The organism is Chitinophaga vietnamensis (assembly GCF_902167635.1).
Lineage (GTDB): Bacteria > Bacteroidota > Bacteroidia > Chitinophagales > Chitinophagaceae > Chitinophaga > Chitinophaga vietnamensis.
In genome coordinates, this window is record NZ_CABHMS010000002.1 from 287,189 (window position 1) to 517,874 (window position 230,686).

The window sequence follows — 230,686 nt, forward strand, 5'->3', positions numbered from 1 at the left end:
CTACTGGGGCTGTAATCAGTACATCACACAACGCGCGCTGGGCGCGGATTTGCAGACAGCGCGCACGGGCATCCTGTTTGCCGGCTTCCTGAAAATACTGATGCCGGTGATCGTGATGTTGCCGGGCATTGTGGCGTATGTGCTATACCAGAACGGTTACCTGCCGCAGCTGGAAGGTGGTCATAAAGATGGCGCCTACTCTGCCATCCTTGGTTTATTGCCCGCAGGGCTGAAAGGTCTGGCAGTGGCGGCGCTCACGGCAGCCATCGTGGCATCGCTGGCAGGTAAGGCCAATAGCATCTCCACCATTTTTACGCTGGATGTTTATAAAAAATACCTGCGCACCGGCGCCAGCGAAAAGCAGCTGGTATGGGCCGGGCGGCTCACCATCGTAACGGCGATGCTCATCGCGGTGCTCTTTACGTGGAATGATATGCTGGGCATCAGCGGCGCGGGTGGATATACGTTTGTACAAAAATATTCCAGCTTTATCAGTCCGGGCGTATTTGCCACTTTCCTGTTAGGCATGTTCTGGAAGCGCACCAGTGGCGCGGCGGCGGTGGCGGGCATCATCTGCGGTTTCCTGCTCTCTTTGTTTTTCAACCAGTTTGCGGTGAATATTTTCGGAGATGAAACCTGGCTCTACTCTGCTTTCCGCAATGCGCAGGGCGTTTTTGAGATACCGTTCTTCATCAGCCTGGGATGGTCTTTTGCGATCACTGTGCTGGTGATGGTAGCGATTAGCCTCGCAGGGCCGGCAGTGAGCACGAAAGCATTTACGATCGATAAAGAGATGTTCCGTTTAAAACCTTCTTCTGTGATACTGGCAGTAACGATATTGCTGCTGCTGTCTGCCATCTATGTGCGGTTCTGGTAGCGGTTTCCAGCCCTTGAAGCGCTCAAAGCGCTTCAAGGGCTTCCATTTCAAATACGTAATAATTAATTCAGCTAGACTATCTTTGCCGGGCAATAATAGTTTATGAGCTTTTTACAGGTATCGGATATCAGCAAGCGGCTGCAGGGTGCGGTGGTGGTGAACCACGTGAGTTTTACGCAGCAAAGGTTCCAGCGGGTGGCCATTGCAGGGGAAACAGGTTCGGGCAAGAGCACCTTGCTCCGGATCATTGCAGGACTGGTGCAAACAGATGAAGGTAAAGTAACTTTCGAAGGCAAAAGGGTAGAAGGGCCGCTGGAAGTGCTGATACCAGGGCATCCTGGCATTGCCTACCTGTCGCAGCATTTCGAGCTGCGCAACAATTTCCGCATGGAAGAGATATTGGATCGTGATAACAAGCTGATAGACGAAGACGCTGCCAAGATCTATGATATCTGTCGCATCTCCCATCTCCTCAAACGTAAGAACGATCAGCTTTCCGGCGGCGAGCGGCAACGTGTGGCGCTGGCCCGCCTTCTCACGATGGTGCCACGTTTGCTGGTGCTGGACGAGCCTTTCTCCAACCTGGATATGATCCATAAGTCGATACTGAAATCAGTGATCGAAGATATTGGCAAGGAGCTGCAGCTCACGGTGCTGCTCACTTCCCACGATCCGCAGGATGTGCTGTCCTGGGCCGATGATATCATCGTAATGCAACAGGGCAGTATTATTCAGCAAGGCACGCCGCAGCAGGTGTACAACCAGCCGGTGAATGAATATGCGGCGGCGCTCTTCGGGAAGTATAACCTGCTCAAACCCGCTGCTGCCAAGGCATTTAAAGAAGTGCTCCCTCTCAACGGTAAACAATTATTCGTACGGCCGGAGCAGTTACAGCTCGTTGCCGATGATACGCATGCCCTCAAAGGTACGGTAACGGCTACCGCTTTTTTCGGCGGTTATGAGGATGTAGTGGTGAAGGCAGGCAGAGAGCATATCACCGTAAGAACCGCGCCAGGCGCGGTGAAGCAGGGTGATAAGGTATTCGTTTCGCTGCGCCATCCCCGGGTGTGGCTGCTGTAGTTATTTGAGATGCAATTGTTCCAGGTCTACATAATAGATATCTCCAAGACCATTGCCGGCACTGTGCAGGCGCTGGTATAAGGCAGCGGCATTTTCTTGTCGTGCAGGCGTGCCCGTTAGTTTGTTCCGTGTACTGGAAAAGAAAAAATACTTATTGTCCCTCGTTACCTTGGGCGAGTACTCCGATTTTTCAGAATTGAAGGGCGCCGGCAAACGTTCGGCTGGCGTCCACTGGCCGTTGCGGCGATAGCTGAGGAACAGATCGCCCTTGGCGGTATTGGGGCGGGTGGCCATGAAGATGAGGTATCGCTCATCGGGCGCGATGAAGGGTTCGTATTCATCGTCGGCGGTATTGATATTGTCGCCAAGGTTTTCCGCCTGGCGGTATTGCCCGTTTTCCAGCGGGCAGCGGTAAATATCGGTGTTGCCTTTTCCGCCATCGCGGCCGGAGCCGAAATAGAGGGTACCATTATCGGCCATGGTGGGATAGTATTCGTCTTTGTTGCTGTTGATGGGCGCTTCGAGATGTATGGGCGCGCTCCATCCCTGCGGGGTGGCTTCCACTTTCCAGATATCGAAATCTTTGGGCGGCCCTTCATTGCTGAGCGGGCGGTTGGAGATAAAGAACAATGTTTTACCGTCTTTGGTGAAGAAGGGATCGGCATCCATGTATTTGCCGGAGAAGGGCGCCACTTCAGGGGTGGACCATTGCCCTTGTTTGAAATAGGATACTACGATGGTCCAGGTGCTGAAGTCGGGCGCACACTTCACAAAAAAGAGCGTATCCGTGCCCGGTGAGAAAGAAGGATGAGTGTCGTAGTCGCCCGTACAGATGCTACCTTCTGCAAACATGACCGGCTCGCGCAGCGGCCGGCTGGAATAATAGGAAGGATGTTGCGCCTGCAATGCAGCGCTGCTCAGTAACAGGATAAAAAACGGCAGGCATTTCATAAGCGATATATTGATGGAATAAAATGATGTGTTGTATAGATCGATCCAGATCACGTTGTTGTAGATCACGTTGTCGTCAATGCCGTTGTCGTCAATGCCGTTGTCGTTGATCGCGCCCCCGGGCTATCGCTCCTACGGAGCTGATCAATGCGATGGCTACCGCCCCTACGGGGCGGCATATTGGTAGATACGATGCTTGCTACCAACATGTCGCCCCGTAGGGGCGATATATCGGCGTTCATATTTTTCATCTACCAACATAAACACTCCGCTGCCATACGCCCCATAGGGGCGTCAGCCCGGGATATACAACAACAATGCGGAATAAAATTAGCAGATAGCGCCACAGCAGGCCCGGTGAAAATTGCTTTTTGTCTCCTCAAAAAAATCTTTGTTTATAAATTTTATTTTCTATCTTGACATCTGGATAGATATCCGCTTTCAACCATAATCGAAAATTATACGGGATTCCAGTCAATTGAACATTGAAAAAAGTATTCACTAAGGCTTTTCCGGTTATTTAATGCAGCAGCCAGCAGATACAGAATTGGTCCAACGCCTGAAGGATGGCGACCATACCGCGTTTGATGCTTTATTTGTAAAGTATTACAAACTGCTGTGTCTGAATGCCTATTGGTTCCTGCGTCATGAACAGGAATCGAAAGACCTCGTGCAGACGTTTTTTATGGACATCTGGGATAAAAAACTATACTTGTATTTCAATGGAGATATAAAAGGCTATCTGCATCAGGCGGTGAAAAACCGTTGTTTGAACCACCTGAAGAAACAGCGCGTCCACCTGCAACAGCAGGTGGCGTTTTCGCATCACCAGGAAGAAGGCGAAGAAGGAGAGATGCCGCAGGATGGCGTAACAGATTATTATAAACAGCTGAGCACCACCCTGGATGATATGGCAGGACAGAAGCGGGTGGCCATACAGATGGTATACCTGCAAGGAAAACGTTACCAGGAGGCGGCCGATGAGATGGGCATCAGCATCAATTCATTTAAAACACACCTCAAGCGGGGGCTGAAGCTACTGCGGCTGGCGATCAATAACAAAGCACAATAAATGGAACGGCAGGAAACGATATTTCAATTATACCTTCAACGTTTAACAGGTACCTTGAGCCCTGAAGAGGAATCGTATGTACAGCAGCTGCTGGCATCGGACCCGCGTTTCAGGGAAGAGTGGGCGCTGTTGGAAGCGGAAGATAAAAAGAATGATATCGCTGCTTACCTGGATCATATTGACACCGATGCTGACCTGACCTACCTGCATTACCGCCGCAGCCGCGGACGGTATGCGATCCTGAAACGCGCTGCCGTAGCGGCAGCGGTGCTGCTGGCCGTCAGTGCCGGCAGCTGGTTCCTGTTGCACAAAACCTCCAGGGCGCCACAAAATAATATAGCCGCTATCGTTAGTAAAGCCAAGGCGCCGATCACTTTACAGATGGCAGCAGGACAGGCGGTTACGCTCGATAACGACAGCAGTCATACCATCACCGTAAATAAAACAGTGCTCAACAGCCAGCATGGTACACTGGCCTATACTTCGGAAGATACATCCCGCAACTTGCTCACCGTGCCCGCCGGCAATCACTACAAACTGCTGCTGTCCGATGGTACGGAAGTATGGCTCAATGCAGCCACCACGCTGCGTTTCCCCTTCCGCTTCGGCAAAGGCGCGAGAGAAGTATATGTAAGCGGAGAAGCCTATTTTAAAGTAGCAAAAGACGCCGCCCGCCCCTTTATTGTACATACGCCGCTCACCACTACTGAAGTGCTGGGCACCGCTTTCAATATCAATACCTACACTAACGGTACCGTATATACGTCGCTGACAGAAGGCAGCGTGGTTAATCATGGCCCGCATGGCGAGCGCCAGGAGCTGCACCCGGGGTACCAGTCGGCCTACGGCCAGGCAGGTTTTTCTTCGGCCCGTTTTGACACCGACGACGTGCTCGCCTGGATGAATGGCGTATATTATTTTCACAAGATGCCGCTGGCCACCCTGGCCGCGGAAGCCTCCCGTTTTTACGGCGTAACCTTTATCATTGATAAGCCGGAAGCCGCCACCAGGGCGGTAACAGGGCTTATGGACCGCGACAAGCTGCCTGAGTTCCTCTCCGACCTGCACATCACCGCGCAGGTGGAATGCCATCTCTCCGGAAGTGAAGTACATCTGAAATAAAAAAAATTTTTGCTTCACCCTGTCACCCGATTTTGATTCCTTATTGTAGTTGTATTGAAAAACAATTCCTGGATTTTCGAATTTTCGAATTTTTGAATTTTCGGATGTCAGGAGCTATGCCATGTAGTCTGGCGAAACCAAAATCAAGCAATTAAGCAATCCGCAAATTCTAAATGATTCCCGCAATGAAAAAAAGTCTACGCCAATGCCTGGCGGGCGTACGCGGCCTGTTGCCACTGCTGCTGTTATGCAGCTTGTTGTGCACCCATTCACCGGCTGCATCCGCACAGGCGAACGCACCTTCCCTTCAGTCAACTGTTACCTTAACCGGGAATGATGTATCGCTGCTGCAAGTATTCCGCGCGATCAAGAAACAGACCGGCCTGACGCTCGTGTACAGCAATCAGCTGCTCAACGACGCAGAGAAAGTGACGCTCAATTTCCACAACGCCAAACTGGATGATGTGCTGGCCTTTATGTTCAAAGATAAAGGCATCAGCTATGTGATCCAGCGGAACCGTATTGTGCTGGACCGCAAAGTTTCAGATGCTGCGCCGGCGCCTGCACAGAGCGCACCACAGCAGGATAACGAGATCACCGTTAAAGGCCTCGTGATGGATGTGAACGGCGATCCGCTCCCCGGCGCTACTGTAACAGTAGAAGGTTCCACCAAGGGGATGGTCACCGACGTGCTCGGCGCCTTTTCTGTAAAAGCAAAGAAGGACGACATCATCAAAGTAGCGATGATGGGCATGAACCCCGCAGAAGTGCGGGTGGCCGACCGCCGCACCTTGAAAGTGACGCTCACCGAAAAAGTGGACAAGCTGAATGAAGTAGTGGTAGTGGGCTTCGGTAACCAGCGTAAAGTAACGGTAACCGGCGCGGTATCCACCGTGAACATGCAGGACATGAAAGCGCCGGTGGCTTCCCTCACCAATGCGCTGGTAGGTAAAGTATCCGGTATCATCTCCATGCAAAACGCCGGCGGCGAACCGGGTTACGACAACCCGCAGTTCACGCTGCGCGGGGTGGGCACCTTCCAGGGCAGCACCTCGCCGCTGATCATCGTGGATGGCGTGCAGCGCGATGATGTGAACAGCACCTATGGCGGCGCTTTCAACAACATCGACCCGGAAGATGTACAGAGCATCTCCCTGTTGAAAGACGCCTCTGCCACCGCGGTATACGGCGCAAAAGGCGCAAACGGCGTGATCATCATCACCACCAAACGCGGTGTGGCCGGCAAGCCTAAAGTGTCTGCCAAAGCGGAAACCGGCTTCACGGGCCTCACACAGATGCCCAAGATGCTCGACGGGGTTACCTATATGAAACTGTATAATGAAGCCAGGCAAAACGATGGCCTTTCACCCGTTTATTCTGATGAGGTGATCAAGAAAACAGCCAGTGGCCTTGATCCTTATCTCTACCCCAATGTAAACTGGATCAAAACTATCTATAAAGACTGGGCCTCCATGACCAATGCCAACGTGAATGTGAGCGGCGGTGGTGAGTCCATGCGCTACTATGCCTCCATGTCTTTTTACGACCAGGACGGACAATACAAGGTGTCTAACATCAACGACTACAACCCCAACCTGAATTTCAAGCGTTATGATTTCAGGAGTAATGTAGATATGAACGTTACCAAAACAACTTTACTATCGCTGAACCTTGCTTCCATGCTGGTAAATGCCCGCTATCCGGGCTATCCGGCGGGCGGTATCTGGTATGAGGCTTACGCTACCAACCCGATCGCCTTCCCTGTTAAATACCCGAACAACATGTGGGCAGGCCCGCGCAACAATGGCGGCGCCAACCCTTTCAATATGGTGCAGAACTCCGGTTACAGCACCGAGTTCAAACCATCTATTCAATCTGTATTATCGCTCAACCAGAAACTCGATGCGCTCACACAAGGCCTGACCGCCACCGCACGCTTTTCTTTTGACACCTACGCAGAATTTGACAACAGCCGCAAAGGCACTAACGACCTGTGGTTCGCAAGTTCGCGCGATGCCAATGGCAACCTTGTAATGGAACGTGTGCGCACCGGCAGCACTTACCTCGGTTATGGCAGCAGCTCCAGCGGTGAGCGCGTCATGTACCTCGAAGGTAATCTTGCCTACGATCGCAATTTCGGCAATCATACCTTCGGTGGTTTGCTGGTAGGATCTATCCGTAACAGGATCATCGGCTCCGCCGGCGATCTGAAGTCCGCGATTCCTTATCGCAACCAGAACGCGGCTGCCAGGGTTACTTATTCCTTCAAGGATAAATATCTCGCAGAGTTGAATATCGGCGCCACCGGTTCAGAAAACTTTGAGAAAGGAAAACGCTGGGGTTATTTCCCCGCCGCATCTGCGGGCTGGGTGATCTCCAAAGAAGATTTCTTTCAGCCGCTCACACAAACCATCTCACTGTTGAAATTGCGCGGCTCTTACGGTACTACCGGTAACGACCAGATCTCTGGTAACCGCTTCGGTTATCTCACGTATATCGATAACAGCGGCGGTATCTCTTTCGGCGCTAACCCGCAATGGTATGGCGGTATCGCGGCCAACGTGATCGGTACGCAAAACCTCACCTGGGAAAAATCTGCTAAAACGGATGTAGGCCTGGAAGTAGGTCTCTGGAATAAACTGACCTTTATTGTAGATGCCTTCCAGGATAAACGCAGCAAGATACTCGTGGCACGCGGCACCATCTCGCCCATCGCGGGTTATGGAGATGCCGTGGTATATGCCAACCTCGGCGAAATGCAGAATAAAGGGATGGATGCCAGCGTAGAGTACAACGATAAATTCGGTAAAGACGTAACGCTTCGCATTTTTGGTAATATCACCTACGCGAAAAACAAGATCATCTATGCTGATAACCCCAAAGCTATTTATCCCTATCAGCAATTTGAAGGTTCCCGCTACGGCGAATTTTTCGGCTATGTGAGCCAGGGATTATTCAAAGACCAGGCAGATGTAGAAAAGAGCCCGCGCCAATCCAGGCCTGTGTTTCCCGGCGATATCAAATATGCCGACCTGAATGGGGATGGACAGATAGATGCCAACGACGCTACCTTCCTGGGTAAATCCAGCTTCCCCACCTGGTCTTACGGTTTTGGTTTCAATGTTGGGTACAAAAGATTTGAGCTGTCTGCCGTATTTGCCGGCGTGAAAGATGTAGGCATTATGGCGAACGGGCAAGCTATCGGCTTCAGCGACTATGGCGCCTCCGGCGTAGGCGTAGTGCCTTTCACCGGTATCGGACAGTATCCGGGTAATGTCATTGAACAGGTCACCGACCGCTGGACGAAAGACAATCCCCGCCAGGATGCATTGTATCCGCGTATCACCATCGCCAGCACCAATGATAACAACTATCTGAACAGCAGCTGGTGGCTGAAAGACGGCAGCTTCATGCGTTTGCGCCAGGCCACGATAGGATATTATTTCATCACACCGGAAATGAAACGCCGCGGTATCAGCAGCCTGCAATTATATGCCAACGGTACCAACCTGTTCACCCTCACAAAATTCAAACTGTGGGATCCTGAACTCGGCAGCAACGGCGCCAGGTATCCGTATCCAAGAACTGTGACGATGGGCCTCAGAGCTCAATTTTAATCAACAAAAGATTTTTGTATGAAGACAAGTAAATACCTGTTACTTACCTGCTGCGTTATGATCTCGCTGGGACTGGCATCCTGTAGCAAGTACCTCGATAAAAAACCGGATAATCTCCTCACCGAAGATCAGATCTGGCAAACCCGCGCCAATGCGGAAGCCTATCTGTATAATATTTATGGTTATGTAGATGGATATGGCGCCAGCACCGATGGCGCGGTGACTATCTTCGGCAGCGCTGATGAATCAATTGTAACGATCGCCACCACCAATGTAAGACAGATGGCGGCCGGCAACTGGAGCTCTTCCGATTGGTACGGCTACATATGGGGGTCCATGTACACGGCTATACGAAAAACGATCATCTTCGAAGAGAATATTGATAAGGTGCCTGCTTCCCAGCTCAGCGATGACCTCAAGCGGCAATACAAATCAGAAGCATTGTTCCTCCGGGGATATTACTACTGGCTGCTGTTGCGGCAATACGGCCCCTTCGTGAAGCTCACCACCACGTTGGGCACCAACGACGACTATAACAAATATCCGCGCGCGCCTTTCGATACCTGCACCGCTTACATCAACGAACTGATGAACCGTGCAGCTGCCGGCTTGCCGGCGGAATGGGCTTCTTCCGGTAACTATGGCCGTCCCACCAAAGGCGCTTGTATGATGGTGAAAGCCAAGATCGCGCAGCTGGCTGCCAGTCCGCTCTGGAATGGCAACCCTGCCATGGCCGGCTTGAAAAACCAGGATGGTACTGCACTTGCGCCCGCCGGCTATGATATCAACAAATGGAAGATCGCTGCCGCCGCCGCCAAAGCCATCATCGACTCCGGCCACTATCGCCTGTTCACCAACCTCGATAATAACGGCAGCACCTTTGATCCATACCGCTCCGTACGTGATCTCTTCCTCACCAACTGGAACAATGAGATCATCTTCGCCCACGTAAACTGGTATAAATGGGGTTACACCAAATGCGTATCTCCCGGCCCGGGCGGTTACAACATGTACAACGTGACCCAGAACCTGGTGGATATGTTCACCATGAACAACGGTCGCACCATCGATGATCCGGCTTCCGGATACGTGGAAACAGGCTTCGCGCAAACCGATGGCGCCAATGCCTGGGAACAGAAGCGAGGCGACTGGAACATGTACGCCAACCGCGAACCCCGCTTCTATGCCTATGTGGCGTATAATGGCCGTCCTGTAGTACCCGCCATCACCACCGACGACAGAAACTATTATTCTTCCGATGCCAATGCAGATGGAAGGGGCAGGGTAGAATTTTATTACAACGGCAAATCCGGTCAGAAAACCACTACCAGTGGCACGATCACGGGTTACCTGCCGTTGAAGTATGTGAGCCCGAACGACAATATCCGCGCCGACGCAGTAAGCAATCCCGCTCCGTATATCCTTTTCCGTTATGCCGAAGTATTGCTGGATTATGTAGAAGCATTGAACGAATATGATCCCGGCAATCCTGATATCGTCACATACCTCAACCAGGTGAGAGCCCGCGCAGGCCTGCCCGGCATCGAAACAGTATATCCCGGCGCAGTTGGCAGCAAAGACCTCATGCGCAAATATATCCTGCGCGAACGCGCCGTGGAAATGTGCTTCGAAGGCGGCGACCGTTACTACACGCTGATCCGCCGGCTCATGATGGGCAACCAGGAGATGACCAACATCTACGGGTTGAGTGTAGACCTGAATGATAATGGGCTCGGCTTCTCTTTCACTGATTTCTATAAAAAGAAATTATACCAGAAGAGATATTGGGATAACAAGATGTATCTCTTCCCGATCCAACAGAAAGATATAGAGAGAGACCGTGCGCTGGTGCAAAACCCCGGCTGGTAAGCTTTTCATCGATCACTAACAATTAACACACTGCTATGACCAGGCATTCATATATTCTTGCAGGCGGTCTTCTCCTGGCAGCCCTCGGCGGTTGTAAAAAAGACAATACAGGGCAGCACGATAGCGGCGCGCCCATGACCATCAGCGATTTTACGCCCGCTGTCGGCGGCGGCTCCACCTCTGTGCTCATCACCGGCAGCAACTTCACTTCCGATACCTCGCAACTGCATGTGACCATCAACGGGAAACGTTGCGCTATCGTGGGCGCCAACAATAACCAGATCATGGTGGTGGTACCAAAAAAATGCGGCAGCGGCAACCTCGTGGTGAAAGTAGGTAGCGACAGCATCGCCAGCACTACGCCATTTACTTACATCTTCACACGTACCGTTACAACCTTTGCCGGTAACGGCAAAGCAGCCTTTGCAGATGGCAAGGGTACCGATGCCAGCTTCAATTTCAACGGGCAGGCATGGTATAGAAGCATGGGGATTGTGGTAGATAATAATCTCAACGTGTATGTAGCTGATCCAGGCAATGCCTGTATCCGCAAGATAGATAGCAGCGGTAACGTCACCGTGCTGGCCGGCAGCCCCGGCAACGGCGGATACGCCGATGGCAAAGGTACAAACGCCAAATTCAGCCTGCCTTATGACCTGGATATCGATGCCGCTGGCAACATCTACTCTGTAGATCCGGGGAACTATGATATCCGCAAGATCACGCCTGATGGTACGGCTACCACCATTGGCTGGGGCAAACAATCGCCCTGGAGCATTGCGGTAGATAAAAACAGCGGCACCGTATATTATTCCAGCTGTAGCAGCCCTGGCAGCATCTTTCAGCTGACGGCTACCGGCACTACCGAGATCGTTAACGGCCTCAATTATCCCGCAGGCCTTGCCATCGATAAATCGGGCAATCTCTATTCCGCGCTCAATGGCGATCATATTGTGATGCGCTTCGCGGCGGGTAATTGGTCGGCCTCCACGCTGGCAGGACAGAAGGGTAGTTCCGGTTATGTAAATGGCGCGGCCACCGTAGCCCGCTTCGCGTTTCCCTGGGGCATTGACGTAGATGCCGCCGGCAACCTGTATGTAGCAGGCAATGGCACCTGGGATGGCGGCGCCTACAATCCCGATCAAAGCATCCGCTTCATCCTGGCCAAAACCTGGGATGTGAGCACCTACGCCGGCAGCGGCTCTTCCGGCTATTCCGACGCCATCGGCGATGCCGCTGCTTTTGCAGCGCCTACCGGTGTGGCTGTGGATAAAAATGGCGTCGTGTATGTGCTCGACAAAAATAATAACAGGATCAGGAAGATCGTATCAGAATAGATATTGCGCCCCGATGGGGCGCATGGTTGTGAGATCGCATCGCATGCTACCAATATGACGCCCCTACGGGGCGCAGCCACGGTGGATCGATTACGCAAGCGCCCCGTAGGGGCGCAATATTGGTAGCCCGGCAGGGACGGGGTGTTGTAACGGAAATTGATGAATGCTGCCCGTACCAACATTTGCCTCCCTGCCGGGCTATTGTTTTAAATAACAGGTTGATGAAAACGCATTACATGAAACTATCCACCATCGCATGGCTGCTGGCCGCATGCAGCAAAGGCTCTGTGCCAGATGCCGTACCTGATATAAAAGTAGCTGCCACGCACACCTATTATGTTGCCACTACCGGCAGCGATGCCAACAAAGGTAGCATCGACGCGCCTTTGCGCAGCATCAACACGGCGCTGAGTAAAACCGTCCCCGGAGATTCCGTGATCGTGCGGGATGGTATTTACAATGAACAGGTGAAGTTCAGCAAGTCTGGCCTGTCGGGGAAACTCATCACGCTCAAGGCCTATGCGGGCGAGCAGCCGGTGATCGATGGTACGGGCATGTCTGTTAGCGGTGCGCAGGCATTGGTGACCATCAGCAATACCAACTATGTGGTGCTGGAAGGTTTTGATGTGCGCAATCTTACCACCAGCACGCCAGGGACTGAAGTGAACGGCATTGTGGCCAATGCGGGATCAGGTAATATCATCATCCGCCGCAACAGGGTATACAACATCGCCTCCAACCTCGCGCCTGCTGATGGGCGCAGCGGTCATGGCATCCTCATCATCGGCAACACCGCAGATGTGATGAAGAACATTGTGGTAGAAGATAACGAGATACATGATACCCAAACCGGGTATAGCGAAAACCTCACTATCAATGGTTATGTAGATGGATTCACGATCCGCAGGAACAAGATCTATAATACAGAGAACATCGGCATCGATGCGGCCGGCGGTTATGCTGCCAATGCCAATCCCGCTTTCAACTATGCCCGTAATGGCCTTATTGCAGAAAATGAACTGTACAATATCGATATGACGCGCGGCCCTATAGGCGGCATTCACGGCCATGGCGCTATCGCTATCTATGTAGATGGCGCGATCAATATCACCATCGAAAGGAACAGGATACATGAGGCAGACAGAGGGATCGGCATCGTGAGTGAAACAGATGCTTTCCCTACCAGCAACTGCATTGTCCGGAATAATTTCGTGTACAACTGTGTGCGCACAGGCATCTACCTGGGCGGTTACCTGGGCTATACTACCGGCGGTACAAAAAATTGCTATGTTGTAAATAATACATTGTATTTTAACGACAAGGAAGCAGGGGCTTTTGGAGAGATAGAAGGAGAGATCCGCCTTACAGAGCAGTGTTTCGATAATGTGATCAGGAATAATATCGTATATGCGCGGCCGGTAGATGTGATCATACACAAGTACAGCAATTCGGGCTCCGGCAATGTGATCGATAACAACCTGTATTATACCGCCGGCACGCCGCAATGGATATGGAACAGTACTAACGGCGCTCCCTATACGAAATTCTCCGACTGGCAAGCCGCTTCCGCCAACGATGGCGCCAGCACCTATGGGCTGGACCCTATGCTGCTGAGCACCGCCACCCCGGATCTGCATATCAGTCCGGCCTCGCCCGCAAAAAATACCGGGCTGGTGATCTCCGCAGCGGTGAATGGTACAAGTGACATCGACGGCAACGCACGCATCATGAATAACCAGATCAGTAAAGGCGCGCAGCAGGTTCCGTAACAAAACCACGTTATGATAAATCGAAGTATCTCTATTTTAGTTTTATTACTTGTTTTCTTTCATCACTCATTTTCACAGGGCATGCAATGGTGGAATCCCGCTGCAAGCCCTTTTCGCGTAATAGAAGGACAGGGATGGCAGGAAGCCGGTCAGCCGCCCTACGACCGCTTTCCGCCGCGTGCGCAGCAAGGCATGAACCCTAACGTATGGAACCTTTCGCATAACAGCGCCGGTCTTTATATCAAGTTCCGCAGCGATGCCCCCGATATCGTGGTGCGTTATGTGGTACAGGGCAAAGGCAACTTTGCCTTTCCGCATATGCCGGCAACAGGCGTGAGCGGGGTAGACCTCTACTCCCTTTCGCTGGATGGCGCCTGGCAATGGGCGCCGGGCCACTACGCTTTTGGCGACACCATCGAATACCGTTTCCCGCACTTACAGGCCGATCCCAACTTCAAGAACCGCGCAGTGGAATACCGTCTCTATCTGCCTTTGTACAATACGGTGAACTGGATGGAGATCGGCGTAGCCAGCGGCAAACAGTTCGCGCCGATGCCTTTGTCGGCCGAAAAGCCCATCGTCGTATACGGCACCTCTATCGCACAAGGCGCCTGCGCTACGCGGCCGGGGCTCGCCTGGCCCGCCATCCTGAACCGGCATTTCGACAGGCCCCTGCTCAACCTCGGCTTCTCCGGCAACGGGCTACTGGAGCCACATGTGCTCAGTCTCCTCGCAGAACAGGATGCAAAGATCTATGTGCTGGACTGCATGCCGAATCTTAGTTTACCACAATTCAGCAATGATACCGTTGCCGCGCGCATCGTTACTGCCGTGGAGATGCTACAGGCCCGCCACCCCGGCGTACCTATCCTGTTCGTAGAACATGGCGGCGACCTGCCCGGCAACCTGATGGATACCACCCGCATCAACGAGTATACGAAAGTGAACCGCGTGTTGCGTAAAACCTTCGCGCAGCTCATCGCCAGCGGAAAGAAAGGCCTGTACCTGCTTTCCGATAAAGAGATCGGCTTCGACATAGAATCAACCGTTGATGGCATCCATCCCAATGATGCGGGTATGCTCCAACAGGCACGGGCATACGAAAAAGTGATCCGGAAGATATTGAACGAATCATCCGGCAGCATCAGCACTACTATCCCGGTAGTGCAGAGCCGCGACGGTTTCTACGACTGGCGCGCCCGGCACCAGGAGCAGTTGCTGATGAACAAGACCCATCCGCCGCGTAACCTGATCATGGGCAACTCTATCATCCATTTCTGGGGCGGCGAGCCGAAAGCGCCACAGCCAAGAGGCGCCGCCGCCTGGGAGCAATATCTCGCGCCGCTCGGCGTGCGTAATATGGGCTATGGCTGGGACAGGATCGAGAATGTGCTCTGGCGCGTGCAGCACGACGAGCTCGATGGCTTCGATGCGCAACATGTGCTGCTCATGATCGGTACCAATAACCTTGAAGGCAATACCGACGATGAAATAATGACGGGCCTGGAAAACCTGGTACAGGCTGTAAAGCAGCGGCAACCCAAGGCCGGTGTGATCATCAGCGGCATCTTGCCACGTCGCAATATGGAACCACGCGTGGCCGCCCTCAACAAACGTATTGCCGCCATGGCCGCAAAACAGCAGATCCGGTATATCAACCCGGGAACGGTATTCCTGGGAAAGAACGGTAAGATCGATGAAACGCTCTTCAGCGACGGGCTTCATCCTGTAGCGGCAGGCTATGAAAAATTGGGCAAAGAATTACAAGCGGCATTGAAGTAAGATAGTATTTACCGAACTTGCCGGTAAAAGCGCTTTATGCTCAAACTGGCCCAAGCCACTTATCTCGGCAATAATACCTTCAGCTGGCAGGGAAACGGTATCACCGTCAGCGATACAGAATACCGCCGGAAGGTATTCGAAGGTTGGCATTGCCATGAGCATCATCATATCACTTTCGTTGCGCGGGGCGGTAACTGTGAACAGCGGAAACGCCAGGAAATACAGGCCTCCCCGGGCAGCGTGCTGTTTTACCAAAGCGGAGAAGTGCACCGTAACCGTCATGCCCTGCATCCTTCCCGTAACATTAACCTGGAGATCTCGGACGATTTCCTGCGTGCGCATGATCTCCGCATCGATCATCTCTCCATACATCATCCCTGGATAAGATCGGTGATCTGGAAGATACAGCAGGAGAGCCGCATCAACGATGCCGGCACACACGACAGCATTACCATGTTGTTGCTGTCGCTGTTCAATCATGACGACCAACTCTCAAGGCCGCCATGGGTGCAGCAATTGCGCGATATCCTGCACGACCGCTGGAATGAAACCCCGACCTTGCAGGAGCTGTCGGCCATATTGCAGGTGCATCCTGTCACCATCTCCAAACATTTTCGTCGTTATTTTTCCTGTACATTGGGAGAATATATGCGGCGCATCAAAACGGAACATGCCATCACCCTGATACGGCAGGAGGAGATATCCCTCACTGATATCGCCTACCAGTGCGGCTTTGCGGATCAGAGCCATTTTATCCGCACCTTCAAAAGGTTCACCGGCGTGCTGCCCAAAGCGCTGCGGGCGCAAGGCTAATTTCATACTATTTTTACCGGAGCGGGCAGTAGATATTTGCAGCATAAAATTGTTTTTATGCGTTGGATGAATATCTGCTATGCCATGCTGTTCCTATGCTTTCAGGTAAGTGCGCAATCCGGCGGCCGGATGGCGCAGGCGGTGAACAAGGTGGCGGAGCAAATCCGGGATCATTATGTGGATTCCGCCAGGGGCGCAGCCATTGCCGCCAATTTCCGCGAGGCCTATCAAAAAGGCGTCTTTAAAAATGTTACTTTGGAAAAGGGCTTCGACTCCCTTGCCACCGCCGTGTTGCGCAACTACAGCCATGATGGCCATCTGTACGTACGCATCGCCCCCGATGCCGTGGCGGAAATGAAAGAAAAAAAAGACACCACCGGCGTAGATATTTTCTTTTACGGCCCGCAGGCCGAGTCCAATAACTTCGGTTTCCGCGAGGTGAGCGTGCTGCCCGGCAATATTGGTTATATCAAATTAAGTCAGGTCAATATCTCGAAGAAAAGCCTGCCGGTGCTGTATGCCGCTATGCAGTTGGTAGCCCGCACCCGCAGCCTGGTGATCGATCTGCGCAACAATGGCGGCGGCGGCAGCGACATCGGCGCTGTATTTGAAAGCTGCTTTCTGCCGGCTGGTCTCCGCCTGCTGACGTCCACTGATAGAAAAGGAAAAGCAGAAACCGATACCACCCTGAACTGGCCCGAGATACCGCATTACCAGCAGCCGGTATATGTATTAGTAAATAAGAAAAGTGTTTCCGCCGCCGAAGCCTTCGCTTTTGTGTTGCAGGCGCAACACCGCGCCACCGTGGTAGGAGAGCCTTCTGCCGGCGCTGCCAATATGAACGAATGGTACCCGGTGAATGATGAGCTGATCGTTTCTGTTTCTATCAGACAAACTGCCTTGCCTGGTACCAGCCTGACGTGGGAAGGGAAAGGCGTGCAGCCGGATATCCTTACCCCCGAAGCCGGTGCGCTGCAATACGTGCTGGACAAGCTGAAATGATTTACGGATTTATGGATTTATGGATTTACGGATTTACGGATTTTGGGATTTGGGGATTTGTCTTTTCCATGTATTTTCCCGATGTTCGTAGCCACCATTAAAACATTTATGAAGAAATACCTGCACATAACGCTGCTATTGCTGCTGGCAGGAATGGCAGTTTCCGCACAGGAGCTGTACATGCCCCGCAATATCAGGAACGCCTATACGAAAGGAACCCGCGATACCAGCGGAAGGCCGGGAGCCAACTACTGGCAGAACAAAGGCCGCTATGATATACAGCTGGCCGTGAACCCGCCATCGAGGACCATACAGGGACAGGAAACCATCCGCTATATCAATAACAGCCCGGATACCCTGCGCTACCTGCTGATACGGATGCTCACCAACCTGCACAAGTACGAAGCGCCGCGCTCCGGCTATCATGATAAAGATTTCCTTACCGCCGGCGTGACCATCGACACAATGATCATCAACGGCAAAGGGGTGCGCTTCAATAACGACGTAGGCACCGTAGGCCCGGTAAAACTGCCACAGGCGTTGCTTTCAAAAGACAGCATACAGTTGCAGATCAAATGGCATTACGACGTGTCTGTACAAAGCGGCCGTGAGGGGATGATAGACAGTACCACCTTCTACTTGGCCTATGCCTATCCGCGAGTATCCGTGTACGATGATTACAACGGATGGGACGATATTCCGCATACCGACCGCACAGAATTTTACAGTGATTTCAACGATTATAATGTGACGGTAAGCGTGCCGAAGAACTTTGTGGTATGGGGCACCGGCAACTTGCTCAATCCCGACGAGGTGCTGCAACCCGCTATCGCGGCGCGTTTGAAAGCTTCTTTCACAGCAGACAGCACACAGCATATCGCTACTTTCGCGGAAATGCGTGATGGTAAAGTAACCGCGCAGCAGGCCACCAACAACTGGAAGTTCAGCGCCACGCACATCGCCGATGTAACCTATGGCGTGAGCAACCACTACGTATGGGATGCCGCCAGCACGGTGGTGGACAATACCACCGGCCGCAGGGCCAGCATACAGGCGGCCTACAACGATACCGCTTCCGATTTCCATCATTCTGTGCGCTTCTCCCATTATGCGCTCAACTGGTTCTCCCATCACTGGCCGGGCGTAGCTTATCCTTTCCCGGTAATGACCGCCTTCCAGGGTTTTGCAGATATGGAATACCCCATGATGGTGAATGATGGCTCGGTAGGTGATGATCTGATCTTTGCACAGCTGGTGCAGGATCACGAGATCGCGCATACGTATTTCCCTTTCTATATGGGTATCAACGAAACCCGCTACGCCTTTATGGATGAGGGCTGGGCCACCACTTTCGAATATCTTATCGGTATCGCCGAAAAGGGAAAGGAGCAGGCCGACCGCTTCTATAAAGCGTTCCGCGTGCGCCACTACATCAGCGATCCTTCTACAGAAGAAGATATGCCCATCATCTCCATGTCTAACCAGGTAAGCGGTATGAGCTATGGCAGCAATGCTTATGGCAAACCGTCGCTGGCCTACCTCGCATTGAAAGATATGTTGGGCGACGAGCGTTTCAAAAAATGTCTGCATGCCTATATGAACAATTGGCATGGCAAGCATCCTATCCCCTGGGATTTCTTCTATTCCTTCAATACCGCCGCAGGTGAAAACCTCAACTGGTACTGGGATAGCTGGTTCTTCAGTCATCATTACATCGACCTGGCGCTGTATAACGTGCAGGCATCTACGAAAATTGCCGGTTTAACGATCAACAACGTAGGCGGCTTTCCCATCCCGTTTGATGTAGTGCTCACCTATGCCGATGGCAGCACCGATACCATCCATCAAACGCCGGCCGTATGGAAGAAAAATCCGCGGCAGCTGAAACTCAGCATTCCGCTGAAAGGCACGCTAACAGCTGTAAAGCTCGATGGCGGCCTGTTTATGGACTATACGCCAAAAGATAATAATTGGAGTAGGTGAGAATGTAAGAATGTGAGAATGTGAGGATGTGAGAATTTGGTGGGAACTTCAGTCCGCCATAAATTCTCACATTCTTACATCCTCACATTCTTACATTCAGATTATTTGACGTTTGATATCCCGCCATCTACCAGTAATTCTGCCCCATGTACATAAGAGGCATCATCTGATGCGAGGAAAAGCACGGCGCTCGCTATCTCTGCCGCTTCGCCGAATCTTTTGAAGGGGAGCGTAGGAATAACGCTGCCGATGGTGGCATTGATTTCATCCGCTGTAAGGCCGGTATTGTTGAAGATATTGGTATTGATATACCCCGGGCTGATACCATTTACCCGTATACCTTTGGCGGTACATTCCATGGAGAATGTTTTGATAAACGACTGCACCGCTGATTTTGCGGCTGTGTAAACAGAAAAGTTTTCGATGCCGAAAGCCGTTACAAATGAGGTGTTGAAAATAATGCTGCCACCGGACGATATCATGGGAAGCAGCTGCCGTACTGTAAAGAAAGTACCTTTTACCAATACGTTGAACAGTTCATCGAAATGTTGTTCATCAGCTGCCTCGATAGGGGCAAATTTGCCATAGCCGGCGTTGGCGAACAGGATATCGATGTGTGGATGCTGTTGTTTGATCTGTTCCGGCAATGCCCGTATGTGCGCCATGTTACCCGCATCAGATACCATGCCTGTCGCCTGCGGGCCGAGTGCTGCCACTGCCTTGCTGACACTGGCCTCGCTTCTCCCTGTAATGATCACCCTGGCGCCCTCCCTGATAAAAGCTGCTGCTGTAGCGAATCCCATACCGTTGGCGCCACCGGTGATGAGCGCTGTTTTGTCTTTGAATCTTTGCATCGTTCATTAAATTTATGATGCAAAGTTTTGGAATGTGCGGCAGGCAGAAAACCCGGAACTTGCGATTATTCTTCTACCACAGTTGCTGTAGGAGCATTCTTTTTAACAGATTCAATACCATTATCCCTTCCGGAAGTGGCCTCGTACATTTCGCTGGTACCAATCACCTGGCCATTTGCCGCCTTTAAATTGAAATAGTGTTGGCCATTTTTGGCAACCAGCTTTTCGTAATGGTTGTCATTGGGAGCATTCTTCTTAACGGAATCGATTCCGTTATTACAGGCGCTTTTAGTAGTATACATTTCACTCGACAGGATAGTTTGGCCATTTTCAGCCTTCAAGTTAAAATAGTGCTGACCGTCTTTAGCGATTTTGATAACGAATTTACCCATAAGTGTTTGGAGTTTAGTGGAGTTGGAAAATTTATGTTGCAGTTTTAAAAAAGCTATTTTGAATAGCTATGTAATGAAACCATATAATAAAAAGATTGTTCAATCAAAATGAAAATTTCACAGCAAATAATTCCTGAGCACTGTTTTGTCTTTGAATTTTTGCGCCGTTCATTAAGTTGATGATGCAAAGGTTTGAAATATGCTGTAGGTGGAAGCCACGGAACTTGCGATTATAGTCCGTCTTTAAATTTGATGGCGGCATGGGAGCCGTCGCAATAAGGTTTGTTTCTCGAAGCGCCGCAGCGGCAGAGGGTTACGCGGTTACGCACTTCATAGGCTTTGCCGTGAGCGTCGTGTATGGGAATGCCGCCCTGGATGTAGAGTGGCCCGCTCACTCCTTGCGCCGGATCTTCGATGACGCCGATAGCTGGCGCCAGTGCAGGTTCTATGGGTGTTTGTGTTTCGCGGTCCCAGGCTACGAGGCGGCCGGAAGGGCATTGTCCTACCTGTTTGATGAATTGTTGTCGTACGGCAGGATCGTCGGTATTATCTATCATGGCCCATACCTGTCCGTTAGGATCGCAGAAGCGTGCGAAGGCGCAGAGTTGCTGTGCATCGGTGAGCAGGGCGGTGGGGCCTTCCATGAGGTCCGCCTGGTTAACATAAGGTTCATGGCCAGCCGTTTCAGCGCCATCGAAATGCATCTTCAGGTGGGTACTATCGCAGAAGGGCTTGTTGGAAGAATGGCCACAGCGGCATAGATAGAAGGGAGTGCCTTCCGGCTTGAAATGCTTGCCTGGCACCCATTCTTCAGATTCGCCGTCTTTGTTGGCGCCGATGGTCTGCATTTGAACAGGGATATCGCCTTTTATTTCATAAGGGCCGTTAGCGATCACTTTGATCGACCAGCCAGCTGGCGCCTGCGGACGTTGTTCCATATGCATGATGTTTTCATAAGCAACAACTGATGCATCCGGATTGTTGCGTCTTTGTACGCTATTACCAAATATTCTTACCACAATATTACCTCTTTGATTTGGGAGGCTTTTTGGTTCAATAATTTGTAGTTGTTTTTTATGAACCAGCAAATGAGTTCATATGCAAGGTTCTGATGTTCGAATACCAACTTGTCTGGTTTGACGTCTGATTGTTATCTTATAAAGAACCTAACTTATCAAAATATATTTTTTTAAGTTCTTTTCTCGAAGCTTCAGCGCCAAGCTCCTGACGCCTGTCGTAGATTGCCTTTGATTTTTTTCCTGCAAAATAACGTAACTGGTCTTTGTTGTCAGTTGCTGCTTCATAAATCACGTCAGCGATTTCTTCAGGCGTGGAATCGGGATTAATCATACCCAGTATTTTCGTTTCAACCGCATCGTAAAACGAAAGTGGCGTCTTATCCGAATGGTGGCTGAATAATTCGGTTTGCGTAGCACTGGGCGACACGGTTTTAACTTCTATATTAAACATGGAGAGTTCGATCGATAAACATTCGCTCCATCCCTCCACTGCCCATTTTGTGCCGTTGTAAACGCTGGTAAAGGGAAAGCTGGTATGTCCGCCAATAGATGTAACATTAATGAACATGCCTTTTTTTGCTTCCCTGAACCAGGGGATAAATTCACGGGTTACCAGTACCGTTCCCAAAAAATTCGTCTCCACCTGACGCACAATATTTTCATCAGAAAATTCTTCTAAAGCACCCATAAGGCCATATCCCGCATTATTAAGCACCACATCTATATCAAATAAGGAGTTTGCTCTTGCGACTGTAGATTTGATTTGTGCCAGGTTGGTAACATCTAAAGGCAAAAGTGTTACATTTTCCAACTGCGAAAGTTCGGTTTCGTTTTCCGGTTTGCGCATGGTAGCTATAACATTCCAGCCCTTAGCTTGAAACAATTTTGCTGTTGACTTCCCTATTCCGGATGAAGTTCCGGTAATGAATATTGTTTTCATAAATTTAGATTACCTGTAAAGACACAAAAGTAACCAGGGAAAAGTATTAATTTGATACCTGTATACAAAAGGATACTTACTATGACCTCACAGAACCAGAAAAGATTTCATGAAAAGATACGCGCGATACAGGATACGATGTTTGTGATAGGCGGAAAATGGAAAATTCCTGTTATTCTTTCAATCTACAGTGGGAATAGGCGTTTCAACGATATTCTGGCTTCTATACCCAGGATCACCAATCGCGTATTGTCTAAAGAGCTGAAACATCTTGAGGAAAATTTACTGATTAGCAGGACAATCGTCAACGAATACCCCGTAAGGATCGAATATGCGATAACGAAGTATTGTTTGAGTATAGATAAAGTAGCCAAACCGATGGAAGAATGGGGCAAAGCCCATAAAAAGAAGATCAGTAAATTTTATTAAGATGTCATTTCGGCTTTACCACTTTGATCATTTCATAAATATACAGCGGCACCGACCATCCCAGCCAAAAGAAAGAGGGGCTTATCTCTTCAAAGCTGCCAAGACTGTTTACCAGCGGGGTTTTCAGCAGCAGGCCCGATACCACAAACGCCAGTGTTATGAGATAGCTTCTGATCATCCAGTCTTGATGCTGTTTGAATCGCCCCTTTACGGCCAGCCACCAGGCTACAAAGGTGGCGGTGATCCAAACAGATACCCACACCTGCAACGAAAAGGCATAAGCCCAGTTGATAGCATACGCGGTTGTGGAAGCCAGCACTACGGCGCAGATGCTGCTGCAAAGGATTGCGAGCAGGTACAGGTAGCCGACCACACGATGCAGCTTCGTATGATGCTGAAGTCTTTTCCAGAACTGGAAAGGGCCTAATACCAGCGCGCCGCCGCCGGCGGTGATATGCATCAGTAGAAGCCATTTCACCGGCAGATATTTCCCCAGCGCTTCAGGGGTGAGTGCAAGGAATCTGTCGGCGCCGTGCATGAATGTCCATGTGATGAACAGGATGCCCAGCCAGAGCAGTATGTAGAGGATGTCTTTTGATGTAAACGGCCTGTCGCTAATAATTTTATTCATATACTATACGGATTTGTTAAGCACAAAATTCCGTATCCCGAAGGCCGCAGTCAATAACCGAAAAATTATTCGGTATAGATGCTGGCAGTGGCTTCTCTTACCTGTTCGCCGTACTGCCTGCCCCATTTGTCCATTGCCAGGATAAGCGGTACCAGCGAGAGGCCCAGGTCGGTCAGCGTATAGTCTGCACGGAGCGGGAATCCCGGCTGCACCTGTTTCTCCACGGCGCCGATAGCTTCCAGCTCACGCAGTTGCATATCCAGCACCCGCGGCGTGGCCTCTTTGATGGCCTGGTGAATTTCACTGGGGCGGCGGTATCCTTTGTAGATAGCATCTATGATGCAGGGTTTCCATTTGGCGCCCAGTACCGCCATGAATACAGTGATGCCGCAATTGAGATCAGGCGGTATTTTACGTTCATATGTCAGCATGGTACAGTCGTTTTATAGGTTTATCGTTTCTTAAAGGTACGTGATGTACACGACTAATTTACTGCTGTTAAAAGTAATGTTGCTTGCCATCACCTTGATCGATCAGCCAGCCGGCACTTGCGGATGTTGTTCCATGTGTATGATGTTTTCATAAGCAGCAGCTGATGCATCCGGATTGTTGCCGAAATCATATCTTCAGGCAAAAAAGCATCATGGCGTATATTATGGTAGATGTTGAGAGCGACGGGCCGATACCGGGAGATTATTCAATGATCTCTTTCGGCGCTGTGCTGGTAGATGAACAGCTGGACAAGACCTTCTATGGCCAGTTACGGCCGGTTTCAGATAAATTTATTCCCGAGGCGCTGGCGGTGTCCGGTCATACCCGCGAAGCATGCCAGCAGTTCCCGGCGCCCTCACAGGTGATGCAGGATTTCGATCAATGGATACGCAGCGTAGCCAAAGACCGCGCTGTTTTTGTCAGCGATAATAATGGTTTCGACTGGATGTTCATCTGCTGGTATTTTCATCATTTCCTGGGGCATAATCCTTTCGGCCACAGCTCGCAGAACCTGGGCAGCTTGTATAAAGGGATGGTGAAAGATACTTTCGAGAACTTCAAACACCTGCGGCGCCGGGCACATACCCATCACCCGGTAGATGATGCGATCGGCAACGCCGAAGCGCTGCTGACCATGAAAAAGGAGATGGGCCTCCGCATCAAGCTTTCATAAGCCGCAAAAAAAATTTTGATTTACCATTTTCCTGCTGACATAGGGTTGTCACTTGCGCATCGGTACTTTGTATCAACAAACAAAATTTACCACTATGCAAATGATTCCCGTACTCCTGAGAGAAATGCAGGAAGAAGCCCAGACCACCCGCAAGATGCTGACCCGCGTACCGCTGGACAAGTACGACTGGAAGCCTCACGAAAAGAGTATGTCCCTGGGCCGCCTGGCCGCGCATGTCGCAGAGCTGCCGGGTTGGGTATCCATGGCACTCAATACCAGCGAACTGGATTTTGCGAAAAGCGGTTACAATACCATGGTAGCAAAATCTACCGAAGAGCTGATGGACTATTACGAGAAGAATCTCGCTGAAGGCTTGCAAAGCCTGCAAAAGGCCAGTGAAGCCCAACTCGAAGATATGTGGACTTTGAGAGACGGCCCCACCGTATACAGTACCCGTTCCAAACTGGATGTGATCCGTATGTCGTACTGCCAGACTGTGCATCACCGCGCGCAGCTGGGTGTGTACCTTCGTCTGCTGGATGTGGCTATTCCGGGGAGTTATGGGCCGAGCGCGGATGAGCATTAGACCAGGATTTAGAGATTTATAAGATTAACAGGATTTTACGGGGAGATCCTCAGGAAGATATTTTTCTATCTTCCTGAGGATCTCCCCGTAAATTTCCGGCGGGCGGAAAGCCTGATCCATAGAAGCGATGGACACGTAGATTTTCAGAAAAATTTTGCGGGGAAAAATATTTTTCTATCTTTGCGCTCCCTTTACGGGAATGATTCCGTAGCTCAGTTGGTAGAGCAATACACTTTTAATGTATGGGCCCTGGGTTCGAGTCCCAGCGGGATCACTGGATTGCAAAAAGGCGCCAACTTTGGCGCTTTTTTCGTTAACAATGCTGATCCTCACTTCTGACATTTCCACGTCGTAACAACAAATCAAAGTATAGAATAGACCAGTAAAATAGGATAGCTATGCTGCTGGTATACTTCGAAATAACCCATACATTCCGTATCTTCAACAAAACAGGCCAGTTAATATGATCAGCTTTATAACAGATAAGGACATTGTGCTTGTCGAGAAACTTTCAAAGGCTCATTACCCAACCAAAGGATTGATAGCTACAGTTCCTAGAAACGAAATTAGTGAATTACTGGAACTAAGGCGTAGGTTGAAAGCTATGTCAGATTTTTTTAAGCAGAAGTATGACAATGATTTTGGCATATTTCGCTCGGAACACTCGACAGGAAATCCAGTAGGTCGGGGTGGTAATTTAAGGAGAGCCTGGTCTGGTATCTTTAAAGGCTCGGATAATAAGCAGTATGCTGCACAAATCAGTTTTGTAATAGATGGCAAAAAAGGTTGCATGGATGTGGGGTTTTATTTCGGTAGAGCTTCTGCCTTTCGTATGAAAAAGGATGTGAGAAATATCCATGAAACTGAGCTGAAAGGAGCTGGAGAGCTTTTAGTTAAATCTCTGAATGATGATGCTGAATTAAAGAAAAGATATTACGATCTTTTTGAGATAGGATTCCGGGCTGAAATAAGGGACGCAATTGTAACCCCGGAGGAGTGGCTGAGCAACGCCGCGCAGGATCCAACATACTCTTCTGTGACCATTAGCTTATACCCCAATTCGCTCGGCTATATCGATCCGGAAACCATAGATTTTCATGTGGCCCTGGTAATCCCTTTGTTGGGCATCATTCCTGAAAAAATAAGCACCCCTGCTCCTTCCAAGAGGAAATTAATTGCGCTCACACCGGAACAAAGAGCCCAAAAAGCGCAAAGACTGGCACTTATTGGCCTTAAAGGAGAAGAATATATCATGGGGATTGAACGGGAAAAGTTAGCCGCCTTGACGGACATAGAAAAGAGAAGCCCTACTCATGTTTCTCTGGAGTCAGACAATGCTGGCTATGATATTTTAAGTTATGAACAGGATGGGAAGGAAATATACATAGAGGTGAAAACAACTACATATGGTAAAAATCATCCCTCGGGTAATACATTTTTTCTTTCTTCTCCGGAATATGAGTTTTATCAGGCTAACAAAAAAAGCTACAAGCTGTACAGGGTTTGGGAAGTTTTTGGAATTCCTTCCTGGGAAGAAGTTGACCTTCAAAACGTGGACCTGATCAACGACGGATACAAGGTTATTATCAAAAATGAAAACAGATGAAATAGCCTTATGAAATGGATTCAATATAATTGAACTACTAGAGAGGTCTTCACATGAAAATATGGAATGCCAGCCAAGATTGCGTATTTCTGAACCCTGTAAAAACGAGGCGGACAATCATCAGTTTACCGTATCCTTTTTCTCGAAAACGTTTACCAGTAGAAGGTTTTATACCAATGTGCCGCGGGTTCATTGCTTTGATGAACTGGATGTAGAGCAGACGGTGAACTATTGGGGGAATAATTGTAATGTGATGGGGGAAATACTTTTATCCCGGTATGATCTATTTATTTCGAATAAGATGATTACTCATGTGACGACGAATTTGAACAGCCAGGAGTTGGAGGAAATCTACGGAATAGGTTGAGGAGTAGGATGCGGACGATGTTGAACCTCATTGTATTCAATTCGGATTCCCTTGATAAGCGAATATGAAATGAATATTTCTTGGTATAATTGCTTAGGGTTTAATATAAGTTACCAAGTCTCTAGTTTTAAATGCTGAAACAAGTGGAAGATGCCCAAAAAAAAGAATCGTATTTGTTATATGTGTGGTAATCCTGCTACGTCAAAAGAACATGTCCCCCCAGCCTGTTTGTTTCCAGAAAAAAAGGACATAAGAACATCTGCTTTTCGGAATAATTTGATAACGGTTCCGTCATGTGATTTACATAATTCCAAAAAATCTAATGATGATGAGTTTTTGATGGCATGTATAGCAGGTGTTGTTGGAAACAATGTTATCGGTTTTTTTCACTTTCGTACAAAAGTTAAAACGGGCACTTGAAAGGAACGGCAATTCGCTAGATTTGATAATGAAGGATCAAATATTCGATAGTTTCACAACTGCTGATGGAGCCAAGTTCCCCATAATTATTGGGCGTCCAAATATAGAGAGGCTACATTCCTGTTTTCTTCATATAGCATCCGGGTTGTATTATTATAAATTCGCTAAGGTATTTAAAGGTGAATGCAATTTAATCATGGATTTTGTAACGTATCAAGACAGTAAAACCGAGGCATTTAAATTACTTTGTAGAAAGCTTTTTCAGATAGATATTGAGAACTTAAATAGTGAAGGGAATAACCCAGACATATTTAACTATAGATTTCTTGAACCAGATCAGTTTGGCTTAATTGCCTTAAGGTTGACATTTTATGGAGGGGCAAATGTATTTATTGCATTTAAAGGGGAAGACGCCAAAGAACCATATGACTTAATTTCAGCTTCTATAGACTCAGGAATTGAAACAATTATCCACTTTGATGATGGCTCAAAATTTGAATTTAATAAATAATCACAGCTATCAAATACCTAGGTAAATAGTTTGATCAGGGGACAGTTTATTATTAGTCGTTTGTATTTCGTGCTGTTGAATTCCAATTCTACCATTGAACCATTCGCGCCAGACTATTCCCAACTGAGTTAGAAAAAGTAGGAGAACGTAATACATAATCATTTCTCCCCTATATATAGAAAGCCGTAATCGCTACAGGTCCTCGTTAACCTTTACCGCGCCCTCGGCGGCGGGTGGTAATAAAAACTGTTGACGATCGGCAAGGTTTGATATAGCTTTACAGATGAAAAAAGCCTTGGAGAAATATGCAAAATATGGAGACTTCCGACTACTATAATATGATCCTCGACCATGTATCCGCACGGATCACCTTAACTGACGATGAAAAGCAACGTTTCTGCGATGCGCTAACAATACGGCATTTATTGCCCAGGCAATATCTTTTGCAGCGAGGTGATATTTGCAGGCATGAAATTTTTTTGTGTAAAGGGTTGTTGCGCTCTTTTTATATAGACGATAGGGGAGATGAACATACCTTGCATTTTGCGTTAGAAGACTGGTGGATAACAGACCTGCAAAGTTTTATCCGGCAGGAGCCGGCTACACGCAATATTGTTGCCATGGAACCTGTTACCGTATTGCAGATAGACAAGCAGGCAAGAGAAGCCCTGTTGAAAGATATACCGGCGCTCGAACGTTTCTGGCGTATCCTCAATGAAAATGCCTGCGCCGCACAAGATGAGCGCATCTTGAATAATATCGCCCTTACTGGTGCGGAGCGATATATGCAGTTATTAAAAAAGTATCCTTCCATAGATCAGCGCATGCCTTTAAAGCATATCGCTTCTTACCTGGGCATTACGCCTGTATTCCTCAGCCAGATCAGGAAAGGCAACCTGAAAAAATTAAAATAGTTTAATTCCATTTATTATAATAGTTATACGTGCAACAGTAGCGCGTAAAATACTTTTGTGTTCATATAAACATGCATATGGACACAACAAAACATCCAATATTTCAACCGTTGCAATGGCCGGGGCATTGCCTGAAAAACAGGTTGGTGGTAGCGCCTATGTCGCGCGTAAGCGCTACTGCCGAAGGACTGGCCACCGCCGAGATGGCGGCCTATTATACTGCCTTTGCAAAAGGAGGCTTCAGTATGATCATCACTGAAGGGAATTATACAGATGAGGTATCGAGTAAAAGTTACGCTCATCAGCCCGGGCTCATCTCTCCTTCACATGCAGCAGCCTGGCAGCCGGTAACAGCCCAAGTAAAAGCACATGGCGCGTTGATCATCGCGCAGTTGATGCATGCAGGTGCGCTATCACAGTACCTCCCGGAAACGCTGGCGCCTTCTGCTATACAGCCGGCAGGCGTTAAAATGCTGCAATATGGTGGCAATGGCGCTTATCCTTTTCCCAAGGCCATGAACCTGGAAGATATCGAAACTGTTAAAGAAGGTTTTGTAAATGCCGCGAAAGTGGCTCTACAGGCTGGCTTTGATGGCGTGGAATTACATGCTGCCAACGGCTACCTGCTCGATCAATTTCTTACGCCGGAATTAAATGTTCGCGAAGATCATTATGGAGGCAATACCTGCAACCGTTTCCGCATCACCGCTGAAATTATTAATGCCATCAAAGCCGCCGTGCCGGCGCATTTCCTGGTAGGCATACGCCTGTCGGAAGGGAAAGTAAATGATCTCGGCTACCGCTGGAGAGACGGTGAAGCCATGGCCATAGCGGTGCTGGAAGAAGTGAGGAAAGCGGCGCCCGATTTCATCCATATCGCGGTGCAAAGCGGAGAGTGGGAGCGCGACAGCTTTTACAACAATGACAGCTCTTATGCAGCATTGGCAAAACAAATAACTGGCAAGATGATCATCGCTAACGGCGGAATGAACCAACTGGCAAGGGCAGCGCGGGTTATTGAAGAGTCGCATGCCGATCTTCTTTCTATCGGAAAGGCCGCCCTGGCCGATCCTGCCTGGCCTTCGCATATAATGAATGGCGCATCGCCCCTTGCTTTCCATCCTGATATGCTTTGGCCCGAAGCCACGATCAGGCATACAAATGAAATAATCAAATCAAAACATCTCACTATCTCATGAGAACACTTTTTTTAATGCTCCTCAGCTTATACAGCGTACATGTTTTTGCACAATCAAACAAATCCAATCACTCGTTAAAAAGTAATAAAATGAAAATCTCACAGATTAAAATCAATCCGGATCCTTATCAACCCTTCCGCCTGGCCCAGGGCTACCGCGTGGGCGATCTTTTATTCATCTCCGGACAAACAGCGATCGATGATCAGGGTCAGTTAACTGGTATCGGCGACTTCGACCAGCAGGTTGCCAAAGCTTTTGAGAACCTGGAGAAAGTATTGAAGGCAGGCGGTTCCAGTCTTAAAAATGTGGTAAAGGTAACCATACTGTTAAAGGACATGGGTAACTTCAACAAGATCGTGGCTTTGAGAGGCAAGTATTTTACGGCGCCCTATCCGGCAGATACCATACTGGAAGTATCTTCCCTTTATTCTCCCGATGCGCTGATAGAGATAGAAGCCGTGGCTGTAGCGGATGACGCGGCAGAATGGAAACAGTAAAGCGCGGGCTTGTCCGGATCACCATGCGATCTTGTCCATTTTGCATGCTATCAGGGTTGTCATAAAGAAGTACTTTTGAAAAAACGATCTGTTATGGCAAATATCTTACATCGAATAGGGATCAAGACTGCATCGATCAACGACGTATACCGCGCACTGACCACCAGGGATGGCCTTGCCGGCTGGTGGACCAGCAACACCAAAGGAGAAGGCGACCAGATAGATAACATCATTGAGTTCCGGTTTGGCGCCGGAGGATTTGATATGAAAGTGAAGAAGCTCGATGCACCACGCCTGGTAGAATGGGAAGTAACAGATGGACCCGACGAATGGGTGGGCACCGCCATCAATTTTGAATTGAAACAGGATGGCGATTATGTTATTGTGCTATTCCAGCACCAGGGCTGGAAGGAGCCGGTAGAGTTCATGTATCATTGCAGCACCAAATGGGCGATCTTCCTGATGAGCCTGAAATCATTGGTAGAAACAGGAAAAGGCAATCCTGATCCGATTGATATCAAGATCGATAACTGGAATTAAAGGCGTGATACCACACGCGCTATTAATAAAGAAAATTGAAAGGCGGATGATGCAGATCATCCGCTTTTTTTTCCGGCGTAAGTACGTATCATAGGGTGGCTAAAAACTCAGTTCACCTGCGTATTGCCAGGAAAATACCGGCTGGCCTGTTTATTTTTTTCTTCTCTCCACTTCACAAACATGATGTGTTGTACAAATTCCAGGAATTGGTAATCATCTATCAGTGTATTCAATGACATCCCTTCCGGGCGGGCAACACGTGTGCTGCGGGCCTGTTCAAGGAAAGTGAGTTTCTCCTGTAAGGCATTGGTAAGTGATCTGACCAGTTCGGGGAATGCGGTAAATGCCTCCTGCATAATGCGCTGACCCTCGGGCGTTTGTTTCAACTCCTGGATCCGCTGATGCGTTAAAGGAGGCAGGGTCACACCGTTGGGCTGAAAATTTTGGTCTTTAGTCATTTTTTTAGATAGTTCGGGTTAATAGTCAGGCCTTTATAAGGCCTCTTTATTGGATTAGAGAACAGATTTCAAAAAAGGTTACAAAATGTTGGCATTTTTTGTAACTTATTTTCAGCTTAACCATCTAATACCTGAATGAATGACTATTACTCAGCCTATTGACACGCTTACCGACAATGAAATTATCGCCAGGGTACTGGCAGGAGAGAAACGGTTGTACGAGCCACTGATGCGCCGCCACAACGCCAGCCTGTTCAGGCTTGGGATGACATTCCTGAACAACGACATGGACGTGGAAGACGCGATGCAAGTCACCTACATCAATGCCTATCAGCACCTGAGCCAATTCCGGCAGGAAGCCGCCTTTGGCACCTGGCTCAAAAGAATCCTGATCAATGAGTGCCATCAGCAACTCAAAAGACGGAAGAAAGCAGCCAGTGAAGATATTTCAGCGGCGGAGCATCGTCAGGATATTCCGAAAACTGAAGAAACGCCTGTGGACACCGTTATTAACAAGGAGTTGGGTAAAGTGCTGGAACAAGCCCTGTTGAATATTCCAGAGAAGTACCGCGCCGTTTTTGTGCTGCGGGAGATGGAACAGCTCAGCGTGGCAGATACCAGCAAGGTGCTCGATATCTCCAGGGTGAATGTGAAAGTCCGCCAGATACGGGCCAAAATGATGCTGCGGGAACATATCAGCAACTTCTACAAGAACGATGTGGTATTCCCGTTCCACCTTATCCGGTGCGACAGGATCGTCAACAATGTGCTCCGCGAACTGGGTATTCAATAATATATTTAAGAGAGAAGACCGGCCACCAGTGCCGGTCTTCCTGTTATTATTCCTTCCAGGGAGAATGGAGGATGCAATCACAGAAGTTCTTCCGCTGGAATCCCGGGATCATATAAGCGCAAACATCGGCCTTGATATTGCCGAAAGTGGTGTCTGTCTTGTGTTCAAAGCCACCAAAGAAAGTGGGGATGATCCGCTTCTTGAAATCTGTTCTTGGAAACGCATGGAGGATCTCATCGCGATGTGCTTCACTTAAATGTTCATAACCTTCTCCCATCACATCCAGGCCTACGCCGGAATACATCAGCGCTACTTCTGCTTCTTTATGTTCGGCAATGCCAATCGTGGTATGCAGGGCGATGGTATCCCAAACCAATTGCAGCGCTTCTTTTGGTAAGCCATGGCTTTTGAGGAAATCGCGCGCCGCGTTGGCGCCATCTACTTCAAAGCGGAGATCAGGGCTGCTGTAGTGCGGTACCAGGCCCAGGTCGTGGAAAACGGCGCTGACATATAGCAGCTCGGCGTCGTACTTGATCTTAAACCGTTTGCCGTTCAACGAAGAGAAAAGAAACACCCGCAGCGAGTGGTTGTAAATAAATTCAGTGCCATGTTCCAACAATAGTTCCGTAGCTTCCTGTGCTATCTTGCTCTCGGGAATGGCGATTCCCGCCACTGTTTTTAACCTGTTTACTGACATAAAATAAATTTTTATGCAGCAAAACTAAGCTGGTGGCGCTGTTGGGGGAATGTCAGAAAGTGTGGTTCATCTGCCAATATTTACGAAGATATGGCGATAGTCTGCCGGTGAAGCATGGGTAATCTTCTTGAAAAAATGACTGAATTGTTCCGGCGTTGCAAAGGCAAGATCGTAGGCGATCTGTTTGATGGGTTTCGTGGAAAATTGAAGCGAGCGTTTGGCTTCAGCGATCAGGTAGGTGTTGATGATCTCTTTTGCGCCATAGCCGCTTTTCTGTTTGCAAACATCGGAAAGCTTGCGGGTAGAAACAGCGAGCATTTTGGCGAAGTCTGATACTTCGCGGGTATCGCGGAAACGGGTACTTATCAGTTCAAGGAATTGCTGGTACAGCCGGTTATCGAAATCATTCAGCTCACAGCCGGATGCAGCAAGGATGTTGGCCAATTTGATCATAATGATTTTCAGAAAAGCGGCCATGGCATCGAGTTGGTTGGGATAGTCCGCGTTGGCATATTCCTGCAACAGCAGTTCGCAAACCGGGAGGAGGCTGGCAGCATCATTTTCAAGCAAGGGAAGCCTTTGGTGCAAGGCCGTATGATTGAAGAGTGCAGCCTTGCAGTTGGATGCGCTGGTGGGTGTCTTCTCCCAAAAACAATCGCCAAATATGATCTCAAATCCGTTCAAGCGGGTATCTGCTGTAAATGCAAATACTTGTCCTTTGGCCACCAGGAATACTTCCCGGCCATTGACGGGATGATCTTCCTGATCTATTTGTATAGTCCCTTTTGCTTCAGAGAGAATAAATATCCGGTGGTAGGCAACGCTTACCAGTGCGGTGGTTCCCATGCTGGTATTGGATAGCCTCGACACCTGGAATGAATCTTTTATCTCCCTGTCAACAATCAGCTGGCGTTGCATATGCATGCCTAAATATAAAAATAAAATAGTAGTAAATTGGCTCCCATGCTAAGGATTTACGAATTTGAGGATTTACGAATTTACGAATTTGAGGATTTACGGATTTATCAATCAATAAATCCGTAAATCCGTAAATCCTCAAATTCGTAAATTCGTAAATTCGTAAATTCGTAAATCCATAAATTCTCACATCAATTCACCACTTCATCAGCTACGATCCTGAAATCAACGGGGATGTCGCCATTGGGTAATGCGCCTACTAAAACAGTACAGCCGAGGTAGGATTCACCTCCTGAAGGAACTGTTACGATGATTGTTTCCACGTAAGGCTGGGGATAATCCGGGTTTTGCTCAGTACGTTCAACGGTCACTTTGTGGGTGTGGGTGTCCTGGTTCTCTACATAGGCGCTCAATGCATTCCAGCATTGGCCGGGTTTCTTCTGGATGAAGGCGCTGATAGCCGCTTTCTTCGCGGGTTGTTTACCAGTTGCCTGCACCTGGAATGTGCCTGAAAACACCAGGCCTGTAGCGAACAAAACAATGAACTTTCTCATGGTCATTTAATTTTTCTGTTAACAAAAATTGAGGTTGTTTACACGAAGCTAGGGGAGCAATGTGACTAAACTGTTAACTGAGCTTTTGAAGGGAATAAAATTTTTGAAATCTCGTGCACTTAGCGCCAAATTATTGACACAGCGCCTGTGACAGAACCAACTACAGTATTGCATTACGACCTTAAAGCACCGACACCTCCACCACCGATAACCTGCTATTCAGCTGCGCGAGTATGCGGCTATCTTTGAATATCTTCTTTGCCTGGTAATACAGCAGAATATCTTTCTCTACAAACAGGATTTCATTTAACTCAAGTTCCTGTTGCAGGTGCTGCTGTTCCTGGTCTGCATCTGGCTTGGTGTCCATTTGCCGGTAGGCCGCCACGGTGATCTCTTTTGAGATCTTGTCCTTGATTTTCTCCTGTTCTTCTTCCGACAGCTTCGCAATGATCTTTTTTGATTGCGCGATCAGCGGAAGGAAATCTTTGACGGCTGCGGGCTGTTCTGTTTCCAGGTCATAGGTGACATTCACTGTTTTGTTTTGTAAGATATTGATCTTGCCTTTGAGCATGCTGCCTTCCAGGTGCGGGGCGGAAATAAAATCGTCCGGCAGGGCAACGGGCTGCGCCGCCGCCACGGGGGCGGATGGCGTGAAATGGAACAGTTCCTCCAACTGTTTTTTATGGGCTTCGTTGTTGGAGACAAAATAGAGGATCTCTTCATTGTTATCTACCAGCACAAAACTCTTGTAGCTGTCGTTGATCCATACTTTGAACGGATAATCCACATCTTTACAGAACAGTTCAAAATGTTCCCTTAAAATGGGGTATACGTCAAACCCTTTGTGGCGGAGGCTATGCGCGGATTGCGCAAAGAGGTATTGCGACAGCTCCGTTAATAAAATGATAGACGATGTGGCAAAGTATAATACCGGTTTGTTCTTTTTGATAAAATACAAAGGAGGATCTTCTTTATGGAAGTCCGCTTTTTTTATGAGGAACTGCTGTTGTTCTTTTTTATAGAAAGATAGATAGATACCGTCTTTGTCTGTCCTTGTGTGAACGAATGATGGCAGGGATGCCAATACTGCAATGCTTTTCGGCGCTTCCGCAGGCTGTGCAGGGGAAAGGGACTGATCAAATATCTGCAACAGTTTCGTCAGTTTGTCTGTATATTCTTTGTACGGTATCATATCAATTACATTTTATCTTGGTCCTTCTGCCTGTTTCCATGTTGTATTTGTATTTCGCTTTCACCTTGCCTCTCAGGCTTTCTGTCTGGATGAGGTGCTTGTCGCTGATCCTTTCCCAATGATAGGTTCTGCGGGTAGAGGTAGCGTAGTAGCTGGCGGTAACTTTATTGGCCATCACGAATTTCCTGATGGCGGGCTGACAGCCAGGCCGGCAAGGATTCAGGCGGCCCCGCATCTGCAGGTGATCGCCGGGTTTTACGATATCGTTTGCATCCGAGAGGAACTTGCGTTCGGTGTGCGTAAGCAGCGCTTGTTGCTGGTTCGGCGCGCCTTGCCCGGTAAACATGCCTCCACTCGTATAGTTCTTGCTATGGATCGTATCCGTGCCCCGGATGATCTGGCCGCTTAGCCCGTGTGGCGCAAGCCCCAATATATCTACCCAGGCATTGGGATCGTGCACATAAGCATAGAAGGCCAATCCGCCGCCAAGGCCTATCGGGTCCTGGCTGATGTAGATGCCTTCCTGCGGACTGTAATACCTGAAACGGTTGTAGTACAAACCGGTTTCAATGTCCTCATATTGCCCCTGGTAGCGGAACGGCACAAAATCTTTCGGGCCTTCCAAATTACGGACATTCCCATAAATATCCAATTCACAGGCCCATACACGTTCGCCATTTTCATCGTAGGCTTCGCAGGGCGTGCCGAGATGATCGGTGATCACCGAGTAGGCGTGCCCGTTATATATCTTCGCTGCCAGTATGGAGCTGTCGCCCTCAAACACCCAGGTGGTAAGGGTTTCACGGGGTACTGGTTCGGGATGGCTTTGCTGTATCTCGCCATTTTCATCGATGGTGATATGCGGCCGGTCTTTTTCCGGGTAGCTCCATTCGTGCAAGGGGGTATCGCCATTCCAGAGGTAGCGGGTAACCTGTCCGTTGAAAGTCTTTTCTATCCTGCGTCCGATGGCATCATAGCGGAACTGCACTATCTTCTGGTCGGGACGGCGCACCTGTTTCAGCAGGCCGTTGCCATACCATTCATATTCATAAGTGACCGGAGAAGTAGAGGTGCTTACAATTTTCCGGATAAGATTTCCCTCCTCGTCATAGACGAACCTTGCGGAATCGCTTTCCTGTAAACGCCCGCCGGCGGCGTATTTGCGGTCGTTGCGGAGCTTGGTGCGATAGAGGTTGCCGGCCTTGTCGGGCAAGCGGTAATCGTAGTCGCCGTTTTCGTATTGCGCCCAGGCGAGATTGCTGAAGGCGTCGTAGCCGAACTGGCGCGTGCCGCGGTGGAGCTGATCGATCACCTGTTTGAGCTGCTGGTTGGCATCCCAGCGGTAATGGCGGCTTCGTTTGATGTTACTGCCACTGCTCACGGTATGTGTAGCCGGCGTGCCGCTTTCAGCGCTGCCGGCAGCATAGGTCCAGGCGCTTCTGATGCCGCCGGGCAGGGTACGCGCTATTTCCAGGCCGAGCAGGTTGTGTTGTATCTCTGCACGCCAGGGCTGCGCGCGGCCGGTGCCGGCGGTGATGGTGCTGAGGTCGCCTGTCAGGCTCCATTGGTGTTGGGTGTCTGCACCCAGACTGCTTTTCAGTGATATGCGTTCGCCATCGCTGTTATAAGTGCTGCTGATGGCGTAGTCGTCCTGTATTTCGTGGAGAAGGCGGCCCATGTTGTCGCGCTCCATCCGGATGCTGCCATGCTGGTTGCTGGCTTCTATCAGGAGGTCGGCGCCATTGTACGTATAGGCGTCCCAGGTACCATCGCTGTGTTCTATGCGGGTAACGAGATGGCTGGCATTGTATTCAAAGGAAGTCCATTTGCCGCCGGGGCGGTGCACTTTGAGCACATTGCCGTTGCTGTCCAGCTCAAAGTGACGGGTGATGCCATCGAAGCCGGTTTCGGAAATGATATCGCCGTTGGCGTTGCGGGTAAAGCGATAACTTTCACCATGTTCATTCACCACGCCGGTGAGCTGCTCATCGCGGTTGTAGAGGAAATGCACTTTCACGCCGTTCTCTTCGCGGTACTGCATGCTGCCCAGCGGCGTATAGCCGAAGCGTACCTGGTAATGTTTATCGGTAACAGCGGTGATATCGTCGTAAGCATCGTATTGTAAAGTGACCTGGTTGCCATCGGGCAGGCTGATTCCGATGACGCGGCCCAGCGCATCAACCCGGAAGTATTGCTGCTCGCCGGCAGGGTTACGCAGTTGGAGGCAATTGCCCCAGGCGTCGTACTGCCAGCTGGATTCGCTGCCATCGGGCAATTGCATGCTGCTGATGTTGCCGTCTTCATCATAATGAAAAAGGGTGAGATGTTCTCTCTCATCTTCTATCTTGCTCAACAGGTTTTTATCATTATACCGGAAGATGGTGATATGGCCGGCGCTATCGGTGAGCGTGTGCAACAGGCCATTGTCGTAATACGTGTAGGTGCGGCTGTTGCCGTCTGCTTCGGCACGACTGATCAATTGTCCTTTATCGTTGAAGCCGGAGACGCTCTCCGAGCCATCAGCAGCGGTGATGGTGGTGCAATTGCCCATTTCGTCATACGTATAGCCGGTAACGTTACCTTCCGCATCGATCTCCCGGTATACTTCCATCTCATCAGTATATTGGTAGAAGATGGAATTGCCCATCGGCTCTTTGATCTGCGTTACCACAAAATCGGGTGTATAATAATAGGTGGTGGTATGGCCTTGCGCGTTGGTGATGCGGTTGAAGCCTTCCCTGGGATGGTATTCCAGGAAGCCCTCCAGCAGGCCGTTGTCGCCGGTGGTATGGATACAGCGCCCTTGTTTATCGTAGTTCCAGTAGAAGCTGTTGCCGTTGCGGTCTGTTTTCTTTAACATGAGGTGATCACGGTAATGGATATACGTTGTTTTACCCAATGCGTCGGTGATGCCGCTAAGGTCGCCATCTTCATTATAAGTATAGCTTACCATCAGCCTTTGTTCGCCGCGGTGCTGGGCTGTTACGCTGAGGATGCGCCCTTCGACGTCGTTTTTGATATGCAGGTGGCGGCCGGCGCTGTCGATCACGCGCAGCAGGTGGCCTTGTGCATTGTAGTGGAAGCTGATAAGGCAGGCGGCTTCGTCATGAATGCTTACGAGGCGGTATTGCCCGTCCTGCGGATGTAATTTCCGGAAAGTATAAGTTTGCCGCACGTCGTAATCGAAGAGCGTATATTCGTTGGCGTGAGTACGGGTGAGGAGCAGTTGTTCATGCCGGTTATAGTCGCTGTTGCCGGGGAAGGGCAATGCCTCAAATACGGCGCTGCGGCCGTCTCCCAGCAATACTACGGTGGCGTCTTCAGCAATAAATTCCTGTATGCGCAGGTCGTAACACAGGTGTGTGCCGTGGCCGAGCAGACCTTTAAAGGGGCTGTCGCTGTTCCAGGAGCGTTCCCATTTCAGCGGCAGGGGACCGGCGAGTTCAAAATCGGCGCCATCGTAGATGACGATACCCTGCACGAGGTCTACCGGCTCAAAGCCTTTCTTGCAAAGGGCTTTGCTGAGTTTATTACTGCCAAGTTTATTCTTGAGGGCATGATTGAATTTGGTGAGCGCTTTCTTTCCGGCCTTGCCCAATCCTTTCATGAGGGCGCCAAATCCGTAAGACATGATCAGGTTCATGAGCACGCCGGCCCAATCCGGTACGAAAGGACCGCCCACCATCACGGGTTTGCCGAAAGACAGCGGAATAGAATAGGAGGTAGGGAGATATAAACTTGGGATGGGAATGAATTTTTTGCCGGGCTGTAAAGAGAGCGGTATCCCGATATCATTACAGGTCATGAGCATGTGGCCGGAAGGGCTCATGAGATTACCTTCCACCTTTACTTTTTTGCTGCCGAAGAAGTTCACGGAATTATGACCGATCATGGGCGCCAACAGGAAGGGGCCGCCCATCGGGATGTGAAAAAGGAACACCAGCTTGCCGCTGGTATCGCTCTTGCCGCGTGGCACATGGTTTATCCTGGTACTGGCGCCAATGAACGGAATGTAGTCCATCGGATCAACCACCAGCCCGATATACGGATGCGGCAATGGTATGGGGAAACCGAAAAGGATAACAATATGAATATCCAGTCCGATAACGGGGGTAAAGTGTTTGTTGCTGACTAACATCTGATATGGTTTGGGCGTGTTATGGCCAGGTTAAACAATACAGATTAAAAATAACCATTCTGATCGGAAAACAAGCGAAGTCAGGAGTTAGTAATCCGAACCAGGATATTTTTCATGGCTATACGAATTTTTATATTGAATGATATATATTTGCAGCCAAAATTAACCCCTCCTTTCATGCTTTGTATGAAAGGCAGCCTGTATAAAATTTATAATTAACCCATGTCTTTGTACACCACGACCTCAGTGACAATTGGCGATCATGTCTTTTCTTCTTTTCAGTCGTTAAAGATAGATCAGCGCATTCACGACCACCATCAGTTTGAACTACTCATCAGCTACGATTGGTTTAACCGCATTGGTAAGGGGCTTTTTGCCGCCGGCAAGGAGTTTCTGGGCAAAGAGGCTCATATTTCCATCACGCCGGTACTGCCGGGTACAGGCTATGATCCGCTTGTTTTTAATGGCATCGTTACCAGTGTTCATGCCGGAAAAGAATGCGATGGCACGCATGGTTTCTGCATCATCAGGGGGAGCAGTCCTACCGTGTTGCTGGAGAATGATCCGCATATCTGCACTTTTGAATCGCAGTCCCTGGCGGATATCGTATCTGCCACCGTGAAACTGGCGGAGCCCTTCTGCCGTAACAATACCATCTCTCCATCTGATAACGTCCAGCTTAAATATACCGTGCAGTATAAAGAAACGGCCTATGACTTTCTGCGTCGCCTGGCGAGAAGGCATGGGGAGTGGTTCTTTTATGACGGGCAACAGCTGGTGTTTGGCAGGTATACGCCGCGAAAGGTAGTGCTGACGCATCTCACCGACCTGCTCGACTTTGACCTGGCTTTGCATGTAAAACCGAACAATGCCACCCTTAATGGTTTCGATTACCGGCAGGATGCCGTAAGCGGCAACCATACCGGCCGGCCGGCGGAAGGCAGCATGAACAGCTATTCCCGTCATGCGGCGGATATCAGCCGGAAACTATACCGCAAGCCATCTTTGTACAAAATGGATTATCCCTTTGGCAGTAACCTGCGCCAGCAGGTCGATAAGCAATCGGAGCTGCAATACAAAGGCCGCCTGGCTACCATGGTAACGCTGAAAGGCACGAGCAAGCACAGTAGCCTGCGTATAGGCGATACCGTAGGTATCAGGGAGCAATTCCTTGGCAGCGCTGATCATGGCGAATATGTCATCACCCAGCTCACGCATACCTGCACCAGCAGCGGCGAATACCGTAATACCTTTGAAGGCATCCCGGCGGATGTGGCCATGCCCGAGGTAGCGGTAGACGCGCATCCCCTCTGCGAGCCGCAGAGCGCCCTGGTGGTGGACAATAACGACCCGCGCGGCTTAGGCCGCGTAAAAGTGGCCTTCCGCTGGCAGGAGCAGGGCAGCACGCCCTGGCTGCGCATCGTAGCGCCGCATGGCGGAGGCAACAAAGGCTTTTATTTTGTGCCGGAGATAGGGGAAGAAGTGTGGGTCGACTTTGAAGGCGGCAACCCCGAAACCCCTATTGTGATCGGCGCCACCTATAACGGTAACGCACCTGCGAATATCGGCGATGAACGTAACAACGTAAAGGCCATCCGTACCCGCAGCGGCCACACGCTCGAGTTCAATGATGCGGGCAGCGGCACGCACCTCATCATCCGCGACCCCGGCGGCAACGAGATCTTCCTCGACACCGCCGGAAAAAATATCACCATCACCGCCCCCGAAACCATGACCTTCCAGGCGCGCAACATGAACATCAGTGTAGCGCAGCATATGGAAGTGAACGTAGGGCGTAATACCATGATGAGCAGCGGGCAACAATTTATGGTAAATGCCGGACAGCAGTTACTCATGAACACGCCATTCCTCCAACAGATGGCCACTTCCTTCATGCACCTGCAATCCGCCAAAACCTTGATCAACTCCGGCAATGAGATCAAGATAGAATCGCCGAAACTCTTTGCTGCCGGCGCCAGTCAGCTCATGCTGCACAGCGATGAGAAGATCACCGCCAACAGTAAAGGCACCCTGCACCTGAAAGGACAGGAAGGCAACAAGCATAGCAACAAAGCAGAATCTTACGAAACCGTGAAGCCCGTCATCGATGCAAAATGTATCGTCAGCTTCCGCCCCGGCAGCAGCTGGCAGGGAGAAGGCTATGGTATCGACTGGATGCGCAATGGCGATACCGGCAAAGGCGGCGATATCTTATACGAAACCAGCATGGGCAAATATTATCTTGATGCTGCCTTCACACAGGTGAACCGCGACATCAACAGTGATACGCCCTACCAGAAGCCCGATGATGCGATGTACGATCGTCTCAAATCAAAATATCACGTGCATAGCATCCCCTGGAAAACAAAAATGAAAAATGGCAAAGAGGTGCCGGAAGAATATTTCGTGGCCTGGCTTAGCCTCTATCCCAAATCCGTAAAAGCCACCAAAGCGGTGCTGTCGCTGGATGTGGAGGTGAAGGAAGAACCCGAATGCCTGAAGTTTGAAGACAATGAGCATTTCACTATTACGCCGAAGGAGATCTCCTCCAAATCTGTCGGTAATCACAAGCTGCCGGATTTTGTAACGATAGAATGTATCAAAGAATTTAAAACGGACCAGACGATCAAAGTACTGGCGGTAACGAAAGGCCCGGATGGTAAGGAATCCACGGCAATAGCCGGCAAGATATGCGTGTGGGCCAACGATGCTACCAGGCGGAAAAAGAAGAATATCCTGCTGGTAGAAGTGACCACTTCTCTCAACGGTAATACCGTATCCGGCAGTGCGGCAGGGCAGGAGGACCTCTTCCGTCATTCACTTAACCAGGCTTATATTGATCCGCATGTGGAGACGACTACGCTCAACCTCTCCGCAGATGCGTATTTCAACAGCAATTATACAAGTGGTGCAAATATTGTATCTTTCGATGATAGCAAATCCACGAAGGATATGTCGGAATACCTGAACAGTGTATTGAAGAAGATACCAGGCTTTGGTACAAAGTACGATCACTATTTTAAGGCCTTCTATCTTGGCGGCAGCGGTGGTGCGATGGAGAGCGGGCAGATGAAGTTGCTGAACGGTTATTCACTGGGCGATAAGGTAGTGTTGTTTAAAAGTGCGATTGCTTCCACGCCGGCGCATGAATTTCTGCACTCCCTGAAGCTCCCGCATACCTTCACCAATGCGGAAGCGGATGCCAATGCCCTGTTCACGTATAAGTCAAAACGAACGGATAACCTGATGGATTATTCTCATTGGAATAACATCACCCGTTATACATTATGGTACTGGCAATGGAGAATTGCCAATGCCCACGCTGATAAAGTATAAACAACACACACGATGCGTAAAACATTTCTGGTATTTATTTTTTTGATTCACGGCGTAGCGGCCTGCCACGCGCAAGGCCCGCAAGCATCGCAGCCATCGCTTGTAAAAACAACAACTATGCAATCACAGGAACCTCTGATCAACGATACATTTGAAACCCTCGACCTTAAAACTTTACAGGAGAAAGGCCGTAAAACACAGGCTGCAGTGGCTCGCCCCGATGGCAAGATGGTAAGCGGGACATCATATTCTTTGGATGAAACCAATGACAAAGGCGTCCGGATTGTTATTTTTGGAGATGATGTTGCCGGATATGTACGCCGGGAAATGTTACCCGACAGTTATTTCGAGATCAGCAAAGAGTTTTATCCGGATGGAAAAATTAAGGCGAAAGGCCTTCGTTTTGTTCGCGGCGGCTTCACAAAAGGTACCTGGTATTATTTCGGGACCGATGGAAAGCTGAGCAAGTCCATCAACTATGATACCCCCTTCAGATACACGCTGGAAGACGTTTTCCGTTTCCTTACCAATGAGCGTATCCCCATAGAGAAAGGACCGGAAAAGCCAAATGAGGGAATGAAGACGTCTATATTCAGAACCTCCGATACCCTGGGGCCATTGTGGAAAATCTTATGGTTGAAAGATAGGAACAGCATGCCTAACATCGTCGAAGAGATCACCATCGACGGGGTAAGCGGTAAAGTGCTGAAACGTGTAGACCGCAAATACAACAATAGCTGATCATGCCGCATATCGTTACAGAAACGGCGCAATTGCGCTGCGACAAAGGAGCGGCGCCCGCTTCACTGAAGGTGACCAGCCAGCATTATTCCTGTTACGACGACAAGCCCATTGCCACAGAGCAGGACAAAGCGCCGGAAGCGAACATCCCTTCTTTCGGTACCTGCATGATCACCCGCTCACGTTGTACGCCCGCACCACTGGCCTGGGACAGCCCCGCAGAAAAAGAAGAGATCGACGGCATGCGGGTGCTGTTGTTATGCAGCACTTGCAAATGCGCTGTGGGCGGTACTATCAGCATAGCGGACAAAGGGCATTCGTGTGATGCGGACATCCAGTGATATTTACGGATTTCTTGATTTACGGATTTTTTGATTTTATCAGAGCGGAGATGATAACATCGTTTATCTCCGCTCTGATAAAATCAAAAAATCCGTAAATCAAGAAATCCGTAAATATTTAGTTCTATTTTTGCCGAAAATCCACGACTATGAACTCCCAGGTACAATACATCAATCCAGACGGGCTTTCTAAAAATCCCGCATTTTCGCAGGCAGTTATCACACAGGGAAATGGAAAAACTATTTATATTGGCGGGCAAAACGCTGTTACTGCGCAAGGAGAGATCATTGGTAAAGGAGAGGTAGGCGAACAAACAGAGCAGGTGATGAAAAATTTGCAGACCGCCCTGGCCGCCTGTGGCGCCACTTTCGAGAACCTGGTGAAACTTACGATTCATATTGTACAGGGGCAAGACCTGTATAAGGGATTTCAGGCTTCGCAGAAATACCTGGGCGGATTGAAGAACCCTCCCGCTATTACCGGCTTCTTTGTGGCCGCCCTGGCCCGCCCCGACTACCTGGTAGAAGTTGATGCCATTGCCTTTATTCCGGAAGTGTAGCTATTAAAACTATACGTTATGAATCCAAAAGTTGACAAGTTCATTGGCAGGTCCACACAATGGCAGGAAGAGTTTGAGCAATTGAGAACGATTGTACTGGATTGCCAGTTGACCGAAACATTGAAATGGGGCGTGCCCTGTTACACCTACCAGGAAAGCAATATCGTGCTGATGCACGGTTTCAAAGACTATTGCGCGCTCTTGTTCTTCAAAGGCGCACTGATGGCTGATCCTGAAAGCATCCTGGTGCAGCAAACGGAAAACGTGCAATCGGGCCGCCAGCTCCGCTTCACCAGCCTGGCGGAGATCAAAAAAAAGGAACGTATCATCAAAGCATATATTCATGAGTCCATTGAAGTAGAAAGGGCAGGACTGAAAGTAGATTTTAAAAAGAGCTCGGAATATCCTGTTCCAGAAGAGTTCCAGCAGCAGCTGGATGCAAAGCCCGCTTTGAAGGCCGCCTTCGAAGCGCTGACGCCGGGTCGTCAAAGGGGATACCTGTTGTTTTTTGCAGCGCCTAAACAATCCAAAACCCGTAGCGCAAGGGTGGAGAAGTATACGCCACAGATTCTCGATGGAAAAGGATTGAATGATTAAGATATTTATCATTTCGTTTTGTGAAAGCCGCTGTGATAGCGGCTTTTTTGTTTTTCGAAGGCGTTGTAAATCTATCGCCCCTATGGGGCTTGGTATTGGTAGCTTGTATTTGATACCCGGATACCGGATACCGGATACCGGATACCGGATACCCGGATACCCGGATACCCGGATACCCGGATACCCGGATACCCGGATACCCGGATACCCGGGCTGACGCCCGGGCCTACCGGGCTATCGCTCCTACGGAGCTGAATGCTGCGTAGCCTACGTTTTATCTACCGGGCTTTCGCCCCTACGGGGCGATATATTGGTAGCCGGCATCGTATCTACCAATATGCCGCCCCGTAGGGGCGGTATCAATCGCATTGATCAATACACGCTTCGATCAGCCCCGGTAGGGGCGTCAGCCCGGGTATCAAAACGGATACAACCCGGATGCAACCCATGCGTCAAAACGTGCTTCAACCTGTGCATCAAAACAGATGCACCCGTGTGTCACCTGTGCATCAAAACATTTGTACCCCGGGTATCAAAACATAATCTACACAGCAATCAGCTCCGTAACCCACCAGCCTCAAAAGAAAAATTTGCGTAGTTAAATGACTACACATATATTTGTAGTCAAATGGCTACATGATGGATAACGCACAAACCGATTTCATAACATCCCTCCGCCGCATGTGGGACAACCGGTTTAATAAGCTAACCGCCATCATGAGCAGGTATCCATCCAAAAAACAACACACTATGAAAAAGAGAAACAACATCATTTACTGGATCGCCACGCTGTGGCTGGCTTTGGGCATGACCGCCACCGGTATCTCACAGTTATTCAGGGCACAATCAGATGGAGCGCTGGCGCCTCCGGGGGTATATGGCATCGTTCATTTGGGGTATCCTGTTTATCTGCTCACCATCCTGGGCGTATGGAAAATATTGGGCGTAATTGCATTGCTGGTACCACGGTTCCCGCTGCTGAAGGAGTGGGCATATGCGGGCTTTTTCTTCCTCACGTCCGGCGCTATCGCTTCACATATTGCGGTGGGGCATCCGGCGGCTGAAATATTTCCTGCCTTGTTATTGCTGGTGCTGACGCTAGTATCCTGGTATTTCAGGCCGGCAGGGCGGAGGCTGGCTATTCCAGCACACGGCGCAGGTAATTTACCTGCCCGAGGTGATAGTTCAGGTGTAATAACAACTGCACCAGCACATAGCTGATGGTGGTATGTGGCTTGTCGAAGAATATCGGGAACTCGGCCTCCATATCTTGCGGTGTGAGAGGCCGCAGTGTGTTGCTGATCAAGGGAATCAAGGCTTCCAGACCGGCCACCAGCTCCTTTCTGGCTACCCCCTTCTGCGTAAATTCCTGATCACGATGACGGATATACGCTGTTTTGGCCAGCGTGGCGCCAATAAGGAAATTGGTACCGCCGATGATATGTAATACAAGATTACCGCTTGAATTTTTCACGGAGCCTTGCGTTTTCCACAGGTTCTCTTCCTGTTGGAACAGGTTGATCTCTGCGATCAGCTGGCGAAGGTCGCGTTCGTAGAAATCGGCGAGGGTGTTACCAAGCATATTTACAATTCAATTTCATTGATCGGATCCCAGAACAATTGTTGAAAATTCACCACCTTGCCATTCTTCACTTTCACGCCTTCCGCTTCCAGTTTCTTCTGGCGGGCGCCGTTGTCGCCGCTGAGGTGGCCGCTGCTGTTCACTACACGCTGCACAGGCACCACAGGCTTTTGTCCGCTGGTAAAGGCCATAGCACGGCCTACCATCCTGGCGCCGGATTTCAGTCCCATCGCTTTGGCCACCGCGCCATAACTGGTTACGCGCCCTTTCGGAATGCTGCGCACAATATCGAAAATGCCTTTGTAGATGGCTTCCGTATCAGTTATTTGCTGTTTCATGAATATAAGATACGAATTAATAAAGAATCTGCCAGCGATCGCCATACGGCTGGTAGATCGTATACCCCTTACCGTTATTCTTCCTCTTCCTCTTCGCCATATGCCAGTGCCACATCGATGAACTGGATGAACAGCGCGCATATTTTATCGTCTTCATCATAACCGAAATACACCGGGTAGGCGCCGTCGCCGAAGCCGGTGGCGAAAATAGGCATCTTGTAAGCAGTGCCGGGCACCGTCCAGGATATCCAGTCGCCGCCACTGCGCTGGTATTCGGGATATTGCGCATAGCTATCTGCAAACAAGGCGGCAAAGTAATGATCGTAGATATTGCCATCGGGATGCTCGCGATGGAACTGGTCTTTAAAATCGCAATAGGCATCTCTCGTTTTGATATCTGCGATAGTGGCGAGGCCCGCATCTACATTAAATCCGAAGAACTCGCCCGGCGCCATATTTTCCAGGTCTTCAATACCCACCAGGGCTTCTTCCAGTCTTACTGTACGCCTGCCGGTGAAATCCACTTTTGCGGCAGCGTAACGGGCGCAGTCGCCCTCCGCCATCGTCGCTGCAATGGTCACATTAAATGTTCCCTGTGGCGCCTTGGTAAGATAAGGCTGGTCGTCGCGGCGCATCCATGCCAGCGGATCACGCACGAGGAGCATGCCGCTGGGAAGCGATACTTCGCCAACAGAAAAACGCCGCAGCGGGATGCCGCTGATCTCCTCTTCTTCAAAATAAGTTTCGAGATTGTAAGGCGGAGTTAATTTGCTTTTGTTCCTGGCGTATTTTTCCAGCCATTGTTGATCGGGTGCCATGTATTTCCTTTTTATCGTCGGGTTACAAGGCCAAAGATATAAAACTATGCTCTTCCCCAGGCGATAAACCCTGCAACAAAAAAGCAGACGATATTGAATCCGATCACCTGCGCTTCTCCACGTACGATGTGAAAGATGCTGGCGGCCACCATCAGCAGCATTACGCCGATAGCTGCGTAGCACGTGAGTTGAGGCCTGATGCCCAGCAGTCCGGGTAGTATTAGTCCCAGTGCGCCGAGCAGGTCTACAAAACCGGTAAATTTCAGGAAGGCCACAGGCGCCTGTCCCATCCAGGGGTATTTGGCGGCGAGCGCTTTAAGTGGTTGAAAGAATTTCATCCAGGCAGCCCAGCCCAGAACGCCCGCCAGCAAAGCTTGCGCGATCCATAGGAAAATGTGCTTTATCATTTCTTTTTTGTTAAGGCGCCAAAATTAGCTAGGTTTGTTGGGCTCACGCGCGGCGCTTTCCTCCCGGATAGCACTTTCCGCTGAGATAGTAACGTTTACGCACCCACGCTCAAACCTGTCAATTTATGCTGAATGGACAAAGTTGCCCGGCAACGATGCGTTCCATCAAAGACGCGCTGGAAGCACTCGAAGGGAGATGGAAATTATTGATACTGTTCTCGCTTTCGTCCGGGCCGAAACGCTTCCGGCAACTTTCAAAAGAGGTAGAAGGTATTTCCGACAAGATATTATCCAAAGAACTAAAAAGCCTGGAAACCAATAAGCTGATCCACCGCGAAGTGCAAAACGCTTTTCCAACATCGGTGGAATATTCCATCAGCGCCCACGGCCGCTCGCTGGAAAAGTTGATCGCTGAACTACACTACTGGGGCCTGGCGCACCGGCAGGCGATCATCGGAAAATAGCATAAACTGCTTAATGAATTCTTAACATAGCACCTATACCCATGTAAAGGCAACTATTTTACTTTTGTTCTGCTCATGGAATCTTCAACAAAATACCATACTGCTGACGAGCGTTTGTTCAAAGACATCTATCTTACCTATTGGGATACCCTTTACCGGATTGCCAATAAGAAGATCGGCTACACGCAGGATGCAATGGATATTGTACAGGATACCTTCACTTATGTATGGCAGCAGTGGCCTACCCTGCAGCTCGATACGCCGAAAACCCGCTCTTTCCTCATCACCTGCCTCTATTACCGCATCTTCGGCTTCCTGCGCTCCAAAGGACTGAACGAAAAACATCTGCAACATTTCCAGGCATATCTTGAAAACGAGATCGCGATATCACCCGATTATAATGCACAGGATATTGAAGCAGAGATAGAAGCCATCAACATCGCCATCATGGGCGCGCTGGACCGCATGCCCGAGCGCATGAAACAGATCTTTATCCTCAGTCGTTATGAAAATAAATCCATTGAAGAGATAGCCACCCTGTATGCTATCGCCCCCAAAACCGTCAAGAACCAGCTGAGCGATGCCATGCGCCGGCTCAAAGACTTCGCCGATTCCTATCCTGCCACCGCGCTGTTACCTATTATCCTCTTCCTGCTGGAAGATTAATCTCTGGTAATAATTTCTTAACATCAAATACCCGGGACTTTTTTCACTCCGTGCTCTAACGCTATGTATGGAACCGGAAAAACAAATACCAGTAGCAATATTGGAACGCCTTTTTAAAGGCACTGCCACCAAAGAAGAGGCGGAGATGATCCGCCGCTGGATCCTTTTCATGGACATTGCTGATGAACATTTATCAGAAGAAACTTTACAAGCGGAGAAAATGGCTATGCTTTCCCGCATCATGGAAAGCAAGCCGGAAGCCATGGCGCCGCCGCACCGCCGTTCTGTGATCACTATCTGGAGAGCCGCCGCCGCAGTAGTGGTAATAACGTTTGCATCCTGGTTCCTGCTGCACCGCCATCAACGCCAACAAGCACGGGATCCGCAATACACCACCATTGCCGCTACCGATAAAAATGCCAAACATATCAAACTGCCCGATGGATCGGATGTGTGGCTGAATGCCCGTTCGAGATTGGAATACATAGAAGATGAGTTCAATAAAGAGAAACGATGCGTACGACTGACCGGCGAAGGTTATTTCGAGATCGCGAAAGATGATGCCCGTCCATTTATCGTGGCATCAGAAAATATTGAAACAAAAGTGTTGGGTACTGCCTTCAACATAGAAACCTATCCCGGCGAAGCCGAGATCAGGGTGGCGCTCGTACATGGCGCCGTAGCCGTGAAAGATACGCGCACTGACAACTATACGCTGCTGCATCCGAATGAAATGTTACGCTATTCCCGGAACAATAAAAAATGGGGCGTGGTGCCATTCGCCGCCGGCATGGTCCGCAACTGGATTGATGGTCACCTGATCTTTGAAGAACTGCCACTGGCCGATGTGCTGGACCGCTTCGCCTACAAGTATGGCATAACGCTGCAATACAGTAAAGAACTGGTGAAGAACAAAAGAGTAACCGGCGATTTCCAACCCGGCAACTGGCAAACAGTATTGGACAATATCCTTTTCATTCACAAACTGACGTACACTACTAAAAATGGTATTGTATATATAAACAAGCGGTAAACAACCCTTTTCAACAAGTTTAAAAATGGATCATAAGATTAAAAAGAAATTGGCGCCCCGCCGGTTCCTTCAGGCTATGCTATTGTCTTTACTGCTCCTGCAACTGGTATCCGCCAGCTATGCACAGATAGGCAGTTTAAAGCAAAGGGTAGACCTCAAACAGGACAAGACGACGGCGCTGGCTATCATCACTGCACTGGCGCAGCAATCCGGTTGCTCGTTTTACTACACCGCCGCTGAACTGGGAAGGATCAAAGTGGCCAGCTTCAGTGCCAGCGGCACTTTGGGCGCAGCGCTGCAAAAGCTGAAAGCCCTTGCCCCACTGGATTTCAAGGTGTCTGGTAATAATATATCCGTGCAGGTAACCAGCAACATGCCGGCATCCGGCAACGATACTACCGGCCTGCACACTTTCAAAGGACATATCACCGATGCCAAAACAGGCAAGCCCCTCGCGCATGTAGAAGTGTATGCACAGGAAGGCCACGGCGCTACCTCCACCGATGCCAACGGAAATTTTTCACTGCCAACAAAAGCAGCGCAGGACCTGCTGGTATTTTCCCACGCAGGCTATGCCAGCCAAGTGATCACCGCCAATACGCATATCCCGCTGGACCTCCGGATGGTGGCCGATAACAGAACCTTATCCGGCGTAACGGTAGCCTCCCGCCGCAATCTGAATAATGAAGCGTCGCTGTTAAGTGAAAGACAACGCGCTGCTACGGTATCTGATGGTATCTCCGCAGAAAATATTGAGAAGACAGCGAGCATCACCACCACACAAGCTTTGCAAAGGGTGTCCGGCGTTACCGTAACGGATGATAAATATGTTGCGGTGAGAGGTCTCGGCGACCGTAGCGTGATCGGGCAACTCAACGGTATCCGCCTCTCTTCCTCTGATCCCGACAGAAGCACCATTCCACTGGATCTTGTACCTGCTAACCTGCTCGATAATATTGTGGTATTCAAAACCATGACGCCGGATAAACCGGCAGATGCTTCCGGTGGTATCGTGGAATTGAAAACGCTATCTATCCCTACCAAACAAACACTCAGCTTTACCGCGGAAACAGGCGCCAATTCCAACATCGGGATAGGCGGCAAGGTGAATAGTTTTTACAACAGCGATATGGGATTTTTCGGCGGGAAGATAAAGGAACATGACCTGCAACCCGAATTCCTTCATCTCGACAAACGCTTTCCCGGCGGCCTTTCACAGATACAACAACTGGCGGCTGCCGCTAAAAATGATCCGTCGCTCCTCGCGCAGATCAACGATGTTAACAACATCATGCATCGCTTTGATCCCATACTCACCACGCGTTACAAAAAAGCGCCGCTGAATGGCATCTACAATATCACTTACGGCAATTCTTTATCTCTCTTCAAACAACATAAACTCGGTATTATCCTCAGCGGCAGTTATTACAACCGCACCACTGATGTGACCGACGGTGCGCTGAATCAATACAGCATCTACCAGGGTGTGATGACAGGCAATTCATCTATCGACGAATCGCGCAATGTGCCGGCCTACATTACCCCTAACACGCCTAACCTCGGAAAATATGTTGGTTATAAAGAGAACACTGGCACGCAAACGCTGAACTATGGCCTGTTAGGCGGCCTGGCCTATCGTTTCAGTCCTGAACATGAGATCAGTTTTCAATACATGGGCAGCTGGGGCGGAGAAACGCAGGCGACCAGTCTTACCGGGCAATACGCTTATGTAACGGGCCTCAACGGACCGGTATACAGCAACATCTATTCTCTGAAACAAACCTGGCGCACTTTCAATACGCTCAACCTGCAAGGCGAACATAAATTCGGTACCGGCAAATACGCGCCCCGCCTGAGTTACAACGGCGCCTCGTCGCGTTCCACGCAGGATGATCCGGATTACCGTTTCGTGAACCTGGCCGACTACCGTCCTGCCGGTGGCGGCTATTACCAGTTGCCTGCACCCGATGTGAATGGCGCACGTTATATGGCCGTTACGGATTATTACGCGCTGGTATCCGGCTATGTGAATGGCTATGGCCCCTATGGCAAGATACAGGCCGATCCCAATGGCCGCCGCTTCCGCGATATGAACGAAACGAATTACAACTACAAGGCGGATGTGACATTGCCATTCGGCATACGCGGACTGGATCAGGCTTTCAAGGCAGGCGTGAACTACCTGTACCGCGAACGCCACTTCAATGAGAATGTGCTCTCCCTACCGGGTTCGAGCTTCTCAACCTTGAAGCAGTATCCCTTGTACCAGGTATACGGCAATCTCGACAGGCTCGTAGGATACGACCAGGTGGGCATTCATTTGCCTGGCAGCAGCACGCCGGAAGGCATGCCACTGGCCAGCGGATTTTTGTATAACATCAGAAAATCTCCCAACAACTACATCGGTTTTTATGAGACCAACGCTTTCTATGGTATGCTGGATCTGCATCTCCTTAAAGATCTGCGTCTCACTGGCGGGGTGCGTTTTGAAAGGACCAATATTCAAAGTAAAGTCGACACCGCCGGCATTTACATCGACCCATCGCTTTCGGAAGGAGGGATAAATCTCGTATATCCGGACCCGGTATCCCGGTACACCACCGGCTACAAACCTTACTACTCGGCCAATCTCACGTATTCTTTACATGATATGATGAACTTCCGCCTCGCCTACAGCACCTCGCTGGCGCGGCCCGAGATACGCGAGCTGACCAGCGTGTTCGAATTCGATCCCTTTCAACAAGCCCTGGTAGTAGGTAATCCGCACCTGGTGAACCAGCAAACCAGGAGTTACGATTTCCGTTGGGAATGGTTTCCGCATAAAGGAGAAGTGCTGGCTGCTTCTGTTTTTGCCAAAGAGATCAACAACCAGCTCGAAAAAGTTTTTATACAAAACTCCGACGGCGTAAATGCCACCTACCCGGAATTCCCCACAGTGGCCTATCAGAACAATCCTAATACCGGCCATGTATGGGGGATAGAGTTAGAGATCGTGAAGAACCTCGGCCTGCTCTGGCGCCCGCTGAATAATTTCTTCCTGGGTTCCAACCTCATGATGGCATCGAGCAATGTGCGCAAGAACCGCGAAAGACTGGAAGCCGCACGCATCATCGACCGGCAGTCGCCCGAAAGAAGCCCCTTGTTTGAACAGGCGCCTTATTCAGTGAATGGCTTCCTCAACTATACCAATAACAAGTATGGCACCGATGTCACCCTCACTTTCAACCTGGTAGGGGAGCGCCTGATACAGGTAAATATGGATGGCGCGCCTGATCTCTACAGCCGGCCGGTGCCCTTGCTGGACTTCGTATTCAGCCAGAAGCTCGCCAAAAGGCTCGTGATAAAGGGCTATGCCAAAAATCTTTTCAACAGCGCTTTTGAAGAAGTATACAGCAATCCCGGAACAGGCGGAAAATATTATGGTACAAAGTATATCAGAAGAAGTTATCGCCGTGGCACGGAATATATGCTGGGACTCACTTATAACCTGTTCTGAAAAAATGGAAATTATGCATCACACCACTACAAAAGTTTTTTATCATACCGCGATGGCCTGCATCCTGCTGCTGGCGGCCGCCTGCAGCAAAGACAAATCAGACGTGCGCGCAGGCAATGAGCCGGATTACAGTAACATGGCCAAATCTACCGTGCGACTGGTAACCTTCACCAACAGCGATGTAATGGTGAACGGCGTTAAAGTCACCAGCTGGCATTTCAATCCTGCTAATAGTTCCCTGCCGGACGTGCCTTACCCAACGCCGTATTTCCCGAGCACCGGCAAATTAAGCGGCGCCTGGTTCCTGCCACAGCAATTCCTAGATGGCAAAGGACAGGCCACCATCAAAACCGGTTTGCCGCAAGGCGCGCCCGCACCGGATATCATGACGGATTCGTTCCAGGTGCAGGATGATTACAATCATCCCTGGGATTATTATCTCGGCACCAGCGCAGAAGCGAAGAACGGGATCTACACTGTCAGCCGCGTACCGCGCACCACTGTGTTGCCGTCTGCACCGGATCATATCCGGATACGACTCGTCAATCTCTGCACCGCCTTGGGGAATGGCGGTAGCGGTACACTGTCGCTGGCCTATGCTGATGGCACACCGGTGAGCAACACTACCTCCGGTATCGGAAATCATCAATGGTCCGATTATATAGAGCTGCCATATGGTACCTATCAGTTTAAAGTGCTGATCGATGGCAGCAATTTACAGATACCCGGCAAAACGCCTACGCTCACCGAAGCCACTTCCGAAGATAACTTTTCATTGAAAGGCACACAGGTATATTACAGCCCGGTGCAAACGTTCCAGCCCGGCGGCGTGTATACGTTAGCGGTAGGAATAGGCTTCGGCGCTTACGGCTATAAGGAATATCCACTGTATCCTAATTGTTTTACTGTCATCACCGATATCACGCCGGCTGTTAATGTCACCTATGGCCATGTGCAACTGGTGAATGCTTTTGTAGATGGAAATATACAATGGCAGGTAGATGGCGCGAACGCCTCCACCGCAGCCTATGGAAAAGGCGGCAGCAACAGCACACTGGTGACTGGCGCACACACGATAAAAGTGATGGACGCGACTGGCAAAGTGCTGGTAGAAAAAAATATAGACCTCAAAGGCGGCGATAACCTGAGCCTCTGGGTGTACCCGGATGTCAGCGGCAATGCCGCCATCACCGTAGTTGCCAACAATATGGGCGGTATCAGGGTGCAAGGCGCCAACCCTGATGGATCAGATGCCGCCAACAATATTTACGATCCGCTCAAATTCAATATGCTGGTGCAAACGCGCTTCCTGAACCTGTGTCCTGACCTGCCTTATGTCACCTTCACCGGTATCAACGGCGCGCTGTTCCAGGACGGGATGTTCTCTGCCGCCGCTGCCGCGCAGCAATTGCAGCCGGGGCAGGCGCCTGCCGCTACTGTGGCGCCTTATCCGTATGTGGACCTGAAGGTCATCACCGGCGGCAATGTACAGGCCTATCGCTCGCAACCCGGTGTGATGCCCGGCGACCGCCTCACGGATGTGCCGGCGCTTACCATTATGGATTTCGTAAGGATGCCAAACTATTATTTCTACAATGGCAACTACGGCGCCGAGCCGGGTGTGTACACGGTAGCGCTGATAGGGCGCAGCAAGGCGGGGCAGCATCCCAAGATGATCGTGATAAAACATAACCAGTAACAAACGACAAGCATTTATACGATGACACGTTTTCATAACATCCTGTTTTGCTGTTGCCTGCTCATCATGGCGGGCTGCCGCAAAACTGAATACAATGTGATACCAGAGGCGGCCTACCTGCGGGTGTTCAACAGTTTGAACTATGAGGTGAACGTTACCACGAAAGACCAGCCGCCGCCATTTCTGACGATGGTGATAGACCCGGAATACGATGCCGCTGGCTTGATCACCGGCGGGAAAATTATCGGCGATCACCTGGATCGCCGCAGCCCTTATGCAGCGCCATATCCGGCCAATGCAGGCAGCACCTCTTACAAGAACACCGAATATCCGGGTAACAAAAAAGTGCTGGTAGCGCCGATCGTGAACGGTATCAATTTGTCCAGCTGGGCGCAGATACCTTCCGGCAAACACCGCGTGGTGTTTTACAGCCGCCCGATCAGCGAGATGCCTTTTTTCGATTTGCAGGAACGTGAGCGCCGCAGCCTGTTGGTAGACAGTACCATTGACTTTAAACCAGGGGAGATCTACACCATGGAAGTGTTGCAGAAAACGGTCTCCACGCAATATCCTTTGCCCATCACTTTATACCTGCGCCAGGAGCAGTTTGCCAAAGTGCCTTTCTCGGATTCGATGATGTATGTCAATTTTTACAACCTGAGCGCAGCAGGCTATGCCGCCAGTGCTCCATCAACGTTCGGTGTGCAGTCGTATTACTACGCCAGCAACAAGTGTACGCCTTTTGGCGATACCATGAATATCTTCTACTCACTGTATAAAGACGATTGCGCTTATCCCTATGTCAATGGCGCCACTGTTGGGAGCATGTTGATCCCCGGCTATAATAATATATCGCTTGGAACGCTTGTCAGGTCGCATGTTTCAGGCGTGGCGCCTTATCATCCTGTGCCGATGTTTGCAGCGCCGGATACTACCGGCGGTATTCTCAGCACGCAGTGGGAATTGTTTGTGCTGATGCAACCCGGCCTGACGCCGGTTCCCGGCCAGGTAGCGGTAGATGATAACGGTGGTATGGCCACAGCCAACCCGCAATATGGTGCGATCGGCTGCGGCAATGTAAGCAATGATGGTAGAACGCCGCCCCAGGGTATTGCGAGAAGAAGTGTTCCCAGGGTAAATTTCACCAGCTATATCGCCAGCTGCTGGCTGCCTAACCTGATCAAATACACCGCTTCCGGCCCTTACCCACAGCGCTCTTTCGCTACCATCAGCACTATTGAGATCATCAATGGACAGGTGTACCTCATGAGCGTACAACGTAACTATCCGCCACCGGCCAAGTGAAATACTTTATCGTCAAACATAATAATACGATGCAAATGAATAAACATATATACGCCTGCTGGATCATAATCGCATGGCTGCTGGCCGGGAGCTGCAAGAAGCCGGACTTCGAAGCGCAGCAACAGGCACAGGCCGCAGGCACCATCAGTGATTACCTGAGCAACAATTTCGATTTCTCGCTCTTTGCTGCCGCCGTGCGCAAAACGGGCCTGATGGATACATTGAACCAGGCTAATAACGCATTGACCGTGCTGGCGCCCGTGAACAGCGCTTTCAATAAAGACGGCGTATATAACGCCGCTGATTTTGACGCCTGGCCGGCAGACAGTCTCCGTTATTTTGTAAGAACACATATCATCCCCGGCAAACAGTTCTACAATACCATTCCCTTATCGTCCGATAACCGTTACGATAACCTGAACGGCACACGGCTGTATCTTTCCCGCAGCAATGCAGATCCTTCGGCGGCCTTCACTATCAACGGGGTGAATGTACAGAAGCAACCCGTGCTCGGCAATGCTACAACGGCCTCCTATGGCGCTACACAGCTGAATGGTATTGTTTATCCCTTGTCCAACACCTTGAAAGTGCTGCCGCAAACGGTACAGGCTTTCCTCTCCGGAAGACCGCAATTTTCGCATCTGGTAGCCGGACTGAAAAAATTCGGCTACTGGGATCAACTCAATGCCGACAGGCCTGTCACAGTGTATGCGCCCATGGATTCCTGCTTCGAACGCCGCGGCATTACGCTGGATAGCATCAGTCGCATGGATACCAGCTACTACGATCCTGTGCTGTTCGGTGGTTATTTTCTCACCCCCAACCACTTGTTTGTGCTGGATATCACACAACTCCGGAACGGCGCTATCTATCTGCCTTTTCAATTACAGGACCCGAAATATAAACTGATTATGTGCCAGCAGCCTTTTGGTTCCGGCGTGGGCGTAGTAACCAATGCATCTATAGCGATCAATGATATGAAATCGGTAGGACCCTTGGCTGATATGCCTTACGGCTTCCAGGGCGTTGCCTTCACCGGTGAAAGTAATAGCCTCATTTTCCTGTACACCCTGAACGGCACTTATATCAACTACACCTGTACCAACGGTGTGGTGCACCTGATGTCTGACCTGCTGGTGATGCCTGACAAAGTGATGAAGCAATAACGTTAACGAATAAACGAAAAAGAAGATATTTTTATGAATAGAGATCATAACAGGTGGAAGATGCTGGGGCTAGCCCTGCTGCTGATGCTGGCTGCCGCCTGCTCCAAAACAGAAGAGCCGCCCAGGCCGGTAGGCAACAAGCTGCCTTATACCGGCGTCACTAAGAGCTTGTCGCAGTTGCTGGATTCCATACCGGAAGCGTCGATCTATCGCACGGCGCTGGGCCGCACACAGATCCAGCAGTATATGGACAGCCTCGCGGCCAACAGCAGCAATGCGCCCTACACGCTGTTTGTGCCCACCAACAAAGCGTTTCAGGCTGCGGGCTATACAGCCGATAATATCAATACGGCGCCAGTAGCCGTGCTGGATTCCCTCATCCGCTACCTCATTATTCCCGGTGGCGTGGCAGCCGGCGTTACTGACATGAGTGGTGAAAATACTTACTATCCGCTGATGTACCCCGACAGGGACATTACGCGCTCGCAGGTACCCTCGCCATTTCAGGCAGCTTATAATGCTTACTATTATTACCGTTTGATCGTGGGTTTGTCTAAGGGTACATTGCGTTTAAACGGCCTGCCGGTCAGTAAAGCGCCCGCCATCCCTGCTACCAATGGCGCCCTCTTCCTGATCGACACGCTTATCGTCAAACCTTTTTATGAAAGCTACCAGGTGCTGAGCAGCGATACCAGTTTCAGTTTTTACATGGCGGCATTGAAGAAGAGTAATACGGTGTATAGTGAGAATGGTACATTGGGCGTATTCAATGATACTTCAGCATTGGTGCTGGCTATCGGCGCATATGGCGAATCCGGCCGCGATCCTTTTGCCATCGTATTTGCGCCGGAGAACAATGCATTCAGGAAAGCAGGCTTCAATAGCATCGATGATATCAATAAATATATCGACGGATCAGCCGCCGCCTCCGGTAGCTGGGGAGCCACCAATATGGATTCTATCCTGGTGAACCATATCCTCTACAGCTGGTATAACTTCAATACCAACCCGGGTTGGAGCTATCTCTATTCATTTGATCTGCGTTATGGATTGTATAAAATAAATCTGAGCAACAGCCCGGCGCCGGGGGCATTGTTCGTGCAGGTTAATAATGGCCAGGTGATCCTGCATCGCCAGGATGCGCCATCCGGGCGGGGCGCGGCCATCATCGGCCCTTCCGATATCACTACGCTCACCGGTGTGATACACCGGGTAGATAACCTGTTATTACCCACGCCGTAAAAGAAATGACGCATATGCTACATAAAAGATTTTTTGCCGCTATAACAGGGATCGCGCTGCTGGCGGCCTGTACAAAGGATAAGATATTGCCGGAAGATATCTACGCGAAGAATGGCATCACCGCCGTGGTGAACAGTAATTTCAGTCTCTCCCTGTTCAAATACGCACTGGTGGCCACTACCTATAACGATACCCTGAGCACGCCGGGGCCTTATACTTTGCTCGGTCCTTCCAATAATGCGTTCACGGCGGCGGGCTTTACCTCCGGCACCGCCATCATCCGCGCACTGGATTCGATGCGCGCTATCGTACCTTATCATATCATCCGGGGAAGGGTGCGCCTGGATTCCTTGCCACTGGCCTTTAACCAGCTGTTCACCACTATGAGTGGCCAGCCGCTTTATATCACCCACTGGATCAACAGCCGCGATACGGCCGTGGTGGTGAATGGCGTCCGCATCAGCATCTACGATAAACCTGCATCCAATGGCCTCGTGAATGTAACGGATGGTATATTGAATCCTGTGGTGTATAGCCACATCCAGCAGGCTATCTCCGGCGATCCGCAGTTGTCGCTCTTCAATGCTGCCGTGATCCAAAGCGGCCTTGCCGCGGAATACCAGGCTGGCGGCCCTTATACGGTATTTGCACCGGTGAATAGCGCCTTTGCGGCCATCGGCATCAACACTACCGACAGCATCTACCACATGGATCCATCGGCCTTGAAAAGCATGGTACAAGCGCATATCGCCGCCGGCAGGAATTTCACTTACGATTATATCCTGAAAGCAGATGTGCGCAGCAACCGCTTCATAGAACATATGTTGAACGGCGCGAATGCTACCATCACCCTGGCGCCGGATAATACGCAGCCCGGCCGCTTTTCAGGCATCTATATACAAAATGCTTCACTCTCCCGAAAAAATATACTGGCTGCAAATGGCGTAGTACACAGTATTTCGAGGGTATTAACACAATAAAGCTATGAACAAAGGCATTCATATTTTTCTGACCGTGGTATTATGGTGCTGCTGCGCCATCTTCCCGGCCAGCGCGCAACAAACGGATGGCAGTCTTACCGGACGTGTTACCGACAGCAGCCGGCAATCGCTGCCCGGTGCTACTATCGTTGCCATTCACCAGCCATCCGGAACAAAGTACAGTACCCATGCCGACAAAACCGGCGGTTTCTTCCTGCCAGGCCTCCGCATAGGCGGCCCTTACACGGTCACAGTAAGTATGGTAGGAAGAAAAACCGCCGTGATGGACCAGCTCACCGTAAGGCTCGGAGAGCCGCAACAGCTGGTGTTTATACTGGCAGAAGAACAAAAACAGCTCAGCGAGATCGTGATACGTTCCACACCCGCCACGCATCGTGCCAACACCTATGGCGCCGCGCAGAACATCACGCGCTCACAGCTCAACAGCCTGCCCACCGTGAATCGCAGCCTGCAAGACATCACGCGCCTGGTGCCACAGGGTTCCAAAGACAATTCTTTCGCCGGTACCAATTTCCGATATAACAACATCACTGTAGATGGCGCGGTCAACAATGATGCGATCGGCTTCAGTCCCTCTGCCGGCGGTATCACCGGCACTTCGGGCACACCCGGTTCCAGCACCCGCAGCAATGCCATCTCCCTGGATGCCATCGAAGATATGCAGGTATACCTTGCACCCTATGATGTGAAGATCGGTAACTTCACCGGCGGCAGCATCAACGCCGTTACCCGCAGTGGTACCAATACGCTCACCGGCTCCGTATATGCCTATGGCCGTAATGCCGCCATCACCGGGAAAGACAGGATAGGATCACTGGGGAAGATGAACAATGATTTTTACGATTACCAGGCAGGTATTCGTTTAGGCTTTCCCGTTATCAAGGATAAACTATTCTTTTTTACAAATGAAGAGATCAGCCGCCGCCAGGACCCCGCACAGCTCATGGCCGGACAACCGGAAACGGCGCAGATCTTCAGCGCCAAAGATGCAGATGATATCCGCAACTTCACATTGAACCACTATGGTAATATCTTCGATCCGGGTACAGCCGGCGCTTATAACAGCTATGCGCGCTCGGAGAAATATTTTAACCGTCTCGACTGGAACCTCAATGAACACAACCAGCTGTCGGTACGTAATAACACCGTGCTATCACGCGCGGTGAATATGGACCGCGACCAGATGGATTTCCGTTTTAGCTCCATGGCTTACCGCCAAACCAACAACCAGAGCTCTACGGTAGCGGAGTTGAAAACACATTTCAATGGCGGCTTCTCCAACAGTTTGATCCTTGGCTATACCAGCATCCACGATTACCGAGATCCGCTGGCAGATCCGGCTTTGCCGCAGATACAGATCATGGGTCGCACGCCCGGTACCACCATCTACCTGGGCACCGACAGGGAAGCATCTATCTTCAACATGAAACAACGTACCTGGGAGATCACCGACAACCTCACCTGGCAGCGCGGAAAACACACACTGTTGCTTGGTACGCACAATGAGCTGTATCATGTGAGCTATGGCTTTGTAAATGCCTGGAACGGCAGGGTGGATTACCTCAGCATCGAAGATTTCCTCAATGGCAATCCTTATCGCGTAAGAGGCAACTACAACTATCATAACAACTCGCGTGATTATATTTTATCGCACCCCGAAGCTGTATTTGATGTGAACATGCTGAGCGCCTATTTCCAGGATGAAATCCGGCTTTCCGACAGGTTCCGTATCACACCCGGTATCCGCGTGGATTACAGCTTTGTGCCGCACAAGCAGCCTTTGAGCGAGCAAGTGAGGACCGCCTATACCGATAGCTACTTTGGTAACACCTACGACTATACGCCGATGCGGCAGATCACTAACAACTACCTGGATCGTCCGCAGGTATCTCCCCGTATCGGCTTCCGTTATGATCTTAGTCGCGATGGCCTGCTGGTGTTGCGCGGCGGCGCGGGCCTGTTTACCGGCCGTATACCGCTCGCGTGGCTCGGTTACGCCTTTTACAACACCGGTGTGAATTATGGCGCCTACGATCAGAAGGCCGACCAGCAGCCTTTTGCACCAGGGTCAGACCCTGTGAAACCGGGACCGAATGGTATGGCGGATTTCATCTCTCAAAACGGTGTAGTGACCAATAATCCGCATGCAGGTAAAACGCAGGTAGATCTGATAGATAATCACTTCACCCTGCCTAAAGTGATGCGTGCCAGTCTGGCGCTGGATTACACCAGTAATGCCGGTTACAAGCTGGGGATAGAAGGTTTGTACACCAAAACCATCCACGACGTTTATTTTCAGCAGGTGAATATCATCGATAATCCGCGTTACTATGGTTTTGATGCATCGCATCAAATGCCGGTGTACAGCGGCACAGTAGACCCCCGTTTTGCCAATGCGTATGAGTTGAGCAATACCAGCCTGGGATACCGTTTCTCTGTTACTGCTACTGCCAGCAAACGTTTCAGCGGCGGCTGGAATACGTCCCTGGCCTATACCTATGGGCAATCGAAGGATGCTTTCAACGGCATCCGTAACTCGATGGAAAGCAACTGGCAGCTGAACCAGGCGCTGAATCCCAACAATGCGGGCCTGGCGTGGTCCAACTTTGATATACGTCATCGTATTATTCTCAATATCGGCTATCAGCATGCCTGGAACGAAACCTGGACCACGAATGTGAATCTCTTTGTGAGTGCGCAATCGGGCAGTCCGTTTACATATGGCATTGTGAACAACAGTATACAGGGATTGCCGCAGCAGGTAAGTCTGGCCTATATTCCCAAAGAAGAGGAAGCGGTGCATTTCTTCCAGGATTATACCGATGCTGGCGGCGCTACGGTTACGGCTGCGCAGCAGGCGGCGGGTTTTAATCGCTATATTGATGGCAGCAAGTACCTGAGTGGCCGCCGTGGCCAGTTTACGGAGCGCAATGCGGGCCGCACGCCCTGGAATACTACAGCCGATCTGCATGTGGCGCAGGAGTTCCATTTTGCGGGGAGCAGCCGTTTCATCACGCTTACGCTGGATGTGATGAACATTGCTAACCTGATCAACAGCAGCTGGGGACAGGTATATTTCTCTCCCAATACTTTCAACTCTACTGCCAGCGTAGGTCTTGCGCCGGCCTTGTTCCCGCCGAAACAGAATATGGGTAACTATCCTGTGTTCAGGTTTGTAGATCCGGGGAAAGCCTGGTCTACAGACTATTTCAGCTCGCGGGCGCAGGGGCAGTTGGGCTTACGTTATTCATTTTGATTTTGTGTGTATCTTAGGGGCTATTATCAATGTTTAATAGCAATAAATGAAAAAAAGAACATTAATAATAGTAGCGCTTGCCACATCATTCAGTGCTGGTTTTGCATTCAATTCAGTATTCACTAAAGCAACCCTAAAACACAACAACATGAAACGAGTAACAGGTATCGGCGGTATTTTCTTTAAGTGTAATGACCCCGAGAAAGTTAAACAATGGTATCAGACCCATCTTGGTTTCGGGGCGGATCAGTATGGGACCAAGTTTGAATGGCGGCAGGCGGAGGATTCAACGAAGAAGGGATATACGGTATGGAGCCCTTTTGCCGACAATACCAAATACTTTGCGCCTTCAACAAAGGATTTTATGATCAATTACCAGGTGGAGGATATTGAGGCACTGGTAGCGGCTTTGAAGGAAGAGGGTGTGACGGTGCTGGATAAAATAGAGACGTATGACTATGGGAAGTTTGTTCATATTCTTGATATAGAGGGTAACAAAATTGAATTATGGGAGCCAGCTAACAAATAGCTGTTTCTTCAGAAAAAAGTGCGGACTGGCAGGCGCCGGTCCGCATTTTTTTGTAAATAGGTAGCTACTGACGTACCATTGTAAAGGTTATTCTGTCGCCGATTGTAAGGGCATTGTCTATATAATACACCAGTGTTTTGCAATCGTAGCTGCCGATGGTGCCATGCAGAACGCCGTCGCTGGTGAGGGTGTTGCCGCTAACTTGCCAGGTGCCGTGATCGGTGGCCTGGTCGGTGCAGGGAGTGCCGGCATCGCTGTATTGATAGGTGCCGTCGCTTTTGAGGGTAAGGATATCATCTTTTTCGCAGGCTTCCATTTGCGCGTAATAGTCGACCGGCGTGGCGGTGGCGCTGGATCTGTACTGTGCTGCGATCAATTTGTAGGAGCCGGAAAGGCCTGCCAGTGTTTTGCTGCAGCTGCTGCCATTGTCGGCGCTTTTATCTTTTTTGCAGGAGAAAAGCAGGATGCCGCCGCTAACGATTACGAGTAAAGCCCATTTCATAGACATTGTTTTCATACTATTCGATTGATTTGAGTGGATAAACTTTGTGTTGATAGTAGTACCCTCAAAAAATGCCGATGGTTGGGAGAGAAGAAAAAAATATATTTTTTTGAGGATACCCAACCTTTCCCGAAAATCAGGGGTACTACATAAAAGGTCCGCGCTGGCTGGCCTGAAATAAATAAGTGGAATAAATAAATTGCAATATCAATCTGTAGTATGAAGAATCAGGTATTAGTAGTATTGGGCATCGCTTTTCTCACGGCTTGTGGTACTTCCATGAAGCTGGCCGTCCCGGAAACATTCAGGCAACAGGCTACCATGCAGCATGTAGCGGGCGCCAGGGGCAACAAAATGTCGTTTGCCAATTTCAGCACTTCCAAAATCAAAAGAGGGGCGCATGTCAGTTATCCCGGCTGGGGGCGTACCCGCGGCTTTTTCCTGGAGAACCTGGTATTGAATAAAGTGGGCGTACAGGTAGGAGAGACGATCGAGAACGAGAAAGCGAAGTTCCGTTATACCATCACGGACGGTAAAAATTATGCCGCGGTATATGCGAGGGAAAAACAGGTGACCAAAAAGCTGGAGATAGAGATGACGCGCTACCATGGCCTGTTCAGCAGTTTCGAGCAATTGCAGCATTATAACTATGTGTTTTCAGCATGGATCAGTGCGGACACTACGCAGGACAGTAAAGACTGGGAGCTGATGATGACGAATATCTACGATCGTGAGGCGGAGCGCGACCCTAATCCGTTTACCTTTATCAAGCAGCAGGACGCGGGCCTGGCCACCAATGGCCGCGATACCCTCTTCATCCATCCGCTGAGCCTCCGGAAAACGGAATTGTCCAATGGCAAAACAGGCCAGCTGCCGTTTAAATTATTGTCGGGCTATGAACTGAGCACCAGCGCCGGTGTGGTGGCCATCGTGGACCTGATCGACCGGAACATCTGGTTCTATAATGAACTGGACCCGGCAGAGAAACTGAACATCAGCGCCATCGGTACGGCGATACTCGCCAGGAAAGTAAACGACGCTAAATGGTAACAGCGCCCCGGCGTTGGTGACGGAACATTATACAGGATAAGCACTGGAACAGGATTTAATCCATATCATCGAAGACTGCCGCAAAGGCAACAGGAAAGCGCAGGAACAGCTGTACCGGCAGCTCTATGGCTTTGCCATGTCCGTTGCCATGCGCTATGTCGCCGATGAACATGAAGCCGGCGATATCCTGGCCCAGGCCTTCGTGAAAATGTTCCGCAGCATACAAACCTTCGATGCCACAAAAGGCAATGTGCACGGCTGGCTCAAGAAGATCGTGATCAACGAGGCGCTGGATCATATCAAACAACGCAGCCGCTTTACCAGCCTGGAGCTGGAGGCGGCGGAAGAACCGTTTGTCAATAACAGTATCATAGAAAAAACAGATGCCGCAGCGATCCTGCAGCTGCTCAGGCAATTGCCGCCCGCCACCCATGCGGTCTTTGTCCTGTACGCTGTCGATGGCTATACCCACAAGGAAATAGCCACCCAGCTGGGTATTAGCGAAGGCACCAGCAAATGGCACCTGAGCGAAGCAAGAAAGATACTTCAACAAAAAATAAATGCGATAAAAGTCTAGTCCTTGGATACTAACACACCATACGAACAATTAATAGCAGCAAAGCTGGACCAGGTACCTGTGCCCGATATGGCAGACAGTATCTGGGCCAGCATTGACGCGCAATTGGATGCGGTGGTGGAAGATGTACCTCAACCTCAACAAAAAACAACGCCCACATTCAAAGGCAAGATCTGGCTCGCATTCGCCGGCCTGATGATCATCATATCTGCACTCTGGTGGCACCTCAGCCATCAGGCGCCTGCACCTGCCCTTGTTCCCAAAGTGCCGCCCCTGGCCCCGGTGATCAAAGAGCCGCCACCTGCGGCGCCCAAAAAAGATACCCTGCTGCGGCTTCCTCAAAAGCCTGCACCCGTATCGCCCATCATCATCTCGGAAGATACCCTGCAAACAAATGACAGCACTACTGCCGATTCAGTAGTGGAAAGGATCTTGCCCATCATGAAAATGGAGCCGCCACTAAAGTATCACAAGCCTGCGCCGGATAGCGCCACCGTGGCGCCCGCGCCCAAAGTGAAGCCACCTAAAGGGGTGAGCGGCATCACCAGCGACGATTACCGCATTGGCGTGGAAAAGGATTCTACGAAGAAGAAGGTTAACTAAGCTGGTTCGTTTGCTGCTTCCGTTTATACCGCATCCTTATCAGCCCAGGCAACACAATCAGCAACAGCGGCAGCGCCAGCAGGAAACCACCGATCACCGCGATGGCCAGCGGCTGGTGCAACTGTGCGCCTGTACCGATGCCTAGGGCAATCGGCATCAACGCGATCACTGCGCCCAAAGCCGTCATCAGCTTGGGCCGCAGCCTGGTGGAGATGGCATAGATGATCGCCTCATCCACATTTTGGGAATGCGCCATAGACTCCCGGAATTGCAGGAAAGTGAAGATACCATTCTCGCCAATGATACCTACGATCATGATCAGGCCGGTGTAACTGCCCACGTTCAGCGGCGTATGCGTGAGGAAAAGCGCCGCATAGCTGCCCCCGATGCCCAGCACCGCCACCAGCAGGATGATCAGCGCATCAATGAAATCGCGGTAGAGAAAGAGGATCACGCCAAATACGAGCAGACTGGCCGTGATCAGGATCAGCAGCAGCTCCCGGAAGGATTGCTGCTGGTCGGCATAGGCGCCGCCATAAGTGATATTGTATCCCTGTGGCAAACTAACCTCTGCGCCTACACGCTGCGTGATCTCTTTCATCACAGAGCCGAGATCGCGGTTGTCGAGGCGGGCGGTTACAATGCTCATGGATTGCAGGTTTTCGCGGGACACTTCCGCATCGCCGCTATTGATCTTGATATGCGCGAAATCTGTGAGCGGGCGCAACTTGCCGCCGGGCAGGAATACTTGTAAATGTCCTATATCCGCTACCGTTAGCCGGGTATTACCCGGGTATACCAGGCGTATATTCGCCAGCTGTTCTTTTTCAAATACGGCGCCCGCTACATTGCCCTCCAACGCTGTTTGCAGCTGGTATTGCAGGTTGGCCGGCGTGATGCCATATTGCGCCAGCATGCGCATATCCGGTTCCATACTGATGGAAGGGCCGGCGATCACAATACCGTCGAACACGTCGGCGGTGCCGTGCACTTCGCTGATGACGCCGGCTACACGTTTGGCCAGACTGTGCAATGTTTCAGGATCATTGCCGAATATTTTCACTTCTACAGGTTGTACCGAGGTCATAAGATCGCCGAGCATGTCGCCGATCACCTGCCCGAAATCGACGCGCAGCGAGGGCTGCGTGGCTTCTATCTGTTTGCGTATCTTATCGATCACTGCATCGGTGGAGAGCTGCCGGTCTTTTTTCAACTGGATCAGGTAATCACCCTTGTTAGGTTCTGTGATGAAGAAGCCCATCTGCGTACCGGTACGGCGCGAGTAGGCCGCTACTTCAGGTGTGTGGGTGATGATCTTCTCTACCTCTTGCAGGATCCGGTCGGTCTCTTCGAGCGAAGTGCCCGGTGGAGAGCTGTAGTCCAGCACAATGCTGCCTTCGTCCATCTCCGGCAGGAAGCCGGTTTCCAGCCGCGGCCCGATCACGAGGATCAGCGCCAGCATCAAAGCAATGATGCCCAGGCTCACCCATGGCCGCGTGATAAACCATTTCACCCAGCGCTGCGGTTTCACATCATGACCCGCGGTATGCGCCGCGATAGCTTTCCGCTCTTTCTTCCTGTTGGTGAGAGCGAGGTAGATGACCGGCAAGCCCAGCCAGGTAACGAGGAAAGAGCACATCAGCGTAATGATCATGGTATTGGTCATCACTTTGAAATAAGCGCCGGCAACGCCAGACATCAGCAGGAAAGGCAGGAAGATAACGATGGTGCTGAGAGAGGAACCCAGCATCGCAGGGAACAGGTAATGAATGGCTTTTTGAATCAGGGCGAGGGTGGGCTCGTCGGGATGCTCTTCATGTGTGCGATGTATCTGCTCCACTACTACAATGGCATCATCGATGATCAGGCCGATGGCCGCCGCCATGGCGCCCAAGGTCATGATGTTGAAGGTTTCGCCGATGGCATATATCACGATCAGGGTGAGCAGGAGCGTGACCGGAATCGTAATGAGGATGGTAGTACTGGCTTTTAAAGACCGCAGGAAGATAACCGCAACAGCGATGGCCAGGAACAGTCCTATCCACAGACTGTCGGTCACACTTTTGATAGCATCTTTTACAAAATCAGCCTGTATATAGTAGGGAGATATCTTCACATCTGCCGGTAAAGTTTTTTTCAGCGCTTCCACTTTATCGCGCATCTTGTCCGACAGGTCCACCAGGTTGGCATTGGGCTGCTTGATCACGGCGATGAGTATGCCTTCTTTGCCATTGGCGTTCACCTTGATGTATTCTTTCGCTTCGCGTATCTCCACCGCTGCGATATCTGCCAGTGTGATCACGCGTTTGCTGTTGTTGCTGATCACCAGTTTCTCCAATTTATCTTTCGTATCTACTACGGCATCTGTAACCGTGAGATATAGCAGGCGATAGTCGGCCAGGTATCCATTGGATTTGATAAAATTCGTTTGTGCGAGGGCGTTATTGATCACATCGGGCGTAATGCCGAAGGTATTCATCTTCTGTACATCCAGCTGCACCCAATATTCTTTTGTTTTACCGCCGATGATCCTGATCTCGGCTACGCCATCCACTTGTGAGAGAAAGGGTTTGATGGTATAGGTGGCGAGATATTTCAGGTCGATGGGAGAGCGGTGATGACTTTCCAGCGTATAGCCGCTAACCGGTAGTATGGAGGGGTTCATTCTTTCTACCGTGATCTGTATATCCGGTGGCAGGTTATTTTTGATCTCCGCAATTTTGGATTCGATGCGTTGCTGGCTGATATTGATATCTGCTTTCCAGTCCATGAAGGCAGATATTTCGCAGCTGCCCCTGCTGGTGGTGCTGCGGATCGTTTTAAGGTCGGGCACCTGTTTGATGGCCAGTTCCAGCGGGCGTGTAACGGTTACCACCATCTTGTTCACCGGCTGCTGGCCGGCGTCGGCAATGATCTTGATCTTGGGAAAAGTGATCTCCGGGAAGAGGGCCGACTGTATCTTGCTATAGGCAAACAGTCCGCCGGCGATGATGATCACCAGTAATACTGCCACCGGGTTTTTATATGTCGTAAAGAAATTTTTCATGCCTTCATTTGTTAATGATGGAAACCTTTGCTGTGTCTGGCAATCCGTAGTTGCCGCTGGTGAGCACTTTATCCTGCGCACTAAGGGCGGGTGTCAGTATCTCTACTTTGCCATCTGTTTCCATGCCTTTGGTAACGATCACTTTTACAGCGGTGGTGCTGTCGCTCATTTTCATGATCCAGTATTCACGTTGCGCTTCATCGGAAAGTATGGCTGCTTTGGGAATGAATACTGCATTGGTTTTGACGGACCGGACCAGGTGCACTTTGGCGATGAGATTTTCGGGGATCACTTTGGAAGAAGCAACGCGGATCACATAGTTCTGTGTTTGCGCTACGGAATCCACGCTGGGCAAAGGCGCGTCCATGGCGCCGGGCAGCCGTTGGCCATCGGGGAGGGTAAGCGTCACTTTCCGGTTGCCGGGGATGAGTGAGCTGTATTCATATGGCAGGCTGAGAATAAAAGCGAAGCTGTTATCATCGGAGATGGTAGCCAGTTGCTCGCCATCCTGCACATAGCTGCCAGCTTGCATGGTGAGCTGCGTAATATAGCCGTTACCGTTAGCCCGGATCGGTATCAGGCCGGTAAAATGAAAAGAGGTATCCAGTTTGTTGATGGTATTGCCGAGGTTTTCAGCTTCTTTGGTCTTTAGTAGGAACAACACTTCACCTTTACGGACATGCTGCCCCTGTTTAACATTGGATGTCTGTAAAAAGCCGTTGGCCACTGCCTTTACATTTGTTTTCAGCAGGAATACGGCGCTGGCGTTGAGTTCTACGGAATCGCCCATCGTGCCGGTTTCCGGAGAGGCTACGGTAACAGGCGTGCCTGGCGTTTCTGCCGGTGCTTCAGCGGCCGGAGTGCTGTTATGACAGGATGCTGCGATGATCAGCCAAACAAGCAAAGTCGATGGGTATAATTTCATAGCGCTTTCAATTAGTACTGTTCCAGTAATTGATTTGATTGATCAGCTGATATTTGTTGATCGTATTTTGTGTGATTACATTTTTCGCATTCAGGTAATTGTTGATCGCAATTACATAGTCTGCTATCCTCACATCGCCATGTGCCAGCAGCAGTTTGTTGGCCTGCATCAGGCCGCCGGCGTAGCTGAGCTGTGCGCGGGCTTCTTCGATGAGTTGCTGTGCTGCGTTCAGTTGCTGCGCCAGCTGCTGTACCTGTTGCCGGTATTGGCGGGAAAAAAATTCCTGGTAATGTTTTCGGGTATCTTCCGAGATGGCGATCTTGTTATGTTGCATTTTACGTTGGCGGCCGTCGTAGATGGGTACGATCACGCTCACGCCCGCACTCACGCCTACATTTTTGTAAGGGTCTACCGCGAGGGTAGTATTGAGACCGCCATCTGCAAATACGTTGATGCGTGGACGGTAGGCCAGGTTGACGGCGGCATCTGCATTGCGTAGTTGCAGACTGTCTATCACAAATTGCCGGTAAAATACGGTGTTCTCCAATCCTGGCAATTGTTCCAGGCTGAGCGCCGGATCGGGCAGGGCCGTGAAAGCGGTGTCTGTTGTGCCAGAGAGATAATTCAGCTGTGCGTAGTCGTTAGCATATTGCGCTTTCAGCTGCCTGATCAGTAATTCCTGCTGCCGTAGCGTAACCAGGAAAGTGAGATAATCTATTTGTTTGTAGGTGCCGGTTTGCGTAAGTTTTTTCAATATCACTTCCTCTTCTCTCAGGATGTTGAGCACTTCCTGGTTGAAGTTGCACTGGGCCCAGTCGCCATAAGCGGTGATATATTGTGCGGTGATACTTTTCTTCAGTTCCTGCGCCGATATTTTAGCGGTATTGCGGGCGCCCTGGCTTTGCAGGTCGATGCCTTGTAATTGATTACGTAAATTTTTGAGACCATTTAATTCTTTGGAGGCGCCTACCAATGCGCTGACCTGCGCACCGTTAGTGATGGCATTGTCGTAGCCATAGCCATGAATCAGCGGGGCGTAGGTACTGTTGCTGGTGCCATTCACCTGTGGGCCATAGGCGGCCCGGAGCCGCTGGCTGTCTATAGCTGCTGCCCGCACCTGGTTCTGGTAGTCTTTCAACAAGGGGCTGTTCTGATTGGCCTGCGATAAGAAAAACGGGAGGTCTTTTTCCTGTGCTGTTGCGTAGAGGCAGCATAAAGCGAGCCATAGTAGCAATCCTGTTCTTTTCATCAGATCCGGTTTTACAGATGTATAACAAATGTAGTGGGTAAATCTGTTCAACTTCTGTAGTAAAAAAGACAGGCCGCCCTACCAATATGCCGCCCCTACGGGGCGCTATATTGGTAGAATATATTCATTCGCTACGTCATTGCCCCGATAGGGGCGCTACGTTGGTAGAACATATTCATTCGCTACGTCATTGCCCCGACAGGGGCAAAATATTGGTCGGGAAACATAAACGTCGCGTCCTCGCCCCGTAGGGGCGTCATATTATCCCAATCCTCCCACACGGCCCTCCCTGTACCCCAAAAAAATTAAACCCATTTTTAATTGTAATTATGACAATTATTTTGTTCTTTTGAATCGTCTTAAAAAGATAATTGTCAATTTTACAATAATAATGCAGGAATTCTACGTTATAGGTGTCGACTTCGGCACAGACTCCGTCCGCACAATCATAGCAGACACCCGCAATGGCGCGGAAGTGGCATCCGCCGTATATTTTTATCCACGTTGGAAAGAAGGCCTGTATTGCGATGCCTCCCAAAGCCGCTTCCGCCAGCATCCGCAGGACTATATCGACGGATTGGAAAATACCATCCGGCAATGCCTGCAACAGGCCGGCAGCCATATCGCCGCACGTATCAAAGCCATCTCCGTAGATACTACCGGCTCCACACCTGTAGCCGTGGACGAAAGCGGCACCCCGCTGGCTTTGCTACCTGCATTCGCCAACAATCCCAACGCCATGTTCGTGCTCTGGAAAGATCATACGGCCATCCGGGAAGCCGCCGCCATCAACGCCACTGCCGCCGCTTTCGGAGGCAACTATCTCCGCTTCGTAGGCGGCATCTACTCTTCTGAATGGTTCTGGGCCAAACTGCTGCACATACTTCGTACAGACGAGGCCGTTAGGAAGGCAACCTATTCCTGGGCAGAGCATTGCGACTGGATACCTTTCCTGCTCTCGGGTGGCAAGCATGCGCTTGAAATGAAGCGTGGCATTTGCAGCGCCGGCCATAAAGCCCTTTTCGCTGCGGAATTTGGCGGCCTGCCGCCGGATGCTTTCTTCACGGCCATCGATCCGCTGCTGCAGGGATTTACAGAACGGCTTTTTCAAACTACCTATACCGCCAGCGAAGCCGCGGGGCATCTCTGCCCGGAATGGGCCGACAGGCTGGGCCTCTCCACGGAAGTGGTGATCGGCATCGGCGCATTTGATGCGCACATGGGCGCCGTAGGCGGACAAATAGAACCTTATCATCTCAGCAAAGTAATGGGCACCTCCACCTGCGATATGCTGGTGGCGCCACTGCACGAAGTAGAACATACACTGGTGAAAGGCATTTGCGGACAAGTGCCCGGCTCCGTGATCCCTGGTATGATGGGCATGGAAGCGGGGCAATCGGCCTTCGGTGATGCCTACGCCTGGTTCAGTCAATTATTGTCCTGGCCCCTGCAACAGCTCTTACCTGCTGATGCGGCCCATCTGGCGCAAGAAGCCAGCAGCCGGATGATCACGGAACTCTCCGCACAAGCGGCGCTGATCACGCCCGATGCGCACAGCGAAATCGGTACCGACTGGCTCAACGGGCGCCGCACACCGGATGCGGATCAGTCGCTCCACGCTACTTTCACCGGCCTGCACCTCGCTACAGATGCGCCGCGCCTGTTCCGCGCTATAGCGGAGGCCACCTGCTTCGGCGCCAAAGCCATCGTGGAACGATTTGAAAGGGAAGGCGTGCCCGTGAAAGGCCTCATCGGCATCGGTGGCGTAGCAAAGAAATCTCCCTTCATCATGCAGATGATGGCCGATGTGATGAACATGCCTATCCGCATCCACCGCTCAGAACAAACCTGCGCCCTCGGCGCAGCCATGTTTGCCGCTACAGCCGCCGGCATCTTCCCTAAAGTGGAAGACGCTATGCAGGCCATGGGACAAGGCTTTGAACGTACCTACTATCCCGATGAACAACGTATAAGCCTATACGAAAACAGGTATCAACGGTATAAAGCCCTGGGCGCTTTTACCAGCACCTTCACCATAGATTGATATGTTATGTTACGATACCAGGATATCAGAGAAATGGCTTACGAAGCCAATATGCAATTGCCCGCACTGGGACTGGTGATCTTCACCTTTGGCAATGTGAGCGCGGCAGACCGCCAGCAGGGCCTGTTTGCGATCAAGCCCAGTGGCGTGCCTTACCAGGAACTATCTCCCGAAAAAATGGTGATAGTGGACTTCGACGGAAAAGTGGTAGACGGCCGCCTGCGCCCTTCTTCAGACACCCTTACGCATGCGGTGCTGTACAAACATTGGGAAGGCATCGGCGGTATTGTGCATACGCATTCCACCTACGCCACCGCCTGGGCGCAGAGCCAGCGCGATATTCCCATCTATGGCACCACTCACGCAGATCATAATACGGTAGACATTCCCTGCGCGCCGCCCATGAGCGACGAGATGATAGCGGGGGATTACGAATATCAGACTGGTTTCCAAATCATGGATACGCTGGCGCAAAGGGGATTGTCGTACCGTGATATAGAAATGATACTCGTGGGCAATCACGCGCCTTTCACCTGGGGCGCCACCGCCGCCAAGGCCGTGTACAACAGCGCCGTACTGGAATCAGTGGCGCAGATGGCGCATCTCACAGAAGCGATCAATGGGAATGCGCCCCGTCTCAAAGATGCCCTCGTCAAAAAACATTATGAACGTAAACATGGCCCAGGTTCCTACTATGGCCAATAAATTGTCCGATATGATCAATCTGAAAACATTAGAGATATGGCTTGTTACCGGTAGTCAGCACCTGTACGGCGAAGCCACCTTGCAACAGGTAGCCGCCCACAGCCAGGAGATCGCAAAAGCGCTCAACTCCGATCTGCGTATACCCCTTACCGTTGTATACAAACCAGTGGTAAAAACACCGGAAGAGATATATGCCACCTGCATGGAAGCCAATGCCAGCGCCAATTGTATCGGTATTGTCGCCTGGATGCATACCTTCTCGCCTGCGAAGATGTGGATACGCGGGCTCAAAGCCTTATCGAAACCCGTCTGTCATCTCCACACACAATATAACCGCGATATTCCCTGGGCCACGATCGATATGGATTTCATGAACCTGAACCAGAGCGCGCATGGCGACCGTGAGTTTGGATTCATGATGAGCCGCATGCGCATCAACCGGAAAGTGATCACCGGCCACTGGCGGGACGCCGCCGTGCTCGAAGAGCTGGGCGCCTGGACACGCGCAGCCGCCGGCTGGCACGACTGGCAGGGCGCACGCTTCGTGCGTTTCGGCGATAACATGCGCTATGTAGCGGTAACCGATGGTGATAAAGTGGAAGCAGAATCGCAGTTCGGTTTTGCTACCAATACCCACGGCATCGGCGACCTGGTAGCGATGATCAACCAGGTCACAGATAGCGCCACCGATACACTGGTGAAAGAATATGCAGATACCTACCGCATCTCCTCCGCTTTGTTGCAGGACGCTGCGTTACGCGATGCCGCGAAGATAGAGCTGGGATTGAAAGCATTTCTGGAAGAGGGGAGATACAAAGGCTTTTCTGATACTTTTGAAGACCTCCACGGCATGGTACAATTGCCCGGCATCGCGGTACAACGCCTGATGCACGCGGGCTACGGCTTCGCCGGAGAAGGCGACTGGAAAACAGCTGCGCTCGTGCGCGCCATGAAAGTAATGGGCAGCGGTATTCCCGGCGGCGCTTCTTTCATGGAAGACTATACCTATCATTTCGATCCGGCCAACCCGCTGGTGCTCGGCGCGCACATGCTGGAGATCTGTTCCTCTATTGCCGACGGCCAGGTTGCCTGTGAAAAGCATCCTTTGGGCATCGGCGGCAAAGCCGATCCGGTAAGGCTTGTATTCAATAGCGCGGCCGGTCCGGCCATCAATGCCTCGCTGGTGGATATGGGGCAACGTTTTCGTTTACTCGTGAACGTAGTAAACGCCGTTGCGCCGCCGCAGGACCTGCCCAAATTGCCCGTAGCGCGCGTGTTGTGGAAACCTTACCCGGATATGAAAACTGCCTGCACGGCCTGGATACTGGCCGGCGGCGCGCATCATACCTGTTACAGTCAGCAGCTGAATGCTGGTCATATGCAGGACTTTGCCGATATCGCCAACATCGAGCTGGCGCTGATCGACCAGGATACCCGCCTGCGTGAGTTCCGCAATGAGTTGCGCTGGAACGAGGCCTGCTTTTAATGCCAACAGCTAAATAGTTCCCGTATGAAAAATGTACTCTCTACCGGCGATGTGATCGTCTTCGTTATTTATTTCTGCATCGTAGCGGCCTATGGCTACTGGATCTATCAACGGAAGAAAAAGAGCAGCACCGATACCAAAGATTTTTTCCTGGCCGAAGGTTCCCTCACCTGGTGGGCGATTGGCGCATCGCTGATCGCTTCCAATATTTCGGCGGAGCAATTCATTGGTATGAGCGGTGACGGCTATTTTGTGGGTATCGCGGTGGCCGCCTATGAATGGATTGCAGCGGTAGCGCTGATTATCATTGCCGTGTGGTTTATTCCGGTGTACCTGAAGAACCGCATCTACACGATGCCGCAATTCCTTAAAACACGCTACAATGAAACAGTGGCCCTGATCATGGCGGTGTTCTGGTTGTTTCTCTATGTATTTGTGAACCTGACATCTATCCTTTATCTCGGCGCGCTGGCCATCAACGGGCTGCTGGGCGGTGAATACCTGCATGTGGTGATGATCGCATTGTCCATCTTTGCAGTGATCATTACATTGGGCGGCATGAAGGTGATCGGCTATACCGATGTGATACAGGTAGGCGTGCTCATCATCGGCGGACTGGCCACCACCTATATGGCCCTGGCATTGGTAAGTGAGCACGCCGGCTTGGGACGTAATGCCCTGGCGGGTTTCAATGCTTTGTTGCGCGATGCGCCGGATCATTTTCATATGATACTCGCCAAACCGGATGCCAGTTCTTCGCAGGAGTATATCAACAAATACCTGGTGTTGCCAGGTATCCTGATGTATGCGGCAGGGCAGTGGATCGTGAACCTCAACTACTGGGGTTGCAATCAGTACATCACACAACGCGCGCTGGGCGCGGATCTGAAGACGGCGCGGCATGGTATCCTGTTCGCCGGTCTGCTCAAGATGATGATGCCTGTGATTGTAATGCTGCCTGGTATTGCCGCCTATGTGCTGCAAAAGAATGGCGCATTACCTGGCCTGGCCAATAAAGACGGCGCCTATGCCGCTATCCTCGGATTTCTGCCGAATGGCCTGAAAGGCTTATCCATCGCGGCATTGACAGCTGCCATCGTAGCCTCGCTGGCAGGGAAGGCCAACAGTATCTCTACTATCTTCACCCTCGATATCTACCATCGCTATATCAACAAAGAAGCGCCGGAAAAGCAACTGGTATGGACAGGCCGCATCGTAGTGATCGTGGCGATGGTGCTGGCGATCTGTTTTACCTGGAAAGACCTGCTGGGCATCGGTGGTGCGGGCGGTTTTACTTTTATTCAGAAGTACACCGGCTTTATCAGTCCGGGCGTATTCGCGATGTTCCTGCTGGGTATGTTCTGGAAACGCACTACCGGCGCGGCAGCCGTGGCAGGTATCATTACCGGTTTCTCGCTTTGCGTATTCTTTAACCAGTTTGCACCGGCAGTGCTGGGGCATGAAACATTCTTCTATACGGCCTATCCCAACGGTAAGGGCGGTTATGAAATTCCCTTCCTCATTTGTATGGGATTGGCTTTTATGTTCACCATGATCGTGATGGTGCTGTTAAGTCTTGCCGGCCCGAAAGTGAATCCACGCGCTTTTGCGCTGGATAAGGAGATGTTTAAGGTGAGCCCGTCTGCGATGGTGATGATTGTGGTGACGTTGCTGATACTATCGGCCTTGTATATACGTTTCTGGTAAATGATTAATTAGTATTTTTATCGGGCTACCGATATGGCGCCCCGCCGGGGCGCATTATGTTATAGCTGTGTTGCTACCAATATAGCGCCCCACCGGGGCGCTGTGATTGATGGTCCGCGTTGTCGATGCCGATGTGCTACCGGGCTTTCGCCCCGGCGGGGCGTCATATTGGTAGAAAACGTGAGCCGTCATGTCATCGCCCCGTAGGGGCGAAATATTGGTAGCCGGAATGTAACCGCGGTCATCAGCCCCGTAGGGGCGACAGCTCGGTAGCCCCGGGTGGAACCCGGGGGCATGCGCCACACGCAATGTGCAATGTGCAACGTGCAATGTGCGACATGCAATGCGCAATGTGCTATGTACAACGTGCGACATGCCACACGATACGTGCCACACGCCACACGCAACACGCAACAAACCACTAATTCATCATTTATGAAAAGATATTCGCAGCAAACGAGAATACTATTTGCCGTTGATTGTATCATTTTCGGGTTCGACGGGCAAGAGCTGAAGCTGTTACTGATACAGCGCGGCTTTGAGCCGTTTAAAGGTAAATGGAGCCTGGTGGGGGGCTTTGTGCAGCCGGATGAAAGTGCAGAAGATGCAGCCGCCCGTGTGCTGGAAAATCTCACCGGGCTGGATGGCATTTACATGGAGCAGCTGCATGCATTCAGTGCGCCTGCCCGCGATACAGTGGAACGCACAGTGTCGGTGGCATATACAGCGCTGATAGATATTCAGCAGCTCAGGCAGCCGCTGAACAAGGACTTCCATGCAGTATGGTTTCCCATCAACCATTACCCGGAACTGATATTCGATCATCAGGATATGGTGAACCTGGCGAAAGAGAAGCTGCGTTACAAAGCGGCGCTGCATCCGTTGTTGCTGGAGTTGCTGCCGGGCAAGTTCACCATCCCGCAATTGCAGCAACTGTACGAATCTGTTTATAACGCTACTTTCGATAAAGGGAATTTCAGCAGGAAGATACTATCGACAAAACTGCTGGTAAAACTCGCTGATAAAGACAAGCTCGGCTCCCGGAAAGGTGCTTTCTATTATAAAGTTGATCGTAAAAAATACAATGCCAATTTTCACGCATTCCTCAACTTTGTGCCTGATCCACATTTGCGCTGAGCGCAGATAAAACAACCCGCTGATGAAAACAAGACCTATCGCGATGTGCATGCTGCTCATCGCTTATGTGTGGCCGCTGGCGGCACAACAGCCTTTGCAGCTCACCGTAAAAGCCGATGAAATAAAAGCCTCCGTATCTCCGCAGATGTGGGGGATATTTTTTGAAGATATCAATTTCGCTGCAGATGGCGGGCTATATGCCGAGCTGGTGAAAAACCGTTCCTTTGAATTCAATACCCCGCTCATGGGATGGCAGATACCTGAGCCGACTGCCGCCAATGGCAAGGCGCTCGTGGTAAACCGTGCAGCGGAAAACGCGGCCAATCCGAGGTTTGCACGGGTAACGGTAAGGGATACACGCAATTTTGTGATGACGAATGAAGGTTTCCGCGGCATGGGTATCCATGAAGGTGAAGTATATCATTTTTCGATGTATGCCCGCCAGCAGGGCGCTGCCAACGTGAAAGTGCGTATCGCCCTGATCGATGAAGGAGGAAAGGAGATCGGCAGTGCGGCTTTGTCGCCATCCGGCAAAAACTGGCAGCTTTACAAAGCCAGTTTCACCGCCAAAGCTACCACGCCTCATGCAAAGCTGCAATTGCAATACAGCGGCCCCGGCGTGCTGGACGTAGATATGATCTCCCTCTTTCCACAGCATACCTGGCAGGAGCGGCCTAATGGCCTCCGGGCCGACCTGGTGCAGCTTCTGGCCGACCTGCATCCCGGGTTTATCCGCTTTCCAGGTGGTTGTATCGTGGAAGGCCGCGATCTCAACAACCGTTATCAATGGAAGAAAACAGTAGGCGCTACGGATCAAAGGGAGCTAATCATCAATCGCTGGAATACGGAGTTCAAAGAGCGCGCGGCGCCGGATTATTTTCAATCGTTCGGACTGGGCTTCTATGAATATTTTCAGCTGGCAGAAGATATCGGCGCTGCGCCGCTGCCGATCCTCAACTGTGGTATGGCCTGTCAGTACAACAGCGGCGAAGTGGCTGCCATCGAGCAGCTCGACCCTTATATCCAGGATGCGCTCGACCTCATCGAATTTGCCAATGGCGCGGTGAGCAGCACCTGGGGCGCGCTCCGCGCGAAGATGGGACACCCCGAACCTTTTAACTTGCAGATGATCGGCATCGGCAATGAACAATGGGGACCACAATACATCGAGCGATATACCCTCTTTGCCAAAGCGATCAAAAGCAAACACCCGGAAATCAGGCTGGTAAACAGTCTTGGCCCCGGTCCCGACGGTGCACAGTTTAATTTCCTGAACGATACCCTGCGCAAACTACATGCCGACATACTCGATGAACATTACTACCGCTCGCCGGAATGGTTCCTGAAAAATGCCGCCCGCTATGATCAGTACGACCGCCAGGGCGCCAAAATATTTGCCGGCGAATATGCCGCGCACAGCACGCAGCATACGGAAGGAGAGCAACGCAGCACCTGGGAATGCGCGCTTGCGGAGGCCGCCTTCATGACCGGCCTGGAACGTAATGCCGACGTGGTGGCGATGGCTTCCTATGCGCCGCTGCTCGCACATGTGGATGCCTGGCAATGGGCGCCTGATCTTATCTGGTTCGATAACCTCCGCGCCTATGGCACGCCTTCTTACTACGTACAGCAGCTGTATGCCCGCAACCGGGGCAGCAAGGTAGTGCCCATCCTGCAAAATGGAAAAGCGCTGACAGGGCAGGATAGCGTGTATGCGTCGGCGGTAGTAGACAATAACGGCGATGTGATCGTGAAACTGGTGAACACTTCCGCCAGCGCGAAGCCCATCGTGATGCAGATACAGGGCGGCAGCGAAGGAGAACATGTGGCGCGCTTAAATACCCTGCAAAATGACGATTTACAGGCGCGCAATTCACTCGATCATCCTGTGCCGGTATCGCCCATGGAAAAATACATTGTCGTAAAGGACAATACCTACCAGGCGGAGATGTTGCCCCATTCGTTCTATGTGTTAAGGGTGGGGGGAATGAGACATTAAAGTGCTATTTGGCGCTTATTCTTTCACCATCCGGCAACCATACAGCGGTCCCGCGCTGTTATTGGCTTTGGGCACAAAGCGCACCTGTACGGTGTGTTTGCCTTTGGTCAGCTCCGCCGGAACAGGATAAGCCATATCATAGAATTTACTTTCCTTAAAACGATTGATGTCTACGGTGGCGATCAGCGTATTTTCTACGAAGATATCGAAGGTACGGCCGCGGTTGTCCATGCCCCAGTAGGTGCATTGCAGTGAATGCTTGCTCTCAGGCGATACGCGCATCGTAAAAGTGAAATGGCCGTCCGGCCCTGCCATGCGCCATTTGCGGCCATGTTCCTCTTCTGTGCTGATCTTTTCGCCGCTGAACTGGTGATCGCGCTCCGGCTGCATTTCACCCGGGCGGAAAATATCGGTGGTACGGGCATCCAGCTCCTGCTGCTTTCTTTTTTCTGCAGCATATACCGCCTGCTGTTGCTGCCAGCGTTCGGGAGAGAACACATCCCAGTACACGGTATAGTATTCGTTGCGGGTTTCGTTGAAGGGGATGAGCGTTACATCCTGCGGCTGTGCGGCGCCATGGGTGCGGAACGCCAGCGATGCGCCTTCGCTGCGCGCGATCCAGGTGGCGGGCGATGCGTTTGGTGTTACCAGCACCGGCACGCCCCTTACAGGGTCCGGCTCTTTGTTGCCCAATACCCCGGAAAGCAGCAGGGGACCGTAGAAGAGCGCCTGCCGCCCGGGATTGTCCGGCAGTGATACCGCGTAAACGGTGGCCGGCAAAGTAAGCGTAATGCGGTCATTGTTTTGCCATTGGCGTTGCAGGACGATGTAGCCGCTGCTATCTGTTTGCCACGCCTGCGCTTTGCCGTTTACCTGTAATGCCACGCCATCGGCCGCCCATGCGGGTTTGCGGATACGTATGGTAAATGACACCGGCCGACGTGCACTAACGGTAAAGGTTACACGATTTTCAGCAGGCAGCTGGCCTTCCTGTTTGATCCTGATATTTTTCTCCCGCCATTCCAGGATAGAGGGGATGAAGAGATTGACATACAAACTGCCATCTTTCCCGCGATAGTAAATGCTTTCGCCATACTTCACATGATTTTCCATACCTGAACCTACGCAGCAGGTGAAGGTTTCAAACTCATTGCTGTATTCTTTTCTGCCGCCCATGCGCAGCGGCACGAAATAGCACATCATACCGGTTTCATGATTTTGCGATGCCAGGATATGGTTGTACAGCGCTCTTTCGTAATAGTCCATGAGCCGGGCCTGCGGCGCAAGTGCAAACAGGTGCCGCGTCAGCTTCAGCATATTATAGGTATTGCAGGTTTCGGTGGTATTATCGCTGAGCGCATCATTGAGTTGCCGCGCCGGCCCGAAATATTCATAGTTGCTGTTGCCGCCGTTGGCATAGGAATGGTCGCGGGTAACGGTTTCCCAGAAGAAGGCGGCAATGGCCGCATCCGTGGTATCGTGCGTCAGCTCGTAACGACGGATGCAGGCGATAGCCTTTGGTATCTGCGTATTGGAATGTTTACCGGGCAGGATATCCTTGCGGGCCGCCAGCGAATCGAGAATGCGTTTATCATGGAAGCGGCGGGAGAGGGCGAGGTATTTTTCGTCGCCGCTCAAAGCATAAGTATTGGCAAGGGTTTCGGCCATGCCGCCATATTCGCAGATCAGCATCTGCTGCATCTGTTGTTCGGAGAGATGGCTCACTTCCGCTGCGGTCCAGTCGGCAAGGCCTTTATTCACTTGCCAGGCCTGCGCGTTGTGGCAATATAGCCAGGCATCCAGCAGTCCGGCCATGATCTTGTGCACGGTATACCAGGGCGACCAGCCCCCATTGAGATCGAAGCCGCGGGAGCGGATATCGCCGGCTGCTACTTCGGCCCATAATTTTTCATCATCCGGGAAAGCGCCGATATAGCCGTTGTGGCGCGCCTGCTGGCAAAGCGCCAGTTCGCTTACCAGGTAATTGACGCGTTGCAGATAGGCGCTGTCTTTTGTAGCGGCATAATGCATCGCGCAGGCCGAGAGATAATGCCCCATGGTATGCCCGGCAAGACCGCCCGTTTCCCAGCCGCCATATTGCCGGCCTTTGGGCGGAAGGCCCGCATTGCTGCGGAAGGCCGCCAGCAGGCGGTCGGGGTCTATTTTTAGCAGGTAGCGCGCATCCGCCTGCATCGCAGTTTTGAAAGGACCATCCAGTAAAGTCACGTCAGATAAAGGAAAGGGATAGGCGCGGATATCCACCGCCGGCAATACTTTCATGCGCTGCTCCTGCCACTCCGGCACATAGGATTGCGCAAATGCACTGCTACAGAGCAGCAGGGCTGTTATCAGTCTTTTCATACCGACAAGATAATACTTATTTTATAATTGTTTAAATGACAATTATAATTTACTATCTTGCCAGCCTATAACAATTAACACATGAGGCCATACTGGAAGGCGCTCTTTACCGGCGCCAGCATGTTGCTCTCCTGCGCTGCCGCGGCGCAATTGAAGAAAGATTACCCGATCCGGCCGGTGCCCTTCACGCAGGTGAAGGTCAGCGACCGCTTCTGGGCGCCGAAGCTGCGTACCAACACGCAGGTAACGATCCCCTATACCCTGGAGCAATGCCGGAAAACGGGCCGGATCGATAATTTTTTACGGGCAGCAGGCAAGCTGCCTGCCGATCATCTCACCGAATATCCCTTCGATGATACCGATCTTTATAAAGTGATCGAAGGCGCTTCCTATGGCTTGCAGGTACAGCCCAATCCTGCGCTGGAAAAATATCTCGACACCCTCATCAGTATCATCGGCGCTGCACAGGAACGCGATGGTTATCTCTATACCTTCCGAACCATGAAGGCCGCAAAACCGCATGAGTGGATCGGCAGCAAACGCTGGGAGAAAGAAGAAGACCTCAGTCATGAACTGTACAATGCCGGCCACCTTTTCGAGGCCGCAGTGGCGCATTTCCAGGCAACAGGCAAAAGGTCCCTGCTGGATATCGCGATCAAAAATGCCGATCTGCTCGTGCGTGTTTTTGGCTGGGGCAAGGAAGAGAAATTTCCCGGCCACCAGATCGTGGAAACGGGCCTCACGCGCTTGTACCGCGTGACGGGCAAACAACAATACCTCGATCTCGCCCGGTTTTTCCTCGATGTGCGCGGCCCGGGAACGCCGTATAGCCAGGAGTATAGCCAGTCGCACAAAAAAGTAACAGACCAGCATGAAGCCGTGGGCCATGCGGTACGCGCCACTTACATGTACACCGGTATGGCCGATGTGGCGGCGCTTACGGGCGATCGTCAATATCTCCACGCCATCGATGATATCTGGGAAGATGTAGTGAACCGGAAACTGTACATCACCGGCGGCATCGGCGCCACCGGCGCAGGAGAGGCCTTCGGAGCGGCTTACGACCTGCCGAACATGTCGGCCTATGCGGAAACCTGTGCGGCTATCGCCAATGTGTACTGGAACAGCCGCATGTTCCTGCTGCATGGCGATGCCCGTTACATCGATGTGCTGGAACGCACGCTGTACAATGGTTTGCTCTCGGGCGTATCGCTCAGCGGCGATCGTTTCTTCTACCCTAATCCACTGGCGTCTATGGGGCAGCATCAACGCAGCGCCTGGTTTGGCTGTGCATGCTGCATCTCCAATATGACCCGCTTCCTGCCTTCGATGCCGGGTTACATCTATGCAAAGAAAGACGATGATCTCTACCTGAATCTCTTTGTAGGAGATACCGCACAGATACAATTAAAATCGGGGAAGATAAAAATTATACAGCAGACAGATTATCCATGGGAGGGAAGAGATGAGATCACGCTGGAACCTGCGCGGCCGCTGCCTTTCACATTGCGGGTGCGTATCCCCGGATGGGCGCAGGGCCATCCTGTGCCGGGCAGTTTGTATGTAGAAGAAGACAGCGCCGCAGTGAATATCCCGCTCACGATCAACGGTCAGCCCTTATCTTATAAAATAGAAAAAGGTTACGCAGTGATCAAACGTACCTGGAAGAAGGGCGATAAACTGGTGATCGATTTTCCGATGGCCGTTAAGAAAGTATTAGCCGCTGCGCCTGTGAAGGCCGACAGTCGCCGCTTTGCGCTGGAGCGCGGCCCGCTCATGTTCTGCCTCGAAGGGCCGGACAACAAAGATGCGGTGGTACAAAATATCGTGGTCGATAAACAGGCGGCGGTACAAACCGTCTTCCGTCCCGAACTGCTCAATGGCATCCTGACCTTGCAAATGCCCGGCAGCGCCGCCAGCAGGCAATTGCATAGCGATAGTATAATTACCACGCAACAAACGGTAACGGCTATACCGTATTATGCCTGGGCGAATCGTGGCCCTGCTGAGATGACAGTTTGGATTCCTTACGAAACATCGGCCGCCCGCCCGAAACCTGCGCCCACCATCGCTTCCAAGAGCAAGGTGCTGGCATCGGTGAAGAATGAGCGCATGTACAAGGCGGTCAATGACCAATACGATCCGCAGGACTCTAAAGATAACAGCGCCGTTTACCTGCACTGGTGGCCTAACAAAGGCACAACAGAATGGATCAGCTATGAATTCGACAGCGTTCATACGGTGAGCCGCTCCCGTGTGTATTGGTATGATGATGGCCCTTTCGGCGGTTGCCGTATCCCTGCCGCATGGAAACTATATTACAAACAAGGTAACAGCTGGATACCTGTTAAGAACATCGTGCCATATCCTGTCACGAAAGACCGCTACGATACTGTCACCTTCGAGCCTGTGGCTACTTCCGCTATGAAGCTGGAAGTACAGCTGCCGGCCGATAATTCATCCGGGGTACACGAATGGACGGTGGAATAATCACCGTTATTAGTTTTCGGGGAAAAGATGTATTTTATCTTTCTATGAAAACGATCCGTTGCATTTACTTTTCCACGTTGTGGCTGCTGCTGTCGATGCAGCTGCCTGCACAATCCACGGTGGTGAATGGCCGGTTGAAACCCGGCATCTGGCCTGCCTCGTGGATCGCCTGTCCGGGCGCTCCCGCCAAAGCATATGGCGTGTATCATTTCAGGCGGGTTATTTCACTGCCTGTCAAACCCGCTACCTTCAAGGTACATGTAACTGCGGATAACCGTTACCGTTTGTTCGTGAACGGCAAAGCCGTTTGCAGCGGGCCTGCCCGCGGCGACCTGTTCAACTGGTATTACGAAACGGTAGATATCGCGCCATACCTGCAAAGCGGCAACAATACCATTGCAGCTCTGGTGTGGAATATGGGCGAGCTGGCGCCGGTGGCGCAGATCAGCAACCGTACCGGTTTTTTATTACAGGGAGATGGAGAAGAAGAGAACATCATCAATACCAACACGCACTGGAAGGTGTTGCACGACAGCGCCTACTCGCCCTGCTCCACCGACAATGGCCAGCGCCTGCATGCCTACATCGTTACCGGCCCCGGCGATGAGATACAGGGCAATGCCTATCCCTGGGGATGGGAGCAGCCAGGCTATAACGACAGCAGCTGGCACACCGCTATGACTATCGCCACCCGCGCCACGCCGGAAGGTTACGGCACCGATAATTTCTGGACCCTCGCACCGCGCAGCATCCCGCTTTTTGAAGAGTTACGGCAACGCATATACGTAGTGAGGCGTAGCAGGGGGATCAATATAAAGGAAGGATTCACAGATGGCGGTCATCCGCTCCATATCCCAGCGCACAGCACCGTGCAGCTATTGCTGGACCAGACGTATAATACAGTCGCCTATCCGGAATTGCGCGTGAGCAAAGGAAAGGGAGCCAGCATCAAACTCACCTACGCAGAAGCCCTGTTCGATGAAGCCGGGCAGAAAGGCAACCGCAATGAGATAAACGGCAAAGAGATCATCGGTAACTATGATCTCTTTCATCCCGATGGCGGCGCCGACAGGCAGTTCCGGCCGCTCTGGTTCCGGACTTACCGCTACCTGCAACTGGATATCACTACGGGCAGCGAGCCTCTCGTGATCAATGAGCTTTATGGCATGCGTACCGGCTATCCCTTGCAGCTCAAAGCGGACTTCAGCTGCAACGACAGCTCTCTCAACAACATCTGGCAAACCGGCTGGCGTACCGCGCAGCTCTGTGCCGGCGAAACTTATTTCGATTGCCCCTACTACGAACAGTTGCAATACGAAGGCGATACCCGTATACAGTCCCTCATCTCACTCTACACCAGCGGCGATGATCGCCTGATGCGCAAGGCGCTGATGGATTTCTATCATTCCAGAACGCCCGACGGGCAGCCGCAGGGCCGCTATCCCAGTAACCGTTTACAAGTAATACCCACCTTTTCATTGTTCTGGATATCGATGATCCACGACTACTGGATGTACCGCCAGGATGATGCTTATCTCCAGCAATTCCTTTCCGCCGTTAAAGATGTGCTGGACTGGCACGAGCGCGGCATCAACCCGCAAACCGGTATGCTTGGGCCTTTGAGCTGGTGGAGCTTTATCGACTGGGTACCTGGCCTCGACAATTTCGATGGCGGCGGCGAGCATAATACAGCCATCCGCACTTTGCATTATGCCTATACTTTATCACAGGCAGCGCAGCTGGCAGATTATTTCGGGCAGAAAGAAAATGCTGCACACTGGCGGCAGCTGGCAGCTATGCTCAACGCCCGCACCTATCAACAATGTTTCGATACTGCCAGAGGCGTAATGGCCGATGCCCCTGAAAAGCGCAGCTACAGCCAGCATGCGAACATCATGGCGGCGCTCAGCGGCGCTATTGATGGCAAAGAGATGCAACATGTTTTGCAAAAAGTGCTCAGTGATAGCACGCTGAGCCAGGCTACATTTTACTATCGATTCTATCTCACGCAAGCGCTGAAAAAGGCCGGCATGGCGGATGTGTATTATAGTCAGCTCGGACCCTGGCGGAATATGCTGAAGATCGGTCTTACCACTTTCGCAGAAAAACCGGAGCCTACGCGCTCGGATTGTCATGCCTGGGCGGCCAGTCCAAATTACGATTTCCTGGCTACCATTTGCGGCATCGTGCCCGATGCACCTGGATTCCGCAAAGTATTGATAGCGCCTGCTCCCGGGCCGCTAACGCAGGTGCATGGCGTATTACCGCATCCGGCAGGCAATATAACGGTAACGCTTACACGTAATGGAGCGCAGGGAATTAGTGGTACCGTGATATTGCCGCCAGGCCTTAACGGGCGTTTCAGCTGGCAGGGTAAAGAGATGCCATTACATGAAGGCAGCCAGCAGGTGAGGTTATAGAGAGAAGGACGCAACCATCTTAAAGGATATGATGAAACAATTATTCGTACTGCTTGTCTGCCTGAAAACCGCTACAGCCGCTGCGCAGCAGCAGTGGCCACTTTATACGGACAGTATCCCCAATTCAATTGCAGTGGCTGATGCGGAAGAAAGGCGGCCCGATGCCACCGTGGATACGCTGGTCCTGAAAGTATCGCGGCCTACGCTCACGGTGTACCCGCCCGCGGCCGGCAAAGCCAATGGCACGGCGGTGATCATCTGCCCCGGTGGCGGCTATCACCTGCTTTGTATCAAGATGGAAGGGGAGAAGGTGGCGCGGGCCTTTGCGCAACAAGGCGTTACTGCCTTTGTACTGAAATACCGCCTGCCCGACCAGCATACCATGCGAACGCCATCCATCGGGCCTTTGCAGGATGCGCAGCAGGCCATCCTGACGGTGCGGCAACAGGCAGCGCGCTGGCATATCGATCCGCATCGCGTAGGCATCATGGGCTTCTCTGCGGGTGGCCACCTCGCGGCTACGGCGGGCACACACTTTTCGCAAGGGTGCATTCCTAATCCCGCGCATGTTAGTCTGCGCCCCGATTTCATGCTGCTGGTGTACCCGGTGATCAGCTTTTCCGACAGCATCGGCCACCAAGGTTCGCGTACCAACCTTTTAGGCGCATCGCCGAAGAAGGCCGATGTTATTGCCTTTTCCAATGAATGGCAGGTAAGCAATGCTACGCCCCCTGCTTTGCTGCTGCATGCGGCAGATGATAAAGTAGTGTCGGTGAGTAACAGCATACAGTTTTATGAGGCATTGCGCAGGCATCACGTAGCGGCGGCTTTGCACATATATGAAAAGGGCGATCATGGCTTTCTGCAAGAGCCGCCCTTCGCGGATTGGTTTGGCCGCTGCCTGCAATGGATGCGTGGAAACAACTGGATACGCTAGGCCATTTTTCTCCCGGCGAAGCGGATCACGGCGCCTTTGCCGATGTGAGATTCCCCTTCATCGAGCCATACATCTGTATCTTCCAGTAAGAGGATATCATAGTTGCTGAAATCGCTGAGCAGCTCTTCGCGGGAATAGAGCATGTCTATTTCTGTGGGGCCGCCAACTTCAGGGTGCGCGCGCCTGTAATCAAGATGACGCTTGCTGAAGGCTTCGAGGAGAATGATACCGCCGGGGCGTAAACAGGCGTCCAGCTTGTGATGGAACAGGGATTTCTTCTCTGCCGCAAAATGCGCGTAGATCAGGCCTATGGCGTCGAACCGGGCATCGTCGAATGATAGTTGTGCGAGGTCGCCCACGATGTAATCGATAGATACGTTGCGTTCCCGGGCCAGTTGCAGGGCTTTGGCCTGCCCGGTGATGCTGAGGTCAAAAGCGGTAACGTCCCATCCTAACTGTGCCGCATATACGCCGTTGCGGCCTTCGCCGTCTGCCGGCATCAGGATCGCGCCGGGTGCGAACTCCGGCAGCCATTCCCGGAAAAATTCATTAGGCGCTTTGCCGAAAGCATAGGTAGCTTCCTGGTAGCGTTCCTCCCATTTTCTTTTGTAATCTTCCTCCCGGTTCATAAACAGCTTTTTTGCTGCAATTTAGCCCCCTGGCGACTTTGCGGAGCAGGACAAAAACGTAGTTCAACAGTACTTATCTGAAATGCTGCCGGTATTTCTGTGGAGCGTGACCGGTATGTTTACGGAAGAAGCGTACAAAATAAGAAGCATCTTCATACCCCAGTTGGCACGCGATTTCTTTCACCTGCGCCGGGGTGGCCAGCAGCAACCTTTTTGCCTCAAGGATGATGCAGTTGTTGATCAGCTCCGAGCAATTTTTCCCGGCGGCAGTTTTGGTAATGTTATTCAGCTGATAGATGGAGAGATGCAGCTGTGCGGCATACCAGGCCACTTGTTTGTGGTGGGAGAGGTGCGTTTCCAGTAAGGCGATCAGCTCATGATAACGTTGCTGTATATACGAATCGCCGGGTGCTGCCGGCGCTTGTTGCCGGCGCCGTAACAACCCGATGAAGAAGAGATCGAGGCTGGCGCGGATGGCATCCAGGTATTTGTCTTCCTGCTGCCTGTTTTCCTGGAATATATGTTGCAGCAAAGGATACAACGCTGACCACTGGCGGCTATCCAGCTGCCAGGCATTTTGCATGGAAGCCTCGCGCAGCAAGGGGCTATGATAAAAATCGGGTGTAAAATGCAGCAGGTAGCCTTCACAGGGTGAGTGTAATACAAGTTGGTGTACTTGTCCGGGCCGCAGCAGGAACACACAATGATCGTTCACAGTATAAGGCTCAAAATCAATCTCATGGCTGCCGCTGGCCTTTTTCAGCGCCAGCAGGAAAAAGAAATCATGCCGGTGTATGTCTTGTATCATATCACGACCGCCCATCATCTCCGCTACATCGCGGATGAAGAAGGCCGCCGGCATTGCGGCGATATGCCGTACAGGAATTGTTTGCATCTTGGCCATATGTAAAGGTAGGGAGTATGCCAATGATTAATATCTCCTTAAAAAAAATCTCCCCATGATAAATATTTCATTTTAGTTGTACCTTGCTTGCCGTTAATAATAACGGAACCAGTCTGAAGAACCGTGCTGTAGTCATTTGCCCAAAGCCTTGCTGTACTGAAGGAAGGTTTACACCCATGATGCATTTGTCAGTCAATTTGTTGGACGCTAAAGTATTTACCCTGGCCAAACCATGTCTGCCATGAATACCTTTGAAACCTTTATTCACCAAATTCAACTCCTATGAGAAAAACTGATCTATCCTTGCAAAAGCTCTGTGGATCTTTACTTCCACTATGTATCCTTTATTTTACCGGATGTCATAAACCTGATGTACTGGGTGGTAAAAATGACCACGGCGGATCAAATACCTCCGGTACCAGCGCGTGGCCGGCGTCGCCACCTGCGGAGGTTTGCGGCAACACGCAATTGTTGACGGGGCCTGCTACTGCGCCAGCCGGCGCAATCAGGGTGCCGGCCGGTGATAACCATAGTTTCGACTTTCATGTGAAAGGAGCCACTTTCTACCTGGAATCCGGCGTGCATACCATCGGAAAAGATACGCTTAGTCAGATCATACCGGCCGACAGTACCACGTTTATCGGTGCGCCAGGCGCCATCCTGGATGGCCAGCATATCAACCAGTACGCGTTTACACAACGGGCCAGTAACGTAACGATCCGTTATCTTACCATCCGCAACTTCATGGCGCCGCGCGACGAAGGCGTTGTGAACCACGATGCCGGCGACAGATGGACCATCGAGTATAATACCATCTCCAATAACAAAGGCGCAGGCCTGATGGCCGGACCTAATAATATTTACCGTTATAATTGTATAAAAGACAACGGTCAATATGGTATCAACTCCTGTTGTGGAACAGAGCTCAACGAGGTGGCCAATTTTGTATTGGATCATAACGAAATTACAGGTAACAATACAGACGACTGGGAGAAAAAGATCGATGGATGCGGCTGTACCGGCGGCGTAAAATTCTGGATCAACAAAAATGTCACCGTAACAAATAATTGGGTGCATAACAATAAAGGAGTAGGCCTGTGGCTGGATAATAATAACCGTGGCTTCCTGATCGAAAATAATTATATCAACGACAACGATGGAAATGGATTGATGATAGAAGCCGGTTATGATGCCAGCGTACGCTTCAATAATTTTAGGAAGAATGCGATCGTTGCTGGTATGGAGAGTGCAAGAAAAGGAGATTATTTCCCGGTGCCGGCAATATATATTTCCGAAGCTGGCAGCCCGCAGGGATATAATATGCGCACTTTTCCCATGCTGATCAGCAATAATAATTTTGAAAATAACTGGGGTGGCGTAGTACTGTGGGAGAATTCAAACAGGTATAGCGGATCCAGTGCCAACACCCACCAGGCGGGCACTATCAAGATGAAAAGCCTGTACGATGATTCTCCCTGTAAATCCGGTATATCGGATGTAATCCCCGGCAGTATTGTCGATAAATTTATCTGCCGCTGGTCAACAGAAAATGTGATAGTAGAGAATAATGATTTCAGGATAGACAAAACGCAGGTGGGAGGCGGCAACTACAGCGGTATCAACGGGATATTTTCCGAGTACGGTTCCTTCCCTGAATTTGCCGGCTACCAGATCCCCTGGCGGATCACCTTTCAGCAGGGTAATGTGTTCCGCAATAACCATTATTTCGGCGACTGGCAATTTGCCGGATTTGAAGTAACGGCGCCCGATGGCTCCCGTGTATCCTGGAAGGACTGGACCGCTCCTGCGCCTCCCGTACCCGATAAGCCTACCGCTGATAACCGCCCGGCAACATTCGGACAGGATCAGGGCAGTACTTATGTGAAATAACACTGTAAGCTGTCTGCATCTGGTGGAACTAACTTTGCTTTGTAAATCAGTATTGATTGCAACAATAAAATCCACCAATTATGAAAAAGCAATCGACTTCACCTAAGTTACAGTTGAAAAAAATTAAAGTAGCCAGTCTGAGCGGATGGACTACGGCCGTAAAAGCAGGGATCTGCTCATCGCCTGTACTTTCTGTTTGTGTGTGTGATACCGCAGGCAATCCCTGTCGCACGGATGGTTGCGCTACGGACAATGTTACTTGCTCCATCTGCGTGTTGTAGGTAATATTCAAATTATAAAAAAGCTGCGGCGCATGTGCGCCGCAGCTTTTTTATTGCTTATGTTTGCAGCATCGCCAACACCAAAACCGTTAGTTCATGTCGCGTCCCGGCTTATTCCACGTCAAGCGCCTGCTGGTGCTTATGCTGCTGTTGTTACCTGCCGGCCTGCTGGCCGCAGATCCTTTTGTGAAAGTGATCGGTATTGAAAATGGTTTGTCTAACAATGCCGTCACCTGTGTATACCAGGATTATAAAGGCTTCATGTGGTTCGGCACTTTCGATGGCCTCAATAAATTTGATGGCAGCCGGTTTACGGTATTCCGCAACAGGATCGGCGACAATGCCTCGCTGAAAGGTAACGAGATATATACCATCGCGGGCGATGGAGAACATAATCTCTGGATTGGCGGGAGGAATGGCATCAGCGTATATCACTCTGGCCGGCATTATTTTTCGTCGGCGCGTTACCAGCCTTATGGCGCGAAGAAAGCGGCAGATATCAATTTCCCTGTTACCAATATCCTGGCAGATAGAAAAGGTACGATCTATGCCGGATCGGAGAGAGGCGGCCTGCTCGTATTCGCCCCCGGCAGCGATACCGGCTATCAGATACCCCTATACGAAAATGGACATTATACCGCCAGCAGCCAGGTAACAGCGCTCACGCAAGATCAGCACACGGGCGTGATATGGGTGTTCATACAGGATAAAGGCCTCTGCACCTATCGGGATGGAAAACTAAGCTGTGTGAGTAACGTGATGCGGCAAGGCAACTGCCTGATAACAGATGCCGCCGGCAACCTCTGGATCGGTAACGACAATGGCCTGTATCACTACGATGTAAAAACGGCAGCGATTAGCAGCAATTATACCGATGCCAATCATAAAGTATCCTCGCTTTGCATCGATGCCAAAGGTAAACTATGGATCGCCTCTGATGGCCGGGGCGTTTATACGCTTGAAAAAGATGCCGCCAGGGCGCAACCCTTTGTGGCGGCCGATGGCGAGCCACTGGTGAACAGCAGCGCGGTATACGCCATCTATGAAGACCAACAGTCGCGCAAATGGATCGGCACACTGCGTGGGGGCGTGAACGTGATAGCGCCACAGCAAAGCCCATTCACCACAGTGCTCTACAAAGAAGAAAAGCCCGGTAACCCCAACCGCAATTTCATCCTCTCTTTCTGCGAAACACCCAATGGCGATATCTGGATCGGCACCGATGGCGGCGGCCTGCGCTGCTGGAACCGCAATCGCAATACGTACAAAGTTTACACGCATGACCCGCATAACAGCAGCTCGCTCGCCAGCAATTTTGTGACAGGCATCGTCAGCGATGCCGCACAACAACTATGGGTATCCACCTGGATGGGCGGCGTAAGCCGCTTCAACAAAGCCAAGGGCAGCTTTGTGCATTATACCTGCTTTAACACCCATACCAACAAGGAAGAAAAGAAAGTATGGTTCCTGTATGAAGACCGCCACAAGACGCTCTGGGCCAGCACCAGCAACGACGGCACGCTATACCGCTTCAATAAAAGCGCCGACCGCTTCGAGCTGTTCGACAAAAATATCGTGAACATACAATGCCTCGCGGAAGACCAGGCCGGCAACCTTTGGGGCGGCAACTATTCATCTCTCATAAAAATCGATACCCTCCATAAAAAACATATCGCCTATCAGATCGGCTACACGGTGCGCAGCATCCATGAAGACCGGCAAGGGAATTTCTGGATAGGCACCCAGGGCGGCGGCCTGCTGTTGTTCAACAGAACAACGGGAACGTATAAACGCTATGATGAAGATAATGGTCTTGGTGGCAACACCGTGCTGCGCATGCTGGAAGACAAGGCCGGTAACCTCTGGCTCAGCTCTTTCGCCGGCCTGCTGCGCTTTGATGCCCGCGAAGGAAAGTTCAGGAGCTTCTCCATTTCCGACGGGCTGCAAAGTAATCAGTTCAGCTTCAATGCCGCACTGGCGCTGCGTTCCGGCGAGTTCCTCTTTGGCGGCATCAAAGGCTTCAATATCTTCTTCCCCGACAGTGTGCGCACACAGGCGCGCCCGGCAGATATTTATCTTACCGGTATACAGGTAGACGGGCGCCCCCTCGAAACCAATAGCAGTTTTATCACGGAGCGGACATTGGAGAACGTGCACAAGATCACCATTCCATACAACCGTTCCGCTGTAGCGCTCAGTTTTGTAGCGCCGGAATACAGTGCGCCCGACAAGATCCGTTACGCCTATTACCTGGATGGCTGGGATAAACACTGGAATTACAGCAACAATATCAATACCGCCAATTACTCCCGCCTTGAAGAGGGCAGCTATGTTTTTCGTATACGCGCTACCGATGCCCTCGGGCGCTGGGGCAGCGAGGTGCAGGCGCTTCGCATCACGGTGCTGCCGCCCTGGTACCGGAGTTGGTGGGCCTACCTGCTGTACATCAGTATGGCGATGGGCGCCGTATGGCTATACACCCGCTACACCGCGCGCCAGCAGCGCCTTCAGTACGAAATAAAACTCACGCGCCTGGCCCGGGAAAAAGACAAGGAGCTGCATGAAAAGAAAATATCTTTTTTCACCAATATCTCCCATGAGTTCAGGACGCCGCTCACGCTCATCATCAACCCCGTGAAAGAGATGGTGGGCAAGCATACGCAGGTGGAAAAAGAATTGGGCACCATCTACCGCAATGCCCGCCGCCTGCTAAGTTTGGTGGATCAGCTGCTGCTGTTCCGCAAAGCCGACAGCGGTGCGGACTCGCTCAAAATATCCCGGCAGGATATCCATGCGCTCTGCCACGAGGTGTTCCAGTGTTTTGTGCAGCAGGCCAAAGCAAAAAATATTCAATATCATTTTATAGCTGCCGCCACGCCGCTGGAATTATATCTTGATCAGGAGAAGATAGAGATCGCGTTGTTCAATTTATTATCCAACGCATTCAAGTTCACACCGGAAGGCGGGGTGATTGAACTGAAGATACGGGAAGAAGAACAGCGGGTGATGATTGAGGTAGATGACAGCGGTTGCGGGATAGCAGGAGAAGACCGGCAGCGCATTTTCGAGAAATTCCGGCAGATCGCCCACAAAGGGCCACAGAAGGGCGGTTTCGGGATCGGCCTTTACCTGGTGAAACATTTTGTGGAGCAGCATCACGGCCAGGTAGTATGTACCGATGCGCCCGAAGGCGGTGCGCGCTTTACCATCACCCTGCTGAAAGGCGATGCCCATTTGCCCGCAGATCATATGGTGGAAACATCATCACTCAGCAGCTCTGGCCTGCTGGAAGAGCTGGTGGAAAATACCGAACAGCCCACAGCGCCGGAGACGATTGTGGTAAACCACAAAGGTAAAACCGCGGAAGAAGTAGTGACCAACAAAAAATCCATCCTGCTGATCGACGATGATCCCGAGATCAGCGCTTACCTGCGGCAGCTGTTCCATGCGCAGTACCTGCTGTACACGGCGGCTGATGGCATCGAAGGTTTCCGGCTGGCGCAGGAACATGCGCCGGATCTCATCATCACAGATATCAGCATGCAGGGCATGGATGGCCTGGAGCTGTGCCGCAAAATCAAACTATCGGAAAACCTCGGGCATATCCCTGTGATATTGCTCACCGGCACCACCGATGCGCAGGTAAAGCTGAAAGGCATCGAAGGCGGTGCGGACGATTACATCACCAAGCCTTTCGACCGGGAGCTGCTGCTGGCCCGCGTGGAAACGATCCTGAAGAACAGGGGGCTGCTGCAACGCTATTTCCTCGATAACATCACGCTGCGGGAAACGACCGTGAAAGTGCCCGCCGAGTACCGCGACTTCCTCAAAAAATGTATCGAGGTGATAGAAGCCAACCTGGATGCCGAAGATTTTAATATCAAGAAATTTTCAAGACTGATGGGCATGAGCCATTCCGGTTTATACCAGAAAGTGAAATCCATCTCAGGGCAATCGCTCAATGCCTTTATCCGGTCTATCCGTTTGCGGCGGGCGGCGGTGCTGATGCTCACCGATAACCTGAACATCGGTCAGGTAGCTTTCCAGGTGGGCATCAGTGATGTGAAATATTTCCGGGAGCAATTTGTAAAGCTCTTTGGAATGACCCCATCAGAATATATCAAGCGGTACCGCTTCTCCTTTAACCAGGATTGTAATGTAATTGCACAGCAGGAAAGATAAATGAGGGCCGCAAGGCCCTTTTCTGTTAGTTTGTCCCCCTTTTTTCGTGATTTACCCCCCTCGTGTTGCTGCCTGATCGGCCTATTTTGCGGCCAATGAATTCCATGGCAGGTGAAAGACTTATCCCGCCGCTGATGTCAACCAACACAAATTTTCAGACTAAAACCACGTCTTCATGAAAGGACAGTCACGTTCCTTAAATCCACGTCCGCTGCACCGTCATTGGTGCATGCTCTTATGTTATTGTATGCTGCTTTGGAGTGTGCCAGCGCTGGCACAGCAGCCCATTACCGGAACGGTAAGATCGGCTGATGGCCCCGTACCTGGCGTAACCGTTATTGTAAAAGGCACTAAAACGGCCACGCTCACCGGCGGGGATGGCAAGTTCGCTTTGAATGCCGGCGACAACGTTACGCTGGTATTCTCGCATATGAGCTATGCCACCAGGGAAGTGGCCATCACGCCGCAGCTGCGCACCGGGCTCGATATCCAGCTCGAATCCCGCAATGCCGACCTTGGCGAAGTGGTGGTAGTAGGTTATAATACCCAAAAGAAAGCCACGCTCACCGGCTCCATCTCCGTAGTGAAAGGCGCCGATATGCTTAAAAGCCCGCAGCCCAACGTATCTAACTCGCTGGCAGGGCGCTTCTCCGGCATCGTGATCAACAACCGCAGCGGAGAGCCCGGTTATGACGGCTCTTCCTTCACCATCCGCGGCCTCGCCACTACCGGCAACAATGATGTGCTTATTGTGGTAGATGGCGTGCCAGGACAGGTAGGCGGATTGGAACGCCTCAATCCAAATGATATTGAAAGCATCTCTGTATTGAAAGACGCTTCCGCCGCCATCTACGGCAGCAGGGCGGCCAACGGCGTAATACTCGTTACCACCAAGCGTGGTAAATCAGGCAAGCCGCTGATCTCCGCCAGCTTCAACCAGGGCTTTTCATCGCCCACCCGCCTGCCTAAAATGGCCGATGCGGCAACCTATGCCGCCATCAACAATGAGATCGACTACTACAACAATCCCGCTGGCGGCATGTTCCAGCACTATACTGCTGATGAGATCCGCAAGTTCGCCGATGGCTCCGATCCGCTCAATTATCCCAATACCGATTGGGCGCGGCAAACACTGAAGAAAACGGCGATGCAGCAGCAGGCGAATGTTTCTGTCTCCGGCGGTTCCGAGAATGTACGCTATTATGTATCTACCGGTATGCTGTCGCAGGATGGCCTTTACCGCAATGGCGCTACCAAATACAACCAGTACAGCTTCCGCTCCAATATTGATGCAAACATCACGAAAGATTTTCGTGTAGGCTTGTACCTTTCCGGCAGGGAAGAAGACCGCCGTTTCCCCACCACGGGCGCCGGTGATATCTTCCGTTCTATCTACCGCGCTTATTCTACCATCCCTGCGATCTATCCCAACGGCCTGCCATCCATTGGCATCGAAGGCAACAACCCCGTGATGATGGCCACAGATGCGGGCGGCGTGAACCGCAACCCCAAACAGGTGTTCAACGGCATCCTCAAAGGAAGCTATGATATCCCCGGTGTAAAAGGATTGTCGGTAGATGGATTTATGGCGGTAGATAAATCCTGGAACTTTGGTAAATCATTCGCTACGCCGTATGTGGTGTATTCTTATGATAAAGGCAGCAACACCTATAATCAAAGGATTGTAGGCGGCTCCTCCGGCGCAGCTACGCTCAATGAAAGCCAGGATAATATGTCGCAGGTAACCACCAACATCAAACTCAATTACCTGCGCAGTTTTGGTAAACACAATGTCAACGCTTTTGCGGGCTACGAACAGAGCACCATCAAACGCGAACAGTTTGGCGCTTCCCGCCTGAACTTCCCCACCACGCTCACTCCTGAGCTGTCGCAGGGCGGTACCGCTGCTACGGATAAAGATAACTCGGGCAGCAGTTATAATTTCACGCGCAAAAGCTACATCGGCAAGGTGGCATACGATTATGCCGAAAAATACCTGGCCGATCTGCAGGTGCGTATCGATGGTTCTTCTATCTTCCCGCCGGGCAACCGCTATGGTACCTTCCCCGCAGCATCAGTAGGGTGGCGCATTTCGCAGGAACCCTGGTTCCATGGCATCAGCTTCGTGGACAACCTGAAACTGCGCGCTTCTTATGGCGCGCTGGGTAATGATAACGTAGCGCTGTTCCAGTATTTCGATAACTATTCTTTCAATAACCAGTTTGTATCTGGTTCCAGCATCACGCCCGGTATTGATCTTACCAAGCTGGCCAATGCCAACATTCACTGGGAAGACGCGCGCAAGGCGGATTTCGGCATAGAGGGTACGATCTTCAAAAATATCTCCTTTGAATTTATCTATTTCCGTCAGCAGCGTTCCAATATCCTGGCGGTGCGCAACGCCTCTATTCCCTGGGTATCCGGCATCGTGAATCCTTATGGCAGCGATCCGCTGGTGCCTTCTGAAAATATTGCCAAGGTAAACAGCAATGGTTTTGAAGCAACAGCAGGGTATGATCATCGCCAGGGGAATTTCCACTACGGCGTTTCCGGCAACTTCACCTTTGCAAAAAGTAAAATTGTGTTCATCGACGAAGCGCCCGGCGTGCTCGAAAGTCAGCGCCAGACGGGCCGTCCGCTCAACACCTATCTCCTGTACAAAGCCATCGGCATCTATCGTTCACAGGATGAGATCAACAAATCTGTTCACCTGCCTGGCGCACAACCGGGCGACCTGATCTATGAAGATATTAATGGAGATGGAAAGATCACCGCAGATGACCAGATCAGAACGAAGTATGGCAACATCCCCGAGATCACTTATGGTATCAATTTGTATGCAGCGTATAAGAATTTTGACCTGTCGATGGTATGGGCCGGACAAACGCATGTAAGTCAATATGTGCTGCCGGAATCCGGTACTGTCGGTAATTTCTACAGCAGCTGGGCCGACAACCGCTGGAGCCCCAACAATCCGAATGGCAGCTATCCACGTGTGGATACCCGCGCCTCTTCTTCCGTGAACGGTGGATTGTACCCCAGCACCTTCTGGCTCAATGACGCTTCCTTCTTACGCCTGAAAAATATCGAGTTGGGCTATAACCTGCCGCCATCGCTGATCTCCCGCGTGAATATGCAATCATTGCGCGTATACGTGAACGCTTTCAACCTGCTCACTTTCACCCGTGTGAAAGACTATGACCCGGAAGGCAGCAGCGGCAGCGGGCAGTTCTATCCGCAGCAGCGTATTGTTAATATAGGCGTAAACGTTAGGTTCTGATCTTAAATAAATAATGACCATGAGAACATACCATATAATATATATCCTTGTTGTGATGATGATCGCGGGCAGCGTCACTTCCTGCAAGCGCGACTTCCTGGATATCAGTCCTACGGATAAGGTATCGCAAGGCTCGCTGCTATCGGACTCCCTGCTGTTTGAAGCCTTTGTGGTGAACCGTTACCTGGGCGTGAAATTGCAGGACAAAGAAGATATCCCCGGCTTTGGCAGGGGCTTTACCTGGGCCATGTGGAGCTCTCTCTCCGATGAAGCCATCTATAACAACGACGATAACACCTGGCTCATCGTGCGTGGGCAGCTGGCGCCCGAAAACCTCGGTATTGCCGGCACCGTATGGGGCAGGAGCTACCGCAGCATCCGCGAGTGCAACTACGCGCTGCAAAATGTCAGCAAAGTACCGATGAGCGAGGCGCACCGCAAGACGCTCACGGCAGAACTGCGTTTCATCCGCGCCTATCGCTACTTCGACCTGGTGATCAACTACGGCGGCGTAGTGCTGATGGGAGATAAAGTATACAATCTCACCGATAATCTCGCAGACGATGCCCTCTTCCAGCGCGCTGCCATCAAGCCTTGCGTGGATTATATCCTCGCCGAGCTGGATGCCGCCGCTGCCGGTTTGCCCGCTGCCAACAACGACAGCTGGAAACTGGGCCGCGCCACCAGCGGCGCTGCTATGGCCCTCAAAGCCAGGATGGCATTGTATGCCGCCAGCCCGCTCTATAATGCCGGTACCTGGGCTGCCGCCGCCGCTGCCGCCAAAGCAGTAATAGACCTTAACCGCTACAGCATCTACACCGGCGGCTATGCAAAGCTCTTCCTCACGCCGGATAATAATGAGATCATTTTTGAAAGACTGTATACCAAAAATGCATCTCACTTCCCGCTGGAAATTGCTTCCGCGCCTAATGGCTACGGCGCCTGGGGCGGTAATACGCCCTTGCAGAACCTCGTGGATGACTATGAAATGAACAATGGCAAACCGATCACCGATCCTGCTTCCGGCTACGATCCGCAGAACCCTTATAACAACAGGGACCCGCGCCTGGCAGCTTCTATCCTGTATAATGGCGCACAATACAGAGGCCGCGCAGTAGAAACATTCCTGCCTGGCGGTAAAGACAGTAAAGATGGTAATGAAAACTGGAACACCTCCAAAACAGGTTACTACATGCGCAAGTTTCAGAATGATGATTATCCGATCAACAATCCCTGGGATGTAGCTGGTTTCCAGCCCTGGATCTATATACGCTATGCAGAGATACTGCTTGATTATGCAGAAGCGCAGAACGAAGCCGCCGGCCCGGATGCTTCTGTATACAATGCGGTGAACCAGGTGCGCCAACGTGCAGGCGTGAACATGCCGCCGCTGCCTGCGGGATTATCACAGGCTGATATGCGTACCCGTATCCGCAACGAAAGGAGGGTGGAGCTGGCCTTTGAAGAACACCGCTTCTATGATGTGCGCCGCTGGATGATCGCGATGACGACTGAAAACGTGCCGGCCTACGGCATCGATGTAGCGAAGAACGGTACTACGTTCACGTATACACGAAAAGTGGCGCTCACCGGCCGCAGCTTCCAGCAGAAGCATTATTGGCTGCCTATTCCCCGCGCGGAAATACAGGCATCCAATAACAGGCTGACGCAGAACAACGGATACTAAAACCCACTTTATGAATAAGTTGTTTGTTTCTTTCCTGATCACCCTGTGCATCACAGGCTGCACTAAAAAATTGTCTGATACCAATCCGGCCGATGCCGCTAAACAAAAAAATACCGGCGCCCAGGTGGGCGTGCTAACACGCACGTCCACCGCGGATTTCCGGGGTCTCAACTGGGCCGCCCAAGGCGACAACTTCCAGAATGGGGCCGTAGTGCCCAGCGGCCTCGATTCCAATGCCAGCTACGCCGCCACCAAAGCGGCAGCCGGCAATATCATAGACGGCTTTATACAACGAGGGGCTAACACCGTTCGCATGCCGGTAAACCCATACAGCGTGGCCGGCAACTGGTGGAATGCCTACACCGCCGCCATCGATACCGCCACTGCCAAAGGTTTGAAGGTGATACTCGCTTGCTGGGAAGCCGCCAACTCCCGCGATGGCCTCATCGATAACACCACACAGTTCTATGCGATGTGGCAGACCATCGTGAACCGCTATGGCACTAACGGTAACGTATACTTCGAAATCTTCAACGAGCCGCATGGCTACAGCGCGTCGGCATTGACGAACCTGTATGCCGACTGGCTCTCCCGCTACCCGGCGGCCTCGCAGGACCACGTAGTGCTCGATGGCGTAGGCTATGCGCAGGACGTGAACACCGTAGGCGCCGATAGCCGCCTGACGAATTGTTTGCTGTCGTACCACAATTACACCTGGTTCAACAACAGCTTCAATACCACCGGCGATTGGGAATCCGCGATCGCGGGGATCAACTATCCGCAACGCACCGTGATCACAGAGGCGGGCATCCCCATGACTAACGGTAACGACTATCTCGGCGCACCTGGCACCAACCGGGATATCGCTTATTTCCAGGGTATCACCAACCGCGCACAGGCTATGGGCATCGGATTGGTGTACTGGCCAGGACTCGCCACCGGCGATGGTTACAGCCTGTTGTCGCTGAGCGGTACTGCGCTGGTGAATAACAATGCTTCCGGTTTGGCGCGACTGCAATTTGCCTGGGGCATCAACAGCATCACGCAGCCGGCAGGAAGTTTCGACAGCAATGCCTGGTACCGCATCACGTGCAGCCAGAGCAACAAATCGCTGGATGTGAATGGTTCCTCCACCGCCAACGGCGGCGGCCTTGTGCAATGGGATTATTGGGGCGGCAACAATCAGCAATGGAAGATCAACAGTTTAGGTAATGGCGTATTTTACATCACCAACCGCAACAGCGGCAAAGCCATCGATGTAAATGGCAGCGCCACCACGGGCGGCGCTTCCATCATCCAGTGGGACTATTGGGGCGGCGCTAACCAGCAATGGAAGATCATCGATATCGGATTTGGCGCTTATGAGATCATTAACGTAAACAGCGGTTTGTCGCTGGATGTAAACGGCGCTTCCACCACCAATGGCGCCAATATCATCCAATGGCCCTGGAGCGGTAATCGCAACCAGCAATGGCAGATCGTGAAGTTGTAAATATTTTTTAGGTAGATGAAGAGCAGGATCATACTGATGACCAGTCTGCTGCTGCCCGCATCGCTGCTGGCGCAGGAGCAGATACATATCATTACACACCCGGAAAAAACATATCAGCAGATAGATAATTTCGCTGCATCGGATGCATGGTCGGGCCAGTTCACAGGTAACTGGCCTGATACCAAACGCCAGGCTATCGCCGATCTTTTGTTCAGCGCGGATACGCTGCCGGATGGCAGTCCCAAAGGCATTGCATTGTCTATGTGGCGGTTCAATATCGGCGCAGGCAGCGCAGCGCAAGGCGATAATAGCGGTATCAAAGATGAATGGCGCCGCACGGAGTCCTTCCTGGATGCCCATGGGCAATACCACTGGAACCGCCAGCAGGGCCAGCTATGGTGGCTGAAGGCCGCCAGGCAACGCGGCGTGAAACAGTTCCTCGGATTCCTGAACAGCCCGCCCGTAGTATTCACCAGCAATGGCAAAGCCTTTGCCACCGACGGGAAATGCAATCTCGATACGGCTCACTATCACGCCTATACGCAGTTTATTGCCCAGGTGATCAAAGGCGTGCAGCAAAGAGCTGGCATCACTTTTAATTATGTGAGCCCGGTAAATGAGCCGCAGTGGGATTGGAGCGATGGCGGGCAGGAAGGCAATCCCTATAACAACGAACAGATTGCAGGTGTGGTGAAGTCTTTGAGCAAAGCCTTGCAGGCGGCGCATCTCCCCGCCAAAATATTGATCACGGAATCTGGTAAGATAGATTACCTGCTGGCCGATGGCGACAAGCCCGGCAAAGGCAACCAGGTGAATGCTTTCTTTCAGCCTGGCCAGGCTACGTTTGTCGGTAATTTGCCGCAGCTGAGCCGCACCATCGCTACGCACAGTTATTTCTCTACCTCGCCGCAAAGCGCCGCAGTGGCGGTTCGGCAGCAAGTGGCCGACCGGGTGAAAGCCATTGGCAACCTGAAAGTGTGGCAATCAGAATACTGTATCCTTGGCGATAATCATGGCGAGATCGATGGCAGCAAACGTGATACCGGCATGGCCGCCGCCTTGTACGTGGCACGTGTGATACACACCGATCTTACCGTGGCCAATGTTTCCGCCTGGCAATGGTGGCTCGCTATCTCTCCCTATGATTATAAAGATGGCCTGATCTATATTAATAACAAGAAGACAGACGGTCATTATTACGATAGCAAGATACTCTGGGCATTCGGCAACTACAGCCGCTTTGTAAGGCCGGGGATGAAAAGGATCGGCGTTACGCTCAGCGGCGCAACAGATTGCATGGTATCCGCCTACCAACAACCCGGCAGCAAAGAAACCGTGATCGTGGTAGTGAATCCCGGCAAGGCTACCTATGAATGCCCGCTGAAAGCGGCCAGCATAGCGGCTTACGTTACCTCTGCCACCCAGCGTTTGCAGAAGCAGCGCATCACGCAACAGCAAGTGACCATCGCACCGGAAAGTATTACGACCATGATAATGAGAAATTAATGCCTGGCTCAGGATTATGATGATTGAAAGGATTACCAGGATTTTTTTACCAGGATTAAACGGATTTATAAGATTTTCCTGATTTAACGCGAAGATCAACGAGGTTCCAGCCCTTGAAGCGCTTTGAGCGCTTCAAGGGCTTCTTCGCTTAAATCCGACACCGTTGATCTTCTCGTTAAATCCATAAATCCATAAATCCGAAAATCCCCAGCCAGGTGTTTCCTCTTAGTTTGCTATCTTTGGCCCCGTTTAGTTTTCGTTACCCATGAGTTTAACCAGATATCTTTCAACACCTGTAGCGGTCATCCTGTTCTCTACCGCTGCTGTTTCCGCCCAGAACGCCGCTACTACAGCGCAAGCATTGTCAAGGTTGATGGAAGGTCAGGTCCGCGAAGCCGCTACACTTGCCACCACGGCCATTAACAGCGATCGTAAAGATGCGATGGCCTATGCCGTCCGCGGCCGCGCCCTGCTGCTGGATAATAAAGTAGCTGCCGCCACCACCGACTGTGAAACCGCCGTACGCCTCAATCCTGGTAGTGGTATCGGCTATGTATTTGAGGCCATGTGCTATCAGTCGGAGCAAAAAACGGAACAGTCGAAAAAGGCTTTCGAGAAAGGTCTCAGCCTCCTGAACGCCGCCAAAACACCGATTGAATACTATGCCCGCGGCGCCGCTTATGAAAATGCGAAGAAGCCGGATGCCGCGCTGGCAGACTATTCCAGCGCTATTACTATCAATCCGCGCTTCGTGCTTTGCTATGTGAAGAGAGGAAGGCTCTATGATGATAATCATCAAAGCGATGCCGCCATCGGTGAATATAACAAGGCGATACAACTCAATCCGTCTTTTGCAACGCCCTATTTTATGCGCGGCAATATTTACTACGAGAAGCAGCAATACGATGCCGCCCTGGCGGATTTCTCCAAAGTATTGACACTTACGCCCGATGATATCGACGCGCTTTTCAACCGCGGCGTGATGTACAAAAAGAAAGGACAGTACGAGCTCGCGCTGGCCGACTATAACAAAGTAGTGTCGCTGAGGCCCAAAGATGGCGATATCTATGGCAACCGTGGTAATATTTACTGGCTGACCAACAAGATGGCCGAGGCTTACAACGACTATTCCAAAGCGATAGAACTCAATCCCGGCAAGGCTAATTACTATGTGGCCCGAGGAGATGTATACACCCGCTGGGAACAATATGATGCCGCCCTGAAGGATTATAACAAAGCTGTTTCGCTGGACAATACTAACGTTAACGCCTATATGGAGCGTGGCAATGTTTACCTCAACGGCAAGCAGCCGCAGTACGATCTTGCGTTGGCCGACTATCAGCAGGTGCTCCGTCTGGACCCGAATAACTCCAACGGACATATGAATATTGGCGTGATACATCACAACAAGCAGCAGTATGCCGAGGCGATCGATGAGTATACCAAGGCCATCACGGCCGATCCTAACAATATGCTGGCCTATCTGAACCGTGCCGGCGCATATGATGCCATCGGCAAACGCAAGCCGGCCACGGCCGACCGCAAAAAATATACGGACCTCGGCGGCGTGCTACCGCCTACGGGCAGCGATGATCACCGGTCGATCTACCCCGAAGGCACCTTCGATCCCAAGCTGGCGCAGGCCGCGCTCACAAGGGGCTTGTCGTCTATCGCAGGCCGCGCCTGCACCAAAAAGGATGGCCTGATCTTTTATGCCAGCGGCGTAAAAGTGCGCCTGTTCCCCGTTACGCCCTACCTCGAAGAATGGTACGAGCTGCGGGAAAAGAAAGAAGGAAAGAAAACATCGGTGTATATGTCGGACGAAGCCAACCGCTATTCCATAGAAGCCATTACCGGCCAGGATGGCCGCTTTGTATTCGAAGGCCTGAAGCCGGGTAAATATTTTATCCAGCTGATTCATAATTTCAATCAGCGGAAAACAGCGCAGATCTTCACCGGCTCCAATGTATGGCAGAATGGCCCTGTACAGGAGATCACCAATTATTATTATGACCAGGATTATATAGTGGAACGCTCGCAGCGGCTGGAGCGGTTTGTAGAGATCAAGGATGATGGAGATACGAAGAAAGTATCGCTGACCAATGCCGGCGGGATATTTAAAACCTGTGAGTTCTGATCAGGCAAAGACGCTGGAAGCCATATATCGCCCCTACGGGGCGGTGTGTTGGTAACTGTTCATCTACCAATATATCGCCCCTACGGGGCGGCATGTTGGTAGCAGTATTCATCTACCTGAATCCCGCCCCGTAGGGGCGGAATATTATAAAAAAAACAACAGCCCGGATCATCTCCGGGCTGTTTCGTATCTTCTCTCGATTTCAACTGTTGGCAACATAGGCTAGGATGGAAGGCCGGTCAGGATCATACAGCATGTTTCAGATTCTTCTAAATGGCGGGAAGGAGAGGGGCTGAGGGTTGCTATACGCGTTCCTGGAATCTCTTTTCTACAGGTTGATTCGAAAACAGCGCGCCGGCCGGTCCATACCACAGTACTGACAGATGGTTTTATCATGAAAAGATCATTTGAATACGAGGGCAAGATAGGAAGACCCTGATTGCGGGAGAAACCCCATTTTATATTTGCAGCCGATCTCCGATATTTGCAGCCGGCCAACTATTTTTTTTGATATAAACAGGATTTTCGTATTTTCTAACGAGTTTAAACCCATACCAGCAGGAAACCGGTGAGACGTAGCGTACCTATATTAGCTTTTTTATTATTCTTTCTATGTTCCTATGCTTTTCCGCAGGAACTGTCCTATACCCGATATACCCCTCATAACGGCCTTCCGGGTGCTACTGTTTACCAGGCGGTTCAAGATAGCAATGGTTATATCTGGTTCGCCACCAGCCAGGGTATCAGCCGCTTTGACGGCCGCACTTTCCGGAACTTCTCCAAGGAAGACGGTCTGCCGGACAATGACATCCTGAAATTATATCTCGACCGGAACAACAATATCTGGTCGGTATCGCTGGCGGGCATCCCCTCGGTGATCTATGGCCGCAGCGGCATGGTGCGCAAGTTCGAGAACTGTCCCGGCGTATACCGCATCAGCGAAAACTACCGCGGCGACTCCATCATTTTCCATGCAGATACCTATACCGGCATGGACCGGTATTTCTTTTTTTATCACTCGGCTAATAAACAGGGCCGGTGGAGCTTTGCGCCCACGAATAAAAATACCGGTCCCGCCGCCAGGGCCATGTATGTAGATTTCAGCACCCCTGGTATCAGCACCATCTTTCGTTTCAACCGCCTCCTCATCTCCCGCTATCACCTTACCGTGATCGATGGCAGGCATAACAGCGAGTATACGTTCCCGTTCAATGAAAATAACGGCAGCTTCCAGCAAGGGATCAAGAGCCTGTTTACGTATAGCCATGTACGTCAGTCGTTCCTGTTCCTCACCGATTCGCTGTACGAAGCCAGCAGCAGTGGCCTGAAGATGCTATTCAGCCTGCAATCCCTGCAACTCCGGTATATCGATGTCAATTACATCTTTCATGAGAACGACAGCACCCTGTGGCTCTGCACCCGCAGCAAAGGCCTGTTGCAGGTGAAGAACTTCCGCTCTCCCAACAGGCAGGTACGTTACCTCTTCCCGGATGCCTTCTGTACCTCCATCATAAAAGACCGCGAAGGCGCCTTCTGGGTCACTACCCACAACCAGGGCGTGTATCATGTGCAGGGCCTGCAATACTATCATATTCCCGGTACGGGCGATATCAGGAGTATGATCGTTACCCCGCAACAGATCATCGCCGGCAAAACCGACGGCAAGATGCTGGTTGTAGACAAGCAAACCATGAAAGCCACGCCCCTGGCCATTTATAACAGTAGCGGCAGCGATCTCAATAACAGGATACTGGATATACAGCCTTACAAACAGGGCAGTCTGCTGATCGTGAATGACCTGCACCTGCAAATCCTCACGAAAGATCATACCCTGAAAGAACTGGTATATTACGGCGGTATCAAAGGATGCCATGTGGTATCCGATTCCCTGATCCTGCTGGCTACCAGCGAAGGGCTGCGCTTCAAGCGGCCCGATGATAACGGTACGGGGCTCTTGTTCGGTACCCGCGCCACTTGTGTGAACGCCCTCGGAGATCAATACTGGTGGGGCACGCCCAACGGGCTGTATTATGTGCAGCAGGGTGTTATCCGGAAATATCCCGGCGTGGAAAGTTCCGTGAACCATATTGATATTGCGCCGGATTCCACCATCTGGGTATCCACGCAGCAGGGGGTAGCCGTGATCCGCAAAGGGCAGCTCACCATGATCGGCAAAGCGGAAGGGCTGCTGAGCAATATGTGCAAGCATGTGCTGCCCGACGGAGAAACCGCGTGGGTGGCTACCGACAAAGGCCTGTCGCGGGTGAGCTACCATCGCAGCCATAACGGGCCCGCCTATACGATATTCAACATCACCGAGCAGGATGGCCTCATCTCGCCGGATGTGAACCAGACGGCCATCTGCGGCAGCGACCTCGCCGTAGCTACCGACAGGGGCCTGTGCTTCATCCCGCGGAACGACCGCCTGCCGCCGCCACCGCCGCCACTGATCAACATCTCCACGGTAATGGGTGGCGATAACGAGCCGATAACCGGGGATACCGTCTCCATAGATTATAAAAAAAATAAATTATTTATCACGCTCGCGGGCATCTCCTTCCGCAGTGGTAAAGATATCCGTTATCTTTACCGTTTGCGTGATGCAGATACCAGCTGGACCAGTTCCGCCAGCGGCCAGATAGAGTTTGCAGCCTTGCCCTTCGGCACGCATCTCTTCGAGGCCGACGTGGTGGACCGCTGGGGCAAGCGCAGCGGGCAAGTGAAACAGCTCGTTATCCGTGTGCCGCCGCCCTACTGGAAAACCAACTGGTTCATCTGGAGCACCTACTGCCTCACCGCGCTGCTCGTAGGCGGCGCCGTATATGCCGTAGCCCGCGTACAGCAACGCCGGAAGGATACCATGTACCAGTTCCGTAAAAGGACCGCCGATATGGAACTGATGGCGCTGAAAGCACAGATCAACCCGCATTTCATCTTCAATTGCCTGGGATCTATCCAGCATTATATTATGGATGCGGACATCAAAAATGCCAATGCCTATCTGCATAAATTTTCGGTGCTTATGCGCAAGATATTGCAGCAAAGTGCCGTTAACGATATCAGCTTGCCGGAAGAAATAGGGATACTAACCCTTTATCTCGATCTCGAAAAGCTGCGGCTCGGCAACCGCATGGAGTACAGCATCAACGTGGCGCCAGGCCTGCGGCCGGAAGATCATTACATTCCGCCGATGATCATCCAGCCCTATGTGGAAAATGCCGTAAAGCACGGCGTGGCAGGGCTGCAAAACAGGCAAGGCTACATACAGGTGGGCTTCTGCCAGGAAGCTAACTATCTCGTATGTACGATCGACGACAATGGTCATGGCCGCTCCCGCACGGAGCGCGAAGGCGGCGGCCCCTCGGGCAGCCGCATCAATGCCAGCAGGATCAACGTCATCAACAGCATGCTGAAAGAAAAGATATCGCTTGAAATCATTGATAAGAAAGAACAAGGCACAGGTGAAGGAACGATCGTCCGTTTATGTTTTCCCGTTACAAATAACCTATTATGATAAGAACCGTAGTGATTGAAGATGAAGAAAAATGCAGACAGGTGATCTGCAAACTGATTGACCAATACCCGCAAGACCTGGAACTGCTGGGCACCACCGGCAGCATCGACGAAGGCGTAGCGCTGATAGAAAGAGAAATGCCCCAGCTGCTGTTCCTCGACGTACAGATCTCCGGCGGCACCGGCTTCGACCTGCTGCGGAGGCTTTCTACCCGCAACTTTGAGCTGGTATGCATGACCGCTTTCGATAACTATGCCGTGGAGGCCGTGCGCTTCTCCGCCATCGACTATCTCCTGAAACCCTTGGGGGAAGCCGATTTCGAGGCAGCCGTACAACGCGCGCGTAAAAAGATAAATGAAAAAAAGAACCAACGTATCGATACCCTGCTGCACAATATCGTACAGCAAAACAACCAGGACAGAAAAGTGAGCATCGCCACCGTTACCGGTTATGAGTTCATCGACGTGAAAGATATCATCTGGTGCCACTCTACCGGCGGCTATACTACTTTTTATCTTGCCAATAACACCAAGGTCATCTCTTCCCGTAACCTTGGCTTTTACGAGGAACTGCTGGGCAGCAGCAATTTCTGCCGCATCCATAATGAGTCTATCGTCAACCTGCGCTTTATCAAAAGCTATGTCAAAGGAAAAAGCGGCTACCTGATCATGACCGACGGCACCAAGCTGGAGATCTCGCAACGCCGGAAAGGCGACTTTCTGAAAATGATTTAAAAAAAATTTCCGGTGGGATAAGGGGATTTCATTTTTGAAGTGTATAGTAAGAGGAACGTCAGCATTGGAAAAAAAACCGGTTATTTTGAAGGATCAGGAAACCTTTGTGAAGGAAGTATTTCAGCTCTACTTTGAGAAGCTGCATCGCTATGCATTTACCATGCTGAAAGACAATGACAGCGCGAAAGACGCGGTGCAAGCGGTTTTCCTGAAATTACTGGAGAAGAAGATCGTGCTGGATGAAGAACGGTCCATTACGTCTTACCTCTACACTGCCGTCTATAATTATTGCCTGAATGCCAAACGCCATGAGAAAGTGAAGGAACAATACATTACTGCCAACAGTGGTTTCAAGGCGCAGCAGGAAGATCCGCTCGTGAGCAAAGAAACCTATGAGCGCATTATGGCGCATATCAATGAGCTGTCGCCGCAATGCCAGCTGATATTCCGTAAAAGCAGGTTTGAGGGAAAGAAATATGTGGAGATAGCTACGGAGCTGGGCCTGTCGGTGAAAACGGTAGAAGCCCAGATGGGAAAGGCTTTGCAGCTGTTGCGTACGCGCCTCTTCCGGTTGATGCTAATGGTATTATTGGCCGCCGGGTTCCCCGGGTTTCATCCGGGTCTACCGGGCTATCGCCCCTACGGGGCTGATTTGTTGGTAGATCACGTTATTACAACATCATTAATTCAATATAACGTATACGCATGAACGACAATGCTACACAACATAATGCCTGATAACATACCATATGAGCTGCTGGCGAAATATTTTTCCGGCGACGCATCGCCGGAAGAGGCTATGGCGCTGGATGACTGGCTCGATGCCTCTGCGGAGCATCGCCTCGTATTCAGCCAGGTGAATGCACTCTGGGAACAGGCCAGCGAAGGGCAAAGGCATCAGCTGCCCGATAAAGAAGCCGTTTGGAACAGCATCCGGCAGCAGCTGGAAGCCAGGCCGCCTTCCCTCAAAGTGGCGTCCAGGTACGGCTGGTGGTGGAAAGGCGCCGCCGCCGCTGTGATAGGGGCAACCCTGGCAGTTTTGTACTATCATTACCGCCCGGCTGCCAGCAAGCAGGTGGCCGCATTACCGCCGCTAACGGTAACAGCTGTTGACGCCATCCGGCGCGACACGCTGCCGGACCAGTCCCTGGCCGTGCTGCAACAACATGCCACCCTTCGCTATGCACGCGGCTTTTCCGGCAAGGAGCGCCTCGTGGAACTCAGCGGCGAAGCCTGGTTCGATGTGAAGCCGGCAGCGAATAAACCTTTTATGGTGAAAGCGGGCGATGTGAGCATACGGGTGCTGGGCACAGCTTTTAATGTGAAGCAGGAAGACAGCCTGGTTACCATAGCAGTACAGAATGGCCGCATCGCCATTACCAACGGGGCCCGCAGCCTGGAAGCAGGCGCCGGTGAACAGGTCACGTACCATGTGGCCCGCCGGGAGTTTGATAAAACAGCAGCGGTAACTCCTGCCAGCAAAGTGTTCAACTTCGAGAATGCCACACTGGGCGATATCGCACGCCAGCTGGAAAAGGCTTATGGAGTTACTGTTGTACTGGAGAACAAGGAGCTGGCCAATTGCACGATGAGCAGCTCTTTTGAAAACAAAGACCTCCACTACATTTTTCAAGTTATCGCTGTTACGCTGAACGTGCAGTACAGGATAGAGAAAGATCATATATATGTCAATGGCAAGGGATGCAGCTAAGCGTATAAGTTTGGCTATGGTGGCGCTGCTGATCAGCATGGCCGTTTCCGGGCAGCGCTCTGCTGTATTGTCGCAGAAAGTGGATATCACGCAAACGGATATACGTTTTGATCAGCTGATCCGCATGTTGTCGCGGCAAACGTCCCTGCACTTTTCCGTGAACACCCGCAAGTTCACCGTATCCCGGCGGCTGCCGGTGAGCAAAGGACGCCAAACGGTGGCGCAGCTGCTGGACGGGATCGAACAGCGTACCGGTATCGGCTACGCGTTAGTAGGCATGCATATCATCTTCATCGACCGTCCGCTGCATAAAGTTGCCGGGCCGCTGCCGCCGGCGATCAGCTGGCATCCATCGGTGTTTCATTCACTGCCTCCTGTTGTACCGCATATTGATACTGTTATATCCTGCCTGCAGGCAGCGCCACATTTTTTGCCGCTGACGCAGCAACATCCGCCGCTGGCCGATACCGCGCATGCCGCGCTGATCCTGCTGTTTGGCGGCAAGGTACCATTGCATACACCTGAAACCAATACGATCATCCCAAAGAAAAAAGATACTAAAACAGGTTGCGAGCCTGGCCGCCGCCCCTGGAGCGTGAAGGCGCCGCAACTATTCAGCCGTATTTTTCAATCGGGTGCGGAACGGCCTGTCACCGCGGGCGCCGGCTTTTATACGGGCGACAAACCCACCTTTGCCATATCGCCTTTTGTGCGCGCCGGCGTTTATGCCGATGAAACATTCTATCTCAATCCCACCTTACATGCAGGCCTGCCTTTCCTCTATGGTATTGTATCATGGAGCTACCGGCCGCACAATGCAAGGCCTTTCCTGGGCGCAGGCACTTCGGTGAAAGTGGCAGACAACTGGCGCCTGCACCTGCAAGCTACTTTCAGCAACACGACCCAGTCCTTCCCTTACTATGATACCATGCATGCAGTACATTACCAGCATGTAAATTCACAGATAATGAGAGGCGCCGTCACCGCAGATAAACGCATCGGCAAACGGTTCCGTTTTCAAGTAGGCGTTGCCGTTAGTAACATGCGCAGCAACTATCTATCTTTCAAACCGCCCTTTGTTATCAGCAAAAATGAACAGTCCGGAGCCGGTGAGGTGATCATCAATACCTGGTGGCTGGGCGCACATGCCGGTTTATATTATCAGCTGGATTTTTTTAAATGACCTAAGGGTTTTTAATTACCTGCGTGTATTAGTGAAGCATTGATTTTTCATTATTAAGTGCTACACTATGATCGCATTACTTAAAACAGCAGAACGGACCAGCCATGCTTCTTTCATTAACAATTATGTTTTCCAGCGTCATGTATTTGCCTATAAAATGGTGGCGCATCATCTCCTCGCCGGCCGCCGTGTATTGGAACTGGGCTGCGGTGAAGGTTATGGCATGATGATGCTGTCGCCCGCAACGGATACCTATATCGGTCTCGATAAACACAGTCCCTCACAGGAAGGATTACCGGAACAGGCTTCTTTCCGGCAATGCCAGCTGCCTTACCTGCAACATATCGAAAGCAATTCTTTTGATACCGTGATCTGCTTCCAGGTAATAGAGCATATCAAAAACGACCATGCCCTGCTGGCAGAAGCCAGGCGGGTACTGAAACCTGGCGGAACCCTCCTGCTGACTACGCCCAACAAACTCACCTCTCTCACCCGCAATCCTTTTCATATCAGGGAATACCGACCTTCCGAAATGATGGCGCTCGTACGGCAACATTTTCCTATATCCAGTGTACAGGGAGTGTATGGCAACGACCGGGTGATGGAATATTATGAAGAGAATAAACAGAGCGTGAACAATATGATGCGCTTTGATATCTTTGACCTGCAACACAGGCTGCCAGCGGCTTTGCTGAAAATGCCCTATAATCTGATGAACAACATTAACCGTTGGCGTTTATTGCGGAAGATAGAAGATACTACCGCCTCCATCCGTTACGACGACTTCTTCCTGGATGAGGTACGGAACGATTGCCTGGATTATTTTGTAACGGCGACTGCATAGTATAGGCGTTACCGTTATACCAGGTATTCTATAAACTCACTCGGCGTTTTACCGAAATGCTTCTTGAATTCTTTACTGAAATATTTACGATCGCTGAAACCTACCATGTAGGCCACTTCCGCGATCGTATATTTTTTTGTTGTCAGCAACTCAGTGGCTTTGCGGAAACGTATAGCTTTGATGAAATCATTTACCGACATGCCGGTGAGGGCATCCAGCTTTTTATATAATACGGGATGGCTCATGTTCACCTGCTGCGACAGCGTGCCTACGCCGAACTCCGGCTCATCGATATTTTCTTCGATGATGCGCACCACTTTTTGCAGGAACTCGTCTTCCAGGGGGAGCGGCATAGGCGCCACCGGCGCAGGCGTAGCGGTAACAGGCAGCGCGAGTTGCTGCTTTACCCATTCCTGCATGCGGGTACGCAATTGCAACAGGTTGTGAAGATGCAGCTGCAATACCTGCATGCTGAATGGTTTGGTGAGATAGATGTCGGCGCCCATCTTCAGGCCGCTGATATGATTCGCCTGGGTAGACATGGCCGTGAGCAGGATCACGGGTATATGGCTGGTGGCAGTATTGGATTTGAGTTGTTCGCATAGCGTGTAGCCATCCATCTCCGGCATCATCACATCGCTGATGATGATGTCGGGAAGCAGGGTGGTAGCCATTTCCAGGCCCTCGCGGCCGTTCGCGCTTTCGATGATACGGTAACCGCTGAGGGAGCGGCAGATGAAGTGGCGTATCTCGGCATTGTCTTCTACCAGCAACACTGTGCAGGCATGATCTTCCGTGGAAGGCGCAGGCGCAGTGGCGGATGCTGGCACCACCGGCGTCAGCAGAGTAGGAGCCGTTTCCTGCGTAAGCTCGCTCACCCAGGCATCCGGAAAATGTGCACGGCCTTTCGGCAAGGTTACTTTAAATACGGTTTTATCGCTGCTGGCGGCGCTGATGCTGCCCCGGTGCGTTTCTACAATGCTCTTCGCCAGCGCCAGGCCAATGCCATAGCCGGTATTCTTCGACTGGTCATCTTCCTGAAAATAATTACTGAATAACTTGTCGAGGTTTTCCGGTGCAATCCCTTTCCCGTTATCCGTGATGGTGATCACCACCGTATCCTTGTGCTCTTCCACCGCCATGCTGATATGCCCGCCCACCGGCGTGAATTTAAAAGCGTTCGACAGCAGGTTATAACATACCTTTTCCAGTTGCACATTATCAAAATACAAGCGGATATTATCAGCGGTAGCGCTGAAGTCCATGCTGATATTTTTAGCGACAGACAAGGCATGGAAAGTTTGGTAGATGTTCCGGAGAAAGGCCACCACATTGCCTGGCGACACATGCAGCACCAGGTGGCCGGTTTCAGCTTTACGGAAATCCATCAGCTCCGTGACCAGCTGAAGGAGGCTGTCGGCATTGGTTTTAATGGTTTGCAGCTGTCGCTGCGTGTGTTCGTTACCGTTATTGTTGCGCACCAGCTCATCCACTGGCCCGTTGATGAGGGAGAGATGCGTCCTGATCTCGTGGGAGATATTGGTGAAGAAGGAGAGTTTGAAACGGGTCAGCTCCTGGTCTTTCTTCAGCAGCGCCTGTAACAGGAAATACCTGACAATAAAAAAGATAAGGGTAGATGCCAGCAGCACGTATAAAGCGTACGCCCATACGGTTTTCCAGAAGGGCGGCCGCACTTGCAGGTGCAGCACGGCTTCGCGGCTCCACACGCCATCGTTGTTGGCGCCTTTTACAAGAAACGTATAATTGCCCGGCGGCAGGTTCATGTAGGTAGCCGATGGCGTGGAGGTATAATTCCAGTCATCGTCGAAGCCGCTGAGTTTATACGCATAGCGGTTTTTGTTGGGGCGAATATAATTCAGTGCGGCAAATTCCAGTGTGAACGCATTTTGTTTATGGGAGAAGGTGAGATGATCGGTTAAACTGATATCCCGCTGTAAGAGGCCATCAGGGCCGCCGGCGCTCACCGGCTGGTTGAATACTTTCAGCCTGGTGATCACAATGGGCGGAGCCCAGTTGTTACTTTCTATCTGTGAAGGATAGAAACTGGTGAGGCCATTGAAACCGCCGAACAGCATCTCGCCGCTGCTGGTGCGCAGGCAGGAATTGACGTTGAAGGTATTGCCGCGGAGGCCATCGCTTTTATAATAGCTCTTGAACTCGCGCGTATCGATGTTGAATCGGGAGAGGCCATTGCTGGTGCTGATCCAGAGCTGGCGCCCTTCTCCAAGGATGGCCATCACATTGTTGTTGCACAAGCCGTTCTTCTCCGTAAAAACGGTGATACTGTCCTGATGCACGCGCGCCAGTCCGTCGTAATAAAAGCCCGCCCAGATATTGCCTTCCTCATCTTCATATAAACAATTGATATCATTGCCGGGCAGTCCTTGTTGCCGGGTCCAGGCCTGTAATTTTTTATGGAGATGATCGATGTGGTACAATCCCTCGGAAGTACCGAGCCAGATGCTTTGATCATGTGCCTGTAAAATGGCCTTGACGGCCTTTTTGCCGATCTCCTGCTGGAAAGGGAAGGAGAGGGCTTGTTGCAGTTTAGCGCCATTCTTTTTATAGATCAGCAGGCCGTTTTGTGTACCGATCCAGAAATTGTTGTCATCATCTTCGAGGAGCGACAGCACTTCAGAACTGAGCGTGAGCGGATCATTTTCCTGGTATAATAATCTTGCGAAATGATGTTGTTGCGGCAGGAAGAGGTTCAGTCCTCCGCCGTGAGTGCCCACCCAGATATTGCCTTCACGATCGCCATAGATCACTTTGATAAGGTTGGAACCCAGTGAGGACGGGTCATTCAGCTGCTGGCGGTACAATGTTACCTGGTCTTGCTGCCGGTCGAGGAAGTTGAGGCCATTGCCTTCGGTGCCTACCCATAGATTATGCTGGCGGTCTTCCCAAAGGGAGCTCACCACATTATTATTGATACCGGGATGGTATTTGCCGGCCTGGAACACATGGAACGAAGTGCCATAGGGCGCCACGCTGTTGATGCCGCCCCAGAAAGTGCCGATCCATACGGTGGCCTGATGATCGATGAAGATACTGTAGATAGAATTATGGCTAAGACTGTTCTTGTCTTCCGGATCATGACGGCAGTGGGTAAACTTTTGCTGTGCGGGATCGAGTAAGCTCAGTCCGCCCAGTGTGCCGATCCAGATGGCGCCGGTACTATCGCATTGCAATACGCGGATATTGTTGTTCACCGGGCCGGATGCGCCGGCAGATTCCGTGAAGCGGCTGAAAGTATTGTTATCGCGGTGGAAGAGGTTTACGCCACCGTGCAGGGTGCCCACCCAGAGGCGCTTTGCGGCATCTTCTGTGAAACAGGTAACGTAGTCGTCGCTCAAACTGTTGGGCGCATCGGTATGATGGTAGGTATGGAAATGATGGTCGGCCGTCATAGCGGTGAGGCCTGCGGAAGTGCCCAGCCAGTACATCCCTGTATGATCCTGGTAGATGCTGCGTACGTTGATGCCGCCGAGGCCGGCGATAGAATCGGGCAGGGGCAGCCGCACAAAGGTATCATGGGCATCCAGCTGGAAAAGGCCGCTGGCGGCCCATACCCAGATATGGCCTGCATGGTCTTCGTAGATGCAGGTGATAGCGCCGGCAGGGACAGCAGCCCTTTTGAAATTATCTGTTTCCGGGCAATAGCGGTTCAGGCCATTGCGGGTGCCTATCCACAGGCGCTGGTGGCGGTCCTGCAAGAGGCAGGTGATGTAATTGGAAGAAAGGCTGTTGCTATCGGCCGGCTGATTGCGGTATATTTTAAATCCCCTTGTATCATATTTATTAAGACCATTCTGGGTACCATACCACATAAAGCCGCGGCTATCCTGACAGATAGAGAGCACGGCATTTTGTGAGAGGCCGTTCTCGGTGGTCAGGTTATCGAAGAGAATATGTTGTGCGTGTAACACATGACATATCAGGCATAGCCCTATGAAAGATAGAAAGCGCGACATCTGCTGGTGTTATAATGTTTGCCGGTCTACCGCCCCTACGGGGCGGAATATTGGTAGCGCGATGCCACCTACCAACATTCCGCCCCGTAGGGGCGGTAGCTATGTAAACCGCATAATATTATGGCATATTTCTAAAATTACCCCTAAATAATTAAAATTTTACCCCTGTATCACCCGCTATTTCCGGCATTTTTGTTTGCAACAATCTTAGACGTTCCACTGACGAAAAACTGAAATCTATGTTCCCGAGAAGTTTATTTATCTGGGTATTATTATTTATCCCTGCATTATTATTTGCCCAGGAGAAAAAGATCAAAGGCACGGTGCTCGATGATGCGGGCCGCCCCTTGCCGGGTATCAATGTGTCTGTGAAAGGCAAGCGCCAGGGCGCTGTTACCGATAGCGCCGGTAACTTCGGCCTCCTGGCCGCCAAAGGCGATGTGTTGCGGTTCTCCGACCTTAACTATGAAGGCGATGAACAGTCCGTAGGCGAAGGCAGCACTTATATGGTGGCGCTTCATTCCAAAGTGCGCACCATCAATGATGTGGTGGTAGTGGGCTACGGCGTGCAACGCAAAAAAGACCTGACGGGTGCGCTCACCTCTATCTCTTCCAAAGATTTTAAAGACCAGCCGGTGACCTCCGTATCACAGATATTGCAGGGTCGCTCTGCCGGCGTGCAGGTAACGTCCAATGCCGGCGCGCCCGGTGGCAACGTATCCGTGAGGATCAGGGGGAACAACTCCATCAAAGGCGATAACAACCCCTTGTACGTGATCGATGGCTTTGTGGGGGCCGATTACAACACGCTCAATCCTGCTGATATCGAAAGCATGGAAGTGCTGAAAGACGCTTCTGCCACCGCTATCTATGGCAGCCGCGGCGCCAACGGCGTAGTGCTCATCACCACCAAACGCGGTAAGCCAGGGCAGTTGCAGGTGGAGTTCTCTCCCCGTTTCTCCTCTTCCCGTGTGATCAAAAAACTGGACCTGCTCAATGCCGCTGATTTCGCGGAAACAGCCAATGCCAATGCCGCGGCCAATGGCGTTTCCCCCATCTTCAGCGCCGACCAGATCGCGCAATTCAGGAAGAACGGCGGCACCAACTGGCAGGATGAGATCTTCCGCACCGCGCCCACACAGGAATACCAGCTGGGTATCACCGGCGGCACTGATAAAACATCTTTCTATGTGAGCGGCAACTATCTCGATCAGCAGGGGATCATCATCAACTCTTATTTAAAAAGATATGCGTTCCGTTCCAACCTGCAATCGCAGCTGACCAACAAGCTCACCCTGAACCTGAATGTGTCAGCGGCACGCCTGCAATCATGTAATACCAGCGGTAACCTGGGCCGTAACTCGCCCGTGACGCAGGCCATCGCCTGGTCGCCCACCTTGCCCGTGTATGATGCCAAAGGCAATTACACTATCAACGATCCAATCAGTTCCATCGTCTACAACCCGGTGGCCATCGCGAAAGACCAGAGCATGCGCAACGATAATACCGCTGCCAACCTGATGCTGGGCCTGCGCTATGAATTTATACAAGGCCTCACGCTCGATGTGAGCGGCGGCGTAAATTATACCAATGCACAAGGCCGTAACTACACCGGGCCGGCTGTGAGCCAGAACCTGCCATCAGCAAGCCGCAGCTCACTGGAAGGCATCGGCCTGCAAAGCACCAACAACCTTACCTACACACATCTCTTCGGTACTGCGCACCGACTTACCCTGACAGGCGTTTTTGAGGTGCAATCATTTACTTCCAATGGTTTCAATGCCAGCGGCAACAACCTCACGTATCCGTCTATGGAGGCTTACAACCTCGCGCTGGCGGCCACTTACGGCGTAGGTACCACCTATTCTAATTATACGCTGTATTCTTACCTCGGCCGGGTGAACTACAGTTTCAAGGACAAATATTTACTGACGGCCTCCCTGCGCCGCGATGGTTCTTCCAAGTTCCAGGGCAACAACCAATACAGCCTGTTCCCTTCTGCGGGCGTAGCCTGGCGCTTGTCGGAAGAGCCCTTCATCAAATCGCTGAACTTCTTTGATAACCTGAAGATCCGCGCCGGCTTTGGCGTAACGGGCAACCAGGCCATCAACCCTTATCAAACGCTTACTACTTACAGCAATGTATCGACCGCCTTCACTACGGGCACGGTTACACCGGGCATCGTGCTGGGCAATCCCGGCAACCCGAACCTGAAATGGGAAACTACGCAGCAAACAGATGTGGGCATCGATGCCGACTTCCTGCATAACCGCTTGTCTGTATCGGCAGATTATTATGTGAAAAATACCAGCAACCTGCTGCTGTCGGTAGCCGTGCCGGCCTATGCTGGCGGCGGTTCTATCCTGTCGAACGTAGGCAAGGTGCAGAATAAAGGGATCGAGTTGACGGTGAGCGGCACGCCCATCATGACGAACAATTTCAAGTGGACCAGCTCCTTCAATTTCTCCGTGCTCAACAACAGCGTGCAACAGCTGGTGCAAGGACAGGATACGCTGCTCACAGGTTCCAACGTAGGATCGGGCTTGTCTACACAGTCGGAGTTTGTGCTCATTCCCGGCCAGCGCATGGGTTCTTACTGGGGCCTCACTTACCTCGGCACCTGGAAACCTAAAGATGCGATGGAGGCAGCCAAATACGGCGCACAGCCCGGAGATGCCCGCTACCAGGACCTCAACGGTGATCACCTCATCAATGGCGCCGACTATCATGTGATCGGTAACGGCTTGCCCAAATACGCCTGGGGATGGAACAATACGTTCAGCTATAAAGGTCTTACGCTGAACATCTTCATACAATCTCTCTCCGGCTTCGATAAACTGGATTATACCTATGCCGCCGGCATCACCGCCAACTCCGATGTTAGACAGGCGACTATTGCGGATATCCGTAACCGTTATATTCCCGGGGTAAATGAAAATTCAGATATTCCTGCTTTCAGCAAAACGAACAAGAACTATACGCTCAGCACCCGCTTCCTGGAGAACGGCAGTTTTATCCGTTTCAAAAATATCAGTCTGAGCTACGAGCTGCCGAAATCGTTGCTGCACAGGCCCGGCATCACCGTGTCGCTGAGTGGTACCAACCTGATCACCATCACGAAATACAAAGGCTTTGATCCGGAAACAAACAGCGTGACCTCCGGCGCCGGCGCTGATGTGAACCAGGGCATCGACTATGGTTCCTATCCCAATGCTAAAACTGTGACCCTCGGCTTCAACTTTAAATTCTAAAAAAGATCGACCATGAAATATATCGCTATTATATCCTTGCTGGGCGCCCTTACTTTTTCCTCCTGCAATAAAACTTTGCAGGAAGATCCTAACGGGCAGCTTACCGGCGCAGGAGCAGTGAACAGTGTACCAGGATTGCAAGCGGCAGTGCTGGGGGCCTATCAGCCGCTGAAGAACGGCTATACGTCCGGTTTTGCATCCTCCGCTATCGTTGCTGTGCTGATGGGTAGTGACGACCTCACTACTCATCCGGCCAGTAACAAGCAGGAGTTGAGGGAGATGGACCAGTTTGCCGTGAACTCCACCAATGGCCGCTGTAACGTGATCTGGCTGGGCTGCTACAAGGCCATCCAGAATGCGAATAACGTGATCAACAACTATACAAAAGTGAATGGCGATCCGGCGGTAATCAATCCGTTGGCAGGGGAAGCCTACTTTATCCGCGCCTTCTCTTATTATTGGCTGGTGCGGCTTTGGGGCAATATCCCGCTGATCACTACCGCCGATTACAGCGCCGATCTGCTGACCGTGAAGAAGAGCACACCGCAGGACGTGTATAAATTAATAGAGAGCGATCTGCAACAGGCAGAGAAGCTGATGCCCAACACGAAAGCCGCGCCAGGCAGGGCCAGCGCAGGCACGGCCAAAGCGCTGCTCGCAGATGTGTACCTCACCGAAGGCGGCTGGCCCATCAAAGATGCGTCGAAATACGCACTGGCAGCGGCCAAAGCCAAAGAGGTGATCGATAACAAAGGCGCCTATGGTTTTGATCTCGTACCTGATCTGGCACAGCTCTGGTCTGGAACGCCCGCCAGCATTGGCACCGCGGAAGAAGTGTTTGCCTTCCAGTTCTGCGCCAGCTGCGGTAATGGTAACAGCGTATATGGCAAATCTTCCATGCCCTCCGATGAAGGCGGCTGGGATGATTATTTCACCGAAGTGAATTTCTACAACAATTTCCCCGCAGGCAAAAGGAAAGATGTGACCTTCTATACTTCTTTTAAAACATCCGGCGGAATGATCAGCTGGAAGAATGGCGCTACCAAACATCCGTACTACAATAAGTTCCGCATCAATACGCCCACGCCCGGCTATCTCACTTCCAGCACCAATATGTCTATCCCGATCATCCGCTATGCACATGTGCTGCTGATCTTCGCGGAGGCGCAGGCCCGCGCTGCTGCGCCTTCTCCGGATGCCTATGCCGCTGTGAACAAGGTACGTGCGCGCGCCGGCTTGCCAGACCTGGCCAATATGAGCGCAACAGATTTTGCCAATGCCGTAGTACAGGAACGCAGCTGGGAGTTTGCCGGCGAATATACCCGCTGGTTCGATCTGCAAAGGCTCGAACAAGTGGAGAGCGCTAACGCCAACAAAGACGCCAGCGACCTGCCGCCGCTGCGGCCCATTTCCAAAACCAGCTACTGGCTGCCCATCCCTTATGGCGATGCACAACTGAACCCCGGCATTAAATAACGATTGGATATTACTGATATGAGAATTTTTTTGCTGACCATTTTCCTGTTGACGGGCGCCTGCTGTTATGCACAGCGCGCCCGCCAGCGGATCCCCATCAACAAGGACTGGACTTTCCGCTTCGCCTATGATGCAAGAAAAAATGCACCGCTGCAACACGTACAACTGCCACACACCTGGAATGCAGGCGATGTAGCCGCGGGCAAGATGGACTACTACCGCAGCACCGGCATCTATAACAAAACCATCCACGCCGATCCCGCCTGGAAAGGCAAGCGCATCTTCCTGTTCATGGAAGGCGCCAACTCAGTGGCCGACGTGTTTGTGAACAAGCAACTGGTGACGGAACATAAAGGCGGATACACCGCTTTCTGTACAGAGATCACCGCGTATTTGCAGGAGGGGAGAGATAACCAGCTGACCGTGCAGGTGAGCAATGCCTATCGCAATGATGTGTTGCCGCTCTCCGGCGATTTCAATGTATACGGCGGTATCCACCGGCCGGCATGGCTGATCGTCACGGAACCCAATTGCATTACGCCGCTGGATTTTGCATCGCCCGGCGTATACGTGCAGCAGCAGCGGGTTTCAGCGAAAGAAGCGCAAGTGCAGGTGACCACGAAATTATCCTTGCGGCGGACCGCCGGTTTGCAATTGCGCACCCTCATCACTGATCCGCAGCAAAAAGAAATAGCAACTATTACAACACCAGTGCAGGATAGCATCGTGCGCCAGCCCATCACATTGCCGCATCCGCATTTATGGAATGGCCGTAAAGATCCTTATCTCTACAAAGTAACGGTGCAGCTCTTGCAGGATAAGCAGGTAATAGACGAAATCGTACAGCCCTTAGGGTTACGGTACTTCAGCGTGGATGCCGACAAAGGTTTCTCGCTCAACGGCGTCAATACCGCATTGCGTGGCTTCGGCCGCCATGAAGATGTGGCGGGCAAAGGCTCCGCTCTTGATCATGCCGACCAACAAAAAGATATGCAACTGATAATGGAATGTGGCGCTAACGCCATGCGCCTCACCCATTATCCGCATTCCAATTATTTCTATGAACTGGCCGATAGCAATGGCATTATACTCTGGACAGAAATCCCGCTGGTAGGCCCTGGCGGCTATACCGGCACGGGCTATGTCAACAGCGGCGCCTTGCAGCAACAGGCCCGCCAGCTGCTTACGGAACTGATACGTCAGCAATACAATCATCCTTCCATCTGCTTCTGGGGGCTGTTCAACGAACTGAAACTGGATTATGATGATCCGGTACCGTTTATCGATTCACTCAATGCGCTGGCCAAAGCAGAAGATCCTGCGCGGCTCACTACCTGCGCCTCTTTCCTCGACAACGGAAAGTTCAACCAGTGCAGCGATGTTATCGCCTGGAATAAATATTACGGCTGGTATGGCGGTCATTTTGAAGAGATCGGGACCTGGGCCGACAGTATCCATCACCTGTTTCCACATAAGCCTATTGCGGTGAGCGAATATGGCGCCGGCGCCAACATCGCGCAGCATACGGAATCCTTGCAATCGCCCGATCCTGGCGGCCCTTTTCATCCGGAAGAATGGCAAACCGCTTACCACGAAAAGAACTGGGAAGAGCTGAGCCGCCGCCCTTTTATCTGGGGAAAATTTATCTGGGCGCTCAACGATTTCGGCTCCGCCATACGCGATGAAGGCAGCATCAAAGGCCTCAACGATAAAGGACTGGTAACCTACGACAGAAGCACCCGGAAAGACGCTTTCTATTTCTACAAAGCCAATTGGAGCGAGGAGCCGGTATTATACATCACCGAGAGAAGGAATACGATCCGCAAACAGGAGAAAGCGAATATAAAAGTATTCACCAATGCCGCGGCTGCAGAGCTGTTCGTAAATGGCCGTTCGATGGGGAAGGCCACCACCGATACTTTCAGGCGGGCTACCTGGCAGCAGGTGCCCTTGCGGCCAGGCCAGAACCGTATTACGGTGCAGGCTATACGAAACGGACAGGTGCTGAACGATACTATCACGTTGGGACGTGAGTAATAATGGATGATGAAAATAGCCGCCGGTTATCGAACCGGCGGTAATTTCAGAAAGACAGGAGCGCTTATTTTTTATCAATCATAAATCCACATGTATGAAAACACTCGCAACACTGTTGTGCGCATTCATCCTCTTTGCATCCTGTAAAAAGGATAGCTCCGAACTACAAAAGCTGAATGGCCGGGCAGCCGGCGTTTTAGGTACCAGTCCTGGCGGTACTACCTACTACGTAGATCCCAATGGTAACGACAGCGCCAATGGCACCAGTCAAACCACTGCCTGGAAAACCCTTGCCCGCGTGGACTCCATGATATTCCAGGCAGGCGATAAGATACTCTTCCTTGCCGGTGGCGTATGGTCAGGCATGCTTGCGCCGAAAGGTTCCGGCTCCGCCGCAGCGCCTATCATCATCGACCAGTATGGCACTGGCAACCAACCCCGCATTGATGGCGGCGGCACGGCCAATAATTCCGCTACCGTATTGCTCAGTAACCAGTCTTATTGGGAAATCAATAACCTGGAAGTGACCAATACCGCGCCTGCCGGCACAGCCTATGCCCTCACAGGCATCAAAGTAACCGCCGCAGATTCCAGTCTGGCCTGCACGCACGTGTACATCAAAAACTGTTATGTGCATGATGTGAACGCTACCGGTTACGGCACTACGAATTATAACAAGGCCTCCGGCGGTATCCTGGTAAGTGGCACTTTCAACGATGCACGCGTACAGAATTGCCACGTGAAAAACTGCCAGGTAGAAGGCATCCGTACCACCTATACCAATAACTTATCTACCAACATCCTGTTCGACAGCAACCTGCTCGAGAATATTTACGGAGATGGCATCGTGATGTCGTCTGTGAGCGGCGGCGCGAAAATCACGAACAATACCGTAGTGAATGCCTGTATCACCAATGCGGCCAACTATGCCGGCATCTGGACGTACAGGAGCCATGGCACGCTCATCGCCAACAACGAAGTATATGGCCTCACCGGCGGCATGAATGATGGCCAGCCCTTTGACGCGGACATCAATACCAAAGGCGATATCTTCGAATACAACTACTCCCACGACAACAGCCGCGGATTCATGCTCTTCATGCCGGATGCAGATAGTATCATTGTACGTTACAATGTGAGCGCAAACGATACCAAGGGAGGCAGCAAAGTGTTCAACTACACCTCTACCAAAACCACCAACCAGATCTACAACAATGTCTTTTACATGACCAACAATGCGACGTATTTCTTCCAGACGAAATTCATCGGGTTGTTTGCCAACAACATCGTTTACAGCAGTGGTACCATCACTAATTTCTCCCAAAATGCGATGGACAATACCGCGAAGTTCCTCAACAACTGTTTCTATCCAGCATCCAATGTGCTTACCAACAACTGGGGCGGTTATCAGAGCAATAATATCACCAGCGATCCGCAGTTTGTGAGTCCCGCTACTTATGGCATTGGCCGCAGTACGGCATCTGCCTTCAATTTGCGGGGTACCTCGCCGGCCTATAATGCAGGCGCTGTAATGGCGGGCAATGGCGGCGTGGACTTTGCCGGCAATACCTTGCCGGCTACTTCGCCGGATATGGGCGCCTTCCAGCATGCGGTGTCCGGCACTTCTACCGTTACCATCGCCGATGCCTATGTGCGCGATGGCACCTATGCCAGCACCAACTATGGCACTGCCACTTCGCTCGTAGTGAAATCGGACGCTACCTCGTATAACAGGAAGGCCTATATGAAATTCGACCTCTCCACGCTGGGCGTATCGCATGTAAGTTCTGCGCTGCTAAACGTATATGCCAACAGTGTGAACACATCGCCCACACGCACCATCACTGTGTATGCCACGGCTACCAGCAGCTGGAGCGAAACCGGCATTACCTGGAATAACGCCCCGATGGATACCACGCTGGTAGGCACTTTTACGGTTACTACCGCTGGCGCCTATACGCTGGATATCACGTCCAATGTTAACAATATATTATCATCTACCAACAAGATCGTATCCTTGCTGCTGATGAACACTGGCCCCGCCGACTCAAAAGGCGACGTAAGTTTCAACAGCCGCGAAGCCACTGGAAACGTACCAAACATAGCAGTAGCATATTGATTTTCGGATTTTTTGATTTTTTGATTTTCGGATTTATTGAGCGGAGAATATATGGGAGATCGGCCCCGTAGGGGCCAAAGCCCGGTAGCCCCGGGTGGTAAGCCGGGGGACAAAAAACGCGGGAACAAAACACGGACAACAAACACCCCAAAAAAACACCAGGCAACAAAACCCGATCAATAAATCCGAAAATCAAAAAATCAAAAATCAAAAAATTCTCTTGGTATCTTTGCCTGGTATGCTAAAAGACCTTGTTGCACGTTATTGGAACTATGTAATCAATGTGGGTGTTACTCAGGGAATGTCTTTTATCGAGGCGCGGCGTACCAAGCTGCTGAACCTTCTGGCATTACCTTGTATTCCTTTTATGTTGGGCTATGCCATACTGAATGCCTGCCAACACCGCTACCTGCTTGGTGCGCTCAACTTCACAACCACGCTGATGTGTGTGGGGGTATTGCTGATGCATAAATATCAGCTTTATAAAGGCGCCAGGCTTGTGATGATCTTTTTCAGTGTGGTGATTTACACTTTTATGGGCTTGTTCTTCCATAACGGCGCACAATATTTCCTGCTCAATGTCCTTATCTTCTGTTTGCTCGTTTATGATAATAACTGGATCATGACCACACTTGGTGTGCTGATCCTGGCGGCTTTCCTGTGGGTGCTCTTCTGGCCGCTGCATTGGACGCTGGCCGATCCTGTGCCGCAGGAACGTGTATGGAGCAACGTAGCGGTATCCCTGCTGTTCATCATTATCTCACTCCGGGTCTTCAAACAGATACAATACGATTATCAGGCAGAGGTAGAGGAACAGCGACAGGTGTTGTCGGCGATGAATAAAGATAAAGAGAAGCTGTTCTCTATTGTGGCGCATGATATCCGCAGCCCCTTGGCAACGCTGGAAATATTGCTGGATATGTACCGTCGCGGCGAATATCCCGAAGAAGAGATGCAGGCCGCCACAGATGCGCTGTACCTGCGGGTGGCGGAACTGGGCGTGTCGGTTGATAATGTGCTGCGATGGAGTTCCCGCAATATCCGCGGTATCCGCTGGCGCCCGGAAGCCTTTGCCCTCGGGCCGCAGGTGCAGGAGGTGCTGTCCTTTTGCCAGCTGCTCATCCAGCAGAAACAGGTTACTATCGACCTTGACATACGCGATGATATCTGCCTCTATGCCGATCGTGACCAGGTATCGGTGATATTGAGGAACATCTGCATCAATGCCCTCAAATTCAGCCACAGTGGCGACAAAGTAGCCGTTGCTGCGCATCGCCATGGCGATACGGTGTCTATCATCGTAAAAGATAATGGGGTAGGTATGTCGGAAGAGCAGTTGAATAAATTATTTTCCGGCAACCCCGGCGGCAATACCAGCGGTACCCGCGGCGAATGGGGCACAGGACTGGGCATGCTGCTGTGCGTGGAATTTGCACAACAGAACAAAGGAGATATCGTTGTGAAAAGTGCTCCCGGCGAGGGAACGATGTTTACGGTGGTGTTGCCTGCGGCAGATGAAGAAGAGATATAATTTATTGAAGCGAATAAAAAAGCCCTTGAAGCGCTCAAAGCGCTTCAAGGGCACTATACCTTAATTGCTAAAGAAAGCGCGACTAAGGATGCGGCGCTTGAAGCGCTCAAAGCGCTTCAAGCGCTTTTACTTGCTTCCTCACTTCCTCCAGTATCCCTGCTATCAACCCCGCGTTATGCGAAATATATTCGGGGCTGAACATTTCCGGATGCAGGCCATCGCCCTGATGTACATAGAAGCCGCTTTCCGTGCTGGCGGCCCAGTCGCGGTTAGCTTCCGGCGTTTTCCATTCTTCTTTCGACTTCACGATATGCATCCTGGCGGCGGTAGTGCCGGTATCGGTTTTACCGTTCATATACCTGCAATAACCTTCGATCTTGCCCATGGTATTTTTCTTGATCTGTTCAAGATAATCGGGTTCTACAGAGAAGATGGACCAGTCCACGATATTGTAATAGGCGTTTATGGTGGCTTCTATTTCTTCCTCCGTTTTGGCTTTGCTTTCCCAGCGTTTGTAGCTGTCGATGAGGATGATGTCAGACACTTCGCGGCCGCGTGCTTCGAGGTCTTTGGCGATCTCGAAAGCGAAGTTGCCGCCGGCGGAATAGCCCAGCATCACGATCGGCTCGCCGGGCTGTAGTTCATCCATCACCTGGATGTATTGTTCCAGGCGGTCGTCGCTTTCCACGAAGTGGAAGCAGCAGATGTTGAAGTCCGGGAAATACTCTGCCAGCGCGGTATAGATGAAAGAGTAACCAATAGCGGGCGGGAAGCAGAAGAGCGTGCGCGGTTTTTTACCGCCGGCCACGGAATAAAATTCTTCTGCGGATACGCTGCCCAGTTCTTTGGCGATGGTGATCTTTTCTGCCAGCGCCTTGATGGTGGGATAGGTAAACGCCGTGGTGAGCGGCACCGTGATATCTACCTCATTTTTGATCCTGTTGAGCGCCTGTATCAGCTTGATGGAGTTACCGCCGATCTCGAAGAAGTTATCGCTGGCGCTGATGCGTTCCAGGCCCAGTACCTCTTTCCAGATAGCGGCGATGGTTTGTTGCAAGGCGCCCATAGGCTCTTCAAACGGGCGTTCGGCGGCTTCATGCTGCTGCGCCAGCTGATCGAGCGTTTTACGGTCTGTTTTGCCATTGCTGGTGAGCGGTATCTTTTCTACGCGGATGCAGAACAGCGGCAGCATGTAGCTGGGCAGCCTTTCGGCCAGGAAGCTGCGGATGGTAGAGTAACCAAATTCTTTTTCAGACTCGTAGAAGGCCGCGATCTGTTTTTCTCCTTTGATGGTGGTGATGATGGCGGCGGTCATGCCGATGCCTTCCATTTTGGCGAGCGCGCTTTCGATCTCTCCCAGCTCGATGCGGTAGCCGCGGAGCTTCACCTGTGTATCTTTACGGCCCAGGCATTCGATGCGGCCGTCGGGCAGCCATCTGCCAATATCTCCGGACTTATAAATTCTCTCCGTCGATAATTTTTCGTCTCTGAAATATTTCTCTGCGGTCAGCGCTTCCTGGTTGCAATAGCCTCTGCCTACGCCTGATCCGGCGATGTATATTTCACCGACAACATTCACCGGCTGTAACTGGCCATGGTTGCCGACGATGAACACCTGTTCATTGATCAGCGGTTTACCGATGGTAATACGTTCGGTGGTGGCTTCGTCGGTGGTGCTGTAGATGCAGGTTTCGGTAGGCCCGCAGCTGGTGAACACCCTCGTTTGCTTACAGCGGCGCAATGCCCTGAAGAGGCCCAGCGGCACTGGTTCTCCGCCGGTGATCACCGTTTTGATGCCCTGCAATGCACCCAAGCCTACGGTGTTGAGGAACAGCAGCAGGCGGGAAGGCGTCATCTGCAAGGTGTTCACTTTGAACTGTTGCAGCATCCCTTTCACTTTCGGGAAATCGTTCAGTTCTTCGTCGTTGGCCAGCAGCACGGTGACGCCGCAAAGCAGGCTGCATAATATTTCCAGCACCGAAAGGTCGAAGGTGATATTGCTCACCGCCAGTATCTTGTCGCCTGGCACGATGCCGTATACCGGTTCAAAGTTGCGAACAAAGCTGGTGACGTTGATATGCTCCAGCATGGCGCCTTTGGGCATACCGGTAGAACCGGATGTGTAGATGATATACGCGAGATCATCCGGCGTGATGTGCACCGGCGCCAGCGTTTCGCGGGCAACTGTTTTTCTCTCTGCATATATGTTGAGCAGCGGCAGTGAATAATGATAATCCTTATCTGCCACGATCATCGTGCATTCGCTGTTATTGAGTATGTACTCGATACGTTGTGCGGGGAAGGAAGGATCAATTGGCACATAAGCCGCGCCGGCCTTGATGATGGCAAGGATGGCCACGGGCATATCGAGCGTGCGTTGCAGCATCAGCGCCACTTTATGACCCGGTTTTACGTCATATATTTCTTGCAGATAGATGGCCAGGGCTTCGGAGCGTTGTTCGAGTTCTTCGAAGCTCATATTGCCGGCGGTGGTTTCTACGGCATTGCGTTCTTTCCATTGCGGGAAGGTGCTGCGCCACAGTGCCGGTATGGTGAGGCGCGGCGCATCTTTTTCAGGGCTGCCGCCAAAGGCTTTCAGCTCGGCGATTTCAGCGTCATCCAGCAAGTCGATATCTTTTAATACGATGGCAGGATGTGCCAGCACCTGCGACAACACCCGCAGGAAATGTTTGGCAAAACGCTGGATGGAGCCATCGGCGAAGAGGGCTTTGTTATAGTTGAGCACCACATCGATCTGTTCGCCGGATTGTACCACGAGGAAAGTGAGATCGAATTTAGCGACGCTGATATTGACAGGGAAGGGCTCAAACTTCAGCTGGCCCTGCTCTTCACGTGCCTGCCGGCTGACGTACTGGAACAGGATATCGAACACGGGATTTCTCGCGGCATCGCGTTTGATGCCGAGGGTTTCCACCAGTTCTTCAAAAGGATAGTCCTGGTTTTCGTAGGCGGCGAGCGCGTTGCGTTTCACTTCATCGAGGAACTGTTCAAACAGTTTCTCTGCCTTCGGCTGGTTACGCAGGGCGAGCGTGTTTACGAACATCCCGATCACCGGCTCTAAGTCGGCATGGGTGCGGCCTGCCACGGGCGTGCCTACGATGATGTCTTCCAGCGAGGTGTATTTGGAAAGAAGGATATTATACACCGCGAGCATGAGCATGTTCATGGTGATGCCTTTGCGGCTCACATAGCGGATCGCCTGCGCGGCCAGCTGCTCGTCAATACGGAGCGCGTGATCGGCGCCATCGAATGTTTTAGAGAGACCACGCGGATGATCGAAGGGCAGATCCAATACTGGCAGTTCGCCTTCGAGCTGTTGCATCCAGAATTGTTTCTGTTGCTCCATCGTACCGGCATAGGTGGGCGATTGCTGCCAGGCTACATAGTCTTTGTACTGGATGGCCGGCGCTGCCAGCTGTGTGCCGTAGTAGTGTTGCCACAGCTCGCGCACGAAAACGCCTACGGCTACTTCGTCGCCAATGATGTGATGCATGTCGGATATGAGCAGGTGCTTATCGGCGCTCACGCTTAACACAGCGGCGCGGAGCAGCGGCGCTTCGGCGAGATCAAATTTTTTGATGAAGCCGGCAAGCAGCGCTGGCGCCTCTTCTTCTGCGCCTTGCAATATTTGCAGCTGGAAATGGAGATGATCATGTATCACCTGCACAGGTTCTCCATCAACAATTTTAAAGGCGGTGCGCAAACTTTCATGACGGTCGGTCATGGTCTGGAAAGCGGCCTGCAGGCGGCTGATATCAAGCGGTCCGTGTATCCAGTAGGCATCGCACATGTTATGGCTGATCTCTGCGCCTTTGAAGTGGCTGATCACAAATACTCTCTTCTGTGCAGAGGAGAGCGGGTAATGTTCCTGCTTCGCGGTGCGCGGGATGGGCGTGTAGTGAGCGGTAAGACTGTTATCTATCCGGTTGGCCAGCTGGCGGATGGTAGGGCAGGAGAACACATCTTTCAATGATATCTCTACCGCCATCGCTTTTTGTACGCGGGATACGAGCACCATGGCGCGCAGTGACTGGCCGCCGAGTTCAAAGAAATTATCCGTTACGCCAATGTTGCTGCGTTTGAGCACATCCTGCCAGATGGCCAGCAGCGCGGTTTCTGTGGCGGTGGCCGGCGCGGCGGCAACGGTATTGTGCGTGTCGATATGTTCGAGCGGGTTGTGCAATGCCTTCTTGTCGATCTTGCCATTGTGCGTTACCGGCAGCTGCGGCAGCGCGATGAAAAAGGTGGGCACCATGTATTCCGGCAACTGCTGCTTCAACAGTTCTTTGAGCCCGTCGATGGGAGCGCCCGACTGGCTTACATACCAGCAGGCCATATCTTTTTCCTGTTCGGCGCCAAAGGTGGTGACGGCAGCTTCTTTCACTTCGGGATGTTGCAATACTACGTTTTCGATCTCTTTGAGCTCGATACGATAGCCGCGCACTTTCACCTGTTCATCGCGGCGGCCGAGGAACTCGAGGTTACCGTCGGGCAGCCAGCGTACCATATCGCCGGTTTTGTACACGCGTTCCTTGGTATGCGGACTGACGATGAACTTTTCTTTAGTGGTATCGGGACGGTTGAGATATCCGTTGGTAACGCCTTCGCCGCCGATCCACAGTTCGCCGGGCTGGCCGACGGGCAGCAGTTGTCCGGCGCTGTTGCAAACGTAATAGGTGTAGTTGAGCAAGGGCCTGCCGATAGGCGTGTTGCCCTGTGCAGGCAAGGCATCGATGGTAGTTTCGTAGAAGCCTGAATCGATGCAGGTTTCGGTAACGCCGTAGCTGTTGAGCACCCGGATGGCGGGCGCATATCTTTCGAGCAATGTTTTGAAATAAGGCAGCGGCACGGTATCGGAGCCCACGATGAGCAGCTTGAGGAAACTTACATCTTTTTTATGTTCCCAGGCATAGTCCATCAGCGGCGCGATGAGGGCCGGCGTAGATTCCAGTACATTGATGCGGTGCGTGGTGAGCAGCTCGTAGAAAGAAACAGGATCGAGGCGTGTTTCTGCCGGGCAGATGATGGCACGGCCGCCATTGGTGAGCATGCGTATCACTTCGCCGGTGAACACGTCGAAGGAGAAGCTGGCCATTTGCAGGGAGCGTGGCTCAAACTGATCCAACGCATAGGCGCGGCGCCAGGCGAGATCCACATTGCTCAACGCATGATGCGCTACCAGCACGCCTTTGGGCTTGCCCGTGGTGCCGGAAGTATAGATCACATAGGCCAGCTGATCCGGCGAGATACGTGTAGGCGGCAACGTTAGATCACCGGGTATCTCTTCCAAAATGATCGTATGTGCGTGCGCGTTAGCACCGGAGGCGTGGGTGAGCAGCATTTTAGCCTGACTGTCATTCAACAGGTAATCAATTCGTTCCTGCGGATAATCGGGGTCGATGGGCAGGTAGGCCGCGCCGGCGCGCATCACGCCCAGCATGGCGATCACCATCCACTCGGAGCGTTCCACCATGATGCCGATGATATCACCGGCGGCGGCGCCCTGCTGTTGCAGGTAGGCGGCTACCGCGCCGGAGGCCTTGTCCAGCGCAGCGTAGCTGATCTCCTTCTCCCTGAAAACGATCGCGATATTGTCCGGATGTTGCTGTACCTGTTCCTCAAATAATTCCAGCACATTCTTCACGGCTTTTTCACCGGGGTTTTTACTGAAATCCATCATCAGCTGTAACTCTTGCGGGGTAAGGTATTGCAGCTGTTGCAGTGGTTGTTCATCTCCCAGCACCTGCGTAACCAGCAGCTGCATTCTTTCCGTAAAATTATTACCGTTGAAGATGCGCTCATTGAAATCCAGCCTGATCACATAGCCTTTGTCCGGCTGTTCGGTTACGCGCAGTTCGAGGTGATTATCGATGGTGTTGTACACGCGTTGCAGGGGGCCCATGGCCATATCTGTGTCGGGCGTGGCATAGTGTTGATAGTTGTAGAAGAAAGACAATTCCTCTTCACCGATGATCTGGTTCTGTAATGCCAGCGAGATATGACGGAAAGGATTGGCATCTCTTTTCTGTTGTTGGAGATACAGGCAGAGGTCTGCAAAAGTTTTGTCGCCGCTGAAGAAGCGCTCCTGTACCAGCAATGGGAACACATAGGAGAATACGCCCATGGTGTGCAGGTGTTCTTCGCTGCGGCCGGCGATATTTTCGCGGATACAGAAATCATGATCCGCTGCGCAGTGGTATTTGGTGAGCAAAGTAAATATTGCCTTGAAGAAAATATGCGGCTTGATGCCGTGCGCTGCGCAGTAGTGGCTGATCCTGGCGGATTCTTCCGGCTGGATGCGCCATAATTTTGATACTTGTTTGTCTTCGCTGGCGATTGCGCCGGCATAAGAAAGCGGCAAGGTATCGGCCAGTTGCTGACGCCAGTAGTTCTCTACTTCCGGCGTATCGAAGCGGGAGAGATGCGCTGTAACGCTCTGCTGGTAAGGCGGGTGGCTTTCCTCGTAACTGCCGCCATTGCGGATGGCGCGGTAGGCGCGGGCCGTTTTTTCTGCCAGCAGTTTAAACGACGTACCATCGACGAAGAGATGGTGCGCGCTGGTGGCGGTGATATAATGCTGGTCATCTACCCGGAACAGGTAATGTTTATAATATTCCCGGTTGATATCCTGGTTTTCGTCGGCATACTTCCTCACGGCGGCCATGATATCTGCGCTTTCCTTGCTGATGTCGATGAAGCGGAAATGCACGGGGGCTGTCCTTCTCACGGCCTGATACACTTCACCGTGTTGATAGAACAGTTCGGAACGCATGCAGTCTTCCGCTGCGGTTACCATCTCCAGCGCTTTTTCCCAGTCGCTGACATTTATTTCTTCCCGGATATTGAACCAGGTGAGCGGCCGCAAGCTGCCACCCTTGGGGTTCAGCAGGCAGGTCATATAGATATCGCGCTGCGTGGTGTTGAGCGGGTATACGGCGGAATACAGCGTTTCGTCGTAGCCGGGCGCGCTGGCAATGGCTTCCAGCGGCAGTTCCGGCGATTGCGCCACGGTAGCGAGGATATCGATGTATTGCTGCACCATCTGTGCGATGGTGGATTCTTTGAACAATCCTTTTGAATAGCTGAAGAGCACCTGCATATCGCCGCCGGATTCGGTAACGGAGGCGGAGAGGTCGAACTTCACCTGTATATCTTTCATGCCCAGTCCCAGTGGTGTGAGCGACAGTTCCGGGGTAGACCAGGCCTGCACTTCTAGGTTGTGGTAGCTGAACATGGTATCAAAGAGCGGATTGCGGTTTTTGTCGCGCACCAGTTGCAGGTGTTCGGCCAGTTCCTCCATGGGGTAGAGCTGATGATCGAGCGCCGTGAAGAAAGTGTTGCGCAATTCCGTCATCAGATCGGTAAAAGAAGATTGCATATCCACGCTGCCTCTAACGGGAAGCGTATGTACGAACATACCGATGAGCGGGTCGAGATCGGGATGTACGCGGCCTGCCACCGGTGTGCCTACGATGATATCCTTTTTGCCGGTAAGTCGTGCCAGCAGCAGGTTGTAGGCCGCCATTGTGAGCAGGAAGAGCGTGCTGCCTTCTTTGTTGATGAGCCGTTTAAGGCCCGCTACGGTGTCGCGGTCTACCCTGGCGGCATAGAGGCCGCCTTCCAGTTTCTCATCCGAGCGGGGGAAATCGGTAGGCAGGTGAAGCGCTATTTGTTTGCCCTGGAAAGTATCCAGCCAGTATTGCTGGTGTCGCGCGAAGGCAGGCGTGTGTTTATATTGGTCCAGCCAGGTGCTGTAATCCTTGTATTGTATTTTCAACGGCGGCAGCTGCTCGTTGTGATAGGCGGCCATCATCTCTTTGAGGAAGATGCCCATGGAGATGCCGTCGGAGATGATATGGTGCATATCGAGCAGCAGCAGGCCGGAGGTATCGTTCTTGCGAACATACATCATGCGCAGCAGCGGCGGCTGTGAGAGATCGAAGGGCCGTACGAAATTGAGCAGGTATTGTTGTACGTCCGGGTTGGCATCCTGCACTACGGGCACTTCAAAAGGCAGGGCAGGTTCGATGTGTTGCAGGATCACTTCATCGGTGAAGCTGAAGCCGGTGCGCAAAGTGGCCTGGCGGCTGATCACGGCGCGCAGTGCGCGTTCCAGCTGCGGGATATCGATGGCGCCTTCCACTGCAAAGGCAGTAGGCATGTTGTAGTTGGTAGCGTGTTGATTGAGCAGGTAGCTGAGGTAGATGCCGCGCTGTGCAAAGGAAGCCGGCGACACGCGCGATTCCGCCGTTACCGGAATGTGGAACTGCACTGATTTTTCCGCCTGCTGAATATAAGCTGCTAACTGCTGGATGGTAGCATGCGAGAAGATATGCCGCAAAGGGATCTCTACATGCATATCGCGGAGGATGATGGTGGCCAGTTTCGCAGCTTTGAGCGAATGCCCGCCCAGTTCAAAGAAATTATCCGTGGTAGCGATCTGCTGCATGTGCAGCAGTTCCTGCCAGATGAGCAGCAGCCGGGCTTCCAGCTCATTGGCCGGCAGTTGTTCCGGCAGGAGGGTGCGTTCTATGGCTTCGGGCCTGGGCAGTTTGCGGAAATCTGTTTTGCCGTTGGCGGTGGCAGGTATTTTATCGATTGCCATGAAACGCGCCGGTATCATATATTCCGGCAGTTGTGCGGCGATGTATTGGCGCAGGTCGGCGATGGCGAGTGGCGCTGAAGGTACGAACCAGGCGCATAGATATCTGTTGCCTTTTTCATCTTCCAGCGGCGCTACCACGGCTTCTCTTACGGCGGGGTGGTTGAGCATCACGGCGGCGATCTCTCCCGGCTCTATGCGGTAGCCGCGGATCTTCACCTGGTTATCTTTGCGGCCCATGAAAACGATATTGCCTTCGGGCGTCCATCTGGCGAGGTCGCCGGAGAGGTACATGCGTTGTCCGGGATCGAAAGGACTGTCGATGAATTTGGACGCAGTGAGTGCTTCGTTGTTCAGATAGCCTTTGGTAACACCCGGGCCTGCAATGCATATTTCGCCGGGAACGCCTGCTGGCAAGACTTGCAGGGCATTGTCGAGTATATACACTTTATAATTGGGTATCGGCTTGCCAATCGAAACGTTTTCGCCGGTGGGCGGCAGCGGTTCATAAGAGAGCACGCTGGATATCACGGTGGTTTCCGTAGGGCCGTAAGCGTTAATGATATCGATGCCGGGTATCAGCTGGCAATAGTCATACAGGAGCGTATCTTTGATCGGCTCTACGCCAACGAACATACGTTGCAGAGCAAGGCCCTGTAGTGGCCGTAATTTGTCGTAGAGGTCTTTCAGTAACACAGGAGGCACATAAGCGTAGGTGATCTGCTCCTGGTGCAGGAATGCCGCGAGCTTGGCGGCATCGAACAATCTTTCTTTGTCCAGCACTACCAATGTAGCGCCGCTGCTGAGGGCTACAAATATCTCTGCGATACTGGCATCGAAAGAGATATTGGCCAATGCCAGCACGCGGTCCGTAGTGCTGAATGCTTTTTTGAAGACGGTTTTATACGCCAGCACAAAATTACTGACGCCACCCTGCGTGACCATAATGCCTTTCGGGCGGCCGGTGGAGCCGGAAGTATAGATGATGTAGGCCGTATCTTCCGCAGTAGTGGCCACCTGTATGTTTTGGGCGGCATCGCCTGGAATGCTGTCCAGCAGGGCGATGCGGTGTTGTTCGGATTGGAAGCAGGCTTGTTTTTCATCGAGCACCTGTTGGGTGCTGAGGATGAATTTAGCGTTACTGTCCTGCAAAATATATTGGATGCGTTCATCCGGGAAATCGGCATCGATGGGCAGGTAGGCTGCGCCGGATTGCAGGATGCCCAGCATGCCGGCGATCATGTGTGCAGAGCGTTCGCATATGAGCGCTACCACATCGCCCCGGCCGATGCCTTTGCTTTGCAGGAGGGCAGCTACTGCCTGTGCATCTTGCTGCAAGCGGCGGTAGGAGCGGCTTTCGCCCTTGAACTGCACGGCGGCTTGTTCAGGATGCAGGCGTGCCTGTTGTTCAAACATCGCCAATATGCTCAGGTCTTTCTCTGCAAAATCAAGCTGGCGGCCGTTGAAGCGGGCGATCTCCGCCTGCTCTTCTTCCGACAGCAATGCCAGGTTGCTGATCAGGCTATCCGGTTGTGCGGCTATCTGTTGCAGGATACGCTGTAAGTGGCCACCCATCTGCCGGATGAACCACGCGGCGTATTTGCTGCTGTACCAGATGTCCAGTTCAAAGGCATCCGCTGTGCTGCGCCATTCGAACGACAACGCGCTTTGCGTACGGAGATGGTTTTCGCCGGTCAGCGGCGTATAGGCGACAACGTAGTTGAAGAGTTGCGCTACCGGTCCTGTTTGCGACTGGTACTTCTGTGCGAACTTCTCAAACGGATAATCTTTATAAGGGTAGGCTTCCTTCATCGCTTCGCGGAGCGCTTCCAGCAAGGCTTTTGCCGTAGTGTCTTTGGAGATGCCGGCTGTCAGGAACAGTGGCGCCTCGCCGCCAGGAACGGCCAGCAGCAGGTTTTCTGCGCCATTGTACCGATGTGCGAGGATAGCCGTGGCCGCGCTGAAGAACACTTGCAGGGCCTTGTCCTGCTGATTGCATATTTTCCTGATCGCTGCGGTAGTGGCGGCATCCAGCAGCAGGGTATGCAGCTGATGCGTGGCATCATGCGGCGGCTGTGTGCCGCTTATTTCCGACGTTTCCAGTCCGCCTGTTTTTTCCAGCCAGTAATCAGTAGCTATTCTATATTGAAAACTCTTGTTCATGTCAGTAGGAAATATTTAGATTAACAATGGTGTTGTATAAATGGCCCGGGTTTCACCCGGTAGCGATACCATTCCCCATTTTAAAAATTAAAAGCAAAATCCAGCCCTTCCGGCGCCTGTACGGCTTCTCCGGCGAGATGGAAAGAAAGCTCGTGGATGCTGCGGGATGGATCGCTGATCACATCCTGTAACAAGGCCAGGAAGCGTTCTTTCATCAGGAGGATGGTTTCTTCTTCAAAGAGAGCGGTGCTGTATTCGATCTTTACAGGCCAATGGCTGTCGGCCAGTTCGTTGACTTCCATGACCAGGTCGAATTGCGCGGTGCCGGTATGCAGGGCACAGGGCAGCACCGGGATGCCGTCAAAATCCAGTTCGGGGATCTCGATGTTTTGCAGCACGAAGATCACGTCGAAGAGGGGATTGCGGGAAGGGTCTTTCTTCAGGTCCAGGTTTTCTACCAGCGTGGCGAAAGGATAATCCTGGTGCTCGAAGGCATTCAGTGAATTTTCTTTTACCTCCTGCAAAAACTGTATAAATGTTTTCTTGCGGGATGGCTGGTTGCGCAATACCAGCGTATTGACGAACATGCCCACCACATGATCGAGATCGGCGTGAGAGCGGCCTGCCACCGGCGATCCCACGAGGATATCTTCCTGGCCGCTGTATTTGTGCAACAGCACATTGTATACGGCCAGCAGCACCATGAAAGGCGTAGTGCCGGTTTGTACGGCCAGTGCGCGGATCTCCGCCGCTCGTGCGGCGGGTATGTCAAAAACGATTTTGTTGCCGCTGAAAGATTGAATGGCTGGCCGCGGCTTGTCCACAGGCAGGCGCAGCACCGGCAGGGGCCCGCTCAGCTGCCTGGCCCAGAAGTCGTGCAGCTGCTGCAAAGCGCCGTTATTGAACTGCTCCTGCTGCCATACGATCACATCTTTGAATTGCAGTTCCAGCGGCGGCAAGGTTTCGCCATGATACAATGCAATGAGTTCAGCGATGAACACGCCCAGGGAAACGCCGTCAGAAATGATATGATGCATATCGAAGAGCAGGAGGTGGTTGCCGTTGGGAAGCGGCGCCAGCGCGGCTCGCAGCAGGGGCGCCTTTGTGAGATCGAAAGCGCGGAGGAAGGTTTTCAGCACCGCTTCCGCCGTTTCGTATCCCTGCATATAGTCGATGGTGAAGGCGACTTCATCATGCACGATCTGTACTGGTTCTGCATTCCTTTCGTGGAAGCTGGTACGTAAACTTTCATGGCGCTGACATAGCGTATGGAAGGCGGCTTCCAGCTTGTCGAAGTCCGGCGCGCTTTCCAGCAGCAGCACGGAGGGCAGGTTGTAGGCCGTCATGTTTTCGTTGGCCTGCTCGATGAGCCAGAGGCGCATCTGTGCTTCTGAAATAGGGTACCAGTCCTGTTTCGCTGCCGGGCGTATAGCCTTATACGTTACCTGGCGGCCGCCTTTTGCCAGCAGCTCGTCTACGCCCTTGGCCAGCGCTCTCACCGTGGCGAAGGTGAAGATATCTTTGAACACCAGCTTGATGCCAAATTCTTTTTCGATGATGGAGATCACTTTGGTGGCCATGAGCGAATGGCCGCCGAGGCGGAAGAAGTCGTCGTCGAGCGAGAGCTCGTCCAGTTTGAGTACGGCGGTCCAGATGGCGGCGACTTTCTTTTCCGTGTCTGTCCAGTTGTTATGGAGAACAGGTTGCAGCACGATCTCCGTATGTTCGTTACCGTTAGTGGCGGCAGTAGTATGGTTGACTTCCTCCGTTTCCAGCGGCAGTGGCTCGCGCAGCCAGCAGCGTACCGGCTCGAAAGCGTAGGTGGGCAACGGTGTGCGGCGACCGGGAATAGTAGCGCCGAAACGTTTCCAGTCCATCGGGTATTGCTGCTGGTACAGTGTCTGGAAAATTTCCAGCGGCGATGCTTCGATGCTGGAAATGTGACAGAGCAGGTCTTTATCCGGAAAGTGCAGCTGCCGCAGGCCTTGGGAGAGACAGCCTTCCGGGCCCATCTCCATGAACAGCACGCGGGTATCTGCCGATTCGCGTTCCAGCAGGGCGCTGAGGCGCTGTGATAACCCTTCGGTATCTTCCGGTTCATCCACGCATTGTGCCAGCGCTTCTTCCAGCGTCATCTCGTTGAGCGCTACAGCCACTACGAGGTCGCCGGTGCCGGTGCCCAGCAGGTGTTCTGTCGTCAATCCTCTCTCTACAGCAAAATGGTACATAGCATATTGCAATACAAAACGATTGATCGCCGGGGTGGCTGTATGGTAGTATGCAGCGCAGGCGTCGGCATATTTTTTCAACTCAGGAGTGAGCAACTGGCGCAAGCGCTCATCACTCACGATGGCATCTCCCGAAAATAATAAAATCACCTTGCCGGGTATCTCTTTTGTCGTTTGTGCGTGGGCGTTATCTATCTCCTTGAATAATGTTGCCATGGAATCGGCGATCAGTGAAACCCTGTGCTGGTAATGCTTCCGGCCATTGGTGAGGGTATAGCTGATATCCGCCAGCGAAGCGTTTTCCGGTATGCCTGCGGCAAACTGTTGCAGGTAAGTGCGCAAACTGTTCGCGGTTTTTGCAGAGAAGTTAAACAGATAGTTGCCGTTGTCAACCAACTGTTTTGCTGTTGCCGGCGCTTCTTCCAGCACCACGTGGCAATTAGTGCCGCTCAGGCCGAAAGAGCTGATGCCGGCCCTTCTTGGAAAGGGCGCTTCCCAGGCTTTATATGCCGCATTGATATAGGTAACGGAATTTTTAAAATCGATGAAAGGATTTGGTTCATCGAAATGGATAGAAGGATACAGCTCTTTATGTTGTAATGACAGCACCGTTTTGATCAGGCCGGAAATGCCCGCTGCGCTGCCGGTGTGGCCGATATTGCTTTTGATGGCAGATACCGCACAAAAATGTTTTTCGCTGGCGATGCCTTTGAAGGCGAGGTCGATGCCGCTGATCTCGATAGGATCGCCGAGCTTGGTGCCGCTGCCATGCGCCTCGATATAAGTGATGGTAGCCGGATCGATGCCTGCTTTCTTCCAGGCTTTGCGGATCACCTCTGACTGCGCCTGACTGCTGGGGGCGGTTAAACTGCCCGACAGCTGCGCATCCTGGTTGGCGGCGCTACCTTTGATCACGGCATAGATGATATCATTATCTGCAAGGGCTTTATCCAGTGGTTTCAGCAATACGCAGCCGATAGCTTCGCCGGCGCCGGTGCCTTCCGCTTTAGCAGAGAAGCTGCGGGTTTTGCCATCGCGCGACATGATGCCCAGATCGGGGCCATCATTTTTTTCGCCGGGGAAGAGAATGAGGCGAACACCGCCAGCCAGCGCGTAGTCGGCATCGCCGGCTTGTAATTCCTGGCAGGCCATATGCACGGCCAATAAAGAAGAAGAGCAGGCGGTATCGATCATGGCTGCGGCGCCGCGGAAGTTGAAGCAGCGCGACACGCGGCCTGCGGTGGTGGCATTGGTATTGCCGGTGAGCAGGGTAGGATCGAAACGTTCTGCGAGGCGTGAATATTCTTGTTCGGTATCGCCGATGAACACGGCGGTTTCGCTGCCATTGAAATCATCCATATCATAACCCGCGCTTTCAATGGTTTCGTAAACAACTTCCAGCAGGAGGCGTTGATGAGGGTCCATATACTCTGCTTCTGCTTTGGAGATATGGAAGAATTTGTGGTCGAACAGGTCTACGTTTTCCATAAAGCCAAACTCCATCCAGGTTTTGCCGGGAGGCACCGTGGTGGCTGATTTACGCGTAGCGGAAAGCGTGCGTACGCTGTCTTTGCCCGCGAGCAGGTTACGGCGTAGGGCGGCGATGTTGGCGGCTTCGGGGAATCTTCCTGCCATGCCTATGATTGCGATGTCTTTCATATGTCAGCGGTTGAAAGTTGGATATATTCAGGATATTGGATGAATGCTGGCAGCGGGTGGGTGAGCAACACGCCGCCATTATCAAGTTTGCCCGCTTCTGTGAAGCCGGCGAATTTATAAGTGATATACATCATGCGGTTACGGTCTGTAGGCAGGAACTCGGCTTCCAGCCGGTATCCCTTGGCTTTCGCGAGGTTCATGATGTAGTTGAGCAATACGCCGCCTACTCCGCGCGACATCACCCGGCAGGACATGAGCAGCAGCTTGAGCGTCCAGGTATTGTCGCGGCGTTCTACCATCGCCACGCCGATCTTGCCATAGGAGCCGTATTTGTCGGTCAGCTCGGCTACAAACAAATGATGATCGGGTGATTGTATCAATGCTTCCAGCTCGTCGTAAGAGTAGGAATAGCCGGTGGCATTGAGCTGGTTGGTACGTAACGTCAGTTCTTCCACTCTTTGCAGATCGTGTATGGTAGCGGGTTGTATGGAGAAGGCCAGTTGTAGTGATTCCAGGAAAAGTTTGTTGTTGCCGATGTTTTGTTCTTCTTTATTACGGTGATCATCATCGATATACATTTTTCTTCTGGAAGATGATTCGGAGGTAATGAAGCGGGGCTTGCAGAGCGGCAGGATAGCGCTGAGGTCTGCTGCATCAATGCAGGTAACCTGTTCATGCATGAAGGCTACTTCATCGCGTTCAAAAGGTTGGTCGTCTACAAAGGCGATGGCATCGATGCCGATGTTCAGCTTTTCCCGTATGCGGTTGATGGAGCTGGATTTCAGGTCCCAGTTGATCTGCGGGTAAAGGAAATATTCCTGCAGGCCGAAGTGTTCCAGCATGCGCATCGCATCTTCATGATTATTCTTGCTGGCAATGGAATTGATCACGCCCCAGCTGTCGAGGGTTTTGATGATAGTCACCACCTCTTCTCTCAGTATGGGCTGGTCGTTTTCGGAGAGGATGCCCTCCCAGAGGGTGTGGTCGAGGTCCCACACCACGCACTTGATCGTCTTCTTTTTTGTATGGTTAACTACGCTTGTCATATCGGATAGATTGATGTTGTTTATGTTGTTGATCATTGCGTTTTCGTCCCGGTTTTTTGAACAACATGGGCTCCGTGGCATTCAGCCCCATGGGGCGATAGCTCGGTAGAAAAACGTCGGCTCCGCAGCATTCAGCTCCGTAGGAGCGATAGCCTTCTCTACACTTCAATAAGCACCGAGCTCCAGGCGGCTACGGGGCTGTTGTTCATGATGAGTACTTTTTCGCCTTTTTGAAACAGGCCCGACTGAATGCCGGTCTGATAATTCAGGAAGATATCGCCTGCGCCGAGATGCCCGTACTGACTGAGGTTCACGGCACATACAGGAGATATTTTTATATCGAAGGCCGACTGGTAGTATTCATACGCGCGGGTAGAGATGTTCTGTAACAGGAAATGGCTCACCTGTTCCCGGGCGATGGCATTACGTTCCAGCAGGGTGTCGTTGATTTCTTTGAAGCGGTTTTTACTTTCGATGGCCAGTTCAAAACCGTATTTCCTTACGTCGCTGCATTCTTCTTTGTACTGGTCGGCGCTTTTGTTGCGGTATTCCAGTTTGAAGAGATCCCAGTAGTGGCCATTGGTCTGGATCATGATGTCGGTGATCTTGTGATCGCTGCTTTTGCTGATGAGCGCCGCGATGCCGCCATCGCCCAGGATGGTGACCGGGTTGCGGAAGCGGTAGCGCGAAAAGAGTTTGTTGCCATAGCAGATGAGCACATTGCTGGCCCTGCGGTTGGCGGTGAGGAAGTCGCGCGCGAGTTTCAAAGCCATGGAGCTGTCGGCGCAGCCGAGGTTGGATACTGCAAAGCTCACAGCGTTGGTGGCTTTGATATCACGTTGCAGGCGGGTGGCTTCGGAGCTGATGAACTGTTCGGGCATGCGGCTTTGCAGGTAGATGATCAGGTCGATAGCGGCGGGGTCGGTACCGCTTTCCTGCAAGAGTTTTTCGCTGGCGCCGAGCGCCAGTTCATAACTGCTGATATCGCCGGAATCGTATACGGTATTGATGCCGCAGGTATTGAAATAGGAGAGTTCTGTATCGTTAAAAGTTGCTTTCTCCGGCAGCTGTGCGATGGCTACCGGCGTTCCGGGCGTAAAGGTGCTGATGTGTTGTATGCCTGTCATAAGATAGCGTTTAAATGGGCGAAGCTGTGATCGGCGATGAGCAGCTGTTGCAGTTCTGATGATCCTTCGATGATCTCCATCACTTTTGCATCGCGGAAGTAACGTTGAATGGAGGCGCTGTCGTGGCAGCCCATGGCGCCATGCAGCTGTACGGCTTCTGCGGCGGCGCTGTTGGCGGTGCGCGAAGCGTGGTATTTGGCCAGCGATGTTTGAATGATGCTGTCAGGATCTTTTTTATCGCGCAGGTAGCCGGCGTTACGGCACAGGAGGGTGGCGGCTTTCACCTCGGTGACCATATTCGTGATCTTTTGTTTGATGAGCTGATGATCTTTGATGAGCTGACCAAAGGCATGACGCGTTTTCGCATAAGCGATGCTGTCTTCCAGGCAGGCCCGCGCAATGCCGAGCGAGCCGCAGGCCACGCTGTAGCGGCCATTGTCGAGCGCCGTGTTCACGATCTGTTGCAGGCCCCAGCCTTTGCGGCCGAAGATATTCTCCGCCGGCACAAAGCAATCCTGTAAATGTATTTCGCCCAACATAGAAGCGCGGGTGCCGAGGATGCCATCCAGCGGCTGCACGGAAAGGCCCGGCGTATCCCGTTCTACGAGGAAAGCCGTGATGCCTTGCGCGCCTTGTGCGATGATCACGAAGAGATGCGCCAGCTGCGAAAAGGTGATCCATTTCTTCACGCCATTGAGCACATAGCCGCCGATAGTTTCGGTGTAAGCCGTTTGGATGGCGGCGGTATCGCTGCCGGCGCCTGGCTCTGAAAGGCCGAAGGCTGCCAGCTTCTGGCCGGTGGCGAGCAAGGGCAGCCACTTCTCTTTCTGTTCGCGGGTGCCCCAGCGCAACAAGGTTTCGGCGGTGAGGGAGGAATGCACCGTGATGAGGCTGCGTGTGGAGGAACACGCGCGCCCGATCTCTTCGGTGAGCAAGCCGTAAGATACCTGGTCCATCTCCCGCCCGCCATAAGCGGCAGGCAGCGTAGCGCCCAGGTAGCCCGCCTCGCCCAGCTGCCGGATCAAAGTATCCGGAATGAAGCCCTGCCGGTCGTAATCGTTGGCATACGGCTGCAAGCTGCTTTGCACAAAGCTCCTGAACTCTTCGCGGAGCGACTGCTGCGTATGATTTAATGCGAGGTTCATGATGGTTTATCCTTTCTTTTTAAGAATAAATGCGCTGAGATTATCGACGGTCCTGAAATTGTCCAGGTTGAGGTCTTCATTCTCCACCGTAATATCAAAAGCCTGTTCCAGGAATACGACCAGTTCCAGCGCGAACAAAGAGTTCACCAGCCCGAGCTCGAAAATGTCGTCACTATCGGAGAAATGTACTTCTTCACCGATACGTTTCTGAAGGAATGCCTTGATGGTTTGCTGCGGACTTGTTTGTGTGGTGGTTGTCATATCGTATATGCTTTTGTTTGTTGATGAATAGGATTAGTTGAGATCATATTTGTAGAAGCCTTCTTTGCTCTTGCGGCCGTGCAAACCGGCGTCCACCATCTTTTTCAGCAGGGGCGCTGGCCTGAACTTGGTATCATTATAACTCGCGAAGAGTACATCGAGCGTGTAGAGGATCGTGTCAAGGCCAATCAGGTCGGCGGTTTCCAGCGGTCCCATTTTGTGGCCGAAGCATTCTTTGAATATCCGGTCGATATCCGGTGTGGTGGCTACGCCATCCTGCAAAGTGAAAATGGCTTCGTTGATGGTGAGCATCAACACGCGGTTGGATACGAAGCCTGGCAGGTCGTTCACTACCACGCCTTGCATCTTTACGGCGCCCAGCAATGCCAGCGTAGCATCGATGGTGGCGGTAGTGGTATGGTAGCCCCTGATCACTTCCACGGTAGGTTTCAGGTGCACCGGGTTCATGAAATGTATGCCCATCACCTGTTGTGGTTGCGGCAGGAAAGAGGCCAGGCGCGTAACGGATACGGCAGACGTGTTCACCGCCAGCAATGCATGATCTGCTACAACATCTTTCAACTGACGGTACAGCGTTTCTTTCTGCGCTATGTTCTCGGTGATATTCTCGATGATAAAATCTGCTGCACGGGCGGCAGAGAGGTCAGCGGTGAAAGTGATCTTGTCCAGTACGTTCACGGTGCTGGCGGATTTATGCAGCATCCGGTCCAGCCGCTCGATGTTGCGTATCTCTTTTTTTGCATGCGCCAGCGCTGCCTCGGAGATATCGATGAGCAGGATATTGAAATCGTACTTGGCAAACTGGTAGGCTACACCCTGGCCCATTACGCCTGCGCCTATTACCGCTATTGTTTTGATCGTCATAGTGTGGTATTTAGAATTGTACTCGTTTTGCTTTGGATGGTGTTTGTTTTAAAGAGGTCTGTTGATGTTTCGATATTACGGCTGCTTGTTCTATGATCGTGGGCTTGTCGAACAGGTCGCTTACTTTCAGCACATCGCCAAAGGATTCTTTGATCATACTGAGCATGTTGATGATACGCAAGCTGTTGCCGCCGATCTCGAAGAAATTATCAGTGGTGCTGATACGGTTTGTTTCCAGCACGGTTTCCCAAATTTGAAGGAGCTTCGTTTCGGTGGCATTGGCGGGCAGTACGCGCTCATCTTTGTGTTGGGCGGTATCCGGCGCTGGCAGCGCTTTCCGGTCGATCTTCTCATTACTGGTGAGCGGGAATTTCTCCATCACAATAAAATAAGATGGTATCATATAAGCCGGCAAGGTGATGGCGAGATGCGCGCGTAAAGCCGTTGCATCCAGCGCTTGCGGGCTTACCACATATGCGCAGAGGTACTTGTTGCCGCTGCCGTCGGTTTTATCCATCACCAGCGCCTGTTTGATGTCCGGATGTTTCATCAGCCTGGATTCTATCTCACCGAGTTCTATGCGGAAGCCGCGGATCTTGACCTGGTGGTCTTTACGGCCGATGAACTGAATATTGCCATCAGGCATCCATCGTGCGAGGTCGCCGCTATGATAGAGTTTTTGCCCCGGCTCAAATGGATTGTCCACAAATTTTTCGCTGGTGAGAGCAGGGTTATGGAGATAACCTCTTGCCAGCCCTTCGCCGGCGATGCACAGCTCTCCGGGGATACCTTCCGGCTGCAATTGCAGCTGCTCATTCACGATATAGATACGGGCATTGCGCAGCGGTTTGCCGATGGGCACATTCACGCCTCTGGGGTTGCCCGGCTCAAAACGGTAGCTGGTACAGTCTACCGCCGCCTCCGTAGGCCCGTAACCGTTAATGATCTCCATCTTCTCATTCAGCGTCATGTACTGCTGCAAGGTGGTATCCTTGATAGGCTCTACGCCTACAAACAGTTTGTTGAGCGCAATGCTGCCATGGCCCGACAGCGCCTTGTACAGCGGCTGTAAGAGAGAAGGCGGCACATAACAGAAAGTGATCTGTTGCTCCGTGATCACGCGGGCGAGCGATTGTACGTCATATACATTGTCCCTTTGCAGCAATACCAACCTGGCGCCATGTACCAGCGGAATGAATATTTCGATGATGCTGGCATCAAAAGAAATGTTGCTGAGGCTCAGACAGGCATCGCCCGGGCCAAAGCCGCTGCGGTAGTTGGCCGCATTGGCGGTAATGGTATTGTAGAAGGAATGGTGTTCTATCATCACGCCTTTCGGCTTGCCGGTGGAGCCGGACGTATAAATGATATAAGCAAGATCATTAGGATTCCTGACGTTTTTATAAGTGGCAGCCGGCGCTACTGATAATTCGTCCAATAATACCACCTGCGGCATGTACGACAAGCCCGCGGCATATTGCTTTTCGGTGATCACCAGCAATGCCTGGCTGTCTTCCAGCATATAGCGGATACGTTCTTCCGGGTATTCCGTGTCTACCGGCATCCAGGCGCCCCCTGCCTTGATAATGGCCAGCATGGCGGCGATCATGCCAACGGAGCGGCCGGTGTGTAAGGCGATGATACTATCGGCACGACAACCTTTGGCTACCAATATATCCGCTATGCGGCTCACCTGTTGTTCCAGCTCCCGGTACGTGAGGCGCATATCGCCGGATTGTACGGCAATATGATCCGGGTAGAGGTCCACGCTCATCTCAAACAATGCATAGAGATCTTTTGCAGGCGATGGATGTGCAGTTTGATTGTATTGCAAAATTTTCGCTTTCTCCTGCTCCGTGATGAGCACAATATCTTTCAGCAGGATATCAGGGTCTTCACTGATCTGTTCGAGGATGTGCAGGAAATGCCCCGCCAGTTTGGCGACGGTAGCGTTGGAATACAGCCTGGTGGCGTATTCTATGCATCCTTCCAATCCGTTATTGTTGCCGCTGATTTGCAGCGAGAGGTCCATTTTGGAGATGGTATGTTGTACCGGTATGGCCTTGAGCTGCAAACCTTGCCATTGCATCGTATCTTCCGAAGCAGCACGATAAGTGAACAGGTGATCGAACAGCGGGTTGCGGCTCATATCGCGGGTGATATCAAGATCATCGAGCAGGGTTTCAAAGGGATAATCCTGGTATTCGAAAGCGCGCAGCGACAGGTCTTTGATCTCCTGTAAGAACGCGCTGAACTTTTTGTCTGCTGCCGGGAGACCACGCAGGGGCAAGGTGTTCACGAACATGCCTAGCAAGGGTTGCACATCGGCGCTGGAGCGGCCGGACACCGGCGTGCCGATGATGATATCTTCCTGCCCGCTGTATTTCGACAACAGAATATTGTAGGCGGCGAGCATCACCATGAAGGTGGTGGCGCCGTTGCTGCTGCTGATCTGTTTTATGGCATTGCTCACCTGCTGCGGAATGGCAAAGGGATAGAGCGCGCCTTCATAGGACCGCAGCGGCGGCCGCACGAAGTCCGTGGGCATGTTGAGCGGTGTGGTCTCTTGCTCGAACTGCGACAACCAGAATTTTTTGGCTGGCTGCACGGTATCAGCGTGTAGCCATTGCTGTTGCCACACGGCGAAGTCGCGGGTTTGTATCTCAAGACCGGGCAGCGCGGCGCCGTTATAGGCGGCGGTGAGCTCGCGGAGGAGATTATCTATCGCCACGCCATCAGCGATGATGTGATGGAGGTCGAGCAGGAAGTATTGCCCCTTGCCGGTTTGTACGAGGCAAGCGCGGAACAGCGGTGCGCGGGTGAGGTCGAAGGGTTGCACGAAATCCTGTACAAACCTTTCCAGCTGGGCTTCTTCGCAGTGATGTGTTTCCAGGTCGAAGTCGATATGCTCCTGTATGATCTGTATTACTTCCCCTTGCCGGATGGCGAAGGCGGTGCGCAGTATCTCATGGCGGCGTACGAGCTGACGGATGGCATTGGTGAGTTGTGCGCTGTCTACTTTCCCTTCTATGGCATAGGCCGCGGGGATGTTATAATGTATGCCGGCGCCATCGATCTGGTTAAGGATAAACAGGCGCTTCTCCGCAGAAGATGCCGGGTACCAGGCCGCAGGAGCGGCTTTCGGGATATGCCGGCTGGCAGCAGGCATACTTTGTTGCAGGAAGGCGGCCATCTCGCGCAGGCCCGGCGTGGTGAATATCTGGCGGATGCTGATATCGGTCTGGAAATGTTTGTGGATGAGCGCTGCGAGCTGCACTGCTTTGAGCGAGTGACCGCCGAGCTCAAAGAAATGATCGTTTAGCCCTACCCGTTGTACATGCAGCAGTTCCACCCACAATGCGGCGAGTTGCTTTTCTGTGGCGGTTTCCGGCGCTTCGTAGCTGGCGGCCGACAGCAGGGTATCTTCGGGCAGCGGCAGTTTGCTACGGTCGGTTTTGCCATTGCTGGTGAGCGGGAAATGATCCATCACGATGAAGAAGGCAGGCACCATATAATCCGGCAGGAAGGCAGACAGATGTTTTCGTAGGTCCGTAGCTGTTATATGGCTGCCGGCCGCTACGTAGGCGCAGAGGTAACGGTCGCCGGAGCGGTCTTCCCGGTCTATCACGAGCACATCTTTCACTTCGGGATGGGCCATGAGCTTGTTTTCTATCTCTCCCAGCTCGATGCGGAAGCCGCGTATCTTCACCTGGTGGTCGATCCTGCCAAGGTATTCAAACTCGCCATTGGGGAGCATCCTGGCGAGGTCGCCGGTGCGGTAGAGTTTTTGCCCGGGCCGGAAAGGATGATCGATAAAACGTTCGGCAGTGAGTGCCGGGCGGTTCAGGTATCCTCTGGCCAGTCCTGCACCGGCTACATGCAGTTCCCCTGCGGCGCCTGGCGGCGTCAGCTGACGGTCTTTATCCAGCAGCAGCATCGATAAGGTAGGAATAGGCTTGCCGATGTTGCTGACATTGGTATCAATTTCCTGTTGCGTAATTTCTTTATAAGTCACATGCACCGTTGTTTCAGTAATGCCGTACATGTTAATGAGGCGGCAAGCGGGATATTGCGCATGCCATGCTTTGAGCTTTCCGGGTTTGAGGGCTTCGCCGCCAAAGATGACGTAACGCAGTGCCAGCGCGGTATCCGGCTGTTCCCCTGCGGCGCTGATGAGTTGATAGAAAGCGCCCGGCGTTTGGTTGAGCACCGTCACCTGTTGTTGTTGCAGCAATTGTAAAAACTCCCGCGCATTTTGTGCCACCGTTTTCGGAATGAGCACCAGTTTGCCGCCATATAATAAAGCGCCATACATCTCCCAAACGGAGAAGTCGAAGCAATAGGAGTGGAACAGCGTCCAGGTATCGTTTTCGGAAAAGTCAAAAAGGTTTTTATCATTGAACAGCAGGCGCACTACGTTGCGGTGCGTGATCATCGCGCCTTTTGGCTGACCGGTAGAACCGGAAGTATAGATGATATACGCCAGATCGTCTGCTGACGTTTGCACTGGCGCAAACGTTTGTGCCGGCAATTGATCTACATACAGCCTGCTGCCCTGGAATGCTTGATCAATAGCAGAATGGGAGATGAGCAGCGGGGTATTGCTATCTTCCAGCATATAGCTGATACGGTCCTGCGGATAATCGGGATCGATGGGCAGGTAGGCGGCGCCGGCTTTTAGTATACCCATTAAGGTGATGATCATGTCCATGCCGCGGGGCAGCAATACGGCCACCACAGGATTATGTACACCCGGTAAAGCGGCTTGTATGGCGGCTGCCACGCGATTGGCTTTTTCGTTCAGGGTCTGGTAGCTCATCTCTTCTTCTCCCCACACCAAAGCCGTACGCTGCGGATGCCGCTGCACCTGTGTTTCAAACAGCTGGTGCAGGGTAGCCTGTTGCGGGTAAGTTGCATCGTTATCGTCACCCAGCAAATCCGCCTGTTCTGTTTTGTCCAGTATATTGAGTTGAGACAGTAACTCATCCGGCGTTGCGGCGATCGCCTCCAACAGGTTCCGGTAACGTTGCAGGAAACTTTCTGCCGTCGCGGTTTCGAAGAGATCGGTGCTGTATTCGAGGTTCAGGATGATATGCTCCTTCGTTCTGGCAGCATCCAGCAGGAGGTCGAACTTGGCGATATCGTAAAGGCCTGGTACTGGCTCCAGCAGGGCATCTCCGAGGGTGAGCGGCACTGTTTCATCATGGATGAAAGAGAACATCACATCGAAGAGCGGGTTGCGGCTCATATCCCTTTTGAGATCGAGTTGTTCGATGAGCAGTTCAAAAGGATAATCCTGGTGTTTGAGCGCTTCCACGCTGGTTTTGCTGACCTCCGACAAAAAGCTCTTGAACGTTTTATCGCCTGCCGGGAAAGTGCGAATGGCGAGCGTATTGATGAACACGCCCATGATGTTGTTCAGCTCTGCGCGGGTACGGCCAGCCACCGGCGTGCCGGTAATGATGTCGTTGTTACCGGCATATTTATAGAGCAATACGTTGAAAGCCGCCAGCAGCAATTGGTTGAGCGTGCTGCCTGCGGATACGGCCAGCTGTTCCAGCTGTGTGCTGAGGGCCGTATCGATGATATGATACAAACGTTTGCCATTGAAAGTTTTCTGTGCGGGCCGCGGGAAATCCGTTTGCAAACTGAGCACCGGCACTTCGCCGGCCAGCTGTTGCCGCCAGTATTGCTCCTGTTCTTTCAGCGCGCCTGTTTTGAGCAGTTGCTGCTGCCATACGGAGAAGTCCTTGTACTGGATCTTCACCGGTTCCAGTGGAATATCATTATAAAGGCGGATCAGCTCAGACGTGAAGAGGTTGGAAGAAACCGCATCGGAGATGATATGATGCATATCGAAGATGAACAGCTGTTCACCGTCTTCAAATTCGTATAGGTGTGCCCGTAATAATGGCGGCGCGGCCAGGTCGAACGTTTGCACAAAATCACGCAGCAGTTGTTCCTGTTCGCTTGCCAGTGCTTTGCTGTGGCCGATGCTGAAGGGAACTGCTGTTTTGATCACCTGTATAGGCGTGCCGTCTTTCATGATGAAGGCGGTGCGCAGGGCTTCGTGGCGCTGGATGAGCGCAGCAAAGCAGCGTTCCAGTTTCGGAAGGTCGATCTGCCCTTTGATGCGGAAGGCCTGCGGCATGTTATAGCTGTTCTGCGAGCCTTCGATCTGGTGCAGCAGGTACAGGCGCTTTTGCGACGATGATTGCGGGTAATGCGGCCGCGCCGGCGCTGGCAGCAGCGGGGTAGCCTGCTCTTTCTGTTGCCGGTCGATAAACGCGGCCTGTTCTTTCACGGTTGGCCGGGTAAAGAAGATATTGAGCGGCACGTTTACCTGGAAGAGCTGGAAGATGCGGGCTACGGCGTTCACTGCTTTGAGCGAGTGGCCGCCGAGCTCAAAGAAATGATCGTTTAGCCCTACCCGTTGTACATGCAGCAGTTCCACCCACAATGCGGCGAGTTGCTTTTCTGTGGCGGTTTCCGGCGCTTCGTAGCTGGCGGCCGATAGCAGGGTATCTTCGGGCAGCGGCAGTTTGCTACGGTCGGTTTTGCCATTGCTGGTGAGCGGGAAATGATCCATCACGATGAAGAAGGCAGGCACCATATAATCCGGCAGGAAGGCAGACAGATGTTTTCGTAGGTCCGTAGCTGTTATATGGCTGCCGGCCGCTACGTAGGCGCAGAGGTAACGGTCGCCGGAGCGGTCTTCCCGGTCTATCACGAGCACATCTTTCACTTCGGGATGGGCCATGAGCTTGTTTTCTATCTCTCCCAGCTCGATGCGGAAGCCGCGTATCTTCACCTGGTGGTCGATCCTGCCAAGGTATTCAAACTCGCCATTGGGGAGCATCCTGGCGAGGTCGCCGGTGCGGTAGAGTTTTTGCCCGGGCCGGAAAGGATGATCGATAAAACGTTCGGCAGTGAGTGCCGGGCGGTTCAGGTATCCTCTGGCCAGTCCTGCACCGGCTACATGCAGTTCCCCTGCGGCGCCTGGCGGCGTCAGCTGACGGTCTTTATCCAGCAGCAGCATCGATAAGGTAGGAATAGGCTTGCCGATGTTGCTGACATTGGTATCAATTTCCTGTTGCGTAATTTCTTTATAAGTCACATGCACCGTTGTTTCAGTAATGCCGTACATGTTAATGAGGCGGCAAGCGGGATATTGCGCATGCCATGCTTTGAGCTTTCCGGGTTTGAGGGCTTCGCCGCCAAAGATGACGTAACGCAGTGCCAGCGCGGTATCCGGCTGTTCCCCTGCGGCGCTGATGAGTTGATAGAAAGCGCCCGGCGTTTGGTTGAGCACCGTCACCTGTTGTTGTTGCAGCAATTGTAAAAACTCCCGCGCATTTTGTGCCACCGTTTTCGGAATGAGCACCAGTTTGCCGCCATATAATAAAGCGCCATACATCTCCCAAACGGAGAAGTCGAAGCAATAGGAGTGGAACAGCGTCCAGGTATCGTTTTCGGAAAAGTCAAAAAGGTTTTTATCATTGAACAGCAGGCGCACTACGTTGCGGTGCGTGATCATCGCGCCTTTTGGCTGACCGGTAGAACCGGAAGTATAGATGATATACGCCAGATCGTCTGCTGACGTTTGCACTGGCGCAAACGTTTGTGCCGGCAATTGATCTACATACAGCCTGCTGCCCTGGAATGCTTGATCAATAGCAGAATGGGAGATGAGCAGCGGGGTATTGCTATCTTCCAGCATATAGCTGATACGGTCCTGCGGATAATCGGGATCGATGGGCAGGTAGGCGGCGCCGGCTTTTAGTATACCCATTAAGGTGATGATCATGTCCATGCCGCGGGGCAGCAATACGGCCACCACAGGATTATGTACACCCGGTAAAGCGGCTTGTATGGCGGCTGCCACGCGATTGGCTTTTTCGTTCAGGGTCTGGTAGCTCATCTCTTCTTCTCCCCACACCAAAGCCGTACGCTGCGGATGCCGTTGTACCTGTGTTTCAAACAGCTGGTGCAGGGTAGCCTCTTGCGGATAGGCGGCATCGTTATCGTCACCCAGCAATGCCGCCTGTTCTGTTTCGTCCAGCACCTGTAACTGCGAGAGTAACTGGTTGGGCCTGGCCACGATGGCGCGCAGCAGCTGATGGTAGCGTTGCAGGACGCCTTCTGCCGTATCAGCGGTGAAGAGATCGCTGCTGTATTCGAGGTTCAGGAATATGCCATGACGCGTACGGATCGCTTCCAGCAGCATATCGAACTTGGCAGTGTCGTATATCTCGCTTTCCGGCTCCAGCAGGGCATCTCCCAATGTTAAACTGATATTGTCTTCATGGATGAAAGAAAACATCACGTCAAACAGCGGATTACGGCTGCTATCTCTTCTTATATTCAGCTTGTCTATCAATAATTCAAATGGATAGTCCTGATGTTTGAGCCCCTCAATGCTGGCCTGGCTCACCTCTGCGAGAAATGCGGGGAAGGTTTTATCGCCCTTCGGAAAAGCACGGATGGCGAGCGTATTGATGAACACGCCCATCACTTTTTCCAGTTCTGCATGGGTGCGGCCAGCCACCGGCGTACCGGTAACGATATCTTCATTGCCCGCATATTTATATTGCAACACCTTGAAAGCCGCCAGCAGCAATTGATTCAGCGTGCTGCCGAGGGATGTGGCCAGCTGCTCCAGACGTGTGCAGGTGGCTTCATCGATCGCACTGTAGCAACGCCCGCCCTGGAATGTTTTCTGCGCAGGCCGCGGGAAATCGGTTTGCAGGTTGAGCACCGGCACTTCATCGGCAAACTGTTGCAACCAGTACTGTTCCTGCTCTTTGAAGGCGCCAGTGTTTAACAGCTCATGCTGCCACACCGCGAAATCTTTGTACTGGATGCTCAAGGGCTCCAGCGTTTCGCCCTGGTATAGGCGCGCCAGCTCTTCGGTGAAGAGGGCGGCCGACATCCCGTCTGAAATAATATGGTGAATATCGTAGATGAAATATTGCTCGCCATCTTCAAATTCGTATAGGTGTGCCCGTAGTAATGGCGGCGTAGCGAGATCAAAGGTACGGACGAAGTCGCGCAGCAGCTGCTGTTTATCGGCCTTCAATGCTTTGCTGTAGCCGATCCGGAAAGGTACGGCCGCTTTGATGAGCTGCACCGGCATACCATCTCTCATCTCGAAAGCGGTGCGGAAAGCCTCATGCCGCTTGATCAGCGCGAGGAAGCTGTCTTCCAGCCTTTTCATATCCAGTTGCCCTTTGATACGGAAAGCACGGGGGATATTATAACTGTTCTTTGAGCCTTCGGCCTGGTGCAGCAGGTAATGCCGTTTTTGCGAAGACGATTGCGGATGGTAGTCCCGCTCCGGCGCTTTCGTGATATCCGCTACAGTACTGGATTGCCGCGCCTCCATCAGCGCAGCGATATCTTTTAGCTGCGCCGCGCGGAATACCTCGCTGAATAGCAGACGGATACCTGTTTTTTTGAAGATGAGGTTGATGAACTTCCCTACTTTCAAACTGTGGCCGCCCAGCTGGAAGAAATTATCGGTGATACTGATCTGTTGCAGCCCGAGCAACTGTTGCCATACTTCTGCAATAGCTTTCTCATAGGCCGTTTCAGGGGCGGTATAAGTTTTTGCCGTTTCTTCTTTTACATCGGCGAGCAGTTTGCGTTTATCTACTTTACCGTTGATGGTAAGCGGTATTTCGGATAATAATATAATACGATCGGGTATCAGGAAGTGTGGTACACGCACTTCGAGGAAGGCGTGGAGATCGGCGCCGGTAATGGTTTTCGCTGGTACTACAAAAGCATACAATACTTTTTCGTTGCGGCTGATCTCTTTTACCACCACGCTCACGTTCTGCACCTCAGGGTGTTGCGCCAGCACGGCTTCTATCTCTCCCGGCTCTATACGGTGGCCCCTGATCTTCACCTGGTCGTCGGCGCGGCCCAGGTATTCGATATTGCCATCGGAGAGCCAGCGGCCTACGTCGCCACTGCGGTAGAGGCGTTCGCCCGGCTCAAAGGGAGAGGGGATGAACTTTTCGGCAGTGAGCACGGGATTGTTGAGATAGCCTTTCGCCAGGCCGGCGCCGGCAATATATATTTCGCCGGGAACGCCATAAGGCAGCAGCTGGCGGTGCTGATCGAGGATATATACCTGCATGTTGCCGATCGCTTTACCGATCGGTACATTGCGGTTGATGTTGGCGGTTTCTTTGAAGACGGTGGTACATACCGAACACTCCGTAGGTCCGTAAGCGTTATAGTACTCCTGGTCGTCGCGCAGGTGCAGCTCCGAACGAGGGATGGCCGGCTCGCCGGCCGTTACAAGCGCCCGCACGGGCGCCAGGGCCGCCTTGTTCAGGTTACGCAGGTAGGAGGGCGGCAATATCAGGTAAGCAATACGGTGCGCTTCCAGGAAGCTGGCGAAGCTGTCGTAATCCGTGATGGTATCTTTAGAAACGGGGTACAGCGCTGCGCCGGAGAAGAGGGCGATGAATATTTCCAATACGGAGCCATCGAACGACAGAGAGGCAAATTGCAGACAATGTTCCTCTGGCCGTACCCTGATCTCCTGTTCATATTCCACTACTACGTTCACCGCGCCGCTATGCCTGATCACGGCGCCTTTGGGCTTGCCGGTGGAGCCGCTGGTGTAGATGATATAACTGATATCATCGGAAGTGTTCACCGGTTCCGGGTTCTGCACCGCGTGGGAATCGCCCTGCCATTCATCTATCATCCATACTTCTCCGCTGAATGCAGGCACGCCGAAGCGGCTTTCTGTGATCAGCAGCCTGGCGCCGGAATCCGCCAGGGTGAAGCGTTTGCGTTCATCGGGGTAATCGGGGTCGATGGGCAGGTAAGCCGCGCCCGATTTCAGGATGCCCAATATGGTAATGATGGCCGTATCTGATTTCGGGACCATCATCGCAATAATTTCGTTGGGGCGTACCCGGTAGTGTTCCCGCAGGTGATGCGCCAGCTGGTTGGCGGCCGCATTCAGTTCTGTATAAGTGTAGCGGCGGCCTTCAAATACAAGCGCGGGCTGATCGGGATATTGTTGCACGGCGGCCTCAAAGCGCGATACCAGCGTGCCGCTGTGCGTGATGCCGCCAGCGGGCTTGCGCAGTAGCGCTTCCCTTGTAGCCGGCGTCACTAAAGGCACTTCGCCGATCGCCTGCTCCGGCGCGCTGACCAGCGCGTGCAATAGTAAGCGGAACTGTTGCAGGAATTGATCGATATAATATTCGTCCCAGTGGCCGGTATTGAAATCAAAATCAATCTGGATGTCATCGTCCGACTGGCATTCTCTAACGAAGATGCCCAGCGGTGTTTTTTCTGCGCGGTGATGCAATCCTTTGACTTCCGTTTCAAAGCCGTTGAACAGAAGCGACTGGCTCTGTTTCTCAAACGACAGCGAGATATCGAAGAGGGTAAGTGTTTCCGGTTCTTTTGTCTTTACAATGCGGATGATCTCATCCATCGGGAAACGTTGATGGACAAGGTCTTTCAGGAATGTGTTCCTGATCTGCGGCAGCAGCGCTTTGAACGTGAGCGTGTTTTCAAACTGCATGCGGAATGGCATGATACCCACAAAATTGCCGGGTGTTTGTAAGAAAACATCGTTGGACCTGTTGAGTACAGGTACGCCCATTACGAGGTCGTCTACCTGTTGTATACGGGAGAAATAGACGTAGCATATACCGAGGAAAACATGGAAGGTGGTGACCTTGTTATCCGCTGCCAGCTGGCGTATGGATTGATAGAACGATTGGTCTATAACTTCCGTTCTGCGTACGCTTTGCAGCAGCAGTTCTTCTTTTTTGCCATCGCGGATACCGGCGGACAATGGCGGCGGGATGGTAGCAAATCTTTCCTGCCAGTATTGTTCGTCGGCTTTGAATGCTTCAGAGCGCGTATAGGCTTCATCTTCGCGGATATAGGCGGCATAGGAGCCGGCGGCGGTCATGGCAGCTGTTGCGCCTTTTGCGAGCGATTCATATATAGCCGCGAGATGATGTACCAGCACGGCGGTGCCCCATCCGTCGGTAAGGGTATGATGCACTTTGGCGTACCAGTAAAAGGAGTTATCTGCTTGCTTGAGTAATGTAAAGGCGTATAATTTATTTTCTGCGAAAGGCAGTGGTATGGCGGTTTCGCGTTCCATCCATTCCATGCAGGCCTGTTGGCTGTCGGGCTGTCCGGAGAGATCGATATACATGAGCGGATAAGCTTGCGCAGCATCATATGCAGGCATACTTAAACGGGGTATGCCATCAATTTCACTGAAAACGGAACGAAGGGCATCGTGCTGTGCAATCAATATGTTGAGGGCGTTCTCAAATAATGGCGCCTCAATATTTCCGCGTATATGTGTATAGAAACATACGTTATACAGGGCGGAATGAGGAAATAGCTTCTGATCAAACCAGATCACTCTTTGGTTAGCAGGAAGAAAAAACATAGCTTAATATTTGACACAATGACTTTAATGGTATACCTGTAAATGCATGGGCTGAAGTATGCAGTCAGCATTACGCATGAGTATTTCGTTGTTTAATAAGTTGACATTCACCCTACAAGAGGCGTTCAGCTTTCGTTGTAAACGGTATTAATTTTTCTCAATTAGCGAAACAGGGCATAGGTGCTAAAAAGGCGCTAACAACCGTATTTGTTCTCGGAACAAACAGGCATCAATTTAACATCATGATTTAAAAAATCTTATTGTAATGGTCTGTTGCTTTTGTGGGGGCAGCAGGCTGCTTACAAAAAGAGTAGAATGGCGTCGAGGTCCTGAATTACCGGGTTTCTGCTTTCATTCGTTGTGATTTTTGACAATAAAAGTTTCTCAAAATCTAAGTTGACCTTATGCTTCGTGGTGAGGGCAACAACAATCAACCTGCATGTCCGTTTTGAAAATAAACGCTTACCAAAACGCGGATAGTATTTTGCCGTTTAAAGGTATAATATTTTTATCGAAAAAAAATACCGGAGATTTACGGATTTTTTGATTTGCGGATTTTTTGATTGATGAGCACTGCTGTTGTATTACAAATCAGGAAATCCGTAAAACAAGAAATCCGCAAATTTCCTATGTTTGTAAGTCTAACTAACAAGTCTAATAGCGCATGTCGACAAAAGATTTAACTTCTTCCCTGCGAACGGTGGTGAGTGCCTTGCACAAAGCTTTGCGGCGGCAAACCACCAGCCTTACGGCTTTTTCCATGACAGAGCTGGAAACGATCGGCCTGCTGCACCGGCATGGCTCCCTGCTGGCGTCCGAGCTGGCGGAGTATACGCATATCACCACGCAATCTATGTCGCAGGTACTGAAGAAACTGGAAACCATGGACCTGATACAGCGGCAGGTTTCCGATACGGATAAGCGCAAGGCGCATATTTCGCTCACCGCCGCGGGCATGAAAGCGGTGGATATGAATCGTTATGAGCGCGATAAATATTTACAGGAGCGTATTGAAAAGGTATTGACGGAAAAAGAGATCGCCTTGCTGGAGAAAGTGATCCCGGTGTTGAACAAGCTGGCGGCGGTACAGTAAAAAATCAGGGGTAAAGAATTACCCCCGTTGTTGTAGTGCTCTCTTGGATTGGATCATGCCCGTTCAGCAAGCGTACCGTATGCTTACTGTTACGGCTATACGTAGTTGCTACAGCTATTGTCGTGTAAGTGTTTCTTCCACTACACGGCCGTTGCCGGCGGTGTTTACATAGGATGTTTTAAGATAAATCTGTTTTTGTGTATCGTCGTAGTTTACACTGATCACCTTGAAAGACCCTGCCGTGATCTGGCTGGCCAGGGAAGCGGAAGGCGCTACGGCAGTGATCTTTTTGGCATTGGCATCAAAAGAGAGGATGTACTGCCAACCTGAGCTGCCAAGATCTGCATAATCTACCGCATAGGCGCCGGGATAGGCCAGTGCAAGGGTTTTAACGCCGCCCAAAGCAACAGCGCCTGTTACTACATTGTTACTGATAGCTCCCGCATACAATGTTCTTTTGCCGCTGGATACATAGTTCCCGCTGAGATAATTATTTAACCGGAACAGGTTATCCGTGAAAGTGGCGGAGTCGCCGGCAGCGGCCTTTACCAGTTTGGCATAGCTGCCATTGTACTTTCCATACAGCACGATGCTGTCTGCCGATACATACCGCATTTCATATTCAAAATCTGCCTGCAGGCCTTTGCCCACTACTGCGCCAGGAACGGCGCCAGTAGGGTCGGAGAGCATATGCAGATAACTGTAAGTGTCAAAGATCAGCTCGGGTTGCATCATGGCCTTCAGGCGGAAACTGCTCTCCATGGCCGGCAGCGTGTCCATGCGCTCTATTACGCGATTCTGATTGTTGAAGCGCAGCCAGAAATAGAATACATATGGTTCGGATGTGTCGCCTGGCACTACCGTCATCTTCCAGCCATAGGGCGCGGCTACCAGCTTGGCCTGGTAATCGGCCAGGGTAGCGTTCAGGCGCTCATCGGGCGATTTATCGAATATTTTGTCGTCGCTGTTTTTGTTACAGGCAGTAAAGACAGCTGCGAGCAACAATATATATAAGCAGTACTTCTTCATGTTGTTTTGATTTGCAGCGGTTAATGGATCAGTTGTTGGATAGCTGCCTGCACGCGTGTTTGCAGGCTATAGAAATCAAGGCTGTAGGAATCTTTGAAGTATTGCACGATCAGCAATTCCTTCTTCCGCAGCTTGTTCACGCCATCCTGGTTCTGCGCCAGCGTTTCCGGGGTGGAGGAGGCCAGGAAATCCGCCAGCAGCTTCTCATAACGGGCTTTCCCCAATACCAGCATCCAGGATACCATCTCCGCAATATCTTCTCCCGGCTCCTTCCGCGCATAATTGGAGATGAAGCCGAGCGACAAAGGATTTTCCTGGGCTACCGTCCAGCCACCGGTGTAGCCGCTGGGCGTCACTGACTTGTATTCTATCGGATAGGCTTTCTTCTGGTTGAGGATATGGGTAAACTCATGATGGATGAGATGCGCCATATCGCTCACGGCGGATGAATCTTTTGGATTGAAAGTATTGATAGAGAAGAGCAATATTTTCAGGCCGCCTTCTGCCAGGCCCTGCACGGAAGTGCCGTCGCTGTTGATGGCCGGACTGCCCGACAACACGATCTGCTTGGGTGCATATTTTTTCATGAACATCACCGTGCCGGCTTCGGCATTATAGGTGTCGATCCACAAACGAAGCACAGATTGCGCGGCAGGCACCACCTGGCTTTCCAAAGGCGGCACCAGCGTGTATTGCATGTCAAATTCCGACTGATCCCATTTGTACTTTATTTCAATATTAGTTGGCACGGTAACAGAATCGTACAACCATTTGTCGATGGGCGTTTTAACCCAGGTATCGCCACCCAGCCCGGTGAGTGGCACATTGAGGTTGTCTTTCTTCTTACAACCTGTTATTGTTAGTATTCCTAATGAAAATAATATTAGTAGTTTTTTCATGTTGCCATTTTTTAAATGATGAAGCCATTAGCGCTGGTTGGCGGGTACGCCGGCCGCCTGCGCGGATTGTGGTATCTGTACAACCCTGCGCGGATCATTGGCGCTGAGTGTGATCACGGCGCCGTTGTTGTCGATATGGGTAACCGGCAGCTTGTAGCGCAGGATATCGAACCAGCGCAGCCCTTCCTGTAAAAATTCTACCCGCTTCATATCCAGCAGGGCATTGATCATGGCCTGTTTGGCATCTTGTGTTTTATAGAACTTCGTTGCTTTGGCAACGCTGAGGTCCTGCACGCCTTTGGAATAATTTTGCACGCGGGTGGCGATGAAGCTATTCAGATCAGTGAGCGCCGCATCGTTGTTGCCCAGTTGTATATTGGCTTCGGCGCGGTTGAACAGCACTTCTTCTGCGGTGAGCAGCGGCACGAAAATATAGGGGTTACCAATATCGGCACTGGTATAAATAAATTTCTCCAGGAATTTACCAGCGCCGCGCCTGTTCGGATCTGAGCCCCAGTAGTAGGTGAGGTTAGCATAAGTCCAGGTACCGCCTGTTACATTGGGACTGTACAGCATCTGCTGAACGAGCGCCTGGTTCAGCCCGAACTGGTATCCGCGGTCGCCCCGCGCCCATACTGAGTTAGCGGTGGCAATGAGGAGATTGGCTTTCTCCTGTGAACTGGTATACATGTTCTGGTATTCATTGAGCGTATAGCCAGTATAGGCTGTATTGAGTTGCCTGATAAAGCTGTTGATCGTGCTGCCCGGAAACGCCTGGTTAGCATGCGCCAGCACTTTATCATATTGTTTCATGAAGAGATAGAAACGGGTGGCAAAGGCATGTGCAGCGGCTTTGGTGAAATGGAAGGCCGGTACTTTATAGGCGTTATCATCGAGCAAAGGAATGGCCGCGGTGATATCTTTATCGATCATATCATACACATACGCTACGGTCTTGCGCTCGTAATGCCTGAACAGCGTGGTTTCCGGGGAGGTCACATACGGTACGCCGGGATCGTTGGCGGCAGTGGCCGGATCATAGGCTTTGGCGAAAAGACTTACCAGCATGAAGTGGTTGTAGGCGCGGGCCATCAGCGCCTCTCCTTTGTACGGCGTATAGCCGGCGGCGTTACCCGCCTTGTCGCAGGCATCGATGGCCTGGTTAGCCGCTGCGATGGCATAATAACAGGCTTGCCAGTACGAATCGGCAGAGCCCTGCGCATCGCTGGCGAAGTCGATATAGCGGTAAGGGTTTTCGTTGACGCGCAACTCGCCCACGGAGCTGGAAGCGGCGGATTGCCGGTTGCCGGAGTTGTCAGACATGCTTTCCATCAGCGTGATGTAATCCTGGTTGGGATAGGCGGCCGTGAGCAGCTGCGCTACCTTGTCGGGACTGTCGAGCTGCGTGCGGTTATCCGGCGCCTGCTCCAGGTATTTTTTACAGCCGGATGTCATCGCCATACAGGCGCTGAGGCAAAGGGCTGTGAAGATCGTTTTTGTATGCAGCAAATTATTTTTCATCTCTCGTTTTTTATAATCCAACTTTTAATGAGATCACTACTTGTCTTTGTAAGGGCTGTGCCACGCCGCCCGCATTGAAGAACTCGGGATCCTGGCCCTTCAGTTTTTTGTCGGCATAAAGGAGCCACAGGTTGGAGCCGGAGGCGGTGAGCGACAGGTTATTCAACCCGGTCCGTTTCAACAGGCTGGGCGATAGTTGGTAAGTGAGCGCGATGTATTTCAATCTCACGAACCCGCCATCAGCCACTCTTGCAGAGGAGTAGTTGTAGTTGTTGTATGGATAGGCGCCACCCATGCGGTAATTGGTGAGCGCATCGATGAGTGAAGGAATGTTGGTTTTGTTTTCATCTCCCGGCAGGGTCCATCTGTCGGTGAACTCGCGCGGTAAGGCATCCAGGTCGGAATAGGTAGGCTTGAACACAGGCGTGAGCCTGATCTTGTTGCCGGCCTGGTAGGTAAACAGCACGTTCAGCGAAAGGGATTTGTACCGGAAGGTATTGGACAGGCCACCGGTGAGCGTAGGATCTACCGGCCCTTCGTAGACGAGGTATTTCGTTTCTACGTCTTGCAGGTTTACGCTGCGGTTGACCTGTCCTTTTTCGTCAACGAACAATGGAATGCCCGTCTGTGGCTCCAGACCTTTGTAGTTGAGCGAGAAGAGGCTGCTAACCGGATAACCTTCCTTGTTGCCGCCTTCTGCCACTACCTGGTTGAAGATGATGGGCGTATTTTTAGCATTGGTGATCTTGTTTTTATTATAACCGGTGGTGAGGTTCACGCGCCAGCCCCAATCCTTTCTGCGCACCGGCTCGCCGCCGATGGTTACTTCCACGCCATGAGAGGTCATATCGGCGTAGTTGGCTTGTTTGTATGTTTGTCCGCCGATACCGGAAGTTTTGATATCCGCGATCAGGTCAAAGCCATTCTTCTTGTATACATCCGTGATCAAAGTAAGGCGGTTATCAAAGAAGCCCGCATCGATACCGATGTTGCCGATGTATTGTTTTTCCCAGGTGAGGTCTGAGTTTTCGAGATCCTGTATGTAGATGCCAGATTCGATATCAGACGTTCTTGCACGGATGGTGTTGGCTGTTTTGAGCACAATAGACGAGTTGGTAGCAGCGCCCATCGTGGCATTGAGGCCATAGCTGCCGCGCAATTTGAGATAGGTCACTTTATCGACGTTCTTCAGGAATGCTTCCTGGTCGATGTTCCAGGCGCCGCTCACGCTCCAGGTGGGCAGCCAGCGTGCAGTGCTGGATTCGCCGAGTTGGTTGGAGCCGTCATAGCGGAGGGCTGCACCGAAATTATATTTTTTATCGAAGGTATAATCTGCTTTGCCGAAGAAAGCCACATAGCGGTCGTAGTTGTTGGACATGCCATAGTAGGGCAGGTTGGCTTCGATGTATTGTTTGATAATACGGTAATCGATCAGCGGCGTGCCGCCATAATCGTACTGGTAGCCATATCCGTAGTTATATGCTGTTTGACGGTTGGCATATTTCACTTCCTGTCCGGCGAGGATATTGATATCATGCCGGCCGAAGCTTTGGATATAGTTCACGCTGTTCCTGAAGTTATAGTTAGTGAGCGCATTTTGTGTGCGGTTGTAGAAGCCGCCAGCGGGCAGCACTACTTGCGGCAATGCGTTAGGGAAATCGGGATCGGAATACAGGAAGCGGTTGGCGTTGGCGATGGTAGCATTGTAATTCGCGCGGTAGGCCTGCGCTTTATTCGAATGTTCGGTTACAATATCTTCCTGTGTGGTTTGTGCATATCTCAATGCGCCGATGAAATCGTATTGCAGGTGATCGGTGATCTTCCAGCTGAGGTTACCTTGCAGTTTCACATCTATCACGCCCAGCTTGATCTTGTTGTTCTGTAGTTCGTTGATGATATTGAACGGAGCAAAGTTGCGGGTGAAATATTCGAGGTTGCCTTTATCATCATATGCGGTGATAGTACGGTTGGTGCTCATCGCATAGTTGTAAGGGTTGATGTCGAAGTCGCGGCTCATTTTGCCGTAATACGCATCCTGTGTGCGGTTCACGGTGCCGGGCGCCTGCTGCTGCCTGACGGAGCCGGTAGCGATAAGGCTTCCACTGAGTTTATTGGTAAAGCGATAGGTATTTTGTGAGTTGAAGGTAAAACGTTTCACCTGGTCGGCGATAGTCCAGCCATTATCATTGTAGAAGCCGGCGGAGAAATAGCTCTGGAATTTATCAGAGCCGCCGGAGAGGCTGATGGTATGTTCCTGTATGAAAGAGTTCCTGAACAGGATATTGAACCAGTTGGTATTGGCGTGCGCATATTTCTCGAGGAAGGCCTGGCGCGCTTCCGGCGTGTTTTCCAGCGCAAATTTGCCGGTGGCGGGATCTACCTGTTGCAAGAGATCATACATCTTGCCGAATACGCCTTTATCTGGTGCGTTGCCGATATTGGAGAGATTGAAAAGCCCTTTTCTGTACATCTCCGAGAACACCGACATCTGTTCGGCGGAGTTCATGATATTGAAATTATTGTAGCTGGGGCGGAGCTGTGAGCTGAAAGTGCCGACGTAGTTGGTTTGCAGCTTGCCTGCGCGGCCTTTCTTGGTGGTGATCACCACTACGCCGTTCATGGCCCTGGCGCCGTACATGGAGGTGGCGGCGGCGTCTTTGAGGATGTAGATATCTTCCACATCGTTCATGTTAAGACCAGCTACGGAAGATGCCAGCAGGGTAGAAGGATCGCCGCTGGACAGCTGGTCGTTGGATACGTCGATCACGTCTTCCAGCACGATACCGTCTACCACCCACAGTGGCTTGTTGGCGCCGGTGAGAGAGGTAGCGCCCCTGATGCGCAGTTTGGGAGCAGAGCCGAAGGTGCCCGATACGTTCTGTACGGAAACGCCGGCGGCGCGGCCTTCCAGCATGCGGCTGATATCGGTGGCGCCATCCATTTTAATATCGTCTGCTTTCAGTTTCACGGCGGCGCCGGAGAATTTTGTTTTGTCGATCTGCTGGTAGCCGGTAACGATCACTTCGTTCAGCCCTTTGGTGGCGGGCGTCATGGTGATGTTGAGCGTATGGGTATTGCCGACGGCCTTCTCCAGCGTATTATAGCCGATGAAGGTGAAGCTGAGTTTATCTTCGGGGTCGGTGTTGATGCTATAGCTGCCGTTGTTGGCGGTAACGGCGTTCTTCTTGCTGCGTGCAGCGCGGATAATGACGCCGGGCATAGGCTGTCCTTTTTCATCCGTGACGAGGCCCGATACGGTGATGGTAGTATCGATGGCAGCATGCGCTGAAGGCGGCTGCTCCATGATGATGATATTTTTCTCTACCAGCTTGTAGGTCAGGGGCTGATCTTTCAAAGCTGCGTCCATGGCTTCTTTGAGCGAGGCCTTTTTCAGGGTCACGGCTATTTTGCTGTCGCTGTCGCTGAGGCGGTTGCTGGCATCGCCGCTGAACAGGAGCAGGTAGCCCGATTGTTTCGAGATCTCTCCCAACACTTTTTTCAGGGAGGTATTGTTGACAGACAGGGATATCTGTTGGGACAGTGCAGTAGCGCTGAGCTGCATGCAACCGACAAACATCAGAAAGGCAATCATTCTCATTACCACAAAGATTTTGGTCAATAGGCGCCCCGTTTGCCGCGGGGGCATACCATCTGGTTTAAAAAGCATACATTTGTGTTGTTTAGGTTAGTTCCGATAATCTGAGTACAAGGATTTCAGGCATGACCTGGACGCTGCCGGGGATGCTGCGAACATCTCCGGTTTATTTTTGCCCACCTGTGATTTTTCTTTTACGTGTTACTGTTCTATTCTTTCATTATAGCGATTTAGTTGATGACGCGTGTAACAGGATGTTTACTGTTTGATGATCAGCTTTTTTCCTTCCAGGCTGAAATGCAGGCCGGTGGCGCTGAGTACGGCCAGCGTCTGTTCCAGGCTATAGTTGCGGTATAGCTCTCCTGAAAATTTTTTGGTGATGGTTCCCTCGTATTGTACGTCGATGTCATACCAGCGGGCGAGTTGCCGCATGGCGGTGCTGATGTCTTCATTTCTGAAGAAGAAGATTCCGTTTCGCCAGGCGGTTTCTTCGTCGGTGTTAACATTGTTGACGCTCAGGCGGCTGTATTGGTCCAGCACGGCCTGTTCGCCGGGTTTGAGCACGAGGCTGTTGCGTTGATGGCTAACGCGTACGGCGCCATCTACCAGGGTGGTGCGGATGGCTTGTTCATCCTGGTAGGCCATGATGTTGAATCGGGTGCCGAGTACATCTACCTGCATGTTGTTGACCTGTACCTGGAAAGGCTTGCCGGGATCGGGCGCAATATCGAAATAGGCCTCGCCCAGCAGCCTCACCTGGCGCTTGTTTCCGTGAAACGATGCGGGGAACTCCAGTATGGAGCCGGAGTTGAGCCACACTTTGGAACCATCGGCAAGCGTCAGCTGATAGTGGGTGCCTTTGGGAACCGAAAGCGTGTTCATCGCAGTGGCAGTGAGGGTATCATTGCCTTGTTGTTCATAATACAATTCACCATTCTTCGTGTGTATGTTCACGTTACCTTGCCGGCCTATCGCCGCAAACGCGCTGCTGTCGAGCGGTACCACTACACCGTTGGATAATTGCAGGGTGGCTTGCGCATAGGTATGACCACGGGAGGCATGATGTGCCATGCCGCTATGGCCTGGCGGACCTTGCAGAAACAGGGCGCCACCTGCTGCCAGCAGTAAGCCGGTGATTGCCGCAGCGATGGCATATCGTTTCCATTTTATGATGGGTGGATGAATGTTGGTTACAGGCGCTTGCTGTATCTGTTGCAGCAACCGGTCGAGTTGTGCCTGCTGCTCGGCGGCCGTCCATCCGGATGCCTGGCCTGTACCCGTTTTCAGGGTATGCAGCAGATCCTCTTTCAGGTAGCTGTCGTACTGCCCGCTGGCCACCAGCTGCATAAAGCGCTGGTGGCTGGCATCATCCAGCTGGCCCGACTTAAAGGCCTGTAATAATAGAAGAAACTCCTGTTCTGACATAGTTTATGAATATACGTCCGGCGATGGTTGATATAGTAAAGACGTTCAGGAAGAAGGGGAGGACCACTCTTGCTAAAAAAAAATTTCCGGGGGAGATCAATCGGTATTCGCTTGCAGGAAAAGCCGGATGTAACGCAGGGCGCGTATCATCTGGTTCCTGACGGTAAGGGAGGAGATATGCAGCTGGGAGGCTATTTCAGCATAGCTGTGGCCTTCTTCTTTCGCCAGCTGGTAGATACGTTTGCGCTGCGGCGGCAAACTGGCCACAGCAGATTGCAGCAGCTGGCTGTACTGGCGCTCCCGTAACGGGTGATCGGTATTATCTATCGCATCGGTTTGCAGTTGCCGCATATTGTCATAGGCCGCCGCCTCTTTGGCCGCCTTTCTCAGCTGATCAAAAATAATGTTGCGGGCAATAATAAAGAGGTAATCCTGTAGTTTTTTAATTTCAGAGAGGGCGCTGCGCTTTTCCCATATACGCGAAAATACCTCCTGTACCACCTCATGCGCCAGCGAACGCTCCTTCAGGTATAGCATGGCGGCATCAAAAACCTGATGACTATAGTGCAGGTAAATAGATGTGAAAGCTTCGGCATCTCCACTTGCAACAGATTTTAACAATATATGCTCATTATGTAACGGGATCCTTTCCAATACGCATCGCTATGATGCAACAAAATAGAAATTTTTTGGATAATCGGGCAGATTTTTTTGGCGTAGGTTGTCTTAGCTCAGGATTATAGTGATTGAAAGGATTACCAGGATTTTTTTTATCAGGATTAAGAAAGATTAAAAAATATTGACGGGAAGATATTAGCGATGGTAGCCCTTGAAGCGCTCAAAGCGCTTCAAGGGCTGGAACCTCGTTGATCTTCTCGTCAATATTTTTTAATCTTTCTTAATCCTGATAAAAAAAATCCTGGTAATCCTTTCAATCACTATAATCCTGAGCTAAGACAGCCTACGCTATCTATATAATGGTGTCCGCTTCATCAGGAAGTTGATGTAGCCTTTCCAGATATCATCTTCAAATGTGAGTTCGGGGCCGAGGTCCAGTGGTTTAACGCGGCGCTGATACACCAGGCTGCCATCATTTTTGTAAACAGATACCTGTGCACTGATATTATAAGCGTCTTTATCGCTGGCGGTGGTGGTTACGGAGCTGTTGGAGCGGTCGCGCTCTGCGCTGGTGGTGGAGGTTTGCTGCCGTTCCTTAAAGGTTTTAAAAAGATCGAACATCAATATATATTCTGCGCCGGTCTTTTGCGCCAGTGATGCAATATCATAGCTGTTGATGGAGGTAGGGTCGATGCCGGCGCCACGGAGGCGCGCATTCACTACGCGTATATCCATGGGCGTTACCTTCATACGTTTCTGGTATTTGCGGATGAAGTCGGAGATATGCGATTGCGCCAGGTCGCTGAGGTCTTTGCGGTAAGCGCCTTCCTGTGTGAAATAGGGCGGCATGATGGCTACCGTGCCTGGTGTAACAGGGGGTACATCATTACTGGCAGGGGCGGGCTTTTCGGCCGCAGTGCCATTGTTGGCAGGTGCGGTGGCCGGCGCTGCATCCGATTTATTTTTGTTGAACTGCTGTTCGCGGCCGCTGGCAAAAACAATGCGGTTGATCTCACTGGTAGGCACTACATTTTCTACCGTCTCGCCCGGATAGCGGAAGCTGATAGAGCTGTTGGATACTTTGAATACTTGTACTTTAAGGATATCGCCATTTGTTTTAATGACCATATCCGTTTTGGCGTTGTTTTGTGCGCAGGCGAAGATAGCCAGCAGCAGCGAGAAGCAAAGGGCTGTGATATGTTTCATATGAAGAACGGGTTTGTACAGAGGACTTTGAAGATGGTTTCCGGCGTTGATGTTTAAATCGTGAGCAAAGTAAACAGATATCATCCAGCTAAAAAAATTTTTTCGGGTATTTTGCCTGTATTCCACTGCTGACGTGTTTTAGCAGTGATACGCCAAAAGTGTTGTTGTCACACATGTTTAGTATTATTGTATGATATGTTAGTGATACTAATTATGAAATGCTTCTTAATATTTTCTTAATGACCTTGCGGCTTGTAAATTTGGTTATATCCTGTTTTTTATTTTATTTTGATTCCAGATTGTTCGAAATACACGGAAACCGAACATTCGCTTACTGACTGCCAAGTTAATCCACCATAACTCAAAGTAGACCATGCCCCACGTGATGATAGTCAGTGCTCAAGTTTAGGACAGGGAAAAATTAGGATAGTATACACGGAATACTATGTTAGAATTTAATCTATCTGTTTTCATTTAACAAAAGACTTTTATCATGAAACCCTTTGTACGCTGTTGCTGTTAGTTTCGCTTTTGATTTTCCCCCGGATCTATGATAATACGTGCTGTAAAGGCATTGCGCTTTTGCAGTAGTGTAAATTTTTCATGGCATTGCTGTCTGCCGTACGCAATCGCTATGCCGCTATGGAGTAGTGTAACTGTCGAAATGTGCGCTCAACGATTATTATAGAACTGTCAAGAATGCCCTTAAAAAACGAACGATAGAGCCTTTTACAACATAACAGAGATATGAAAATCCGGATAGTAAATGTATACGTCGTGAAGCATAAAACGTGTAGTATGCCTAGCTGTCTTTGTGACCCACCGCCAGTCAATCTCTGCATTTATATATCGAGCAGATCGTTTGCCCCGCCTTCGGTGTTGGTGGAACATTGCCGTTGTGCGTGGTGATTTCAAACGTGTGCTATAACCCGTGCTGCGACTGCGAAAGCCGCGGCCAGGGAGGTGCTTGCTAAAACGCGCACAGCTTTATTTCCGTGAATAACAGCTGTCGCGTTTTAGTTCGGCATCCTGCCTATTGCATATTTAATATAGAACGAATTAACCCTATGGATAATATGATACCCGGAAAACCAGTGGTGCTGCTCTCAGAAATGTTACTGCGCTTGCAGCACGAAGTAAATAAAGGCATCACCTTCATCAAAAGTGGCGAACAGGAAGTGTTCGTAGCTTATGCACAACTCCTGCAACAAGCCAAACGATGCCTTTACTACCTGCAAAATGAAAGAGGATTACAGCCCGGCGATGAACTGATCATACAGGAAGATGATAGTGAGATCATGCTCACCGCCTTCTGGGCCTGCATCCTGGGCGGCATCATCGCCGTACCGGTATCCACCGGCAATAAGAACGAACATAAACTGAAACTGCTCAAAATACGCGAAACGCTGAAGCGGCCCTACCTCTTTACAGGTAATGAACACCTGCAAAGGCTCATCGCCTTCATACAATCCGATGTACCGCAAACAGATGTGCTCTCCCTGCAACACAGCACCATCGATGCGGCGCTGTCTTTCGATCATCTCCCCGATACCCCCGTATTACACACCGCTGCGGCGGATGATCTGGCCTTTATCCAGTACTCGTCCGGCTCCACCGGATCGCCCAAAGGCGTGATGCTCACCCATCGCAACCTCTTCTATAATACTACCGATATGGCCGAGCGCATGCAACTCAGCGCCGACGATAAAGAACTGAGCTGGATGCCGCTCACGCATGATATGGGCATGATCTGTTATCATCTCACCGGCACCCTCACCGGCTGCATGCAATACCTCATGCCCACCTCGCTCTTCATCCGCCGCCCGCTGCTGTGGATGGAATCCGTGAATAAACACCGCGCCACTATTTTATACTCGCCGAATTTCGGTTACGAATATTTCCTGGAAGCGCTGGACAACAAGCCTGCAACGGGCTGGGACCTCTCGTCTGTGCGCATGATCATCAACGGCGCAGAACCAATATCCGCGGAGGTATGCCGCCGCTTCACCACCCGCCTGCAACATTTTGGTTTATCACCCCTGAGCATACAGCCAGGATACGGCATGGCAGAGGCTTCGGTATGCGTAACGCTCAATGCGCCCGGCACGCCCCTGAAAGAGCTGCACCTGCAACGCAATGCCCTCGGCATCGGCGATGAAGTGATCAGCGAAGAAAATGCGCAGACCGGTACCATCGGCTTTGTAAACTGTGGTCTGCCCGCCAGGCATTGCCGCGTCAGGATCTGCGGCGATAAAGACGAGATACTGCGTGCCGGGACCGTAGGCCATATCCAGATCAGCGGCCTCAATGTAACAGAAGGCTACTACCGCAACGAAGCGGCCACCAATGCCATCCTCACGGCTGATGGATGGGTACGCACCGGCGATCTCGGCTTCCTGCTGCCCAGCGGTGAACTGGTGATCACCGGCCGGCACAAGAATATGATCATCCTGCAAGGACAGAACTATTACCATCACGATATAGAACGCATCCTCTTCGACGTGCCCGGCATCGCAGCCGGAAAGATCGTCGCCTGCGGCATTCCGGGCGATAGCAACGAGAAAGAAAAACTGCTGCTGTTCGTATTGTTCAAAGGACAGCTCAACGCTTTTGCAACGCTGGAAGAGATGATTACAGAGAAATTGGGAGAGGTGCTGTCGATCATTCCGGATCATGTGATACCGGTGAGAGAAGTACCGAAAACAACCAGCGGTAAAATACAGCACTACGAAATGTTACAGCGCTTCCGCAATGGCGAATATGATGAAGCGCTGCAACAATTGCGGGAGCTGTCGGCCCAAAACATTATCGCCGCCTGGAAAGACGCTACGCCAGCGGCCCAGGTGCGCCATATCGAATCATGGCTGCGGGAGCAGGCAGCAGGCCTGATCAAAACAACGCCGGCAGCCATCGACCTCTTGCAGCCGCTCACCGACCAGGGGCTGAAATCGTTGCTCGCCGTACAACTCAAAGGCATCATCGAACGGAAACTCAATATCACGGCAGGTATCGGCATCTTGTACCGGTATCCGTCCATAGAAAAACTGGCTGTATTCATTCACGGGCTGTTATTCCCGCCAGCTGCGGCATCGCCGCAAACGCCCGCTGAGGAAAGCCCGGCGCCCGAAGCGCTGCTCAACAAAGCAGCCGCTTTATCAGACGAACAGATTGCTTTACTCCTTAATGAAAACTTGTTATGATCACCCGAGATGAAAGAATAGCGGAACTCAGTCCGCTGCAGAAAGCCTATCTTAAAATTGAAGAATATAAAGCAAAGCTGAACAAGCTGGAAGATAAAAGCCGCCACTACAGCGATGTAGCGGTAATCGGCATGGCTTTGCGTTTCCCGCAGGCGGATACGCCCGCAGCTTATTGGGAAAACCTGGTGAATGGCCGTGATCATATCCGTCCTTTTCCCGAACAACGCGCCGCTGATGTTACGGATTACCTGCGTGCCAGCGGCAAGCCGGCCGTGACTTTCCGCGAAGCGGCCTATCTCGACGAGATCGATCATTTCGATCACCGCTTCTTCAAATTCAAACAGAAAGAAGCCGCGCAGATGCACCCCCTGCAACGCCTGTTATTACAGGTGTCGTGGCAGGCAATGGAAGATGGCGGCTACCTCGATAACAGTGATGAACAGTGCCGCACGGGCGTATACCTTGGTATCTCCGGTGACATCACCTATAGTCAATACCTCGATATGATCGCTGCCAGCGATCCGCAGTTAGGCCCGCTTGCACTTACCGGTAACAACAATGCCATCAGTTCCAGCCGCGTATCTTATTTCCTCGATCTGAAAGGTCCGGCCATCACCATTGATACGGCCTGCTCTTCTTCGCTGGTGGCGATTCACCAGGCCTGCAAGGCTTTGATGAATGGCGACTGTGAAATGGCGCTGGCAGGCGGCGGCCGCGTGTACCTGGTGCCTGAAAAAGGGAGGTATGAAGTAGGCTTTGAATCGCCCGCGGGCAGAACAAAAGCATTCGACAATGCCGCTGATGGCGCTGGCGTAGGCGAAGGCGTGGCGGTGGTATTACTCAAACCGCTCGACAAAGCCATCGCTGATGGCGACCGTATACACGCTGTGATCAAAGGCTCCGCCATCAACCAGGACGGCACCTCTGCGGGTATCACCGCGCCTAATCTCGCCGCGCAGGAAGCCGTATTGAAAAGCGCCTGGCAAGCTGCGGGCATCACGCCAGATACGATCACGTACATCGAAACACATGGCACCGGCACTGCGCTCGGCGACCCTATTGAGTTCCAGGCATTGCAGGAAGCCTTCGGTACGCAGGCGCCTGCCGGACAATGCGCGCTCGGCGCCGTGAAAAGTAATATCGGCCATCTCTTTGAAGCCGCCGGTATTGCAGGATTGATCAAATGTGTGCTGGCACTGCAACACCGCCAGCTGCCACCGCTGATCAATTATCATACGCCTAACCGCGAAATAAAATTAGACGCTTCTCCTTTTTATATCAACACCACCAATGTAGACTGGAACCCGCCAGGGCTGCGCCGTTGCGGCGTCAGCTCCTTTGGTATCAGCGGTACCAATGCACATGTGGTGCTGGAAGAATATACGCCCGCATTGCCGCATACCAATGGCGCCGCGGTTGCGCCACAGTTGTTTGCTTTGTCGGCCGCCAGCCGGGAAGACCTGCTGGTACTGGCCGCAGCCTATGTGGCCTGGCTGGGCGCTAAAACGGATGCCGACCTCGAAAGCGTCTGCTATTCCACTAATACCGGCCGCGCGCACTATCCGTGGCGATTGGCGGTGGTAGTGGATTCAGTCGCGCAGTTGCAAGAGGCGTTGCGCAAGCCCGAAGCAATTTTACAGGAAGCGGCCAGTCGCTCTCGCATCAACGGCTATACGAATATACAGGAGCTGGCAGCCTTGTATATGGAAGGAGGGATGATCAAATGGTCGTTATTGTATAATGGCAAGAAGATACAGAAGATCAAACTGCCGCCTTATCCGCTCAACCCTGTGCGTTGCTGGGTAACTTACGACCCGTCGAAAACCGCGGTGACAGCAGCGCTGGCGCCAGCGGCGGCTATAACGCCAACGTATACACGCGAATCAGTGATCGCCGCCCTGCGTATCATGATCGCAAAAGATACCGACCTGCGGCCGGAAGATATACAGGAAGATGCAGACTTTTTCCAGCTGGGCCTCGACTCGCTCATCATCATGCAGTTGATACAGGGCATCCGCAAAGAATGGCAATTGCAGCTGGAGATGTCGCAATTTTATGAGAAGCTGAATACGCTGCGTTTACTCACCGATCATCTTCTCGCCAATGCCAATATTACAACAACAGCACCGGTGCAGGCCGCGCCAGTGGCGGCCAATACCGTAGCGGCCAAACCCGCACAAATCAATTACTACGTACCTTATAAAGAAGTACAGAAAAAATCGGATCATAATCTTACGCCGCAACAACAGCAGCACCTGCAACAGCTGGCAGCGCGTGTAAATCAGGCCACCGCGAAGAGCAAAGCCTCCACACAGCAGTATCGCAGCGTGCTGGCCAATAACAGGAATGTAGCCGGTTTCCGCCCCGAGCTGAAAGAGATCACCTACCAGATCATCGCGGAAAGCGGCAACGGCGCCAATATCACCGACCTCGACGGCAACCGTTATGTAGACCTCACCATGGGCTTCGGCGTAAACTTGCTGGGGTATAATCCAGAGTTCATCAAAGCCGCACTGATGGCCGAGTTACAGAAAGGCTTCCCCGTAGGCCCGATGGTAGAAACTGCCGGCAAGGTAGCCACGCTGATGCATGAAATGACCGGCGTAGAACGTGTAGCGTTTTACAATTCCGGCTCCGAAGCCGTCATGGTAGCGCTGCGACTGGCAAGGGCCACCACCGGCCGTAACAAAGTGGTGCTGTTCAAAGGTTCCTATCATGGTACTTTCGATGGCGTACTGGCGCTCGCCAGCGCGCTCGATCCGGCCTCTTCTATCCCGCTGGCGCCGGGCATTGCAGACAATTACGTGAGCAATGTGACCGTGCTGGATTACGCTACGCCGGCATCGCTGGAATTTATCCGCGCGCATGCGCATGAACTAGCCGCCGTACTGGTAGAGCCGGTACAGAGCCGCCGCCCGGATATCCAGCCGCGCGATTTCCTCCATGCTATCAGGGAGATCACCACAGCTGCCGGCGCCGCCATGATCATGGATGAGGTGATCACCGGCTTCCGCATCCATCAGGGCGGAGCGCAGGCCTGGTTTGGCATCAAGGCAGACCTGGTGACCTATGGCAAGATCACCGGTGGCGGCATGCCCATCGGCATCGTAGGCGGTACCGCGAAATTTATGGATGCGGTAGATGGCGGTATGTGGCAGTTCGGAGATCAATCCTATCCCGATAAGCCCACCACCTTTGTGGCAGGCACTTTCAACCAGCACCCGCTGGCCATGCAGGCGTCTTTACAGATGCTCACCTACCTCAAACAACAGGGGCCGGCCTTACAGGAAAATCTCAATGCCCGCACCGCTGCACTCGCGGAAAGGCTCAACAAATATTTTGCAGAAAAACGTGTACCCGTTAGCGTAGTACATTTCGGTTCGCTGTTCCGCTTTGTGCTGAAAGGCAACTGGGAGCTGTTCTACCAGCACCTGCTGGCCAACGGCGTATATGTGTGGGAAGGCCGCAACTGCTTCCTCTCCACCGCGCATACCGATGAACACATAGAGTACATATACAACGCCGCTGTGCGCGCCATCAATGAAATGCTGGAAGGCGGCTGGGTAAGCGCCGAACAAAACGTACAGGCGTCACTGTTAGCCGTGCCCTTTACGGAAGAACAGGAGCAGCTCTATGCCCTTGCGGTATCTGATCCGCATTCTTCCAGCGCCTTCAACGAAAACCAGGTGGCCTCCCTGCAAGGAACGCTTGATATTGCCGCCTTGCAGGAAGCCGTACAAACGGTCGTAAACCGCCACCAGGCGTTGCGTACCGTGAAAGTGAACGAGAAAGGGATGTGGATCGCGCCGAAAGTGGAAGCATCTTTCCACCTTGCGCAAGGGCCGGAACTGGCTGCCATCGCGGAAGAAGGCAAAACCGTTACGGAATGGCTCACCGAAAAAGGCCAGCAGCCTTTTGATCTGCAACAAGGACCTTTCATTCGTTTCCTCTTGTTGGAAGAGGGGCCGCAGCTTCATCAATTGCTGATGACAGCGCACCACCTGGTAGCTGATGGATGGTCGATAGAGCTGATCTGGAGCGAGATTGGACAGGCTTATTCTGCCATCACCGGTAAAGAGCCGGTATCCTTGCCTGCGCCCGTGCCGATCGCGGCCTTCAATCACTGGCAGGAACAGCAGCAGGCGCAACACAGCGCCAGCCGCGAGTTCTGGCAGCAAGAGTTTAAAAAAGATTATCCCGCCATACAATTACCTGCTGATCACCTGGCCGCCGCCAACAACGGCAAACAGGGCGACAGCTTCACCCTCACCATCGAGCCGGAACTGAAAAAACAATTGCAGGCATTTGCCCAACAGGAAAAGATGACGCTGTTCAACATCATGCTGGCAGCCTATAACATCCTGCTGTATCGCCTCTCCGGGCAAGACACTTTTGTGATAGGTATTCCGTCTGCCGGTCAGGCGCAAATGGGAGAGGCCTGCCTCGCCGGGCAATGCGTACGCATGTTGCCTTTCTATAGCCAGGTACAGCCGGATAAAAGCATCCGTGATTATTTACTGGAGATACGTACACGTTTGTCGGATATCATCCGCCATCAGCATTGTTCCTTCAATGCCTTGCTGGAAGCGGATACGCAGCTGGCGCCGCCGCGCATCGCTACCGAGATAGATATGAACAGCGTGAAGAATCATTTCCGTTTCCGTGATCTCGGCGTAGCCGTGTCTTTCCCGCCGGTGCAATATGTGAAGTATGATCTCAGCATCAGCATCATCGAGTTGGATGAACAATTGTATGCGGGCTTCTACTTCAACACCAATCTGTTCAACCGGCAAACCGTGGAGCACTGGGCATCGTGTTATACCAGCCTGCTCGCCGACATGGCCGCCGACCCCGCAAAAGCAGCAGGGGAGCTGGCCATGAACGATGAAGAAAGCGAACGTATTTTTTCTGCCTGGAACAATTTGTAGTGATTGAAACCCTATAAGCATGAACATCAGATCAGGAAAGATTTTACCTGCCGTAGCTGCAGATAAGATAGCCGTGATATATGGCGCTACCCGTCTCACTTATGGCGCATTGGCCGCCGAAGTGTGGAACAACGTAGTGCTCCTCAAAGTAACCGCCGGCAGGCCGGTATTCATCATCGCCAGCGATCCCGTGAAACGCGTAGTGCTGGCCCTCAGCGTGATAGAGGCCGGCGGCTATTGCTGCTTCCTTCATCCGCAGGCGGATGATACTTTCAAACAACAGGTGGCCGCCTGGCCCGACGCCGTGGTGCTCACCGAAAAAGACCATAGCGCGCAGCTGGCGCATCCCAACAAGATCATCTACGACGCACAGGGATACATTATCCCTTCCACTCTGGTGATGGACGAAGCTGCACCACCTTACGCCACACAGGGCGGCATCCTGCTGCGCAGCACGCATGCGGCGCCTGCGGCCTTCCTCGTGGAACAGCCTGCCCTGGCCGAACACCTGGAACATACCATCCGCGAGTTTGGCATCAATGAAAATGAACAATTGCTTACGGATACCAGGCATCAATACCACGACCTGCTGGAATGGCTGCTGCCGGCCATCGCCGCCAAAGCAACCATCCATTTCATGACGAATGAATGGCAGCCGCATAACAGCCAGGCATTGCTCAAACTCAATGTACATGCACTGCGCGAATGGCTGCATCATCCGGAAAGATATGCGCACATTGCTGCGCACCGCCTTGTGATCAGCAGCGATCGTAAAGTGAACCGCCATCTCCTCAAAGCCTGGCGCAAACAGTACCCGCACATCCCCGTGGTGTCGCATACCTGGCAACCCAATGGCCTGCCCATCTCCGTTGCTAGCGGCCATCTCGATGCGGAAGAAGAAAGCCACATCGCCGACAGCATTCCTTTGCACAAGCCTTTCGGCAAAACCCGCATCATGGTGCTGGACGAACAGAAAAGGGCCACGCCGGTGAATGTGAAAGGCAGCCTGCTCGTACAACATAATTGTCTCGTACGCCCGGTGATGTTCAAAGCGCACAATGCGCCGGCCGTACCCACAGGATACAATGCCCGCTTCGTTTCTGGCGGAAAGATACAGTTGATCAACCAGCAACACCGCGAGCTGCAACACGGCAACCAGGTATTTGCACCGGATGAAACAGAAGAAATCGTACAGGCGCACCCGTTAGTATACCATTCGGCCGTTGTACAATTTTTCCATGAAGGGGCCAGCACGATTGCCGCCTTTGCCGCGCCCCGCGCCGGCGAACGCCTTACGCCCGCAAGTCTGCGCCAGTGGCTGAGCGTGCACATCCCCGCGGCGCGCATGCCCAGGTATTTTGTGGTGCAGCCTTCTTTGCCGCTCCTGCCGGATGGCAATGTGGATACGGCTTTGCTGCAATTGCCGCCCGACCGCTACGATAGCCAGGCTGCCGCCAGCGAAAGCGAAAGCCGCATCATCGCCATCTGGAAAGAAACCCTGAAACTGGACAATATCGGCCCGGCCGATGATTTTTTCGCGCTCGGCGGCCACTCCCTGCTGGCCACCCGCACCATCGCTGCTATCAACGCAGCCTTTGGCAGCAGCTTGTCTTTAAAAGATATTTTCATTCATAGTACGCCCGCATTGCTTGCCGCCCGCATTGCCGCGGATACGGCACGCAGCAGCGCCGCCCGCCCGGCGCCACAGCCCCGCGAAGGACGGATACCACTGTCTTTTTCACAGGAGCGGGTGTGGTTCATCCACCGCCTGCAAGGCAGCATTCCTTTTCACCAGACCGGATGGCTGAAACTATCGGGCAAGCTAGATATCGCAGCGCTGGAACATGCCCTGCTGGGCATTGTACAACGCCATGAGGTGATACGTACGCTCATCACCGAACAAGACGGGGAAGCCTTCCAGCAAGTGATCCCCGCTGATGGCTGGCAGCTGCAATATAAGGATGCTGCGGGTTTCGACGAACGCCATTTGCAAGACCTGCTCAATGAATGCCTCCTCATACCTTTCGACCTGCGCACAGATTTCATGTTGCGCGCTACCCTGATCCGCCGCGCGGATGATGAACACCAGCTACTGCTGGTGATGCATCATATCGCCACCGATGGCGGCTCTTTCCCGGTGATCATGCAGGAGCTGGTGACGCTGTATGTAGCGCATACAGAACAGCGCGCAGCAGAGCTGCCGCCGCTGCCTTTGCAATATGCCGACTATGCCATCTGGCAACGACAGCACCTCAACGCTGCGGTGCTCGACCGCGAGGTAGATTACTGGAAGCAGCAACTGGCGGGCCTCTCGCCATTGGAACTGCCTACCGATTTTGCCCGGCCAGCCATCCAGAGCACGGCAGGCGGCATGGTATGCATGACCCTCGAAAAAACACTTTGCAACCAACTCAACCTGCTGGCGCGCCAGGAAGGCGTTACCCTGTATGTATTGTTGTTGTCTGCCTTTAAAATATTGATGTCGCGCTACAGCGGCCAGCAGGATATCTGTGTAGGCGTGCCCGTAGCCAACAGAACACATGCCGAACTGGAGCCGCTGGTGGGCTTCTTCCTCAACCTGCTCGCCATCCGTACGGATATGGACGGCAGTGAAAAAGTACACGACCTCTTACTAACGGTAAAGGATACACTGATGCAGGCCTATGCCCACCAGGAAGTGCCTTTCGAAAAAGTAGTAGGCGTGCAGCGCGACCTGAGCCGCAGCCCTGTGTTCCAGGTGCTGTTTACGCTGCACAGCGGCGGCGGCGCGGAACATTTCCGTATCAAAGACCTTGCCCTGAGCGAACTGGACATGGAAGAAAGAGCCATCCAGTTCGACCTCGACGTGGCGGTGGTAGAAACCAATGGCGCCTTGCAGGTGAATTTCGGCTATTGCAGCGACCTGTTTAAAAGAAGCACGATCCTGCGCATGGTGCAGCATTTCCGCCAGCTGTTGTTGTCGATACTCGATAATCCCTATGGCAAGGTAGCGGCGCTGCCCATGATCACGGCCGAAGAAACCGCACTGCTGCATAGTTTCAACGATAACGCGCTGCCTTACCCGCTGCAACAAACGATCGATGAGCTGATAGATGAAACGGTAGCACGTTATCCCAATGCAGTGGCTATCAAACATAACAATAACGTGGTCGACTATACGCAGCTGAAACAACATGCGGAGCAGCTGGCGCAACATCTGCTGCTCTCCGCGCAGCTGCAGGAAGAAGAGATCGTAGGCGTATTGTGCGACCGCTCGCCGCTCTTGCCCACGGCGGCTTACGGCATCTGGAAAGCGGGAGGCGCCTATCTGCCCATCCACCCGGAATTGCCGGAAGAGCGCATGAAAATGATCCTCGAAGATGCAGGCGTAAAAGTCATCATCTCCGAAAGAAAATATGCCGCTATCGCAGCAGCATTAGCTGTACAGGTGATCTATTGCGATGAGCCATTGCCTGCGGCAGATGATTTTAAGAAGAAGATCACCGGTGCAGACAATACCCGGCTGGCCTATGTGATCTACACCTCCGGTTCTACCGGCAGGCCAAAGGGCGCTATGGTGGAGCATCGCGGGCTGATCAATCATCAATATGCCCGTATCCGTTCGCTGGAAATAGATCACCGTTGCCGCATTGCGCAGAACGCTTCCCAGAGTTTTGATATTTCCATTTTTCAGATGTTCGCCGCCCTCTTATGCGGCGGCACTACCGTGATCTACAGCCAGGATGTTGTATTACGGCCGGATGAATTTTTACGGCGCGTATCAGCAGATGGCATTACCCTGATGGAAATTGTACCAGGCTACCTGTCGCTGATACTGGACGAGCTGCCGGAAAACCGGCAGGAGCCCCTGTTCCCGGCCTTGCAATACATGCTGGCAGGCGGGGAGACGCTGAAGAAAACGCTGGCGGCCCGCTGGTTTGCCGCCTTCCCGCATATTAAACTGGTGAATGGCTATGGACCTACCGAGGCATCCGATACCGTAACACAGTATATCATGCAGGAAACGCCTGCAACAGACAGCATTTCCATTGGCAAGGTATTACCCAACCTCAACGCCTATATCGTAGACAAGCACGGAGCGCTTTGCCCGCCGGGCGTTCCCGGCGAACTGTGGGTGTCTGGCGCAGGTGTGGGCCGCGGCTACGTGAACGACCCTACGAAAACGGCGCAATCATTTATCAAAGATCCATTTAATAAAGATGGGGGTCGCCTTTACAAAACGGGCGATCTCGTCAGATACCTGCCTGACGGTAATATTGAGTTTATAGGGAGAAAAGACCATCAGGTGAAGATACGCGGATACCGTATCGAGCTGGGGGAAATTGAGCAACGCCTCAACAGCTTGCCGGGCGTAAAGGAAGCCATTGTAATGGACAGGGAAGGAAACGACCGCCAGCTGGCCCTGTACGCTTATGTTACGCTGAACAGCGCCCGCACTACCGATGAACAAACCATGAAAGCGCAGCTGGGTAATAGTTTACCGGCTTATATGGTGCCTGCACATATCATGGTGCTGGATGCTTTCCCCTTAACGACCAATGGCAAGGTAGACCGCCGGGCATTGCCCATGCCGGATGCTGCCGATGCCGCCGTTAAAGCCATGGTAGCGCCCCGCAACCATATAGAAGCCGGCATGGCTGCCATCTGGCAACGATTGCTCAACATTGCCGCCGTCAGCGTTACCGCTGATTTCTTTGAGCTGGGCGGCCATTCCCTGCTGGCCGTGCGCGTGCTGTCGGCCATCCGGAATGAACTGGGACTGGATATTAGTATCAAAGATTTCTTTACGCATACTACCATCGAAGCATTGGCAGCGTATAGCCGTCACAGTGAGACAGCGGCGCTTGCCGCTCATCCGCCGCTGACGGTGCAGGAACGCGGCGTGTTCATCCCGCTGTCGTTCTCGCAGGAGCGCCTCTGGTTTATCGACAAATTCAAAGGCACGCAAGCCTATCACCTGCCATTCCTGCTGCAACTCAATGGCGTAGCAGATGTGAGCGCCCTGCAATATGCTTTACAGGAAACGGTGAATCGCCATGAGGTGCTGCGTACCCTCATCCGCGAAGAGAATGGTAAAGGCTACCAGCACATTTTGCCCCCTGGCGGCTGGCAACTGGAATTTGTTAACGCTGCGGCCTTCCCCACCGAAGCGGCCTTACAGGAATTTATCTATCAAAGTATACAAACGCCTTTCGATCTCGCCAATGATCATCCGCTGCAAGCCACGCTGATCAGCCGCGACAGGGAGGAACACCTGCTGCTCATTATCCTGCATCATATTGCCGGCGACGGATGGTCGATACCATTGCTCGCAAAAGAACTGGCCTTGCTGTACAATGCCCGCCTGCAACAGCGCATGGCGGTATTGCCCGAACTGGCCTTGCAATATGCCGACTATGCCATCTGGCAACGGCAGCATATCAAAGAGGAAGTGCTGGCCAAACAATTGCATTACTGGAAAGAGCAGTTGTACGGCGTAGAGCCGTTACAGTTACCTACCGATTTCCTGCGGCCGGCCGTACAAAGCAATCGCGGAGCGGTATTGCATTATCATCTTCCCAAAACCACGGTAGATGCGCTGGAGGCATTGTCGAAACAACAGGGCGTAACGCTCTTTACCACTATGCTGGCAGCATTCAAGGTATTGTTGTTCCGGCATAGCAACCAGGAAGATATCTGTGTGGGCATACCCGTGGCCGGCAGGTTACAGCCCGAGCTGGAACCGCTGATCGGCTTCTTTGTAAATACGCTGGCGCTGCGGAACAATCTCGCCGGCAACATATCTTTCGCGGAACTGTTGCAACAACTGAAGCAAACTACCCTCGACGCCTATACGAACCAGGACGTGCCTTTTGAAATGGTGGTAGACCAGCTCACCATCACCCGTGATATGAGCCGTAACCCTGTGTTCCAGGTGGCCTTCGGGCTGAACAACGTACCGGCGGCGAGCAGCGGCCTGGCGCTGGATCAGCTGATCGTGAAGGAAGTGGCGCTCGACCGCGAGCATGCGCGCTTCGATCTAACCTTCGAATTATTTGTAACAGAAGAAGGGCTGCAACTGGCAGTAGAATATTGCACCGATCTGTTTACGGCCACCACAGCGGCCCGCATGGCTGCGCATTATCAACAGCTGCTGCAATCCATCCTGCAAGCAGTGGATACGCCGGTACTGGCCTTGCCGCTCTTGCCCGCCGGGGAATTACAACTGTTACATTCTTTCAATCATACTTCAGCGGCTTTCCCGCTGGAAAACACTGCCACAGCCCTTTTCGAGGCAGCGGCTGCCAGATACGCCGCTGCCGCTGCCGTCGTGAATGGCGCACGGTATCTGTCGTATGCAGAACTGGATCGCCGCTCAAACCAGCTGGCACATTACCTGCTACGTATAGGCCTTGGCGTTGGTAAACTGGCAGCGGTTTGTATGTCGCGCTCCGAGCAGCTGGTGGTGAGCATTCTCGCCATCCTCAAGACTGGCGCGGCTTACGTGCCGGTGGACCCGGCTTACCCGCAGCAACGCATCGCCTATATCATGAGCGATACGGAAGCGGCCTTACTTATCCGCGATGATGCCTTTCAGCCTGCGGAAGGCAAGTGGCCACCGGTATTGCATATCAACGATGATTGGGAAGCCGCCATCGCAGCGATGCCGCATACCGCTACAGGTGTGGATATCCGGCCATCGGACCTGGCTTATGTGATCTATACTTCCGGCTCTACCGGCGAGCCTAAGGGCGTGATGGTAGAACATCGTTCGCTGCTGAACCTCTGCTATTGGCATACTGCCGCCTTTAATGTAACACCCGCATCACGGGCTACGATGTACGCCGGCATTGGCTTTGACGCCGCCGTGTGGGAGATATGGCCTTACCTGCTTCATGGCGCCGCGCTCTATCCCGTAGCGGAAGCCAGCAAACTGGATATCGATTATCTGCTGGATTTCTTCCGGCATAACGGTATCACCCATACGTTTTTACCAACTGCCATCTGCGAACAGCTGGCAGATCATCCGGCGGAGCGGCTGCCCCTCATCCTCACGGGTGGCGATCAGCTGAAGAAAGCGGGCCGGCATCTGCCGGTGATCAATAACTATGGTCCTACGGAATCTACGGTGGTGGCCACTTCTATTGCCTTGAGCGCCATTGCGGAAACGGCGCCGATCAGCATTGGCCGGCCCATCAGCAATACGCAAATTTATATTCTCAACGATGCCTTGCAACTGATGCCGCTGGGCGCTACCGGCGAAATCTTCGTAGGCGGCGATAGTCTCGCCCGCGGCTACCTCAAGCGCGAAGCGCTGACGGCAGAACGTTTCATCGCGCATCCTTTCCAGGCTGGCGCACGCCTGTACCGCAGCGGCGACCTGGGCCGCTGGCTGCCCGATGGTACCATCGAGTTCATGGGCCGCGTAGATCACCAGGTGAAGATCCGCGGCTACCGCGTAGAGCTGGGCGAGATCGAAAATGTGATGCAGCAGAGCGGCTATGTGAACCAGGCCGTGGTGCTGGCACGCGAAGATAATGGCGGCCACAAACAGCTGGTAGCCTATGTAGTGCCGCAAGGCACGCTGGATAAAGAAGCCTTCACCGACTACCTCAAAGGCAAGCTGCCGGCCTATATGGTGCCCGCTGTGCTGGTGCCGCTGGAAAGCCTGCCATTGACGCCAAACGGCAAGATCGACCGCAAGGCATTGCCCGCGCCTGACCTAACGGAACTTAACGGAAACGTATATACGTCGCCCCGCAATGAGCTGGAACTCACATTGGCAGGCATCTGGCAGGAACTGCTGGGCGTAGAGTGGGTAGGCATCCATGATAATTTCTTTGAGCTGGGGGGAGATTCCATCATCACCATACAGCTGGTGAGCCGGGCTAAACGTCTCGGCTATACGTTGCAAACCAAGGATGTGTTCAGCAACCAGACCATCGCAAGGCTCGCAGCCGTGATGCAGGAGCGTATGGCCGTGCAGGCTGCCTTCGAGGCAGAGCAAGGCTTGCTCACCGGCAATGCCGGGCTGCTGCCCATCCAGCAATGGTACCTCGATGGCGCGCCTGCCGAGGTATCACATTTTAATCAAAGCATTCTTTTGAATATCGATAAACAGGTAAGGCCTGCCGTACTCGAAAAGGTGATCGCGCAATTAATTGATCATCACGATGCCCTGCGCTTCGTATACACGCAGCAGGAAGGGCAATGGCAGCAGGCATATGGTCTCGCGCCGGAAGGCGTGCTGGTCGTGGAGCAGCTGGGTAAAGAAAATATCTCCCAACAGATCATCTCCCTGGAAGAAAAATACCAGCAAAGTCTTGATATCCATACCGGTGCTGTCATGCGCGTAGTGCTGATGCAAACACCGGCATCGGAGCCGTATAACCGTCTGCTCACCATCATCCATCATCTTGCGGTGGATGGCGTATCCTGGCGTATCCTGCTGGAAGATACCGAGCTGCTGATCACTGCGGCGATGAACAGCGAACATGCGGACCTGGGCCGCAAAACAGGCTCTTACCGTCAGTGGCGGCAATCGCTGGAACTATATGCCAATACCGCCAGGCTACAACAGCAGCTGCCGTATTGGGAGCAGGTAACGAATGCCTACACCGCATTGCCGGTAGATAAAAACTATACGAAGATGGTAACGGCAAAGGATATACGCAGTATTGCCGTATCGCTGGATCAGGCGCATACCCATCAGCTCTTGCAGGAAGTATCTAAAGTATACCGCACGGATATCAACGATATCCTGCTGGCTGCGCTCGCCGCCACCCTGGCCGATTGGAGCGATAGCGACCGCATAGTGGTAGGCCTCGAAGGGCATGGCCGTGAAGACATTGGCGGAGAGACAGATACCAGCCGCACAGTAGGATGGTTTACCAACCTCTATCCCGTATTGCTCGATGTATCCGGCGTTGACGGCGAGCGTGACCTGGTACGCAATATCAAAGAACAGCTGCGCAGCATACCTGATAAAGGCATGGGCTATGGCGCATTGAAATATATCCGGCAGACGGAAAGTCTGCATGGTAAAGACCCTTGGGATATCGTATTCAACTATCTCGGTCAGCTCGACAACCTTGTGAGCCACAGCCGCTGGTTCAATGGCATGGACGAAGCCGATTCTTCCAATGCCAACGTAAGCGCGGCTAACCGGGTAGGGGAGAAGATCGCGGTAACGGCGATGGTGGAAAATGCGCAGCTCACGCTGGTATGGAACTACAGTAGCCGTCATTACAAAGTGTCCACCATCCGCGAACTGGCGGATAGCTATCTGCGTGTACTCGTGGCCGTTATACAGCATTGTATGGCGCAATCGGGCGCAGTGTATACGCCATCGGATTATGGCCTCACCGCGGAGGTAAGCAACGAAGAGCTGGATCTCTTCTTCCTGCAGCAAGGCGCCACCGAAGAAGAGGACGATATGGATAGCATATTGAATTTCTGACTTTGGCAGATCAATGCGATGGCTATCGCCCCTACGGGGCGGAATAAGGGTAGACCATTCGTTTGCTACCAACATAGCGCCCCCATAGGGGCGGAATATAGGTAGATCGTTCATTGGCTACCAACATAGCGCTCCATGGGGGCGCCACATCGGTAGGCAAATATGTTCGGCGCCGGTCTCGCCCCATCGGGGCGATAGCCCGGTAGCCCCGGGTGGAACCCGGGGAATAAAAAATCGGGGAATAAAAAAACGGGCAATAAACCCGGAAACAAAAAATGGATAACAAAACATCAGGCAACAAATCCCGAACAACAAAAAATTCTAAAAACATCAAGAAATAAAAAAATGAGCATCCCGGAATTTGTAGCACACATTGAAAGTTTACATTTTTCACTGTCGGTGGAAGGCGATACCCTTAGCCTCAAAGCCAACAGGAAAAAGCTCGACAAACAAGAGATCGACGCTGTCAGGCAGAACAAGGAGATCATCGATTACATCCGCAGCAACAAGGATGCCTTGATGTCGTACCTCCACACGGCGAAGAATAAAAAGAAGGCAGAGGAAGTGGCTGCGCTGTACCGCCTCAGCGGCTTACAGGAAGGTATGTTGTTCTATGGCCTCTATGATGAAGGCACCGGTGCTTATATCAACCAGTTATCCTGCGACCTGCTGCAGCTGGACGAAGCAGCCTTCCTCAAAAGCTGGCAGCACCTGATTGCGCAGCACAGCATCCTGCGCAGCAGCTTTTATTACGATTCATTCAGCATACCGGTACAATGCGTGTACCAGGCCGCTGATGTGCCGCTGGTGAAACTGGATTACCGCCATCTCGACGAAGCCGCACAAGCCGCCGCTATAAAGGAGTTGGAGGCAGCAGATGCACGCCGCGCCTTTGATTTCAAGAAAGCGCCCGTGATGCGCCTTACCTTGATACAGCTCCCGGAGCAGCGCCACCGCTTCATCTGGACACACCATCACATCCTGCTGGACGGCTGGTCTGTATCCGCGCTGATGGAGGAGTTTGTAGCCGCTTACGAGCAACTGGCTGCGGGCCGCGAACTGCTGGAAGAAGCGGAAGACCGCTACGAAGATTATATCCGTTATATCGAATCAAGAGATAAAGAAGCTGATGAACGTTTCTGGCGTGATTATCTCCGCGAGATAGAAGAAGGCTGCCTCTTGCCCTTTGTGGCCACTACGGCCGAAAGGACCAAAGGCACCGGCACTTACGGCCTGGAACAATTGCAGCTGAGCGCCGCAGTAACCGCCAGCATCGAAGCCTATGCACAGCGGCATCATATTACGGTGAATACGCTGATGCAGGGCGTGTGGGCTTGTTTGCTCCGCCACTATACCGGGCGCGCAGGCGTTACCTTTGGCGTTACTGTATCAGGCAGGCCGGAAGAGCTGCCGGGCGTAGAGCACCGCATCGGTATGTACATCAATACGCTGCCGGTATTCACCACCTGGAACCCCGAACAAAGCGCCACAGAGTGGCTGCAACAAATACAGGCGGAGCAATCGCAATGCCGCGAGCATCAATATACTACGCTTAATGATATCCAGCGCTGGACGGGCATCCAGGGCGATCTGTTCGATACCATACTGGTATTTGAAAACTATCCGGTGTCTAAAGTTGCTGCTGCGGGGCAATCGCTGCAACTGGAAAATATTCATTTCCGGGAGCAGACTAACTACCCGCTCGATATCATGGTAGAAACTTCCGAAGAGCTGCTGATCTCTTTTAACTACAATGCCGACCTACTCGACGCTTTCTATGTAAAGCAGATCCGTGGCCACTTTGAGCAGGTGCTGATGCAGATGGTAGATGGCCGTGCGCAACAACTGAAAGATATCGTGCTGATCACAGCGGCCGAACGCCAACAACTGGTGCATGATTTCAACCAGACTGACAAGCCTTTCGATCTGAGTATTTCCTTTCATCATTATGTAGCGCATTTTGCGGCGCAAACGCCGGATAAAACAGCCATCATCGCCAATGAACGCTCCCTGACGTATAAAGAGCTAAATGATCGCGTGAACAGGATGGCGGCGGCTTTGGGCGCGCAATGCAGTATCCGGGAAGATGATTTTCTGGCCGTATTCATGGACCGTTCCGAAAACATGGCGGCGGCTATACTGGCCACCTGGAAACTGGGTGGCGCTTATATTCCTGTTGAAAAGAAATTGCCGGATAACCGCATCATCAACATCCTCGAAGATGCCGGCGTGAAAGCCGTGATCGCAGAAAGAGCGCTGGTATCGCCTGCGCTGGCCGAAAGGATATTGCTGTACTGTCCTTTGATCTATGTAGATGACCTGTTGTTGTATGATGGAGATGGTAGGATTCCTGACCATATTTTTAATCCGCATAGCCTGTCCTTCTCAGTATTTACCTCCGGTTCTACCGGTAAGCCCAAAGGCGCGATGAGCGAGCATATCGGCATGATGAACCATGCCCTGGCTACCATCGAATACCTCGGTATGGATGAGAACAGCGTGCTGGTACAAAATGCCTCTCACAGCTTTGATATTTCCGTATGGCAGTTCTTTACCGCCTTCGTGAAAGGCGGCACCACATTGGTGTTCGATGATGAGGTGGTGAACAATGCGGAAGAGTTCCTGCGCCGTGTGATGGCGCACAAGGTGACTGTATTACAGGTGGTGCCTACTTACCTGAACCTCCTGCTGGATATACTGGAAAAAGAACCTGCGCAGTATCCGCTGCCGGTGCAGCGCCTTGTTTGCGGAGGCGAGATATTGAAGCCCGAAACCGTGAAACGCTGGTTCGCCCTGTATCCCGGCACAGTGGTGGTAAATGATTACGGCCCGGCAGAAGCCTCTGATGGCACCTGCTGGTATGTGTTTGATCAACTGCCGGAGAATATGCAAAAGATACCGATCGGTACGTCTATCTACAACATGCGTACCTATATCGTTGACGACTATATGAATTTATGCCCGGTAGGCGTGGTAGGAGAGGTGTGTGTAGCGGGTGTGGGCGTGGGCCGCGGCTATATCGGTGATCCGGAAAAAACGGCCGCCGTATTTACCAACGATCCTTTTGCAGATACGCCGCAGCGCCTCTACAAAACCGGCGACCTGGCGCGTTACCTGCCTGATGGCCTGCTGGAATTTCATGGCCGCAAAGACTACCAGGTGAAGGTGAACGGTCAGCGTATCGAGCTGGGAGAGATAGAGGCCAAACTGGCCATGCTGCCCGGCGTGAAGGATGCCGCCGTTATTGCCGCGGATGATGCCAATGGCCGTAAATACCTCTGTGCTTTCATAGTGTTCCATGAAGGACAGGGATATGAATTGTCGATGCTGAAAGAGCTGTTGTCTAAAGAGCTGCCGCCGTACATGGTGCCGCGCCTCTTCCAGGAGCTGGGCGTACTGCCGGTGAATGCCAATGGCAAGGTAGACCGCAAGCTCCTGGCTCGGATGAATACCGCAACGGTATTCTCCGATAACGACTACGCCGCGCCGGAATCCGCGGTGGAACAGGTATTGGTGAATGCCTGGCAACAGGTACTGAAAAAAGAGCGTGTAGGCGTAACCGATAATTTTTACGAATCCGGGGGCGACTCTATCAGCGCGATACAGGTAGCCTCGCAGGTGTACAGGCATGGCTATAAAGTGGAGATCAAAGATATCATGAAGCTGCCTACCATCCGCAAGCTGGCCTATGCCTTGAAGCCGCTGAAGGCCAGCGCAGCGCAAGGCCCCGTAACCGGTACTGCGCCACTGACGCCCATCCAGGCCGATTTCTTTGCCATGCAAAAAGAAGTGCCGCATCATTATAACCAGTCGGTGATGCTGCGCTCCGCCAAACCTTTGGAAGAAACAGCGGTACGCAAAGCATGGTATGAACTGGTGAATTATCACGATGCATTGAGAACTGTTTTTATAGATGGACAACAACATATCCGGCCTGCCGGTATAGCCGCTCCACTGCAAACCTATGATTGGCGCGGGTTGACAGATACGGACAGTTTGCTGGAGACCACCGCCGACGCTTTACAGGCTTCCCTGGATATTGAACAAGGCCCCTTGTTGCAGGCTGCCTTGTTCCATCTCCCGCAGGGTGATCATCTCTTCCTCACCATTCATCACCTGTTGATCGATACGATATCCTGGCGTATCCTGCTGGAAGATTTTGCTACGCTGTATGAGCAAAATGCCTCCTTGCCGGCAAAAACAGACGCTTTCAAAATCTGGGCAGAACGCCTGTTGCGTTATGCCAACAGCAGCGATTTCCGGCAGGAGATACCCTACTGGCATGCCGTGCAACAGCAGGCGGGCAGCGCAATTCCGGCGGATACGGATGCACCGGCCATCATTGGTAACGTAACCGCCTATACGATCCGCCTGAACGAGATCACCACCACGCAATTGACGCGGCATGCGCATAAAGCCTTCAATACAGAAATCAACGACCTGCTGGTGGCTGCGCTGGGATTAGCTACTGCCCGCACTTTCGGGCTGCCGCAATTGTCGCTGGCGATGGAAAGCCATGGCCGCCCGGATATCTTCAAAGATATTTCCGTATCGCGCACGGTGGGTTGGTTCACCGCCGAATACCCTGTGGTCCTGCCTTTGCAGCAGGTGGACAACCTGCCACTGCATATCAAACAAACGAAAGAAATATTGCACAAGGTACCGAACAATGGCATCGGTTATGGGTTGGCCAAATACCTGACGACTAACAGCCCGCTGCGCCATGCCGCAAGACCGCAGCTGGTGTTCAACTACCTCGGCGCTACCGGCGACGACCTTCCCGATGGCGACCTGGTATTGCTGGAAGATGCGCCGGGCGCAGTAGAATCGCTCCGCAACCGCAGCGATTATCCGCTGGAACTGATCGGCTTCCTGCGGCAACAACAGCTGGTGCTCACGCTCTATTATCACCATACGCAATTCAAAGAACAAACCATCCATCGCTGGATGCAGGCCCTGCAACAGGCTTTGGAGGAAGTAACCGCTTTGTGTACCGGCGCCACCATACAGGAGCTTACACCCAGCGACTACGACTATAAAGATCTTTCCATAGCAGAACTGGATGAACTGAAATCCATCTTCGGCTAAATCCATAAATCCGTAAATCAAAAAATCCATAAATCAATATCCCATGTCCCGCTTTACAAAGTTTCACCTGGCTGAACAACCCAAGATAGTTACCCAAAGCATTCCCGGCGCTCGCTCACAGGAATTGTTGGCCTTGCAGCAGCAGATAGAAGGCAGCGTAGTATCCTATCCCCGCAGCAACCCCATTGCATTTGAACGCGCCAAAGGCGCTATCGTGGAAGACGTGGACGGCAACCAGTTTATCGATTTCTTCGCCGGCGCCGGCGTGGTAAACCTCGGCCACTCCAATGAAGAAGTGCTGGCTTATGTGACTGCACAGCAGGAGAAATTGATCCATGCGCTCGACTTCCCCACAGCCAATAAATTATCTGCCATACAAAAAATATTATCACACCTGCCAGAACATTTGCAGGATCAATATAAGGTGAGCTTTGGCGGCCCTACCGGCTCCGACGCCATAGAAGCGGCGCTCAAGCTGGCCAAGATCAAAACCGGGCGCGATACCATCATCGCCTTCACCGGCGGCTATCATGGCATGACCGCCGGCGCGCTGTCGCTCACTTCTGATACCGCTTTCCGCAACCGCCTTACCTCGCTCACACCCAACGTGCACTTTGTGCCTTACAGCTATTGCTACCGTTGCCCTTTCAAGCTCGATGAAAGCAATTGCAAGATGGCCTGTGTAGACTACCTGCGCAATGTGCTGGAAAACGGCCACTCCGGCATTCCCAAGCCGGCGGCCATTGTGATAGAGCCTATCCAGGGCGAAGGCGGTAACATCGTGCCACGTGAAGGCTATCTCGAAGCGCTGGTGAAACTGGCGCATGCCCATGATGTGCTGGTGATATTTGATGAGATACAATGCGGCTTCTTCCGCTCCGGCGAGTTCCTCGCCTGGATGCATACAGACGCCGTGCCGGATATCATCACCATCTCCAAAGGCATTGGCGGCGTGGGTTTGCCGCTGGCGGGCCTTATCTACCGTAAGGAGGTGGAAGCCTGGGGCCCTGCTGCGCATATCGGCACCTTCCGTGGTAACCAGGCTAGTCTGGCAGGTACGAACGGCGCTTTCGACTTTGTAGATAAATATAACGTGAACGAGCACACGAAAGAAGCAGGGGAGTACCTGATGGAAGGTTTACGCGCCTTGCAGGCAGACAGCGCCTACATCGGCGATGTGCGTGGCCGCGGCCTGATGATCGGCGTGGAGTTCGTAAAAGATAAAAATACCAAAGAGCCATATCCTTCGCTGGTGAAGCGTTTCAGGAGCGAATGCCTGCAACGCGGCCTCATCTTTGAAGTGGGTGGTCACTATAATAACGTCGTGCGTTTTGTACCGCCGCTGATCATCACCACCGCCATCATAGATGCGGCCCTGGCCGTGATGAAAGAAGCCCTGGAAGTGAGCACGGCTGCCCTGAAAGAAGAAGGCCGACTGGCGCTCATCTAAGCGTATAGCCCTGTTAAAATCTATCCCATGAACGAAAAAAACAATATCCAGAAAATATATCCGCTCACGGCCATGCAGGAGGGAATGCTGTTCCATACGCTGTATGGCGGCAATCATGCCTATTTCAACCAGGTATGCTACCGCACGGCCGGCGCCTTACAGCCCATGCTGCTGGAACAGGCCCTGGATATACTTTCGGAGCGGCATGATATCCTGCGTACCGCTTTTGTGTATGAGAAGAACGAACGCCCCATACAGGTAGTGCTGAAGAACCGCCGCATCGGATTTTCCCTCACCGATATATCCCATCTCGATACCAAAGCCGCTAATGCCTTTGTGGCGCGCTTCCGCCAGGAAGATATCGCCCGCAGCTTCGATCTCCTCAAAGATCCGCTGATGCGCCTGGCCGTGATAAAAATGAAAGGCGATGAATATGCCTTCATCTGGAGCCACCATCACATCCTGCTGGATGGCTGGTGCATACCGGTATTGCTGAACGAGCTGGTGACCATCTATCACACGCTGGCCGCCAACAAGCCACTACAGCTGCCGCCGCCGGTATCTTTCGCGACGTATATCCAATGGCTGGAAAAGCAGGATAAACAGGAAGCTGCCGCCTATTGGCAGCACTACCTGAACGGCTATACGAATATTGCCGCTGTGCCGCCGGTGTTATTCCCCGGCGACAATGCCCCGCACCAGGAAACCGCTACGGAAAAATTGTCCTTCTCCCCGGAAATCACCGCGCAGCTGGAGGCCCTCGCCCGCAAGGAGCAGGTAACCATGAACGTATTGTTCCAAACGCTGTGGGGCCTGCTGGTGGCGGCTTACAACAATACTACGGATGTAGTGTACGGCAATGTCGTATCCGGCCGCCCCTCGGATATCCCCGGTGTGGAAGAGATATTGGGCCTGTTCATCAATACCGTGCCGCTGCGCATCCGTTTTGAGCAAGCTACCCGCTTCAGTGAATTGCTGCGCCAGGTGCATCACGACAGTATCGAGAGCTTGCCCTACCATTATTCGCCACTGGCTGAAATACAGGCTGGCAGCGCGCTGAAGCGCGACCTGTTGCAACACATCATCGCGGTAGAGAACTACCCGCTGGAAGAAAGCATCAGGCAATCCGGCAGCAGCGGCGATATTTTTGATGTGAAGGAAGTGGAGATGTTTGAACAAACCAATTACCACTTTCATATCAATGTGATGCTGGCGGCGCAGATGGAAGTGATCATGTCGTACGACCCTTCCCGTTATACCGCGCCTTATATCAAAGGCCTGCTGCAACAGCTGGAAAGCCTGGCTGTGCAGGTATTGCGCAATGAAGATATCCCGGTGAAGCAGCTCCGGATCGAAGTGCCGGTGGAAGTTAGCGCCAGGCCCGCTTATCAGCAGGCTTATTGGAAAAGACAGCTGGCCGGCGTAGAGCCCTTACAGTTACCTACTGACAAGGCGCGCCTGCCCCTCGCTTCCAATCACGCTGCCATAGCGGATATCATCATCCCCAAAACGATCCGCGATCATCTGGCAATCCTTTCCTTCGACGAAAATACCACCTTGCCCATCACCTTATTGGCTGCTTTTCATGCGCTGTTGTACCGATATACCGGTCAGGATGCTGTGGCAACAGGCATTCCCGTATCGCGTGAACATGGGCTGCTGCCTTTGTGCACGCATATAAACGAAGCGCCCTTGTTCATCAACCTGTTGCAACAGGTAAAGGAACAGGTGCGTGAAGCCGCTGCACATCAGGAGATACAATTGCCCGCAGACAGCTACCGGGTTACTTTCAACTGGCCGGATGCCTTGCCCATAGCGGAACATACGGCATACGATCTGGAAGTGGCCATAAAAGACCAGGAAGAGAATATACAGGTACGCATCCTATACGCTACGGATCTTTTCACTGCCGATACCATCCATCGCATGCTGGGCCATTATCTCCGCCTGCTCGAAAGTATCAGCGCCGATCCTGCAAAGGCCGTTGCCTCCCTGCCGATGCTCAGCAGCGCCGAAGAGCAACAGCTGCTGGCCGCTTCCGCGGAAAGGACGGCCGGTTATCCCATAGATAAAACAATTGTTGACCTGATAGAAGAACAGGTGGCGTGCACGCCCGACAACATCGCCGTAACGATGGGCGCTGCACAGCTTACCTATCGTGAATTGAATGAAAGAGCCAACCGCCTTGCACATTATCTGCGCAGCAAGGGCGTTGGCGCCGATGCATTGGTGCCGGTATGCCTGTACCGCAGCATGGATATGATCATTGCGCTGCTAGGCGTCCTCAAAGCCGGCGGCGCCTATGTGCCCATAGATCCCGAATATCCGCAGGATCGCATTGCCTTCATGCTGGAAGATACCGCTGCACCGGTAGTGGTAACATCTGCTGATGTGGCGGCAGACATACAGACCTTTACCAATGCTGAAATTATTTTGATAGATGAACATAGAGAACAGATCCATCAGCAAGCAGCTGCAAACCCTTCGCCGCTGGCTACGCCGGCGCACCTGGCCTATGTGATCTATACTTCCGGTTCTACCGGCAAGCCCAAAGGCGTACTGATAGAGCATCGCAACGTAGTGCGTTTGTTTGAGACCGATGCGCCCTTGTATGATTTTACAGAGAGAGACGTATGGACCATGTTCCACTCTTTCTGTTTCGACTTCTCTGTATGGGAGATGTATGGCGCGCTGTTCTATGGCGGTCGCCTGGTAATGGTACCAAAAAATATTGCGAAAGACACCGCCGCCTTTGCCGCGCTGCTGGCCGATGAGGGCGTAACGGTGCTGAACCAGACCCCTTCTGCATTTTATGTGTTACAGGAATATATCACCGCGCAACCCATGCCCCTGCAGGTACGCTATGTGATCTTTGGCGGCGAAGCGCTTAATCCCGCCGCCATTCGTCCCTGGAAGGCACAGTATCCTGCCTGCCGCATGATCAATATGTACGGCATCACAGAAACCACGGTACACGTGACTTACCAGGAGATCAATGAACGGGAGATGGAAAGCAGCAGCAGCGTGATCGGCATGCCTATCCCTACGTTAGGGCTGTATATCCTCGACGCGCGCCTGCAACTCGCGCCCACAGGCGTGCCGGGCGAGTTGTATGTTTCCGGGGCCGGACTGGCACGCGGCTACCTGCACCGGGACGAGCTGACGAAGGAACGATTCATTACTAACCCTTACGACCATACGAAAACAGGCCGCCTGTATAAAACTGGCGACCAGGCCCGCTGGCTGCCCGATGGCAACATCGAGTACCTGGGCCGCATCGACAACCAGGTGAAGATCCGCGGCTTCCGCATTGAATTGGGCGAGATCGAAACGGCCCTGCAACAAAGCGGTTTCGTGAAGCAGGCCGTCGTGATTGCAGACACCGATCCCGCAGGCGCTAAAAGGCTGGTAGGCTATGTATTGCCTGATGGCCCTTTCCAGCGCGAGGCTTTATTGAGCTATCTCAAAGAACGCTTGCCAGATTATATGGTGCCGGCGATCCTCATCCCGGTACCCTTCTTCCAGCTTACCTCCAACGGTAAAACCGATCGCCGCGCCCTGCCGCATCCTGATACCGCCACGCCAGCCGTTACGGCTTATGCAGCGCCTTCCAATGACACGGAAAGCGCGCTGGCAGCCATCTGGCAGAAACTGTTGGGAGCGGAGCGTATAGGCGTTGACGATCATTTCTTTGAACTGGGCGGTCATTCCCTCTCGGCCATACGCCTCATTGCGGCGGTGAATAAACATTTTGATACTACCATAAAGGTATCGGCCATCTTCGAATATCCAACGGTAAGATCGCTCGCCAAACATATCGCGAAAGGCAGCGCCGCTTACCAATCCATACCAGTCGCGCCTTTGCAGCCGCATTATCCATTGTCGCACGCACAGCAGCGCCTCTGGCTCATATACCAGCTGGATGAGGAACGTAACAATTACAATATGCCGGTGGCCTTTACATTCAAAGGAGCTTTGGACATTGCTGCCTTTAGCGCCGCATTCAACCTGCTGGTGGTAAGGCATGAAATATTACGTACCACCTTCCTCACAGAAAATGGTGAGCCGCGTCAGCAGGTGCAGCCCATCGATGCCCGCTTTGCCTTGCAGGTAGCGGATATCCGGGGAGAAGAGGTGAATGCCAAAGCTGCGGCAGTAGCGGCTGCCGCCTTCGATCTCGAACAGGCGCCATTATTCCGCGCGCAGCTCTGGCAAACAGGCGATGCGGAATATGTGTTCCTGCTGGTAGTGCATCATATCATCACGGATGCATGGTCTACCGGTATTCTCCTGCGCGACCTGATGCTGTTCTATGGCGGCATGCTGCATCATGATAATCCTTTGCCGCCGCCGCTGCCGATACAATACAAAGATTTCGCTGCCTGGGACCTGGCACAGACGGCCCTTCCGGCCTATCAGCAACACCGCCGTTACTGGCTGGATCAGTTCCGTGAACCGGTGAACATACTGGAACTGCCGGCGGATTATCCCCGTCAGTCGTCTCCTCAAAAAGGGCAGCTGGTATATGATCATCTCTCCCCTGATCTTACCCGTCAACTGAAAAATATTGCCGCGCAGCAAGGCGTAAGCCTGTTTATGTTGCTGCTGGCGGGTTTCAAGGCATTGCTTCACCGCTATACCGGTCAGCAGGATATTGTAGTAGGCATGCCCTCCGCCGGCCGTGAACATCCTGACCTGGCAGAGCAGGCAGGGTTCTATGTGAATACTTTGCCGCTGCGCAGCCGCTTCGATGCGGACGCGCCGTTCACGCAATTGCTCGACACCGTAAAAGTGAATACACTGGCGGCTTTCGAGCATCAGCAATATCCTTTTGATACTTTGGTGGAAGAACTGGCCATCCCTCGCGAGGCCGGCCGCTCGCCTCTGTTCGATATTATGTTCGTATTGCAACAGGCAGATATCAAACAGGCGGAGCAGAGCGCTGGCTTCGACATCAGCCCATTGCCGATGCCTTCGCAAGGCACCAAGTTCGATCTCACCATCGAGTTGTGGGAAGAGGCAGAAGGGCTGCAAATGAGCTTTGAATACAATGCCGGCCTTTTCACAGCAGCCCGCATCCGCAGGATGACAGCGCATTACGCGCAATTGTTGTCGGCTGTTGTCGCTAACCTGCAATCGCCGGTAGCCCAACTGGAATACATGAGCAATGCCGAAAAGCATCACCTGCTCCACGTGCTCTCCGGCAAGTCAGACAAATTGCCCGCCGATAGTACTGTTACGAAACTGTTTGAAGCCAGGGCGGCACAATACCCCGATGCCACAGCCGTGGCGGATGAGCAGCGTTCCTATACCTATCAGCAACTCAATGCCAAAGCTAACCAGCTGGCGGCGTATATCCGGGAACGTTATACCGGCGGCGTAGTAGCGGTGATACTGCCGCGCAGCGTGGATTTTGTAGTGGCCATACTGGCCATCCTCAAAGCGGGCGCCGCTTACCTGCCACTGGAAACAAATACGCCACAGGAACGTATCGACCTGTTATTGGCGCAAACCAATGCCGCCCTGGTGATCAATGAGGCATTTTTGAGAGATACTAACGTAGACGGCTATCCGCAGAATAACCCTGTTGATGTGCCGCTCAATGGCGATTCATTGGCCTATATCATGTTCACCTCCGGTTCTACCGGTACGCCCAAAGGCGTGATGGTGAAGCATAAGAGCATTGTAAGACTGGTGAAGGATACTAATTACATAACCCTTTCTCCTGACGATAAAATATTGTTGACCGGCTCCTTGTCGTTCGATGCGGCCACCTTTGAAATATGGGGCGCGCTCCTCAACGGCGCGCAAGTACGCCTGATGGACCTGCTGCACCTGCTGGATACCGCGCAGCTGTCGCAGGCCATACAAACGCAGGGCATTACCACTATGTGGTTCACCGCCTCCTGGTTCAACCAGCTGGCGGACCAGGACCCTGCGCTCTTCCGCCCGCTCAAACATATACTGGCGGGTGGCGAGCAACTATCGCCGGCGCATATACGAAAAGTGCAGGCGGCTTGTCCGGGTATCCGGATCACTAACGGTTACGGGCCTACGGAAAATACTACTTTCTCGATCTGTGGCGAAGTGCCGCTCTTCCCCGAGAGCGCCGTGCCGCTGGGCCGGCCCATCTCGCACAGCACGGTATATATCGTGGATGCCCGCCTGCAACCCGTTGCGGTAGGCATTCCCGGCGAAATACTGTTAGGCGGCGAAGGCTTGAGCGCCGGTTATATCGGTGATGAAGTTCGCACGGCCAAACAGTTCATCCCGCATCCTTTTGAGGCGGGAGAGAAAGTATACCGTTCCGGCGACCTGGGCCGCTGGCTGGAAGATGGCACTGTGGCTTTCCTCGGCCGCAGCGACGACCAGGTGAAGATACGCGGCTATCGCGTAGAGCCCGGCGAGATCGCGCATGCCGTGAAACAGCTGGCGCATATCCGCGAAGCCTTTGTGTCCGTAGAAAAGAACCTGCAGGGCGACAAGCTCCTCGTATGCTTTTTTACCGCCAGCGAGCCGTTGCCTGCCGCTGTGCTCAAAGCCGCGCTCAAAGCCACTTTGCCGGACTATATGATTCCCGCATTGTTTGTGCAGCTGGAACAGGCGCCGCTCAACAAGAACGGTAAACTGGACAGAAATGCATTGCCCGACATTACGGCTTTATTACAGGAAGAGAAGGTAGAAGAGACGCCGGCTACCGCTACAGAAGCGCAATTGCTGGCCCTTTGGCAAGCGGTGTTGGGAAGAAAAGGCATCGGCATGCAGGATAATTTCTTTGAGGCGGGAGGCAGTTCTTTGCTGGCTTACCGCATCATCGCGCAGCTCGCCGAAGCAACCGGTAAAAAGATCGGGCTGGCGGCCTTCTTCAAAAATCCGGATATCCGTTCGCTGGCGCAATGGCTGGATGGCATGGAAGCCGCTGCCAGCGGGCCTATCCCCTTAGTGCCGGCAGCGCCGTTGTACGAAGCCTCCCGCGCGCAGCAACGTCTCTGGATCATGGACAAGCTGGAAACAGAAAAGAACGCTTTCAATATCACTGGCGCCTTCCGCATCGATGGCCCCCTGGATATTCATGCGCTGGAAATGGCCATCAACCAGGTGATCGCCAGGCATGAAATATTACGCACCGTTTTCGTAGAACAAGAGGGGCAGCCCTATCAGCGGATATTACCGGAAGCGGCGATCCAGCTGCCGGTAAGCATTGCCTCTGCCGGTACCGATATCAATCGCCTCGGCGCGGCCCTGCTCCGGGAAGAGGAACAACACATCTTCCGGCTGGATGAATGGCCCCTGCTGCGTTTCCGGCTGGCGACGCGCGAAGAAGAACATGTGCTGCTCGTCAATATGCACCACATCATCAGTGATGGATGGTCGCTGCAATTGTTCTACACCGAAACGCTGCAATGCTATCATCAGCTGGTAAACGGCATCCCTGCTGCTTTGCCGCCCCTGCGCATACAGTATAAAGATTTCGCGGCCTGGCAATACCGCCAGCTGCAACAGGCCGCACACCAGGATGAGCGCTACTGGCTGCAACAGCTGCAACGTGATAGCGTGTATCCTGATCTGCCATTAGATAAAGAACGTACCCGTGTTCGCAATTATAGCAGTCATACGCTGCGCTTTACCCTGGAGGAGGCGACCCTTGCGGCTTTCCGCCGGATAGCCGCCGCGCAGGACGCCAGTTTGTTCATGGTGTGTCAAAGCCTGGTAGTGGCTTTACTGCAACACTATCAGCAAACCAATGATATCACGGTGGGCGCCACCGCCACCGGCCGCGAACATCCCGATCTGCAACACCAGATGGGCTTCTATGTGAACGTGCTGGCATTACGTACCCGGCTATACGAAGATGATACTTTCCTTTCCCTGCTCGAAAAAGTAAAAGCTACCACGCTGGCAGCCTATGATCATCAGTTCTATCCTTTCGACCTGCTGATAGAAAAACTCAAACAGAAACGCGACCTGGGCCGCAATCCCCTGTTTGATGTGATGATCGCCTTCAACGACGGCTTTGAAGCGAAAGCGCCGGAAGGCGCCAGCACGCCGGTTTTCAGCGAGCTGCCACTGGAAAACAGGGAAGGCACGAACAAATACGATATCACTTTCTTTTTTGAATCCGGCGAGGCGGAAGGCCTCCACGTTGCGCTGGTGTATAACAAAGCCTTGTTCCATGAACATACCATGGAAACGATGTTGCAACGTTTCGCCGCGCTGGCCGCAGCAGCTGCCGCCGATCCCGGCAAAGCCTTGCTGGCCGGCAAGCCCGCCAGACAGGAAATAATTTCAATAGAAGACGATTTCAGCTGATCCTTTCATCACCCTATTTAACGACGTTGATTTATGAGCGAGATCACCCTACAGGAGTATACCACCACCAGTTACTGGACCGACAAGATCAAACGTGCCGGTGGCGCCTCCTTCTACAATAAACAGTTGTTGCCCGCCAGCGAAACCGCCCGGCAACAATACCGACTGCCGCTGGCAGCCGGCCTTTCAGACGCTGTTGTACGCACCTCCAAAGATAAAGACCTCAACATCTACAAACTCGCGATGGCCGCGCTGTACATCCTCCTGGGCAAATACAGCCAGCGCCCCGAGTTGCTGCTCACTACCAGCACCATCCGCCTGGATGCAGGAGTGCCTGCAAGTAATCCCGCATTGCTGTTCTTCACCGTACCTTATGATGATGGCATGACCGTGAGAGACTTGCTCAAACAGGTGCACGCAGAGCTGGAAGCCAATATCAGCCGGCAACAGTACGACTATCCGCAATTATATGCCACTTTACAGCAACGTACCGATTGGGCCGAATATGCTTTCTCTACCGCGTTTGCCTATGAGCCGGTGAGCATCTTGCAGGATGATCTCTATAAAACAGATATTTTATTTCTCCTCACCCGTAAAGACGACCAGCTCGAATGGGAGATCGATTATAATGCGCACCGGTATGATGAAGTGGAAGTGATGCTGCTTGGCGCGCATCTGACAAGGATCCTGGAGCAGATCAGCCATGATCTCTCCCTAAAGATCGATGACCTGAACTGTATCTCATCTCTCGATCATCATTATCTCTTCGGCGCTTTCAACGACACGGCTGTTTCTTTTCGTGAACAGCCGGTGATAGAACAGTTCGAATCACAGGCCTTGCTCACGCCCGATGCTATCGCTGTAAAAAGCGGGCCGGTAACGCTCACCTACCGCGAGCTGAATGAGCGCGCCAACCGTGTAGCCTGGCATCTCAAGCAGGAGCGGGGCTTGCCACATCAGGCCAAAGTAGCGTTGATGGTGAACCGTTCTGAAAAGATCATCATCGGCATCATCGGTATATTGAAGGCGGGTGGCGTGTATATTCCCATCGATCTCAGTTCGCCGCAGGAGCGCGTGCGTTTCTTCCTCGAAGATAGCGGCTGCCCCATCGTGCTCACAGAAAAATCGTTGATCGAACAAACGCCCGATGCTGCACAGCTGGGCTATGTAGCGATCGATGAGCTCAGCGACGGTTCGCCGGATAACCCGCTTGTAAACCGCGATCCGCACGAGCTGGCGTATATGATCTATACCTCCGGCACTACCGGTAAGCCCAAAGGCGCCATGGTGCATCATCTCGGGCTGGCCAACCACGTGAGCTGGTACCGCAAACGTTTCGCCATCACCCCGGCGGATAGCACCATGCTCATCAACTCTTACAGCTTTGATGGCTGCTATAGCTATATCTGGGCAACGCTCACTTCCGGCGCTACTTTGCATGTGCCAAACGATAGTTACTTCGATCCGGAAAAAACATTGCAATATATCAAACAGGAGCAGGTGACCTTTTTGAAGATGGTGCCTTCTACCTTCGGCGTGCTGGTGAACAGCGCCACCTTTGATGAAGACCCCGAAGTATGCCGCTCCGTGCGCATTATCAAGCAAGGTGGCGAAACCATCAACGTTAAAAACCTGCGTAAATATTTTGAGCGCTATCCGCATGTGGAGCTGGGTAATCACTACGGCGCCACAGAAGCTACTATCGGCTCGGTAGCACACTGGATCAATAAAGACACCATCGACGACTTTGCCCGCCAACCTGTGCTGGGCAAGCCTTTCGACAATCAGCGGGTATATGTGTTGAACAGTCGTGGCGAATTATTGCCCATCGGCGTACCGGGCGAGATCTGCATTGGCGGCATAGGAGTGGGCAAAGGTTATCATCAGCGGGAAGAGCTCACTGCGCGCAAATTCATCAATGATCCATTTACGCCGGGCGGGCGTTTATACCGCACCGGCGACCATGGCCGCTGGCTGCCCTCCGGCGCCCTGGAGTTTTTTGGCCGCATCGATAACCAGGTGAAGATACGCGGCTACCGCATCGAGCTCGATGAAGTGGCGGAGACCTTGAAGGCCAGTCCGGCCGTACGCGATGCCATTGTAATGGTATACAATAAAGATGGCCAGGACCAGCTAGCCGCCTACATCGTCGCCGATGAAACCCCCGACATCGCCGCCTTACAGGAATTTATAAAAAGTCGTTTACCGGAGTACATGATCCCGGTGTATTATGTGCCGCTGGCCCGTATCCCGCTCACGCCCAATGGCAAGATCGACAAGCGCGCTTTGCCCGATGCCAGCGAATACCGCGCGCAATTCCAGGGACAGGCCGTAGCGGCACGCAATGCCGTAGAAGCCCAACTGGTGGCCGTTTGGGAGTCATTGCTGGATATCAACGGCGTCGGCGTTACCGATAATTTCTTTGAGATAGGCGGGCATTCCCTGAAGGCAACGCAGCTGGTAGCCCTCATCCATAAAAAAATGCAGGTACTGCTGCCTTTGCGCGAAGTGTTCCTGCACCCAACGATCGAAGAACAGGCGCAACTCATTGGAACCGGCGAGCAGCAAGCTTTTGCGGATATTGAACCGGTGGCTTTGCAGGAAGACTATGCGCTGTCGCACGCCCAGCAAAGGATGTGGCTCATGGCGAGCATGGAGCAGGACCAAACGGTATACAACATTCCGCATGCCGCTATACTGGAAGGCGAATTGGATATCGCCGCTTTTGAAAAGGCTTTGCAAGCGCTGGTAGCAAGGCATGAAGTGTTGCGCACCGTTTTTGTGCAACGCGATGGCGAGCCACGGCAGCGGGTTTTACCAGCCTCCGGTTTTGCGCTCGCATATAAAGACCTGCAACATGCACCACAAAGCGAAGAGGCAGCCGCCGCCATCGCCGCGGCGGAAGCCAGCACCGTATTCAATCTGGAGCGGGGACCACTCGTACGCGCCGTGCTGCTGCAACTGGCGCCGCAGCGTTTTACTTTTCTCTTCACGCTCCATCATATCATCTCTGATGGCTGGTCTACACAGGTGTTCTTCTCCGAAATATTGCAACTGTATTACGCTTTCCACCGGAATGAATCTTCTCCGCTGGAAGCGCTGAAGATACAATACAAAGATTTCGCCGCCTGGCAGAATGCTTTGCTGGCGGGCGATGAGGGCCGCCGCCACCGCGACTACTGGCTGCAACAACTCGGTGGCAACCGCCCGGTGCTGGAGCTGCCGGCAGATTTCAGCCGTCCGCGTGTAATGACCTACAAAGGTGATTACATTTCTACTTGTCTGCCGCTGGCGGTGCAACAGAAATTGCAGCAGTATGCAGCTGCGAATCAGCTCAGTGTATACATGGTGTTGATGGCTGCGGTGAAAACCTTGCTGTACCGCTATACCGGCCAACAGGACCTGATTGTAGGCACGCCGGTGGCAGGCAGGGAACATGCGAGCCTCGCCAACCAGATCGGGTTTTATGTAAATACCCTGGCTGTGCGTACACAGATACCGGAAAATATTTCTTTCGATCAATTCGTAAAAGACGGTATCCGCCATCGCTTGCTGGAAGCCTATCAGCACCAGGCTTATCCCTTTGATCAGTTGATAGACGACCTGTCGCTGGAACGTGATATGAGCCGTTCGCCGCTGTTCAACGTGATGGTGGTGATGCAGAACAACAGCGCCACCCGCGATGCCCTGCTGGAAATGAACCAGCTGCGGGCAACGCCTTTCAGCAACCAGGCGCCGCAAAGCAAGTTCGATCTCACCATCGATTTTGAAGAAAGCAAAGATGGATTGGTGCTGGGTATTGAATATTATGCTGATCTCTTTGCGCGCCCGCGTATCGTGCGCATGCTCGGTCACCTGGCAAATATCATCACGGCTATTGCAGATGACCCGGGAATAATGTTGGAAGAGATAGATTATTTGTCGGAAGATGAACAGCGCGAGATCGCTTCCTTCAACGGACAGGTAACCCCGATACCGCTGCACCTGACTGTGCATGGCGTGTTTGAGCAGGTAGCCCGGGCAAGGCCGGATGCCATGGCCTTGGAAGATGAGCAACATGCTTATACCTATGCACAGCTGCATGCCTATACCGATCAATTAGCCACCCTGCTGCAACAGCGAGGCGTATCGCATGAATCTGTAGTGGCGGTGGTAATGACCCGCAGTGCCGACTTTGTAATCGGTATGCTGGCTACCCTGAAAGCAGGAGCGGCGTATATGCCCGTGGAATCCAATACGCCGGTAGAACGTATTGCACAATTGCTGCAACAGACCAACGCCGCTATTGTGCTCACCAATGATGCGCGCATCCGGCAGCATTTTGAACAAACCATCTATCTGCCGGAAGTTGAACTGCCGCTTGCCGCCATACAATCTTTTGCCAACGCGGATTCGCTGGCATATATCATGTTCACCTCCGGAACTACCGGCCGGCCCAAAGGCGTGATGATCACACACCGCAGCATCGTGAGCCTGCTCACTAACCCGCGTAATGTATACATCACCGCGGAAGACCGGATGCTGCAAACCGGCTCGCTCTCCTTTGATGCGGCCACCCTCGAAATATGGGGCGCCCTGCTCAATGGCGCCACCATTTATATGATGGAGCTGCAACGCCTGCTGGACCCCGCTTCCATGGCAGAGGTGCTGCGGGAGAAAGCGATTACCACCGCCTTCTTCACCACCTCCTGGCTCAACCAGCTCATTGATCATGATCCGCAGCTGTTCGCACCTATGCGCACCATTTACTCTGGAGGCGAGCAGCTATCGGTATCGCATGTACGAAGATTGTTAGCGCAATTGCCTGCACTGAAATTTTATAACATATATGGCCCTACGGAGATCACCGTATTTGTGACGAAGAACGCCGTGCATGAAGATGCCGAGGTAACAGCCACCATCGGTTATCCTGTTGAAAACGGGCAGGTATTTATTGTAGACCGCCACGGCCGCCCGGTGCCGAAAGGCATTCCTGGTGAAGCGCTGCTGGGTGGGGAAGGACTTAGCCGCGGTTATATAAACGACGAAGCGCGTACCCTTCAACAGTTCATCCGGCGCGGCACGCAGCGCCTGTACCGCTCCGGCGATCAGGCCCGCTGGCTGGAAGATGGCCGCATAGAATTTACCGGCCGTATAGACGAGCAGGTGAAGATCCGCGGCTATCGCGTAGAACCGGAAGAGATCACCAACGTGCTGTTATCGCACCCGGATGTGAAAGAGGCCATCGTAATAGTACACAAACAAGCCGACGGCAACAAGCTGCTCGCCGCTTACTATACCCTCACGGGAACGGCTACACGGGAGGCGATCCGCCAGTACCTCGAACAGCAGCTGCCTGCTTATATGGTGCCCGCCTCGCTGATTCAACTCGAGGTGATGCCGCTCAATGCCAATGGTAAAACCGACCGTAGCGCCCTGCCGGAACCGGAGCTGTCCGGCGCCGATTACGTACCTGCCCGCAACGAAACGGAGCAGCAGCTGGTAGGCATCTGGGAACGTTTGCTGGGCGTATCACGGGTAGGCATATACGATAATTTCTTCGCCCTCGGCGGCCACTCCCTGCTGGCTACCCGCCTCGTGTCCGCGATACGGGAAGAGATGCAGGCAGTTGCTACGGTGAAGGATGTTTTCCTGCACCAGACCATCGCCGCTTTCGCTCCGCTGCTCGCTGGCGCTGCCAAAGCAACATTACCGCCGCTTAGTCGCCATCACATAGATAAAGCGCCCTTGTCGTTCGCACAGGAGCGCCTCTGGTTCATCGATCAGCTGGAAGGTAGCGTGCCTTATCACATGCCGGTGCTGCTGCGCCTCAAAGGCGCGCTGGATACTTCCGCACTCGCGCATGCCCTGCATGCGCTCGTGGAACGCCATGAAGTGCTGCGCACCGTATTGAAAGAAGAAGGCGGAAAAGCTTACCAGCAAATCATTTCCGCCGATGGATGGCAACTGGATACCTCTACAGACATAAATATCGATCCTTATATTCATCAACCTTTCGACCTCTCGAAAGATTTCATGTTGCGTGCGCGCCTGATCGCCTTACAGGAAGATGAACACCAGTTGCTCATCGTGATGCATCACATTGCTACCGATGGCTGGTCGATGGGCATCATCATCCGTGAGCTCACTGAATTATATACCGCCTATACGGAACAAAGGTCGGCGCAGCTGCCGGAGCTGCCCGTGCAATACAAGGATATCGCCATCTGGCAACGCCAGTACCTTTCCGGCGAAGTGCTGGACCGCCAGCTTCAATACTGGAAGCAGCAGCTGGATGATGTAACGCCGCTGCACCTGCTCACGGATTATGTGCGCCCCGCGCTGCAAAGCACAAAAGGTGCGCACCTGCTCTTTAATATCGATCCGCAGCTCACGGCGCAGTTGCAGCAATTGTCGCTGCAACAGGGCACTACGCTCTTTATGACGCTGCTGGCGGCTTTCAAGGTATTGCTGCACCGTTACACCGGGCAGGATGATATCGCGGTGGGTTCGCCGATCGCGGGCAGAACGCAACAGGAAGCGGAGGCGCTGATCGGCTTCTTCGTAAATACCCTGGTGTTGCGCAGTCGTCTCGATGGTAATCCTTCCTTCACTGCCTTCCTGCAACAGGTGAAACATACCACTTTACAGGCCTATGAGCACCAGGAAGTGCCTTTTGAAAAAGTGGTGGACCAGGTGGTGACGAGCCGCGAATTGAGCCGCAGCCCGCTGTTTCAGGCTGTATTCGCCTTGCAGAACACGCCGCGTGCCGAGGGCGCAAGCTTAGGCCAGCTGCAATTGACAGAAGAAGATATTGATCAAACCACCGCTAAAACAGATATCAGCTTTTCGCTGGAAGAAACGCCGGCAGGCTTGCAGGGTAATGTGGTGTATTGCACGGATCTCTTTCGCCGTGAAACGATTGAACAGTTGCTGCGGCATTTCCGGCAATTGCTGCAAGCCATTGCAGCCGCGCCCGATGCGGCGATTGGCGCATTACAGTTCCTATCTGCCGAAGATGAGCAACAGTTCCATCAATTCAACGAAAAAGTACCCGGCTTTGAACTGGATATGCAGGCGCATATCGTGAGCCGCTTCCGGCAGCAGGTACAGGCGCAGCCAGCAGGCATCGCGCTGTGCTATGATAACATTACGCTCTCTTATCAAACATTGGATGAGCGCTCCAACCAGTTTGCGCATTATCTCCGCAAACTGGGCGTAGAAGGGGAGATGATCGTGCCCATCTGCCTGGACCGTTCACCGGAAATGATCATTGCGATATTAGGCGTGTTGAAGGCGGGCGGGGCTTACCTGCCCATCGATCCGGCCTATCCGCAGGATCGTATTCAATACACTTTGCAGGATAGCGGCGCGCAGTTGTTGATCACCACCACCTCCTGTGAAGCGCAGATCGAATGCCCGTCGCATATACAAGTGATCCGGATAGATACCGGCGTGTACCTGCAAGAAGAGACAAGCAGCCTGGATGCCGCGCTGGACGGCCATCACCTGGCCTATGTGATCTATACTTCCGGTTCTACCGGCAGGCCCAAGGGCGTGTTGCTGGAACACCGCGGTATCGTGAACCTGGTACAAGGGCATGTGGATGTGCTGCAGTTAAGGCCCGGCAAGCGTATGCTGCAATTCTCCTCATTTGGTTTTGACGCCTCCTGCTATGAAATATTCAACACGCTGTTGAGTGGCGGTACTTTGATATTGCCCAAACAGGAGGAACTGATGTCGGTAGATAGTTTTGAGGAGATGATCAACCGTTACCAGGTGGAAATGGTGGTGCTGCCGCCATCTTACCAGCATGCGATCCGCGAGAAGACGGGCAGCATCCGTACCATGGTATCCGCCGGCGAAGCCCTGCATGTAGACGATGCCCGTTACCTGCAGGAGAAGGGTATCCGCCTGCTTAACGGTTACGGACCTACGGAGAATACGATCTGCGCCACCATCTCTGATAACCCATTGCTACCGCACGCCGTTACCATCGGTCCGTCTATCGCCAATGTGCAGGCTTATATCGTAGACCGTTATAACAACCTGTGCCCGGTGGGCGTGGCCGGAGAGTTGTGTGTGGGCGGGTATGGCGTAGCGCGCGGTTATCTCAACCGCCCTGATCTTACAAAGGAAAAATTTGTACAAGGTATTTTCGATAAAGGCATCTGCTATCGTACCGGCGACCAGGCCCGCTGGCTGCCTGACGGCAACATCGAGTTCCTCGGCAGGATCGACGACCAGGTGAAGATCCGCGGCTACCGCATCGAGCCGGGCGAAGTAACCGCTGTGTTGCAACAATGCCCGCTGGTGAATGAAGCCATTGTAGTAGCCCGGAATAACAGTCGCCACAAGATGCGCCTCGTGGCCTATGTAGTACCCAAAGGACGCTTCGACCGGGAAGCAGTGGTGAGCTTCCTCAAGGGCCGCCTGCCGGAATACATGCTGCCATCGCAGTATGTAGAGATGAGCGCGCTGCCCGTAACTGCCAGCGGCAAGATCGACAAGCGCGCTTTGCCAAGTCCGGACGACCATGTAGTGGGCGCTTATGCGGCGCCCCGCAACGAAACAGAGCAGGCGCTGGTCGCCATCTGGCAGGAGTTGCTGCGCGTACAAGGGGTAGGCATATACGATAATTTCTTTGAGTTAGGGGGAGACTCTATCATCACCATACAGCTCGTGAGCCAGGCCCGCAGGCGCGGGTACCTGCTGCATCCGCGCGATATCTTCCTGCACCAGCATATCGCTGCATTGGCCGGCGTGGTAACCAGCAGCCGTGAGATACAGTCAGAACAAGGTATGCTGAATGGTGAGGCAGGAATCCTGCCTATCCAGCAGTGGTTCTTTGAACAGAACTTTGCCGCGCCGCATCATTTCAACCAGGCCGTGTTGCTGAATATCGATAAATCGCTCGATGCCGCGCAACTCAATACCGTGGCGGCTGCGCTGGCATCGCGCCACGATGCGCTCCGTTTCCGTTACCGACAGGAAGGCGCACAATGGATACAGGAATATGGCTACCTGCTGCCGGTAGTAGCACAGGAAGAAGCCGCGACAACAAACGAGATCACCGCCATCTGCGAACGCTGGCAACAGCAGCTGGATATCAACACCGGTGAACTATGGCATTGCGTATTGATCAAAACACCGCTGGCAGATGCTTACAATCGTCTGTTCATCGTGGTGCATCACCTCGCGATAGATGGCGTATCATGGAGGATATTGCTGGAAGATATTGCCGCCTTCCTGCCGGTAGCTGCCGCAGGGCAGGCTTTGCAAACGGCTCCCAAAACCACTTCTTACCGGCAGTGGCAGCAGGCCATCGCGCGCTATGCCACCGATCCGGCTACGCTGGCGCAGCTGGCATACTGGCAAACTACCGTGAAGGCCTATACGCCATTACCGGGAGCAGCGATCCACGTATTACGTAAAGACACGCAAACACATACAGTTACCTTGCCCGAGCAGGATACGCGCCTGCTGCTGGGTAAAGCGCAACAGGCATACAACACCGGCATCAACGACTGGCTGCTGGCGGCACTCACGCAAACTATCAGCAACTGGAGCGCACAACCGCAGGTGCTCATCACCCTGGAAGGGCATGGCCGGGAAGCCATCGCACCAGACCTGGATACCTCTCAAACTGTTGGCTGGTTCACCAATATGTACCCGGCGCTGTTATCGGCCGGTAATATCCCGGATATTAAAGAACAGCTGCGGGCCTTGCCTGGCAATGGTTTGGGCTATGGCGCGCTGCGCTACCTCCATCCTGATGCAGCGGTAAGGGAAAGTTTGCAGTTGCCCGCTATGGACCTGCTATTCAACTACCTCGGCCAGCTCGATAATATTATTCATACAGGCGTGAACGTTAGTCTGGCCGATGAGCCTACCGGCGAAGCCGTGAGCGGCAACAATGCCTTCGGCAGCAAGCTGGAAGTTACCGCCTCCGTAGCAGAGGGACAGCTCTATGTATCCTGGACTTACGCCCCGGCGCAATACGATGCCGCTTTGATCGCGCAGCTGGCAGAAAACTACCTGGCCTTCCTGCAGGCGCAGTTGCAAACAGCGGCAGCACTGGAAGCGCCTGTGCCTACGCCTTCAGACTATGGCCTTGGCGGATTGGTAACGCCATCCACATTGCATGATTTCTTATATGCGATGGAAGAAGGGCAAGCCCGCAAGTCCCTGCTGGAAAGCCTTTACGTGGCCAGTCCCTTGCAATACGATATGTGGTCGTCCAGTCAAAGCGCCCCCGATGCCGGTACCTGGATCATCCAGGTGAGCGCGGATATTCCATCTCTCGATAAAAAAATATTGCAAGAGGCCTGGAATGCCGTAGCTGCTAAACACAGCATTTTCCGTACTGCCTTCTACCAGCTCAATGATACGCTGGTGCAGGCCGTGTACCGGGAGATCAGCGTGCCGGTGTATGAGCGCGACTACAGTCATCTCTCCAACGAAGCGGTCAACATCTTCCTGCAAAAAGACAGGAACACGGATTTTGATATGGATACCGCGCCGCTCATGCGCATCACCCTGGTGCAGATGCATGGCGGCATCACCAAAATGGTGTGGACCGCGCATCATATCATCATGGATGGCTGGTCGATGCCCGTGGTGGTGGACGAATGGATGAAAGCCTATGAAGCGCTGCTGAAAGGCGACGCCATTGCGGATAGCCGTGACCGTTATGAAGACTATATCCGCTTCATCAACGCTGCCGGCAAAGACGCTGCTGCGGCCTTCTGGCGTGAGCAGCTGCAAGACGTGAGCGCGCCCATGTGGCTGCCTTTCGTCAACTATCGCGGCGATCGTAACCGCGTACCAGGCGCCTATAACGACGTACGCCTGGTGCTGGATGAAAGTCTTACCGCCGCCGTGCACCGCTTCGCACAGGAGCAGCACGTTACCGTGAATACCGTGATACAAGGCGTATGGGCAAGCTTACTGTTTAAATATACCCGCCGCCGCCAGGTAGTATATGGCGTAACGGTATCTACCCGCCCCGCAGAAGTGGAGCAGGTGGAAAGCAGGGTAGGGCCTTATATGAGCATTATTCCTTTGAAGGCAGTCATGGCGGTAGCACAGCCGCTGGACCAATGGCTGCGCGACTTGCAGGACCATCACAGCCAGGCGCGCCATCATCCGTATATCGGCGCGGCTGACCTGCGCAACTGGACGGGCATGGAAGAAGATCTGTTCGATAGCGTATTATTCTTCGAGAACTATCCGCTCGGCGATGTGACAGAGAAAGAAAACCCTGTGCTGGACCTGCAACAAGTGCAGATGCATGAGCACAACAATTACTTGTTGTCGGTATTTGTAGGCATCGGCGAAGAGATGGTAGTGCGCTTCAATTACAACAGCACGCTGCTCAGTGATACCTGCGCCAATATTGTCAGTCATCATTTCAGGGCGGTACTGTTGCAGATGCTCAGGAACCCGCAAACGCCTGCAACGCGCATCCGGTTAACTACGCCGGCACATCTGAAAAAAGCATTCAAACACACCGGTATCGGGCAGCGCAAGCGCATCCCGGCATCCAAAGTTCAAAACCACAAATCATAGCCATGGCACTGTTAAAACTGCTTCAGAAAAAATCGAAAGCGTTCTTTTGGCTGCTGGCCCTGCTGGGGCTGATCAACAGCATCTGGGGAAGCACCCTGCTGCTGTTGATCAACAACAAGATCACGAATACGCCTTTGCCCTTTGTAGGGCAGTACGACTGGCAGGTATACTGCGGACTGATCGTGCTGTCGTTCGTGACCGCCCGTTTTTTCCAGTCGTACATGATACGCCTTACTTATGATCTCGGCAATGATCTCGGGCTGTCTATCTTCGATAAACTGCGTTTCTCCAATTACGAAGAATACCTCAAGCTCGGCGATGAAAAAGTTCGTACAGCCGTTGCCGATGTCACCACTTTGCAGCGTTTTCCGCAAGCCTTCATCGAAACCTTCAACGCATTTGTGATGGTAGTGATCGGCGTGTTGTACCTCTATTACATCAACCCCGGCGGCGCCGCGCTGATCACGGTGATATTAGGTCTGCTCGCAGGCGTGTACTATTACCGCAACCTGGCTGTGCACCGGGATATGAGCACTGTGCGCGACCTCGCTAACGTATACCAGCAGAACGTGAACGACTTCCTCCGCGGCTTCCGCGAGATCAAGATGAGCACGCGCCGCAGCGATATCATCTACCATGAACATATTACCGTAAACAGAGGCCGGGCCAAAGACCTGACCGTGAAAACGCTGATCCGCCACATGGGCAATGAGCTGATGGGCAGTTACACCTGGTACCTGATGATCGGTATTATCCTCTTCCTGCTGCCCGCGCTGTTGCACACCACTGGCGGCGTGAACAGCAATTTCATTGTTACGCTGCTATATCTCATGGGACCGATGAGTATCATCATCACGGAGATACGCGAGTTTACGCTGATGCACATCGCGGTGAAACGGCTCGAAGAATTTGATACGGTGCTCAGCGCTTCTGAGGGCATTGCATTAGGGCATGGCCAAAGTGCCGATGCTGGCCCATTCCGCAGCATCCGCTTCGAAAATGTGACCTATGAATATTATGACGAGATCAGGTCCGAAACTTTCCGTTTGCAACCGCTCAACCTGGAAATCAAAGCAGGAGAGAGCATCTTCATCACGGGTGGCAATGGCAGCGGCAAGAGCACTTTTGTGCATCTGCTTACCGGTTTGTATATGCCCCGCTCCGGTCATATCTATTTCAATGATGAATTGATCACGCCGGATAACTATCCCTGGTTCAGGGATCAGATGGTATCTATCTATACCGATCATTGCCTCTTCTCCGAGAACTACGACAATTTCCCTTTGCATCGCGATAATGAGCAGCTGATGCACCTGTTGGACAAGATGCGCCTCACCGATATCGTGACCTTCAACGAAGGAAAGAACGTGATCAAAGCTACGTTGTCCAAAGGCCAGCAGAAGCGCCTGGCGCTGATCTACGCCTTGCTCGAAGAAAAAGAGATCATTGTACTGGATGAGTGGGCCGCGGAGCAGGATCCTGTATTCCGTGCCTATTTCTATAAAGTGCTGGTGCCGGAGATGAAGATCATGGGCAAGACGGTGATCGCGGTAACCCATGACGACGCTTATTTCGATTACGCAGAACGCGTGCTGCGCTTCGATTATGGCAAGATACAGAGCGACACGCGGCAGCCGGAATTAATTGTTAGTTAACAAGCCCGTTATATGCAGCAGAGTACAGCCTATTTTCATCAATATGTAAAAGAGCATGCGCGGCAACAGCAGCTGGTGGTGCAGCCGCGCATGGGCTTCAGCGACCGGTCGAAGATGCGCTTTGGCCTCAGTGAGGTGAAGCGCCTGGATGCGCCTACCATCGGCACGATCACGCTGGACAGCTTCACGCGCAGCGGCGATTTTCACAGCGCTGCCAGGGCCGTAGCGGAGGGCATGCAGCTCAATGGTTACCCGATCGTAAGTTATCCCCGCGAAGAGAATATGCAGCTCATCGAAGGCTTGCGCGAGCCGGGCTTTCCCGTGCAGATACGCCATGGTAGCCCTTTGCCCGTGGAGATATTCAAAGCCACCATCAACGCCGGCATCGATGCCATTGAAGGCGGGCCGATATCTTATTGTTTCCCTTATGGCCGCATTCCGCTCGCACGCAGCATGGAAGCCTGGCGCACCTGTTGCCAGCTCTTCGGCGCCGCCAGCGATGATCCCTGGCATATCGAAAGTTTCGGCGGTTGTATGATGGGGCAATTGTGCCCACCCGCAATCCTGATCGCCATCACCATCGCAGAAGCGATCTTCATGATACGCAATGGCGTGAAGTCTTATTCACTGAGCCTGGCGCAAGGTACGCACACCTCGCAGGATGTGGCCGCGCTGCATGCATTACGGCAGCTGGGCCTCAAATACCTCGGGCCGCAGAGCGACTGGCACATCGTATTCTATACGTTCATGGGCAAGTTCCCGCAGTCGTACCATGGCGCGAGAGCGTTGATAGAAGAGAGCGCCCGCGCCGCTGTGAAGGGAGGCGCAGAAAGATTGATCGTGAAGACGGTGAAAGAGGCGCACCAGATCCCTTTGATAGAAGATAATCTCAATTCGCTGGCCTGGTGCCATCAGGCCGCCACGGCGGAAAGGCAGCGCAGCGGGCTGCCGGAGGGCGTGGCTGCCTGGACCGCGCAGATATACGAAGAGGCCGACTTCCTCATCGACTTGTTGCTGAACCTCGACAGCGACCTGGAAAAAAGCATGGCGAAAGCCTTCAAGCGGGGCTATTGGGATGTGCCGTATTGCCTGCATCCGGATAACCGCCGCCTCACGGGCGCGCAGCTGGACGAAGCCGGATTTATTTACTGGTCGGACCCCGGCAAGATGCCCTTCACAGGCCATATCCGCAACAATGCCGTGCGACGGAAGAAGCAATTATCCTCCGGGGAGTTGTTGCACATGCTGTCTTTCAATCAGCAAAAGTATGATGGTCTTTATATCCCGGAAGAACAATTATCTACACCATAAATCTTTACCCTGTTAAAAATAGATCACATGAAACCTATCGCATTACTCACCACGATCCCTTCGGATTCGCACAACTGGAACCTGGTATATATCCAGCTCTTTTTGCAGGAGAATGGCTTTGAGGTGGTGAACCTCGGCCCCAGCGTGCCTTACGACCTGTTGTTATCTGCCTGTGTGCAGCATCAGCCTGACCTGTTGATCGTATCAACTATTAACGGTCACGGCTATATTGAAGGCAAGGAATTGATACGCCAGGTGCGCTCGCTGGACAGTATGAAAGAGAAACCCGTTTTCATTGGCGGCAAGCTGAGTACGGATGTTAGTATGTCGTATCTTTATGCGGTGGAGTTGGAAGAAGCCGGTTATAACAAGGCTTATTGCAACGACCAGGATATGGAAGATTTCACCCGTCGGTTGCAGGTGATCCTGCGGCAGTCGCCCGTTAGTAAACAAGTATAACAGATGAAGGTAAACCTGATCACGCTGCCGTATGCAGGCGGTAACAAGTACGCTTACAATGCATTGAAACCCTTGCTGCACGGCCATATTTCGATGGCGCCGCTGGAGCTGCCAGGCAGAGGCCAGCGCATGGCCCTGCCCTTGCTGGACGATATCCGGCAGATGGCGGCCGACCTGGAACAACAGATACAGCCTCATATACAACAGGAATATATACTCTATGGCCATTCGATGGGCGGCATGCTGGGCAACCTGCTGCTGCACCGCCTGAAGGCCGCCGGCAGCAAGCTGCCGCTACGTTTCATCATCACCGGATGTGGCAGCCCGAAAACAACGCACCTGCGCACTATCCGGCATGTGCTGCCCGACAAAGCGTTCCGCGAAGAGCTGCGCCAGTTGGGAGGTTTGCCCGATGAGATATTGGAGAATGATGACCTGATGGAATTTTTTCTTCCCATTATCCGGGAAGATATGAAAGCATTGGAGTTGTATCAGTACCAGCCACTGGGAAAATATGAAGTGCCCCTTACCGTGATCAGCGGTACCGAAGAGCCTATCACGGACGAGATGCTGGCCGGCTGGGCAGATGAATCGGTATATGCGCCTGAGATCAGGCATATGAAAGGTAATCACTTTTTCATCCTCGACCATTTTAAAGCATTGGCGGAGATGATCAATCATGAAACGGAGAAAGTTGTTTTTGGATGATCACGTATTCTTATTTTCTGTATAATCGTCCGCTGGATGAACGTTTGTATAACGCGCTGCTGCAGTGCGTACCGGAGCATATGCGTACGGCCATCGTGAAGTGCCGCCGCTGGGAAGACCGCCAGAACCGGCTGTTTGCCCGCCTGCTGCTGCGCGACCTGCTCTTTGCAGAAGGTTATGCCCCCGACTCACTCGAACGGCTATACGCCAATGAGTATGGCAAACTGTTCATCGACGACCGCGTGGATTTCAACCTCTCACATTCCGGTAACCTGGTGATGGTGGCATTGTCTACCTGCGGGCGTATCGGCATCGATGTAGAGCGGAAGGACGGTTTACAGGCGCAGGATATCGCCACTGCCTTGCGCAGTGATGAGCTGGAGATGCTCCGGCAGCCGGTATCCCAGGAGGCCGTGTATCATCTCTGGACAAAAAAAGAGAGCCTTGTAAAGGCAAGAGGGCAGGGGCTTTCCCTCGATGTGAAAGCCATCTACCTGTATGCCGACCGTGGCGTGCTGAAAACCGGCAACTGCCATGAAACCTGGTACTATCACCCGTTACAAATACATACCGATTACATCGCGGTGCTCTGTTCCGAGGCCGCCAACCCGATCCTGCGCTATGCCCCCGCAGAAGACCTGATAGACCGCGCCATCCGGCATTCGGGCATCGATATTTCGGAAACTTGACGCTTTAAAAAACCTCACAACAAGAAATTATAATGAAAGCCTTATTCATTGCTGCGTTGACAGTTTTGTTAACCGGAACCGTATTGACCGTCCGATCGCAGGACAACAGCGCCCGCCTCACAGGCAACGTAAAAGACGACGCCGGCCAGCCGGTCATCGCCGCTACCGTAGTGCTCCGCAAAGCGCAAGACTCCTCCGTAGTGAAAGCCGCCCTTTCCGACACTAGCGGCGCCTATGTATTTGAGCAGATACCCTACGGCAACTATTTCATCCATATCAGCAGCATAGGCTACCAGAGCGCCACGCTGCGCCCCGTAACGGTGAACAGCGCTGCTTTACAGCTGCCGGAAGGCATCCTGGGCTCGCATGCCAAATCATTGAAAGGGGTAACGGTAACGGGTAAACGCCCCTTGATAGAACAATATGCCGACCGCACCGTAGTGAACGCAGAAGGCGTGGTATCCGCCGCCGGCGGCTCCGCCATGGACGTGTTGGAAAAATCTCCCGGCGTGGCGGTAGACAAGCAAGGCAACATCACCATCCGCGGCAAACAAGGCGTGAAAGTGTTCATCGACGGCCGCGCCACCTATGTGAATGGCGCCGACCTCGCCGGCATCCTGCGCAACATGCAGGCCAGTCAGATAGACCAGGTGGAGATCATCTCCAACCCCTCTGCCAAATACGATGCCGCCGGCAACGGCGTGATCAACATACGCACCAAAAAGACCAACGTCAGCGGCTTCAACGGCAGCGTGGCAGTAGCGTATATACAAGGCCGTTATCCCGGTACTACGCAAAATATAAATTTCAATTACCGCAGCGGCAAATTCAATCTCTTCGGCAACGGCGGTTACAGCTATCGCAAAGGATTTGAAGACATCTACATCCTGCGCAATTTCCGCAAAGGTCCCGATGGCAATATCCAGACCATCTACGATCAAAACTCTTTCACCCGCAGTACCAATCAAAGCCTGAACGGCAAGCTGGGACTGGATTTCTATGCATCTGACCGTACTACCCTCGGCGTCGCGGTGAGCGGCTTTCACAACCCCGCCCGCTCCAATACCGACAACAATACCCTGCTGAAAAGCCCCGATGGTAAAGTGCAAACACAGGTGATCGCCCCCGCCGATATGGATGGCAAATGGGACAACTCCGAAGTGGACCTCTCTTTCAAACACCGCTTCGACTCTTCCGAACATGAGCTGAGCATCGATGCCAGCTATCTGCAATATAACACGACGAGCGTGCAGCACTTCAACAATAACTATTTTGATGCTGCCGGGAACCCGCAGGAACCAGCACGTATATTCATGGCCGATATGCCCGGCAATATCAAAATATATACTGCCAAAGCCGATTACGGCGTGCCACTGGGCTATAAAGGGAAACTGGAGCTGGGCGCCAAATACAGCTATGTGAACACTGATAACAATGCAGCTTACTTCGATCAGAAAGGCGGCAGCTGGATACCGAATGATTCGCTGAGCAATCACTTTCTATATAAAGAATATGTGTACGCAGGGTATATCAATTACAAGAAGACCATCGGCGATATAGAGCTGCAAGCCGGCATCCGTGCAGAACAGATGCAGATGAAAGGCCATCAGCTCAATGGCAATGCTTCCTTCGACCGCAGCTATCTTCAATGGTTCCCGTCTGCCATGATCGCCTATAGCCTCGATCCGCAGAATAAGCTCAGCTTGAGCTACAGTCGCCGCATCGAACGGCCCGATTACCGCAGCCTGAACCCGTTCCGCTTCTACCTGGATCAATATACCTATGAAGAAGGGAACCCGTACCTGCTGCCGCAATACAGCCACAACGTAGAGTTGAGCCATATCTTCATGGACGGCGCGCTCACCACTACGCTGCTGTACAACAAAACCAATGATGTGATACAGGAAGTAGTGCAGCAACGCAGCGCTACCAATGAAACGTTTATCCGTCCGGAGAATATCAGCACCCGCAGGATCGCCGGTATCAATACCAACCTGCAATTGCCGCTGGGCGATAATCTTACCACCATTGCCTATCTCGAATTTAATAACTACAAATATTCAGGTATCATCAACAGCGAGCCCTATTCGCTCAGCGCCAATACCTTCTCGGCGCAGCTGCGCCAGCAGGTGAAGCTCTCCGCTGTGTGGATGGTGGAACTGGCGGGACTCTATACGTCCCGCGCCATCGATGGTACTTTCATTCAGCGGCCGGTAGGCACTTTCAGCTTAGGCCTCCAGCGCGAGCTTTTCAACCGCAAAGCCACGCTGCGCCTCAATGCGGTGGACCTCTTCCGCTGGTATAAATATGAGGCTACCAGCCGCTATCAGAACGTAGATGTGTATGCCCTCAATCGCTGGCAAACACAGAACCTGCGCCTCATCTTCACCTACCGCTTCCGCAGCGGTATGAAACTGGCCGAACGTGCCGCGGATAGTGCCAGTCCGGAGAAAGAACGTGTGAAAATTAAAGAGAAATAAAACAGGGGGAGTTTTAGTTTAGATAGCCGTGCAAGCGTGAGCTTGTGCGGCTTGTTTGTTTGGAGGGGATTGGTGTTGTATTGGCTTTATACTGGCTTTATACTGGCTTGAAACAGGGAGTAAGGTGGGAGGTGGGTAGTAAGTGCGCTAATCAGATCGTTACAGGCAAAGGGAATCTATCCTTTATTTCATCCAGGTTTCTTTTGACAACGGTAATTAATTCTTCTGCCAGTTCCCATACCTGGGTGCTACCGGTTTCTGGAAAGTAGCCGATCGCTTTATAGTTGTTTTTCGCGTTACGGATAGCTGTTTCGATAACTGCCGGATGGTAGTCGGAGTTAAAGCCACCTTTGATCACACGTGGAATATGTGTTTTCCAGCTATTGCATTTGTCAATGTTATGAATCAGGGGTAGCGTATTGTATGCGTGGAAATACAACCAGACTTCGAAGCATGGGTTACTTTGAACGACACGCCAGTGCGTACGTGTGGCACAGGCTGTTCTGATACTATTGAGATGGGTTCTCCATCTGTCTGTATCGATGATAAACCAAACTTTATCTCTTTCGGCTGTTGCTGCGAGTTCCTCTTCTTTTTTTCTTGCTATATCGATTAGCCTGTCTGGAGAGCCGCCACCATCTTCACTGCTCACTGGAATGACTTTTACGCGTGGGGATATGCCATGAAAAAAATTAAAATAATGAGGTTCTCTATTTTGACCTTCGCAAACTATTATCAAATAAAATGCATCCCGGTAGGGGTTCTTTTTTCGTAAGAGAATTTACTTGGTTTTGGCATATTTCTCCCAGTTTAAATCGACAAAATTTCCCAGAAAGGGTATTGCACCGTATCTGCCGTTTAAGTATCCTTTTCGAATGTCGATAGTGTGATGTTCTTTAAATTCGCTCAGTGGGTATAGCTCTGTGGCGCCATGATTGTTTTTTTCGGCAAACCATATTTCATCAGGGCGAAAAATTTCCTGGTCCAGCAGGTTAGATTCATGAGTAGAAAATATTAATTGCCCCTTTGTTGCTGTATCGAGCGAAAATTTCTTAATTATTTCTTTGATCAGTAGCGGATGGATGCTTCTTTCTATCTCATCAATCAGAAATGTTTTAGGTTTGTTGACAATTGAATATAGCGCTGGCAGATACTCCATTAATCTTCTTGTACCATCTGATTCTTCAGAGAACATGAATCTTGCAGTTCCTTTATCTACATTGTGAGAGAACCATATGCTCTTTGCAACAGGTTTATTATCTTCCATTACAAAGATTACTTCTTCATATGCATTCCTTCGGGAAGCTATCCGCTCGGGGTTAGCTTTGAGGTTCGCGATGAATCTATTAGCCTCCTGGCGATCGTCCTCGCCAAAATATTCCTCGATGGGTACTGTTTCAATATGTATATGCTCAATGCCGGTATTGAATGACCTCAGTATATCAGTGGCGAATTTGAAGAAGGTTGCATCTTTTTCAAGTCGTAAACAAAGACCATGGGGGCGGGCCAATGGAGATATCATTTCAATGCCGTTTTCAAACCAGTTGGCTGCATTTTTATGATGCCCGAAAGCTTCATTTTGTCTACTTTTCATATGAAATAATACAAGCTTGTTGCGCCCGAGTATTTCATTCTTCAGAAAGGAGGAAAAGAAAGCAGTTTCTTTATTGTCTTCCACTTCCGGGGAAAATTGAAGTTCCAGGTTGTTCCCATCGACAGTGTCTCTTCGCGTAAATAGTATTTTGTCATCTTTGGTACCCAGGCCGCTGATGAATAATTCTTCCTCAATAATGATACCCTGGTTAATGGTAAGGCCATAGTAGTAAGGTGTTTCATCTTTGAAAAACTCTATCCCGATATAAACATCTTTGGTGCGACCTTTTTTATCAAATTTAAAGGTCTCCGTTATAAACTCTATTGGCATTTCACCATCTTTAACAAAATCTCTTAAAAGAGATAATGTATTAATCAGGTTGCTCTTTCCTGCCCCATTAGCGCCATAGATCACGCTTAACTTCAGTAATTCTACATTGTCGTGCGTTGAAACGTGATGAGCTAAACGTGAGAAGCGACCTGGAAGTAAGTTGAACTCCGTAAGGTCATTGAAAGAGTAAAGGTTTTTGACAAGCAATCGAATAATCATTGCGTGAAATTTTCACGTGAAAATATGTTTTTTTATTAAGATGGGGTGTATATTTATTGATTTTATATGTAATTCGTGTATTTTTCACGCGATGGACGGACAGGTTCGTGCGGCAGTATCCGTATTCAATTAAACCAATCTTTCTTTTTTTCTGTTAATCATACAATCAAACCACCTCACATGTCTCAAACCATCTTCATCACCGGCGCCTCTTCCGGCCTCGGTAAAGCCGCTGCTAAATTATTCGCCGCCAAAGGATGGCAGGTGATCGCTACCATGCGTACCCCGGAAAAAGAAACGGAGCTTACTAAAATTGAAAACATCACATTGCTGCCGCTGGATGTTACCGATAACACACAGATCGAAAACACGGTAAAACAGGCATTGCAGCGCGGCCCGGTAGATGTGGTGTTCAACAATGCGGGCTATGGCCTGTCAGGCCCGTTTGAAGCGACTTCCGACGAGCAGCTTACCCGGCAGATCAACACCAACCTGTTAGGCGTAATGCGGGTAACAAAGGCATTCATACCTGCATTCCGCGAAAGAAAAACGGGGCTATTCATCAACACCACTTCTATCGGCGGACTGGTAACATTCCCGTTCAATTCCGTGTATCACGCTACTAAATGGGCTTTGGAAGGATGGAGCGAAAGCCTGTCGTTTGAATTGAACCGGTTCGGGATACGGGTGAAGACAGTTTCACCGGGCGGGATATTAACAGATTTCGCTGGCCGCTCCCTGGAGCTGGTGGATCATCCGGCGTATACTGCATTATTGGAGAAGGTAAAGCAGGTATTTTTCAATCCGGAGCGTGCCGCGCTTTATTCTTCTGCGGGAACGATTGCGGACGTGGTGTATGAAGCCGCTACAGACAACAAAGACACGCTGCGCTACGTAGCCGGCGCTGATGCCAGGGGCATGTATGCCAGACGCCTGGAGCTGGGGGATGAACAATTCAGAAAGGAGATTGCCGTATCTTTCTTTGGTTGAGGATGATTGGCTCGCAGCCTTTTGGGATGAGCGGCAGTCCCAACCTGTTCGGGCGGGCTTTTCGCGAATACTAAGTATCTTTGGTGGGATCATCAAGCAGCACGTGCCATAGCAGGAGAGGATACATGCATCACTCCCGGGTAGTGTTGCTGTCTAAACCGCCATAGCTATGAAATTTATTTTGCCGCCCCAATTGCAACAGCGTGTTACTATCACACCCATCATGCCGCCTCACGCGGAAGATATCCTCATGACACATGTGCCAGCGAACCGTATCAGCGGCGCTTTTGGCGCCTTCGTGTTGCAGGAGATCGATCATCATGAATTTACCATCTACCAGCATGTTTTCCGGATGAAAATGCCTGTGGAGATAAAGGTAGCGCCGGAATATTCCATCATCACCCTCAGCTATGTGCTCAGGGGCCAGGTGCCTTGCACACTCAATGGTTTTGGGGATGCGCTCCTCTCCGAAGGATGGTATCATCTCTACTATGTTCCTGCGGGTGAACATACTGCCCGTCTCCCGCAGGGAGAGGCGGTCGTGTTCCAGGTGAACCTGCACACCGGCCTGCTCAGGGAGCTGGGCGTTAAATATCCTTCTTTGCAACAGGTGTGCGATAGTCTCAGCGATGGCAGCCGCAATGGCCTGCAGCAAGGCGCTGCGCGGATCACGCCAAGGGTGCAGGAAGTGCTGGGAAATATCTTCACCTGTTCACTGGATGGCGCCGAACGCGACATCTACATACGGGCACGCATATACGATTTGCTGTTGCTCTATTTGCAGGATCTCAATACCGTCAAAATATCTTCCCGTTATCATTTCTCTCAACATGATATCCTCGCTTTGCATCATGCGAGCGAGTTGCTGGTGCAGCAAGTAGATCAACCGCCATCACAAGCGGCGCTGGCGCGGGCTGTGCACCTGCATCCCCGGAAACTGGCGGAAGGCTTTCGCATGTTGTATGGCATGAATATGTCTGAATGGCTGCTGCAACTACGGATGCAAAAAGCGCGGCAGCTGCTGCGCGAGAGCGCGAAACCCGTGAGCGACGTGGCCTACGCCGTGGGGTATGATACTGTGTCGGGTTTTATCCGGGCCTTTAAAGGCTATGCGGGCTGCACACCGGCCGACTACCGCAAATAAATACCGGGCACAGATGTGCCCGGGCTGCAATTGCCATTTCGTTTGGCATCCACAGCTAGCAAGGGGCGTGGGCACGTCCCGCTATGATAGCCATGTGCCTTGAAGTAGGATGTTCGTTATACCCAAAATTGGTACCTTCTGCATGGATCGGATATGCCGCAGTGGATAAAAAATGTGCAGCAATGGAGATTATAGTGTGGTAATGTAGCGGTATTTATTCCGTTCCCGGGCTTTTTGCCGGGTATAATTCTGCCAGTTATCATTTTTAGAAGAAATTCAAGCGGCATTGTATTATTTTCCACGCTTATTCTTTTAAGAACAATGAAGAAGATAATATTTGTTTTGTCGATGCTCCTGTGCAGCGGCTCGCTGGCAGCACAGCACACCTTTACATTAGGCGATTCCACTTTTCTGTTGGACGGAAAACCTTTTCAGATGATCTCTGGCGAGATGCACTACCAGCGCATCCCGCGGGAAGCCTGGCGCTCCCGCCTGAAGATGGCCCGTGCCATGGGGCTCAATACCGTGGCCACTTATGTGTTCTGGAATATGCACGAGCCGGAACAAGGCCATTATGATTTCAGCGGCAACAACGACGTGGCTGCATTTGTCAGGATCGCGCATGAAGAGGGCCTGTGGATCGTGCTTCGCCCCAGTCCCTATGCCTGTGCGGAATGGGAGTTCGGCGGTTATCCTTACTGGCTGCAGAACAAGCCTGGCTTGCAGGTGCGCAGCAAAGAGCCGCAGTACCTCAGCGCCTACCGCAACTACATCATGCAGGTGGGTAAGCAATTATCAAAAATGCAGATCAACCACGGAGGCAACATCCTCATGACGCAGATCGAGAACGAATATGGTTCCTATGCCAGCGATAAAGATTACCTGGACATCAACCGCAAAATGTTCATCGCAGCAGGTTTCGACGGGCTGCTATACACCTGTGATCCCGGTGCGGATGTTGCCAAAGGCCACCTGCCAGGACTATTACCTGCCGTGAATGGTACCGATGATCCCGAAAAGGTGAAACAGATCGTGAGAGACAATCACAATGGCAAAGGGCCTTTCTATATTGCAGAATGGTACCCTGCCTGGTTTGATTCCTGGGGACAGGCGCATCATACCGTGCCTTATGAAAAATACCTCGCCCGTCTGGACCGTGTGCTGGCAGCGGGTATCTCCATCAATATGTACATGTTCCATGGCGGCAGCTCCCGCGGTTATATGAATGGCGCCAACTACGACGGCAGCAGCGCCTATGCGCCGGAGGTGAGCAGCTATGATTATGATGCCCCGCTCGATGAAGCCGGCAATCCTACGCCTAAGTTCAAAGCCTTCCGCGAGGTGATTGAAAAGCACCTGCCCGCAGGCACGGTGCTGCCGCCGGTTCCGACTGTGAAGCCCGCCATCAGCACACCGGCAGTTCAGTTCACCCGCAGTGCATCCGTACTGAGCAACCTGCCCGCACCCGTAAAAAGCGTACAGCCGTTGACGTTCGAAGCCCTGCACCAGGCCTATGGCTTTGTGCTCTATCGCACTACGGTAGAAGGAGGCAAAACATCATTGCTGAAACTGAATGAGCTGCGCGATTACGCCCTGGTGTTCATCAATGGCAAACGCGCCGCCATCCTCGACAGGCGCCTGAATCAGGACAGCATATCCCTGGATCTTCCCAAAGGCAAAGTAAGACTGGATATCCTCGTGGAGAACCTGGGCCGTATTAATTTCGGCGCGTATTTACTTAAAAATAAAAAAGGTATCACACAAAGCGTGACGCTTGATGGTCAGCCGGTATTGAACTGGCTGCATTATAAACTGCCTTTCAGCACGCAGCCTGCCGTGAAACCCGCTGCCAGCGTGCCAGACGCGCCAGTGCTAAAAG

At 52.1% G+C, this 230,686-nt stretch carries 127 protein-coding genes, 1 tRNA gene and 1 pseudogene (2 of these 129 cut by a window edge); 87 read left to right on the plus strand and 42 right to left on the minus strand.

Annotation, left to right across the window (positions count from 1 at the left end; translation table 11 throughout):
* A protein-coding gene (locus FPG75_RS05745) for a sodium:solute symporter family transporter (protein ID WP_143305785.1) crosses the window boundary here: on the plus strand, positions 1 to 877 show its 3' portion. 815 nt of this gene lie to the left of the window's left edge; only the last 877 of its 1,692 coding nucleotides appear in the window; the start codon falls outside the window, past its left edge; its stop codon occupies positions 875 to 877.
* Positions 878 to 979: 102 nt separating this feature from the next.
* Entirely contained in the window at positions 980 to 1,957 is a 978-nt protein-coding gene (locus FPG75_RS05750; RefSeq protein WP_143305787.1) for an ABC transporter ATP-binding protein, read from the plus strand.
* On the opposite strand, the gene FPG75_RS05755 is transcribed toward FPG75_RS05750, so the two are convergent.
* Positions 1,958 to 2,908, minus strand: a complete 951-nt coding sequence (locus FPG75_RS05755) for a TolB family protein (RefSeq protein WP_143305789.1) — start codon at positions 2,906 to 2,908, stop codon at positions 1,958 to 1,960.
* Between the two features lie 523 nt (positions 2,909 to 3,431).
* Between FPG75_RS05755 and FPG75_RS05760 the strand changes: the two genes are divergently transcribed.
* The 10 genes from FPG75_RS05760 (at position 3,432) to FPG75_RS05805 (ending at position 19,274) form a co-directional block, all read left to right on the plus strand.
* The gene (locus FPG75_RS05760; protein WP_143305791.1) at positions 3,432 to 3,980 is read left to right on the plus strand and encodes a sigma-70 family RNA polymerase sigma factor; all 549 of its coding nucleotides are present in this window, start codon (positions 3,432 to 3,434) and stop codon (positions 3,978 to 3,980) included.
* A complete protein-coding gene (locus tag FPG75_RS05765; RefSeq protein WP_143305793.1) occupies positions 3,981 to 5,102 on the plus strand; it encodes a FecR family protein in 1,122 nt (373 codons plus the stop codon).
* A 185-nt stretch (positions 5,103 to 5,287) separates the two neighbouring features.
* Positions 5,288 to 8,719, plus strand: a complete 3,432-nt coding sequence (locus tag FPG75_RS05770) for a TonB-dependent receptor (RefSeq protein ID WP_143305795.1) — start codon at positions 5,288 to 5,290, stop codon at positions 8,717 to 8,719.
* A gap of 18 nt (positions 8,720 to 8,737) precedes the next feature.
* Positions 8,738 to 10,588, plus strand: coding sequence for a RagB/SusD family nutrient uptake outer membrane protein (locus FPG75_RS05775; protein ID WP_143305796.1), 1,851 nt, complete (start codon positions 8,738 to 8,740; stop codon positions 10,586 to 10,588).
* Positions 10,589 to 10,623: 35 nt separating this feature from the next.
* Positions 10,624 to 11,925, plus strand: coding sequence for an IPT/TIG domain-containing protein (locus FPG75_RS05780; RefSeq protein ID WP_143305798.1), 1,302 nt, complete (start codon positions 10,624 to 10,626; stop codon positions 11,923 to 11,925).
* 236 nt (positions 11,926 to 12,161) lie between these two features.
* Positions 12,162 to 13,694 carry a right-handed parallel beta-helix repeat-containing protein gene (locus FPG75_RS05785; protein WP_161596680.1) on the plus strand — a complete coding sequence of 511 codons (1,533 nt, stop codon included), beginning with the start codon at positions 12,162 to 12,164 and terminating at the stop codon, positions 13,692 to 13,694.
* Between the two features lie 12 nt (positions 13,695 to 13,706).
* Complete coding sequence (locus tag FPG75_RS05790) at positions 13,707 to 15,476, plus strand: SGNH/GDSL hydrolase family protein (RefSeq protein ID WP_143305802.1); 1,770 nt, start codon at positions 13,707 to 13,709, stop codon at positions 15,474 to 15,476.
* 36 nt (positions 15,477 to 15,512) lie between these two features.
* Positions 15,513 to 16,289 carry a helix-turn-helix domain-containing protein gene (locus FPG75_RS05795; RefSeq protein WP_143305804.1) on the plus strand — a complete coding sequence of 259 codons (777 nt, stop codon included), beginning with the start codon at positions 15,513 to 15,515 and terminating at the stop codon, positions 16,287 to 16,289.
* 57 nt (positions 16,290 to 16,346) lie between these two features.
* The gene (locus FPG75_RS05800; RefSeq protein ID WP_143305806.1) at positions 16,347 to 17,291 is read left to right on the plus strand and encodes a S41 family peptidase; all 945 of its coding nucleotides are present in this window, start codon (positions 16,347 to 16,349) and stop codon (positions 17,289 to 17,291) included.
* Between the two features lie 108 nt (positions 17,292 to 17,399).
* Entirely contained in the window at positions 17,400 to 19,274 is a 1,875-nt protein-coding gene (locus FPG75_RS05805; protein ID WP_143305808.1) for a M1 family metallopeptidase, read from the plus strand.
* A 101-nt stretch (positions 19,275 to 19,375) separates the two neighbouring features.
* Here FPG75_RS05805 and FPG75_RS05810 read toward each other — a convergent pair whose 3' ends face one another.
* The 4 genes from FPG75_RS05810 to FPG75_RS05825 form a co-directional block, all read right to left on the minus strand.
* Positions 19,376 to 20,128 (minus strand): SDR family oxidoreductase, encoded by a 753-nt coding sequence (locus tag FPG75_RS05810; protein ID WP_143305810.1) that lies wholly within the window; start codon positions 20,126 to 20,128, stop codon positions 19,376 to 19,378.
* A 65-nt stretch (positions 20,129 to 20,193) separates the two neighbouring features.
* A complete protein-coding gene (locus FPG75_RS05815; protein ID WP_143305812.1) occupies positions 20,194 to 20,520 on the minus strand; it encodes a YegP family protein in 327 nt (108 codons plus the stop codon).
* A gap of 230 nt (positions 20,521 to 20,750) precedes the next feature.
* Complete coding sequence (locus tag FPG75_RS05820) at positions 20,751 to 21,458, minus strand: CDGSH iron-sulfur domain-containing protein (protein ID WP_143305814.1); 708 nt, start codon at positions 21,456 to 21,458, stop codon at positions 20,751 to 20,753.
* A gap of 217 nt (positions 21,459 to 21,675) precedes the next feature.
* A complete protein-coding gene (locus FPG75_RS05825; RefSeq protein WP_143305816.1) occupies positions 21,676 to 22,479 on the minus strand; it encodes an SDR family oxidoreductase in 804 nt (267 codons plus the stop codon).
* Between the two features lie 81 nt (positions 22,480 to 22,560).
* Between FPG75_RS05825 and FPG75_RS05830 the strand changes: the two genes are divergently transcribed.
* Complete coding sequence (locus FPG75_RS05830) at positions 22,561 to 22,908, plus strand: winged helix-turn-helix transcriptional regulator (RefSeq protein ID WP_143305818.1); 348 nt, start codon at positions 22,561 to 22,563, stop codon at positions 22,906 to 22,908.
* A 4-nt stretch (positions 22,909 to 22,912) separates the two neighbouring features.
* On the opposite strand, the gene FPG75_RS05835 is transcribed toward FPG75_RS05830, so the two are convergent.
* Together FPG75_RS05835 and FPG75_RS05840 are read right to left on the minus strand one after the other, a co-directional pair.
* The gene (locus FPG75_RS05835; protein ID WP_143305820.1) at positions 22,913 to 23,539 is read right to left on the minus strand and encodes a DUF2306 domain-containing protein; all 627 of its coding nucleotides are present in this window, start codon (positions 23,537 to 23,539) and stop codon (positions 22,913 to 22,915) included.
* 65 nt (positions 23,540 to 23,604) lie between these two features.
* A complete protein-coding gene (locus FPG75_RS05840; RefSeq protein ID WP_236652732.1) occupies positions 23,605 to 23,970 on the minus strand; it encodes a winged helix-turn-helix transcriptional regulator in 366 nt (121 codons plus the stop codon).
* A gap of 212 nt (positions 23,971 to 24,182) precedes the next feature.
* On the opposite strand from FPG75_RS05840, the gene FPG75_RS05845 reads away from it, so the two are divergent.
* The 9 genes from FPG75_RS05845 to FPG75_RS05885 all read left to right on the plus strand — a co-directional run bounded on the left by FPG75_RS05845 (position 24,183) and on the right by FPG75_RS05885 (position 31,344).
* Positions 24,183 to 24,704 (plus strand): exonuclease domain-containing protein, encoded by a 522-nt coding sequence (locus tag FPG75_RS05845; RefSeq protein WP_143305822.1) that lies wholly within the window; start codon positions 24,183 to 24,185, stop codon positions 24,702 to 24,704.
* A 94-nt stretch (positions 24,705 to 24,798) separates the two neighbouring features.
* Complete coding sequence (locus FPG75_RS05850) at positions 24,799 to 25,290, plus strand: DinB family protein (protein ID WP_143305824.1); 492 nt, start codon at positions 24,799 to 24,801, stop codon at positions 25,288 to 25,290.
* Between the two features lie 201 nt (positions 25,291 to 25,491).
* A tRNA-Lys gene (locus FPG75_RS05855) sits at positions 25,492 to 25,564 on the plus strand.
* Between the two features lie 189 nt (positions 25,565 to 25,753).
* Entirely contained in the window at positions 25,754 to 26,896 is a 1,143-nt protein-coding gene (locus FPG75_RS05860) for a DUF3883 domain-containing protein (protein WP_143305826.1), read from the plus strand.
* Positions 26,897 to 27,711: 815 nt separating this feature from the next.
* Complete coding sequence (locus FPG75_RS05865; RefSeq protein ID WP_143305828.1) at positions 27,712 to 28,194, plus strand: hypothetical protein; 483 nt, start codon at positions 27,712 to 27,714, stop codon at positions 28,192 to 28,194.
* 305 nt (positions 28,195 to 28,499) lie between these two features.
* Positions 28,500 to 29,108 (plus strand): Crp/Fnr family transcriptional regulator, encoded by a 609-nt coding sequence (locus tag FPG75_RS05870; protein WP_201747891.1) that lies wholly within the window; start codon positions 28,500 to 28,502, stop codon positions 29,106 to 29,108.
* A gap of 77 nt (positions 29,109 to 29,185) precedes the next feature.
* The gene (locus tag FPG75_RS05875; protein WP_143305830.1) at positions 29,186 to 30,307 is read left to right on the plus strand and encodes an oxidoreductase; all 1,122 of its coding nucleotides are present in this window, start codon (positions 29,186 to 29,188) and stop codon (positions 30,305 to 30,307) included.
* An 89-nt stretch (positions 30,308 to 30,396) separates the two neighbouring features.
* The gene (locus FPG75_RS05880) at positions 30,397 to 30,804 is read left to right on the plus strand and encodes a RidA family protein (RefSeq protein ID WP_143305831.1); all 408 of its coding nucleotides are present in this window, start codon (positions 30,397 to 30,399) and stop codon (positions 30,802 to 30,804) included.
* Positions 30,805 to 30,897: 93 nt separating this feature from the next.
* Positions 30,898 to 31,344 (plus strand): SRPBCC family protein, encoded by a 447-nt coding sequence (locus FPG75_RS05885; RefSeq protein ID WP_143305833.1) that lies wholly within the window; start codon positions 30,898 to 30,900, stop codon positions 31,342 to 31,344.
* A gap of 107 nt (positions 31,345 to 31,451) precedes the next feature.
* On the opposite strand, the gene FPG75_RS05890 is transcribed toward FPG75_RS05885, so the two are convergent.
* Complete coding sequence (locus tag FPG75_RS05890) at positions 31,452 to 31,802, minus strand: hypothetical protein (protein ID WP_143305835.1); 351 nt, start codon at positions 31,800 to 31,802, stop codon at positions 31,452 to 31,454.
* 139 nt (positions 31,803 to 31,941) lie between these two features.
* Here FPG75_RS05890 and FPG75_RS05895 point away from each other — a divergent pair, with 139 nt between their 5' ends.
* Positions 31,942 to 32,595, plus strand: coding sequence for a sigma-70 family RNA polymerase sigma factor (locus FPG75_RS05895; RefSeq protein ID WP_143305837.1), 654 nt, complete (start codon positions 31,942 to 31,944; stop codon positions 32,593 to 32,595).
* 46 nt (positions 32,596 to 32,641) lie between these two features.
* On the opposite strand, the gene FPG75_RS05900 is transcribed toward FPG75_RS05895, so the two are convergent.
* The 5 genes from FPG75_RS05900 to FPG75_RS05920 all read right to left on the minus strand — a co-directional run bounded on the left by FPG75_RS05900 (position 32,642) and on the right by FPG75_RS05920 (position 40,094).
* Positions 32,642 to 33,292 carry an HD domain-containing protein gene (locus FPG75_RS05900; RefSeq protein ID WP_143305839.1) on the minus strand — a complete coding sequence of 217 codons (651 nt, stop codon included), beginning with the start codon at positions 33,290 to 33,292 and terminating at the stop codon, positions 32,642 to 32,644.
* A gap of 66 nt (positions 33,293 to 33,358) precedes the next feature.
* On the minus strand, positions 33,359 to 34,210 hold the full coding sequence (locus FPG75_RS05905) for an AraC family transcriptional regulator (protein ID WP_161596681.1): 852 nt from the start codon (positions 34,208 to 34,210) through the stop codon (positions 33,359 to 33,361).
* A gap of 191 nt (positions 34,211 to 34,401) precedes the next feature.
* Positions 34,402 to 34,764, minus strand: a complete 363-nt coding sequence (locus FPG75_RS05910; protein ID WP_143305843.1) for a hypothetical protein — start codon at positions 34,762 to 34,764, stop codon at positions 34,402 to 34,404.
* 181 nt (positions 34,765 to 34,945) lie between these two features.
* Positions 34,946 to 35,956 (minus strand): hypothetical protein, encoded by a 1,011-nt coding sequence (locus FPG75_RS05915; protein WP_143305844.1) that lies wholly within the window; start codon positions 35,954 to 35,956, stop codon positions 34,946 to 34,948.
* Position 35,957: 1 nt separating this feature from the next.
* Positions 35,958 to 40,094: an RHS repeat-associated core domain-containing protein gene (locus tag FPG75_RS05920; RefSeq protein WP_143305845.1), complete on the minus strand. Its 4,137-nt coding sequence runs from the start codon at positions 40,092 to 40,094 to the stop codon at positions 35,958 to 35,960.
* Positions 40,095 to 40,316: 222 nt separating this feature from the next.
* On the opposite strand from FPG75_RS05920, the gene FPG75_RS05925 reads away from it, so the two are divergent.
* From FPG75_RS05925 to FPG75_RS05950, 6 genes are all read left to right on the plus strand, one after another.
* Positions 40,317 to 43,430 carry a phage baseplate assembly protein V gene (locus FPG75_RS05925; protein WP_143305846.1) on the plus strand — a complete coding sequence of 1,038 codons (3,114 nt, stop codon included), beginning with the start codon at positions 40,317 to 40,319 and terminating at the stop codon, positions 43,428 to 43,430.
* A 12-nt stretch (positions 43,431 to 43,442) separates the two neighbouring features.
* Entirely contained in the window at positions 43,443 to 44,171 is a 729-nt protein-coding gene (locus tag FPG75_RS05930; protein ID WP_143305847.1) for a toxin-antitoxin system YwqK family antitoxin, read from the plus strand.
* Between the two features lie 2 nt (positions 44,172 to 44,173).
* Positions 44,174 to 44,512, plus strand: coding sequence for a DUF4280 domain-containing protein (locus FPG75_RS05935; protein WP_143305848.1), 339 nt, complete (start codon positions 44,174 to 44,176; stop codon positions 44,510 to 44,512).
* Between the two features lie 149 nt (positions 44,513 to 44,661).
* On the plus strand, positions 44,662 to 45,072 hold the full coding sequence (locus FPG75_RS05940; protein WP_143305849.1) for a RidA family protein: 411 nt from the start codon (positions 44,662 to 44,664) through the stop codon (positions 45,070 to 45,072).
* A gap of 18 nt (positions 45,073 to 45,090) precedes the next feature.
* The gene (locus tag FPG75_RS05945; protein ID WP_143305850.1) at positions 45,091 to 45,669 is read left to right on the plus strand and encodes a YdeI/OmpD-associated family protein; all 579 of its coding nucleotides are present in this window, start codon (positions 45,091 to 45,093) and stop codon (positions 45,667 to 45,669) included.
* Between the two features lie 750 nt (positions 45,670 to 46,419).
* The gene (locus FPG75_RS05950) at positions 46,420 to 46,890 is read left to right on the plus strand and encodes a DoxX family protein (protein WP_143305851.1); all 471 of its coding nucleotides are present in this window, start codon (positions 46,420 to 46,422) and stop codon (positions 46,888 to 46,890) included.
* Here the strand turns inward: FPG75_RS05950 and FPG75_RS05955 are convergent.
* The 4 genes from FPG75_RS05955 to FPG75_RS05970 all read right to left on the minus strand — a co-directional run bounded on the left by FPG75_RS05955 (position 46,808) and on the right by FPG75_RS05970 (position 48,814).
* Positions 46,808 to 47,251 carry a DinB family protein gene (locus tag FPG75_RS05955; RefSeq protein WP_143305852.1) on the minus strand — a complete coding sequence of 148 codons (444 nt, stop codon included), beginning with the start codon at positions 47,249 to 47,251 and terminating at the stop codon, positions 46,808 to 46,810. The two genes, FPG75_RS05950 and FPG75_RS05955, sit on opposite strands and share 83 nt — an antisense overlap.
* A 2-nt stretch (positions 47,252 to 47,253) precedes the next feature.
* Entirely contained in the window at positions 47,254 to 47,589 is a 336-nt protein-coding gene (locus tag FPG75_RS05960) for an MGMT family protein (RefSeq protein ID WP_143305853.1), read from the minus strand.
* A gap of 74 nt (positions 47,590 to 47,663) precedes the next feature.
* On the minus strand, positions 47,664 to 48,407 hold the full coding sequence (locus tag FPG75_RS05965) for a DUF4241 domain-containing protein (RefSeq protein ID WP_143305854.1): 744 nt from the start codon (positions 48,405 to 48,407) through the stop codon (positions 47,664 to 47,666).
* Between the two features lie 44 nt (positions 48,408 to 48,451).
* Positions 48,452 to 48,814, minus strand: a complete 363-nt coding sequence (locus FPG75_RS05970; RefSeq protein WP_143305855.1) for a DoxX family protein — start codon at positions 48,812 to 48,814, stop codon at positions 48,452 to 48,454.
* Between the two features lie 125 nt (positions 48,815 to 48,939).
* Between FPG75_RS05970 and FPG75_RS05975 the strand changes: the two genes are divergently transcribed.
* The 11 genes from FPG75_RS05975 (at position 48,940) to FPG75_RS06025 (ending at position 64,671) form a co-directional block, all read left to right on the plus strand.
* Positions 48,940 to 49,278, plus strand: coding sequence for a winged helix-turn-helix transcriptional regulator (locus FPG75_RS05975; protein ID WP_143305856.1), 339 nt, complete (start codon positions 48,940 to 48,942; stop codon positions 49,276 to 49,278).
* Between the two features lie 75 nt (positions 49,279 to 49,353).
* Positions 49,354 to 49,944 (plus strand): sigma-70 family RNA polymerase sigma factor, encoded by a 591-nt coding sequence (locus FPG75_RS05980; RefSeq protein ID WP_143305857.1) that lies wholly within the window; start codon positions 49,354 to 49,356, stop codon positions 49,942 to 49,944.
* A gap of 67 nt (positions 49,945 to 50,011) precedes the next feature.
* The gene (locus tag FPG75_RS05985) at positions 50,012 to 50,977 is read left to right on the plus strand and encodes a FecR family protein (RefSeq protein WP_143305858.1); all 966 of its coding nucleotides are present in this window, start codon (positions 50,012 to 50,014) and stop codon (positions 50,975 to 50,977) included.
* A gap of 25 nt (positions 50,978 to 51,002) precedes the next feature.
* Positions 51,003 to 54,473, plus strand: a complete 3,471-nt coding sequence (locus tag FPG75_RS05990) for a TonB-dependent receptor domain-containing protein (protein ID WP_201747892.1) — start codon at positions 51,003 to 51,005, stop codon at positions 54,471 to 54,473.
* A 13-nt stretch (positions 54,474 to 54,486) separates the two neighbouring features.
* Complete coding sequence (locus FPG75_RS05995; RefSeq protein WP_143305859.1) at positions 54,487 to 56,172, plus strand: hypothetical protein; 1,686 nt, start codon at positions 54,487 to 54,489, stop codon at positions 56,170 to 56,172.
* Between the two features lie 21 nt (positions 56,173 to 56,193).
* Positions 56,194 to 57,477: a hypothetical protein gene (locus tag FPG75_RS06000; protein ID WP_143305860.1), complete on the plus strand. Its 1,284-nt coding sequence runs from the start codon at positions 56,194 to 56,196 to the stop codon at positions 57,475 to 57,477.
* Positions 57,478 to 57,512: 35 nt separating this feature from the next.
* Positions 57,513 to 58,643 (plus strand): fasciclin domain-containing protein, encoded by a 1,131-nt coding sequence (locus FPG75_RS06005; protein ID WP_161596682.1) that lies wholly within the window; start codon positions 57,513 to 57,515, stop codon positions 58,641 to 58,643.
* A gap of 33 nt (positions 58,644 to 58,676) precedes the next feature.
* On the plus strand, positions 58,677 to 59,885 hold the full coding sequence (locus FPG75_RS06010) for a fasciclin domain-containing protein (protein ID WP_143305862.1): 1,209 nt from the start codon (positions 58,677 to 58,679) through the stop codon (positions 59,883 to 59,885).
* Between the two features lie 14 nt (positions 59,886 to 59,899).
* Complete coding sequence (locus FPG75_RS06015) at positions 59,900 to 60,865, plus strand: fasciclin domain-containing protein (protein WP_161596683.1); 966 nt, start codon at positions 59,900 to 59,902, stop codon at positions 60,863 to 60,865.
* 4 nt (positions 60,866 to 60,869) lie between these two features.
* A complete protein-coding gene (locus tag FPG75_RS06020; RefSeq protein ID WP_143305864.1) occupies positions 60,870 to 64,142 on the plus strand; it encodes a TonB-dependent receptor in 3,273 nt (1,090 codons plus the stop codon).
* A gap of 46 nt (positions 64,143 to 64,188) precedes the next feature.
* A complete protein-coding gene (locus tag FPG75_RS06025; protein WP_201747893.1) occupies positions 64,189 to 64,671 on the plus strand; it encodes a VOC family protein in 483 nt (160 codons plus the stop codon).
* A 64-nt stretch (positions 64,672 to 64,735) separates the two neighbouring features.
* Here FPG75_RS06025 and FPG75_RS06030 read toward each other — a convergent pair whose 3' ends face one another.
* Entirely contained in the window at positions 64,736 to 65,188 is a 453-nt protein-coding gene (locus tag FPG75_RS06030) for a lipocalin-like domain-containing protein (RefSeq protein WP_143305865.1), read from the minus strand.
* Positions 65,189 to 65,392: 204 nt separating this feature from the next.
* Between FPG75_RS06030 and FPG75_RS06035 the strand changes: the two genes are divergently transcribed.
* The 3 genes from FPG75_RS06035 to FPG75_RS06045 all read left to right on the plus strand — a co-directional run bounded on the left by FPG75_RS06035 (position 65,393) and on the right by FPG75_RS06045 (position 67,403).
* Entirely contained in the window at positions 65,393 to 66,223 is an 831-nt protein-coding gene (locus FPG75_RS06035; RefSeq protein WP_143305866.1) for a hypothetical protein, read from the plus strand.
* Positions 66,224 to 66,332: 109 nt separating this feature from the next.
* Positions 66,333 to 66,800 (plus strand): RNA polymerase sigma factor, encoded by a 468-nt coding sequence (locus tag FPG75_RS06040; RefSeq protein ID WP_236652908.1) that lies wholly within the window; start codon positions 66,333 to 66,335, stop codon positions 66,798 to 66,800.
* Between the two features lie 3 nt (positions 66,801 to 66,803).
* Positions 66,804 to 67,403, plus strand: coding sequence for a hypothetical protein (locus FPG75_RS06045; protein ID WP_143305868.1), 600 nt, complete (start codon positions 66,804 to 66,806; stop codon positions 67,401 to 67,403).
* On the opposite strand, the gene FPG75_RS06050 is transcribed toward FPG75_RS06045, so the two are convergent.
* The 3 genes from FPG75_RS06050 to FPG75_RS06060 are packed head-to-tail and all read right to left on the minus strand — an operon-like array spanning position 67,396 to position 72,623.
* Positions 67,396 to 70,449 (minus strand): efflux RND transporter permease subunit, encoded by a 3,054-nt coding sequence (locus tag FPG75_RS06050; RefSeq protein ID WP_143305869.1) that lies wholly within the window; start codon positions 70,447 to 70,449, stop codon positions 67,396 to 67,398. The genes FPG75_RS06045 and FPG75_RS06050 overlap by 8 nt on opposite strands.
* A 4-nt stretch (positions 70,450 to 70,453) precedes the next feature.
* Positions 70,454 to 71,374 carry an efflux RND transporter periplasmic adaptor subunit gene (locus FPG75_RS06055; RefSeq protein WP_143305870.1) on the minus strand — a complete coding sequence of 307 codons (921 nt, stop codon included), beginning with the start codon at positions 71,372 to 71,374 and terminating at the stop codon, positions 70,454 to 70,456.
* A gap of 7 nt (positions 71,375 to 71,381) precedes the next feature.
* Positions 71,382 to 72,623, minus strand: a complete 1,242-nt coding sequence (locus tag FPG75_RS06060) for a TolC family protein (RefSeq protein WP_143305871.1) — start codon at positions 72,621 to 72,623, stop codon at positions 71,382 to 71,384.
* A gap of 391 nt (positions 72,624 to 73,014) precedes the next feature.
* Here FPG75_RS06060 and FPG75_RS06065 point away from each other — a divergent pair, with 391 nt between their 5' ends.
* From FPG75_RS06065 to FPG75_RS06090, 6 genes are all read left to right on the plus strand, one after another.
* Positions 73,015 to 74,667: a ribulokinase gene (locus FPG75_RS06065; RefSeq protein WP_143305872.1), complete on the plus strand. Its 1,653-nt coding sequence runs from the start codon at positions 73,015 to 73,017 to the stop codon at positions 74,665 to 74,667.
* A 6-nt stretch (positions 74,668 to 74,673) separates the two neighbouring features.
* On the plus strand, positions 74,674 to 75,372 hold the full coding sequence (locus FPG75_RS06070) for an L-ribulose-5-phosphate 4-epimerase (protein ID WP_143305873.1): 699 nt from the start codon (positions 74,674 to 74,676) through the stop codon (positions 75,370 to 75,372).
* Positions 75,373 to 75,382: 10 nt separating this feature from the next.
* Positions 75,383 to 76,858 carry an L-arabinose isomerase gene (gene araA, locus FPG75_RS06075; protein ID WP_143305874.1) on the plus strand — a complete coding sequence of 492 codons (1,476 nt, stop codon included), beginning with the start codon at positions 75,383 to 75,385 and terminating at the stop codon, positions 76,856 to 76,858.
* Positions 76,859 to 76,882: 24 nt separating this feature from the next.
* Positions 76,883 to 78,565: a sodium:solute symporter family transporter gene (locus FPG75_RS06080; RefSeq protein ID WP_143305875.1), complete on the plus strand. Its 1,683-nt coding sequence runs from the start codon at positions 76,883 to 76,885 to the stop codon at positions 78,563 to 78,565.
* Between the two features lie 435 nt (positions 78,566 to 79,000).
* Positions 79,001 to 79,702: an NUDIX hydrolase gene (locus FPG75_RS06085; RefSeq protein ID WP_143305876.1), complete on the plus strand. Its 702-nt coding sequence runs from the start codon at positions 79,001 to 79,003 to the stop codon at positions 79,700 to 79,702.
* Between the two features lie 22 nt (positions 79,703 to 79,724).
* Positions 79,725 to 81,701 carry an alpha-L-arabinofuranosidase C-terminal domain-containing protein gene (locus FPG75_RS06090; RefSeq protein WP_143305877.1) on the plus strand — a complete coding sequence of 659 codons (1,977 nt, stop codon included), beginning with the start codon at positions 79,725 to 79,727 and terminating at the stop codon, positions 81,699 to 81,701.
* Positions 81,702 to 81,716: 15 nt separating this feature from the next.
* Here the strand turns inward: FPG75_RS06090 and FPG75_RS06095 are convergent, their stop codons facing one another.
* Positions 81,717 to 84,062 carry a glycoside hydrolase family 127 protein gene (locus FPG75_RS06095; protein WP_143305878.1) on the minus strand — a complete coding sequence of 782 codons (2,346 nt, stop codon included), beginning with the start codon at positions 84,060 to 84,062 and terminating at the stop codon, positions 81,717 to 81,719.
* Positions 84,063 to 84,143: 81 nt separating this feature from the next.
* Between FPG75_RS06095 and FPG75_RS06100 the strand changes: the two genes are divergently transcribed.
* The 3 genes from FPG75_RS06100 to FPG75_RS06110 are packed head-to-tail and all read left to right on the plus strand — an operon-like array spanning position 84,144 to position 89,909.
* Positions 84,144 to 86,552, plus strand: coding sequence for a glycoside hydrolase family 127 protein (locus FPG75_RS06100; protein ID WP_201747894.1), 2,409 nt, complete (start codon positions 84,144 to 84,146; stop codon positions 86,550 to 86,552).
* Between the two features lie 44 nt (positions 86,553 to 86,596).
* Positions 86,597 to 88,972 carry an alpha-L-rhamnosidase-related protein gene (locus FPG75_RS06105; RefSeq protein WP_161596685.1) on the plus strand — a complete coding sequence of 792 codons (2,376 nt, stop codon included), beginning with the start codon at positions 86,597 to 86,599 and terminating at the stop codon, positions 88,970 to 88,972.
* Positions 88,973 to 89,000: 28 nt separating this feature from the next.
* Complete coding sequence (locus FPG75_RS06110) at positions 89,001 to 89,909, plus strand: alpha/beta hydrolase (protein WP_201747895.1); 909 nt, start codon at positions 89,001 to 89,003, stop codon at positions 89,907 to 89,909.
* On the opposite strand, the gene FPG75_RS06115 is transcribed toward FPG75_RS06110, so the two are convergent.
* A complete protein-coding gene (locus FPG75_RS06115) occupies positions 89,906 to 90,538 on the minus strand; it encodes a class I SAM-dependent methyltransferase (protein ID WP_143305880.1) in 633 nt (210 codons plus the stop codon). The two genes, FPG75_RS06110 and FPG75_RS06115, sit on opposite strands and share 4 nt — an antisense overlap.
* Positions 90,539 to 90,611: 73 nt before the next feature.
* The gene (locus FPG75_RS06120; protein ID WP_161596686.1) at positions 90,612 to 91,433 is read right to left on the minus strand and encodes a helix-turn-helix domain-containing protein; all 822 of its coding nucleotides are present in this window, start codon (positions 91,431 to 91,433) and stop codon (positions 90,612 to 90,614) included.
* A 291-nt stretch (positions 91,434 to 91,724) separates the two neighbouring features.
* Here FPG75_RS06120 and FPG75_RS06125 point away from each other — a divergent pair, with 291 nt between their 5' ends.
* From FPG75_RS06125 to FPG75_RS06185, 13 genes are all read left to right on the plus strand, one after another.
* Entirely contained in the window at positions 91,725 to 93,332 is a 1,608-nt protein-coding gene (locus tag FPG75_RS06125) for a right-handed parallel beta-helix repeat-containing protein (RefSeq protein ID WP_143305882.1), read from the plus strand.
* Between the two features lie 377 nt (positions 93,333 to 93,709).
* Positions 93,710 to 97,795, plus strand: a complete 4,086-nt coding sequence (locus tag FPG75_RS06130; protein WP_143305883.1) for a hybrid sensor histidine kinase/response regulator transcription factor — start codon at positions 93,710 to 93,712, stop codon at positions 97,793 to 97,795.
* A gap of 175 nt (positions 97,796 to 97,970) precedes the next feature.
* The gene (locus FPG75_RS06135) at positions 97,971 to 101,075 is read left to right on the plus strand and encodes a SusC/RagA family TonB-linked outer membrane protein (protein ID WP_143305884.1); all 3,105 of its coding nucleotides are present in this window, start codon (positions 97,971 to 97,973) and stop codon (positions 101,073 to 101,075) included.
* 19 nt (positions 101,076 to 101,094) lie between these two features.
* On the plus strand, positions 101,095 to 102,762 hold the full coding sequence (locus tag FPG75_RS06140) for a RagB/SusD family nutrient uptake outer membrane protein (protein ID WP_143305885.1): 1,668 nt from the start codon (positions 101,095 to 101,097) through the stop codon (positions 102,760 to 102,762).
* 10 nt (positions 102,763 to 102,772) lie between these two features.
* On the plus strand, positions 102,773 to 104,254 hold the full coding sequence (locus tag FPG75_RS06145) for an RICIN domain-containing protein (protein ID WP_143305886.1): 1,482 nt from the start codon (positions 102,773 to 102,775) through the stop codon (positions 104,252 to 104,254).
* A gap of 15 nt (positions 104,255 to 104,269) precedes the next feature.
* Entirely contained in the window at positions 104,270 to 105,760 is a 1,491-nt protein-coding gene (locus FPG75_RS06150; RefSeq protein WP_143305887.1) for a glycoside hydrolase, read from the plus strand.
* 265 nt (positions 105,761 to 106,025) lie between these two features.
* Positions 106,026 to 107,897: a tetratricopeptide repeat protein gene (locus FPG75_RS06155; protein ID WP_143305888.1), complete on the plus strand. Its 1,872-nt coding sequence runs from the start codon at positions 106,026 to 106,028 to the stop codon at positions 107,895 to 107,897.
* Positions 107,898 to 108,465: 568 nt separating this feature from the next.
* Complete coding sequence (locus tag FPG75_RS06160; protein WP_143305889.1) at positions 108,466 to 111,411, plus strand: sensor histidine kinase; 2,946 nt, start codon at positions 108,466 to 108,468, stop codon at positions 111,409 to 111,411.
* On the plus strand, positions 111,408 to 112,145 hold the full coding sequence (locus tag FPG75_RS06165; protein ID WP_143305890.1) for a LytR/AlgR family response regulator transcription factor: 738 nt from the start codon (positions 111,408 to 111,410) through the stop codon (positions 112,143 to 112,145). Before FPG75_RS06160 ends, FPG75_RS06165 begins: the two co-directional genes overlap by 4 nt.
* Positions 112,146 to 112,230: 85 nt before the next feature.
* A complete protein-coding gene (locus tag FPG75_RS06170; RefSeq protein WP_161596687.1) occupies positions 112,231 to 112,854 on the plus strand; it encodes an RNA polymerase sigma-70 factor in 624 nt (207 codons plus the stop codon).
* A 6-nt stretch (positions 112,855 to 112,860) separates the two neighbouring features.
* Entirely contained in the window at positions 112,861 to 113,856 is a 996-nt protein-coding gene (locus FPG75_RS06175) for a FecR domain-containing protein (protein ID WP_143305892.1), read from the plus strand.
* Positions 113,837 to 115,039, plus strand: coding sequence for a hypothetical protein (locus FPG75_RS06180; RefSeq protein WP_161596688.1), 1,203 nt, complete (start codon positions 113,837 to 113,839; stop codon positions 115,037 to 115,039). The genes FPG75_RS06175 and FPG75_RS06180 overlap by 20 nt, the downstream gene beginning before the upstream one ends.
* Before the next feature lie 67 nt (positions 115,040 to 115,106).
* The gene (locus FPG75_RS06185; protein WP_143305894.1) at positions 115,107 to 115,883 is read left to right on the plus strand and encodes a class I SAM-dependent methyltransferase; all 777 of its coding nucleotides are present in this window, start codon (positions 115,107 to 115,109) and stop codon (positions 115,881 to 115,883) included.
* A gap of 14 nt (positions 115,884 to 115,897) precedes the next feature.
* Here FPG75_RS06185 and FPG75_RS06190 read toward each other — a convergent pair whose 3' ends face one another.
* On the minus strand, positions 115,898 to 119,878 hold the full coding sequence (locus tag FPG75_RS06190) for a hybrid sensor histidine kinase/response regulator transcription factor (protein WP_143305895.1): 3,981 nt from the start codon (positions 119,876 to 119,878) through the stop codon (positions 115,898 to 115,900).
* A gap of 239 nt (positions 119,879 to 120,117) precedes the next feature.
* On the opposite strand from FPG75_RS06190, the gene FPG75_RS06195 reads away from it, so the two are divergent.
* From FPG75_RS06195 to FPG75_RS06215, 5 genes are all read left to right on the plus strand, one after another.
* Positions 120,118 to 123,129, plus strand: coding sequence for a SusC/RagA family TonB-linked outer membrane protein (locus FPG75_RS06195; RefSeq protein ID WP_201747896.1), 3,012 nt, complete (start codon positions 120,118 to 120,120; stop codon positions 123,127 to 123,129).
* A gap of 12 nt (positions 123,130 to 123,141) precedes the next feature.
* Positions 123,142 to 124,605 (plus strand): RagB/SusD family nutrient uptake outer membrane protein, encoded by a 1,464-nt coding sequence (locus FPG75_RS06200; RefSeq protein WP_143305897.1) that lies wholly within the window; start codon positions 123,142 to 123,144, stop codon positions 124,603 to 124,605.
* Positions 124,606 to 124,623: 18 nt separating this feature from the next.
* The gene (locus tag FPG75_RS06205) at positions 124,624 to 126,642 is read left to right on the plus strand and encodes a glycoside hydrolase family 2 protein (RefSeq protein ID WP_143305898.1); all 2,019 of its coding nucleotides are present in this window, start codon (positions 124,624 to 124,626) and stop codon (positions 126,640 to 126,642) included.
* Positions 126,643 to 126,736: 94 nt separating this feature from the next.
* Positions 126,737 to 128,761: a CBM96 family carbohydrate-binding protein gene (locus FPG75_RS06210; RefSeq protein ID WP_143305899.1), complete on the plus strand. Its 2,025-nt coding sequence runs from the start codon at positions 126,737 to 126,739 to the stop codon at positions 128,759 to 128,761.
* A 238-nt stretch (positions 128,762 to 128,999) separates the two neighbouring features.
* Positions 129,000 to 130,292 (plus strand): sensor histidine kinase, encoded by a 1,293-nt coding sequence (locus FPG75_RS06215; protein ID WP_143305900.1) that lies wholly within the window; start codon positions 129,000 to 129,002, stop codon positions 130,290 to 130,292.
* 106 nt (positions 130,293 to 130,398) lie between these two features.
* On the opposite strand, the pseudogene FPG75_RS06220 reads toward FPG75_RS06215, so the two are convergent.
* The 8 genes and pseudogenes from FPG75_RS06220 to FPG75_RS06255 form a co-directional block, all read right to left on the minus strand.
* Positions 130,399 to 141,063: pseudogene (locus FPG75_RS06220) on the minus strand (amino acid adenylation domain-containing protein); the annotation flags it as partial.
* Positions 141,064 to 141,158: 95 nt separating this feature from the next.
* Entirely contained in the window at positions 141,159 to 144,965 is a 3,807-nt protein-coding gene (locus tag FPG75_RS06225) for a condensation domain-containing protein (protein ID WP_143305902.1), read from the minus strand.
* Positions 144,962 to 146,011 carry an HAD-IIIC family phosphatase gene (locus FPG75_RS06230; protein WP_143305903.1) on the minus strand — a complete coding sequence of 350 codons (1,050 nt, stop codon included), beginning with the start codon at positions 146,009 to 146,011 and terminating at the stop codon, positions 144,962 to 144,964. The genes FPG75_RS06225 and FPG75_RS06230 overlap by 4 nt, the downstream gene beginning before the upstream one ends.
* 158 nt (positions 146,012 to 146,169) lie before the next feature.
* On the minus strand, positions 146,170 to 147,138 hold the full coding sequence (locus tag FPG75_RS06235) for a ketoacyl-ACP synthase III family protein (RefSeq protein ID WP_143305904.1): 969 nt from the start codon (positions 147,136 to 147,138) through the stop codon (positions 146,170 to 146,172).
* Positions 147,135 to 148,283: an acyl-CoA dehydrogenase family protein gene (locus FPG75_RS06240; protein WP_143305905.1), complete on the minus strand. Its 1,149-nt coding sequence runs from the start codon at positions 148,281 to 148,283 to the stop codon at positions 147,135 to 147,137. Before FPG75_RS06240 ends, FPG75_RS06235 begins: the two co-directional genes overlap by 4 nt.
* Positions 148,284 to 148,289: 6 nt before the next feature.
* Complete coding sequence (locus FPG75_RS06245; RefSeq protein WP_143305906.1) at positions 148,290 to 148,544, minus strand: acyl carrier protein; 255 nt, start codon at positions 148,542 to 148,544, stop codon at positions 148,290 to 148,292.
* A gap of 33 nt (positions 148,545 to 148,577) precedes the next feature.
* Entirely contained in the window at positions 148,578 to 149,429 is an 852-nt protein-coding gene (locus tag FPG75_RS06250) for a 3-hydroxyacyl-CoA dehydrogenase family protein (protein ID WP_143305907.1), read from the minus strand.
* A gap of 10 nt (positions 149,430 to 149,439) precedes the next feature.
* Positions 149,440 to 161,877, minus strand: a complete 12,438-nt coding sequence (locus tag FPG75_RS06255) for a non-ribosomal peptide synthetase (RefSeq protein ID WP_143305908.1) — start codon at positions 161,875 to 161,877, stop codon at positions 149,440 to 149,442.
* Positions 161,878 to 162,541: 664 nt separating this feature from the next.
* Here FPG75_RS06255 and FPG75_RS06260 point away from each other — a divergent pair.
* Positions 162,542 to 162,970, plus strand: coding sequence for a MarR family winged helix-turn-helix transcriptional regulator (locus tag FPG75_RS06260; protein WP_143305909.1), 429 nt, complete (start codon positions 162,542 to 162,544; stop codon positions 162,968 to 162,970).
* A gap of 114 nt (positions 162,971 to 163,084) precedes the next feature.
* Here FPG75_RS06260 and FPG75_RS06265 read toward each other — a convergent pair whose 3' ends face one another.
* The 7 genes from FPG75_RS06265 to FPG75_RS06295 form a co-directional block, all read right to left on the minus strand.
* A complete protein-coding gene (locus FPG75_RS06265) occupies positions 163,085 to 163,999 on the minus strand; it encodes a DUF4302 domain-containing protein (protein WP_143305910.1) in 915 nt (304 codons plus the stop codon).
* Between the two features lie 20 nt (positions 164,000 to 164,019).
* Positions 164,020 to 164,898 carry a zinc-binding metallopeptidase gene (locus FPG75_RS06270; protein ID WP_143305911.1) on the minus strand — a complete coding sequence of 293 codons (879 nt, stop codon included), beginning with the start codon at positions 164,896 to 164,898 and terminating at the stop codon, positions 164,020 to 164,022.
* Between the two features lie 27 nt (positions 164,899 to 164,925).
* A complete protein-coding gene (locus FPG75_RS06275) occupies positions 164,926 to 166,419 on the minus strand; it encodes a RagB/SusD family nutrient uptake outer membrane protein (protein ID WP_143305912.1) in 1,494 nt (497 codons plus the stop codon).
* Positions 166,420 to 166,429: 10 nt separating this feature from the next.
* Entirely contained in the window at positions 166,430 to 170,017 is a 3,588-nt protein-coding gene (locus tag FPG75_RS06280) for a SusC/RagA family TonB-linked outer membrane protein (RefSeq protein ID WP_236652733.1), read from the minus strand.
* Positions 170,018 to 170,272: 255 nt separating this feature from the next.
* Positions 170,273 to 171,439, minus strand: a complete 1,167-nt coding sequence (locus FPG75_RS06285; protein ID WP_143305913.1) for a FecR family protein — start codon at positions 171,437 to 171,439, stop codon at positions 170,273 to 170,275.
* A gap of 96 nt (positions 171,440 to 171,535) precedes the next feature.
* The gene (locus FPG75_RS06290) at positions 171,536 to 172,060 is read right to left on the minus strand and encodes an RNA polymerase sigma-70 factor (protein WP_161596689.1); all 525 of its coding nucleotides are present in this window, start codon (positions 172,058 to 172,060) and stop codon (positions 171,536 to 171,538) included.
* A 345-nt stretch (positions 172,061 to 172,405) separates the two neighbouring features.
* Positions 172,406 to 173,263 (minus strand): hypothetical protein, encoded by an 858-nt coding sequence (locus FPG75_RS06295; protein WP_143305915.1) that lies wholly within the window; start codon positions 173,261 to 173,263, stop codon positions 172,406 to 172,408.
* A 1,076-nt stretch (positions 173,264 to 174,339) separates the two neighbouring features.
* Here FPG75_RS06295 and FPG75_RS06300 point away from each other — a divergent pair.
* From FPG75_RS06300 to FPG75_RS06360, 13 genes are all read left to right on the plus strand, one after another.
* On the plus strand, positions 174,340 to 176,463 hold the full coding sequence (locus tag FPG75_RS06300) for an AMP-binding protein (protein ID WP_161596690.1): 2,124 nt from the start codon (positions 174,340 to 174,342) through the stop codon (positions 176,461 to 176,463).
* Positions 176,460 to 181,391: an aminotransferase class III-fold pyridoxal phosphate-dependent enzyme gene (locus FPG75_RS06305; protein ID WP_143305917.1), complete on the plus strand. Its 4,932-nt coding sequence runs from the start codon at positions 176,460 to 176,462 to the stop codon at positions 181,389 to 181,391. Before FPG75_RS06300 ends, FPG75_RS06305 begins: the two co-directional genes overlap by 4 nt.
* Before the next feature lie 19 nt (positions 181,392 to 181,410).
* The gene (locus FPG75_RS06310; RefSeq protein WP_143305918.1) at positions 181,411 to 190,830 is read left to right on the plus strand and encodes a non-ribosomal peptide synthetase; all 9,420 of its coding nucleotides are present in this window, start codon (positions 181,411 to 181,413) and stop codon (positions 190,828 to 190,830) included.
* A 345-nt stretch (positions 190,831 to 191,175) separates the two neighbouring features.
* On the plus strand, positions 191,176 to 195,918 hold the full coding sequence (locus tag FPG75_RS06315; RefSeq protein ID WP_143305919.1) for a non-ribosomal peptide synthetase: 4,743 nt from the start codon (positions 191,176 to 191,178) through the stop codon (positions 195,916 to 195,918).
* Between the two features lie 43 nt (positions 195,919 to 195,961).
* Entirely contained in the window at positions 195,962 to 197,368 is a 1,407-nt protein-coding gene (locus FPG75_RS06320; protein WP_143305920.1) for an aspartate aminotransferase family protein, read from the plus strand.
* Positions 197,369 to 197,395: 27 nt separating this feature from the next.
* Positions 197,396 to 205,678 (plus strand): non-ribosomal peptide synthetase, encoded by an 8,283-nt coding sequence (locus FPG75_RS06325; RefSeq protein WP_143305921.1) that lies wholly within the window; start codon positions 197,396 to 197,398, stop codon positions 205,676 to 205,678.
* A gap of 33 nt (positions 205,679 to 205,711) precedes the next feature.
* On the plus strand, positions 205,712 to 217,228 hold the full coding sequence (locus tag FPG75_RS06330) for a non-ribosomal peptide synthetase (RefSeq protein ID WP_143305922.1): 11,517 nt from the start codon (positions 205,712 to 205,714) through the stop codon (positions 217,226 to 217,228).
* Between the two features lie 2 nt (positions 217,229 to 217,230).
* Complete coding sequence (locus tag FPG75_RS06335; RefSeq protein WP_143305923.1) at positions 217,231 to 218,883, plus strand: ATP-binding cassette domain-containing protein; 1,653 nt, start codon at positions 217,231 to 217,233, stop codon at positions 218,881 to 218,883.
* 12 nt (positions 218,884 to 218,895) lie between these two features.
* Positions 218,896 to 220,194 carry a methylaspartate mutase gene (locus FPG75_RS06340; RefSeq protein WP_143305924.1) on the plus strand — a complete coding sequence of 433 codons (1,299 nt, stop codon included), beginning with the start codon at positions 218,896 to 218,898 and terminating at the stop codon, positions 220,192 to 220,194.
* Positions 220,195 to 220,221: 27 nt separating this feature from the next.
* Positions 220,222 to 220,653, plus strand: coding sequence for a cobalamin B12-binding domain-containing protein (locus FPG75_RS06345; RefSeq protein ID WP_143305925.1), 432 nt, complete (start codon positions 220,222 to 220,224; stop codon positions 220,651 to 220,653).
* Between the two features lie 3 nt (positions 220,654 to 220,656).
* Complete coding sequence (locus tag FPG75_RS06350; protein WP_143305926.1) at positions 220,657 to 221,361, plus strand: thioesterase II family protein; 705 nt, start codon at positions 220,657 to 220,659, stop codon at positions 221,359 to 221,361.
* Positions 221,358 to 222,050, plus strand: a complete 693-nt coding sequence (locus tag FPG75_RS06355; RefSeq protein ID WP_143305927.1) for a 4'-phosphopantetheinyl transferase family protein — start codon at positions 221,358 to 221,360, stop codon at positions 222,048 to 222,050. Before FPG75_RS06350 ends, FPG75_RS06355 begins: the two co-directional genes overlap by 4 nt.
* A 32-nt stretch (positions 222,051 to 222,082) precedes the next feature.
* The gene (locus tag FPG75_RS06360) at positions 222,083 to 224,530 is read left to right on the plus strand and encodes a TonB-dependent receptor domain-containing protein (RefSeq protein WP_143305928.1); all 2,448 of its coding nucleotides are present in this window, start codon (positions 222,083 to 222,085) and stop codon (positions 224,528 to 224,530) included.
* Positions 224,531 to 224,681: 151 nt separating this feature from the next.
* On the opposite strand, the gene FPG75_RS06365 is transcribed toward FPG75_RS06360, so the two are convergent.
* Both FPG75_RS06365 and FPG75_RS06370 read right to left on the minus strand, forming a co-directional pair.
* The gene (locus FPG75_RS06365) at positions 224,682 to 225,269 is read right to left on the minus strand and encodes an RloB family protein (RefSeq protein ID WP_161596691.1); all 588 of its coding nucleotides are present in this window, start codon (positions 225,267 to 225,269) and stop codon (positions 224,682 to 224,684) included.
* A 42-nt stretch (positions 225,270 to 225,311) separates the two neighbouring features.
* The gene (locus tag FPG75_RS06370) at positions 225,312 to 226,673 is read right to left on the minus strand and encodes an AAA family ATPase (protein WP_143305930.1); all 1,362 of its coding nucleotides are present in this window, start codon (positions 226,671 to 226,673) and stop codon (positions 225,312 to 225,314) included.
* A 180-nt stretch (positions 226,674 to 226,853) separates the two neighbouring features.
* Here FPG75_RS06370 and FPG75_RS06375 point away from each other — a divergent pair, with 180 nt between their 5' ends.
* The 3 genes from FPG75_RS06375 to FPG75_RS06385 form a co-directional block, all read left to right on the plus strand.
* Positions 226,854 to 227,663: an SDR family oxidoreductase gene (locus FPG75_RS06375; protein ID WP_143305931.1), complete on the plus strand. Its 810-nt coding sequence runs from the start codon at positions 226,854 to 226,856 to the stop codon at positions 227,661 to 227,663.
* Between the two features lie 169 nt (positions 227,664 to 227,832).
* Positions 227,833 to 228,807, plus strand: coding sequence for a helix-turn-helix transcriptional regulator (locus FPG75_RS06380; protein ID WP_143305932.1), 975 nt, complete (start codon positions 227,833 to 227,835; stop codon positions 228,805 to 228,807).
* Positions 228,808 to 229,128: 321 nt separating this feature from the next.
* Positions 229,129 to 230,686, plus strand: the 5' portion of a protein-coding gene (locus FPG75_RS06385) for a glycoside hydrolase family 35 protein (protein ID WP_143305933.1). Its footprint extends 251 nt past the window's final position; only the first 1,558 of its 1,809 coding nucleotides appear in the window; it begins with the start codon at positions 229,129 to 229,131; the stop codon falls past the right edge of the window.

Bases quoted from the DNA above. Each gene is read 5' to 3' on its own strand.
- FPG75_RS06100 (WP_201747894.1), top strand. From the start codon at position 84,144: ATGAGGCCATACTGGAAGGCGCTCTTTACCGGCGCCAGCATGTTGCTC.
- FPG75_RS06285 (WP_143305913.1), bottom strand. From the start codon at position 171,439: ATGTCAGAACAGGAGTTTCTTCTATTATTACAGGCCTTTAAGTCGGGC.
- FPG75_RS05915 (WP_143305844.1), bottom strand. From the start codon at position 35,956: ATGATACCGTACAAAGAATATACAGACAAACTGACGAAACTGTTGCAG.
- FPG75_RS06125 (WP_143305882.1), top strand. From the start codon at position 91,725: ATGAGAAAAACTGATCTATCCTTGCAAAAGCTCTGTGGATCTTTACTT.
- FPG75_RS06245 (WP_143305906.1), bottom strand. From the start codon at position 148,544: ATGACAACCACCACACAAACAAGTCCGCAGCAAACCATCAAGGCATTC.
- FPG75_RS06090 (WP_143305877.1), top strand. From the start codon at position 79,725: ATGAAAACAAGACCTATCGCGATGTGCATGCTGCTCATCGCTTATGTG.
- FPG75_RS05905 (WP_161596681.1), bottom strand. From the start codon at position 34,210: ATGCAACGCCAGCTGATTGTTGACAGGGAGATAAAAGATTCATTCCAG.
- FPG75_RS06370 (WP_143305930.1), bottom strand. From the start codon at position 226,673: ATGATTATTCGATTGCTTGTCAAAAACCTTTACTCTTTCAATGACCTT.
- FPG75_RS05975 (WP_143305856.1), top strand. From the start codon at position 48,940: ATGCTGAATGGACAAAGTTGCCCGGCAACGATGCGTTCCATCAAAGAC.
- FPG75_RS05895 (WP_143305837.1), top strand. From the start codon at position 31,942: ATGACTATTACTCAGCCTATTGACACGCTTACCGACAATGAAATTATC.
- FPG75_RS06260 (WP_143305909.1), top strand. From the start codon at position 162,542: ATGTCGACAAAAGATTTAACTTCTTCCCTGCGAACGGTGGTGAGTGCC.
- FPG75_RS05920 (WP_143305845.1), bottom strand. From the start codon at position 40,094: ATGTTAGTCAGCAACAAACACTTTACCCCCGTTATCGGACTGGATATT.
- FPG75_RS06185 (WP_143305894.1), top strand. From the start codon at position 115,107: ATGATCGCATTACTTAAAACAGCAGAACGGACCAGCCATGCTTCTTTC.
- FPG75_RS05760 (WP_143305791.1), top strand. From the start codon at position 3,432: ATGCAGCAGCCAGCAGATACAGAATTGGTCCAACGCCTGAAGGATGGC.
- FPG75_RS06195 (WP_201747896.1), top strand. From the start codon at position 120,118: ATGTTCCCGAGAAGTTTATTTATCTGGGTATTATTATTTATCCCTGCA.
- FPG75_RS05945 (WP_143305850.1), top strand. From the start codon at position 45,091: ATGAATCCAAAAGTTGACAAGTTCATTGGCAGGTCCACACAATGGCAG.
- FPG75_RS05985 (WP_143305858.1), top strand. From the start codon at position 50,012: ATGGAACCGGAAAAACAAATACCAGTAGCAATATTGGAACGCCTTTTT.
- FPG75_RS06355 (WP_143305927.1), top strand. From the start codon at position 221,358: ATGATCACGTATTCTTATTTTCTGTATAATCGTCCGCTGGATGAACGT.
- FPG75_RS05870 (WP_201747891.1), top strand. From the start codon at position 28,500: ATGCAAAATATGGAGACTTCCGACTACTATAATATGATCCTCGACCAT.
- FPG75_RS05900 (WP_143305839.1), bottom strand. From the start codon at position 33,292: ATGTCAGTAAACAGGTTAAAAACAGTGGCGGGAATCGCCATTCCCGAG.
- FPG75_RS05865 (WP_143305828.1), top strand. From the start codon at position 27,712: ATGAAGGATCAAATATTCGATAGTTTCACAACTGCTGATGGAGCCAAG.
- FPG75_RS06105 (WP_161596685.1), top strand. From the start codon at position 86,597: ATGAAAACGATCCGTTGCATTTACTTTTCCACGTTGTGGCTGCTGCTG.
- FPG75_RS06150 (WP_143305887.1), top strand. From the start codon at position 104,270: ATGAAGAGCAGGATCATACTGATGACCAGTCTGCTGCTGCCCGCATCG.
- FPG75_RS05925 (WP_143305846.1), top strand. From the start codon at position 40,317: ATGTCTTTGTACACCACGACCTCAGTGACAATTGGCGATCATGTCTTT.
- FPG75_RS06015 (WP_161596683.1), top strand. From the start codon at position 59,900: ATGCTACATAAAAGATTTTTTGCCGCTATAACAGGGATCGCGCTGCTG.
- FPG75_RS06000 (WP_143305860.1), top strand. From the start codon at position 56,194: ATGACACGTTTTCATAACATCCTGTTTTGCTGTTGCCTGCTCATCATG.
- FPG75_RS05860 (WP_143305826.1), top strand. From the start codon at position 25,754: ATGATCAGCTTTATAACAGATAAGGACATTGTGCTTGTCGAGAAACTT.
- FPG75_RS05940 (WP_143305849.1), top strand. From the start codon at position 44,662: ATGAACTCCCAGGTACAATACATCAATCCAGACGGGCTTTCTAAAAAT.
- FPG75_RS06180 (WP_161596688.1), top strand. From the start codon at position 113,837: ATGGCAAGGGATGCAGCTAAGCGTATAAGTTTGGCTATGGTGGCGCTG.
- FPG75_RS06240 (WP_143305905.1), bottom strand. From the start codon at position 148,283: ATGAACCTCGCATTAAATCATACGCAGCAGTCGCTCCGCGAAGAGTTC.
- FPG75_RS06315 (WP_143305919.1), top strand. From the start codon at position 191,176: ATGAGCATCCCGGAATTTGTAGCACACATTGAAAGTTTACATTTTTCA.
- FPG75_RS06155 (WP_143305888.1), top strand. From the start codon at position 106,026: ATGAGTTTAACCAGATATCTTTCAACACCTGTAGCGGTCATCCTGTTC.
- FPG75_RS06115 (WP_143305880.1), bottom strand. From the start codon at position 90,538: ATGAACCGGGAGGAAGATTACAAAAGAAAATGGGAGGAACGCTACCAG.
- FPG75_RS05825 (WP_143305816.1), bottom strand. From the start codon at position 22,479: ATGAAAACAATATTCATTACCGGAACTTCATCCGGAATAGGGAAGTCA.
- FPG75_RS06380 (WP_143305932.1), top strand. From the start codon at position 227,833: ATGAAATTTATTTTGCCGCCCCAATTGCAACAGCGTGTTACTATCACA.
- FPG75_RS05970 (WP_143305855.1), bottom strand. From the start codon at position 48,814: ATGATAAAGCACATTTTCCTATGGATCGCGCAAGCTTTGCTGGCGGGC.
- FPG75_RS06255 (WP_143305908.1), bottom strand. From the start codon at position 161,877: ATGTTTTTTCTTCCTGCTAACCAAAGAGTGATCTGGTTTGATCAGAAG.
- FPG75_RS06065 (WP_143305872.1), top strand. From the start codon at position 73,015: ATGCAGGAATTCTACGTTATAGGTGTCGACTTCGGCACAGACTCCGTC.
- FPG75_RS05850 (WP_143305824.1), top strand. From the start codon at position 24,799: ATGCAAATGATTCCCGTACTCCTGAGAGAAATGCAGGAAGAAGCCCAG.
- FPG75_RS06095 (WP_143305878.1), bottom strand. From the start codon at position 84,062: ATGAAAAGACTGATAACAGCCCTGCTGCTCTGTAGCAGTGCATTTGCG.
- FPG75_RS06300 (WP_161596690.1), top strand. From the start codon at position 174,340: ATGATACCCGGAAAACCAGTGGTGCTGCTCTCAGAAATGTTACTGCGC.
- FPG75_RS05910 (WP_143305843.1), bottom strand. From the start codon at position 34,764: ATGAGAAAGTTCATTGTTTTGTTCGCTACAGGCCTGGTGTTTTCAGGC.
- FPG75_RS06110 (WP_201747895.1), top strand. From the start codon at position 89,001: ATGATGAAACAATTATTCGTACTGCTTGTCTGCCTGAAAACCGCTACA.
- araA (WP_143305874.1), top strand. From the start codon at position 75,383: ATGATCAATCTGAAAACATTAGAGATATGGCTTGTTACCGGTAGTCAG.
- FPG75_RS06145 (WP_143305886.1), top strand. From the start codon at position 102,773: ATGAATAAGTTGTTTGTTTCTTTCCTGATCACCCTGTGCATCACAGGC.
- FPG75_RS06120 (WP_161596686.1), bottom strand. From the start codon at position 91,433: ATGCAAACAATTCCTGTACGGCATATCGCCGCAATGCCGGCGGCCTTC.
- FPG75_RS05990 (WP_201747892.1), top strand. From the start codon at position 51,003: ATGGATCATAAGATTAAAAAGAAATTGGCGCCCCGCCGGTTCCTTCAG.
- FPG75_RS05800 (WP_143305806.1), top strand. From the start codon at position 16,347: ATGCGTTGGATGAATATCTGCTATGCCATGCTGTTCCTATGCTTTCAG.
- FPG75_RS06345 (WP_143305925.1), top strand. From the start codon at position 220,222: ATGAAACCTATCGCATTACTCACCACGATCCCTTCGGATTCGCACAAC.
- FPG75_RS05955 (WP_143305852.1), bottom strand. From the start codon at position 47,251: ATGCTTGGTAACACCCTCGCCGATTTCTACGAACGCGACCTTCGCCAG.
- FPG75_RS05795 (WP_143305804.1), top strand. From the start codon at position 15,513: ATGCTCAAACTGGCCCAAGCCACTTATCTCGGCAATAATACCTTCAGC.
- FPG75_RS06270 (WP_143305911.1), bottom strand. From the start codon at position 164,898: ATGAAAAAACTACTAATATTATTTTCATTAGGAATACTAACAATAACA.
- FPG75_RS05780 (WP_143305798.1), top strand. From the start codon at position 10,624: ATGACCAGGCATTCATATATTCTTGCAGGCGGTCTTCTCCTGGCAGCC.
- FPG75_RS05755 (WP_143305789.1), bottom strand. From the start codon at position 2,908: ATGAAATGCCTGCCGTTTTTTATCCTGTTACTGAGCAGCGCTGCATTG.
- FPG75_RS05805 (WP_143305808.1), top strand. From the start codon at position 17,400: ATGAAGAAATACCTGCACATAACGCTGCTATTGCTGCTGGCAGGAATG.
- FPG75_RS06360 (WP_143305928.1), top strand. From the start codon at position 222,083: ATGAAAGCCTTATTCATTGCTGCGTTGACAGTTTTGTTAACCGGAACC.
- FPG75_RS06265 (WP_143305910.1), bottom strand. From the start codon at position 163,999: ATGAAGAAGTACTGCTTATATATATTGTTGCTCGCAGCTGTCTTTACT.
- FPG75_RS05950 (WP_143305851.1), top strand. From the start codon at position 46,420: ATGAAAAAGAGAAACAACATCATTTACTGGATCGCCACGCTGTGGCTG.
- FPG75_RS06080 (WP_143305875.1), top strand. From the start codon at position 76,883: ATGAAAAATGTACTCTCTACCGGCGATGTGATCGTCTTCGTTATTTAT.
- FPG75_RS06140 (WP_143305885.1), top strand. From the start codon at position 101,095: ATGAGAACATACCATATAATATATATCCTTGTTGTGATGATGATCGCG.
- FPG75_RS05770 (WP_143305795.1), top strand. From the start codon at position 5,288: ATGAAAAAAAGTCTACGCCAATGCCTGGCGGGCGTACGCGGCCTGTTG.
- FPG75_RS06175 (WP_143305892.1), top strand. From the start codon at position 112,861: ATGCTACACAACATAATGCCTGATAACATACCATATGAGCTGCTGGCG.
- FPG75_RS05960 (WP_143305853.1), bottom strand. From the start codon at position 47,589: ATGAAACAGCAAATAACTGATACGGAAGCCATCTACAAAGGCATTTTC.
- FPG75_RS05775 (WP_143305796.1), top strand. From the start codon at position 8,738: ATGAAGACAAGTAAATACCTGTTACTTACCTGCTGCGTTATGATCTCG.
- FPG75_RS05890 (WP_143305835.1), bottom strand. From the start codon at position 31,802: ATGACTAAAGACCAAAATTTTCAGCCCAACGGTGTGACCCTGCCTCCT.
- FPG75_RS05840 (WP_236652732.1), bottom strand. From the start codon at position 23,970: ATGCTGACATATGAACGTAAAATACCGCCTGATCTCAATTGCGGCATC.
- FPG75_RS06005 (WP_161596682.1), top strand. From the start codon at position 57,513: ATGAATAAACATATATACGCCTGCTGGATCATAATCGCATGGCTGCTG.
- FPG75_RS05965 (WP_143305854.1), bottom strand. From the start codon at position 48,407: ATGGCACCCGATCAACAATGGCTGGAAAAATACGCCAGGAACAAAAGC.
- FPG75_RS05820 (WP_143305814.1), bottom strand. From the start codon at position 21,458: ATGGAACAACGTCCGCAGGCGCCAGCTGGCTGGTCGATCAAAGTGATC.
- FPG75_RS06225 (WP_143305902.1), bottom strand. From the start codon at position 144,965: ATGAAAGACATCGCAATCATAGGCATGGCAGGAAGATTCCCCGAAGCC.
- FPG75_RS06035 (WP_143305866.1), top strand. From the start codon at position 65,393: ATGAAGAATCAGGTATTAGTAGTATTGGGCATCGCTTTTCTCACGGCT.
- FPG75_RS05980 (WP_143305857.1), top strand. From the start codon at position 49,354: ATGGAATCTTCAACAAAATACCATACTGCTGACGAGCGTTTGTTCAAA.
- FPG75_RS05790 (WP_143305802.1), top strand. From the start codon at position 13,707: ATGATAAATCGAAGTATCTCTATTTTAGTTTTATTACTTGTTTTCTTT.
- FPG75_RS06250 (WP_143305907.1), bottom strand. From the start codon at position 149,429: ATGACGATCAAAACAATAGCGGTAATAGGCGCAGGCGTAATGGGCCAG.
- FPG75_RS05885 (WP_143305833.1), top strand. From the start codon at position 30,898: ATGGCAAATATCTTACATCGAATAGGGATCAAGACTGCATCGATCAAC.
- FPG75_RS06275 (WP_143305912.1), bottom strand. From the start codon at position 166,419: ATGAAAAATAATTTGCTGCATACAAAAACGATCTTCACAGCCCTTTGC.
- FPG75_RS06215 (WP_143305900.1), top strand. From the start codon at position 129,000: ATGCTAAAAGACCTTGTTGCACGTTATTGGAACTATGTAATCAATGTG.
- FPG75_RS06030 (WP_143305865.1), bottom strand. From the start codon at position 65,188: ATGAAAACAATGTCTATGAAATGGGCTTTACTCGTAATCGTTAGCGGC.
- FPG75_RS05930 (WP_143305847.1), top strand. From the start codon at position 43,443: ATGCGTAAAACATTTCTGGTATTTATTTTTTTGATTCACGGCGTAGCG.
- FPG75_RS06310 (WP_143305918.1), top strand. From the start codon at position 181,411: ATGAACATCAGATCAGGAAAGATTTTACCTGCCGTAGCTGCAGATAAG.
- FPG75_RS06375 (WP_143305931.1), top strand. From the start codon at position 226,854: ATGTCTCAAACCATCTTCATCACCGGCGCCTCTTCCGGCCTCGGTAAA.
- FPG75_RS06060 (WP_143305871.1), bottom strand. From the start codon at position 72,623: ATGAAAAGAACAGGATTGCTACTATGGCTCGCTTTATGCTGCCTCTAC.
- FPG75_RS05750 (WP_143305787.1), top strand. From the start codon at position 980: ATGAGCTTTTTACAGGTATCGGATATCAGCAAGCGGCTGCAGGGTGCG.
- FPG75_RS05815 (WP_143305812.1), bottom strand. From the start codon at position 20,520: ATGGGTAAATTCGTTATCAAAATCGCTAAAGACGGTCAGCACTATTTT.
- FPG75_RS06165 (WP_143305890.1), top strand. From the start codon at position 111,408: ATGATAAGAACCGTAGTGATTGAAGATGAAGAAAAATGCAGACAGGTG.
- FPG75_RS06320 (WP_143305920.1), top strand. From the start codon at position 195,962: ATGTCCCGCTTTACAAAGTTTCACCTGGCTGAACAACCCAAGATAGTT.
- FPG75_RS05845 (WP_143305822.1), top strand. From the start codon at position 24,183: ATGGCGTATATTATGGTAGATGTTGAGAGCGACGGGCCGATACCGGGA.
- FPG75_RS06085 (WP_143305876.1), top strand. From the start codon at position 79,001: ATGAAAAGATATTCGCAGCAAACGAGAATACTATTTGCCGTTGATTGT.
- FPG75_RS06025 (WP_201747893.1), top strand. From the start codon at position 64,189: ATGAAAAAAAGAACATTAATAATAGTAGCGCTTGCCACATCATTCAGT.
- FPG75_RS05785 (WP_161596680.1), top strand. From the start codon at position 12,162: ATGAAACTATCCACCATCGCATGGCTGCTGGCCGCATGCAGCAAAGGC.
- FPG75_RS06190 (WP_143305895.1), bottom strand. From the start codon at position 119,878: ATGTCGCGCTTTCTATCTTTCATAGGGCTATGCCTGATATGTCATGTG.
- FPG75_RS05995 (WP_143305859.1), top strand. From the start codon at position 54,487: ATGCATCACACCACTACAAAAGTTTTTTATCATACCGCGATGGCCTGC.
- FPG75_RS06230 (WP_143305903.1), bottom strand. From the start codon at position 146,011: ATGACAAGCGTAGTTAACCATACAAAAAAGAAGACGATCAAGTGCGTG.
- FPG75_RS05830 (WP_143305818.1), top strand. From the start codon at position 22,561: ATGACCTCACAGAACCAGAAAAGATTTCATGAAAAGATACGCGCGATA.
- FPG75_RS06305 (WP_143305917.1), top strand. From the start codon at position 176,460: ATGATCACCCGAGATGAAAGAATAGCGGAACTCAGTCCGCTGCAGAAA.
- FPG75_RS06210 (WP_143305899.1), top strand. From the start codon at position 126,737: ATGAAAACACTCGCAACACTGTTGTGCGCATTCATCCTCTTTGCATCC.
- FPG75_RS05835 (WP_143305820.1), bottom strand. From the start codon at position 23,539: ATGAATAAAATTATTAGCGACAGGCCGTTTACATCAAAAGACATCCTC.
- FPG75_RS06205 (WP_143305898.1), top strand. From the start codon at position 124,624: ATGAGAATTTTTTTGCTGACCATTTTCCTGTTGACGGGCGCCTGCTGT.
- FPG75_RS05875 (WP_143305830.1), top strand. From the start codon at position 29,186: ATGGACACAACAAAACATCCAATATTTCAACCGTTGCAATGGCCGGGG.
- FPG75_RS05880 (WP_143305831.1), top strand. From the start codon at position 30,397: ATGAAAATCTCACAGATTAAAATCAATCCGGATCCTTATCAACCCTTC.
- FPG75_RS06235 (WP_143305904.1), bottom strand. From the start codon at position 147,138: ATGACAGGCATACAACACATCAGCACCTTTACGCCCGGAACGCCGGTA.
- FPG75_RS06340 (WP_143305924.1), top strand. From the start codon at position 218,896: ATGCAGCAGAGTACAGCCTATTTTCATCAATATGTAAAAGAGCATGCG.
- FPG75_RS05810 (WP_143305810.1), bottom strand. From the start codon at position 20,128: ATGCAAAGATTCAAAGACAAAACAGCGCTCATCACCGGTGGCGCCAAC.
- FPG75_RS06050 (WP_143305869.1), bottom strand. From the start codon at position 70,449: ATGAAAAATTTCTTTACGACATATAAAAACCCGGTGGCAGTATTACTG.
- FPG75_RS06130 (WP_143305883.1), top strand. From the start codon at position 93,710: ATGTCGCGTCCCGGCTTATTCCACGTCAAGCGCCTGCTGGTGCTTATG.
- FPG75_RS06010 (WP_143305862.1), top strand. From the start codon at position 58,677: ATGAATAGAGATCATAACAGGTGGAAGATGCTGGGGCTAGCCCTGCTG.
- FPG75_RS06330 (WP_143305922.1), top strand. From the start codon at position 205,712: ATGAGCGAGATCACCCTACAGGAGTATACCACCACCAGTTACTGGACC.
- FPG75_RS06055 (WP_143305870.1), bottom strand. From the start codon at position 71,374: ATGAAATTATACCCATCGACTTTGCTTGTTTGGCTGATCATCGCAGCA.
- FPG75_RS05935 (WP_143305848.1), top strand. From the start codon at position 44,174: ATGCCGCATATCGTTACAGAAACGGCGCAATTGCGCTGCGACAAAGGA.
- FPG75_RS06335 (WP_143305923.1), top strand. From the start codon at position 217,231: ATGGCACTGTTAAAACTGCTTCAGAAAAAATCGAAAGCGTTCTTTTGG.
- FPG75_RS06295 (WP_143305915.1), bottom strand. From the start codon at position 173,263: ATGAAACATATCACAGCCCTTTGCTTCTCGCTGCTGCTGGCTATCTTC.
- FPG75_RS06135 (WP_143305884.1), top strand. From the start codon at position 97,971: ATGAAAGGACAGTCACGTTCCTTAAATCCACGTCCGCTGCACCGTCAT.
- FPG75_RS06350 (WP_143305926.1), top strand. From the start codon at position 220,657: ATGAAGGTAAACCTGATCACGCTGCCGTATGCAGGCGGTAACAAGTAC.
- FPG75_RS05765 (WP_143305793.1), top strand. From the start codon at position 3,981: ATGGAACGGCAGGAAACGATATTTCAATTATACCTTCAACGTTTAACA.
- FPG75_RS06325 (WP_143305921.1), top strand. From the start codon at position 197,396: ATGAACGAAAAAAACAATATCCAGAAAATATATCCGCTCACGGCCATG.
- FPG75_RS06280 (WP_236652733.1), bottom strand. From the start codon at position 170,017: ATGAGAATGATTGCCTTTCTGATGTTTGTCGGTTGCATGCAGCTCAGC.
- FPG75_RS06070 (WP_143305873.1), top strand. From the start codon at position 74,674: ATGTTACGATACCAGGATATCAGAGAAATGGCTTACGAAGCCAATATG.
- FPG75_RS06020 (WP_143305864.1), top strand. From the start codon at position 60,870: ATGAACAAAGGCATTCATATTTTTCTGACCGTGGTATTATGGTGCTGC.
- FPG75_RS06200 (WP_143305897.1), top strand. From the start codon at position 123,142: ATGAAATATATCGCTATTATATCCTTGCTGGGCGCCCTTACTTTTTCC.